Annotated in this window: 193 protein-coding genes, 4 tRNA genes and 2 pseudogenes (1 of these 199 running past the window's edge); 106 read left to right on the top strand and 93 right to left on the bottom strand. The window is 62.5% G+C overall.

Features of this window, described 5'->3' with window-relative positions; genetic code table 11:
• The 6 genes and pseudogenes from BDK88_RS14470 to BDK88_RS14445 form a co-directional block, all read left to right on the top strand.
• Positions 1–954, top strand: a pseudogene (locus BDK88_RS14470) (kinase anchor protein); the annotation flags it as partial.
• Entirely contained in the window at positions 945–2,273 is a 1,329-nt protein-coding gene (locus tag BDK88_RS14465; RefSeq protein WP_130501042.1) for a YeaH/YhbH family protein, read from the top strand. The pseudogene BDK88_RS14470 and the gene BDK88_RS14465, both read left to right, overlap by 10 nt.
• The gene (locus tag BDK88_RS14460; protein ID WP_130501041.1) at positions 2,266–4,296 is read left to right on the top strand and encodes a SpoVR family protein; all 2,031 of its coding nucleotides are present in this window, start codon (positions 2,266–2,268) and stop codon (positions 4,294–4,296) included. Before BDK88_RS14465 ends, BDK88_RS14460 begins: the two co-directional genes overlap by 8 nt.
• A gap of 92 nt (positions 4,297–4,388) precedes the next feature.
• The gene (locus tag BDK88_RS14455; RefSeq protein WP_130501040.1) at positions 4,389–5,414 is read left to right on the top strand and encodes a HEAT repeat domain-containing protein; all 1,026 of its coding nucleotides are present in this window, start codon (positions 4,389–4,391) and stop codon (positions 5,412–5,414) included.
• A 64-nt stretch (positions 5,415–5,478) separates the two neighbouring features.
• A complete protein-coding gene (locus BDK88_RS14450) occupies positions 5,479–5,868 on the top strand; it encodes a secondary thiamine-phosphate synthase enzyme YjbQ (RefSeq protein ID WP_130501039.1) in 390 nt (129 codons plus the stop codon).
• A gap of 56 nt (positions 5,869–5,924) precedes the next feature.
• Positions 5,925–6,659 (top strand): SDR family oxidoreductase, encoded by a 735-nt coding sequence (locus tag BDK88_RS14445; RefSeq protein WP_130501038.1) that lies wholly within the window; start codon positions 5,925–5,927, stop codon positions 6,657–6,659.
• 153 nt (positions 6,660–6,812) lie between these two features.
• On the opposite strand, the gene BDK88_RS14440 is transcribed toward BDK88_RS14445, so the two are convergent.
• The gene (locus BDK88_RS14440) at positions 6,813–8,165 is read right to left on the bottom strand and encodes a sodium-dependent transporter (protein WP_130501037.1); all 1,353 of its coding nucleotides are present in this window, start codon (positions 8,163–8,165) and stop codon (positions 6,813–6,815) included.
• A gap of 157 nt (positions 8,166–8,322) precedes the next feature.
• Between BDK88_RS14440 and BDK88_RS14435 the strand changes: the two genes are divergently transcribed.
• Positions 8,323–9,867, top strand: coding sequence for an acyl-CoA carboxylase subunit beta (locus tag BDK88_RS14435; protein WP_008010104.1), 1,545 nt, complete (start codon positions 8,323–8,325; stop codon positions 9,865–9,867).
• Position 9,868: 1 nt separating this feature from the next.
• Positions 9,869–10,225, top strand: coding sequence for a hypothetical protein (locus BDK88_RS14430; protein WP_130501036.1), 357 nt, complete (start codon positions 9,869–9,871; stop codon positions 10,223–10,225).
• Between the two features lie 257 nt (positions 10,226–10,482).
• Here BDK88_RS14430 and BDK88_RS14425 read toward each other — a convergent pair whose 3' ends face one another.
• Both BDK88_RS14425 and BDK88_RS14420 read right to left on the bottom strand, forming a co-directional pair.
• The gene (locus tag BDK88_RS14425; RefSeq protein WP_130501035.1) at positions 10,483–11,082 is read right to left on the bottom strand and encodes a methyltransferase family protein; all 600 of its coding nucleotides are present in this window, start codon (positions 11,080–11,082) and stop codon (positions 10,483–10,485) included.
• Between the two features lie 186 nt (positions 11,083–11,268).
• Positions 11,269–12,411, bottom strand: coding sequence for an SPFH domain-containing protein (locus tag BDK88_RS14420; protein ID WP_130501034.1), 1,143 nt, complete (start codon positions 12,409–12,411; stop codon positions 11,269–11,271).
• Positions 12,412–12,574: 163 nt separating this feature from the next.
• Here BDK88_RS14420 and BDK88_RS14415 point away from each other — a divergent pair, with 163 nt between their 5' ends.
• Positions 12,575–14,410: an acetyl-CoA carboxylase biotin carboxylase subunit gene (locus tag BDK88_RS14415; RefSeq protein ID WP_130501033.1), complete on the top strand. Its 1,836-nt coding sequence runs from the start codon at positions 12,575–12,577 to the stop codon at positions 14,408–14,410.
• 171 nt (positions 14,411–14,581) lie between these two features.
• Here the strand turns inward: BDK88_RS14415 and BDK88_RS14410 are convergent, their stop codons facing one another.
• Positions 14,582–15,715 carry a TIGR04053 family radical SAM/SPASM domain-containing protein gene (locus BDK88_RS14410; RefSeq protein WP_130501032.1) on the bottom strand — a complete coding sequence of 378 codons (1,134 nt, stop codon included), beginning with the start codon at positions 15,713–15,715 and terminating at the stop codon, positions 14,582–14,584.
• A gap of 148 nt (positions 15,716–15,863) precedes the next feature.
• Here BDK88_RS14410 and BDK88_RS14405 point away from each other — a divergent pair, with 148 nt between their 5' ends.
• Positions 15,864–16,175: an Htur_1727 family rSAM-partnered candidate RiPP gene (locus tag BDK88_RS14405; protein ID WP_130501031.1), complete on the top strand. Its 312-nt coding sequence runs from the start codon at positions 15,864–15,866 to the stop codon at positions 16,173–16,175.
• A complete protein-coding gene (locus tag BDK88_RS14400) occupies positions 16,172–17,389 on the top strand; it encodes a TIGR04347 family pseudo-SAM/SPASM protein (RefSeq protein ID WP_130501030.1) in 1,218 nt (405 codons plus the stop codon). Before BDK88_RS14405 ends, BDK88_RS14400 begins: the two co-directional genes overlap by 4 nt.
• A 188-nt stretch (positions 17,390–17,577) precedes the next feature.
• Here the strand turns inward: BDK88_RS14400 and BDK88_RS14395 are convergent, their stop codons facing one another.
• Positions 17,578–17,988: a MoaD/ThiS family protein gene (locus tag BDK88_RS14395; RefSeq protein WP_130501029.1), complete on the bottom strand. Its 411-nt coding sequence runs from the start codon at positions 17,986–17,988 to the stop codon at positions 17,578–17,580.
• Between the two features lie 433 nt (positions 17,989–18,421).
• Between BDK88_RS14395 and BDK88_RS14390 the strand changes: the two genes are divergently transcribed.
• Positions 18,422–18,703: a HalOD1 output domain-containing protein gene (locus tag BDK88_RS14390; protein WP_130501028.1), complete on the top strand. Its 282-nt coding sequence runs from the start codon at positions 18,422–18,424 to the stop codon at positions 18,701–18,703.
• 157 nt (positions 18,704–18,860) lie between these two features.
• On the opposite strand, the gene BDK88_RS14385 is transcribed toward BDK88_RS14390, so the two are convergent.
• On the bottom strand, positions 18,861–19,613 hold the full coding sequence (locus BDK88_RS14385) for a ribonuclease H-like domain-containing protein (RefSeq protein ID WP_008010093.1): 753 nt from the start codon (positions 19,611–19,613) through the stop codon (positions 18,861–18,863).
• Positions 19,614–19,711: 98 nt separating this feature from the next.
• Here BDK88_RS14385 and BDK88_RS14380 point away from each other — a divergent pair, with 98 nt between their 5' ends.
• Positions 19,712–20,452: a DUF7547 family protein gene (locus BDK88_RS14380; protein WP_130501027.1), complete on the top strand. Its 741-nt coding sequence runs from the start codon at positions 19,712–19,714 to the stop codon at positions 20,450–20,452.
• Here the strand turns inward: BDK88_RS14380 and BDK88_RS14375 are convergent.
• The 3 genes from BDK88_RS14375 to hflX form a co-directional block, all read right to left on the bottom strand.
• Entirely contained in the window at positions 20,449–20,808 is a 360-nt protein-coding gene (locus BDK88_RS14375; protein WP_130501026.1) for a nucleic acid-binding protein, read from the bottom strand. The two genes, BDK88_RS14380 and BDK88_RS14375, sit on opposite strands and share 4 nt — an antisense overlap.
• Complete coding sequence (locus tag BDK88_RS14370; RefSeq protein WP_130501025.1) at positions 20,805–21,965, bottom strand: thiolase family protein; 1,161 nt, start codon at positions 21,963–21,965, stop codon at positions 20,805–20,807. Before BDK88_RS14370 ends, BDK88_RS14375 begins: the two co-directional genes overlap by 4 nt.
• A 132-nt stretch (positions 21,966–22,097) precedes the next feature.
• Complete coding sequence (gene hflX / locus BDK88_RS14365) at positions 22,098–23,399, bottom strand: GTPase HflX (protein ID WP_130501024.1); 1,302 nt, start codon at positions 23,397–23,399, stop codon at positions 22,098–22,100.
• A 383-nt stretch (positions 23,400–23,782) separates the two neighbouring features.
• On the opposite strand from hflX, the gene BDK88_RS14360 reads away from it, so the two are divergent.
• A complete protein-coding gene (locus tag BDK88_RS14360) occupies positions 23,783–24,097 on the top strand; it encodes an FUN14 domain-containing protein (protein WP_130501023.1) in 315 nt (104 codons plus the stop codon).
• Positions 24,098–24,112: 15 nt separating this feature from the next.
• On the opposite strand, the gene BDK88_RS14355 is transcribed toward BDK88_RS14360, so the two are convergent.
• The 8 genes and pseudogenes from BDK88_RS14355 to BDK88_RS14320 form a co-directional block, all read right to left on the bottom strand.
• Entirely contained in the window at positions 24,113–24,838 is a 726-nt protein-coding gene (locus BDK88_RS14355; RefSeq protein WP_130501022.1) for a ribosome assembly factor SBDS, read from the bottom strand.
• Between the two features lie 138 nt (positions 24,839–24,976).
• Complete coding sequence (psmA, locus tag BDK88_RS14350) at positions 24,977–25,735, bottom strand: archaeal proteasome endopeptidase complex subunit alpha (RefSeq protein WP_130501021.1); 759 nt, start codon at positions 25,733–25,735, stop codon at positions 24,977–24,979.
• A gap of 4 nt (positions 25,736–25,739) precedes the next feature.
• Positions 25,740–26,225, bottom strand: a complete 486-nt coding sequence (locus BDK88_RS14345) for an Rpp14/Pop5 family protein (protein ID WP_130501020.1) — start codon at positions 26,223–26,225, stop codon at positions 25,740–25,742.
• On the bottom strand, positions 26,222–26,854 hold the full coding sequence (locus tag BDK88_RS14340; protein WP_130501019.1) for a class I SAM-dependent methyltransferase: 633 nt from the start codon (positions 26,852–26,854) through the stop codon (positions 26,222–26,224). The genes BDK88_RS14345 and BDK88_RS14340 overlap by 4 nt, the downstream gene beginning before the upstream one ends.
• Positions 26,838–27,542, bottom strand: coding sequence for an RNase P subunit p30 family protein (locus BDK88_RS14335; RefSeq protein ID WP_130501018.1), 705 nt, complete (start codon positions 27,540–27,542; stop codon positions 26,838–26,840). Before BDK88_RS14335 ends, BDK88_RS14340 begins: the two co-directional genes overlap by 17 nt.
• 310 nt (positions 27,543–27,852) lie before the next feature.
• Complete coding sequence (gene tbsP, locus BDK88_RS14330; protein ID WP_130501017.1) at positions 27,853–28,671, bottom strand: transcriptional regulator TbsP; 819 nt, start codon at positions 28,669–28,671, stop codon at positions 27,853–27,855.
• Between the two features lie 450 nt (positions 28,672–29,121).
• Positions 29,122–29,366 (bottom strand): annotated as a pseudogene (locus BDK88_RS22345) (transposase); the annotation flags it as partial.
• Between the two features lie 14 nt (positions 29,367–29,380).
• Positions 29,381–31,528: a hypothetical protein gene (locus BDK88_RS14320; protein WP_130501016.1), complete on the bottom strand. Its 2,148-nt coding sequence runs from the start codon at positions 31,526–31,528 to the stop codon at positions 29,381–29,383.
• A 282-nt stretch (positions 31,529–31,810) separates the two neighbouring features.
• Between BDK88_RS14320 and glyA the strand changes: the two genes are divergently transcribed.
• Positions 31,811–33,058 carry a serine hydroxymethyltransferase gene (gene glyA / locus BDK88_RS14315; protein ID WP_130501015.1) on the top strand — a complete coding sequence of 416 codons (1,248 nt, stop codon included), beginning with the start codon at positions 31,811–31,813 and terminating at the stop codon, positions 33,056–33,058.
• Positions 33,059–33,328: 270 nt separating this feature from the next.
• Positions 33,329–34,222, top strand: coding sequence for a bifunctional methylenetetrahydrofolate dehydrogenase/methenyltetrahydrofolate cyclohydrolase FolD (gene folD / locus BDK88_RS14310; RefSeq protein WP_130501014.1), 894 nt, complete (start codon positions 33,329–33,331; stop codon positions 34,220–34,222).
• On the opposite strand, the gene BDK88_RS14305 is transcribed toward folD, so the two are convergent.
• Positions 34,219–34,941, bottom strand: coding sequence for a DUF7117 family protein (locus tag BDK88_RS14305; protein WP_130501013.1), 723 nt, complete (start codon positions 34,939–34,941; stop codon positions 34,219–34,221). The genes folD and BDK88_RS14305 overlap by 4 nt on opposite strands.
• Positions 34,942–35,330: 389 nt before the next feature.
• Between BDK88_RS14305 and BDK88_RS21260 the strand changes: the two genes are divergently transcribed.
• The 4 genes from BDK88_RS21260 to BDK88_RS14290 all read left to right on the top strand — a co-directional run bounded on the left by BDK88_RS21260 (position 35,331) and on the right by BDK88_RS14290 (position 39,002).
• Complete coding sequence (locus tag BDK88_RS21260) at positions 35,331–35,477, top strand: hypothetical protein (protein WP_008010059.1); 147 nt, start codon at positions 35,331–35,333, stop codon at positions 35,475–35,477.
• A gap of 449 nt (positions 35,478–35,926) precedes the next feature.
• Positions 35,927–36,202: a PadR family transcriptional regulator gene (locus BDK88_RS14300; RefSeq protein ID WP_008010057.1), complete on the top strand. Its 276-nt coding sequence runs from the start codon at positions 35,927–35,929 to the stop codon at positions 36,200–36,202.
• 103 nt (positions 36,203–36,305) lie between these two features.
• A complete protein-coding gene (locus tag BDK88_RS14295) occupies positions 36,306–37,604 on the top strand; it encodes an MgtC/SapB family protein (RefSeq protein WP_130501012.1) in 1,299 nt (432 codons plus the stop codon).
• A gap of 39 nt (positions 37,605–37,643) precedes the next feature.
• Entirely contained in the window at positions 37,644–39,002 is a 1,359-nt protein-coding gene (locus BDK88_RS14290) for an aminotransferase class III-fold pyridoxal phosphate-dependent enzyme (protein WP_130501011.1), read from the top strand.
• Positions 39,003–39,022: 20 nt separating this feature from the next.
• On the opposite strand, the gene purD is transcribed toward BDK88_RS14290, so the two are convergent.
• The 4 genes from purD to BDK88_RS14270 form a co-directional block, all read right to left on the bottom strand.
• Entirely contained in the window at positions 39,023–40,315 is a 1,293-nt protein-coding gene (purD, locus tag BDK88_RS14285; protein ID WP_130501010.1) for a phosphoribosylamine--glycine ligase, read from the bottom strand.
• 127 nt (positions 40,316–40,442) lie between these two features.
• On the bottom strand, positions 40,443–41,255 hold the full coding sequence (locus tag BDK88_RS14280; RefSeq protein ID WP_130501009.1) for a hypothetical protein: 813 nt from the start codon (positions 41,253–41,255) through the stop codon (positions 40,443–40,445).
• 125 nt (positions 41,256–41,380) lie between these two features.
• Positions 41,381–41,995, bottom strand: coding sequence for a hypothetical protein (locus BDK88_RS14275; protein WP_130501008.1), 615 nt, complete (start codon positions 41,993–41,995; stop codon positions 41,381–41,383).
• A complete protein-coding gene (locus BDK88_RS14270) occupies positions 41,992–42,579 on the bottom strand; it encodes a hypothetical protein (RefSeq protein WP_130501007.1) in 588 nt (195 codons plus the stop codon). The genes BDK88_RS14275 and BDK88_RS14270 overlap by 4 nt, the downstream gene beginning before the upstream one ends.
• A gap of 104 nt (positions 42,580–42,683) precedes the next feature.
• Here BDK88_RS14270 and thyA point away from each other — a divergent pair, with 104 nt between their 5' ends.
• The 6 genes from thyA to BDK88_RS14240 all read left to right on the top strand — a co-directional run bounded on the left by thyA (position 42,684) and on the right by BDK88_RS14240 (position 51,897).
• Positions 42,684–43,700, top strand: coding sequence for a thymidylate synthase (gene thyA / locus BDK88_RS14265; RefSeq protein ID WP_130501006.1), 1,017 nt, complete (start codon positions 42,684–42,686; stop codon positions 43,698–43,700).
• On the top strand, positions 43,697–44,239 hold the full coding sequence (locus BDK88_RS14260; RefSeq protein ID WP_130501005.1) for a dihydrofolate reductase: 543 nt from the start codon (positions 43,697–43,699) through the stop codon (positions 44,237–44,239). Before thyA ends, BDK88_RS14260 begins: the two co-directional genes overlap by 4 nt.
• A gap of 681 nt (positions 44,240–44,920) precedes the next feature.
• Positions 44,921–45,355 carry a calcium-binding protein gene (locus BDK88_RS14255; RefSeq protein ID WP_130501004.1) on the top strand — a complete coding sequence of 145 codons (435 nt, stop codon included), beginning with the start codon at positions 44,921–44,923 and terminating at the stop codon, positions 45,353–45,355.
• 655 nt (positions 45,356–46,010) lie between these two features.
• Positions 46,011–46,610 carry a twin-arginine translocation signal domain-containing protein gene (locus BDK88_RS14250; protein WP_130501003.1) on the top strand — a complete coding sequence of 200 codons (600 nt, stop codon included), beginning with the start codon at positions 46,011–46,013 and terminating at the stop codon, positions 46,608–46,610.
• 246 nt (positions 46,611–46,856) lie between these two features.
• On the top strand, positions 46,857–49,592 hold the full coding sequence (gene acnA, locus BDK88_RS14245) for an aconitate hydratase AcnA (protein ID WP_130501002.1): 2,736 nt from the start codon (positions 46,857–46,859) through the stop codon (positions 49,590–49,592).
• A 106-nt stretch (positions 49,593–49,698) separates the two neighbouring features.
• Positions 49,699–51,897, top strand: coding sequence for a thioredoxin domain-containing protein (locus BDK88_RS14240; RefSeq protein ID WP_130501001.1), 2,199 nt, complete (start codon positions 49,699–49,701; stop codon positions 51,895–51,897).
• Between the two features lie 35 nt (positions 51,898–51,932).
• Here BDK88_RS14240 and BDK88_RS14235 read toward each other — a convergent pair whose 3' ends face one another.
• Positions 51,933–52,319, bottom strand: a complete 387-nt coding sequence (locus BDK88_RS14235; protein ID WP_130501000.1) for a TlpA family protein disulfide reductase — start codon at positions 52,317–52,319, stop codon at positions 51,933–51,935.
• 82 nt (positions 52,320–52,401) lie between these two features.
• Positions 52,402–54,033: a globin-coupled sensor protein gene (locus BDK88_RS14230; protein WP_130500999.1), complete on the bottom strand. Its 1,632-nt coding sequence runs from the start codon at positions 54,031–54,033 to the stop codon at positions 52,402–52,404.
• A gap of 185 nt (positions 54,034–54,218) precedes the next feature.
• Between BDK88_RS14230 and BDK88_RS14225 the strand changes: the two genes are divergently transcribed.
• Together BDK88_RS14225 and BDK88_RS14220 are read left to right on the top strand one after the other, a co-directional pair.
• Positions 54,219–55,202 (top strand): PLP-dependent cysteine synthase family protein, encoded by a 984-nt coding sequence (locus BDK88_RS14225; protein WP_130500998.1) that lies wholly within the window; start codon positions 54,219–54,221, stop codon positions 55,200–55,202.
• 101 nt (positions 55,203–55,303) lie between these two features.
• Entirely contained in the window at positions 55,304–56,059 is a 756-nt protein-coding gene (locus BDK88_RS14220) for a hypothetical protein (RefSeq protein WP_242611676.1), read from the top strand.
• 69 nt (positions 56,060–56,128) lie between these two features.
• Here BDK88_RS14220 and BDK88_RS14215 read toward each other — a convergent pair whose 3' ends face one another.
• From BDK88_RS14215 to BDK88_RS14205, 3 genes are all read right to left on the bottom strand, one after another.
• Positions 56,129–56,647, bottom strand: a complete 519-nt coding sequence (locus BDK88_RS14215) for a DUF5804 family protein (RefSeq protein ID WP_130500996.1) — start codon at positions 56,645–56,647, stop codon at positions 56,129–56,131.
• A 450-nt stretch (positions 56,648–57,097) separates the two neighbouring features.
• Positions 57,098–57,181 (bottom strand) — tRNA-Ser (locus BDK88_RS14210).
• A gap of 41 nt (positions 57,182–57,222) precedes the next feature.
• On the bottom strand, positions 57,223–57,963 hold the full coding sequence (locus BDK88_RS14205) for a DUF2064 domain-containing protein (RefSeq protein WP_130500995.1): 741 nt from the start codon (positions 57,961–57,963) through the stop codon (positions 57,223–57,225).
• Between the two features lie 110 nt (positions 57,964–58,073).
• On the opposite strand from BDK88_RS14205, the gene BDK88_RS14200 reads away from it, so the two are divergent.
• Positions 58,074–58,292 carry a hypothetical protein gene (locus BDK88_RS14200; protein WP_130500994.1) on the top strand — a complete coding sequence of 73 codons (219 nt, stop codon included), beginning with the start codon at positions 58,074–58,076 and terminating at the stop codon, positions 58,290–58,292.
• Between the two features lie 28 nt (positions 58,293–58,320).
• On the opposite strand, the gene BDK88_RS14195 is transcribed toward BDK88_RS14200, so the two are convergent.
• The 3 genes from BDK88_RS14195 to BDK88_RS14185 form a co-directional block, all read right to left on the bottom strand.
• Positions 58,321–58,923: a uracil-DNA glycosylase gene (locus BDK88_RS14195; RefSeq protein ID WP_130501060.1), complete on the bottom strand. Its 603-nt coding sequence runs from the start codon at positions 58,921–58,923 to the stop codon at positions 58,321–58,323.
• A 127-nt stretch (positions 58,924–59,050) separates the two neighbouring features.
• Positions 59,051–60,124 carry an Mrp/NBP35 family ATP-binding protein gene (locus BDK88_RS14190; protein ID WP_130500993.1) on the bottom strand — a complete coding sequence of 358 codons (1,074 nt, stop codon included), beginning with the start codon at positions 60,122–60,124 and terminating at the stop codon, positions 59,051–59,053.
• 176 nt (positions 60,125–60,300) lie between these two features.
• Positions 60,301–60,621, bottom strand: coding sequence for a hypothetical protein (locus BDK88_RS14185; protein ID WP_008010020.1), 321 nt, complete (start codon positions 60,619–60,621; stop codon positions 60,301–60,303).
• A gap of 115 nt (positions 60,622–60,736) precedes the next feature.
• Here BDK88_RS14185 and BDK88_RS14180 point away from each other — a divergent pair, with 115 nt between their 5' ends.
• Together BDK88_RS14180 and BDK88_RS14175 are read left to right on the top strand one after the other, a co-directional pair.
• Positions 60,737–61,060: a DUF5783 family protein gene (locus BDK88_RS14180; protein WP_130500992.1), complete on the top strand. Its 324-nt coding sequence runs from the start codon at positions 60,737–60,739 to the stop codon at positions 61,058–61,060.
• Positions 61,061–61,140: 80 nt separating this feature from the next.
• On the top strand, positions 61,141–61,992 hold the full coding sequence (locus tag BDK88_RS14175; RefSeq protein ID WP_130500991.1) for a translation initiation factor eIF-2B: 852 nt from the start codon (positions 61,141–61,143) through the stop codon (positions 61,990–61,992).
• Here the strand turns inward: BDK88_RS14175 and BDK88_RS14170 are convergent.
• Positions 61,989–62,684, bottom strand: coding sequence for a ThuA domain-containing protein (locus BDK88_RS14170; RefSeq protein WP_130500990.1), 696 nt, complete (start codon positions 62,682–62,684; stop codon positions 61,989–61,991). The two genes, BDK88_RS14175 and BDK88_RS14170, sit on opposite strands and share 4 nt — an antisense overlap.
• Before the next feature lie 289 nt (positions 62,685–62,973).
• Here BDK88_RS14170 and BDK88_RS14165 point away from each other — a divergent pair, with 289 nt between their 5' ends.
• Positions 62,974–64,098, top strand: coding sequence for a Gfo/Idh/MocA family protein (locus tag BDK88_RS14165; protein ID WP_130500989.1), 1,125 nt, complete (start codon positions 62,974–62,976; stop codon positions 64,096–64,098).
• Between the two features lie 145 nt (positions 64,099–64,243).
• On the opposite strand, the gene psmB is transcribed toward BDK88_RS14165, so the two are convergent.
• Both psmB and BDK88_RS21255 read right to left on the bottom strand, forming a co-directional pair.
• A complete protein-coding gene (gene psmB / locus BDK88_RS14160) occupies positions 64,244–64,975 on the bottom strand; it encodes an archaeal proteasome endopeptidase complex subunit beta (RefSeq protein ID WP_008010010.1) in 732 nt (243 codons plus the stop codon).
• A gap of 160 nt (positions 64,976–65,135) precedes the next feature.
• Positions 65,136–65,306, bottom strand: coding sequence for a hypothetical protein (locus BDK88_RS21255; RefSeq protein WP_165396972.1), 171 nt, complete (start codon positions 65,304–65,306; stop codon positions 65,136–65,138).
• A 308-nt stretch (positions 65,307–65,614) separates the two neighbouring features.
• Here BDK88_RS21255 and BDK88_RS14155 point away from each other — a divergent pair, with 308 nt between their 5' ends.
• From BDK88_RS14155 to BDK88_RS14145, 3 genes are all read left to right on the top strand, one after another.
• A complete protein-coding gene (locus BDK88_RS14155; protein ID WP_008010006.1) occupies positions 65,615–65,968 on the top strand; it encodes a DUF555 domain-containing protein in 354 nt (117 codons plus the stop codon).
• 67 nt (positions 65,969–66,035) lie between these two features.
• Positions 66,036–66,575 carry a CBS domain-containing protein gene (locus tag BDK88_RS14150; RefSeq protein WP_008010004.1) on the top strand — a complete coding sequence of 180 codons (540 nt, stop codon included), beginning with the start codon at positions 66,036–66,038 and terminating at the stop codon, positions 66,573–66,575.
• Positions 66,576–66,734: 159 nt separating this feature from the next.
• Positions 66,735–67,631, top strand: coding sequence for a universal stress protein (locus BDK88_RS14145; RefSeq protein WP_130500988.1), 897 nt, complete (start codon positions 66,735–66,737; stop codon positions 67,629–67,631).
• Positions 67,632–67,662: 31 nt separating this feature from the next.
• Here the strand turns inward: BDK88_RS14145 and BDK88_RS14140 are convergent, their stop codons facing one another.
• Both BDK88_RS14140 and BDK88_RS14135 read right to left on the bottom strand, forming a co-directional pair.
• On the bottom strand, positions 67,663–68,637 hold the full coding sequence (locus BDK88_RS14140) for an aldo/keto reductase (protein WP_130500987.1): 975 nt from the start codon (positions 68,635–68,637) through the stop codon (positions 67,663–67,665).
• A gap of 289 nt (positions 68,638–68,926) precedes the next feature.
• Complete coding sequence (locus BDK88_RS14135) at positions 68,927–70,768, bottom strand: formate/nitrite transporter family protein (protein ID WP_130500986.1); 1,842 nt, start codon at positions 70,766–70,768, stop codon at positions 68,927–68,929.
• Positions 70,769–70,975: 207 nt separating this feature from the next.
• Between BDK88_RS14135 and BDK88_RS14130 the strand changes: the two genes are divergently transcribed.
• Entirely contained in the window at positions 70,976–71,398 is a 423-nt protein-coding gene (locus BDK88_RS14130) for an SRPBCC family protein (RefSeq protein WP_130500985.1), read from the top strand.
• Positions 71,399–71,705: 307 nt separating this feature from the next.
• Here BDK88_RS14130 and BDK88_RS14125 read toward each other — a convergent pair whose 3' ends face one another.
• The 3 genes from BDK88_RS14125 to cobN are packed head-to-tail and all read right to left on the bottom strand — an operon-like array spanning position 71,706 to position 77,126.
• Positions 71,706–72,497 (bottom strand): cobalt-precorrin-7 (C(5))-methyltransferase, encoded by a 792-nt coding sequence (locus BDK88_RS14125; RefSeq protein WP_130500984.1) that lies wholly within the window; start codon positions 72,495–72,497, stop codon positions 71,706–71,708.
• Positions 72,494–73,243 carry a precorrin-8X methylmutase gene (locus BDK88_RS14120; RefSeq protein ID WP_130500983.1) on the bottom strand — a complete coding sequence of 250 codons (750 nt, stop codon included), beginning with the start codon at positions 73,241–73,243 and terminating at the stop codon, positions 72,494–72,496. The genes BDK88_RS14125 and BDK88_RS14120 overlap by 4 nt, the downstream gene beginning before the upstream one ends.
• Complete coding sequence (gene cobN, locus BDK88_RS14115; protein ID WP_130500982.1) at positions 73,236–77,126, bottom strand: cobaltochelatase subunit CobN; 3,891 nt, start codon at positions 77,124–77,126, stop codon at positions 73,236–73,238. Before cobN ends, BDK88_RS14120 begins: the two co-directional genes overlap by 8 nt.
• A 34-nt stretch (positions 77,127–77,160) precedes the next feature.
• On the opposite strand from cobN, the gene BDK88_RS14110 reads away from it, so the two are divergent.
• The 7 genes from BDK88_RS14110 (at position 77,161) to BDK88_RS14080 (ending at position 86,097) form a co-directional block, all read left to right on the top strand.
• Positions 77,161–79,374 carry a VWA domain-containing protein gene (locus BDK88_RS14110; RefSeq protein WP_130500981.1) on the top strand — a complete coding sequence of 738 codons (2,214 nt, stop codon included), beginning with the start codon at positions 77,161–77,163 and terminating at the stop codon, positions 79,372–79,374.
• 81 nt (positions 79,375–79,455) lie between these two features.
• The gene (locus tag BDK88_RS14105; RefSeq protein ID WP_130500980.1) at positions 79,456–81,075 is read left to right on the top strand and encodes a uracil-xanthine permease family protein; all 1,620 of its coding nucleotides are present in this window, start codon (positions 79,456–79,458) and stop codon (positions 81,073–81,075) included.
• Between the two features lie 105 nt (positions 81,076–81,180).
• The gene (locus tag BDK88_RS14100; RefSeq protein WP_130500979.1) at positions 81,181–82,008 is read left to right on the top strand and encodes an alpha/beta fold hydrolase; all 828 of its coding nucleotides are present in this window, start codon (positions 81,181–81,183) and stop codon (positions 82,006–82,008) included.
• Positions 82,009–82,507: 499 nt separating this feature from the next.
• Entirely contained in the window at positions 82,508–83,515 is a 1,008-nt protein-coding gene (locus tag BDK88_RS14095) for a carboxypeptidase regulatory-like domain-containing protein (RefSeq protein WP_130500978.1), read from the top strand.
• 1,499 nt (positions 83,516–85,014) lie between these two features.
• Complete coding sequence (locus BDK88_RS21575; protein ID WP_207225295.1) at positions 85,015–85,323, top strand: alpha/beta hydrolase family protein; 309 nt, start codon at positions 85,015–85,017, stop codon at positions 85,321–85,323.
• 68 nt (positions 85,324–85,391) lie between these two features.
• Positions 85,392–85,682 (top strand): ArsR/SmtB family transcription factor, encoded by a 291-nt coding sequence (locus BDK88_RS14085; protein ID WP_130500976.1) that lies wholly within the window; start codon positions 85,392–85,394, stop codon positions 85,680–85,682.
• Between the two features lie 145 nt (positions 85,683–85,827).
• Complete coding sequence (locus BDK88_RS14080; RefSeq protein WP_130500975.1) at positions 85,828–86,097, top strand: hypothetical protein; 270 nt, start codon at positions 85,828–85,830, stop codon at positions 86,095–86,097.
• A gap of 412 nt (positions 86,098–86,509) precedes the next feature.
• Here BDK88_RS14080 and glmS read toward each other — a convergent pair whose 3' ends face one another.
• The 3 genes from glmS to BDK88_RS14070 all read right to left on the bottom strand — a co-directional run bounded on the left by glmS (position 86,510) and on the right by BDK88_RS14070 (position 89,335).
• Positions 86,510–88,318, bottom strand: a complete 1,809-nt coding sequence (glmS, locus tag BDK88_RS14075) for a glutamine--fructose-6-phosphate transaminase (isomerizing) (protein ID WP_130500974.1) — start codon at positions 88,316–88,318, stop codon at positions 86,510–86,512.
• Positions 88,318–88,458 carry a hypothetical protein gene (locus BDK88_RS21250; RefSeq protein WP_165396971.1) on the bottom strand — a complete coding sequence of 47 codons (141 nt, stop codon included), beginning with the start codon at positions 88,456–88,458 and terminating at the stop codon, positions 88,318–88,320. Before BDK88_RS21250 ends, glmS begins: the two co-directional genes overlap by 1 nt.
• 454 nt (positions 88,459–88,912) lie before the next feature.
• Positions 88,913–89,335: a helix-turn-helix transcriptional regulator gene (locus BDK88_RS14070; RefSeq protein WP_394342676.1), complete on the bottom strand. Its 423-nt coding sequence runs from the start codon at positions 89,333–89,335 to the stop codon at positions 88,913–88,915.
• A gap of 568 nt (positions 89,336–89,903) precedes the next feature.
• Between BDK88_RS14070 and BDK88_RS14065 the strand changes: the two genes are divergently transcribed.
• From BDK88_RS14065 to BDK88_RS14050, 4 genes are all read left to right on the top strand, one after another.
• The gene (locus BDK88_RS14065; RefSeq protein ID WP_130500972.1) at positions 89,904–91,304 is read left to right on the top strand and encodes a nucleotide sugar dehydrogenase; all 1,401 of its coding nucleotides are present in this window, start codon (positions 89,904–89,906) and stop codon (positions 91,302–91,304) included.
• Positions 91,305–91,421: 117 nt separating this feature from the next.
• A complete protein-coding gene (locus tag BDK88_RS14060; RefSeq protein WP_130500971.1) occupies positions 91,422–92,495 on the top strand; it encodes a DUF354 domain-containing protein in 1,074 nt (357 codons plus the stop codon).
• Positions 92,492–93,454, top strand: coding sequence for a glycosyltransferase (locus tag BDK88_RS14055; protein WP_130500970.1), 963 nt, complete (start codon positions 92,492–92,494; stop codon positions 93,452–93,454). Before BDK88_RS14060 ends, BDK88_RS14055 begins: the two co-directional genes overlap by 4 nt.
• On the top strand, positions 93,444–95,417 hold the full coding sequence (locus BDK88_RS14050) for a glycosyltransferase family protein (protein WP_130500969.1): 1,974 nt from the start codon (positions 93,444–93,446) through the stop codon (positions 95,415–95,417). Before BDK88_RS14055 ends, BDK88_RS14050 begins: the two co-directional genes overlap by 11 nt.
• 404 nt (positions 95,418–95,821) lie before the next feature.
• Here BDK88_RS14050 and BDK88_RS14045 read toward each other — a convergent pair whose 3' ends face one another.
• Positions 95,822–96,400 (bottom strand): metal-dependent hydrolase, encoded by a 579-nt coding sequence (locus tag BDK88_RS14045; protein WP_130500968.1) that lies wholly within the window; start codon positions 96,398–96,400, stop codon positions 95,822–95,824.
• Complete coding sequence (locus tag BDK88_RS14040; protein ID WP_130500967.1) at positions 96,401–97,390, bottom strand: DUF1616 domain-containing protein; 990 nt, start codon at positions 97,388–97,390, stop codon at positions 96,401–96,403. It lies immediately after the preceding gene.
• A 389-nt stretch (positions 97,391–97,779) separates the two neighbouring features.
• On the opposite strand from BDK88_RS14040, the gene BDK88_RS14035 reads away from it, so the two are divergent.
• Positions 97,780–98,391 (top strand): DUF7344 domain-containing protein, encoded by a 612-nt coding sequence (locus BDK88_RS14035; RefSeq protein WP_130500966.1) that lies wholly within the window; start codon positions 97,780–97,782, stop codon positions 98,389–98,391.
• A gap of 58 nt (positions 98,392–98,449) precedes the next feature.
• On the opposite strand, the gene BDK88_RS14030 is transcribed toward BDK88_RS14035, so the two are convergent.
• Both BDK88_RS14030 and BDK88_RS14025 read right to left on the bottom strand, forming a co-directional pair.
• On the bottom strand, positions 98,450–98,935 hold the full coding sequence (locus BDK88_RS14030; RefSeq protein ID WP_130500965.1) for a hypothetical protein: 486 nt from the start codon (positions 98,933–98,935) through the stop codon (positions 98,450–98,452).
• Positions 98,936–99,087: 152 nt separating this feature from the next.
• A complete protein-coding gene (locus BDK88_RS14025) occupies positions 99,088–100,791 on the bottom strand; it encodes an asparagine synthetase B family protein (protein ID WP_130500964.1) in 1,704 nt (567 codons plus the stop codon).
• A gap of 224 nt (positions 100,792–101,015) precedes the next feature.
• Between BDK88_RS14025 and BDK88_RS14020 the strand changes: the two genes are divergently transcribed.
• On the top strand, positions 101,016–102,344 hold the full coding sequence (locus BDK88_RS14020) for a polysaccharide deacetylase family protein (RefSeq protein ID WP_130500963.1): 1,329 nt from the start codon (positions 101,016–101,018) through the stop codon (positions 102,342–102,344).
• A gap of 168 nt (positions 102,345–102,512) precedes the next feature.
• Here BDK88_RS14020 and BDK88_RS14015 read toward each other — a convergent pair whose 3' ends face one another.
• Both BDK88_RS14015 and BDK88_RS14010 read right to left on the bottom strand, forming a co-directional pair.
• On the bottom strand, positions 102,513–103,628 hold the full coding sequence (locus tag BDK88_RS14015; RefSeq protein ID WP_130500962.1) for a PKD domain-containing protein: 1,116 nt from the start codon (positions 103,626–103,628) through the stop codon (positions 102,513–102,515).
• 148 nt (positions 103,629–103,776) lie between these two features.
• Entirely contained in the window at positions 103,777–104,751 is a 975-nt protein-coding gene (locus tag BDK88_RS14010; protein WP_130500961.1) for a glycosyltransferase family 2 protein, read from the bottom strand.
• Positions 104,752–104,931: 180 nt separating this feature from the next.
• Between BDK88_RS14010 and BDK88_RS14005 the strand changes: the two genes are divergently transcribed.
• Together BDK88_RS14005 and BDK88_RS14000 are read left to right on the top strand one after the other, a co-directional pair.
• Complete coding sequence (locus BDK88_RS14005) at positions 104,932–106,197, top strand: polysaccharide deacetylase family protein (protein WP_130500960.1); 1,266 nt, start codon at positions 104,932–104,934, stop codon at positions 106,195–106,197.
• Positions 106,197–107,255, top strand: coding sequence for a glycosyltransferase family 2 protein (locus tag BDK88_RS14000; protein ID WP_130500959.1), 1,059 nt, complete (start codon positions 106,197–106,199; stop codon positions 107,253–107,255). The genes BDK88_RS14005 and BDK88_RS14000 overlap by 1 nt, the downstream gene beginning before the upstream one ends.
• A gap of 191 nt (positions 107,256–107,446) precedes the next feature.
• On the opposite strand, the gene BDK88_RS13995 is transcribed toward BDK88_RS14000, so the two are convergent.
• The 11 genes from BDK88_RS13995 to BDK88_RS13945 all read right to left on the bottom strand — a co-directional run bounded on the left by BDK88_RS13995 (position 107,447) and on the right by BDK88_RS13945 (position 119,855).
• Positions 107,447–108,109, bottom strand: coding sequence for a DUF998 domain-containing protein (locus BDK88_RS13995; RefSeq protein WP_207225294.1), 663 nt, complete (start codon positions 108,107–108,109; stop codon positions 107,447–107,449).
• A gap of 330 nt (positions 108,110–108,439) precedes the next feature.
• Positions 108,440–110,077: a flippase gene (locus tag BDK88_RS13990; RefSeq protein ID WP_130500958.1), complete on the bottom strand. Its 1,638-nt coding sequence runs from the start codon at positions 110,075–110,077 to the stop codon at positions 108,440–108,442.
• Positions 110,078–110,205: 128 nt separating this feature from the next.
• On the bottom strand, positions 110,206–111,708 hold the full coding sequence (locus tag BDK88_RS13985; RefSeq protein WP_207225299.1) for a right-handed parallel beta-helix repeat-containing protein: 1,503 nt from the start codon (positions 111,706–111,708) through the stop codon (positions 110,206–110,208).
• A 393-nt stretch (positions 111,709–112,101) separates the two neighbouring features.
• Positions 112,102–112,767, bottom strand: a complete 666-nt coding sequence (locus BDK88_RS13980) for a helix-turn-helix domain-containing protein (protein WP_130500956.1) — start codon at positions 112,765–112,767, stop codon at positions 112,102–112,104.
• Positions 112,768–112,866: 99 nt separating this feature from the next.
• Complete coding sequence (locus BDK88_RS13975; protein WP_130500955.1) at positions 112,867–114,549, bottom strand: alkaline phosphatase family protein; 1,683 nt, start codon at positions 114,547–114,549, stop codon at positions 112,867–112,869.
• A 171-nt stretch (positions 114,550–114,720) separates the two neighbouring features.
• Positions 114,721–116,058, bottom strand: a complete 1,338-nt coding sequence (gene glmM / locus BDK88_RS13970; protein WP_130500954.1) for a phosphoglucosamine mutase — start codon at positions 116,056–116,058, stop codon at positions 114,721–114,723.
• 167 nt (positions 116,059–116,225) lie between these two features.
• Positions 116,226–116,329: transfer RNA gene (locus tag BDK88_RS13965), tRNA-Gln, on the bottom strand.
• A gap of 110 nt (positions 116,330–116,439) precedes the next feature.
• Entirely contained in the window at positions 116,440–117,189 is a 750-nt protein-coding gene (locus BDK88_RS13960) for an HNH endonuclease (RefSeq protein ID WP_130500953.1), read from the bottom strand.
• A gap of 138 nt (positions 117,190–117,327) precedes the next feature.
• Positions 117,328–118,476, bottom strand: coding sequence for a pyridoxal phosphate-dependent aminotransferase (locus BDK88_RS13955; RefSeq protein WP_130500952.1), 1,149 nt, complete (start codon positions 118,474–118,476; stop codon positions 117,328–117,330).
• The gene (ribH, locus tag BDK88_RS13950; protein WP_130500951.1) at positions 118,473–118,907 is read right to left on the bottom strand and encodes a 6,7-dimethyl-8-ribityllumazine synthase; all 435 of its coding nucleotides are present in this window, start codon (positions 118,905–118,907) and stop codon (positions 118,473–118,475) included. Before ribH ends, BDK88_RS13955 begins: the two co-directional genes overlap by 4 nt.
• A gap of 123 nt (positions 118,908–119,030) precedes the next feature.
• Positions 119,031–119,855, bottom strand: a complete 825-nt coding sequence (locus BDK88_RS13945) for a DUF4097 family beta strand repeat-containing protein (RefSeq protein WP_130500950.1) — start codon at positions 119,853–119,855, stop codon at positions 119,031–119,033.
• A gap of 231 nt (positions 119,856–120,086) precedes the next feature.
• Between BDK88_RS13945 and BDK88_RS13940 the strand changes: the two genes are divergently transcribed.
• The 17 genes from BDK88_RS13940 to BDK88_RS13860 all read left to right on the top strand — a co-directional run bounded on the left by BDK88_RS13940 (position 120,087) and on the right by BDK88_RS13860 (position 136,445).
• On the top strand, positions 120,087–121,250 hold the full coding sequence (locus BDK88_RS13940; protein WP_130500949.1) for a 5-(carboxyamino)imidazole ribonucleotide synthase: 1,164 nt from the start codon (positions 120,087–120,089) through the stop codon (positions 121,248–121,250).
• Positions 121,251–121,324: 74 nt separating this feature from the next.
• Positions 121,325–121,963: an AIR carboxylase family protein gene (locus BDK88_RS13935; RefSeq protein WP_130500948.1), complete on the top strand. Its 639-nt coding sequence runs from the start codon at positions 121,325–121,327 to the stop codon at positions 121,961–121,963.
• Positions 121,964–122,269: 306 nt separating this feature from the next.
• Positions 122,270–122,674, top strand: a complete 405-nt coding sequence (locus BDK88_RS13930) for an NADH-quinone oxidoreductase subunit A (protein ID WP_049911582.1) — start codon at positions 122,270–122,272, stop codon at positions 122,672–122,674.
• Positions 122,671–123,378, top strand: a complete 708-nt coding sequence (locus tag BDK88_RS13925) for an NADH-quinone oxidoreductase subunit B (protein WP_008009965.1) — start codon at positions 122,671–122,673, stop codon at positions 123,376–123,378. The genes BDK88_RS13930 and BDK88_RS13925 overlap by 4 nt, the downstream gene beginning before the upstream one ends.
• A complete protein-coding gene (locus BDK88_RS13920; protein ID WP_130500947.1) occupies positions 123,375–125,030 on the top strand; it encodes an NADH-quinone oxidoreductase subunit D in 1,656 nt (551 codons plus the stop codon). The genes BDK88_RS13925 and BDK88_RS13920 overlap by 4 nt, the downstream gene beginning before the upstream one ends.
• A 1-nt stretch (position 125,031) precedes the next feature.
• The gene (locus tag BDK88_RS13915; protein WP_130500946.1) at positions 125,032–126,144 is read left to right on the top strand and encodes a complex I subunit 1/NuoH family protein; all 1,113 of its coding nucleotides are present in this window, start codon (positions 125,032–125,034) and stop codon (positions 126,142–126,144) included.
• Positions 126,141–126,602 carry a NuoI/complex I 23 kDa subunit family protein gene (locus tag BDK88_RS13910; protein ID WP_008009959.1) on the top strand — a complete coding sequence of 154 codons (462 nt, stop codon included), beginning with the start codon at positions 126,141–126,143 and terminating at the stop codon, positions 126,600–126,602. Before BDK88_RS13915 ends, BDK88_RS13910 begins: the two co-directional genes overlap by 4 nt.
• A 41-nt stretch (positions 126,603–126,643) precedes the next feature.
• Positions 126,644–126,916: an NADH-quinone oxidoreductase subunit J gene (locus tag BDK88_RS13905; protein WP_092929210.1), complete on the top strand. Its 273-nt coding sequence runs from the start codon at positions 126,644–126,646 to the stop codon at positions 126,914–126,916.
• Entirely contained in the window at positions 126,913–127,365 is a 453-nt protein-coding gene (locus BDK88_RS13900) for a hypothetical protein (RefSeq protein ID WP_130500945.1), read from the top strand. Before BDK88_RS13905 ends, BDK88_RS13900 begins: the two co-directional genes overlap by 4 nt.
• Positions 127,362–127,667 (top strand): NADH-quinone oxidoreductase subunit NuoK, encoded by a 306-nt coding sequence (gene nuoK / locus BDK88_RS13895; protein WP_008009954.1) that lies wholly within the window; start codon positions 127,362–127,364, stop codon positions 127,665–127,667. The genes BDK88_RS13900 and nuoK overlap by 4 nt, the downstream gene beginning before the upstream one ends.
• Position 127,668: 1 nt before the next feature.
• The gene (gene nuoL, locus BDK88_RS13890; protein ID WP_130500944.1) at positions 127,669–129,720 is read left to right on the top strand and encodes an NADH-quinone oxidoreductase subunit L; all 2,052 of its coding nucleotides are present in this window, start codon (positions 127,669–127,671) and stop codon (positions 129,718–129,720) included.
• Entirely contained in the window at positions 129,717–131,243 is a 1,527-nt protein-coding gene (locus tag BDK88_RS13885) for a complex I subunit 4 family protein (RefSeq protein ID WP_130500943.1), read from the top strand. Before nuoL ends, BDK88_RS13885 begins: the two co-directional genes overlap by 4 nt.
• A complete protein-coding gene (locus BDK88_RS13880) occupies positions 131,243–132,769 on the top strand; it encodes an NADH-quinone oxidoreductase subunit N (RefSeq protein WP_130500942.1) in 1,527 nt (508 codons plus the stop codon). The genes BDK88_RS13885 and BDK88_RS13880 overlap by 1 nt, the downstream gene beginning before the upstream one ends.
• A gap of 45 nt (positions 132,770–132,814) precedes the next feature.
• On the top strand, positions 132,815–134,308 hold the full coding sequence (locus tag BDK88_RS13875; RefSeq protein WP_130500941.1) for a DHH family phosphoesterase: 1,494 nt from the start codon (positions 132,815–132,817) through the stop codon (positions 134,306–134,308).
• 83 nt (positions 134,309–134,391) lie between these two features.
• A complete protein-coding gene (locus BDK88_RS13870; protein WP_130500940.1) occupies positions 134,392–134,736 on the top strand; it encodes a hypothetical protein in 345 nt (114 codons plus the stop codon).
• Between the two features lie 39 nt (positions 134,737–134,775).
• Entirely contained in the window at positions 134,776–135,591 is an 816-nt protein-coding gene (locus BDK88_RS13865; protein ID WP_130500939.1) for a CBS domain-containing protein, read from the top strand.
• A gap of 113 nt (positions 135,592–135,704) precedes the next feature.
• Positions 135,705–136,445: an NAD(P)-binding oxidoreductase gene (locus BDK88_RS13860; protein ID WP_130500938.1), complete on the top strand. Its 741-nt coding sequence runs from the start codon at positions 135,705–135,707 to the stop codon at positions 136,443–136,445.
• A gap of 67 nt (positions 136,446–136,512) precedes the next feature.
• Here the strand turns inward: BDK88_RS13860 and BDK88_RS13855 are convergent, their stop codons facing one another.
• The gene (locus tag BDK88_RS13855; protein WP_130500937.1) at positions 136,513–137,577 is read right to left on the bottom strand and encodes a polyprenyl synthetase family protein; all 1,065 of its coding nucleotides are present in this window, start codon (positions 137,575–137,577) and stop codon (positions 136,513–136,515) included.
• A 147-nt stretch (positions 137,578–137,724) separates the two neighbouring features.
• On the opposite strand from BDK88_RS13855, the gene BDK88_RS13850 reads away from it, so the two are divergent.
• Positions 137,725–139,035: a M28 family peptidase gene (locus BDK88_RS13850; protein WP_130500936.1), complete on the top strand. Its 1,311-nt coding sequence runs from the start codon at positions 137,725–137,727 to the stop codon at positions 139,033–139,035.
• 90 nt (positions 139,036–139,125) lie between these two features.
• Positions 139,126–139,899 carry an NAD(+)/NADH kinase gene (locus tag BDK88_RS13845; protein ID WP_130500935.1) on the top strand — a complete coding sequence of 258 codons (774 nt, stop codon included), beginning with the start codon at positions 139,126–139,128 and terminating at the stop codon, positions 139,897–139,899.
• A gap of 32 nt (positions 139,900–139,931) precedes the next feature.
• On the opposite strand, the gene BDK88_RS13840 is transcribed toward BDK88_RS13845, so the two are convergent.
• Both BDK88_RS13840 and nth read right to left on the bottom strand, forming a co-directional pair.
• Positions 139,932–140,192, bottom strand: a complete 261-nt coding sequence (locus tag BDK88_RS13840; protein WP_130500934.1) for a hypothetical protein — start codon at positions 140,190–140,192, stop codon at positions 139,932–139,934.
• Positions 140,193–140,294: 102 nt separating this feature from the next.
• On the bottom strand, positions 140,295–140,978 hold the full coding sequence (nth, locus tag BDK88_RS13835; RefSeq protein WP_130500933.1) for an endonuclease III: 684 nt from the start codon (positions 140,976–140,978) through the stop codon (positions 140,295–140,297).
• Positions 140,979–141,098: 120 nt separating this feature from the next.
• Here nth and mvaD point away from each other — a divergent pair, with 120 nt between their 5' ends.
• Positions 141,099–142,082: a phosphomevalonate decarboxylase MvaD gene (mvaD, locus tag BDK88_RS13830; protein ID WP_130500932.1), complete on the top strand. Its 984-nt coding sequence runs from the start codon at positions 141,099–141,101 to the stop codon at positions 142,080–142,082.
• Positions 142,083–142,399: 317 nt separating this feature from the next.
• On the opposite strand, the gene fen is transcribed toward mvaD, so the two are convergent.
• The gene (gene fen, locus BDK88_RS13825) at positions 142,400–143,377 is read right to left on the bottom strand and encodes a flap endonuclease-1 (protein ID WP_130500931.1); all 978 of its coding nucleotides are present in this window, start codon (positions 143,375–143,377) and stop codon (positions 142,400–142,402) included.
• Between the two features lie 312 nt (positions 143,378–143,689).
• Between fen and BDK88_RS13820 the strand changes: the two genes are divergently transcribed.
• From BDK88_RS13820 to BDK88_RS13800, 5 genes are all read left to right on the top strand, one after another.
• Entirely contained in the window at positions 143,690–145,114 is a 1,425-nt protein-coding gene (locus BDK88_RS13820) for a cytochrome ubiquinol oxidase subunit I (RefSeq protein ID WP_130500930.1), read from the top strand.
• A complete protein-coding gene (locus tag BDK88_RS13815) occupies positions 145,107–146,108 on the top strand; it encodes a cytochrome d ubiquinol oxidase subunit II (protein WP_130500929.1) in 1,002 nt (333 codons plus the stop codon). Before BDK88_RS13820 ends, BDK88_RS13815 begins: the two co-directional genes overlap by 8 nt.
• Positions 146,108–146,431 carry a hypothetical protein gene (locus tag BDK88_RS13810; RefSeq protein WP_207225293.1) on the top strand — a complete coding sequence of 108 codons (324 nt, stop codon included), beginning with the start codon at positions 146,108–146,110 and terminating at the stop codon, positions 146,429–146,431. Before BDK88_RS13815 ends, BDK88_RS13810 begins: the two co-directional genes overlap by 1 nt.
• 136 nt (positions 146,432–146,567) lie before the next feature.
• Positions 146,568–146,768 (top strand): hypothetical protein, encoded by a 201-nt coding sequence (locus BDK88_RS13805; protein ID WP_008009922.1) that lies wholly within the window; start codon positions 146,568–146,570, stop codon positions 146,766–146,768.
• Between the two features lie 136 nt (positions 146,769–146,904).
• The gene (locus BDK88_RS13800) at positions 146,905–147,102 is read left to right on the top strand and encodes a hypothetical protein (protein ID WP_130500928.1); all 198 of its coding nucleotides are present in this window, start codon (positions 146,905–146,907) and stop codon (positions 147,100–147,102) included.
• 374 nt (positions 147,103–147,476) lie between these two features.
• Here BDK88_RS13800 and cydB read toward each other — a convergent pair whose 3' ends face one another.
• From cydB to BDK88_RS13770, 6 genes are all read right to left on the bottom strand, one after another.
• A complete protein-coding gene (cydB, locus tag BDK88_RS13795; RefSeq protein ID WP_130500927.1) occupies positions 147,477–148,490 on the bottom strand; it encodes a cytochrome d ubiquinol oxidase subunit II in 1,014 nt (337 codons plus the stop codon).
• Positions 148,483–149,883 carry a cytochrome ubiquinol oxidase subunit I gene (locus tag BDK88_RS13790; protein ID WP_130500926.1) on the bottom strand — a complete coding sequence of 467 codons (1,401 nt, stop codon included), beginning with the start codon at positions 149,881–149,883 and terminating at the stop codon, positions 148,483–148,485. Before BDK88_RS13790 ends, cydB begins: the two co-directional genes overlap by 8 nt.
• A gap of 72 nt (positions 149,884–149,955) precedes the next feature.
• A complete protein-coding gene (locus BDK88_RS13785) occupies positions 149,956–150,645 on the bottom strand; it encodes a peroxiredoxin (protein ID WP_130500925.1) in 690 nt (229 codons plus the stop codon).
• Between the two features lie 236 nt (positions 150,646–150,881).
• Positions 150,882–151,730 (bottom strand): DUF1641 domain-containing protein, encoded by an 849-nt coding sequence (locus BDK88_RS13780; RefSeq protein ID WP_130500924.1) that lies wholly within the window; start codon positions 151,728–151,730, stop codon positions 150,882–150,884.
• Positions 151,731–151,732: 2 nt separating this feature from the next.
• Complete coding sequence (locus BDK88_RS13775) at positions 151,733–152,896, bottom strand: NAD(P)/FAD-dependent oxidoreductase (protein WP_130500923.1); 1,164 nt, start codon at positions 152,894–152,896, stop codon at positions 151,733–151,735.
• 543 nt (positions 152,897–153,439) lie between these two features.
• Entirely contained in the window at positions 153,440–154,528 is a 1,089-nt protein-coding gene (locus BDK88_RS13770) for a rhodanese-like domain-containing protein (protein WP_130500922.1), read from the bottom strand.
• Between the two features lie 226 nt (positions 154,529–154,754).
• Here BDK88_RS13770 and BDK88_RS13765 point away from each other — a divergent pair, with 226 nt between their 5' ends.
• Both BDK88_RS13765 and BDK88_RS21245 read left to right on the top strand, forming a co-directional pair.
• Positions 154,755–155,930, top strand: a complete 1,176-nt coding sequence (locus BDK88_RS13765; protein ID WP_130500921.1) for an MBL fold metallo-hydrolase — start codon at positions 154,755–154,757, stop codon at positions 155,928–155,930.
• 20 nt (positions 155,931–155,950) lie between these two features.
• Positions 155,951–156,100, top strand: a complete 150-nt coding sequence (locus BDK88_RS21245; protein ID WP_165396970.1) for a DUF7512 family protein — start codon at positions 155,951–155,953, stop codon at positions 156,098–156,100.
• Positions 156,101–156,514: 414 nt separating this feature from the next.
• Here BDK88_RS21245 and BDK88_RS13760 read toward each other — a convergent pair whose 3' ends face one another.
• The 3 genes from BDK88_RS13760 to BDK88_RS13750 all read right to left on the bottom strand — a co-directional run bounded on the left by BDK88_RS13760 (position 156,515) and on the right by BDK88_RS13750 (position 158,201).
• A complete protein-coding gene (locus BDK88_RS13760; protein ID WP_130500920.1) occupies positions 156,515–157,063 on the bottom strand; it encodes a GNAT family N-acetyltransferase in 549 nt (182 codons plus the stop codon).
• Between the two features lie 240 nt (positions 157,064–157,303).
• Positions 157,304–157,374: transfer RNA gene (locus BDK88_RS13755), tRNA-Gly, on the bottom strand.
• Between the two features lie 128 nt (positions 157,375–157,502).
• On the bottom strand, positions 157,503–158,201 hold the full coding sequence (locus BDK88_RS13750) for a class I SAM-dependent methyltransferase (protein WP_130500919.1): 699 nt from the start codon (positions 158,199–158,201) through the stop codon (positions 157,503–157,505).
• A 204-nt stretch (positions 158,202–158,405) separates the two neighbouring features.
• On the opposite strand from BDK88_RS13750, the gene BDK88_RS13745 reads away from it, so the two are divergent.
• Together BDK88_RS13745 and BDK88_RS13740 are read left to right on the top strand one after the other, a co-directional pair.
• A tRNA-Ala gene (locus tag BDK88_RS13745) sits at positions 158,406–158,477 on the top strand.
• A 756-nt stretch (positions 158,478–159,233) separates the two neighbouring features.
• Positions 159,234–162,575: a hypothetical protein gene (locus BDK88_RS13740; protein ID WP_130500918.1), complete on the top strand. Its 3,342-nt coding sequence runs from the start codon at positions 159,234–159,236 to the stop codon at positions 162,573–162,575.
• A 571-nt stretch (positions 162,576–163,146) separates the two neighbouring features.
• Here BDK88_RS13740 and BDK88_RS13735 read toward each other — a convergent pair.
• On the bottom strand, positions 163,147–163,632 hold the full coding sequence (locus tag BDK88_RS13735; protein WP_130500917.1) for a hypothetical protein: 486 nt from the start codon (positions 163,630–163,632) through the stop codon (positions 163,147–163,149).
• Between the two features lie 207 nt (positions 163,633–163,839).
• Positions 163,840–164,121 (bottom strand): ArsR family transcriptional regulator, encoded by a 282-nt coding sequence (locus BDK88_RS13730; protein WP_242611675.1) that lies wholly within the window; start codon positions 164,119–164,121, stop codon positions 163,840–163,842.
• Between the two features lie 223 nt (positions 164,122–164,344).
• Between BDK88_RS13730 and BDK88_RS13725 the strand changes: the two genes are divergently transcribed.
• The 5 genes from BDK88_RS13725 (at position 164,345) to BDK88_RS13705 (ending at position 166,647) form a co-directional block, all read left to right on the top strand.
• Positions 164,345–164,887: an SWIM zinc finger family protein gene (locus BDK88_RS13725; protein WP_207225292.1), complete on the top strand. Its 543-nt coding sequence runs from the start codon at positions 164,345–164,347 to the stop codon at positions 164,885–164,887.
• A 133-nt stretch (positions 164,888–165,020) separates the two neighbouring features.
• Positions 165,021–165,224, top strand: coding sequence for a hypothetical protein (locus BDK88_RS13720; RefSeq protein ID WP_130500915.1), 204 nt, complete (start codon positions 165,021–165,023; stop codon positions 165,222–165,224).
• On the top strand, positions 165,221–165,466 hold the full coding sequence (locus tag BDK88_RS13715; RefSeq protein WP_130500914.1) for a hypothetical protein: 246 nt from the start codon (positions 165,221–165,223) through the stop codon (positions 165,464–165,466). Before BDK88_RS13720 ends, BDK88_RS13715 begins: the two co-directional genes overlap by 4 nt.
• A 197-nt stretch (positions 165,467–165,663) precedes the next feature.
• Positions 165,664–166,044, top strand: coding sequence for a hypothetical protein (locus tag BDK88_RS13710; protein WP_130500913.1), 381 nt, complete (start codon positions 165,664–165,666; stop codon positions 166,042–166,044).
• 273 nt (positions 166,045–166,317) lie between these two features.
• Entirely contained in the window at positions 166,318–166,647 is a 330-nt protein-coding gene (locus tag BDK88_RS13705) for a hypothetical protein (protein ID WP_130500912.1), read from the top strand.
• 545 nt (positions 166,648–167,192) lie between these two features.
• On the opposite strand, the gene BDK88_RS13700 is transcribed toward BDK88_RS13705, so the two are convergent.
• The 5 genes from BDK88_RS13700 to BDK88_RS13680 form a co-directional block, all read right to left on the bottom strand.
• Positions 167,193–167,789: an NYN domain-containing protein gene (locus tag BDK88_RS13700; protein WP_130500911.1), complete on the bottom strand. Its 597-nt coding sequence runs from the start codon at positions 167,787–167,789 to the stop codon at positions 167,193–167,195.
• 356 nt (positions 167,790–168,145) lie between these two features.
• Positions 168,146–168,874, bottom strand: a complete 729-nt coding sequence (locus tag BDK88_RS13695; protein ID WP_130500910.1) for a M48 family metallopeptidase — start codon at positions 168,872–168,874, stop codon at positions 168,146–168,148.
• Positions 168,871–171,843: a type I restriction endonuclease subunit R gene (locus BDK88_RS13690; RefSeq protein WP_130500909.1), complete on the bottom strand. Its 2,973-nt coding sequence runs from the start codon at positions 171,841–171,843 to the stop codon at positions 168,871–168,873. The genes BDK88_RS13695 and BDK88_RS13690 overlap by 4 nt, the downstream gene beginning before the upstream one ends.
• A 3-nt stretch (positions 171,844–171,846) precedes the next feature.
• Positions 171,847–173,181, bottom strand: coding sequence for a restriction endonuclease subunit S (locus tag BDK88_RS13685; protein WP_130500908.1), 1,335 nt, complete (start codon positions 173,179–173,181; stop codon positions 171,847–171,849).
• On the bottom strand, positions 173,178–174,743 hold the full coding sequence (locus tag BDK88_RS13680) for a type I restriction-modification system subunit M (protein WP_130500907.1): 1,566 nt from the start codon (positions 174,741–174,743) through the stop codon (positions 173,178–173,180). Before BDK88_RS13680 ends, BDK88_RS13685 begins: the two co-directional genes overlap by 4 nt.
• Positions 174,744–174,879: 136 nt before the next feature.
• Here BDK88_RS13680 and BDK88_RS13675 point away from each other — a divergent pair, with 136 nt between their 5' ends.
• From BDK88_RS13675 to BDK88_RS13660, 5 genes are all read left to right on the top strand, one after another.
• Positions 174,880–175,146 carry a hypothetical protein gene (locus tag BDK88_RS13675; protein WP_130500906.1) on the top strand — a complete coding sequence of 89 codons (267 nt, stop codon included), beginning with the start codon at positions 174,880–174,882 and terminating at the stop codon, positions 175,144–175,146.
• A 203-nt stretch (positions 175,147–175,349) separates the two neighbouring features.
• Positions 175,350–175,511, top strand: coding sequence for a hypothetical protein (locus tag BDK88_RS21240; protein WP_165396969.1), 162 nt, complete (start codon positions 175,350–175,352; stop codon positions 175,509–175,511).
• A 377-nt stretch (positions 175,512–175,888) separates the two neighbouring features.
• The gene (locus BDK88_RS13670; protein ID WP_130501056.1) at positions 175,889–176,896 is read left to right on the top strand and encodes a tyrosine-type recombinase/integrase; all 1,008 of its coding nucleotides are present in this window, start codon (positions 175,889–175,891) and stop codon (positions 176,894–176,896) included.
• Between the two features lie 419 nt (positions 176,897–177,315).
• Complete coding sequence (locus BDK88_RS13665) at positions 177,316–178,482, top strand: thiolase C-terminal domain-containing protein (protein WP_130500905.1); 1,167 nt, start codon at positions 177,316–177,318, stop codon at positions 178,480–178,482.
• A gap of 49 nt (positions 178,483–178,531) precedes the next feature.
• Positions 178,532–178,924 carry a Zn-ribbon domain-containing OB-fold protein gene (locus tag BDK88_RS13660; RefSeq protein ID WP_130500904.1) on the top strand — a complete coding sequence of 131 codons (393 nt, stop codon included), beginning with the start codon at positions 178,532–178,534 and terminating at the stop codon, positions 178,922–178,924.
• A 79-nt stretch (positions 178,925–179,003) separates the two neighbouring features.
• Here the strand turns inward: BDK88_RS13660 and BDK88_RS13655 are convergent, their stop codons facing one another.
• The 3 genes from BDK88_RS13655 to BDK88_RS13645 all read right to left on the bottom strand — a co-directional run bounded on the left by BDK88_RS13655 (position 179,004) and on the right by BDK88_RS13645 (position 181,545).
• Positions 179,004–179,942: an alpha/beta fold hydrolase gene (locus BDK88_RS13655; protein WP_130500903.1), complete on the bottom strand. Its 939-nt coding sequence runs from the start codon at positions 179,940–179,942 to the stop codon at positions 179,004–179,006.
• Positions 179,943–180,034: 92 nt separating this feature from the next.
• Positions 180,035–181,132 (bottom strand): methylmalonyl Co-A mutase-associated GTPase MeaB, encoded by a 1,098-nt coding sequence (gene meaB, locus BDK88_RS13650; RefSeq protein WP_394342675.1) that lies wholly within the window; start codon positions 181,130–181,132, stop codon positions 180,035–180,037.
• Positions 181,129–181,545, bottom strand: coding sequence for a cobalamin B12-binding domain-containing protein (locus tag BDK88_RS13645; protein WP_008009887.1), 417 nt, complete (start codon positions 181,543–181,545; stop codon positions 181,129–181,131). Before BDK88_RS13645 ends, meaB begins: the two co-directional genes overlap by 4 nt.
• A gap of 222 nt (positions 181,546–181,767) precedes the next feature.
• On the opposite strand from BDK88_RS13645, the gene BDK88_RS13640 reads away from it, so the two are divergent.
• Entirely contained in the window at positions 181,768–182,442 is a 675-nt protein-coding gene (locus tag BDK88_RS13640) for an HD domain-containing protein (protein ID WP_130500902.1), read from the top strand.
• Positions 182,443–183,078: 636 nt separating this feature from the next.
• On the opposite strand, the gene BDK88_RS13630 is transcribed toward BDK88_RS13640, so the two are convergent.
• Positions 183,079–183,756: a LysE family translocator gene (locus tag BDK88_RS13630; RefSeq protein WP_130500901.1), complete on the bottom strand. Its 678-nt coding sequence runs from the start codon at positions 183,754–183,756 to the stop codon at positions 183,079–183,081.
• 206 nt (positions 183,757–183,962) lie between these two features.
• Here BDK88_RS13630 and BDK88_RS13625 point away from each other — a divergent pair, with 206 nt between their 5' ends.
• Positions 183,963–184,586, top strand: a complete 624-nt coding sequence (locus tag BDK88_RS13625) for a TlpA family protein disulfide reductase (protein ID WP_130500900.1) — start codon at positions 183,963–183,965, stop codon at positions 184,584–184,586.
• A gap of 80 nt (positions 184,587–184,666) precedes the next feature.
• Here BDK88_RS13625 and BDK88_RS13620 read toward each other — a convergent pair whose 3' ends face one another.
• Together BDK88_RS13620 and BDK88_RS13615 are read right to left on the bottom strand one after the other, a co-directional pair.
• Positions 184,667–188,854, bottom strand: coding sequence for an outer membrane protein assembly factor BamB family protein (locus BDK88_RS13620; protein ID WP_130500899.1), 4,188 nt, complete (start codon positions 188,852–188,854; stop codon positions 184,667–184,669).
• Between the two features lie 280 nt (positions 188,855–189,134).
• Positions 189,135–191,663, bottom strand: a complete 2,529-nt coding sequence (locus BDK88_RS13615; protein ID WP_130500898.1) for a DNA topoisomerase I — start codon at positions 191,661–191,663, stop codon at positions 189,135–189,137.
• Positions 191,664–191,985: 322 nt separating this feature from the next.
• Between BDK88_RS13615 and BDK88_RS13610 the strand changes: the two genes are divergently transcribed.
• From BDK88_RS13610 to BDK88_RS13595, 4 genes are all read left to right on the top strand, one after another.
• The gene (locus BDK88_RS13610; protein WP_130500897.1) at positions 191,986–192,252 is read left to right on the top strand and encodes a YgaP family membrane protein; all 267 of its coding nucleotides are present in this window, start codon (positions 191,986–191,988) and stop codon (positions 192,250–192,252) included.
• A 214-nt stretch (positions 192,253–192,466) separates the two neighbouring features.
• Positions 192,467–193,396 carry a sulfide-dependent adenosine diphosphate thiazole synthase gene (locus BDK88_RS13605; RefSeq protein ID WP_130500896.1) on the top strand — a complete coding sequence of 310 codons (930 nt, stop codon included), beginning with the start codon at positions 192,467–192,469 and terminating at the stop codon, positions 193,394–193,396.
• A gap of 18 nt (positions 193,397–193,414) precedes the next feature.
• Positions 193,415–194,179 carry a DUF7001 family protein gene (locus BDK88_RS13600; protein WP_130500895.1) on the top strand — a complete coding sequence of 255 codons (765 nt, stop codon included), beginning with the start codon at positions 193,415–193,417 and terminating at the stop codon, positions 194,177–194,179.
• Positions 194,180–194,342: 163 nt separating this feature from the next.
• Positions 194,343–194,753, top strand: a complete 411-nt coding sequence (locus BDK88_RS13595; RefSeq protein ID WP_130500894.1) for an acyl-CoA thioesterase — start codon at positions 194,343–194,345, stop codon at positions 194,751–194,753.
• Positions 194,754–194,767: 14 nt separating this feature from the next.
• Here the strand turns inward: BDK88_RS13595 and BDK88_RS13590 are convergent, their stop codons facing one another.
• The 5 genes from BDK88_RS13590 to leuS all read right to left on the bottom strand — a co-directional run bounded on the left by BDK88_RS13590 (position 194,768) and on the right by leuS (position 200,314).
• Positions 194,768–195,442: a class I SAM-dependent methyltransferase gene (locus BDK88_RS13590; protein ID WP_130500893.1), complete on the bottom strand. Its 675-nt coding sequence runs from the start codon at positions 195,440–195,442 to the stop codon at positions 194,768–194,770.
• Positions 195,443–195,451: 9 nt separating this feature from the next.
• Entirely contained in the window at positions 195,452–196,351 is a 900-nt protein-coding gene (locus BDK88_RS13585; protein ID WP_130500892.1) for a thiamine-phosphate synthase family protein, read from the bottom strand.
• Between the two features lie 75 nt (positions 196,352–196,426).
• Positions 196,427–197,029, bottom strand: a complete 603-nt coding sequence (locus tag BDK88_RS13580; RefSeq protein ID WP_008009850.1) for a DUF420 domain-containing protein — start codon at positions 197,027–197,029, stop codon at positions 196,427–196,429.
• 160 nt (positions 197,030–197,189) lie between these two features.
• A complete protein-coding gene (locus BDK88_RS13575) occupies positions 197,190–197,483 on the bottom strand; it encodes a HalOD1 output domain-containing protein (RefSeq protein ID WP_130500891.1) in 294 nt (97 codons plus the stop codon).
• A gap of 161 nt (positions 197,484–197,644) precedes the next feature.
• Positions 197,645–200,314: a leucine--tRNA ligase gene (gene leuS / locus BDK88_RS13570; RefSeq protein WP_130500890.1), complete on the bottom strand. Its 2,670-nt coding sequence runs from the start codon at positions 200,312–200,314 to the stop codon at positions 197,645–197,647.
• Between the two features lie 215 nt (positions 200,315–200,529).
• Here leuS and BDK88_RS13565 point away from each other — a divergent pair, with 215 nt between their 5' ends.
• From BDK88_RS13565 to BDK88_RS13540, 6 genes are all read left to right on the top strand, one after another.
• Entirely contained in the window at positions 200,530–201,006 is a 477-nt protein-coding gene (locus BDK88_RS13565) for a hypothetical protein (protein ID WP_130500889.1), read from the top strand.
• A 180-nt stretch (positions 201,007–201,186) separates the two neighbouring features.
• Positions 201,187–202,164, top strand: a complete 978-nt coding sequence (locus tag BDK88_RS13560) for an SDR family oxidoreductase (RefSeq protein ID WP_130500888.1) — start codon at positions 201,187–201,189, stop codon at positions 202,162–202,164.
• 158 nt (positions 202,165–202,322) lie between these two features.
• Positions 202,323–202,568, top strand: a complete 246-nt coding sequence (locus tag BDK88_RS13555; RefSeq protein ID WP_092929053.1) for a hypothetical protein — start codon at positions 202,323–202,325, stop codon at positions 202,566–202,568.
• A gap of 58 nt (positions 202,569–202,626) precedes the next feature.
• Positions 202,627–204,255 (top strand): SLC13 family permease, encoded by a 1,629-nt coding sequence (locus BDK88_RS13550; protein WP_130500887.1) that lies wholly within the window; start codon positions 202,627–202,629, stop codon positions 204,253–204,255.
• A gap of 43 nt (positions 204,256–204,298) precedes the next feature.
• The gene (locus tag BDK88_RS13545) at positions 204,299–204,496 is read left to right on the top strand and encodes a hypothetical protein (protein WP_130500886.1); all 198 of its coding nucleotides are present in this window, start codon (positions 204,299–204,301) and stop codon (positions 204,494–204,496) included.
• Between the two features lie 76 nt (positions 204,497–204,572).
• Positions 204,573–204,989, top strand: coding sequence for a cupredoxin domain-containing protein (locus BDK88_RS13540; protein ID WP_165396968.1), 417 nt, complete (start codon positions 204,573–204,575; stop codon positions 204,987–204,989).
• A gap of 265 nt (positions 204,990–205,254) precedes the next feature.
• Here BDK88_RS13540 and BDK88_RS13535 read toward each other — a convergent pair whose 3' ends face one another.
• A complete protein-coding gene (locus BDK88_RS13535; protein ID WP_130500884.1) occupies positions 205,255–206,691 on the bottom strand; it encodes a heme o synthase in 1,437 nt (478 codons plus the stop codon).
• A gap of 193 nt (positions 206,692–206,884) precedes the next feature.
• Entirely contained in the window at positions 206,885–207,172 is a 288-nt protein-coding gene (locus BDK88_RS13530; protein ID WP_008009831.1) for a DUF7111 family protein, read from the bottom strand.
• 158 nt (positions 207,173–207,330) lie between these two features.
• Between BDK88_RS13530 and BDK88_RS13525 the strand changes: the two genes are divergently transcribed.
• Together BDK88_RS13525 and BDK88_RS13520 are read left to right on the top strand one after the other, a co-directional pair.
• Positions 207,331–208,236: a DUF3267 domain-containing protein gene (locus BDK88_RS13525; RefSeq protein WP_130500883.1), complete on the top strand. Its 906-nt coding sequence runs from the start codon at positions 207,331–207,333 to the stop codon at positions 208,234–208,236.
• Positions 208,237–208,278: 42 nt separating this feature from the next.
• Entirely contained in the window at positions 208,279–208,563 is a 285-nt protein-coding gene (locus BDK88_RS13520) for a PadR family transcriptional regulator (RefSeq protein WP_130500882.1), read from the top strand.
• A gap of 22 nt (positions 208,564–208,585) precedes the next feature.
• Here the strand turns inward: BDK88_RS13520 and BDK88_RS13515 are convergent, their stop codons facing one another.
• Positions 208,586–209,731: an acyl-CoA dehydrogenase gene (locus tag BDK88_RS13515; RefSeq protein WP_130500881.1), complete on the bottom strand. Its 1,146-nt coding sequence runs from the start codon at positions 209,729–209,731 to the stop codon at positions 208,586–208,588.
• Between the two features lie 146 nt (positions 209,732–209,877).
• Positions 209,878–211,530, bottom strand: a complete 1,653-nt coding sequence (locus tag BDK88_RS13510) for a long-chain fatty acid--CoA ligase (protein ID WP_130500880.1) — start codon at positions 211,528–211,530, stop codon at positions 209,878–209,880.
• A gap of 271 nt (positions 211,531–211,801) precedes the next feature.
• On the opposite strand from BDK88_RS13510, the gene BDK88_RS13505 reads away from it, so the two are divergent.
• Positions 211,802–212,848, top strand: a complete 1,047-nt coding sequence (locus BDK88_RS13505; protein ID WP_130500879.1) for a phytoene/squalene synthase family protein — start codon at positions 211,802–211,804, stop codon at positions 212,846–212,848.
• A gap of 202 nt (positions 212,849–213,050) precedes the next feature.
• Positions 213,051–213,728 carry the 5' end (the start) of an HTTM domain-containing protein gene (locus BDK88_RS13500; RefSeq protein WP_130500878.1) on the top strand. It continues 918 nt past the right edge of the window, so 678 of the gene's 1,596 nt are visible here — the first part of the coding sequence; its start codon is at positions 213,051–213,053; its stop codon lies beyond the right edge, outside the window.

Here is a 213,728-nt window from a genome sequence, read left to right as displayed (position 1 = left end):
GCGATCGAAGCGGCCGCGCTGTATGCGGTCGTCACGCGCTTAGACGAGGAGAACCTCCCGAACGGGCTGGATCTCGTCGACAAGGCGCTGATCTACGATCAGGGCTACCTCCAGGAGGGCGACAGCCGCCGCGAAAAAGCGGAGTTCGACTTCAACGACGACGGGACGGACGGCGACCACGGGGTTCCCGTGACGTACACGCGGGACACGCTCGCGGAGTTGCTCCAGACCGACCGCGACCGCCACCACGCCGATCTGCCGGTCGAGGATATCGTCATGCCCCGCGATGTGTTAAACGCCATGGTCGAGGGGCTGGCCGACGCACCGGTGTTCTCCTCGGGCGAGCGCTCGGAGTTCGAAAACCGCGTCGTCCCCGTGAAAAACTACGTCTACGACCAACAGGAGTCCGACGTCATCGAGGCGATCATGCACGACAAACGCGTCGACGAAGAGACCGTCGCCGAGTACGTCGAACACGTCTACGCCTGGGAGACCGACGAACCGCTGTACAACGACCGCGGCGAGCGCGTCGAGCCCGATCCGTTGAAGATGAAGCTGTTCGAGGTCGAACACCTGGGACGGTTCTCCGAGGCCGAATACGAGGGCAACCTCCCCCGCGAGAGCGTCCGGAACTTCCGGCGCGAGAAGGTTATCACGTCACTGAACCGCCACGCCTGGGAGCACCGTGACGCCGACTTCTCGGTCGAAGATGTCGACCTGACAGCGATTCCGGTGATCAAGACCGTCCTCGAGAGCCACGACTGGGACGACGTCGAGCGCACCTTCGAGGACTTCGACCCGCGCCAGTGGGACGACCCACCAAGTGGCACCGAGACGGCAACGGTCAAAGCGGACACGATCGACACATTGGTCTCCCTCTTTGGCTACTCGGAGGCGTCGGCCGAACTGACAAGCAGACACGTTATGGGACAGGTGAGCTACCGATGGGACTGAGAGACGACCTCGAGCGATTCCGTGAAGTCGGCGAAGAGCGCCGCGAAGATCTGTCCGACTTCATCCAGTACGGCGAACTCGGCAGAAGCGGGCCGGGCGAGATCAACATTCCGGTGAAGATCGTCTCGCTGCCGGAATTCGAGTACGACCAGCGCGACAAAGGCGGCGTCGGGCAGGGCGAGGACGGCACGCCGGATACCGGCCAGCCGGTCGGCCAGCCACAGCCCCAGCCCGGCGACGACGACGGCGAGGACGGCGAACCCGGCGAAGAGGGCGGCGAGCACGAATACTACGAGATGGACCCCGAGGAGTTCGCCGAAGAACTCGACGAGGAACTCGGGCTCGATCTCGATCCGAAGGGCAAGACGGTCGTCGAGGAAAAGGAGGGGCCGTTTACGGACCTCACCCGGACCGGGCCGAACAGCACGCTCGACTTCGAGCGAATGTTCAAGGAGGGGCTCAAGCGCAAGCTCGCGATGGATTTCGACGAGGAGTTCCTGCGCGAACTCTGTAAGGTCGAGGACATCTCCCCGCGCGAGGTCTTCGAGTGGGCTCGCGGCGAGAACCTTCCAGTCTCGATGGCCTGGATCGAAGAGGCTTACAAGGACATCCCCGATTCGGAACGCGGCACGTGGGCCTCGATCGAGGAAGTCGAAGACCACGTCGAGCGCGAGGACGTCCAACAGAAGATCCGCCGCGAGGGGATCGACCACGTTCCCTTCCGCCGCGAGGACGAACGCTACCGCCACCCCGAGATCATCGAAGAGAAAGAGAAGAACGTCGTCGTCGTCAACATCCGCGACGTCTCGGGCTCGATGCGCGAGAAGAAACGCGAGCTCGTCGAGCGGACGTTTACGCCACTGGACTGGTATCTCCAGGGCAAGTACGACAACGCCGAGTTCGTCTACATCGCCCACGACGCCGACGCCTGGCAAGTCGAGCGCGACGAGTTCTTTGGCATCCGCAGCGGCGGCGGGACCAAAATCTCGAGCGCCTACGAACTCGCGAACGAACTGTTAGAGGAGTACCCCTGGAGCGACTGGAACCGGTATGTCTTCGCTGCGGGTGACTCCGAGAACTCTTCAAATGACACCAGCGAGCGCGTGGTCCCGCTGATGGAGGAGATTCCAGCCAATCTCCACGCCTACGTGGAGACCCAGCCAAGCGGCAACGCGATCAACGCCACCCACGCCGAGGAACTCGAGCGCCACTTCGGGACCGACGCCGACGACGTCGCGGTGGCCTACGTCAACAGCAAAGACGACGTCACCGACGCGATCTACGAAATCCTCTCGACGGAGGGTGAGACAAATGAGTAAGCGCAACTCCAACGCGGATCGCTTCCGCAAACAGGCGATCGCAAGCGATCTCGAGGAACCGGTCACGGAAGCCCGGAATCTCGCACAGAAACTCGGCCTCGAGCCCTATCCAGTCAAGTACTGGATCATCGACTACGACGAGATGAACGAACTCATCGCCTACGGTGGGTTCCAGAGTCGCTACCCACACTGGCGGTGGGGAATGCAGTACGACAAACAGCAAAAGCAGGGCCAGTACGGCGGCGGGAAGGCCTTCGAGATCGTCAACAACGACAACCCCGCCCACGCGTTCCTGCAGGAGTCGAACACAGTAGCCGACCAGAAGGCCGTCATCACACACGTCGAGGCCCACTCCGATTTCTTCGCGAACAACGAGTGGTTCGGCATGTTCACCCGCGGTCAGTCTGACGAAGGCCAGGTCAACGCCGCCGCGATGCTCGAACGCCATGCACGGGCGATCGACGAGTACATGTCCGATCCCGAGATCGACCGTGCCGAGGTCGAGAAGTGGATCGACCACTGTCTCAGCCTTGAGGACAACATCGATCAACACCAGATCTTTACTCGCCGCCTTGACGTCGACGGGCCGGCCGGCGCGGAGATCGACGAGGATCTGGCCGAGAAGTTAGACGAACTCGAGCTCTCCGACGAGATCAAAGGCGAGGTGTTCAACGAGGAGTGGATCGAGAAACTCGAGGACGAGGACATCACCGCCAACTTCCCGGAACAGCCCCAGAAGGACGTACTGGCCTTCGTCCGCGAACACGGCAAGCAGTACGACGAGGAGACCGGCCGGGGGGTCGAGATGGAAGAGTGGCAACGCGACATCCTCGATATGATGCGTGCGGAGGCCTACTACTTCGCCGCCCAGAAGATGACGAAGGTGATGAACGAAGGGTGGGCCGCCTACTGGGAATCGACGATGATGACCGACGAGACCTTCGCCGGCGACGACGAGTTCTTAAATTACGCCGACCACATGGCGAAAGTCCTGGCGTCGGGCGGACTCAACCCCTACAGCCTCGGGATGGAGCTCTGGGAGTACGTCGAGAACACCACGAATCGTCGGGAAGTCCTCGAACGACTGCTTCGCATCGAGGGCATCTCCTGGCGCAACCTCACCGACGTCGTCGACTTCGACGCGGTGCTCGAGACGCTCGAGCCGCCGACGGCGCTCGCGATGATCACCCCCGACACGCTCGACGAGCTCGCGGACGTTCGAGATGAGTGGGTCGATCATGAGGCCCTCGAGCGGGCCCGCGCTGGCGAGATCGACGTCGAGGCGTACCCCTGGAAGGTACTGACCTACGAGGGACTGGCCCGGCGACATTACTCGCTGGTCAAACGGCAGAACCGTGGCTTTCTCGCGCGTGTCAATCAGAACGAACTCGAGCGGATCGGCCGCTACCTGTTCGACGACGCCCGGTACTCGTCGGTCGAGGAGGCACTCGCAGATGTCGACTTCACCGCCGGCTGGGATCGGCTGTTCGACGTCCGGGAGAGTCACAACGACGTGACGTTCCTGGATGAGTTCCTGACCCAGGAGTTCATCACCGAGAACAACTACTTCACCTACGAGCACTCGCAGGCGACCGGCCAGTTCCACGTCACGAGCGATGCGGCCGAAGACGTCAAGAAGAAGCTGCTGTTGCAGTTTACCAACTTCGGGAAGCCGACCATCGCGGTCTACGACGGCAACTACAACAACGCCAACGAACTCCTGCTTGGTCACCAGTACAACGGCGTCATGCTCGATCTCGGACAGGCCAAAGAGACTCTCAAACGGATCTTCGAGCTGTGGGGGCGGCCGGTGAACCTGCTGACGATCGTCAAGGAGGTCGACGACCACGACATCGAGGTGGCAAAACGGCGCAACCGCGAGCCCGAACCCGAAGAGCAGGGCAAGCTGATCCGCTACGACGGCCAGACGGTGACGACCGAAGACGTGCCGTGGGACGAAGTCGAGCACCTCGCTGCCGACGACGTCGATTACGACACCAAGCCCGACGAGTGGCTCGCCTAGAGCAGCCGACCGCCGGTCGTCCATGTCGAGGTGTCTCGAGGCGTCGGTCAGCCAGAATGTTTTTACCGGTTATCCTCCATGCAGAGGACACAATGAACCGGGAAGGGGGGGAGACCGTCGAGCCTGGTGGTCGGGGGGCTGCCAGAGCCGATCTCCCGTCGGTTCTCGCACAACTCGACGGTCACGTCTCGGCCGACCAACGGGCTGCCGTGCGCCGGATTCGAACCGCAATCGAGGACGAAGAACGGGCCGCGGCGTACGTCCCGACGGTGCCGAAACTCCGGGCACTGCTCGAGCAGCCAGACCTCGACTTTCACGACGAGATCGCTGCCTGTCTCGCCGCACTGGCGGCCGAAGCACCCACCGACGTCGCACCCTCGAGTGGAACGCTCGTGGCCGTCGCCCACGAGCATGCCGACCAGTCGATCGCGTGCGATCTCCTCCGCGCCCTCGCGGCTGTCGCGGCCGAGCGACCTGATGTCGTCGCCGAGCACGCCGACGCGATCGCCGACGTCCTCGAGCGTCGCCGTGGCTACGATCGCTGTGGGATCGAGGCGATCGCACACGTCTCGGAATACGCGCCGACGGCAGTCGAACCGGCAGGACCGATCCTTGTCGACGCGCTCTCGGTGAATCCGACCGAGAACGGTGGGCCGGCGCTTCGCGCGCTCGGTCGGTTGGCACGTTCCGAGGCGACGCTGCCGTCGCTCGAGTTCGTCACCGACGCAGCCGCGCTCGTGGCCCACGACGACCGGTCGCTGCGACACAGCGCGATCGGCTGTCTCGGCGATGTCGCTCACCGTGATCCTGCCGCCGTCGCAGCGGTCGCCGCCGAGTTCGAGGCAGCGCTTTCGTTTCCCGATCCCGACACCCGGGCACTGACTGCGGCTACGATCGGCCACGTCGCTGCCAGCGCCGACACGGTCATCGAACCGATACGATGGGAGATATTCGAGTTACTCGCGGACGACAATCCACACGTCCGCGCACGCGCCTGCGTCGCGCTCGGTCACGGGCGCGTCGACGCGGCTGCGCCGCGACTGCGAGACCTCGCGCGGACGGATCCAGTCCCAACCGTCCGCGACCGGGCGGCGTGGGCTGTGGGTCAGCTGTCGTAATTCCGTTATCGCGGGCGCGAATACAACCGGAACGTAATCGATTCTCGCGGTCGAAGCGTCTCGTATGACGTTTTCCGTCGACACCGACGCACGGCTGACGACCGTCGACGTGACAGACCAGGTCGCCGCCGCTGTCTCCGACGACCTCGAGTCAGGGCTCTGTACGGCGTTTGTCAGGCACACGACGGCCGGCCTCGTCGTCCAAGAAAACGAGCCGCGGCTTCGGGGCGACATCGAGACGTTCCTTGGGGATCTCGTGCCCGACGAGGGACACGCCCACGACGAGCTCGACGGCAACGCAGACTCGCATCTTCGGGCAGCGCTGGTCGGGCCGGACGTGACGATTCCGGTCGAGAACGGGCAGTTGGCACTGGGAACGTGGCAGTCGGTGTTGCTGCTCGAGTGTGATGGGCCGCGCACGCGGACCGTTACGGTGACGACCGTCGGCGACTGACGAACCGCACTCTGTGAGCCCCGCCTTTGATGCAGTCGAATGGTGTATGTGGTCGTATGTCATCGACGACTTCGTTCGACGTCGACTTCAGCGACACCGTGGCGGTGGTCACCGGTGCGAGCGGGGCGCTCGGTAGCGCCGCCGTCGATCGGTTTCTCGAGGCGGGCGCGACGGTCTGTGCCGTCGACGTGATCGGGCCCGACGACGAGGATAGTTTGCTCGAGCGCGATCCGGCCACCGAATCCGACCTCGCGTTCTACGAAGCGGACCTGACCGACGAAGACGACGTGGCGGCGCTCGTCGAATCCGTCGTCGACGACCATGGTCGAATCGACCACCTGCTGAACATTGCCGGCACGTGGCGTGGCGGCGATCACATCGAGGACACCGATCTCGCGGAGTTCGATCTCCTGCTGAATATCAACCTGAAGACGGCGTTTCTCGCCGCGAAACACGCCTTGCCCCACCTCCAAGAGACGGAGGGCTCGATCGTCAGTATCAGCGCGCGGTCGTCGCTCGAGGGCGGCGAAGGCGACGGCCCCTATCGGATCACGAAAGCCGGAATCCGGCTGTTGACGGAGACACTCGCCGAGGAAAACCGCGGAACCGTACGGGCAAACTGCGTGATGCCGAGCGTGATCGATACGCCGATGAACCGCGAGATGATGCCCGACGCGGATCACGACTCGTGGGTCGATCCGATCGAAATCGCCGACGTAATGGCTTTCCTCTGTAGCGACGGCGCGGCAGTGACCAGCGGCGCTGCAGTGCCGGTCTACGGGGAAGCCTGATATCGACGGATCCGATTTGCTGTCACTGTCTCTCGGCGTACCCGTATGACGGGCTGGCGGGTCGTGGGTACGCGAGATGTGACTGACAGCAGGCCGTATCAGAGCGAGCCAAAAAAGCGGCCGGCAATCGATCGTCGCTGCCGTCGGGACCAGTTAGAGGTTCGTACTGAGCCAGTCAGCGAAGTCGCCGGTCAGGAATCCGAAATAGTCCCACGCGTTCAGCGCGACCAGAATGATCAGCGCGAGGACGACCGGGACCCGGACGAACCAGAGCCACGCCGAACCCAGCGAGCCGACGTTTCTGATGCCTTTGCTGATCTCGTCGAGGGCGAGATCGGGAACGATCCAGCCGACGAAGACCGACAGCAGGAGTCCGCCGAGCATGAGCAGGATGCTGTTGGCGAAGCCGTCGTAGAGGTCGATGAAGACGAGGTCGAGCGCGGCCGGCGTTCCGACGAGGAACATAGCCACGCCCAGTGCAGCCGTCGCGGGAACGCGACCGATGCCACGTTCGTCGATCAGGTAGGAGACGACGACCTCCATGATACTAATCGCACTCGAGAGTGCGGCGATAGCGACGGTGGCGAAGAAGACCGCGCCGAGGAGACCTCCGAACGGGAGTTCGGCGAACGCCGCGGCGAGGCTCACGAAGATGAGCGATGGGCCAGACGCACCGGGTTCGATCCCCGCTGCGAACAGAACGGGGAACGCGATCAGCCCGGCGGTAAAGGCGATGAAGGTGTCGAGGACGGCGATGATACCAGCGTCCTCCGCGAGGTTCCGGTCCTCACCGAGGTAGGACGCGTATGTGATCATCACACCCATCCCGAGTGACAGCGTAAAGAACGCCTGTGCGGCGGCCGCCGGGAGGATCGTCGTCCACTCGGACGCGATGGTGCTGAGTTCCGGCGAGAGGTAGTAGGCGTAGGCATCGGCTGCCCCATCGAGAGTAAACGCGTACGCTGCGAGTCCGATCGAGATGAGGATGATCGCGGGCACCATCAACTTGACTGAAAGTTCGATCCCGCGCTCGATGCCGAGTGCGACGATCGCGACGACTGCTGCCATGAAGATCGCGTGGAGCACGACGGCGTCGAGTCCGCTCGCGACTGCGCCGAACTGTTCAGGTGCGCTCTCGGCCGTGTAGTTCCCTTGCAATCCGAGGAGAACGTATCTGAGCGTCCAGCCGGCGACGACGCTGTAGTACGAGAGGATAACGAACCCAGCCGTAACGAAGACCCAGCCGATCTTCGTCCACGCACCGCTTCCGATCCGTTTCAGTGCGCCGACGGGGTTTCGTTCCGTGTTCCGGCCGACGACGAACTCGACGAGGATAACCGGGAATCCGACCCCAACGATCAACAGGAGATAGATAAACAGGAACGCAGCCCCGCCCTGTTCACCCACCTGATAGGGGAACCGCCAGATGTTTCCCAACCCGACTGCGCTGCCGACCGCAGCCAGGATGAACCCTGTTCGCGTAGCCCATGATTCGCGTTCTGCCATACCCGCTGTTATCTATGATACGCCCATATAGCTTTCCGTGGCCGGTCGAATATATATCGACTCTCGGTCAATAATCGTGAAGGAGTTACGGAATCCTTTTCCAGTTGGTCCTCGCACAACGCCGTATGAATCGCGCAGGGGTGTTCCCAGCATGACGATGGAGGATCGCATCGACGAACTCGAGGAACTCCGCGAAGAGGCCCGCAAGGGTGGTGGCGAAGAGCGAATCGAAAAGCAACACGACAAGGGGAAGATGACCGCCCGCGAGCGGATCGACTACTTCCTCGACGAGGGGACGTTCACGGAGTTCGACCAGCTCCGGACCCACCAGACGAGCCAGTTCGGCATGGAAGAGAAGAAAGTGCCGGGCGACGGCGTCGTCACAGGCTACGGCGAAGTCAACGGTCGAACCGTGTTCGTCTTCGCCCACGACTTCACCGTCTTCGGTGGCTCGCTCGGTGAGGTCTTCGCCGAGAAGATCTGCAAGGTCATGGACATGGCGATGGAAGTCGGCGCGCCCGTCATCGGGCTCAACGACTCCGCTGGCGCGCGCATTCAGGAGGGCGTCAAGAGCCTCGCCGGCTTCACCGAGATCTTCCGGCGCAACCAGGAAGCGAGCGGTGTCATCCCCCAGATTTCGGGGATCATGGGGCCGTGTGCTGGTGGGGCGGTTTACTCGCCGTCGATCACCGACTTCATCTTCATGGTGAAGGACACGAGTCACATGTACATCACCGGGCCCGGCGTCACCAAGACCGTCACCGGTGAGGACGTCACCCACGAGGAACTCGGCGGCGCGATGACCCACGCCGACAAGACCGGTGTCGCGCAGTTCGCCTGCGAGAGCGAGGAACAGGCGCTCGACGACATCAAGCGCCTGCTCTCGTATCTCCCACAGAACAACGTCGAGGACCCACCGCGCGTCGAGCCGTGGGACGATCCCGACCGCCGCGACGAGAAGCTCAACGACATCGTCCCGCCGAGCCCACAGAAGCCCTACGACATGAACGACGTCATCGACTCGGTCGTCGACGAGGGCTCGTTCTTCGAGGTCGCGGACAACTTCGCCCAGAACATCGTCGTCGGCTTCGGCCGACTCGATGGTCGTTCCGTCGGGATCGTCGCGAACCAGCCACGTGTCAACGCCGGGACGCTCACCGTCGACGCGTCGATGAAGGGGTCGCGGTTCGTCCGCTTCTGTGACTCCTTTAACATCCCAATCGTCACGTTCGTCGACGTGCCCGGCTACATGCCCGGCACCGATCAAGAACACCGGGGCATCATCCGTCACGGCGCGAAGCTGCTGTACGCCTTCTCCGAGGCGACGGTGCCGCTGCTGACCGTCATCACGCGGAAAGCCTACGGTGGTGCCTACTGTGTCATGGCCTCGAAGAACCTCGGCGCGGACGTCAACTACGCCTGGCCGACCGCCGAGATCGCCGTCATGGGCCCACAGGGTGCGGTCAACATCCTCTACCGCAACGAACTCGAGGAGGCCGACAACCCAGACGAACTCCGCGACGAACTCATCGAGGAGTACCGCGAGGAGTTCGCCAACCCGTACACCGCAACGGACAAGGGCTTCCTCGACGACGTCATCGTCCCAACCGAGACCCGCCCGCGGCTGATCGACGACCTGAAAATGCTCGAGTCCAAGCGCGAGGACAAGCCCGACAAGAAACACGGCAACATCCCGCTGTAGTATGACCACACAGCAACAGACCACCGCTGACGGCGCACCTGCGTCAGCGGACGAGACGGCCGCAGTCGATGGCGACGGGCCCGGCCTCGAGGCAGCCCTGCCCGGCGATATCTCCCTCGAGTTGCCCGACGACGCCGACGAGGAGGAGGCCGCGGCGATCGCGGCTGCCATCGGTGCCCACCTCCACGATCACGCGCTCGCGGTCGCCGCAGCGGCGGCCGGCGGCGAGGAGACGTGGGACGACAAGCGCTGGGCCTTCGCCGGCCGGATGCGCGCACAGCAACACCGGACCGTTCGCGTCCCGCGTGAAGCGCCGACCGACGCGTGGGCGGCAGCGGGACGGACCGAGCGATTCTGAACACACCGGTAGCCGTTTTTTCGAGACGGACGTCGCTCGAGGCGTGTTTTGACGGCGTGTTTCGGTTACACGTCTGTGGGTGTCAACCAGAACGTGGATTAGATCATGTTCAGTGGCCACTATCGGACGGATTTCCCGTCACCATCCCATACTGCCGGATAGAACGACGTGACGATCGGTCGCGCTGTGGCGGCCGTCACCGGTGGCGACAGCCGCGAATCCGCGACCGGCATCGTCGTGACTGCTGTCCGGCAGTATCACCACACGTAGGGAATCAACCGGTATGGCGTGCGGTTCAGAATCCGCTGATATGGCTCGCCGAGTTCTTCGGAAAGTACGCGTTCCTCGATGCGAATACGGTAGACGTACGCTATGACGAGCGCGCCGACAACTGTGACGAGACTTGCCCAGTTGCCAAGGACGAGGCCAATGCCGGTGTGTTCGAGGAGACTCCCAGTGTAGGATGGATGTCGGACCCACCGATAAGGGCCTGTATCGACGACCTGTTGGTCTTCGTGTATCTTGATCGTGATCGTGAAGTAGTCATTCAACGTCCGTACTGCATACTGTCGGATGACACCGCCAACGAGCAGGACGACGATTCCTGCAGCGAACACGAGACGAGGCTGCCACAGGATTGCCAGTGAGGGAACCAGATAGACGGCGGCAACGCCCGCAAGGATACCGCCGCCACTGGCAACGCCGATAACCCATTTCGACCCCTTATCTCGTGTCACGGCGGCCCCGGTATCGTCACGGCGACGACGGACCTCCCGTAGGATGTCCGGCCCCAGCGTCACAGCCACCGCCGCGTAGAAGACGAGAAGATATACTGAATCGTTGAGTAGCGGTTCCATATGAGGGCTGATTCGGGTTGAAACCTATTTAATTTTATCTAGTAGCTATATCAGTTAGAGGTTCCGTCCCTGGCATCGACTCGCGTTTGTTCCTCCATCCGTATACTCGCTAATACGCTCTGATCGTACTCTTGTCCCACATTTCCAATAGAGATGGAGACGCACCACCCGAGAGAAACAGCCGCTCTACTCCGATTCCGGGGTCGACTCCGAGTCGGCAGCCGTCGACGTATCGGAGATGTCGATTTCCGTTCCCACATCGCCGCCCTCTTTGATGGCTTTGGCCTCCTGTTCCATCGTCTCGACGTCCATGGCTGCCTGTTCGTCGATTTCGCCGATGATGTCGGCGATGTCATCCAGGCCGATCAGTTCGCGGGTTTCCTCGTCGAACTCGAGACTCTCGAGTTCCGTGCCGTCTGCTTCGACATCGCTACCCGAGAGGTGTTTGCCGTAGCGGCCGACCAGCGAGGACAGTTCTTGGGGCAGGACGAACGTCGTCGACTCGCCCTGGCCGATGTCGGCGAGCGTCTCCATGCCCTTGTCGATGACGGCGCGTTCGCCCATCGATTCGGCCGAGCGCGCGCGCAAGACAGTCGAGATCGCATCTCCCTGCGCTTCGAGGATCTGACTTTGCTTTTCACCCTGGGCGCGGATGATGTTCGACTGTTTCTGGCCTTCGGCTTTCTCGATGGCGCTGCGGCGTTCACCCTGTGCCTCGAGGATCATCGCCCGGCGGCGGCGCTCGGCGGAGGTCTGCTCTTCCATCGCGCCTTTGACGCCCTGGGAGGGGGTGACCTCGCGGACCTCGACCGATTCCACGCGGATACCCCATTCGTCGGTCGGTTCGTCGAGTTCGGTGCGGATTCGCTCGTTGATCAGCTCGCGCCGACTGAGCGTGTCGTCGAGTTCCATGTCGCCGATCACTGCACGTAGCGTCGTCTGGGCGAGGTTCGAGACCGCCCGCTCGTAGTCGTCGACCTCGAGGAACGCGCGCTTGGCGTTCATCACCCGGATGTAGACGACGGCATCGGCCGTCACGGGGGAGTTGTCCCGCGTGATCGCCTCCTGGCTCGGCACGTCGATCGTCTGGGTCCGCATGTCGAACGTGTAGAGCCGCGAGACGAACGGCGGGACGATGTTCAGGCCCGGTTCCAAGAGCTCGCGGTACTCGCCGAAGACGGTCAGCGCGGCTCTGTCGTAGGCATCCACGATCTCGACCATCTGCCAGACCGTGATCACGACAAGCAAGAGCCCGATCGACCCGACGAGCAGGATCGGATCCTCGAGCACCGATTGTGTCTGGAGTGGACTGGCTACCAGCTCGTCCATCATCCAACTCAGGGGCTCAGTTCGGATAACGCTTGTCCATAACTACCATGGAACACACCTCGTTCAGTCCGCGATAATGGTTTGATAAATAACAAAAACACCCTGTTGCGACGAATCAGTTGCGAAAAAGTAACGTAGGCCCCTCACGACGGTTTCGACAGGAATGTTCAGGAAGGTTCTCGTGGCCAACCGCGGGGAGATCGCCGTCCGCGTCATGCGGGCGTGTGAAGAGTTGAATATCGGGACTGTCGCCATCTACTCCGAGGCCGACAAGGACTCGGGGCACGTCCGCTACGCGGACGAGGCGTACAACGTCGGCCCGGCACGAGCGGCTGACTCGTATCTCGATCACGAGGCCGTGATCGAGGCTGCACGCAAGGCCGACGCCGACGCCATCCACCCCGGCTACGGCTTCCTCGCCGAGAACGCCGAGTTCGCCCGGAAGGTCGAGGAGACCGACGGCATCACCTGGGTCGGCCCGTCCGGCGACTCGATGGAAGCGCTCGGTGAGAAGACCAAAGCCCGGACGATCATGAACGAGGCCGACGTGCCGATCGTCCCCGGGACGACCGATCCCGTCACCGACCCCGAGGAGGTCAAAGAGTTCGGTGAGGAACACGGCTACCCGATTGCCATCAAGGCCGAAGGTGGCGGTGGCGGCCGCGGCATGAAGGTCGTCTGGGACGAGAGCGAAGTCGAAGACCAACTCGAGAGCGCCCAGCGCGAAGGTGAGGCCTACTTCGACAACGACTCGGTCTACCTCGAGCGCTACCTCGAGAACCCGCGTCACATCGAGGTCCAGATCGTCGCCGACCAACACGGCAACGTTCGTCACCTCGGCGAGCGTGACTGTTCGCTCCAGCGCCGCCACCAGAAGGTCATCGAGGAAGGCCCCTCGGCGGCGCTCTCGGACGAACTGCGCGAGAAGATCGGCGAAGCGGCCCGTCGCGGTGTCTCGGCTGCTGACTACACCAACGCCGGCACCGTCGAGTTCCTCGTCGAAGAGGACGCCGGCCGTGACGGCCCGCTCGGTCCCGACACGAACTTCTACTTCCTCGAGGTCAACACGCGGATCCAGGTCGAGCACACGGTCACCGAGGAGATCACGGGTATCGACATCGTCAAGCGCCAGATCCAGATCGCCGCCGGCGAGGAACTCGACTTCGCACAGGACGACGTCGAGATCGACGGCCACGCGATGGAGTTCCGCATCAATGCCGAGAACGCGGCCAACGACTTCGCGCCCGCGACCGGTGGCACGCTCGAGACCTACGACCCGCCAGGCGGGATCGGCGTCCGGATGGACGACGCGCTCCGACAGGGCGACGAGCTCGTCACCGACTACGACTCGATGATCGCCAAACTCGTCGTCTGGGGCGAGGACCGCGACGAGTGTATCGAGCGCTCGCTGCGCGCGCTCCGTGAGTACGACATCGAGGGCATCCCGACGATCATCCCGTTCCACCGGCTGATGCTGACCGACGAGGAGTTCGTCGCGAGTACACACACCACGAAGTATCTCGACGAGGAACTCGACGAGACGCGCATCGAGGAAGCCCAAGAGCAGTGGGGCGGCGACACCGGCGACGGTGCCAGCGAAGACGACGAGGAGGCCGTCGAACGCGAGTTCACGGTCGAAGTCAACGGCAAGCGCTTCGAGGTCGAACTCGAGGAACACGGCGCACCTGCGATCCCGGCCGGCGACATCGACGCCGGCGGCGCACAGGCCAGCCGTCCGGAGCCGGCAGGCGGCTCCAGCAGCGACGAGGCCGACATCGCGGGCGACGGCGAGACCGTCGACGCCGAGATGCAGGGCACGATCCTCGACGTCGAAGTCGAGGAAGGCGACGAGGTCGCCGCCGGCGACGTGCTGGTCGTGCTCGAGGCCATGAAGATGGAAAACGACATCGTCGCCTCGCAGGGCGGCGAAGTCACGCAGATCGCCGTCGAAGAAGGCGAGAGCGTCGACATGGGCGATACGCTGGTCGTCCTCGAGTAACGCCGACGAGCGACTGCGATTGCGATCCGTTTTTTGCGATCTGTCGCGTTCGACGTGAGCCACATCGCCGTCCCGTCGACTGTGCCGGTCATACGGACTCCTGTCAGTCAGTTCCGGTGGGACCGCGACCAGCACTGCGGGCCCACCGGGACAGCGTGACAGCAGACCGTATCAGCCACCGCTCGAGACGCCGCGAGCCCCGCTGTCCGCGTCATCCCAGGGGAGGGGGCCGTCGTAGACCTCGGGGACGAACGGACAGAGCGGATCGCTCGCAAGCGGGTCGCCGGTGTGGGCGAACGCCCGCGAACGGCTCCCGCCGCAGACGTGGCGGTACGGACAGGCCCCGCATTTGCCCGAGAGCCGGTCGCGGTCGCGCAGCGACTGGAACAACGCCGAATTCCGGTAGCTATCGGTGACCGGCCGGTCGCGGACGTTCCCCGCGGATTCAGGGAGGAACCCCGAGGGGAACACCTCGCCCGTATGGCTGACGAACGCGAAGCCGTCGCCTGCGACGATACCGGTCCGGCGCTTGACGCCTGGGTCGGGCGCGGCCCCTTTCTCGCCCCCATCGGCTGTTTCTCCCCGTCGTTGCATCACGACCCGCCGATATTGCGGGGCTTCGGTCGTTTTGACCCCGAAGGGCTCCGTCTCGCTGACCTCGGCCAGCCACGCCATCACCATGTCGGCCCGCTCCGGTGTGATCGGCTCGAGGATCTGGCCGCGGCCGACGGGTACGAGGAAGAAGACGCTCCACATGACGGCCCCGAGGTCGGCCAACAGCTCCCGAATCGCGGGGAGTTCGTCGACGGTCTGCTGGCAGACCGTGGTGTTGACCTGGACCGGCAGACCGGCCGCGCGAGCGTCTTCGACGGCTCGGATCGTCTCCGCGAAGCTGCCCTCCTCCCCGCGGAAGGCATCGTGAGTCTCAGCTGAGGCACCGTCGAGGCTGACGGCCATGCGCTTGAGGCCAGCATTAGCCATCGCCTCGATGCGGTCTGCGGTCAGCGAACCGGTCCCGCTGGGCGTAATCGTCATCCGGAGTCCGAGATCGTCACCGGAGGCGATCAGTTCCTCGACGTCGTCGCGGACGAGCGGGTCGCCGCCCGAGAGGACGACCAGCTGGCCGTCGCCGAATTCGGCCGCGTCCTCGAGCAGCGCCTTCCCCTCCGCCGTCGAGAGCTCGTCGGGATGACGTTGGGGCTTGGCGTCGGCTCGACAGTGATTACAGGCGAGGCCACAGGCCTGGGTGAGTTCCCAGATGAGGACGAACGGTCGCTGGGCTGTCTCGAGTGTGCCGGGACGCATATCGGGAGGTGGGTGTCAAACAGCCGAAAATACGACCCGTCGTTCCCGATGGCTGAGAAAACGGGAAGATGTTCGACCGGGGAGGGAGGTGTTCCCACACACTGGGAGGTCACGGAACGGCCTTCGGTATCGTCTCGTAGGTGTCAGTATGGTCGAGAACGCACGCCGGTCTCTCGTCGAGAGCGACGAGCGAGGGAACCCGACCCCACAGTGGGAAATCTTCGTTCGCGTCGAGGCGGCCGATTCGATGCGCCACGTCGGCAGCGTCGCCGCCGCGAGCGCGACGGAAGCTCACGAACACGCGTCCCGCCTGTTCGGCTGGGACGCCGCCGACGTCTGGCTCTGCCCGGCCGAGGCAGTCGAACGGTACTCGACGCGAGGGCTCACAACCGACACCGAGGGCGAGGAATCGCGCGTCAACGAAGGGACCGACGGGAAACCGGAGGTGCAGGACGCGTGATTTCGATCAGCAAACTGCTCTGTGATCTCGACGCGGAGGGCGACGGACTCCGCTACGACGCGGCCGAGGGCTCTAAGAAACCACAGATCACCGAAAAGAAACAGCGGCGGCCGGTCGTCGTCTGGAACACGACCCGCCGATGTAATCTCTATTGTTCGCATTGCTATGCGGGCGCAGACCTCGACCCCGCGTCCGGCGAGTTCACGACCGCCGAAGGGAAGGCGTTTCTCGACCAGCTCGCCGACTACGGCGCGCCAGTCGTGCTCTTCTCGGGCGGTGAACCGCTCGTGCGCGACGATCTGGTCGAACTCGTCTCCTATGCGGCCGATCAGGGGCTCCGACCGGTGTTATCGTCCAATGGCACCCTCATCACCCGCGAAAAGGCCGCGGCGCTGCGTGATGCCGGGCTCCAGTACGCCGGTATCTCTGTCGACGGCCTCCCCGAGCGAAACGATCGGTTCCGCGGCGAGGACGGCGCGTTCGACGCCGCCGTCCGCGGCATCGAGAACTGTCTCGAGGCCGGCCTCAAGACCGGGCTGCGATATACGATCACCGAAGCCAACGCACCCGACCTCGAGGGGGTCGTCGACTTACTCGCCGAGAAAGGGCTCGATCGGTTCTGTTTCTATCACCTCGATTACGGCGGCCGCGGGGCCGAAATCGTCGACGCTGACCTCTCCCCACAGGAGAAACGCGAGGCGGTTCGCCGTGTGGCGGACATGACCCTCGAGTACCACGACCGCGGCGAGGAGATCGAGACCCTGTTAGTTGGCAACTACGCCGACGCTGCCTTCCTCGTGGAGTACGCCCGCGAGGAGTTCGGCGAGGCGAAAGCGCAGGCAGTCTACGACTACCTCGAGCGAAACGGCGGCGACCCGACCGGCGAGCGGATCGCCGACGTGGACTATCAGGGCAACGTCCACCTGACCCAGTTCTGGCAGGGCTACAGTCTCGGCAACGTCCGGGACCGGCCCTTCGGCGAGATCTGGGAGGACGAGTCGAACCCGCTGCTCGAGGCACTTCGCAACCGTGAGGAGCACCTGAAAGGAAAGTGTGCCGATTGCCAGTACCAGTCGATCTGTCGCGGAGCCTCGCGATTGCGCGCGCTGGCGGCGACCGGCGACCTCTTCGAGCCCGATCCGCAGTGTTACCTCACCGACAACGAGGTCTTCGGTACGGAGGCAGGATCGATGGCCGGCGGTGCCGCGGACTGAGACGGACTCCTGTCAGTCAGTTCCGGTGCACCCGCAACCCGCACTGCGGTCCCACCAGTAAATCGGTACAGCAGACCGTCTGCGACAGCCCGTTGTCACTACTTTTCGGCACACTCGCATGGATGGAGAGAGGGACGCCGGCGCTGACTGGTAGGAATCCGTATGAGTCCATCTGTCAGCACGTCCGTTCAACAGCAGAACATGAAGGGGTAGATCAGCGCGACACGGTCCCCGTCGGTCAGTTCCGTCTCGAACCCGCCGAGGTGTTCGTTGAACCGGCCGTTGACACAGACCCGTGCGTACGGCCGCGTTTGCTCACCCTCCGGATTCTTCCGCCACGTCCCGGGCAAGTCGTCGGGTACCGGTGCCCACCCACTGTGGGTCGCCTCGGACTCGGTTTCCGCGATGAGCATGTCTTCGAGGCCGTACTCCTCGAAAAAGGCCTCGAGGAAATCCCGGAGCCGGGTGCCATCGAACGTGAACGTGAGTTCGTGACTGCCGACGGCGTCGCGGACGTGGCCGGTACAGCGAACCGTCACCGTCGTCGTGGCGTCGCTTCGACTATCGGTCTCGGTGGCAGTGGCTCGGTTAGCTCCCATACGTGAACGATACTGCTCGCGCGTGTAAACACCTCATTGCGAACATATTCGGTGGATAGCTGTGGCTGCCGGCCATCAACTGATTCGAGATGTAAGCGACATTGTAGATCGAGTCTCACGCCCGGTGGCTCGAACTGGATTTCACCAGCGCGGACACGAAGCGGACGACGAGAGAGTCCATGCCGAACATATAACGCAACCGAATCGAACGAGACCGCAGGCTTGCGGTTTTCCTGTCGCTATAATCACTGATTGTCCGATAGATGTCGATTCTTGAATTGTTTTAGACCGTGTGAAATAGTTTAAATGATTTATTTATAAAAGCACAATAAATACGTTATTGCACACATTCGAGCTATAATAGACAGAACTGGGTTTTGCGATCAGGTTGAGGTCAGAGGATTTATACTGGATCGATGTAAGAGTCCGGCCAATGCTACTCTCAGTCGATCGCTCGGAACCGACAGTCGGGCAGTCAGTAAGTTTCGACGTGGTTGAGGCCGTCGCCGAGCGTGAAGGCGTCGATCCACTCAACCTCGAACCGCCTGAATACGATGCCCTCTACGACGTCATCAATCCCGAGGCGCTCGACGCGCTCTTTGCGACCCGCGAGAACGGCCGTGAGCGACCGACCGGCTGCGTCGAATTCTCCTATTGTGGCTACCGGATCGTCGTCACGAGCGACGGCGAGGTCGAGGTGTCCGACCTCGAGTGACGGCGTCTCTTTCGAAGCCCACCCTGCGTTCACCACACGTGGGGTCGGCCGAGTAAACGGTCTCCGAAGTGACGAGCGGCCGCACGGTCGTCGCTGTCCCCTTTCTCTCGGAGCGAGGACGATGCTGGCCAGCCCCCTCAATTTCGCCGCGACCCGCTCACTCGTCAGCCAGCGCAGCCTCGAAGACGCGCTCGTGGAGCCGATCGGCGACGATCTCCATCAACGGTTCTAGATTGGCCGTGTCTGCGCGGTTGTACTCGATAAGTGTCTCGAGGGCACCGTCGTCGCCGCGTTCGTACTCGTGCCAGAGGCGCACCGCATCGCGGCCGCTGATGTCGGGCATGTCCCGATCGATACCCAACTCTTGTTCGATCGTCTTCAGGCCGCCGTCGAGCCCGATCTTCTTACAGGGATACATGAGATCAACATGGGGGACGTCGATGGTGACGTCGAAACAGGTCTCGAGGAACGGGACGTCGAATCGCTGTCCGTTGAAGGTGACGAGCAGGGCCGAGTCCTCGAGTTCGCGTGCGAGACGGTCTCCCGTCAGATCGCGTTCTTTGACGAACGTCTTCGTCTCGCCGCCCTGGTGGAGGCTGACGGTCGTCACATGGTTCGTCTCGGCGCTAAGGCCGGTCGTCTCGATGTCCAGAAAGCAGGTTTCGTCGCTGACGTTCTCGTAACACCGCCAGCGACTCGCAGCAGGCAGCGCCTCCGCAAAGACGGAGACGTCGCCACGCTCGAGGTGGGTTCGGCCCTCGTCGATGAACGTCTCGATCCGATCCGCAAGCGTCGAGCCGACGACACTGCCGTCGAACTCGTCCCAGTGAGTCACGCCGTTTTCCCACAGGCGTCGTTCGGTGGTTTCCCCGACGCCACGAACGGGAATGAAGCTGTTCTCGATTCGCACATCCGTTCAGCGGTTCGGTGGGGGTAAAAACGCTTGGATCGGCCGGAACCCAATACGCTGAGCGGCCGCTTTTTGAGCCACGCGGCCGTAAGTCACGTATGACCGACCGTGACGACGAACTCGTCGACGCCGTTCGCGAACTGACGAGAACGATCGACGAGCTTCGAACGGAACTCGAGGAGCCTCGCCGGCGCTTTCGGCCGCCGCTGCGACCGCCGACACCGCGAGAGTTGCTCCGACTCACCGACGAGGTGGCCCTTCCCGCCGCGCTGGCCATCCTCGAGGCGAACGTCCGCGCGCTCGAGGCGTTCCAGCGAGGCTTACAGATCGTTAGAACTGAGCGGGCAGCTCGCGACCGGACGTCGACGGCTGCAGAGGCGACGAGCGACCGCGCAAGTGAACTTCGACGGACGACGCTCTCACAACTCGATACAGTCCTGACTGAACTCAATCGGGCCGTCTCGGAGGGGAGTTTACCCGCAGACGAGGGGGCGCGCGATCTCCTTTCGGAAGCCCGCCAGCTTCGCGACGACGTCGACACGCGTCTCCGGGAGGCCGCCGACCGGACCTCCCAGTCGAGCGCGTCAGAATCAGCAGCGACTGGGGTCTCGATCGACATCGCAGACGGACCGCCAAGCGACGCCGGGGAACCGGCCAACGAGAATCGTGACGACTCCGACTCAGCCGTCGACGTCGACGCCGAACTCGAGACGCTGCGAGAGCAGTACGGCGAGGATGCTGCCGACTCGAGTGCGAGCGACGATGCCGATACCGACGATGACGATGCTGACGACACTGATGGATCTGAAAAAAGCGATGACGGAGACGAGCGTCCTTAGACCGGCTCGAACCGGTAGCCGTCCCAGTCTTGACTCTCCGGTTCGCGAATGCCGGCACCGGGCTCGCGAAGTTCGTCGACGTGAACCGGCAGGACCTCGTCGCCGGTCTCGACATCGCCGGTCGTCAGCTGGCCGATCGCGCGGACGGATTCGCCATCCACGTCGAACTCGACGATGGCGAGGTGGTTGGGCTCGCGGACGCCCGGCGGCGTCGCGGTGCTAGTCGTCCACGTGATGACCTCTGCGGTATACTCGCTGAGATCGATCGTTTCCGCCGGATTCGAACCACCGGGACCGCGCGGGTGGCCGGGGTAGCTGATCGAACCGTTCTCGTAGCGTGTCGCTTCCATCGTCATTGTGCTGCCTCCATGATCGTAGTAATCACACAGTTGCCAAATCCGCCCACGTTACAGCACAGGCCGGTCTCAGCCTCGACCTGTCGTGGCCCTGCTTCGCCCATGAGTTGTTCGTAAATCTCGACTGCCTGTGCGACGCCGCTTGCCCCCAGTGGGTGGCCCTTCGACTTGAGGCCACCCGAGGTGTTGATCGGCAGTTCGCCGGTATCTCGCTCGGTGTATCCCTCCTCGACGAGTTTCCACGCCTCACCGTGCTCGGCGAAACCGAGTCCCTCCATCTGGAGGAACTCGAGGATGGTGAACATGTCGTGGAGTTCGGCGACATCGATGTCGTCGGGTCCGAGGCCGCTCATCTCGTAGGCCCCCTTGCCGCTCTCGACGACACCGCCCATCACGGTCGGATCCTCGCGTTCGTGGACGACGTGAGTGTCCGTTGCGCCGTCGATCCCCGAGATAACGACGTAGTCGTCGGTGTATTCCTCGGCGACCGACTCGGGACAGAGCATCAGCGCTGCCGAGCCGTCCGTGATCGGACAGAAGTCGTACAGCCGCAGCGGATCGGCGATGATCGGCGACTCGAGGATCGTCTCGACGTCGACTTCCTTCTGGAACTGGGCCTTGGGGTTGTCGACGCCGTTTTTGTGGTTCTTGGACGCGACTTTCGCCAGGCTCTCGCGAGGCGCGTCGAATCGCTCGAGATAGTGGCGTGCGGTCAAGCCGGCAAAGGACGGTAGCGTGACGCCGGTTTTGTACTCGTCGCGGTGGGTCAGCGACGCGATGACGTCGGTGGCCTCACCGGTGGTCTTGTGGGTCATCTTCTCACCGCCGACGAGCAGGGTCATGTCACTGGCCCCGCTGGCGACCGACTGCCAGGCGGCGTAAATCCCCGCACCGCCGCTGGAACTCGTCTGGTCGATCCGTTGTGTGTACGCCGGCATCGCATCGAGGTCGTGTGCCAGCGCGTTCGGGACTCCCGTCTGTCCCTCGAATTCGCCGCTTGCCATGTTCGAGACGTACAGATGTTCGACGTCGTCGGCGTCGACACCTGCATCCCCGAGACATTCGATACCAGCCTCCGCAAGGAGGTCCGTGATCCACTCGCCCTCGCGTTGCCCGAACTGGGTCATCGAGGCACCAATGATTGCAACACGTTCCATATGCCAGGTGACTCTAGTCAGTGGTTTATATGTGGGGGGTCGTGACAGTGTTCGCTGCTTGACTCACTATTTCAACATAAGCCAACGATACCACCCACCAGTAGTCGGTCGTGGTCGACACCGACTCGAGGCTCACGCGGATTCGGCCGCGGCCGTCCGCAGTTCGCTCGCGCGCGAGCGCGCCTGCGAGACTATTGCTGGTCGAGCCTCGAAGGAGACGACGACGTCTTCGTCCCCATAGGTGACGTCGTCGACGTGGGCGTTGTCGTGGAGCCACGAGACGACGCTCATCGTGTCGTCGGTCATCGGCAACAACAGCCGTTCTTCCTCCCAGTCGGGCAGTTCCTCGTCGATCCGCTCGAGCAACCGGTCGATGTGCTGTCCTTCCTTGGCGCTGACTGCGACTGGATTCGGCGCAAGCGACGAGAGGGCAGCCCGCTTTTCGGCCAGTTCCTCGTCGCTGACCTGATCGATCTTATTGAGAACGGTCACGATCGGGGCCTCGTTGCGTTCGTAGAGGGTGTCGTGGGAGGTGACCAGTTTCTCGTGGATTTCGTCGATCGGCTCGCTGACGTCGACGACGAGCAAGACCAGATCCGCCCGGTAGACCGAGTCCAGCGTCGACTTGAACGACTCGACCAGCCAGTGGGGGAGATCGCTGATGAACCCGACGGTGTCGGTCACTAGCACGTCCCGACGGTCGATGTCCGCACGCCGGGTCGTCGTCCCGAGCGTGGTGAAGAGTTTGTCTTTCGATTCAGCCGTCGCGTCCAGATCGGGGTGAAGATCCTCGTTTTCGGAGACCTCGAGATCGGCCGCGAGCCGGCGCAACAGGGTCGATTTGCCCGCGTTGGTGTAGCCGGCCAGCGCGACCAGATCGAACCCCGAGTCGCGTCGGCGCTCTCGGCGTTGCTGTTCGGTCTGCTCGATCCGCTCGAGTTCGTCTTTGATCCGGCTGATCTGGGCTTTGATGTCCTGCTCGCGACTTTCGTCGTACTCACCAAGCCCCATGAAGCCGGGGTGTTCCTCGCGCTTTGCGAGGCTGGTCTTTGCCTCCGCACGGGGCAGTTCGTAGCGGAGTTCGGCCAGTTCGACCTGGAGCTGGGCCTTGCGCGTCTGTGCGCGCTGGCCGAAAATCTCGAGGATGAGCGTGAATCGATCGATGACTTCGACGCCCTCGGGCAGGAGCTTGCCGAGGTTGTACGTCTGGTAGGGACCGAGCCGGTTGTCGAAGATGACGGTCGTCGCATCCGTTTCCTCGACTAACGCGGCCAGTTCCTCGGCTTTCCCCTCGCCGATCTGGAGGGCCGGATCGGCCCGTCTGGACTGTGTGACCTCGCCGACGACGGTGTATCCCGCCGCCCGGGCCAGATCGCGAATCTCGCTCGTATCGGGCGTGCCTGAATCAACGCGTTTGACGATTATCGTGTTCATACAGAGAGAGCTGCGTCCGCCGGGTGCGGTCGGGCGTACTCACTCGAGTGCCATCGCTCGCCGAGCCGACGCGGCGACGGTTGCACGCGCCGAGCGACTCGACGAGATGGACACTGCCGCAGTGACCCGGTTCCGCTAACGATGCCGGTCGGACACCTCCGTTGGACGGACGTGGCTCATAGCCGCTCGTACGTGACGAATCGTCTTGAATCCAGTGCCCGAACCTATCGTCCGATTCGCTCGAGGGTGTGCCGTGGAAGCGATACGGTGACAGGGTCGCCGCGTTTCGGCTCTAGTCGCCACTGAACGTCACTGCATACTCGGCCACACAGCCGTCGTGCGATCACAAAAGTCATAGGAAGCGACTCGAATTGATGCGGGTGATGATCGATCTCGATCCGACTGCACTCGGCCTCGAGTTCGGGGGCGGTGCTATTATCGGCGGCCTCATCGGTTTTGCCGCCAAAAAGATCGCAAAACTGCTTGCGGTTATGGTCGGCGTTCAGCTGATGCTCTTTCGCTATCTCGAGTCCCAGGGCATCATCACCGTCGACTGGAACCGACTCTCGGCGGGCATTCTGCACACACAAGCACAGGCACAGGATACAGCGACCAGTGTGGTTCAGTCACTCATTTCGACACTGTCACTCGGCGCGGGCTTTACCGGCGGCTTCGTGATCGGCTTCAAACGAGGATAACGCGCTGCCTGAGCGCTATTGGGTCGACAGGTCGTCTTTGTCCTTGATAATCTCCGTTTCAGCTTCGCCGCTGGTGTATTCGTTGACTTCGTTGTAGAACTCGTTTTGCAGTCCTGCTGGGAACGTGAGCACGCCGATCCACGAGCCGTCGTTTTGCCACTCTTCGCGTTCTAAGTCGCCGAACTGACGGATCTGTGCCTGTGCGCTGCCGGCGTGTTCGGCGGGCACCTGCACCGCGACGGTCACTTCCTCGAACCGGATCGGGATGACCGGCCGCAGCGCGTCGAGGGCGTCGTCGACCTGTGCCTGGACTGGCTCCATCGGATCGACGGTGAAGCCAGCCTCCTCTAAGGCGTTCTCGATCCGTTCGGGCGGGTGGGGCGCGTTGTCCATCTGCGGGTTGACCGCGTTGCGCGTGATCGTGTCGATCAACTGCTTGCGCTTCTGTTCTTGCATCTCGCGGCGCTGCTCGGCCGTAATCTGGATCTCCCCTTGTTTGATCACTTCGGGGATGATCTCGAGTGGCTCCGTCGTCTCGAAGACCTTCTCGAGGTCGTTTTCGGCCGGTCGGTCGCCGCGAGAAGCGTTTTCAAAGACGTCCTCGGCTGCGATGACGTCTTCGAGGTCGCCATCGAACTCGTCGCGTTTGATCGCCAGTGCTGCGTCCGGATCGACTAACACTTCGAAGCGCGCCCCGTGGGACTCGAGTCGCGCCGTCACCGCCTCGTCGAGCGAAATCATACCTCACGATTCCCTCGCCAATTTAAAGAGTGTTTCCCGACGAGCGACCTCGGTCGGATGGGCACGGCATCGGCGCGGCGAGAGGGAGACAGCCGACTCGAGGGGTGGTAACGAACGCGAAAACGGATTCGTGAGGCGTTACTCGTCGGCCGTCTCGTCGTCGCCGGTGTCGAGGAGGTCGTTCTCCTCGAGGTAGTCCTCGATCCGATCTTTGTCGAACTGTTCGAAGGTCTCGGTTTCGGCGTCGACGGTTGCCAGTCCCACTTCGTTGGGGAGCAGGGAGCCATCGTTGACCGAGGCGAGTGCGTCGAGGGCGAGTTGGATGCCGCCGTCTAAGTCAGCCTCGTCGTCGTAGTTCTCCTCTAAGTAGTTCTGGAGTTCACCGCGGTCGGCTCCGACGGCCAGGGCCTTCCACTCGTAGGGGGTTCCCGAGGGGTCGGTCTCGAACAGCCGTGGTTCGCCGTTGTCGATGCCGCCGACGATCAGCGCGACACCGAACGGGCGGGCACCGCCGACCTGGGTGTACTGCTGGATGTGGTCGGTGACTTCCTTGGTCAGCGTCTCGACACCGATCGGCTCGCCGTAGCGCAGCTGGTTGACCTGTGACTGACGGCGGGCGAAGTCGATCAGCTGGCGGGCGTCGGCGACGTGGCCCGCACTGGCGATGCCGACGTGGTCGTCTGCCTTGTGAATCTTCTCGACGCTCGAGTCCTCGAGCAGCGGGGAGGGGACTCGTTTGTCGACGGCGAGTACGACGCCGTCGTTCGTTCGGACGCCGATACTGGCTGTGCCTCGCTTGACCGCCTCGCGAGCGTACTCGACCTGGTAGAGTCGGCCGTCGGGCGAGAAGATCGTGATGCCACGGTCGTACGCCTGCTGTTGGGCTTGTCCCTGCATAGTATCACGCTAAATCGTAATCGAGGTCTGTCGCGCCCGCGAACGCCTCATCGAGTCGGACATCCCCAACGCGATCCCGGAGGACAGCGACTCGCTCCTCGTTCCCGAACACGACGTTTCTCTCTTCGGAATCTTGCCCGCGTCGCCGTAAATAGTTTTCTTCAGCGGCACGGATCGTACCACTGATACCCCGGACGCGAATCCCGACGGGTGCGCCGTCGATCTCGTCGAGACATGCAAGCGCCGCGCGAGCGGGCTCGGTCTCGCCGCGACGAACTCTGACGATCGCCTCGCCCCGGCCATCGGCGAAGGAAAACCGCATGACCGTCAGATCGGCGTCGGCGCTACCCGGATCACCGAGCAGGTTCTGGCCTGCATACCACAGTTCGCGCTGGAACGATCGCCTGCCGATCCGCTCGTCCGGCCACGTCTCGAGTTCGACGGCGAGATAGCGCCAGCGCGGCCGGAGATGTTTCGGGAGGTGTTTCATTCGTCGGTCGCCACGTCGCCGCCAGTTGGATTCCGTTCCGCGACCAGCACGCCCACCTGGTCGTGGACGCGTTCGACCGCCGTCAACGAGAAGCCGGCGTCGGTAAAGGCGTCAGCGAGGGTTCCGACAGTCGCCGGATCGTCGACAGCAGGCGTATAGAAGGGGTCGTCGGGGTTTGGATCGCCGAAGAACATCACGTCGCCGAGGACGAATTTTCGGGGCTCGAGGGCGGCAATGACGTCGATCGCCTCTCGCTTTTCGTCGTCCGAGAGGTGATGGAACGCGAAGTTCGTGGTGACTATGTCGACCGGCCCCTCGTAGTCCGGCTCTCGGAACGTGCCGTGGCCGAACGCGACGTTTTCGAGGCCCGACGAGTCGGCCTTCTGTCGGGCTTGCTCGAGCATGCCATCGCTGATGTCACGGCCGACGACGCGCGCTGCATCGGGGGCGAGTGCAAGCGCGATCGCTCCCGTCCCAGTACCGAGATCGAGGACCACGTCGTCGGACTCGGGTGCGGCGTGCTCGACGACCAAATTCGCACAGGCGTGGTACTCCTCGGACTTCGGGTCGTCGTACGCGCCGGCTTTCTCGTCGAACCGGGCGGCATGTTCTTCAAGACTCTTCTTCATACCTGCCCCGTTCGACGCCGGGCTCAATGAACGACTCGGAGTGGATGTGGCGGTTTCGCTCGGCGAGCCGTCCCCACTCCGCGAGCCCGTCTTCGATGAACTCGCGTGTGAAGCCGATCTCCTCGCCGAGTGCTTTGAGTTCACGGGGGGCGCGCACCTCGAGATGTGAGGTTGGCTCAGCGCTGACGACATACGGCGCGTCGTAGTGGTCGACGATCTCCCGGAGCTTCCGCAGTGACTGGAGGGTTCGGACGCGCCGACCGCCGCTTTGCCGGAGGGCTCCCGAGAGGTCGAACTCGAGGCGGACGCCGTTTTCGACCGCGGCTTTCACGAGGACGTGATTGATATCGCCATCGCCGGCCATCGGGTGTGCGAGCACGTCGACTTTCGCCTGTTCGACCGCAAACCGGTTCATGGCGTTCGTCCCGCCGTGGACCGCGACGATCGTTTCGGTGGTCCGGTAGTTTCCCACCGCACCGCTGGCTGATTGTCGATCGTCGGTCCGAATCTCGACACCCTCGACGACATCGATCCCGTACTCGTCGCGAATTCGATCGGGGTCGTACTCGGCTCGAGCGTCCGCGTGATTACGCACGACCACGCCCTCGAACCCGTAATCGGCCGCCGTTTTCGCGAGTCTGGCGACCGTGCTCTGTCCGTCGGGGTGGGCATGGACGGCCTCGTACATACTCGAATCGTCTCACGGGGTCGACTTGGGGTTTGCGCCATGCGATAGCGCCAACGAACAGCCGAATACAGAACACCATGGCCGGGAGCGCGTCCGAACGATAGTGAGGGCGCGCGACTCGGGGGAGGGCAGGCCGTTACCTACTCTCACCGCGAGCGACCGCAGGGAGCGAGCGGGCCGACAACTGACTCGACGTGAGCAACGCGAACGGAGAGGAAGGCGGAGTGCTTTTGATCAACCTTTTACCGAGGGACATCGCGAGCGAGGTGCTGTGTGCCTCGCTCGTGATAGACCGCAGCGTAAAAGGTTGTTAGTTGAGAATCGACTGCGCAACCGTCGCGAGCTGACCGTTGTCGGCCTCTTTGAGCCGGTCGTCGCCGATCTTGAGCCGGAGCCGCGGGCGACCGACGTCGATCGGGACCTTCTCGGTGTCGATCAGACCCATGTCCTCGAGTTTGGTTTTCGTCCGCGAGAAGGTCGCCTTGGAGGCGATCCCGACGTCTTCGCCCCACTTGCTGATATCGTAGAGCAGGGCCTCGTTTTTGGCGGCGACGAGCAAGGAGATGGTGACTTCATCCAGACCATCGCCGTCACCGCGGGCAGTCTCGAGCGAGTCGAGAATCGCCGTGAAGTCGCCTTCAGCATCGGGGCTGATCTCGTCGGCGAGCGTTTCGCGGACATCCGTGATCGGCGGCGTCCGAAGGTTGAATTCGGATGCGTCGGCCCAGCGGTCCTCGTAGGTCGCGTAGGTGTCTGCGACGAAGTCCTCGGCGTCGGTGACGAGGCCGCCGACGCGGTCACCGGCGTGGACGACGGCGACGACGCGGTCCTCGGTGATCAAAAGCGAGTTTTCGGGGGCCTGCTCGAGCGTTCGCAACGCGAGTGCGCCCTCGCTGATAAGATCGGCCGCGTTCGAGGCGACGATGAAATCGTCCATGATGTCTTTCAGCGTGCGCTCGTCGGCGAGCATCTGTACTGCGGGAAGGTCGCCGTCGAACGTGGTGGCGACGGAGACGAACTCTTCGATGGCATCGTGCGATGGATTCACCATGAAGATATCACCGCTTGCATCCTCGAGCACTGACTCGAGAATATCGTCAATCTGATGGTTGAGTAAATTCGAGGTCATGCCTATACAGAAGTAATTGAGAGCGCAGTACTTAATTTTGGCGGCCATCTGGGCAGCAGAACTTCTCGTACCGTACCGAAACGGTAATTTTTGTCCAAGAACACGTTAGTTCGCCGACGGAATATCGCTATCTCTTATACAGATATGGGTTGATAGAGATGCAATTGGAAACGAGGATTGGTAATAGAGCGGCTGAGGGTGGGTTTTCGTTACTAGTACCAATAACTATAAACAACAAACGTGTTACTCTGCTATCGTATGAGTGTTCGACAGAACCTATGGTGGGGCGTTCGAGCGGTCATTACTCGAGGAGACCTCGAGTCGGACCGGACTCGATCGTCACGGAGTACTGTGCGGACAGAACGGGTCAGCACGTACGGCGGTCCTTGAGATCCGTCCGCGCCGAAAGTCACGGGAATCCCGACCGAATTGGGATAGTATCGGTCGCGGTTGACGACCTGTTCGCGTCCAGTCGAGACGTGTGGCCTCGCGAGATGAGGGACCACTACACTTCAGCTTCTGTTTTGCGAAGTAGGATTCGTCCGCTTTGCGTGTGCCGCCGGATCCAACACGGATTTACCACCGACCGAGACGACGGCAAAGTTACAAATCCCGAGATCAACACCAGCTACTTCGTCTCCTGGTGGTTCCGAGTCGATAGTGGTTCGACAGACGAACTGAAGCTGCCACTCATCGTCCGTGTCGACAGTTACCGATCGAATCGTGGCCAGAGTGCGTCCGACCAGTACACGTCCCCGTCGTAGATTACGGCTGCGTCCGTCTCTTTGAGCATCGTCACCAGTTCCGATCGTGTCAACGTAAACGTCGAGTCGTTCCCGCAGAGATAGGCGTACTCGTTGGTCTCGGTGTGCGGGAAGTAGTATGAGCCGGCTGCTCGCATCGAGTAACAGTCGAGACTCAAGCGATACTGCGTTTCCCGGCCGTCGGCTTCGAGTTCCTCGAGTCGCGCAGTGGTTGGTGGCTGGTCGCCCTGTGTGAGCGAGTGGGTGCCGTCGCCGACGACAGTGTAGTCTTTCCCCATCATGATGCGCCGGCGGGCGAGATCTATCGCTCGCTCGATGCTGAAGCCGTGAACCAGCAGTTTGGCGAACGTCGAGCCGACCTTGATGGCGTGGTCGTTCAGGACTTTGGTGAACGTCACCGCGCCGGCGACGCTGCCTTTCTCGATCAGGCTCTGTCCCTCATGGAAGGAGCCACACGCGTTGAGAAAGAAGGTCTGGACATTACAGCACTCGAGGCTCGAGGCTGCGAGCGTGCCGTCGGGACAGCACAGCCCGCCGGTTTCGCAGTGGCCGATGTAGTGAACGAAGTCGTGGTCGTCCTCGAAGACGCGGGCGAGTGTGGCCGTCTCGAGCGATTCCGCGACGGAGAGATCGATCGTCAGTTCTTCAGAGCGCTGGCGGTAGATCTCGGCAACGCGGTCGTGTTCGCCGGCCATCTCCGGATCGTTGAGGACGACATAGATCGAGATCGCGTCGTCCGCTCGCTCGAGATAGTCGAGGCGGTTGTCGTAGGCCTCGGGTGCAGATTTGAAGGCGTCGATCGGGACGCCGTCGGCCAGCCAGCCGTGGGCGCGGCCGCTCCGGAGGTCGGGTTTGAGGATGTCGACCGAGGCGACCTGCCCGGTGGTGGCCCTGGTTGCAGACGGAGCGCACGGCTGCTCGGTCCAGCCGTGGCCGGAATCGAGGCCACGATAGAAATCCTCGAGCGAGCGTTCGACCAGTTCTCGTCCCTCGAGCTCGGAACTGCGCGGGGTATAGATCATGCTCAGTCGGTCGAGCAAGAACGGCAGCGTTTCGACGCTCTCGTACGCGGGTGTGACGTACGTCGAGAGATGCCACTCGGGGAGTCGGTGTTTGATAGCCGCGTCGGGCACGTCGAGATAGGCTGCAAGGCGATCCTGCGGTGAGGCGTCGTACAGCGTGTCAGCGTCGAGGTCGAGGGACTCGAGCAGACTGTATTCGGCGAGGGTCGTCCCGTAGGGGCCGGCATTGCGGACGAGACAGTCGAGGAAGAACGTCTTCCGGAGCAGCCGTGCAACGTCGTGCTCTAACTCGGGCATCGGTGAGAGCGCCACGTCGTGCCCCCGGTCGACGAGTCGGAGTCGCGGACGATCTGGACCCGAACTGGATGAGACGTGACGGCAGTCGTCGGTCGTCCGGACCGTTGCCTGAAGATAGTAGGCAAGCGGCGCAGTGACGAACAGCGACTCGTAGTTGGGTGGCACGACGAGTTCGATCCCGTGGTCAGGAGTCCCAGACCGGATGCAGTCAGCGATCTCGAGGGAGTCACCGTGCTCGACCAGTGCCGGGTGGCCCCGGAGTGTGGGATACGAACGATCGGGGCCGTCGGTCTTGTGTGAGGCAGCCATATGTGTGATGGCGTCGGCGATCGCAGACGGGCGGTCTGGGACGGTAATCGTTCCCACAGGGAATTCGTGTCGACACCGGAGGCCGAGGACGACACGCGTTCGCGTCGGAAAGGAAATGATGACTTCCTCGTAATCGGGCGTCCGTTCGATCGTCGCCGCGCCGGAAAACCGGAGGTAGGACTTGATTTCGGTGTCGACGTCGACGATGTACTCGCCGGGCGGCAGTGACAGCGGCTCGCCACCAGGGTCGAGTTCGCGGTGATCATCGCAGCTGAGCGAGAACGCGTACACGACCGCGTGCGGGAAACGGAGTTTGTTAGTCGTTACGGCGACAGTCTCGTCAGCGGGACGCGGGATGTCGACACTAGCGCTATCGACGGCGATATCAACCCCCTCGACTGTCAACTCGGCGTTGTCAGCGTCGGTGACGTGAAGAACGTCGCCATCTACCTCCCACCAAATCATTTAGTTAGCTGAATGTCACTCGTATAAGTTAGTTGTATCGGGATGTTATGAATATAAGTTCGCCAGCGAGACCGGCCCCTCCATCAGCCGGGCGTTCGAGTCCGGCGCTGTCTGCGTCTCCGCGGGTCCGACGGGGAGCCGTGCGCTCCACTCGAGTGAGCGGCGTGCCTATCGTCCAACGGTTGCTCAGCCGCCGGGTCGGCCTCGTCGTGATGGAGCCAGTAGTGGCTCGACTTGCCGGGGAAGGGTACACTTATACAGCCGCCAGACCGCAATTCGGATATGGACCACAACAAGGTACGGGACGTCGATCCCGCCGTCGCAGACGCCCTCGAGGGCGAGGTACAGCGCCAGCGCGAGACGCTCCAGATGATCGCCAGCGAGAACCACGTCAGCGAGGCCGTCCTCGACGCGCAGGGCAGCGCCCTGACGAACAAGTACGCCGAGGGCTACCCCGGCGAGCGCTACTACGGCGGCTGTGAGTACGCCGACGAGGTCGAGCAGCTCGCGATCGATCGCGCCACGGAGCTGTTCGGCGCAGAGCACGTCAACGTCCAGCCCCACTCGGGCACGCAGGCCAATCAGGCCGTCTACTTCGCGATGCTCGAGCCCGGCGACAAGATCCTCTCGCTTGACTTGACCCACGGCGGCCACTTAAGCCACGGCCACCCGGCGAACTTCACCGGCCAGCTCTACGAAGTCGAACAGTACGAGGTCGACGCCGAGACGGGCTATCTCGACTACGACGGGCTCGCTGAGCACGCAGCCGAGTTCGAGCCTGACATCATCGTCTCGGGCTACTCCGCGTACCCGCGTGAGGTCGAATGGGAGCGAATTCAGGACGTCGCCGACGACGTCGACGCGCTCCACCTCGCTGACATCGCTCACATCACGGGGCTCGTCGCTGCCGGCATCCATCCCTCGCCGGTCGGTGTCGCCGACTTCGTCACCGGCAGCACGCACAAGACGATCCGCTCGGGACGTGGCGGTATTGTCATGTGTGACGAGGAGTACGCCGACGACATCGACGCCGCCGTCTTCCCCGGCGGCCAGGGCGGCCCGCTCATGCACAACGTCGCCGGCAAGGCCGTCGGTTTCAAAGAGGCACTCCTGCCGGAATTCGAGGACTACGCCGAGCAGACGATCGCAAACGCGAAGGCCCTCGGCGAGCGCCTTTCGGAGCACGGCTTCTCGCTGGTCTCTGAGGGCACCGATAACCACCTCGTGCTCGTCGACCTCCGCGAGAGCCACCCCGACACGAGCGGTGGCGACGCCGAAGAAGCGCTCGAGGAGGCCGGCATCGTCCTCAACGGGAACACGGTGCCCGGCGAAACGCGCTCGGCGTTCGATCCCAGCGGCATCCGTGCCGGCACACCAGCACTGACCACGCGTGGCTTCGACGAGGACGACTGCCGACAGGTCGCCGACCTGATCGCCCGCGTCATCGACAGCCCAGACGACGAGAGCGTCCTCGAGGAGGTTCGCGAGGAAGTCGCGACGCTGTGTGACGAGAACCCGCTGTACGAATAGCTGACGACGCATTCGTTTTCGCTGCTGCCGTCTCGCTGTCAGACGGTCTGCTACTACTGCGTACCGTCCCGTCGCGGGTGCGCCAGCACTGACTGAGAGGAGTCCGTCTCAGTAACTCGCGAGTGGCAGGAACGGTCGTCGCTGCGCTCTGACTGAGTCGACGAGCAGTTCGACGATGATATACATAGACGTGTATATCCGAACCGAATTGAGGGCGATTCTACGCACGAATCCGGGGATTAATGAGCCTCGCGGTCGCCCACTCGAGTAATGACCGAGATCATCGACGGCAACGCGGTTGCGAGTAACATTCGAGAGGAGTTGACAGAGGCGATTGAGACACTCGCAGACGCGGGCGCACGGCCAGGGCTGGCGACCGTCCTCATGGGCGATGATCCGGCGAGCCAGACCTATGTGAACATGAAACAGCGCGACTGTGAGGAGGTCGGCATCGAGAGTCACCACGTCGACGTCGACGGTGACGCCCCGGCTGAAGAACTGTTCGACACTATCGCGGACCTCAACGACAACGACGACGTTCACGGCTACATCGTCCAGGCACCCGTCCCGGACCACGTCGACTACCGCGACGTGATCCGCCGGGTCGATCCCGCGAAAGACGTCGACGGCTTCCACCCCGAGAACGTCGGCCGACTCGTCGCCGGTGACGCTCGCTTCCGACCCTGTACGCCCCACGGCGTCCAGAAGCTGCTCGAGTCTGCTGGCGTCGACACCGAAGGCAAGGACGTAACGATCGTCGGCCGCTCGGACATCGTCGGCAAGCCACTGGCGAACCTGCTGATCCAGAAGGCAGACGACGGCAACGCGACGGTGACGGTCTGTCACTCCCGAACCGAGGACCTCGCCGAAAAGACCCGACGCGCGGACGTCGTCGTCGCCGCCGCCGGCGTCCCGGAACTCGTCGACGGTTCGATGATTTCGGAGGGGACGGTCGTGATCGACGTGGGTGTCAACCGTGTCGACGCAGACACCGAGAAGGGCTACGAACTCGTCGGCGACGTTGAATTCGAGAGCGCAAAGGAGAAAGCCAGCGCCATCACGCCGGTTCCCGGCGGCGTCGGCCCGATGACACGCGCGATGTTACTATATAATACCGTCAAAGCCGCAAGCCTGCAGGAAGACGTCGCCGTCGACCTGCCCTAAGTTTCGCCGAACTCGAGGCTCGTCAACCGCTCTTGGGCCTGCGAGAACGCCATTTCGTCGCCACGCAGGCCGTTCGCCAGATCACGAGTCGCCGTGATCAGCTGTTCAGCGGCCCGTGGTTCGATGTCACCGTCGAGCATTCGGGCCCGCGTGACGTGTTCGCCGAGGGTCTCGAGGGCCCCTCGTTCGCTCGTGGTTAGCTCTCGATCCTCGGCCCACGTACGGATGTCGCGACGGTATTCGCGGACGGCGTTTGCGTACGCGAGTCCGCGAGCGGCGCGAAGCGATTTCGGAACGTCTGCGACGGGCGGGCGCTCGCCTTGGTCGGCATCGCGGAGCAGGGCAAGGAAGTACAATTCTTCGCGTTCGTCGAGGTGAATCTCGCGGGCGACGATGTCGGCGACGTGAAGCAGTTCGATCGCGGCCAGATAGGTATCGTCGAGTTCACGGAGGGTACCGGCGTTGACGAATCCGCGGCGACGAACGTACTCGCGACACCGGTCGCGGGCTCGCTCGGCGAGATCGTCGGATTCGACCTCGTCGATCGCGTTTCGGACGGGGGTCAGATCGAACGCGACCTGCATGTCGGTGTGTTCAGTCCGTTCGTCGACACCAACGCTCTGGAGGCTGCCACAGGCCGGACACCCGACGCTCCCAGTTTCGTAGTACGACCAGCGGGTCCCACACTCAGTACATTCGCGCTCGCCCCGGATTTTCATGGGTCTCGCTACGGACGGCGCACAAAAAATCTCACCGGACCCAGTTCGCGACCGTCACGGTTACTGACAGACTGTGAGACGAAAAAGACGGCTCAAGGCGGTGTTCGGGTGACCGAACGCGATGGGACGACCGTCGCTAACAGCCAATTAACGGCAGCAACGACAAGTCACAGCAACCCAATCCGAGTTGGTGGTCTGTGGGTGCTGTTCAAACGGACTCGTTCAACGATCGGTCAGAGTAGACAGAGACACACGCTGTCGTTCTACATTGTTTCGCCCCGAAAGACAGGTGTTTCCGTGTGAAACGGATGCGGGTTCGCCCGTCGTGACGCGAGGACGATTGAGACGGTGTAGCGGCGTTTTTCCGTTCTCACCTGATAGTGACGAGTATGCGAGACGAAGCCGAAATCCGCGAACAGTACGAGTTCCTCAAAGAGCACTTAGAGAGCGACGAAATGCGCCACGACGGCGTCGAAGAGATGTTCACCTACTACAAGCGAGCACTCGGCTGGGTACTCGAGGAGGAACACATCTAGGCGAGGCCCGGATCAGTGGCCGCGTCTGCGGTCAGCACTGCCGTTACATTTAAGTATACACAACGTAGTCTTCTACGTGACGCTTCGCTTGGAGGGCCGAAGCGTCAGCGGGGACCAATTCAGGGCGGCAAGCGGTCGCGTGACATTTTTCCGTCACGCGATCTGCTTTCCTGTTTCACTGTGATACTGTCGACTGGTGAGACTCGTCTATACTCGCTCGAGCCGAAGTCTCTAGTGATGGATCATCCTATATAATTGTGTCGAAACAAAATATCTGGACTGTAAACATGAACCGCACATTATGAGAGCATCACCGACCGATTCGTCATAGTCATTATGGGTCTCTCGAAGCCGAAACGACACGTCTCGCTGGTAATAACCCTCTTTCGATCGAAACAACCCGATAGCCTTATTAAAATTCGACAGTAAGTGCGATTGGTACTTTCCCAATGTACGACCTGACAGGATTCCAGCGTGACTTGCTCTACGTCATCGCTGGCGAGGAGGAGCCCCACGGACTGGCGATCAAAGACGAACTCGAACAGTACTACGAGAAAGAGATTCACCACGGTCGGCTCTACCCCAACCTCGACACCCTCGTCGATAAGGGACTCGTCGAAAAGGGCCGACGCGACCGCCGAACGAACTTCTATACGCTCACTCGCCGTGGCCGGCGTGAACTCGAGGCCCGCCGCGAGTGGGAAGAACAGTACGTCGACCTCTAGTCTGGGTCCGTGTTTCGTCGAGTGCCCACGATAGCGGCGCTCGAGGCCAGGTCGCGTTACCCTCGGCGGGTTGCTTATATACGATCATCGTGAACGGTCGGGGGTGAACGAGGTCGCGCTGCAGGTCGCTGAGACGCCGCTCGAGGAGACGGTCGTGCGGATCGCACTAGCTGGCGCACTGGGCATGTTTCTCGGGCTCGAACGCGAGTGGTCCCAGAAGTCTGCTGGCATTCGGACGTTCTCGCTGATTAGTTTGCTCGCTGCCGTCTTTACCGTCCTCGCCGTCGAGGCTGAGACACCGATCGGTGAGGGCCTGCTGGTCCTCGGTGGCGTCCTCGTAATCGTCCAGGGGGTGTTGCTCGCGGTCCAGGGACTCATGAGTGAGGACGAGACGGGACTCTCACTGACGACGTCGGTCTCGATGCTCGTCGCCTACGGCGTCGGCGCACTGGTCGCCGTCGGCTTCATTCTCGAGGGAGTCACCGTCGCCGTGCTCTCATCGCTGTTGCTCGTCTTGAAGCGCGAACTCCACGAGTTCGCGTGGGGACTGTCCCACGAGGAGATGCGCTCAACCATCGAGTTCGCCATCCTCGCGTTCGTCATCTATCCGCTCCTCCCCGCAGAGACGACCGTCGAATTCGCCGGGCTGGCGATCCCCCTCGAGCCGCAGGTCATCTGGCTGATGGTCGTCGCCGTCGCCGGGATCGGCATCGCCAACTACGCGATCGTTACAACGTATGGCGGTCGCGGGATCGCGATCACGGGCTTTTTCGGCGGCCTGGCGTCCTCGACGGCCGTCGTCGGGACGATGCTCGATCACGTCAGGCAACGGCCCGAAGCAGCCTCCTACGCCGTCGCTGCGATCTTGCTCGCAAACGCCGCGATGGCGACACGCAATCTCGCGATCGCGGTCGGCTTTACCGCTGGTAGCGACGCCGAAATCCTCGTCGAGGCGATCGTGCCGCTGGGGGCCGTCATCGTCCTCGCGTTCGCCGTCGCCGCGCTCACTGCCGACTGGGACGAATCTGGCCCGATGGAACTCGAGAGTCCGTTCTCGCTGCGAAACGCCCTCGGGTTCGGCGTCGTCTTCCTCGGCGTGCTCGTCTTCGGCTCGCTGGCCGAGACGTGGTTTGGCACCCTGGGCTTCTACGCGACAGCCGTCGCCAGCGGCTTCGTCTCGAGTGCCGGCGCAACGACGTCGGCGGTCGTCCTCTACCGTGGCGGCCAACTGGGCGGGCCAGAGGCCACAATCGCTATTCTGCTCGCGACCGTCTCGAGCATCGTGGTCAAGGCCCTGTTAGCGTCGACGTCGACGAACACCGGCTTCCGGAACCGGGTCGCAGCCTACAGCGCAATCCTCCTGATCGGCGGCGCGCTCGCGTCGGTGCTCGTCGTCGTGTAGGCATTAGTACCTTTATTGGGCCATGACTAATGGTACCACATGGACCGCGCAACGATCGAACCAGCGGTAGACGACCTCCCCGGCGAGCGGGCCCGCGAGTGGGTCACCTACCACCACCGGTTTGCTGCCCCGAGTACGTACGTCTACGAGTTCGTCTGGGATGTCAGCCGTGAGGCAGTCGGCCCGTTCTGTACCGACGTCGACGGTAACGTCTTACTCGATTTTACGAGCCACGTCGCCGCCGCGCCGCTTGGCTACAACAATCCCGCCATCCGCGAGCGCCTCGAGGCGTTCGACCTCGTCGATCCGCTGAAAATTGCCGGGCAGGACTTCTACGTGAGCGGCGGTGGCCCGCCCGACGACCCGGAGTTGCCGGGGCCGACCCAGCTCATGGACCGGCTGGTCGCCATGACGGACCAGTACGACATGGATCGGGTCTTTCTCTCGAACTCCGGGGCGGAGGCCGTCGAGAACGCCATCAAGATCTGCTACGCTGCTGGCGGTCACCGGGGGTTTACCTTCGACGGCGCGTTCCATGGCCGAACGCTGGGAGCACTCTCGCTCAACCGCTCGAAAGCCGTCCATCGAACCGGCTTTCCGGAAATCCCGGGCGTCATCAGCGTTCCCTACCCAACCACTGACGAGGAATACGACACCCGCTGGCGGACCGACGGCCCCGGTGGCAACGTCATCGCCGACGCACTCCACCCCGACCGCGGCGTGATCGACCCCAACGAAGTCGCCTACGTGATCATAGAGCCGATTCAGGGCGAAGGCGGCTACCGCGTCGCCCATCCCGAGTTCGCCCGCGACCTCGAGGCGCTTCGCGAACGCTACGGCCTCCGGGTCATCGCCGACGAGATCCAGTCAGGACTGGGCCGGACGGGCGAACTCTGGGCCGTCGACCATCTCGAGCTCACGCCGGACGTCATTGCGAGCGGGAAGGGGCTCCGCGTGGGCGCGACGATTTCTCGGTCCGACGTGTTTCCCGCCGAGCAGAGTCGACTCTCCTCGACGTGGGGTGCGGGCGACGTCATCGCCGCTATGCAGGGCGTGCTCACGATCGACGTCATCCACGAAGACGATCTGCTCGCGAACGTCCGCGAACGTGGGAGTCAACTCCGGGCGAGACTCACAGATGCCGTCACAGACGGCGACGCCCCAGGTGTGATCGACGTTCGCGGTCGCGGTCTGATGCTCGCCGTCGAGTTCGATACCAAAGCGCGCCGGGATACGGTCCTCGAGGCGGCGTTCTCACGCGGCCTGCTGACACTCGGCTGTGGCTTCAAAACGCTGCGATTGCTGCCGCCACTGGACGTGACCGAACGAGAGATCGAGCTCGGGGCGGGGCTGTTGCTCGAGGCGATCGACAGCGTTGCAGACGGCACAGACTGCTAGGATAGAACGAGAGCGCGGTCTTACTCGCCGCGGAGGTCGTTCATGTGGTCGATCCGGCGCTGAACGAGGTCGGCCTTGCCGATGTCGTGGCGCATGTGCAGCCCTTCGTCACCGGCAACCGCGAGCGCGTCTTCGGCGATCTCCTCGGCCTCGCTGATCGAGTCGGCGACACCGACGACGGCGAACGACCGGGAGGTCGTCGTGTAGATGCCGTCGTCGCGCTCGTCGACACTGGCATAGTACAGCAGGGCGTCGCCCGCGCTCTCCTCGTCGACCTGCACCTTCGCGCCGGCCTCGGGGTCCGTCGGATACCCCTCCGGCACGGCGTACTTACAGACCGTTGCCTTGTCGGCGAACTCGAGTTCGGGCGGGGCCTCGCCGTCCCGTGCCGCGGTGAGTACGTCGAGGAAGTCAGTCTCGAGGACAGGCAGCGTGTTCATCGCCTCGGGGTCGCCAAAGCGGGCGTTGAACTCGATGACACGGGGGCCGGTCTCGGTCAGCATAAACTGGCCGTAGAGGATGCCGCGGTAATCCTCAAGGGCGTCGACGGTTGCCTCGATGATCGAGACGGCCTCCTCGTAATCGTCGTCACTCATGAACGGGAGTTCGTTCGTCGCAGCGGAGTAGCTCCCCATACCGCCCGTGTTGGGCCCCTCGTCGCCCTCGTAGGCGCGTTTGTGGTCCTGCACTGCGGGTGCGGTCTCGAACGCGCCGTTGGCCACAAAGGCCTGAATCGTCACTTCCTCGCCGATCAGCCGTTCCTCGAGGACGATCCGGTCGTAGTCCGACTCGCGGATGTATTCTTTGCCCTCCTCGGGGGTAACCTGATCGCCGATGACCTTGACACCCTTGCCACCAGTGAGGCCGGCGGGTTTGATCGCGAGGTCGCCGTCGTACTCGTCGATAAACTCGCAAGCGGCGTCCATGTCGTCGAACGTCTCGAAGTCCGGACAGCCGGGAATGTCGTTGTCGGCCATAAAGCGGCGCTGGAAGGCCTTGTCTGTCTCGATGCGGGCGTCGGCTTCCTTCGGGCCGAAGGCATAGATGCCCGCGTCCTCGAGTGCGTCCGCGATGCCGGCCTCAAGCGGCGCTTCGGGACCGATCACGGCCAGCGTCGCGTCGACTTCCTCGGCGTAGTCGACGACGGCATCGGGATCGGTCGTCTCGAGCGTCTCGAACCCGGCTGCGATGCGGGCGATGCCGGGGTTTTTGTTGCCAGCACAGGCATAGAGGTCGGCCTCGCTATCCTCGAGCGCGCGGGCGATGGCGTGTTCGCGGCCGCCACCCCCGATCAACAGAACGTTCTCTCGCATGGTCGATAGCGGAACGCACGAACCTGTAAGCGTTGCTCTTTCGGCGGCCGGAAGTATCCACGTTCATGTGGTATTCGTCCGAAAATGGACGCGTTCGACGCCGCCGGCGCAGATAACACGTCGTCGGTCACGTCCCAGTGCGGAGGAACTCGTCGTCGAAGGTGAGACTGTCCTCGTCGACGGGGCTGAACTCGGCAGCCACGAGATTGCCGGCCGGATCGAAGATTTCGGATTCGTCGCGCATCACGTAGAGCTGTCCCGTGTTCGTCCCCGCAGCCTCCTGGGGAAAGAGGAGGAAGCGCTGGTTCGTGCCAAGGTACCTGGCGTGGACAGTGTTGTAATCGGTAAACAGACCGCTCTGTTCGACGTCTTGGGGAACCCAGCCCTGCGCGCCGGAGGTGATCTCGAACAGCGCACTCGAGTAGAAGTCGTCTGGACGGACGGCCGCCTCGCCACCCTCGCCCTCGAAGTACTCGAAGTCCTCGTCCTCCTCCATTTTGAAGGGCAGATCCGCCTGCGTGACCGGTCGGTACTCGACCCGAATGAGGTTCGCGGCCGGAAGTTCCGGCGCTTCCGATCCCAGTCGGTCGTCGAAGACGTAGACCTGCCCACGCTCGACCTGTGCGTTCGGTGGCAGGAAGAGGTATCCCTCCTCGTTCGTGTTGAAGTACTCGATGACGCGCACGCTGTGATTCCGTACCGGCTCCTCGTTTTGTACCACGGGGGCGTTCTCGAGTGGCGGTGAGACGACCCTGAAGATCGCACCGGAGAAGTACGTCTCGCGGGTGGAGATCGCGTCCTGGAAGGACGCGTCAGCTGCTTCGTCTCCGGATTCCTGGGCCGTCGTACTCCCCGTCACTCCGAACGCAAGCGCGCCCACGGTCGCCGCACCCGTCCCGATGAATCGGCGTCGCGTCTCGAAGCGTGGTGTGTCAGTCATTGTAATCAGCCGCCTTTTCGGCCGTTCCTTCAGCCCGTCTGTGGATATGTTTCGGGCCGGAGTTTGCAGCCATCTCTGAGCGACTGGTGTCTCGACGGTCTCGAGACGCAGACGGCGGCGACCGGTTACTGATCGGCAGTGGACCGGAGTCGATCTCGGAGGAAGCCGACGAGACCGCCGACGTGGCCTGCCCCCCAGATCGCTACGATCAGGCCTCCGATCGCGTTGAACACGAAATCGGTAGCGATGTCGTCGACTCCGTAGACGGGAACCAGATCGCCAAGAGCGTATTCGAACACTTCCCACAGGACGCCGGCAGCGAGGACGAAGACGACGATGAACAGTGATCGAAACGCCGACGGGACCGCCACGTCATCAGAGTGAAGCTCGAGCGCCCGGAACGAGGCGTACCCGAACCCGGCGACGACGATCGACGACACAGTGTGTGTCACCTCGTCGTACCACTGATACTGCCGGTAGATGCCAATCGAGCCGAGTGAGTGGAGGAAGACAGCGGCAGTGATCCAGAGGACGAGCCCGGCGTCCATCGCGTACCCGTATTCACGCCGCAGAACCGCTGGCAAGAGTGTGACGCCGAGCGCGAGTCCCGCCGTCACGGAAACCGAAGCCCGCCCCGTCACCGTGCCGTAGCCGATCAGTCCGACCAGTGCGAGCTGTAGCAGCCATACGAGACGTCGCTCCCAGGTGTCGGACACATCGAGTAGATCGCCGAGCGTCATGTCGACCCCGCGCTGTTCGTGGCTCGAGTGACGGTTCCGGCGGGTTCGAATCGCATGAGATACCACTCGAAGAGCCCGCCTAGGACGAAGCCGACGAGCGTGACGACGACGAGATCCTGCTGGAGTTCGGTCTGCGATCGCAGAAACGCAGTTCCGAACCAGCGATCCGAGAAGAACTGGGCGACGGTCCAGAGCGCCTGCAGCGCCATCGTCGTCATGACCGCGAAGGCGACGGCGAAGCGACGGCTCAGCTCGACCGACGTGAAGACCTCGAGTTCGACGACGACCACGAGCGCCAGCGTCGCGACGATGAGATACCCCGCGGCTTCGGGATCCAGCCCAACCGCCCTGGCGATCACGGCGATCGCAGCGACCGACAACACGGGCCAGGGGAGCATCGCCGTCCAGTCGCGGGTCGCCAGCGCCGGCAGCGATGCCACGACGACGACCAGCAGCGCGAGCCCGCGCCAGAGGACGGAAGCCGTGAAAACACCCTCGACGGCACTCAGCGCTACGACGGCGAGCAGCGTCCATCCGAGGGCAGCGTTCGCTCGCTGTCCGTGGACGAGGTCCTCGAGCGTCACCACTACTAGTGACACACGGTCGGACTAAAGTCCGGAGCCGGCACAACAACCGTCGGGCGGACGAAACGCGGCCGTTTTTATCGGGCGGACAAAACCCACGTACAATGCAACAGTACCTCGAGCTCGTCGACACGGTCCTCTCCGATGGCACCTACAAGCCAAACCGGACCGGCGTCGACACGATTTCGTCGTTCAGCGAGCACTACGAGGTCGACCTACAGGACGGGTATCCGCTGTTGACGACCAAAGAGATGGACGGCTATCGCTGGAACTCGATGCTTCACGAGGTCTGCTGGTATCTCTCCGGCGAGGAACACATCCGGAACCTCCGCGAGGAGACCAAGATCTGGGACGCGTGGGCTGACGATGAGGGCCGACTGGATACGGCCTACGGTCGCTTCTGGCGGCGATATCCGATTCCCGAAGATGACGCCCAACTCGAGGGCGAGACCTGGCCCGACGCGGCCCACCGGTGGGTCACCGAGGAAGCTGACGGCCGACGGACCTTCGACCAACTGCAGTACGTGATCGATACGCTTTCCGAGTCGCCGAACTCCCGTCGGCTCGTTGTCAACGCCTGGCAGCCAGCCAACGCAGCCGTTTCGACGCTCCCGCCCTGTCACTACTCGTTTGTTTTCAACGTGCAGGGAGATCAGCTGAACTGCCATCTCACCCAGCGGTCGGGTGATACCGCGCTCGGAATCCCGTTCAATATCGCGGCCTATTCGTTGCTCACGAAGGTAATCGCCCAACAGACCGGCTTCGAACCCGGCACGTTCGCCCACACCGTCGTCGACGCCCACGTCTACTGCGGGCGTGGCGCACGCGGGGAGTGGTACGCCGACAACCTCGAGACGCTGCAATCGAAGGTTGCGGCAGTCGACGACCGCGAGGAGTACCTCGAGATCAAAGCATGGCTCGAGTCGGAGGCTCCGCCCGAAGACGAGGGTGACGAACGGCTCGATCACGTGCCCGGCCTGCTCGAGCAACTCTCCCGGGAGCCACTCGAGCGCCCGACGCTCGAGGTGGCGGATGTCTCGATCGACGACTTGAGCTACGACGATGTCGCACTTCGGGACTACGAGTCACACGACGGCATCGAATTTTCGGTGGCCGAATGAGCGGGGATCGAAACGGATCCCCACTGGAGACCGACCGCGAACTCGTCGCGATCGTCGCCGTCGCCGACAACGGCGTGATCGGCAAGGACGGCGACATGCCCTGGCACATCCCCGCCGATCTCCGGCACTTCAAGGCGACGACGATGGACCATCCGGTCATCATGGGCCGAGTGACCTACGAGGGGATTCTCGAGACGCTCGGCGAACCGTTGCCCGGCCGGACGACGATCGTGCTGACGAGTCGGGACCTCGAGACGCCAGACAACGCCGTCGTCGCGCACGATCTCGCGGACGCGCTCGAAACGGCCGAGGCCGCTGCACAGGAGCGCCACGGCGACGCCGACCGGATCTTCGTCGCCGGCGGCGCGACGGTGTACGAGCAGTTCCTGCCAGCGGTCGATCGGCTGATCGTCACCGAGGTTCACGACGACCCGGACGGCGATACGTATTTCCCGAACTGGGATCGAAACCCGTTTCGAGAAGTGTCGCGAGACGAACGTGACGGGTTCGCGTTCGTGGAGTATACCCGGCAGGAATAACGGGTCGCTGATAGTTGTATTCGGTCACAACAGTCGGTGGCTGCTCCACCGAGAGGAACGGACACGGTGGAAACGAGATCGAACCACTGTGGTGCGTTTACGACGACACAATCGCCCATTTTGAGCGCCAACCTACACCGTCTCATGCAGCTCAAGCCCGTCGGACAGCAGTCGCCTCGACAGCGGTCACGAACGGCAGTCACTGCTGATGGGACTGCTGGCTGAGAGCAGTGGTCGATGATTGTCACTCGAGCCTGTAAACGACGACGTCCCGTACGCCGAAGTCCGTATTACCGTTTCAGGCGAGTGCCCGAAGAAAGTCATTGTTTCGCTAGATAAATCGAAGTGCCACCGTTGCCGTCGTGTCCCCGTCTGAGTCGGCAACGCGCCGTAATCACGTCTCTCTGGAGGACCATCGTGACCGAGTTGGCCCGAAATGGTGTCCCGCTAGTACTGTGTGTGATCAGTACGAACCCCACTCCAATGGTTGTTACATTGGTATTTAGTATCGCAGCAGGCTCTTGCTTGGCAGAGCAGTTCCTGCTGGAACCGTATGACAGAGATGCCTAATAGCTCAGTTCTTCGAGTATAGGTGGCCTTAGATGATGAAACAATGGTGATAGCTTATGGAAAATTAGGTCAAGAATCGTCCACCCCGATAGGGGAGCACAGGTGAGAGACATGAACGATAACGATACTGAACAAGTAGATAAATCGAGATATTCGCTCGTGAAAAAAGGGGCACTCGCCACGACGGCGCTTGCCATTGGTGCAGGCGCGACGTCGGGGACTGCCGCCGCTCAGGACGACGAGAATGACACGGTGGTGGTGTTCGGAGATCACTACCGACCTGGCGTCGACTTCGATGTCATCTCGGAGTTGAACCCACAAACGAGAGATGAATTGATCGACGATTCCGGGGCGGCAGACGACGTGTTTGACGAACCGGACGACTGGGACGCATATATCATCGACTACGATATTGGTGAAGAAGCCCCGGCGTGGGGAATCCTGCTGACGGAAGAGGTTGACCTCGATGTCGGCGACAGCGAGACGATGGGGGAAAACGGACAGTTCCGTGACTCTGCACTGGATCTGGTCGAGGCCACTCTGTGATCCCCCGCTGACCTAGTCGAGCGTTTCTTTTTATTGTCATATATGCGCGCACGACAGCTGTGCGATCGAGTGTGCAGTGACGGTCAATGGCTACGATAGTGACGCGACGTTCGCTTCCGTTGATAGAGACTCGATCGACCCACAGTCGAACGACATCGGGCGCGTCGATAGTTCGTCGGTACTCGAGAGCCACTGCAGAACGCCTATCGATCGGTGAACACTCATAGATCGTGACCAGTTCTCCATGTTGATTTTCGCACAGACAGTCCACGGAAATCAGTTGTTTTACTATATGAAACGTTGCAGTCATCTCATCGCCAGTGTCGCAAAGAGCCAGAGCAACCGATGCAAATCCCGGCGTTGCGTCTCGTCATGTGGGACCCATCGTAGTCGAGTCGGATCACGCTCGACTTCCATTAGTCACAACCATTACCTGACCGAAGTGTGGGCTTCGACGCCCGTTTCGGTGGATAAACAACCATTGCTGACATCTTTCTCCCGAAATGTCGTGAAGTGCCGAAATACGGCCGTATAGGCGCATGAAGCTCGTATTTCGTGACTTCAATTCGTCTTAGGCAGTGAAACAATGGGGCTGACTTATGCGAAAATTGGGTCAAGGACTGTCCACCCCGAACAGGGGACTTAGGTGAGAGACATGACAGATGACGATAGCGGACTATTCGACGACTCACGGCGTTCGTTCATGAAGAAAGGAGCGGCCGCCACGACGGCACTCGCCCTTGGCGCAAGCGCAACGGCCGGGACGGTTTCCGCCCAGGAAGCCGACGGCGTTGTGCTCGTGTACGGCGATGACTACCAGCCTGGCACTGACTTCGAGGTCATCTCGGAGCTGAACACCCAGACGAAAGAAGACCTGATTGAAAACTCCGGAGCGGAGGACGATGTGTTCGACGATCCGGACGACTGGGATGCGTACATCATCAGTTACGATACGGGCACTGACGCCCCGGACTGGGGCTTCCTGCTGTCGGAGGAAGTCTCCCTCAGTTCCGGCGACAGCGAGACGATGGGTGAAGACGGTGAATTCCGTGCACCTGCAGTGGACCTGATCGAGGCGACCCCCGGTGAAACCGCCAACGGCGGTAACGGCGACAACGGCGACAACGGCGACAACGGCGACAACGGCGACAACGGTGGTAACGGCGACATGGGCACAGACGGTGGCGACGGCGGTGACGGCGGTGGAGCCGGTGGCGGCGGCAACGAAACCGGTGCCGGTGGCGGCGGAAACTAACGCGACACACCGACCTGTTTTTTAGCGCGTGGCCGAACACGCCACTGCTCGAGAGACAACTTGCCGATCGATGTGACAGTTGCCACGTGACGATCGGCAGTGAGTTATGTTAGCAGAAACTACATTTGTCAATTGATGGTGACCCACAACCACGACACTGTAACACATTCTGATTGGCGGAGGGTATATAATGGTTCTTCAGACAATTCTCGGGAGATTGAAAACCCCCCGGTTCGAAGGCGACGTATGGCAATCGACCAGTTCTCGGATGCGATCCGGGAATTCGAACACGACGGTGAAACGTACAAGATGGCGGATCTTACGGTTCTCGAGGAGCAGGGCCTCTGTGACCTCGATAAGATGCCCGTGAGCATCCGCATTCTGCTCGAGTCGGTGCTGCGCAACGCCGACGGCGAGACGATCGACGCCGACGCCGTCCGCGCGGCGGCGTCCTGGGAACCCGACGTGCCGGACGCCGAGGTTCCGTTTACGGTCTCGCGGGTCGTCCTGCAGGACCTGACGGGTGTGCCGGCGGTCGTCGACCTCGCGGCGCTGCGCTCTGCGGCCGACCGCAAAGGCGTCGACCCGACGGTCGTCGAACCCGAAGTCCCCTGTGACCTCGTGATCGACCACAGCGTGCAGGTCGACCACTTCGGCAGCGAGGACGCCTACGAGAAGAACGTCGAGATCGAGTACGAGCGCAACGAAGAGCGCTACCGCGCGATCAAGTGGGCCCAGCAGGCGTTCGACGAGTTCAACGTCGTCCCGCCGGGAACGGGGATCGTCCACCAGGTCAACCTCGAGCACCTCGGTCGCGTCGTCCACGAGCGCGAAGTCGACGGCGAGCAGTGGCTCGTCCCCGACACGCTCGTCGGCACTGACAGCCACACCCCGATGATCGGCGGCATCGGTGCCGTCGGCTGGGGTGTCGGTGGCATCGAGGCCGAGGCCGCACTGCTCGGCCAGCCGATCAACATGAGCCTGCCGGAAGTCGTCGGTGTCCGCCTGTCGGGCGAACTCCCCGACGGCGCGACCGCGACCGACCTCGTGCTCCACATCACGGAGAAGCTCCGTCAGGTCGGCGTTGTCGACAAGTTCGTCGAGTTCTTCGGCCCCGGCGTCTCCGAACTCTCGGTCGCCGACCGCGCGACCATCTCGAACATGGCCCCCGAACAGGGCTCGACCATCAGTATGTTCCCCGTCGACGAGAAGACCCTCGAGTACCTCGAGCTGACGGGTCGCGACCCCGACCACATCGAACTCGTCAAAGAGTACCTCGAGGCGCAGGGCCTCTTCGGCGAGCAGGACCCCGAATTCACCGAGGTCGTCGACTTCGATCTCGGCGAGGTCGAACCCAGCCTCGCGGGCCACAAGAAGCCCCACGCCCGCATCCCGATGGGCAATCTCGACGAGCACTTCCCGACGCTGCTCGAGGAGCAGGGCGTCATCCCCTCGGGTGCTGCCGAAAGCGACGGCGGCCTCGTCGCCGAGGAGACGCCCGATCTCGACGAGAAGGTTCCCGTCGAACTCGAGGACGGCACCGAGATCGAGATCGGCCACGGCGATATCCTCGTCAGCGCGATCACGTCCTGTACGAACACCTCGAACCCGTCCGTGATGGTCGCGGCCGGCCTGCTCGCACGCAACGCCGCAGAGCAGGGACTCGAAGTGCCTGAGTACGTCAAGACCAGCCTCGCGCCCGGTAGCCGCGTCGTCACGGAGTATCTCGAGCGTGCAGACCTGCTCGACGATCTCGAGGAACTCGGCTACCACGTCGTCGGCTACGGCTGTACGACCTGTATCGGTAACGCCGGTCCGCTGCCGGAGCCAGTCGAGGAAGCCATCGACGAACACGACCTCTGGACGACGAGCGTCCTCTCAGGCAACCGCAACTTCGAGGCTCGTATCCACCCCAAGATCAAGGCCAACTACCTCGCCAGCCCGCCGCTGGTCGTCGCCTACGGTCTCGCAGGTCGCATGGACATCGACCTCGAAGAGGAGCCGATCGGCACCAACGACGAGGGCGAGGAGGTCTACCTCGAGGATGTCTGGCCGGACACCGAGGAAGTCCGCGAGACGATCCACGACAGCGTCTCCCCCGAAATGTTCGAGGAGAAGTACTCGAGCATCTACGAGGGCGACGAGCGCTGGGAGGCACTCGACGCGCCAACCGGCGAGGTCTACGACTGGGACCCAGAGTCGACGTACATCCGCGAGCCGCCGTTCTTCCAGGACTTCCCGCTCGAGGAACCCGGCGTCGACAACGTCGAGGACGCCCGCGCGCTGCTCACGCTCGGTGACACCGTCACGACCGACCACATCAGCCCCGCTGGACCGTTCAGCGAGGACCTGCCCGCCGGCCAGTGGCTCAAAGAGCGCGGCGTCGAACCGTACGAGTTCAACACCTACGGCTCGCGCCGTGGCAACCACGAAGTCATGATGCGTGGCACCTTCGCGAACGTCCGCATCAAAAACGAGCTGCTCGACGGCAAGGAGGGTGGCTACACGATCCACCACCCAACCGACGAGGAGACCACCGTCTTCGAAGCCTCCGAGCGCTACCGCGAAGAGGACACGCCGCTGATCGTCATGGCCGGCGAGGAGCTCGGTACTGGCTCGAGCCGTGACTGGGCCGCGAAGGGGACCGACCTGCTCGGGATCCGCGCGACCATCGGCAAGAGCTACGAGCGCATCTACCGTGACAACCTCATCGGCATGGGCGTCCTGCCCCTGCAGTTCAAAGACGGCGAGGGCTGGGAGGAACTCGGCCTCGAGGGCGACGAGTACTTCGAGATCGAAGGCCTCGAGGACGGCCTCGAGCCCAACGCCGAGCTGACCGTGACCGCAGAGGACGACGACGGCGAGACGACCGAATTCGAGGTCACCGCACAGGTCGACACGCCGATGGCAGTCGAGTACGTCGAGAACGGAGGCGTGCTCCACCTCGTGCTCCGTCGCCTGCTCAACGAAGAGCTGCAGTAACGGACACGAATCCACGTCTCATAGCAACTCGATTTTTTGCCGCTTTCGCTGTCTCGAGAGTGGGTTGTACGTCGGGCTTTTAGGACAGACAGCCGTACGTATTCGTATGACCACTCCTACCCAGCGCAACCGGCTCGACGAGGAGGAGAGTCCGTATCTGCGCCAGCACGCCGACAACCCCGTCAACTGGCAGCCGTGGGACGAGCAGGCCCTCGAAACGGCACGCGAACACGACGTGCCGATCTTCCTCTCGATCGGCTACTCGGCATGTCACTGGTGCCACGTCATGGAAGAAGAGAGCTTCGCCGACGAGGCGGTCGCCGACGTACTCAACGAGAACTTTGTCCCGATCAAGGTCGACCGCGAGGAACGCCCCGACATCGACAGCATCTACATGACCGTCTGCCAGCTCGTCTCCGGACAGGGCGGCTGGCCGCTGTCGGCATGGCTCACCCCAGAGGGCAAGCCGTTCTTCATTGGGACCTACTTCCCGCGGGAGGGGAAACGGGGCCAACCCGGCTTTCTCGACCTCTGTGAGCGGATCAGCGACTCCTGGGCAAGCGCCGAGGACCGCACCGAGATGGAGAGCCGCGCCGAACAGTGGACCGACGCCGCGAAAGATCGGCTCGAGGAGACCCCAACCGAAGATGCCGACACCGACGCATCCGCAGGGCCACCCTCGAGTGCAGTCCTCGAGACGGCTGCCGACGCGATCGTCCGCAGCGCCGACCGGCGATGCGGCGGCTTCGGCTCGAGCGGTCCGAAGTTCCCCCAGCCATCGCGCTTGCGCGTCCTCGCGCGGGCACACGATCGAACTGACGATGACGAGACAGCATACCGCGAGGTGCTCGAGGAGACGCTCGACGCGATGGCTGCCGGCGGGCTCTACGACCACGTCGGCGGCGGCTTCCATCGCTACTGTGTCGACCGGGACTGGACGGTGCCCCACTTCGAGAAGATGTTGTATGACAACGCCGAGATCCCGCGTGCGTTTCTGGCTGGTTACCAGCTCACTGGCGAGAATCGCTACGCCGAGGTCGTCGGCGACACCCTCGAGTTCGTCGAGCGGGAGTTGACCCACGACGACGGCGGCTTCTTCAGCACCCTCGACGCCCAGAGCGAATCGCCCGAAACCGGCGAGCGAGAAGAGGGCGCGTTCTACGTCTGGACACCCGACGAGGTCCACGACGTCATCGAGCACGAACCCGACGCTGCCCTCTTTTGCAAACGCTACGATATCACCGAATCAGGCAACTTCGAGGGACGGAGCCAGCCCAACCGCGTGACGCCAGTGTCGGAACTGGCCGTCGGCTTCGACCTCGAGGAAAGCGAAGTCCTGAAGCGACTCGACTCGATCCGCCAACAGCTGTTCGAGGCCCGCGAGGAGCGACCACGCCCCAACCGCGACGAGAAGATACTCGCGGGCTGGAACGGGCTGATGATCTCGACCTACGCCGAGGCGGCGCTCGTACTGGGTGAGGATGACTATGCTGAGACTGCCGTCGACGCCCTCGCGTTCGTCCGCGATCGGCTCTGGGACGACGACGAGCAACGGCTGTCGCGGCGATATAAAGATGGAGACGTGGCCGTCGACGGCTATCTCGAGGACTACGCCTTCCTCGCACGCGGGGCACTGGACTGCTATCAGGCCACCGGCGAGGTCGACCACCTTGCCTTTGCGCTCGAGCTCGCACGGGTCATCGAAGCCGAGTTCTGGGACGCGGATCACGGCACGCTCTACTTTACCCCTGCAAGCGGCGAGTCACTGGTCACCCGGCCCCAGGAACTGAGCGACCAGTCGACGCCCTCTGCGGCCGGCGTGGCGGTCGAGACCCTCCTTGCACTCGACGAGTTCGCGACGGAGGACTTCGAGGAGGTCGCCGCGACCGTCCTCGAGACCCACGCGAACACGCTCGAGGCGAACGCACTCGAACACGCGACGCTGTGTCTCGCCGCTGACCGGCTCGAGTCGGGTGCACTCGAGGTAACGGTCGCGGCGGACGACCTGCCGAACAGGTGGCGCGACCGGTTCACGTCGCGATACTTCCCTGATCGGCTGTTCGCACTGCGGCCCCCGACCGAGGACGGGCTCGAGGTGTGGCTCGACCGATTGGATCTGGCGGACGCACCGCCGATCTGGGCCGGTCGCAAGGCTCGCGACGGCGAGCCGACGCTGTACGTCTGTCGGAATCGAACGTGTTCGCCGCCGACCCACGACGCCGACGAGGCCCTCGCGTGGCTCGACGGCGAGGGCGCTCCCGAAGGGGGGACCACTCAGAGTCAGGGCACCGACGCGCCGTTTTAGGAACCCCAATCAGAGCCGGCTGCAGACGTGGGGGCTCAGGCCGCGTCGCTCTCGAGGGCGGCCTCGAGTTCGTCGGCAAGCCAGACCGCGGGCGGGACCGCTTCGTCCTCGACGAAGCGGGCCACTTCCTCGCCGTCGTCGGTTTCGACGACGACCGTTGGGATGTACTCGATGTCGTACTCATCGACGCCGGGGCCCTGTTTGTCCTGATCGAGGGTGAACGTCTCGATTCGGTCGTCGGGAACCGCGGCGGCCTCGAGTGCGGCCCCGAAATCGGGCAGCAGGGCGCGACAGTCCTTACACCAGTCGCCGCCCCAGACCTTGTACACTAGTTCGTCGCTGTGTGCTGCGAGCGTGTCGACCGCGTCCTCGTAGCTGGCCGCATCCCACGTGGGGTTTGGCCGCATGGTCTCGAGACTCATGGGCGGTGCTTGCGGTGGGAGTCGCTTAACTGCCTCGCTCGCGGGACGGAACGCTCACAGTACCCGTTCCAGCGAGTGCTGACTAACGAATGCCGTACCGTTCTCGGCGTTGGTCGCCCCGCTCGGATAACTCGGTCACGACGGATTCGACTGTCTCGACTTTCGAGAACTGCTCTTCGATTGCGGCGGTGACCCGCTCGAGATCGTTGCTGATCGACTGGATTTCGTCGTCGATTGCATCGAGCCGTGCGACCATCTCCTGTGTGTTCGACGCCTGATCGTCGACGAGCGACGAGAGTTCGCGGACGTCGTCTGTAAAGGTGGTTACGCTCTCCTGAACGTCGTCGATTGCCTCGTAGACGGCCGAACTTCGCTCGAGATTGCGCTCGAGCCGTTGGTGATTTTCATCGACCGCCTGACGCGTTTCATCAGTCTGCTCACGGAGGGCCGCGACGCGCTCGTCGGCCGCTTTCGTCTGGCGCTGTATCGTCTCGGAGAGCTGTTGGAACTCGTCGGCGACGACGGTGAAACTATCGTCAGGTCGCGAGCGACTGGCCTCGACGTTCGCGTTGACCGCGAGCGTCTTCGTCTTCTCTGCAGCCTCGCCGATCACGTCGTGAATGTCGTCGAGTTCGTCGAGCGTCTCCTCGAGCGTCTCGAGCTCACGGGCGGCGTGTGCTTCGGCGTCGGTGGCGTCCTCCATCGACTCGAGCAGCTGTTCGCAGTGGTCTTCGCCGGTTTCGACGCGATCGAGGAGTCCCTCGCCCTCGAGAATCGACTCCGTGGTCGTTGCGAGTTGCTCGATTGCGACGCTGATCTCTTGCATGTCCGACGACGCCAGTTGCGTCTGTTCGGATTGTCGTTCGACGGAGCGATTGATGTCATCGACGTTCTGTCCGATCGCTTCGCCAGCCGTCGAAATGTCCTGCATCGAGTGTGACACTCTGTTCGTGACGTGCTGTTGATGCTCGAGAAGATCCTCGACGCTCGAGTAGGAGTCGATGTAGGTGTCGATCGCGACCTGCATGTCGAGATTGATGATCTTCAAAATCGAGTGGAGTTCGTCGATGCGCTCGTCGATGCGATCTGAGAGTTCGTCCTCGAGTTCTTCGATCGTCGTTTCGAACGCCTCGTCGTCATCAGTATCGGTGCCGCCACGACCCAGCAGCGATGACAGTCGGCCTGTGCTCTCATCGTCGTCGTCCTGTCGCTGTGCCTGCCGATCGATCGCCGCCCTGATCGCCTCCGAGATGTCCGACTGAATCCGTTCCGAGATAATCGGGAGTAGGAGGTTATAATAGACGCCGTACTGGCCGATATAGTGTTTCATCGGCATCTCGAGCATGTCGTGTAGCTTTCCGATCCGGGCGCGGTTCTCGAAGTAGCCCTGATCGTAGTCCCCCGTCGCGAGAGTCACCAGATACATTTTCTGGGACCACTTGAGTTGCTCGACACTTCGCGGCGACCGATCGAGGATCTCACGGACTTGGGGGTTGTCCTCGATTTTCTCGTAGAACATCTCCGCGACGTCGTCGCCACGGAGGTTGAACGTCTCCTCGTATCGGCGGAGTCGCTCAATGTCGTCGTCGGTAAAATCGATGTACTGCTTTCGCCATTCGATTTCGTCCTCGGTGAGTCCGATTCGGTCGACAAGATCTCCCGCATCGACGTTGCTACTGTATCCAACGGAGCCAAACTGAGGCGTTTCCCCCATAAAAATACAACAGAAAATCATGCATAAATAGATGCTGGCTACACAAGTGGCACACAAGTGGACACAACAGCAGCAAGCGGAGAGACGCGATCGAGGGATGAACCGTTTTGCCCGGCAGTATGACCACCGGCACGTCCTGCCTGCGTCCAGCATGGGTTTACGTCTCCACTGCTTACGGCTCACCAATGAAAGGGAGTATCCTGGACACCATCGGTTCGCCGCTCGTTCAGGTCGATTCACCGGATGGCGTGACAGTCGCCGCGAAGATCGAATCGTTCAACCCCGGCGGCTCGGCCAAGGACCGGCCGGCCCGCGAGATGATTCGGGCCGCCGAACGCGACGGTCTGATCGAACCCGGCGATTGGCTCGTCGAACCGACGAGCGGCAACACCGGTATCGGACTCTCGCTCGTCGCAGCCGCCCGTGATTACGACCTGACGATCGTCATGCCTGCCAACAAGTCCAAGGAGCGCCGCCAGATCATGGCCGCCTACGGGGCCAACCTCGAGTTAGTCGATGGCGACATGTCCGACGCCCGCGAGCGCGCCGACGAACTCGAGGCAGAGGGCGCGATCCAACTGGGGCAGTTCGAGAACCCGGCGAACCCCGAGGCCCACTACAAGACGACCGGCGAGGAAATCGTCGAACAGGTCGGCGACCGCGAGGTCGACGCCTTTGTCGCCGGCGTCGGCACCGGCGGCACGCTCTCGGGCACCGGCCGACGGCTTCGCGAGGAGTTCCCCGACATGGAGATCATCGCCGTCGAACCCGAACGCAACGCCGTCCTCTCGACCGGCGAGTCCGGCGACGACGATTTCCAGGGGATGGGGCCCGGCTTCGTCAGCGACAACCTCGATCGCGATCTGATCGACCGCGTCGAGACGGTGCGACTCGAGAACGCCGAAGACGAGTGTCGCCGCCTCGCCCGCGAGGAAGGCGTCCTCGTGGGCCAGTCCAGCGGCGCGACGAGTCTCGTCTCCCAGCGGATCGCCAGCGAAATGGCCGATCCCAGCCTCGAGTGCCCGACAGTGCCGTCGGCCTTCGACGATGTCGACGAAGCGGCCACCTCCGAAACCGACGGCGGACAGCAAGCCGACGACTGCCCGCTGGTCGTCACCGTCTTCTGGGATAGCGGCGAGCGGTATCTCTCGACCGGACTCTTCGACTGAGACCGTTCAAGCAAACGAAAAGAACTGTTTTACCTAGCCGAACCGCCTTTAGGTCGCTCGGCATACCGACAGTCACAATGACACGTCTCTCCAGACGGACTATGCTGTGTGCTACGACGGCAGCAATCGGCCTCTCGGCCGGCTGTCTCGCCGACGACGCGTCACAGCCAGCCGATGACGATGGCGACGACGCGACCGACGACGACAACGGCTCACCGACGGACGGCTCCGAAGACGACCCCGACCCCGTCGGCAACGCGATCGAGGACTTGCCGGACGGACTGGCCGAGGGCCGGACGCTGACGTACCAGTCGCCCGCCTCGAGTGAGCCCGACATAACGGTCCTGCGGGATGCCGAGAGAGCGACAGAGTGGCTCGACGAACGAGAGTCGCTGCACAACGCCGACGCGGTTGCCACGTTCATCGATGCAACCGACTTCGAGACGTCGATTCTCGTCTCGCTCTCAGACGAGGCACCTACCCCGTGTTACGAGGTGGTTCTCGAGGCGATCACCATCGAGACGGACGAGAGCGGCGACAGCGACAGTTCTGCCGGTGAAACCGAGACGAGCGGCAGTGACGAGCACAGTGCCGCCGAAGACGAGGCACTCGTCCTCGAGGCAGCCGTCCGTGAGACGGCCGACGATCAGGTCTGTGCGCAGTCGATTACGACCGTTGGCCGACTCGTTCGCGTGACCTTCGAGTCGGAACCGCTGACGACGGTTTCGGCCACGCTCGTCGGTCACGATGGGTCAACGTACGGTGCCACGATGGGCAGCGACAGTGGCTCCGCGTCCGCGAGTTCGAGCGTCGGGTCCGAGGGCACCGGCAGTGAAAGCCAATCGTCCGATTCGTAGCCGTTAGCTCGGGGGTTTTGTTCCGGTCGCCACCGGTGCGCTCGAGCGACACCGTGACCCCGACCGGGATCACGTAAATTCGGCTTCAGTCACGCGGACGACGAGGGTGTCTTCGACGTCCCGAAGGTCGTACGCCGGGAGCTCGCCGTCAGTCCGGCGGACGTACAGCGGTTCGACGAGCCGATCAGTCGGCCCGCCAGCGGTTTCGCTGTCGTCGCCCGAGTCTGTGTCTCCATCGTCGTCGTCCGCGTTGATCGGCTCGAGGCCATAGACCTTGCAGAATTCGGCCGTCTCGGCGGGCTCGACGTCGCCGTTTCGAAGCTGGGTCGCAAGCGGCCGTGACAGCCACTCCGTGTCGCTGACGCTTGGTTCCTGGACGAGCGCCTCGTCGACGAACCGCGTGAGATACCAGTCGAGATCGTTCAGCAGCGAGACCGCAGCACCGACGCTGACCGTCCGCAGCGCAATGGCGTTCTCGAATGGGCGCGTTAAGTCGTAGGTCGCAAGCGCCTCTCGAGCCGTTTCCCGGGAGAGCAGTTCGTACTGAAGGGTGCTCTCGGCCTCGCCGAGCAGACAGACGCGGGTCACTACGCTGTGGTGTGTGCGACGGTGTAATGTTGGTTTCGGCTTTCCGATGAATTACGGGTTCGGCCCCGAGGCGTCGCTGGTTTTGATCGGGTATCGGTGCTGGCTCGCGCGTTCACGAGCGACGCGAACAAGCACGTCGTAGCAGTGGCGGGTGGGGATGGGATTTGAACCACGCCCAGACGTGCTCGTGGTTCGAGAGAGCGAAGCTCTCTCGTCATCACGAAAGACGCGAAGCGTCTTTCGAACGACTTCGCTGCGCGCGACTGGTCTCGTTCAAATCCATGACCTCGCTGTCGCTCACGGAGTTGTTCGCGACAGCAACGGTGGGGATGGGATTTGAACCACCAGAACGTCGGTCGCGTCGCTCCCTCGTTCCGTCGTTCAAATCCATCGTTTCGTTTTCCGCTCGAGAGACTCCTCTCTCTGTTCGTCGTATTCTCTCGCTGAAAACGGTGGGGATGGGATTTGAACCCATGAGGCTTGACAGCCACCTGCTCTCAAGGCAGGCGCGTTAGGCCGCTCTGCCACCCCACCTCACTCTCTGATTTAGCACACGTTCAAAAAGAGTTGTCGGTCTAAACGCGCTCGAGGTCACCATCAGCACCCACCGCGATCCCCAGGTCGTCGATCAGGGCCGCCGTTGCCTCTGCCCCCGGCCGGTCGGCAGCCTGCCGAGCCTCGAGTCCGGCGATGGTCGCCTGCAACCCGGTCGGGGTAGCCACGGTCGAGAGCATAGGCGCGAATCCGACGCCGAGACCGTCGTCAGTTGCCTGCTGGGCTAACGTCGACAGTTCGGGTGTCGCGTACGCATCGGTGAAATCGATCGGTTCGGCGAAGCCAGCGAAGTAGGTCCCGCCCCGCTCGGCCGGGCCTAACACGACGTTGTGGCGACGGAGCGACATCGCCGCGCCGTCGATTTCCGTGCGAGCCACCAGGGGGGCTGTCGGCTCGAGCACGCCCACACTATCGGCTCCCTCGCGCTCGAGCAGGTGCGTGACGGTGTTGCCGACGCGAGCGGCGCGACTCGAGCCGACCTGGCGTTCGAATCGAACCTCTGCATCCTCGCCGAGCGCATCGAGCACAAGCGCGCGGACCTCGGCTTCGGGGTCGCCATCAGCGTGGGCGTCGGGCAGCGTGTCGGCGTCGCGGTAGTTGACCAGCAGGTCGCCGCCACTGGAGGCGACGGCCCACAACACGTCGGCGACGGCGACCTCGTAAAGCGAGACCGCCTCGGCGGCCGACAGCGGTGATTGCTCGACGAGCGACGAGAGCACGAGTCCCTCCCGCGGGGGCGCGACTGGAACGACGACGATCATACCAGCTACTCGGGGCGCGCAGTCCTTGAACGCGGCGCTTCCGGGGATCGAGCGCCCGACCATGACCCGCGATCGTGGCAAATTATAGTGGCGGAGCGCCTTCGACCGGTATGGACACGCTATCGATCGCCGGACTGCTCGGGACGCTCGTCGTCGCGGCGCTGGCAGCTATCGGTGTCTTCGGATTCGCAGACGGCACGCTCATTGCCGCATCCGGCGAGTACGTCACAGCGACGATCGGCGTCCTCGTCGTCGCGGTCGTCGCCGTCGGGGCACTGATCACACTCGGTGTGGGATCGAAACGCTGGCGGGCAAACCCCTACTGGTAATCGAACTCGAACGCGTCCGTTTCGACCGCTACCGTTCCTGCCGTCCTTTCGTCTGGCGATAATCCGTCGCCATCAGCTCTGCAAAGGCCTCGAGCCACGCCTGTGTCTGCTCGTCGGTCCCTTCTCGAGGGTCGATCATCGGGACGAGTTCGAACCCGCGCCCGCGGATTCGAGTGGCATGGCCGTCGGACAACGAGAGGTCTTCGGCCGGGGTCGTCGTGTATTCCGTTCCGAGTTCCGCGAGCGCGCGCTCGCCGACCGGGACGAGGATTTCGGGGTTGATCATCCGAATCTCGGCGTTGAGATAGGGTTCGCAGGTGATGACCTCCTCGTCGGTTGGCTCCCGGTCTGGATCGCGACAGCGAGTGAGCTGTGTCAGGTACACGTTCTCGAGAACGGGCTCGTCGGCCGGGGAGGTTACGTCACAGAGCCCGAGTCGCTCGAGAACTCGTCGCAGCCCGCCGTCACCGTCGCTGCCGCCCTCGCTGGCGAACGGAACGCCGACTTCGTCCGCCCGGGACGTCGGCCGTTCGCCGACAAACAGGAAGTCTGCGTCTACGTCGCCGTAGCCGTGGACGACCTGGGTGCGCGTCTCACAGAGTGCCGGACAGTTCTGGCACTCCTCGTCCATGCCGAAGGGGTTCGCTCGAGACTGTTGATTCGCGTCCACACTCGCCTCTCGAGTGGCAGGATGAAAAGCGACGCGCCCGGCGACGCCACAGCCGAGGCCGGCGGCCCCGGCCTGCCGGTGGCGGGTATCAGTCGGACGAGGCGGCTTCGCTGCGCCGGTACTGGGAGATGCCCTGCCGGTGGACGATGCCCGTATTGTTCGCGACGTTTTCGGTGATCGTCCGCAAGGCGTCGCTGGTTCCGTCCTCGTCTTTCAGCACCGTCGGCTTCCCACCATCACCGCCCTCGCGGACGGCCGGATCGAGCGGGATCGATCCGAGGAAGGGCAGGTCGTGTTCGTCGGCGAACTCCTCGCCGCCGCCGGAGCCGAAGATGTCGTGTTCGCCGCCACAATCGGGACAGGCAAAGGTCGACATGTTCTCGGCGATTCCGAGCACCACGGTATCGTGTTTGGCAAACATCTCGAGGCCTTTGCGGGCGTCGTCAAGCGCGACTTCCTGTGGCGTCGTGACGATGACCGCACCGGTGACGGGCATGGTCTGGAGCATCGTCAGCTGGGTGTCGCCAGTCCCCGGCGGGAGGTCGACGACGAGGTAGTCGAGATGGCCCCACTCGACGTCTTCCGTAAGCTGGGTGATGACCTTGTGGACCATCGGGCCGCGCCAGATGACGGGGTCGTCCTCGCCGGTGAGGAAGGCCATGCTCATCAGCTTCACGCCGTACTTTTCGGGCGGGACGAGGGTTTCGTCTTCGGTCGCCATCGGCGGCTCGTCGGCGTCGACCATCCGTGGGACGTTCGGTCCGTAGACGTCGGCGTCGAAGAGGCCGACGCGAGCCCCCAGTTGTGAGAGGCCGGCAGCGAGGTTGACCGCGACGGTTGACTTGCCGACGCCGCCTTTCCCGGAGGCGACGGCGATGACGTTCTTGACGTTCGGGAGCACCTGTTCCTCGCTCGAGAGGTCGTCACGATCGGGAATGCTTGCGGTCAGGTCCGGGTCGATCCCCTCGGCGGTCAGGACCTCGCGAATCTCGGCAGCGATGTTGCTCTCGGCCGGGGAGTAGGGCGCACCCAGCGCGAGATCGATGTCGACCTCGTCGCCGTCGACGCTGATGTCGTTGACGAGTCCAAGCGACACGATATCGTCGCCGAGTTCGGGATCGTCGACCGTCCGGAGACGGTCGCGTACGGCGGCTTCGTCCATGTCCGTAGGTACTGCCCGGCGTCGAAAAGGGTTGTGTTCGATTGAGGTGTCGCCGGAACGTCGCTCGAGACGAGAAAGTTGTCCACGGAAAACGTACCCGCCTATCGTCGGGCGCTCACTGGCGTGTGACCGGGCGTTGCTGCCCTGTTATGACCAGTCGTATGGGCAGCCGCGAGTCAGCCCTTGAAATCGAACCGCGGCCCGCCGTACGTCGGCGGGTCCGGCTCGAGTTCGACACCCTGCTCGTAGCGCACGAAGTTCAGATAGAACGGCCGGCCACAGCCCTCGACGGGTTCGCCCTCGAGGTCGGTAACTGGGCCGTCCTCGCCACAGAGGAACTCGATTCCATCCGCGTCCGCGAAGTCTTCGTCCGGACTTGCGTACTCCCAGCCCGGCTGGGGGATCGTGGTCACGGATCGATCCGCGAGATCCGGCTGGCGCTCGACGCTTACCACGGCTCCGCAGTGTGGACAGGTGTACCGGACGGTGACGGTCATCGACAGCACTAGGGACCTCGAGACCGTAAGCCTGCGGGCGGCGGTGATCGTGTGGCCGGGTGAGACAGCGTGTTCGTTCCAAACCGTTTACCCGATTGCGGATCCAGAAACGGCAATGACCGAGTTCGATCCCGAGAAGTTCGAGGAGAAATACGTCTACTACTTCGAGGAACTCGAGGCAGCGTACTCGAGTGCATACCAACACCTCCACGGTCAGTACGATTCGGCGGTGCTCCGCGCGATCGATCGGCAAGTGTTGAGCGAGAGCGAGCCGTGCTACGAGGGCGACGGCGAGTTCCGCGTCGAACTGCCGGAGAACCCACGCGAGCGGGTCGGGACGGTGGCAGACAACGCGCAGTTCGAGCCCGTCCTCGAGGCGTTCGTCGACCGAATCGAGGCCGAGTTGCGACAGCGATTCGAATTCGACGACACGGCATAAGATTCACGTCGAAAGTCACGTGACAGCGACGGGTGACAACACCCGGAACACCTTTGCCGTTGACGGAAAACCATCACAGTATGATCGACGAGACGGCCGAGGAAATCCAGGAGATGCAGACGCACAGCTCCTCGGTGGTTGCGGTCCGCGCAGCGCAGGCCCTCGAGGAACTGGTCGACCGCGAGTTCGCCACCGTCGAGGAATATACGCGGGCACTCGAGCGAAACGGCACCGTCCTGCGGCGCGCGAACTCCTCGCATGCCTCCCTGCAAAACGCTATCCGGGAGATCGTCGGCGACGTGACCGACGCCGAACCCGACAGCGTCGAAGACGCAAAACGACTCACGAGCGAGACGATCGACGAGGTCGTCGCACGGATCGAATCCGGCAAGCGGCTGGCGGCCGAAAATGCCGTTGACGTCCTCGAAGACGGCGCGACGCTGCTGACCCACGACTACTCCTCGACGGTGCTCGCGGCGATCGAGCAGGCAGTCGAGACCGGCAAGACGTTCGACGTCTACGTCACCGAGGCCCGACCGCGGTACATCGGGCGCAAGACCGCTCGGGCGCTATCCGACCTCGAGGGAGTTGACACGACGCTGATCACCGACAGTGCTCACGGGCTCTATCTCGAGGAGTGTGACCGGGTCGTCGTCGGCATGGACTGTATCGTCGACGACACCCTCTACAATCGCGTCGGCACGTTCCCGATCGCATCGACGGCCGACCGACTGGACGTCCCGGTGACCGTCCTCGGCTCGGCCTCGAAGCTCGTCGACGAGGGATTCGTCTTCGAAAACGAGTTCCGATCGGCCAGCGAGGTCATGGCCGAACCCGCCGAGGGGTTCGAGGTGGAAAACCCCGCCTACGACGCGACGCCGGTCGAATTGCTCGAGAGCGTCATTACGGACGAAGGTCGCCAGACCTTCTAGTCTCGCTCCCCGAACGTCCGCGGTGAGCCTTTGGTCGGGGCAGCCCACGCGACCGCATTGCGGAGTACCCGCTGGACCGCGTCGTTCTCGTAGATTGGATACGTTTCGTGGCCGGGACGGAAGTAGAAGATACGTCCCTTTCCGCGCCGGTAACAGCAGCCGCTCCGGAATACCTCGCCGCCCTCGAACCAGCTGACGAATACCAGTCGATCAGGTGCAGGAACGTCGAACGGCTCGCCATACATCTCCGTCGCAGGGAGTTCGATCGCTTCATCCAGCCCGTCGGCGATCGGATGGCCGGGATCGACCACCCAGAGGCGCTCGGTGCCGCCGTCCTCGCGGTATTGCAGGCTACAGGATGTCCCCATGAGCCGTTTGAAGGGCTTCGAGTAGTGACTCGAGTGAAGCGGAACGAATCCCATGCCCTCGAGGACGCGCTTCTGGACGCGATCGACGACCGCGTCGTCGACATCCTCGTGGGCGTCGTGGCCCCACCACAACAAGACATCAGTCGATGCGAGGACGTCGTCGGTGAGTCCGTGGGCTGGCTCCTCGAGTGTCGCGGTTCGAACCTCGTGGTCCGTGACAAGCGCGTCGGCGAGAGCCGCGTGGATTCCGTCGGGGTAGACGGCAGCGACCGCGTCGTCCGTTCGTTCATGGCGGAACTCGTTCCAGATGGTGACTGCGACCATGGCCACCCTGTCACCCTCCGACGGCTTATACTGTCGTCGAGTGGCGGTCGATCGGCGACCTGAAACGCCGAATAAGAAACCATATTCGTCCAATAGTGATGGTGGCAAGACTACAGTAGTATCATAATGCGTGAGATACAATATGTCTGCATAGATTAATCGGTCATAACCCTTATTTCGGTCGCCAACTGCCACTCCCTATGGAACGGGATCGATCACAACTGACAGCGAAATCGATGGTTTCTCATGACACGTTTTGCTTCGCTGTGGCGACCGCGGAGGGGTGGCGATGATCGGTGCCGACATCGGTGTCGGTATCGTCGGCCTCGGCGGGATGGGGACGCTCCACGCACAAAGCGTTCGCGAACTCGGTGCGGAAGTCGTCGCCGGCGTCGATCTCGTCCCGGAGCAACGCGAGCGGTTTGCTGCCGAGTTCGACGCACGGACCTACGAGACACACGAGGAACTCGTCGCCGACGAGGGAGTCGACGCGGTCATCGTGACGACGCCCAACCGCTTTCACGAACCGATCGCCGTCGCAGCCCTCGAGGCGGGACTGGACGTCCTCGTGGAGAAACCGCTTGCTCACTCCTTAGAGAGTGCCGAACGGATCGCCGAGGCGGCGGCTCGATCGGCGGGCGTCTGTATGGTCGGCTTCCACAACCGCCACGCCGCGTCGATGGCGATGTTCGAGGAACAACGGGCCCGCGACCGCTTTGGCGAGATCACCCACGTCGAAGCCAACTATGTCCGCCGGCGTGGTGTCCCCGGCCCCGGCTCGTGGTTTACCGATCCCGAACTCGCCGGCGGCGGTGCCTTGGTCGACATCGGCGTTCACGCCCTCGATCTCGCGCTCTACGCGCTCGATTTCCCTGAGATCGTCGAAGTCAGCGGTGTCACGCGGACCACGTTCGGCACGCGCGAGGAAGTCGCAGATCCCGAGGGCTTCGGTGACAACTGGGATGCCGACGCCGAACGCTACGAGGTCGACGACTCCGTCAGTGCCTTCATCCGCTGTGCCGGCGGGAAGACCATCTCACTCGAGGCCGCGTGGGCGACCAACCGCGAGGAGAGCATGGACTTCCACGTCCGCGGCACGAAGGCGGGTGCCCAGTTCGACATCGGCGACACGGAGCTGCGGATTCTCGAGGCCGGCACGGTCGGCCGCGACCACTACGCCGATGTCAACATGAGCGCCGACGACACGCTGACCGGCTACGCAGAACAGGACGAGGCGTTCCTCGAGACCGTCGCGACCGGCGTCCCACCGGAGACCAATACGATCGACGAAGCGCTGACAGTCCAGCGCGTTATCGACGCTATCTATCGCTCGAGCGAGGCCGAGCGGTCGGTGACGCTCGCCGACGCCCATGTCAGCGAGACGCAACTCGAGGAAGCGACGCGGCTCGATTAAGACTCGTTCTCGCGGTACCGTTTCGGCAGATCGATTTCCCAGCAAGGGCTATCGGATGCAATCCAACCCGAGACGACCCGAACTGATCGAAGAGAGCGGTCGCTGGCCGTCGGTTAAAACCGGAAAACCGCCCGTGTCAGCCGGGTTACAGCACTTCGTCGAAGTCGTGGTGGCCGTGGATGTCGACGCCCTCGTCGGTGATCTCACAGAGGAACACGCCGTTGCCGGAGCCGGTGTCGCGCTCGACGGCGGATTTGATGCCGCGGGCGGCGACCGTTTTGGCTTCCTCGTTGGACATGTCGTCCTCGTAGGCCTGCTCTAAGTGCCCGTAGGCCAGTTGCATCCCGCTGCCGGTGACGGTGTAGTCGTCTTCCATGACACCGCCTGCGGGGTCGATGCTGTAGACGTGACTGCCTTCGTCGTCGACACCGCCCAGAATCGGGTGGATGGCGAAGAACGGGCCACCGCGGGCGAAGTTCCCTGCAAGGGTCGCGAGCGCGTCGATGCTCATCCCCTCGCCGCGTCGTGCCTCGTAGAGGTTGACCTCGGCGCGGAGACTCGAGATGAACGACTGTGCGCCGCCGACGCTGCCGACGAGGGTGAGTGCGCCGGTCGGGTGGATCTGTTCGACCTTCTGGACGTTCTTGTTCGAGACGAACCGGCCGCCGAGGCTGGCGCGCATGTCCGTCGCGATGACGACGCCGTCGGCAGTCGAGATGCCGATCGTCGTCGTGCCGGTCTTGTTGACGTTGTCCAGATCGGCCTGCGTCAGGTCGTTCTGGGGCAGGGATCCGAGCTCCGGCTCGTAGGGGTTCGGATCGTCGGCCAACTGGTCGACCGTCCGGGAGAAATCGGAGTCGTGTGTGGGCGTACGCATTACCCGAAGCGTACGCCGGGGCGGTATAAAACACCGGCGGTCACCACTGTCGTTTCCGCTTCCGGCCGCCGAAGAGACCGACCGCTCGAGCGCCGAGTCAACGTGTGGTTGGGGGCCGATGGCTCGTCGGGCAGCGAGTCCGAAAATCAGTCAGCCTCGATTAGCGCTGCGTGGCCTCGTACGCATCCTCGACGGTGGCGAGAACGCGGTGGATCGGCAGGCTGAACCCAGCCTGCTGGGCGGCGATCGCAAGCGGCATCGCCGCGATGCCGATCACGATACAGAGCTGGTACAGTGCGAACAGCGTCGCGTGGTACACGCGGGATATCATCAGCGTTCAGTCGTGGCTCAGACGGAGACTGTATATAAGTATTATTGAAGGATAGAATTCATAATCATCATTAACTATTGATTGGGTCGACGCCTGCTTGCGATTCAACTACGGTTGCGGTGGGCACAACTCGAGTCACACTCGCGTCGATGTACGGGTATGTCGACGGGAATTGATCCGGGGATTTCTCGTAACTTATGGGAATCATCCGGCTGACGTGCGCACCTCCGAATTAGTGGCGCGCGTCTCGAGGGGAGACAGCGCCGACGAACCGCAAGACAGGAAACCCCCCGGACCGACTACGCTGTATGGGCAACTATCTCGTCGCGATGGAAGCGGCATGGCTCGTTCGTGACGTCGAGGAGATCGACGACGCGATCGGCGTCGCCGTCAGCGAAGCCGGGAAGCGACTCAACAGCGAAGACATGGACTACGTCGAAGTCGAGGTCGGTGCGACGGGCTGTCCGGCCTGTGGCGAGCCGTTCGACTCCGCCTTTATCGCAGCCGACACCGCGCTCGTCGGGCTCGCACTCGAGATGGAGGTTTTCAACGCCGACAGTGAGGAACACGCCTCACGGATCGCGAAAAGCGAGGTCGGTGGCGCGCTGCGGGACGTTCCGCTGTCGGTCGTCGAGGTCGTCGAAGTCCCCGACGACGAGTAAGACGCAACTCGGTGTCGGCAACTGAACCACCCAAAACCCTTTCTATAACTACGGGTTATTGGCCGGTATGGAGCTTCCGACGCCTGCGGACCTCAGACAACGCCGTACCGAACTCGGACTCACTCAGAGCGAACTCGCGGAGACTGCCGACGTCTCCCAGCCGCTGATCGCCCGGATCGAAGGCGGCGACGTCGATCCGCGTCTCTCGACGCTTCGGCGGATCGTCAACGCCTTGGAGAAGGCCGAAAGCGACGTTATCCGCGCCGAAGACCTGATGAACGAGGCCGTCGTCAACGTCGCCCCCGACGACCCCGTCAGCGAGGCCGCTCGGAAGATGGAAGACGAAGCCTACTCTCAGCTTGCGGTCATTCAAGACGGGATTCCGGTCGGCTCGATCAGTCAGACCGATCTCGTCCACCTCGATTCAGAGGCTCGTGACGAGCCGGTCGAAGACCACATGAGCGAGAGTTTCCCCACCGTCTCGAAAGACGCCACCCTCGATGAGATCAGCAACTTACTCGAGCACTACAAGGCCGTGATGATCACCGAAGCCGGCGAAACCGTCGGTATCATCACCGAAGCCGACATCGCTGCGCGGCTGTCCTGATCCACCCAGTCGTCGACGCTCGTCTCGGCTACCACTGTTGTCTGGCACGCCATGATGGTCGTCTTTCTCATCGCTGGGCTTTGAGACATACTTGCAGCAATCGGGAACGGCGAACCGCCTTTATGCGGTTGCGAAGCGAACCGTGAGTACGTTCGTTCCATGTACGATACAATTCTCGTTCCAACTGATGGGAGCGACCACGCCGCTCGAGCGGCCGAGCATGCGCTGACACTCGCAGAGTGGTTCGACGCCACGGTTCATGCGATCAGCGTCGTCGACACGAACGCCGCGAGCGGGATGCTCAGTTCCGGCAGCATCCGTCGAGAGTTCATGAGCCAACTCGAGGACGGTGCCGAACGCGCCGTCGAGACGATCGAGACGATGGCCGACGACTCGAGCGCGGTTCAGACGGCGGTTCTCCGGGGCAAGCCGAAAAAGAAGATCCTCGCGTACGCGACTGATATCGATGCCGAACTGATCGTGATGGGGACCCACGGCCGAAGCGGTGTGAGCCGCTTCGTAGCCGGTAGCGTCACCGAACACGTCGTTCGTCGCGCGGAGATTCCCGTCCTGACTGTTCAAGCGAACGAGCGAACAGAATCGGCCGACGGCTACGACGAGATCCTCGTGCCGACCGATGGCAGCGACGCCGCAGGGGCCGCAGTCGACCACGGCCTCGAGGTCGCACGCGCTGCGGATGCGCGCGTCCACGCCGTTACTGTCCTCGACACCGGTGACATGGCTGCCAGTCCCACGCTCAGGCCACCGACAGAGGTAATGAAACAACTCGAGACCGAGCGCCAGAACGCGACGGACGAGATCGCAGCGCGGGCTCGAGAGGATGGGCTGGCGGCCACATCTGCCGTTCTCGAAGGACAGCCCGAACTCGAACTGCTCGAATACATCGACGACCACGAGATCGATCTGGTCGTGATGGGGACCCACGGTCGAAGCGGTATCGACCGGCTGTTACTCGGGAGTACGACCGAGCGGCTGCTCAGACACGCGTCGGCTCCAATTCTCGCGGTCACCCCGTCCGAAGAGGACGACGACTAGGGACGCTCCCGGATGCGGCTCCCACGCCGAGTTAGCTGTGACCGGACACCGGCACCGGCTCGTAGGGCTCCTCGAGATACGCCATGTCCGACGCCGACAGGTCGATCTCGAGAGCTTCGACGGCCTGCTCTAAGTGTTCGACGCTGGTCGTGCCGACGATCGGCGCGTCGACCCAGTCTTTGTGGAGCAACCATGCGAGAGCGAGCTGAGCCATCGTCACGCCCTTCTCGGCGGCCAGTTCGGTGACTCGCTCGTTGATCTCCGGCCCACCGCCGTCGCGATAGGGGTGGTCGTACAGATGCTCCTCGGTCTCGCCGCGGGTCGTCGCGTCGACCGCTTCGTGGGGTCGCGTGAGATAGCCACGGGCCAGTGGCGACCACGGAATGACGCCGACGTTCTCTTTCGCACAGAGTGGCAGCATCTCGCGTTCTTCCTCGCGGTAGACGAGGTTGTAGTGGTTCTGCATCGTGACGAACCGCTCGAGGCCCAGCCGGTCGCTCGTGTGCAACGCGTCGGCGAACTGGTGGGCCCACATCGAGGAGGCCCCGATATAACGGACGTGGCCGCGGCGAACGGCGTCGTCGAGTGCCCGCAGCGTCGTCTCGATCGGCGTCTCGTCGTCCCAGCGGTGGATCTGGTAGAGGTCGATCGTCTCCATCCCCAGTCGCTCGCGGCTGGCCGCGAGTTCCTGTTCGATCGCCTTCCGAGAGAGGCCACCCGAGTTCGGGCCGTCCTCGCGCATCTGGAAGTACCCCTTCGTGGCGACGACCGACTCCTCGCGGTAGCCCTCGAGAGCGTCGCCCAGGATCCGCTCTGACTCACCGTTCGAGTACATGTTCGCGGTATCGAAGAAGTTGATTCCCAGGTCGATCGCCCGGTCGATAATTTCCGTGCTCTTTTCCTCCTCTAAGACCCACTCGCGCCAGTCGCTCGAGCCGAAGCTCATACAGCCCAGACAGATGCGACTGACTTCCATCCCGGTCGAGCCGAGGGTCGTATACTCCATATCGGTCGTATGCGGACGGCCGAAAAAACAGTACGTGGTGTGGCAATCGACAGCAGCTATCGACTCCCCCGTCATTTTTTAGTTGGGCGGAATCGTACGATCGTGTGCCTCTGGCGGACGAACACGACAATCGGGAGACGAAACGTACCGATGACAATGGGATCGTCTCGCGAATCAAGAACGTGTTCACCCGCACCTGATCGCGACGGCATCGGGAGATCGGTCACCAACGCCCGGATGCCGTGCCCGTTTTTTGAACGCGAAAGCGGTGATGAGACGTCTGACTACGCTACCAGTGACCGAACAGCCGTTGGAACACGGTGCGGCCGCCCGGTCGCTCGGCGAGCAGCACTGAGCTCTCAACCTCGTTGACGACGTCCATGTGCAGCGAGTCGGTCATCAGCCGCGAGATCACGCCCTCCTCGGTCGCGCCGATGAGGATGAGTGAGTGATCCTCTGCCTGTCGACAGATTGCCCGTTCGACGTTGCCGGAATCGTCGACGACGAGGTCGGCGTCCTCGAGGTCGCGTTCTGTGGCCCACTCGGTGAGGAACTGTTCGCCGCGCTCGCGGTCGTCCGGGCTGGCGACGACGTGCTGGAGCGTGATCTCCGCGTCGGCGTGGTCGCGAAGCGTCCGCGCGACCTCGGCACTCAGATCCGAATCTGGACCGCCAGCGGTCGGGAGGAGGACACGCGAGGTGTCCAGATCCCGATCCTTGAGGATGAGGAAGTCACTGGGGAGGTTGCTGGTTAGTTCGTCGATCCGGCCTTCGGCACGACCCTCGCCCCACGGGCGGTCGTCACCCCAGCCGAGGACCACGAGGTCGGCGCGTTCGCGTTCCGCGGTGTGGAGGATGTCCTCGAACGAGCGGTGGGAGACGACGGTCGACGTCTCGTAGTCGACGTCGTAGGATCGCGCCCGCTGTCGGACGGTTTCCATTCGCTGTTCGGATTCGGAGACGATCCGGTCGGTCTGTCCAGCCCCGTAGCGCATCGAGGCGCGACCCGGCATCTGAACGATGTGGACGGCGTGAACCGTCGCGTTCTCGTGGCTACTGGCAAGGGTACAGGCGAGGTCGACGATCGTCGACTCGGTTCGCGGATTCGCGATCGGGACGACCACGCGATAGTCACCGTTGCCGGTCCCGTGGGTTTCGGCAGTGTCGATCAACGGGACGTACGACCGGCCCGCGCGGCTTCCGAGCAGCCACTCCCGGATCGAGAGCTGGCGATCGGCACCCTCAAACCGGGCTGACTCGAGACGGCGTTCGCTAGTCTGGAAGTAGTTGACGACGGTGACCAGCACGATGCCGCCGATGGTGTTGCCGAGCAAGACCGGGAGGACGAACTCGGTCACGCCGACGACGAGGGCGAGTTCGCCGGCCAGCACCATATAGACCATCTCGGTAAAGGAGACGACGACGTGAAACAGGTTGCCAAGCGGGATCGCGAGGAAGGCCATGTAGACGACGACAAGCCGTGAGATGGTGTCCTGAGAGGCATAGACGATCCAGACGACGCCGGCGACGATCAGGCCCGCGAACGCCGCCTTGGTGAACAGCGACCACCACGGCGTCGCGACGCCCTTCTCGGCCAGTTCCATCGCCGCGGTGGCCGCCGGCTCATCGAAGACGCCGCCCCACGACAGTGCGACCGCGCCGAGGGCACCGCCCGCGAAGTTGCCCGCGAGGACGATCGACCAGTGGCGCAGCAATGCGGGAATGCTCGCGAGCCGTTCTAACGTCAGCGCGACCGGCGGCAGCGTGTTCTCGGTGTAGAGCTGGTAGCCGCCGATGATGATGTAGATAAAGCCGAGCGGATACAGCAGTTTGCTCAAGATCGGATGCCCGTTGGTCGACGCCGTCAGCGATGCATACAGTAAGAACGTAATCGTGATCGCAAAGCCCGCGGCGAGGGCGCTGAAGAACAGTTCGCGACTTCCCGATGTGATCTCCTCGTCTGCTGCGGCGACGATCCGCTGGAAGATCTCGTCGGACGAAAAGCGATCGCGGACAACCGCACCGACCGCCGGTGCACCACTTCTGGAGCGTTCGACTGCTTCACGGACCTGCTCGTGCTCGGGAGGGTCGCGATCGGGTCGCATCTGATCGGGAGGGTCCGAATTACTCATTAGTAGCTACGCACCCCTAGAGGAACTAAGTGTTTAACATCACCTATCCTAACAGGTCCACGATGGCGACGAAGCTGCCGTCCTCCTTACAGACGGTCTGCTGTCAGTCAGTGCCGGCCGACCGTGACCGTCCTGCGAGTGTACTGGTAACGGGTGATAGTCTCGATCGGAGCAATCCACATAGGGACGGGCCACGTAGAAGCGTCTATGACTCGAGTTCGGACCACGCGAACGCCGGACGGCCGACGGCTCGAGGTCTCGCACGTTCTATCCGTCCCCGCAGCGGACGCGTGGGATGCCCTCATCGATACGACGACGTGGCCAGATTGGTCACCGATCGTTCACGGCGTCGAGTCGACCGACCGGCGAATCCAAACAGGAACGACCGGCCGGGTCAGGCTGCCCGGCGTCTGGGTCCCCTTCGAGATTACCGGCTGTACGGAGCGACGATGGACTTGGCGCGTCACCGGGATTCCGGCCGCCGGCCACCGCGTCGACGAACTCAGTGACGAGCGCTGCCGGGTCGCATTCGAACTCCCCCTCCATCAGGCAGGGTACACGCCGGTCAGCCTCCGAGCCTTGGAGAACCTCGAGGCGTTGCTCGAGGACGAAGCCGCGGCTGTGCAATAGGCGTGTGTCTCTGACTAGCGTCTCAGTATCGGGTAGCGACCGGAATAGCAACCGCTCGTGGGTGTTGGAAAGACGGGGTAGGTCAGCAGGTGAACGCACGTGGAAACCACGGGCGCTGAAAGGTAACTGTCTGACCGTGCCGTCTACCCGCACCTCTCTTGGGCCATCATAAAACACCTCCGATACACTGGGGCGGTGAGTGTCGGGTCCGTCGCGTACGTTCGCGCTGCGATCCCTGTGGGATCTGTCCCGCTTTTCGTCGACCACCGGAGAAAACTGCTGATACGACCCGCTCCGACAGCGGCGACTACACCGGCTGTCGAACCGCGAGCACGACCAGATCGGAAAACGGCGTATCGTCTTTGCCGCTCCCGCCAGCGTGTTCCGACAGCTCGCCGAGCGTAAACCGGTGGATCTCCTCCTCGTCGTGAGTCAGCTTCTCGAGTACCAGCGCCTCGAGATCGGGGTCGGCACCCGCCTCGAGTAAGGTGGCGGCGATGTCGCCGGGCATTCGGTCGTAGGGCCGTGGCAGCGTGAGCAGATGCCGCTCGTCGTCCGTGACGGCAGCGACGAGCCGATCCATGTCGGCCTCGAGATCGCCGCTTTTGTGCAGCGTGACGAACTCGGTGTCCTCCATCGGGGTCCGGGCGCGGCTGGCGGCCATCTGGATCGCCGAAATGCCCGGAACCACGCGAACCGGAATATCCGGGTCTTCGTGTTCTACGGCGTCTTGCACTTTGCCGACGAACTGATACCCAGAGTGGTTCGGATCGCCCATCGCGACCGCAGTACCCGACTCGCCGGCGGCGACGCGCTCGCCGAACGCCTCGAGTGCTTCGGCTTCGTCTTTGTACCCGCAGGTTAGCAGGTCGGCGTCGGTTAGGTCTTCGACGAACTCCACGACCGTCGTGAAGCCGACGACGACGTCGGCCTCGCGGATCGCGCGTTCGCCCCGCGGGGTGAGATACTCCTGGTTCCCCGGGCCGACGCCGACGGCGTAGACCGGGTCGTCAGTCTCTTCATCGATATCCGGCTCCGGTGTTGCGGCCGCGAACGTCGCCGGGTCCGGCCCCGAATCGAGGTCGTACTCGTCGCTCATTCGTCCTCCTGCGATGCCCGTTGGGCAGCCGTCAGGTTCAGCTCGAGGTCGTCTGTTCGCACGTCTTTCGCGACGTGGATCAGTTCGTTCGTCAGCGCGGCGGCGAGTCCGCTGCCGCCGCGGCGACCGACGTTCGTAATCGCCGGCACGTCGTATTCCTCGCTGACTTCGCGGATGCGCTGGCGGCTCTCCTCTGCCTTGACGAAGCCGACCGGCGTCGCGACGATGGCGGCCGGTCGGGTTCCGTTCTCGATGCAGTCGGCTAGCGCGAAGGCAGCCGTCGGCGCGTTGCCGATCGTCGCGATCGCGCCGTCGTAGACGCCCTGTTTGTCGAGTTCGAGCACCGACGCGGCGGTCCGGGTCATCCCCGTTTCCTTTGCTAGCTCCGCGCCGTTGCCGATCGCCTTGCGCTTCTCGCAATTGTGGCCGCGGCCGGTGATCCCGGCTTTCGACATCGTGATGTCGGTGACGATGGTCGCCTCCTCGAGCACTGCCTGCGCGCCGGCACGGACCGGGGCGTCTTCGTCGTCGCCGAGGTCGTCACTGCCGGTGAACTCGATCAGATGCTGAAACTCGATGTCGCCCATCGAGTGGACCGACTTCTGTCGAACCCGGTCGGCCAGCGTCTTGTCCGGCACGAACTGCCGGACGATGTCCATGCTCGTCTCTGCAATGTCCATCGCGTTCTGCGTCGTTGCGCCCAGGTCGGCGTACTCCTTCTCGAATTCTTGTTGTCCGTCAGTCATCGTTCGTCACCCCCACTGCCTCGTTGGTCGTCTGTGCCTCGAGATCGCCTTCGACCTCGAGATTGAGATCGCGAAGTCGGTCGATCGTCTCGTCGTCGGCATCCCAGAGGTCGCGCTCGATGGCCTCGAGTAAGGTGTCCGTGATGGACTCGAGCGCCCACGGGTTGACGTCGCGCATCCACTCCTGTCGGTCCTCGTCGAAGGCGAACTTCTCGGCGACCTCCTCCCAGAGGGTGTCCGAGACGACGCCGGTGGTGGCGTCCCAGCCCAGCGTCACGTCGACTGTCGTCGAGAGGTCGCCCGCCCCTTTGTAGCCGTGTTCTTCCATGGACTCGAGCCAGTCAGGGTTGAGCACGCGCGAGCGCATGGCCTTTCGGACCTTCTCCTCGTTGGTGTAGACATCGACGTTGTCCGGGTCCGAGGAGTCCCCGACGTAGGAGGCCGGTTCCTCGCCCGAGATCTCGGAGACAGCGGAGATGAAGCCGCCGTGGAAGGCATACCAGTCCGAGGAGTCGAACTCGTCCTGTTCCATCGTGTCCTCGAGTTTGACGGTGGCGTCGACGCTCGAGAGGCGGCGCTCGAAGGCGTCGTGAGCGTCCGAGACGCGGCCGCGCGAGCCCATCGCGTAGCCGCCCCACTGGACGTAGACGGAAGCGAGGTCGCCGCGGTCGTCCCAGTTGCCCTCGTCGACGGCCTTGTTCGTCCCGGCACCGTAGCCGCCGGGCGTGGTCGTGAAGACGCGGTGTTTAGCCGCTTTGCGGGCTTCTTTCTCGTCGAGGCCGTCCTCGTCCTCGAGTTCGGCTTGCTCTTCCTCGACGTGCTTTTTCACGAAGTTCATCTCGTGAGGCTCGTCGAGGTCGACGACCGCGTCAACGGCGTCGTGGATGACGCCCGCCGCTGCGGGGAACGCGTCGCGGAACAGCCCGGAGACGCGCGTCGTCACGTCGATTCGTGGCCGGTCGAGGTCCTCGAGCGGGATCGGCTCGACGTCGTCGATCCGGCCGGCGTCGGTCCACTGCGGTTCGACGCCCATCATCGCGAGCACCTGGGCGATCGTCTCGCCACGCGTGCGCACGGTCGGAGTTCCCCAGGCGACCACGCCGATCTCCTCGGGATACTCGTCGTTTTCGGCGTGGTGGCGCTCGAGGACGCCTTCGGCGACCTCTTTGCCGACCTGCCAGGCAGCTTTCGCGGGCACCTTGCGCGGGTCGAGCGTGTAGAAATTGCGGGCCGTGGGCAGCAGGTCGACACCACCGCGGGTCGGTGCGCCCGACCCACCCGGCGGCACGTACTCGCCCGAGAGAGCGTCCGCGGTGCGGGGAATCTCGTCTTCGGCACCCTGCACGCGGGGCTGGGCCTCCTCACAGATGTACGCGAGCGCTTCCCGGAGGTCGTCGTGAGCGCCCGGTTTGGCCTTCGCGTCGCCGATCGTCTCGAGGTCGACGATCATGAGGTTGATGTTAACCTCATCGTCCGGCCCGCCCTCGAGTTCGGACACGGGGACGTCGAAGTCGTGTGCGGCCAGCGTCTCGATCAGGTCGACGCTGGTCTCGTAGACGATGTCGGCGGCCTCGGCGTAGGTCATCCCGAGGTCGTCGTCGTAGGTTCCTGGCGAGTCGAGCATCGTCTCGTAGTCGACGCCGAGCGCGCCGGCCACGCTCTCGCGCAGGCTCGGCGCACCGGGGTTCTCGAGACGCGTGAGCGCGACGAGATACTCCACGAGGCGCTCGCCTTCCGGCGGCTCGGACATGGTGTGTAGCCCCAGTCGGATCTGGGTCGTCTTCACGTCGGTGAGGTACTCGTGGACGCGTTCGACGAGGTCGTCGATCGCGAGATCGTCACCTGCGACGTCGCCTTCCGCGAGCGTCGACCCGGCCTCGTCGGGCCCGCGAACGTCTGCCTTTTCGTCGATCGTGCCCGTAATGCCCAGCTCGACTGCGAGATCGAGTTCGTCGACTTTCTCGCGGATCAGCGTCTCGAGGTGCTCGCCATCGTCGGCGCGGGCGTCTTCCATTCCGGCTTCCCGATACTGGTTGGCCAGTTCCTCGAGTTCGGATAGCTCGTCGTACGTGCCAGCGTTGCGCATGACTGGCGTGAGGTAGTCGACGATCGCAGCATACGAGCGGCGTTTGGCCTGGGTCCCCTCGCCGGGGTTGTTGACGATGTACGGGTAGACGTTCGGAATGTCGTCGATCAATTGGTCCGGCGCGCTCTCGCCGTTCAGGCCGACCGTCTTGCCGGGGAGCCACTCGAGGCTGCCGTGGGTCCCAAGGTGGACGACTGCGTCGGTCTCGAACGTGTTTCGCAGCCAGCCGTAGAACGCATAGTAGTCGTGTGGCGGCTGGAGATCCGAATCGTGGTAGACCTTCGAGGAGTCCATTCCGAACCCGCGTGGCGGCTGGACGGTGACGAGCACGTTGCCGAACTCGACGCCGGGGATCGCGAACGGGCGGTCGGGGACCTCGCCCCACTCTTCGATGATGTTCTCCTGGAAGCGCTCGTCGGCGTTGGAGAACCAGTCCGCGTAGGTGTCCGGCGAAACCACGTCGACCGAGAGGTCACGGACGTCTTCCGGTGCAACCCACCGATCCTCGAGCGTGAGCTGGGCGGTCAGTTTCTCGACGAGCGTCTGGCCGTCCTCGGGCATGTCGTCGCCGAGGTCGTAGCCGCGAGCCTCGAGTTCCTCGAGCAGATTGACGGTCGATTCGGGACTGTCGAGACCGAACGCGGTCCCGATTCCGTCATCACTTGGCGGGTAGTTGTGGAGGACGACGGCGACCTGCTTGTCCTCGTTGGGGGTGTGTCGCAGTTCGGCCCAGTTGACCGCCAGCCGCGTCGCGTGGTCGATCCGGTCGTCGATCGGGAAGTGGTGTTTCGGCGCGGAGCCGATACCGGCCTCGTCGTCGGTGCGCTCCTTGCCGGAAATCGGGTGCGTAATCACGTTGCCGTCGAACTCCGGCAGCGCGACCGAGAGGGCGAGTTCGAAGCCCATCACGCCCGTGTCGCTGGATTCGTAGCGCGACCGCGAGCGCATCGTGGTGACCGTCTGCAGGACTGGCACGCCGAGTCGGTCGAGGAAGACGTCCTCTGCAGAACTGCCCTCGTCGTCGGCACTGCGGCCGCGCTCGTCCATCGAGAGAGAGAACATAAACGAGGAGAGCACGGCATCGACGATCGGCTCGCCCGCATCGTCTAGCAGCCAGTTGTCGGTCACCCACTCGGCGTCTTCCTGTTCGTCCGTATCGGTCGCCGGATTACAGAAGATCGGCAGGGCGTTGGCCCCCTGTTCCTCGAGCGCGCGGACCTGCGCGTCGACGTACCGGGTGTTCTCGTGGGTCCAGTGGGACTCGTAGAACCAGACCGCGACCGTCGGCTTGTCCGGGTCGTGGGTCGCGAGTAGGTCCTCGTACTCGATCCCCGGATGGTCGGGGTGATAGACGCCCTCAGTCGGGAGTTCGGCGGGCTCGTCGTAGTCGACGTCTCGGCCCTCGTATTCGGCGGCGAGGAACCGACACAGGTTCGCGACGTTGATCGTCCCGCCTTTCTCGAGGTAGTCGTAGGCCAGCTCGCGGTGCTCGGCCGAGACCGTCGTGTCCTCGACGGCGTAGGCGTCACCGGTCGCTTTGACGATCAGCGGGACGCCCGCCTCTTCGAGCGCGCCCGTCGCGTAGTCGTAGCCCGGCATGCTGTCTTCGGCCCCATGCAGCCAGAAAATCGCTGCCGCGGCGTCGCGCAATTCCTCGACGAACTCCTCGACGTCGGCTTCCTCGTCGAGGTCGCTCTCCGAGCGGACGACCAGCTCGATCCCCTCGAGGCGCTCGGCGGCCTGTCCGATCGAGCCGAGTTCGTTTTCCGTCGCAGTATAGATCCCGATCCGTGTCATCGTACTTTTAAACCTCTATTGTATTAGCGCAAGTATGGTTGCAAACGCCGGGGGCAAAAAGCTGTCGTCACTCCCCTTTCCGGCGATCGTCGGACAGGAGGAGCTGAAACGAGTGTTACTCGCCGTCGCGGCCAACGACGGCCTCGACGGAGCCTTGATCACGGGCGAGAAAGGGACCGCGAAGTCGACTGCGGTGCGAGCGCTCGTCGATCTCCTGCCCGAGCAGCGGGCCGTCGCCGACTGCCCGTATGGCTGTTCGCCCGACGACTCGAGCCAGCAGTGTGACGACTGCCGCGACCGCGATCCTGCAGACCTCCCGGTCGAGACGCGGCCCGTGCCGCTCGTGACCCTGCCGCTGGGTGCGACGCGAGATCGAGTCGTCGGTACTCTCTCGGTCGAAGACGCGCTGGCCGGCGAGGCCGACTTCGATCCCGGCCTGCTGGCCCGCGCCAACCGCGGCATCCTCTATGTCGACGAGGTCAACCTGCTGGACGACCACCTCGTGGACGTCATCCTTGATTCGGCTGCCAGCGGCATCAACACCGTCGAACGCGACGGCATCAGCGTCTCCCATCCCGCGGACTTTACCCTGATCGGGACGATGAACCCCGAGGAGGGTGATCTTCGGCCCCAGCTACGGGATCGCTTTGCGCTACAGGCCACCGTCGAGGGCAGTCGCGAGATCGACGACCGCGTCGAAATCATCGATCGCGCACTCGAGGGAGAGAGTGATCCAGATCCCGCAACGGCGTACGCCGACGAGGTCGACGCCTTGCGCGAGGAGTTGGCCGCGGCCCGCGAGCGCCTCTCGAGCGTCGACCTTCCCGCCGACTTCAAAGCCGAAATCGCTGATCTCTGTCTCGCAGCTGGCGTCGACGGCCACCGCGGCGACGTCGCAACGGCCCGAACCGCCATGACGCTGGCCGCACTCGAGGGTCGCGAGACAGTCATCGAGTCGGACGTCCACGAGGCCGCGACGTACACGCTTCCCCACCGGCTTCGGAGCACGCCCTTCGAGGACGAACCGGATCTCGACGACCTGCTCGAGGACCGCTTCGATGAGGAGTCGCCCGACGACGATGGCGAGGGGGATGGAGACGACACTGACGGGGACAACGGTGACGACGGTGACGAAAGCGAGCCAGAACCCGAACCTGGAGATGGAGACGAGGACGGCGGGCGCGAGGGATCAGACGACGGCAGCGATGGGGCCGACGGTGACGACTCGAGCGGTGGCGGCGATGGCGACGAGAGTGACGACGGGCCTGAACAGCGACCGGAGCGCGGGGAGCAACCGGCCTCCGCGAACCAGTCTCCGGCTGAAACCGGCGACGGGCGGTCGGACAACGACTCGAGCGAGCGCGATTCCGAGTCCGAATCAGACGACTCGTCCGACGACGGGGACGACGAAGACGAAACCGCCCAGCCACTCGTCCCCGGCCAGCAACGCGCTGGGATCGGTGAAGCAGTCGCACCGGACCTCGAGACGGCGACCGTCGAGGGCAGCGAGGGCCCGACTGCGACGGGATCACGGGCGAGCACGGCACCGAGCACGGACAACCGTGGTGCGCGCGTCCGTACCGAACCCGCCTCGGGCGAGGGATCGATCGACGCGGCAGCGTCGGTTCGATCGGCGGCAGCCCGCGGTGAGTCACGCGTCGAAAAACAGGACCTCCGGCAGTCGGTTCGGGCCGGCGAAACGTCGGTGACCATCGTCTTCGCCGTCGACGCCAGCGCCTCGATGCGCCCGGCGATGCGCACCGCCAAGGGCGTCGTCCTCGAGTTACTGCGCGACAGCTACGAACACCGCGATCAAGTCGCGTTCGTCGCCTTCGCCGGCGAAGACGCCGACGTCTTGCTGCCGCCGACCGACAGCGTCTCGCTGGCTGCCCGCCATCTCAAGGATCTGCCCTCGGGCGATCGAACGCCCCTGCCGGCGGGTCTGGAGACCTCGAGACAAGTCATTGACGGCGCCGACACCGACGCTGCGGTCGTCGTTCTCGTCACCGACGGTCGGGCGAACGTCGCCGATGGGAGCCCGACAGCGGCGACTCGCAAGGCAGCCCGTGCGCTCGCAACGGACGACACGCGGGTGGTCGTCGTCGACGCCGGCGATGACTCCCGTGCCGGCCTCTCGGACCTCGTCGCGAGCGAGACCGAGGGAGACGTAGTCGATCTCTCGAGGCTGTCGGTCGAGCGGGTCCGGGCGGCCGCCGAACGAGCGGCCGACGAGAGTCAGCGGTCGTAAAACAGGACAACTGCCCGAAACGAGAGGCGGACGGATCAACACCCCTTTGAACGCACCTCGGCTGGTATCCGACGGAAATCGATGACGGGGGATGAGCAAGTCGCCGACGAGTCCGTCGGTGATGCGATCGAATACGGAATCGACGACAAGCCACCGCTGGGTGAATCGATAGTGCTCGGGGTCCAGCACTATCTGACAATGGTTGGTGCGAACATCGCGGTGCCGCTGATCCTGGCCGGCGCGATGGGGATGCCGCCTGCCGTGACTGCCCGGTTCATCGGGACGTTCTTCGTCGTCTCGGGGATCGCGACGCTCGCTCAGACGACGTTCGGGAACCGGTATCCGATCGTCCAGGGTGCGCCGTTCTCGATGCTTGCGCCGGCGCTTGCCATCGTCGGCGTCGTGACCGCCGGCGGCGTCTCGGGACAGCCGGGCTGGCAGGCCGCGCTGTTGCAGTTACAGGGGGCGATCATCGTGGCTGCAGTGGTCGAGGTCGCGATGGGTTATTTCGGACTGGTCGGGAAACTCCGCCGGCTCCTCTCGCCGGTGGTCATCGCGCCGACGATCGCGCTGATCGGGCTATCGTTGTTCAATGCCCCCCAGATCACCACGGCGAATCAGAGCTGGTGGCTGCTTGGACTCACGCTTGGCCTCATTCTACTCTTTTCGCAATATCTCGACGTTCGACACAAGGCGTTCCGGCTCTATCCGGTCATTCTGGCGCTGGTCATCGCGTGGGTCGTCGCCGCAGCTCTCTCGCTTGACGTGACGTTGGGCCCGGTGTCGATCGCCGACCTGACGCTCGGTCCGCTGTCGATCGATCCCGTCCTCGGAAGCGATCATCCGGGCTACGTCAACCTCGGAGCGGTCGCGAACACCCGGCCGCTGCTGCCGATCTATCCCTTCCAGTGGGGTGTCCCAGAGATTACGACGGCGTTCGTCATCGGAATGTTCGCCGGCGTGTTGGCATCGATCGTCGAGAGCATCGGCGACTATTACGCAGTGGCGAACATCTCGGGTGCGGGCGCGCCAAGCGAGAAGCGGATCAACCACGGTATCGGCATGGAAGGGTTGATGAACGTCTTCTCGGGCATCATGGGAACCGGCGGCTCGACGTCGTACTCTGAAAATATCGGCGCGATCGGCCTGACCGGCGTCGCCTCTCGGTACGTCGTCCAGATCGGTGCCGTCGTCATGCTGTTCGTCGGTTTCATCGGTTATTTCGGGCAGTTGATCGCGACGATCCCCGATCCCATCGTTGGCGGACTCTTTATTGCGATGTTCGGCCAGATCGTCGCCGTCGGCATCTCGAACCTGCGTCACGTCGATCTCGCCTCCTCGAGAAACACCTTCATCATCGGCTTTGCCCTCTTCGTCGGGTTGGCGATCCCGGCGTACATGGGCAACTTCGAGAGTCCGATCGCGTTCCGCGAGGCCGTCGGCCTCGAGGCCATGATCGGTGCGACCGGCTTGGCGAACACGGCCGCCGCAACCGCGATCGAAGCCGCGGCACAGGCCGTCATCGACACGATCTACATCATCGGATCGACCGGGATGGCTATCGGCGGACTCGCGGCACTGGTCCTCGACAACACCGTTCCTGGCTCCCGCGAGGAACGCGGTCTCGCGGCGTGGGATCGCATCTCCGAAGACGAGTCGGAGTTCGACTCGGTCTGGGACCGCTGGCTGGGGACAGAGTAGGGGTCGGTCCCGACTGTGCGAGGCGGTGAGCGAACTAGTCGCCCGTTTCTCAGCCCGTGCGAACGCAACCCGGTATTCTAAGAGCGAGCGGCTCCCAGCCTATGTATGGCTGCACTCGAGCTCGACGACGGGACCATCCACTATCAGACGAGCGGCGACGGCCGGCCGCTGGTGTTCGTCCACGGCGGGTGGATGGACGGGACGGCCTGGGAGCCACAGGTCGATCACTTCGCCGACGAGTATCGGGTCGTCACACTCGACGTTCGCGGCCACGGCAGTACCGGCGCGACCGACGCCGACCAGTACTCGATCGAACTCTTTACCGACGACCTCGAGGCGCTGCTCTCTCGCCTCGAGGGCGACCAACCGATCCTCTGTGGGCTCTCGCTCGGGTCGATGGTCGTCCAGGAGTTTCTGGATCGTCATCCAGCCAACGCCTCGGCCGCGATCTTGGGCGGGGCGGTGCGATCGATGCCGCCGGTCGAACTTCCGACGGCGATGAAATCGTTGTGGTCGCCGCTGCCGGCGCTCACGACGTCGCTGTCGCTGTCGGGCTCGACGGGGACCTTCCAGTCGATGCTCCAGTCGATTCAAGCGACGACTGGCAAGCGGTGGTTGTCTGTCGATCCCGACGTCAGAGCCGAAGCGATCGACGGCGTCGGCGACATCTCAGCGGCGGAGTATCGGAAGATCTTCGATGCGCTCTATCAGTACGACCCGCCCGAGTTAACCGGCGTCGAGACGCCGACGCTCGTCGTCCACGGCGACCAGGAGGCTCCGCTCGTCAAGCGACAGGGCTCTCAGATCGCCACGGACGTTGCCGACGGCACGCGAGTGGAACTGTCCGACTCGGGCCATCTGGTCAATCTGGATCGGCCGCGTGCGTTCAATCGGGTGACGGCCAACTTCCTCGAGAAAGTTACTGCAGCATAGCTCTCGAGTAACAACTGAAACGATTGACAATCGGCCGCATCGTCCGCAGGTCTCGCTTACGGGACGCTCCGAACCGCGCACCCGTCGATCGACACCGACGGCGATGACACGCTCGTGGCCCGCGAGTGAGACGGACGTCTGTAACTCAGTTTGGGACGCCCGCGACCCGTTCTGCAAGTCTACGGGAGATTCGGACCAACAGGCCGTATGAAACGGATTTATGGACCCTATAGTGAACCGCCAAACAGTAGAATCGTCGCCTAATGAAATCTCGCAGACCTGTGTCTGACGCACGGCATAGCCAACAGCGCTCCTCGAGCGGCCGGTCAGATCGGTATCGTCCGGATGGCATCCCGGTCTCGACAGTGACCGAGACCAGGAGTGTGGAGACGGCCGACTGGTTGTCTACTGACCGGGTCCCACCGACGGTCCCGTCGGTCGGCGAGCCGATGGGTGTGTAACGTACTGATACTGTCTCTCAAGTCCGAAATTATTCATAATGCGCCGCAATGCCCAACGTAGCCGAACGGAGACCCGATCGATTCAGCGTAGCGTCCAGATCCTGCTTACCGTCTGTGGCATCGTGTTCCTGCTGGCTGGCCTGGTACTCGCCGCAAGCGGTGCGTCCGTCAGCAGCGCCGTCGGCTCGGTCAGCGACAGGATCGACGATGCCCAACAGCCGGCCAACGACGGTGGCGACACGGCCGACAGCGACTCGGTAGGCGATGGCGATGTGACCGATACCGATGGGGCCGGTGGAACAGCCGACGAAACAGGAGAGGTGGACGGTGCTGACAATACAGACACCCAGACCGGCGGGACTGATAATACAGATACTCAGGCCGACGGATCTGACGACACGGACTCTCAGACCGACGAATCTGATACCACGGACTCCCAGACAGACGGAACCGACAGCACAGACACCACGGACGGCAACAACGAGACCAGTACCGACGAATCGCACGTATTGACGGCGATCGTGGAATCACAGACCGGCACTGCGATCGACAACGCTACCGTCACCGTCGACTCAGGGTCCGGATCGAGCGTCTCAAAATCGGTCGACGAGAACGGCGAGACGGAATTCACACTCGAGGACGGCGAGTACGCAGTTACTGCGGACGCGGACGGCTACAAAACCACAGAGAAGCCCGTTCAGGTCGATGGTGCAGACCAGACGATCACGCTAACGCTCGAGCAACAGACCCAAGCCGACGACGACACCGACGATAGCGATGGGACGCACACGCTTGCGGTGACCGTCGAAGACGAGAACGGCACCGCGATCGAGAACGCAACCGTCGACGTCGCGGAAGACACCGTCATCTTGGGCTCGAGCGAGGAGAAACCGGTCGGTGACGATGGCAAGGCAACGTTCGAACGCGGCGACGGGACGTACATGGTCACCGCGAAGGCTGACGGGTACACGTCCGCGGGGACGACCGTCACGATCGACGGTGCGGACGAGGCGATCACGCTGGCGCTCACGCCGGCAGACAATTAACTCCTGTCGCTGCCAGCCGCGGTATTCAGCGGCCGGTCGTGCCGAGACAAGGGGCTCCGTTTGCATGCTGGCGTCCTCATTGACCATCGAGGACGGGCACGGCTCTATTCACTCTCTTCTTCCGGTTTTCATCCGCTCTTTCCAACCACCCGCCGTTCGCGCCGGTACTTTCCACCCGCTCGAGCGCACAACGGCCGTGTCGCGAACGGACTGCACATCCGATGTCGAACCGGTGGACTGACGTCGATTCTATCCCGACCGGTAGCAGAACCCGAAAGCCGTGGCTCGGTACCTGTATCCGTCATGGACGCTGCCACGTGTCCCCTGCTGATTCTCGACCGACATCTGCCTCGTTTGCGAGACGATCCACGGTCTGCCGAACTGCACCGTCAGTGAGACCGTCGTGTCCCTCGGCGGCCTTGAGCTCCCCCTCGGAGTGGCGGCCGAGCCGACAGCTGCGAGTCGAGCGACGTCTCCGCCGCCTCAGAAGTTGAGACTGGTGTTCTCAATGCATACGGTCTGAGCGACACAGTGTTTTATTCTGAGTTGTTGTCTTCTATCAGTATCAAGGGTTCTGCATAAGCTGGGATGAATTTGTGCCTAACCTGTGGCCGATTTCGGCAATCGACTAAGTCAGTTCGCTGGCCAGTACGATCTGTATGTCATCAGGCATCTCTCGGAAAGCGTTTCTTCGTGCAACCGGAGTCGCACTTGCTGCGACTATCGCAGGGTGTAATAGCATAGCTGACAACGGCGGATCGAACACAGAGACACAGACCTCTCCACAATCCGAACGACAGAATGAGGACTCTCCGACATTCGGAAATTTCTACGTCGGCAACGCAGATACAAGCAGTAGTACGGTCATTGATGGACGTGCTGAAGTCGTATATACACGGCCTGAGACGGCGACCGACAAGTCACCAGTCGTAATGGTACCCGGCCTCGGGTTGTCACCGTACATTTACCGGACGACACCTGACGACCGACGCGGCTGGATGGAGTACTTCGCCGAAGCTGGCCACCCAGTGTATGTATTCAATCCCCCTCGAAACGTTGATTCAGGCGGGTTAGATACTGGTGCGCTCCAGAACTCTGACTCTGCGTCACTCTCTCGATGGTCTATCGATCGAGCATGGCCGACGTGGGGGTTCGGACCTGAAGTCGGTGACCCGTACGAGGACGTTCGATACCCGGTCGAATCGGTAGACCAACTCGTTGCGTCATTCCCCGCATACGTCAGCACCGGTGGCGGAGGTGGCGGTAGGCAAGGTGGAGGCCAGACGGGCGGACGTGGCGGCGACCAGAACTCCACATCTGCGGATTCCACTGCCACAGCTGGAACCCAGACTGGGTCGACTACTGGAGGTGGCGGTGGGAGTCGGTTCGCATCACCTCAGGAGACTGCCGCCTTAGAGGCACTTCTCAATCGTGTTGGTCCGTCAATGTTGCTCGTCCATTCAGCAGGTGGTGGATCCGGATTCGCAGTCGCACAGGCTGTGCCTGACCTCGTTGAACGGATCGTCGCAGTTGAGCCGGTCGGCGCGCCGACTGACCCCCAAACTGTGGCGGAGATGGGTGGTGATGCACCGTTTATGGGTGTTTATGGCGATTATGTCGACGGGCGTGGACAGGCTGGTCGCAAGGAAGCGACCCAGACAACTGCAGATCTCGCAGAAGAGACAAATCCTGCATCGACGCTGCTTAGCCTTCCAGACGAAGGAATATCCGGAAATACACATCTCATGATGCAGGACGACAATAACGGCGAAATCGCTGATCGAATTATCACCTGGATTGGCGACTAATTCGGGGGAGTGGCATCGTTCGGACCGAGACAGAATGTATTTGCACCGACCAAATGAATACTCGATAGATGCGGCAGTTGCTCTGGTGGCTCATTGGTGGGTCTCGTGGAGGCCGCAATCGGCTTCGTATCCTCCGCGCACTCAACGACCAGCCACGGAACACCAATCAATTGTCAAATGACCTGGATCTGAGCTACAAAACAGTGCAGCACCACCTCGAAATCCTCGAAGAGAACAATATCGTGACCACAGAGGGTGACAATTACGGGCAGATGTACTTTCTCTCAAACAGAATGATGAACAACCTCGACATCATGGAAGACGTGGCGGAACAGGCCGGAGTTGATGATGATTCGTAACTGGATTGAGAGTCCCCTTGGAACGACAGTAGCGAGTGCCATCATCGCAGCGGGTATCGCACTTGTTGTCACACTGTCCACATCAATTCCATCTCATGGTCCTCCGGCGAGGACGCTGTCCTCACAGGTTGAACTGCTCATTCGGATGGAGGTCTTCTTTACAACCCTAAACCTCGTGTTGCTGGTGGTACTTGCAGTCATATACGTGCAGCTCTATCGCGATCTTCCGAACAAGTACACAGCAAGCCTGCTTGTGCTAAGCCTCGCGCTGCTTCTATACGCGGGGACGTCAAATCCATTAGTACACAACGTCTTCGGCTTCCGCCCTCGCCCAAATATCGGCGCGTTTGTGTTTCTCCCAGACTTCTTCATCGGACTTGCCATCCTGGTTCTCCTCTATCAGAGCCAGACCTGAGTTCGCATTAATTTTCCAGATCTATGAGGTGTCTTCATAAACTGATTTCGTTGGTAGATTAGTTGGCAGTTCGACAGGGGGCGATTGAGAGGAGATTCGAAGCCGAACTAGTCACTGATTCGCCCGATATCGCGCATTACAGGTCCGCTAAACCCGGTGTGGTCTCAACTTTCCCGTTGCCTTGCTCGAGGCGTCTTCCTTTGGACTGCCTCGTCGTGTGCTGAGTCGGAACACTGGGGCTAAGCGGAACGATGAGGGCCATCCAGAGAAGAGCCTATCAGATCGTGATGCGAGAGCGGTCTCTCCGTCGTGTCGCTCCTGCTTCGCTCATGGAACGCTATGCGCGGCTTCGAGACGTGAACCGGCAGCGTCGAACTGACCGCGAAAAAACGTTAGCTGTGAGACGAGCCGATCATTCGACCGTCACACTTTTCGCGAGATTGCGTGGTTTGTCGATCGGCCGCTCGAGCTGTTTCGCAGCGTGGTAGGACAGCAACTGCAACTGGACGTTCGCGAGCAGTCCAGCCCAGACGGGGTGGGTCTCGGGCACCGACAGATGTGCGTCGGCGATGTCGACGAGGGGATGGTCGTCGGGTCCGACGGCGATGATCGGCGCACCGCGGGATTTGGCCTCGATCGCGTTCGTCTTTGTCTTCTCGTCGTCGCTGCTCGTGTAGACCGCGAACAGCGGCGTCTCCTCGGTCACGAGCGCCAGCGGCCCGTGTTTGAGTTCGCCGGCGGCGAACCCTTCCGCGTGCTCGTAGGTGATCTCCTTGAACTTCAGCGCACCCTCGAGCGCGACGGAGTGACCGTGGCCGCTGCCGATGAAGAAGAACGACTCGCTGTCGAGGGTGTCCCGAGCAAGCGTCTCGGCGCAGGTCGACTCGAGGACGGTCTCGACGTGCTGTGGCAGGTCTGCAAGCGTCTCGAGCATCGCCGCTCGGTCGTCTGCGGGGGTCGCATCCGGAACGTCACCGGCGATTCGCTGGGAGAGGAGCGCGAGCGTAACCGCCTGCGAGGAGTAAGTCTTCGTCGCGGCAACACCGACCTCCGGGCCGGCGCGGATGTAGACCGCGTCGTCGGCTTCGCGGGCGGCTGTCGAACCGACGACGTTGGTGACTGCGAGGGTTCGCGCGCCGCGGTCGGCCGCGGTTCGGAGCGCATCGAGGGTATCGGCAGTCTCGCCACTTTGTGTGACTGCGACGGTGAGCGTGGTGTCGTCGACCGGCGCGGTCGTCGACTCGTACTCGCTGGCCCGGAGCACGTCGGCCCCAATCCCGGCCTCGCGGACCAGCTGGCTGCCGTACATCGCCGCGTGATACGACGTCCCGCAGGCGACGAACTGGACGGACTCGATCCCGTCGAACGTCCCTGACGGGAGGTCCTCGAACGCAACGTCGCCGTCCTCGACCCGGCCTTCGATCGTGTTGGCGAGGGAGGTCGGCTGGTTGTGGATCTCCTTTAACATGTAGTGGTCGTACTCGCCCTTTCCTGCATCCTCGGGGTCCCAGTCGACGGTGTCGACCGACCGCTCGATCGGATTCCCGTCGAGATCGGTGATACAGTAGGAGTCAGGCTCGAGGACCACCAGATCGCCGTCCTCGAGGTAGATCACCTCGTCGGTGTGATCGAGGAACGCCGGGACGTCGCTGGCGAGGAACCACTCTTCCTCATCGAGTCCGAGGACGAGCGGCGACCCTTTCCGTGCGGCGTAGACGGCTTCTTCACCGTCGACGATTGCTGCGATCGCGTAGCTCCCCTCGAGCGTGTCGACGGCTCGGCGAACGGCCTGTTCGGTGTCACCGGTTGCGTCCCGGTACTCATCGATGAGGTGTGGGATGACTTCCGTGTCGGTGTCGCTGTCGAACTCGTGGCCCTTCTCCTGGAGGTCTACCCGGAGTTCGTCGTAGTTGTCGATGACGCCGTTGTGGACGACTGCGACGTCACCTGCCGTGTCCGTATGCGGATGGGCGTTCTCGTCGGTCGGCGGGCCGTGGGTACTCCAGCGAGTGTGGCCGATCCCCATGTTTCCGTGCGGCTGGGTACTCAACGCCGATTTGAGGTCGGACACTTCGCCCGAACATTTGTGGACCTTGACGCCGGAGCCGTTTTGGACGGCAATGCCTGCCGAGTCGTAGCCCCGGTACTCGAGGTTCTCGAGCCCCGAGAGGAGCGTCTCCGCTGCGTTCCCGTGACCGATCCGCGCGATAATGCCGCACATCAGCCGATCACCTCCGGCTGTACGGCCGGCGACCACGCCGCATCGACTGTGTCGCCTGCGGCGGGGCAATCGACGGTTGTGACGGACGTATCGAGTCGGCTCGAGACCGCTGCGGTGAGTGCAGTACTGTTCCGTGTCATTGGTATCGTCGAACCCGTCCGCGCTCTGCTGTCGGACCGGGCGTCACTTCCACTACGGACAACAGCGGCCATTACTATACCACGAATAAGACGGTACCACGAACGCGACGCGAGCTATCGACTGTGTAATCCGTGTTCGGTTTCACAATTTTCACGGCTCGCTTCGTTCTCTGTCCCAGCGGCACACGGCGTTTGCGTGATCCCCATTCGGATCGGGTTCGCAACTGCTTCGAGCCGGTAACATGCCGCAGTGGCGTCCGCTCGAGACGGAGTCACAGCGTCAGACCGACGTACTGGACGGCTCGTCGATCGGTTTACGAACGGAGTAAACCACGCTCTGGTCGCTAGAAGTCGAAACACGGTCGACAGAACTGGTCGCCATCGTCGCACGATGGCTCGGCGACATCGACCGCGTTCCAGTTGGTGCAATTGTGGATGTCAACGGGGAGGATACTTACGGAAGCGGATTTCCGACGTCGTCCGACTGCGGCTCGTCGTCGGCCGGGTGGTCGGCAAAGACGATGACGTTTTCCCGACCCACCGATCGCTTTTCGATCGTGCCGTCGGCGTGCATCTGTGAGCAGATGCGGCTCACTTTCGACTTCGACCAGCCCGTCTCGTCTGCGATCCGGTGTTGGCGAACCCGGCCGTGATTCGCGACCAGCAGCCGGACGACTTTTCCTTCGTCACTCAGGAGTTGCGGCGGTGTCTCGGGCGATAGATACGATTCGTACGCCCGAGGAGTGTCAGTGTGTGCATGAGCTGCGTCCGCTGTATCGCCTGCCGTCTTCGCGACGAGCGGGAGCGACGAAATCTCGAGTTCGTGTTCCGACAACACGTCCGCCGTGCGAATCCCGATGAGCACACTGATGAGCACGAAGAGAACCGCGATCAGAGCGACATCCCCGAATGATGTCGTGCGAAGCAGTTGCAACGGGTCGCCAGATCGACTACCGATCCAGAGACTACCTGTCCGCAAGGGACTCGCGTGGACGCCCTGGTGAGGTGAAGCCAGACCCATATCGATCGAGACGATGCTATGAATCGATGCGAGCTGGGCTCTGACTCCGGGCGGGGAATGTGACACCATGATTGACGCGGTTCTGCTGCGGCCGGGCTGACCGAGTCACGGTGGACGTGACCTCGCCGACCGCACCGGAGATCCAGCTCCCGTGACCTTCATTATGAATCCGTATAGGAGCGTTTAACAACGATTTAAGCGCTCATCCCGGCGTCCAGCCGTCAACCGGGATATGCTGCTGGCAGCGCCAGTTGCCGCTCGGTTTCACTGTGCGAGACACTTGCACCCGTTTATCCGCGGTATAGTAATCCCCCGACACCGACTTGCCGAGTTTGTAGCACGGGCCGCCGATCGCGGGCCCGACAGTTCCGAACAGTCACCGTCGCACTCGGTCGTGTGACGGTCCAGCGACAACGCACCACCCATGACCACGATAATCAGCGATACGGAGACGCAATCGGACGAGCAAGCGAGCGGCCAGTACGAGGCCGAATCGAGCGGTGAGAATACCAGCCTCGAGCACGAGACGGAGCGGACAACGCGCGAAGCGACGATCTGTGTCGTCGGATTGGGCTACGTCGGACTGCCGCTTGCAGTCGGGTTCGCGCAGTCGGACTACCGCGTCATCGGATACGACGTCGACGACGTGACGGTCGACCGACTCCAGCGAGGGATCGACACGACCGGCGACCTCTCCGACGAAGCGATCCAGGACGGTGAGATCTCCTATACGACCGATGCGACCGCGATCTCCGAGGCCGACTACGTCATCATCGCCGTACCGACGCCGATCGACGACGACGAGCGACCGGACCTCGGCTACGTCGAGAGCGCGGCGACCACCGTCGGTTCGAAGATGGCCCCCGAGACGACTGTCGTCCTCGAGTCGACGGTCTATCCAGGCACGACACGCGACGTGCTCGTGCCGGCGCTCGAAGACGCGTCCGGACTGACCGCAACCGAGGACTTCTTCATCGGCTACTCCCCGGAGCGCGCAACACCGGGCGACGAGGAACACGGGCTCGCAGACGTCGTCAAAGTCGTCAGCGCCCAGAACGAGACCGTACTCGAGGACGTGGCGACGCTGTACGAGTCTATCGTCGACGCGGGCGTCCATCGCGCCCCGTCGATCGAGGTCGCCGAAGCCTGCAAAGTCGTCGAGAACGCCCAGCGAGATCTCAACATCGCGTTCGTCAACGAGCTCTCGATGGCGCTCGATCAGATGGACGTCGACGGACAGGCCGTCCTCGAGGCTGCGGGCACGAAGTGGAATTTCCACGACTACCGACCGGGGCTGGTCGGCGGCCACTGCATCCCGGTCGATCCGTACTTCTTCGCGTACCGATCGGCCAAGGAGGGCTTCGAGCCCGAACTCATGCAGACGGGTCGGCAGGTCAACGAGTCGGTGCCCGACCACGTCGCCGAGCTGACGATCAAGGCCCTCAATCAGTGTCACAAGACGCTCCGCGAGAGTCGCATTCTGGTGTTGGGACTTTCGTACAAACCGGGCGTCGGCGACATCCGCAGTTCGAAGATCAACAACGTCATCGACGAGCTTCGGGAGTACGACATCGATATCGAGGGATTCGACCCGTTTGCTGACGACGACGCGGCTCGCGACGCGTTCGGCATCGACGTGCAGGATCGGCTCTCGTTCGAGGGATTCGACGCGGTCTTGCTCGCGACGCCGCACGCGGAGTTCGAGCACCTTGACCTTCCGGCGGTGGCGAGCCAACTCACGGACGAGCCCGCGCTAATCGACGTGACCGGCACGATCGACGAAGACGCGGCCGTCGATGCGGGATTCGTCTACCGGGGGTTGTGAGGGGATGACAGACCAGCGGTACGGATTCGAGACGGTCGTCGCCCGGACGGGAAGCCAAGCACCCTCGGAGGCAGGCCCCGTCTCGAGCCGACAGCCCCCCGCAGAGGTGGATCGCCGATGCGCGTGATGATCACGATCCAGCATCCCGGACACGTCCACTTCTTCCGGCACCCGATTGCGGAACTCGAGGCACGGGGACACGAGGTCCACGTCTTCGCTCGCGAGAGCGATGTCGCCGTCCAACTCCTCGAGGCGTACGACATCGACCACGAGGTGCTTGCCGGCGAATCCGACTCGCTGGTCTCGCTGGCGGCGGTGCAGGCGACCTACGAGTTGCGACTTCTCCGACGGGCACGGCGGATCGATCCGGACGTGATCACGGCGATCGGCGGCGTCGCCGCCGCCCACGTCGCGTCGGTGACGAGCGCGAAGAGCCTCGTCTTCTACGACACCGAACACGCGACCCTCATCACGAAACTCGCCTATCCGTTCGCGGACACGATCTCCACACCGGCGTGCTATCGCGACGAGATCGGCGCGAAACAGGTGACGTATCCGGGCTATCACGAACTCGCCTACCTCCACCCGGATCGGTTCGAGCCCGATCCGACCGTTCTCGAGGAAGTCGGATTAGACACCGAGACATCCTTCGCCGTCGTTCGACTCAGTAGCTGGGACGCCTCCCACGACGTCGGCCACGGCGGATTCGACGACCCCCGAGCAGTCATCGATCGACTCGAAGACGCGGGCCTACACGTCCTGCTGACCGCCGAAGGGGTGCCGCCGTCCGAGCTCGCGTCGTACCAGTTCGAGACCTCGCCGGACCGGATGCACGACCTGCTCGTATACGCCGACGTCGTGCTGAGCGAAGGCGCGACGACCGCGGCGGAAGCCGCCGTGCTCGGCACGCCAGCGGTCTACGTGAACCCGCTCTCGCTTGGCTACACGGTGGAACTCGAGGAGGAGTATGGCCTGCTATTCGAGTACACTGATGAAGAGAGACACGCACGCGGGCTCGAGCAGGCCGTTTCGGTCGTCGAGGAGCCCGCCGAAACGTGGGACCGACGTCGTGAGCGCCTGCTTGCGGATCGGATCGACGTAACGGAGCTCGTCGTTCGGCAGGTCGAAACGCTCGCGCAGGCCCGCACGTCCGGTCGAGCGACTCCTGTGCCGAATCCGGATCATCCATGAAGGTACTCCAACTGGTCACGTCGCCACGACCGTTTTTCGACCAGCAAGTTTCCGCGCTCGAAGCGCGCGGCGTCGACTGTACGGTTCTCGAGGTGCCTGGCGAACACAGCGGCGATTCGGGTCGGTCGCCGGCGGATTACGCACGATACTACGCGACCGTGCTCTCGGCGGTCCGGTCGTCGTCGTACGATCTGGTACACGCGAACTACGGGCTCGTCGCCCCGTTCGCGCTCGCCCAGCCGACCCGGCCAGTGGTGCTCACCCTGTGGGGGACGGACCTCATGAGCGACCGGGCGTGGCTGCGCTCGTGCAGCCGATACGGTGCCCGCCGGGCGGACGCCGCGATCGTGCCGAGCCGGGTCATGTCTCGCGACCTCGAGACCGACCACGAACTGATTCCGTTCGGCGTCGACACCGACCTGTTTCGGCCGATAGCGCGGGCGGACGCCCGCGAGTACCTCGGCTGGGAAACCGAGCAGCCGATCGCACTCTTCCCGTACGACCGGACCCGTTCGGTGAAGGACTACCCGCGCGCTCGCCGCCTCGTCCAGCAAGCCGACGTCGACCTCGAGCTGCGGACGGTTTCCGGCGTCGATCACGACGAGATACCCTACTACATGAACGCGAGCGACGTCCTCCTGGTCACGTCGAAACGCGAGAGCGGCCCGATGGTCGTCAAGGAAGCCGCCGCGTGTAACCTGCCAGTCGTCTCGACCGACGTCGGCTTCGTCCGCGAGACGATTCGCGGCCTGACGAACTGTACCGTCAGTGACAACGACGGTGCGCTCCTCGGCGGCTTAGAGCGGGCCATCGAAGACGGCGGCCGATCCGACGCCCGCGAGTCGATCGACGGACTTTCCGTCGACACACTCGGTGAGCGTCTCCACGGGCTGTATCGACGAGTGTTAGACAGGGACGGCGGGACGAGCTATCCGACGGGGGTCAGTCATGAAGTATAGTTCGCTGTCGGAGCTGCGGCCGTTTCGACTCGATACCGTCGCAGCGATCTCTGGACTCCTGCTCGCGCTGGCGTTGTTCCCGCTGCGATTTCTCACGTCACAGATCTACATCAAGACCGTGCCGGTCATCCTCGGCACCGCGTGTGTGCTGTATATCGTCTCCCTGTATCAGCGCGATGACGCGCGGGCAGTTCCGACGCTTCCCTCGTCGGTGTCGATGGCGCTTCCGAGTGTCGTCTTCGTCGGGCTGTCGGGCCTCGTCGTGTTGCCGGTCGTGCAGGGGGAGCGAACGCTCGCGTTCTTCGGGCTGGCGAGTGTCGTCGGCACGCTCGTTATCGGCCAGATCGTCTTCGCGAACGATCGCGATCTCCATCCCGGCCTGCTGTTGCTCCAGATCGTCTGCTTCGCGTTCGTCTTCCGATTCGCCGCGCTCTATACCACGCCGGGCTACATCGGGATCGACATCTGGACCCACCGCGAACTCGTCGACGCGATTCTCACGGAGCAGTCGCTGAGCGCGATCTCCGATAACAAACACTACGGCTCGCCGTTCTACCACCTGCTAGTGGCCGCCTCGTCGTTGCTGTACGACGTCCCGATTCGCGCCGCGTTGTACCTCTCCGTTGGCCTCGTGATGCCGCTGTCGGTCCTGCTCGTCTACGCGACGACGAACTTGCTCGTCTCGACGAGGTGGGCGGTGCTGGCGACGGCGCTCTACGCGTTCGGCAACCACGTCGCGCGGTGGGGAATCCACATCATCCCTACGAGTCTGGGGCTGGTCTTCTTCCTCGCGATGTTGTACGCGCTGATCCGCGTGATGCGGATCGAGTACACGATCCGGGACTTCGCGCTGCTCCTGTTGTTGAGCGTCGCCGTCATCCTCACACACCAGGTGTCGACGTTCATCATGCTCGTGTTGTTACTCGCGGCGTTTATCGCGCAACTCGTGTTCGTGATCGGCCCGTTCGGGCTCACGCGACTCGACACAAGCGTCTTCCGGACGAAAAAGCCGGTCAACCTCGTCGGACTCGTCGTCTTCAATCTCGGACTGACGATCTTCGTGTGGTCGCTGACGCCGTACAACCAGGACTCGTTTTTGGGGACGGTTCTGAGCTACTTCACGCAGACGCTCGAGGACAGCGCTGGCTTCCTCAACACCGCGAGCGAGTCCGAAACGGCCAAAGCGGGGGCCGAAGCCGCGCCGACGCTGCTCGAGCAGGTCGTGCCCTACGTGGACAACCTCGGTTTCCTGCTGTTGCTCGGTGCCACGTTCGTCGGCTGTCTGTACGTCGTCCATAGGCGACGTGCCGAACAGTCGGTGTTCACGCTCCTGCTAGCGGCGGCGTTCATGCTGGTGTTTATTCTCGGGTTCCCGATGTTCGGCATCCGGACGTTCATCCCGACGCGCTGGTTTGCATTCCTCTATGCGCCGATGGCCATCCTCGGTGCAATCGGGCTACGGACGTTGCGAGGAAACCTGACGCCCTCGCTCGTCGTCTCTGTGTTACTGGTTGGCGTGCTCGTGTATCCGGGCGCGATGGTCCTCGCCGTCGAGAGCAACGTCGAGAATCCGGTCTTCTCGGACCAACACGAGCGCCTCGCATACGACGAGACGGAACTCGCTGCGGCCGAGTCGATCGCCGAACTGACTGGGTCGCCTGACGGCGAGGAGATCCGCCCCGATCAGCAGCTCCACACCGATCACCCCTATCAGACGCTGTTCAGTCGAACAGGCGCGTATCCATCGACGACGACCGCGACGGTTCCCGACGGTGGCGTCGCAGCACACGACTACACGGTCTACCGGTCGGCACAATCGACCGAGGCGACGTACGTCACGGACGCGAACGAGACGGCGCGGATTGAAGACCTCTCCCCGACACAGCTCTGTCGGCCGGACCAGGCGACGGTCTACACGAACGGGGACGTGACGATGTGTACGCCCTCTCCGGCAGGCCGCTAATCGTCACCAGGACCAGCCGGGCACTTTTTCGAAGTACCGTTAACTGACCCGACAAGCGGTGCCCATCTCGAGCGATACCGAGACAATCGATTGCGACCGCTTCTGCCCTGTCTCTTTGCCGTCGCGACCCAATCAGGTAGTACGGTCCGTTGTATCTCTTCCAGACCGATCACGGCGCTCTCTCGAGCGCCAAACGACCACGAAACTGCCACCGTCGAGACGACGATCGATACACGCTCGAGGAGCCAACGGTGGTGGGAACGCCGTTCCGCATTCGTGGCCGTGAGTTCGAAACGATTGGTCGTGTCGTCTCGGTCGCCTTGCAGCAGAACAGCCCCGAGAGCGACGCAGTGTCGTTCGCTGTTGTGTAGGAGAGATCCGATTCGACAGCGTTAGTTCGCCAGTCACTGATGGCTTCGAGTACGCAGGAGCCGCCAGACATCAGCGGTCGGCGGTGCGCCGTCGGATAGCCAGAGCGCCACGACAGCGAGGCCGAGCAGCAACTGTGCGACGATCTCGATCGTGAGACCGCCGGTGAGAAGCTGATAGATGTACCGAGCAAGGTACAGAAGCAGGTGGTCGAGGAACCCTCCGTGATCGGTCCCTGGTGGCGATGCGATCGGCCAGAGCATGATTCGGCCGTCAACGCCGCCGCCACGGAGCAACTGACTGAGCAAGTCGGCGATCGGGTGGGAGAGGTATGCAAGCGAGAAGGCACCCGCAAGCGCTCGGGCCCCTCTCCGGGCGGCCACCGCGTACGCGACGAGACAGACAGCCGGCGCGACGAAGATCGAATGCCCGATCGAGTAGCCGGTCTCTGCGAACCCGAACGTCCACCCGAGCGGTTTATCGACGAGATCCGGGAGCTGTGACCCGATGGCAACGACGATCGTTTCGCGACCCGAGGGAGACGCTCGAAAGCCGACGTTCTTCGTCAGCGAGTACAGGACGTACGCAAACGCGAGGTGCTCCCACGGCCACATCTATTCCACCTCGATCGGGAGCCGAGCGACGCGATAGGCGTTGTCAACTGTTGGCTCTGCCGGTGGATCGCCCTCGTAGAGCAACACCGTCAGCCGCAGCTCGCTTCCCCGCATCGTCGGCGTGATTTCGAGGGGCTGTCGCGTCGATTCGCCGTCGGCAACCGTCACGGCCTCTTTGTCCAACGCAGTTGATTCGTGAACGGTCACGTTGTCACCCTCGTAGCTCACTCGCTGGAGCAACACGACAGTCGTGTAGCGCTGCGTTTCGTGTTCCTGATTCGTGATCGTCACCGCCAGTTCCTGTGACGCTCCCGCGGTATAGGTCGAGTCGTACATCGTGTCGATATTTCCGGTGACGTTTTTCGTCTCGACCGACAGTTCCGTGAATCCGTCATGTTGGGGTGGGTTCGCAAGGGCGAAGCCACTGCTTGCGAGCAACAAGACCAGTCCGACTGCGATTGCAACGTTGTACGGTCGATTGTTGACCCGATCGTACGGACTCGGTCGGTCCCGAGTAAAGAACGGTGAGATCGACGCGACCGACGGAACGAATCGTCGATCGGCCGGACAGCGGTAGCGTGTGCCGATTGCAAGGAGTGCGAGTATAACGGTGAGCATCGAGAGCCCAATGAGGATCGGTTCTAGCGTCACTCCCCCCGGGGTTACGGCCGCGAAAAGGGTGATCGCAGGAACGAGCGCGACGCTAAAAACGATTGACAGGACTGTCCGTTCGATCGCCTCGAGTCCACCACTGACCAGCAACGGACTACCGAGTCCCGTTTTTTCGGTGTCGAACGACTGGTAGTCGTCGTTTGGCTTGTCTGGAAAGAGGGCCGAGACGAGCGCATACCCAGGAAGAACCAACACGAGCGGAATCGCCAGCACAGTTCTCACAGGGCCAATTACACCTGAAACAATCCCGAACGTGAGAACGCCAGTGACCGCGATGACGGCCGCCAAATCGAAAAACCACCAGTTGGTGTCGCTCATTTCGTCGTCTCTAGAGGCCAGTGACGGTTTATTATCGCCCGAATAAGCCCCGAACTCACGGGGTAGTCCGACGGCTGTCTGACGGTGAAGTATAATAATCTCGATATCGGATTCGATCGAGCGATATTCTCCCGCTATTGAGTGTCGTGGAAGCATGAACGATTCAAAATTCGAGTTGAGTGTCCGAAATCAGCGGAGCGTATATTCTCGAAATAAATAATCAAGTCGTTTCGAGATTCTTGACTTTCAAGCACTCTAAGTTAGTATCTGTCTGTATTAAAATGACACGAAAAGTAGATAGACTCTATGAAATTACGTAAAATCAGTAGTTCTCGAATACACGATTTCTATCCTTTATTACCCACCTCTGGATAGGGGAGACTGGTGCAATGAAAGCGAAATATATCAGCTCCGATGGGATAGACGATCAGGGTGCTATCGACGATAGTCCAGACACGGATACCGAAGCTGATCGTCTCTCCGAGGAGTCTGCGTTTTCGAAGGACGAAATCTTTCATCTCCTGCAAAACGAACGCCGACGGATGGTTCTCCGATATCTCCGCGGCACTGAAGGCCCCGTACGCATGCGCGATGTCGCAGAGCAGGTCGCAGCGTGGGAACACGACACCACTGTGGAAGAGCTTACCTCCACACAACGCCAGCGGGTCTATATCCCACTGTATCAGTCGCATCTCTCGAAACTCGACGAGGCGGGCCTTATCGACTACCAGCAGAACCGCGGAATCGTCGAGCGAAAGTCACTTGCTGACCGAGTCGACCAGTATCTCCAACTCGAGTCGGCCGACGACTCGACCGACGAGCAACAGGCTGAGAGCGCCGAGTGGGAAGATTACTACATCGGTGCGACGGTCGTTTCCTATGCAGTCCTCATCGGCGCAGTGATGGAGCTGCCAATCGTCTCGTTCCTCTCCGGGATCGGCCTGAGCGCGCTCATCCTGTCGATCTTTACCGTCCTCACGATCAGCAGGCTTGTCAATTAACGACGATCAAGATCGTTCTCGACGACAAACGACGGTGATCGATGACAGGGGTGTACTATTACGAGATTAGAACAGAAACCGAAACGAGCGCAATAACGACACACAGCAATCCAAGAGAAATCGCCGCAAGCACGGCCGATGAGAAGAACTGATTCTCGTTCGCACGAGTCATGGACCGCTCGAGCACTCCCCGTGTCTCGTCGAACTCGATTGCTCCAGCCGCATCGAGTGCCGGCAGACGGTCCTGATGGAGTCGCTCGTGGACGGTTGCCCACGTTTCGATCGTGGGACGAGCCGGTTCGACCAGTTCATCAGTGACTTCGTCGACGGTGACAGGCGTGTTCAACTCGTCGAGGGCAGCCACGAGCGCAGTATCGGAGTCCGGGATGAACTCCTGCGCTCGCGTCTCGTTCGTATCAGTCTTCGAAAAGTCATGTCCCGGTGTGGAGACCATCGTAAACCCAGAAGTCGTCTCTGAATCCCCCGAGCGTTCTTCGGCGTCCCCCTCCGACGAAGAGCGCAACCAAGACGGCGTCAGACGCATATTCCACGCTAAAATGCCTTGGTATATAAGGTTTCTCACGGTTTATCGATAATGAACGGAATAAATCGCAGCGAGAGCGGGTTTCACAAGTGATAATAGTTGCAAAACGCTCTCGAGACACCTGTAATATCTCATATATAATGTGCAGTCCGTTATGCGACCACGGGGTCCGATGGGCGAAGCCACGGACGGAGCTGCTCCGGTAACTCCGACCAGCATCCAAGCCACCCACGGAGGTCAGTGAATCTGAGTTTGTGTCTGGCCGGCAGGCCGTGGACGTGCTCGAGGTCGCCTAATAGCCGCCGATCGAAATCGTGTCGCTCGAAGAGTGTCTCCCGATCCGGCCACGGCGGTTCAAACGATGCGAGAAACGGCGTTTTCCGGCGGACGAATCCTTCGACCTCGTTGAACAGCCGCGCATCGTACGGTCGGTCAGGTGGCCGATGTCGCAGGATGTTGTCGTCGATCTGCTTGCACGCACGGAGAAACGTTTCCGTCGTTCGGTGTTCCGGTGGCGTCCGGAGGTGCCAGTCGATCAGCTCGCGATCCGTCGCTAGAAACGACGTCACGAAGTGATCGGAGAGATGGTTGTGAAACGGCATCGATGGCTGGTTCGCGATGCCACAGCAGGTGAGCGCGTTCTGTACTGTGTCTGCGCGGTCGCGTCGCGCCCCGAACTCGTCGGCGACTGCCTCCCTGACGAACGTGTCTGGATCGACGTCGAAAGACGTCTGTGCGGCGAGTTCGAGGCTGGCTTCGCGGCTGTAGCCGAACTTCTCGAGGAGCGACTCGACGGGATCCGGATCGGACTCGAGTCGGCCGGTCGGAACGCGTTTGCCGAGTACGTCGACGGTCTCCGAGGCGGTGAAATGGCCACGGAAGAACGTATCACAGAGGAGCCCATGGAACATCGTGTCGACCTCGATTTCATCCGTGTAGCCGGCGTGATGGATGTGCAGGGACTCCTTGATCCCCTGTGAGTAGCGGATCTTCGACTCGTCGGGTCGAAGATATCGCTCGTCCGGCGGGAAAGCGGTGTGGCTCGCACCGTACTGGGCGGCGAGCGCTCGCGCACCGCGGACCTCCTTGGCGTCCAGCGAGCCGACCGTGTAACTCCGGTCGATATCGTCGACCTGCGAGAGGACGATCCGCGAATCATAGCCGGCCGAGAGGAGGACGCCGGCTCGCCCCGGTAGCGACGACCGCCGTCGGAACGCCCGGTCGAGGCGGTCGGCGAGTTCGTCGACGGGATCGAACGCCTGGGGGGATAGCGGTTCGTAGACGAACCGTCCCAGCGAATCGACCGACACGGGCGTCAGCCGGCTGTCGAGTGGGAGTCGGGAGAGTTCCGTCACGGCTGTCTTCTCGCCGAGTATTACGCCTAGATGCAGGAACTCAAGGACGCCGTCCCGGTTGGGCGTCGGCTCCGCGATCGTGCGGCCGACCGCAGCGGCGTCCGTGCCGAAGACGCGAACCCCCGGTTCGTCGGTGTAAAAACACTCTCGAGAACGGACCGGATCCGTGGCGACGAACGCATCACCGCTCACCTCGGCGTCGATTACGGCCAGATACGAGCCGTTGAGCTCTCGCAGTGCCTCGATGCCGATCGTCTCGTAACGTTTGAGGAGCCAGCGCGCTGCGTTCGGGTCGTCGTCGGGAACGTATGCCTCCCCCCAGACGAGACAACAGCCCTCCTCGCCGGTGTACGTGGCGCTCCAGCCGGGGACACCGAGATCGGCGTCCCTGATGCCGACTGTAAGAGTCGATCCGTCGAGGACCGCGTCGAATTCGTCGCTGGATCTGAACCGCTCGAACGTGTCGATACCACCCATTACACCGAAGAGTTCCCTGTTCATCGTCGAAGATCACCTGAGAGACGGCGTACGACCGTGTGTGGAAGAGCCGAGATTCGCCCGATCTTCGCTCGCGTACGCCTCCGTAGAACACGATCGACCGGCCGTTCAATTACTATGCTACCGTTAAGCGCCCAGACGGCGGGGATGTGCCGGATCGGACGGCTGCCAGCCCGGCCTATTGAATCCATAATAATGGGATCGCTGTCGGTAGCTTCGGCGCACTAATGTCACGGAAACGTACGACGCGACGTCGGTTCCTCGCACTCTCGAGTGCAGCCGGACTCACCGGGATGGCCGGCTGTGCAGAGCAGCTCGAGTCGGCAGCCAACCAGGTCGCCGGTCAGTCGTCGAACGAGACGCCAAGCGACGCGAGCGGTTCCACGCCAGGGCTCACTGACGGGGTGCCGCCGCTCGAGACCGAGTTCGACAGCCGAGAACGGTATCGACAGCCGGGCGACTCGCTCGACGACTTCAGCGATCTCGACACCTGGACCATCGTTCAGGGATCAGGCGGGGCAGACGAGGACGTCGCGTTCGACGGCGAGCAGAGCTTCAGGCTCCGGTCGAACGGCAGCAGGAACATCATCGCCGAGCGAAGCCTCGAGGGTGAGGACCTGACGGAAACGGATCTGTCGTTTGCGGTGCGGACGACGACGCCCGACAGCATCACGGTCAACCTGCGAGTGGTCGACCAGTTCGGGAGCTCGAAAGTCTACTCGCTGCGACAGATCCGGTACCGCGAGCCCGATGTCGGCTGGTTCCGCGCGAGCCCCGGCGTCTTCCAGCAAAGCGAGTACGAACCCGCACTCGACCACCTCGATCGGCTCGAGATTCAAGTGCTCCACTCCATGCCGGAGGCGGAGATCTGGATCGACGATCTGCGGACCCATCCGACGCCCGACCAGGGGTACGTCATGCTGAGCTGGGACGACGGGACGCTCGACTACTACGAGACAGCCGCACCGCTCCACGACGAGTACGGGTTCCCGGCGGTTCAGGCGGCGATACCGCGGTGGGCCGAACAGGGCCGAGACGGGATCATGTCGATTTCAGAACTTCAGGACCGTCAGGAAGCGGGCGATCAGATCGTCGTCCACGGAACGCACGAGCCGATTCACGAACTCGACGACGAAGCGACGATCAACGAACGGCTCAGGCGTGACAAACAGTGGTTCATCGACAACGGGTTCGAAGGCGCGAACTACATCGTCCACCCGCACAACAGCTTCGACAAGGCGAGCCTCGAGCAAGCGACCTCTTACCACTACTGTGGCGGCTTCAACCAGGCCGGCAACGTCAATACGACGAGCGTCTACGGCTTCGATCCGCTGGTGTTACCGCGGACGATCGGCCACGACCTCGAGATTTCGAAGCGGTGTGTCGACCTCGCCGCCCAGCACAACCAGTGTACGGTCCTGAACTTCCACACCTTCGAAGCCCACAACACGATGCCGAAGGCCGATTACGAGGCGTTGCTCGAGCACATCGACAGCGCCGACGTCGAGGTCATCACCTTCGACGATCTCTGGACACTGCGGACGAGCAACCGCTGATTTGGCGCTGCCCGCGCACCGAATTCTCGAGGCCACCCGTCCGTTCACTGGCACGCTGTCGCTTCTAAGTTCGACGAGGGCTCAGACGGACTCCTGTCAGTCAGTTCCGGTGCAACCGCAACCCGCACTGCGGGCCCACCGGTAAATCGGTACAGCAGACCGTATCAGTCAGCAGCCCGCCGAGAGCGTGATCCGATCGGTATCGGTCGCTCCATCGTCGTCGACGACGCGGAGCACCACCGATTGCTCGCCGTTCTCGCTGATTGTCACCTCGATCGTCTCGCCCGTCCGGTCGAACGCGTCGTCGTCACCGACGCGCCACTCGTGACGGACGAGATTACCATCCGGATCGCGCGACTGTGATGCGTCCAGCGTCACCGTCTGGCCCGACTCGAGCGTTGTTTCGGCCGCGTCCGGCGGCACCGTCTCGATCCGTGCGACCGGTGGCTCAGTGTCCGTCGTCTCGTTGCCGTCGTCGGCCGACAGTTCGGCGTCCGTCAGCGTCTCGAGGAGTCGCTCGACGATCGCCCTGTGCCACTGGACGCGAGTCTCGAGTGCGACGTCGGTCGAAAGCGTCTCTGCGAGGAACGCGTCGGCGTTCAGATCGCGGGCGGCCTTGTGGACGAGCAGCCCGTTCGGTTCGGAATCGGGCGAGGAAAACGGCCCAGTCTGGAACGCGAGGGCGGGATCGTCCACGTAGTTTCTGGTGACGTACTCGGCAGTGTCAACGGCGGTCGCCTCGTCGCCGTCCGAGTAGAATATCGCCTGGCCGACGCCATCTGTGGGATCGCCCGCGTAGATGTCGGTCGACTCGTGAAGGTCGACGACCACGTCGGGATCGTACTCGCTGATGACGTCCCAGATCGCGCGTGCGAGTTCCGTCTGCGGTGTCTCTCCCTCGGGGAACTGTCGGTTGAGGTTGGTCCCTTCTTCGTCGTTTCTGGTTCCGCGCTCGATCGCGACGGCGTTGGCCTCGGGGATTACGACGAGCGTGCCGGCGTCGATCGTCCAATCGGCGATCTGATTCGCCGCCGTGTAGCCTGCAACCTCGTTCCCGTGTATCCCGCCGACGACGACCGCCGTCGGTCCCTCGGCGTCCGCGGTCGTCACGAAGACGGTCGTTTCCTCGTCCGTTCCCTCGCGAATGGGGAACGACGTTCGCGTGACTGTTCCCCCGTCGGTGTCGGCCGTATCGCCGGCCACGCTGGCGACGCCAGTGCTCGTAAGTGTACATCCGGCTGCGACAGCCAAAACGGTCCGCCGTGAGAGCGTATCGCGTTGCATTCGTCCGCCCCGTCGGTGTCAGGCGGTTTTACTACAGGTGCGATAAGGATAGAAACGGGATACTTTCGCTTCTGCAACGGTCTCTGTCGATCGAACGCTCGCGCTCAGGCGCTGGAAACTGAACTCCAAGGGGATCGACGCGGCCGACTCACCGAGTGAGCGCACGCCGTCCCAGCGTCGCGATGACGAACGAGACGACGAGCGCCGCGACGACCGGACGTGGTCGCCGACGGATGCCGGCACCGGCGACCCAGCAGACACCGGGACACGTCCGCGGCGACACCGATGCCGTTCGGAGATGCCACAGCCCCCGCAGGAATCGTCCCTCCGCGAAGTACTGCTTTGCGAGGATGAGTGCGTGGCTCGAGCGGATCTCGTAGCCCCGGTCCTCGAAGTGCTCGACCTCGGACTCGTACGCTGAGAGGTACTGCTCGCTGGCGGCTTCGATGACCGCCGCCGGCGGACTGCCGGTCTCCTCGCGGACGACGAGTTCCTCGTCGACGTAAGCGAGTTTTCCACATTCGAGGACGCGAAGGCAGAACTCGGGGTCCTGGAACCGGTCGAGCTCCTCGTCGAAGCCGCCGGCGTCCCTGGCGACGTCGGTCCGGACGAGCAGCGTCGAGCCAGCACCCGGCTGGACGTTGTCAGCGAGGATCTCGCCGACGAGTTCGTCGTTTCCTTCCCGCGTCGGGTCGTCGTCCAAGCGAGCGAGCACGGACGCGGCAGCAGACCGGAGCCGTCCGTCCGTCCCGGACAGTTCGTAGCCCGTCTCACAGTAGACACCGACCCAGTCGTTCGAGCGATCCTCGAGAGCCGCGAGCTGGCGCTCGAGTTTCTCGGGATGCCATTCGTCGTCTGAGTCGAGGAACGCGACGTACTCCCCGCGTGCGTCCTCGAGGCCCGTGTTCCGGGCGACGTTCGCCCCTTGATTGGTCTCGTGGACAACCGGCCGAACCCGCGAGTCCTCGTAGGCGGCCAGCACCGACTCGGTGTCGTCGGTCGAGCCGTCGTCGACGACGACCACCTCGAGATCGTCGATCGTCTGAGCGAGCGCGCTGTCGATCGCGCGTGGAAGCGTCGCTGCTCTGTTGTACGTCGGGATGATGACGCTGACGCGAGTCATTTCCCGCAGCTTCCGGTCCGGCCCGGATTATTATCGCGTGAATAAACGGCGTCACCCGCCAGCAGTGAGTGTGTAGTGAGGGCAGTCAGCGAGACAACGGTCTCGCGTCCGACGAGAATTGGTCGGCTAGGCCTCCTAATGGCTGTATAAGGAAAAGCGGAGGGTTCGTCCACGCGGTCAATGACGGACCGAAACCGACGATCGTTCATAACCACGGCTGCGGCGGTCGGCACACTCGGGTTTGCGGGCTGTCTCTCGCAGGTACGTGAGTGGCGCGGGACGGACGGCAAACCGACGGCCACCCAGTCGGGCGACGGAACCTCCCAGTCGGGAGCTGGTGACAGCTTGGACCTCCCGGGAGACCCGATCGATCGCTTCGAGGCCCTCGAGAAGTGGCGGGCGATGATCGGCGGCGGCGATCTCGAGGCTTGGACGGACGATCCATACGCCGGATCGCAGTCGGCGCATCTCACAGCGTCCGAGAACACCGAATATGCGGCCATCTATAGGACGATTCCGGACGGACTGGATTTGACCGGGAAGAACTTCTCGCTAGCCGTCAACTTCACTGGTCGCGATCAGCTTCACCTCACGCTCGAGGTGTTCGCGCCGAACTCGCGCAACGTACACGCCATGCAACGCACGCTCACCGGACCGGCCGATCGGTGGGTGCGCGTCGATTTCGGCACCGACCGGATCGAGACCCAGCCAGATCTCTCTGACGTCCGTGAGATTCGGTTGATCGCCCGTCGTCGCGGTGATATGACTGGCTCGATCGACTGCCGTGTCGACGACCTCCGGGCAGTCGACCAGCCCGACACGGGCCAGGTCATGCTCCTGTTCGACGGGACACTCGAGAGTCACTACACGAATGCCTTCGACCGACTCCAGGAGTACGGGTTCGCGGGTGTCGAAGCGGTCATCCCCGAGGCCGTCGGCGAGGGCGGCCGGCTCACGCTCGACAAGCTCACCGAACTGGACGGCGCGGGCTGGGACCTCGCGGCCCGGCCGCGAACCGGCTCGAAGTTCCTCCACGAGTTCACCCCCGAGCAACAGGAAGGGATGATCCGGCGGACGAAAGCGTATCTCGAGAACCGCGGCTTCGAAGACGGCGCGAGGCACTTCATCACGCCGCGGAACATCCTCGGATCGACGGCAAACGACCTCGTCCGGGAGTATCACGAGCAGGCGTTCCGGTTCGGCGGCGGCCCGAACGGGCTCCCGCTGACGGACCCCCACAACGTCGGCTTCTTCGCCGGCGATGCCGGCACCGAGACGAAAACGTACGTCGATTATGCTGCCGAGTATGGGGAACTCGCGGTCTTACACTTCGAATACATCGGGGACGACGGCATGAGCGAGGAGGCGTTCGACGGCCTGCTCGAGTATATCGACGCGCAGAACGTCGAGGTCGTCACCGCCACTGACCTCCTGGGTGACCGGTGATGTACCGGGGCTCGAGCGTCGGCGTCGTGATCCCTGCCTACAACGAGGAAGGGTTCGTCGGCGACGTCATCCGCGAGATACCCGCATACGTCGATCGGATCTACGTGATCGACGACCAGTCGACGGATGGCACCTGGAGCGAAATCCTCGAGGCTGCGCGGGCGGACGCAACCGAGCACGGGGGCTACGATGGCACGACCGTCCAGCAACTCGTGGCCGACGGCGGTGCGACCGCGCTGGCAAATCGGGCGACGGTTCACGACACCATCGGTCGGGTCGTCCCGATCGAACACCGGGAGAACCGCGGTGCCGGCGGTGCGATCAAGACCGGCTATCTCGCTGCGCTCGCGGATGGCGTGGACGCGACGGTCACCGTCGACGCGGACGGACAGATGGACCTCTCCCAGCTGCCGCGGCTCCTCGATCCGATCGTCGAGGGACGCGTCGACTACGCGAAGGGGAACCGGCTTCTGTCACGAGAGTACCGGGCCGCGATGCCACGATTTCGGTTCATCGGCAACGCGACGCTGACGTTTCTGACGAAGATCGCTTCGGGGTACTGGAAGACGATGGATCCCCAGAACGGGTATACGGCAATCTCCCACGACGCGCTCGCGGCGATCGACGTCGCAAACCTCTACGAGTATTATGGCTACTGCAATGATCTGCTGGTGAAACTGAACGTCCACGGGATGCGCGTCGCCGACGTGGCGATGCCGGCAGTCTACGGCGACGAGGAATCGAGCATCGCATACGGGGAGTACATCCCGAAGGTCTCGCTGATGTTGCTGCGTGACTTCCTGTGGCGGCTGAAAACGAAGTACCTCGCGGTGGATTTCCACCCGCTCGCACTGTTTTACCTCTTTGGTGCGGCGACGGCTTCGATCGGCGTCCTCGGCACCGGCGTGGCGATGTTTTCGACGCTCTCGAGTCCCGGCACACCGGCCGTCCAGGGCGCGACAAGTCTGCTGTTGTTCGTCGCCGGGACCGCGTTTCTCCTGCTGGCGATGGTATTCGACATGGCCGAAAGCGAATCGCTCGAGCGGCAGGTGCGCTAGCGCTGTACGATCGTAGATTCACTCGGATGGTTGTTCAGGTTAGTAATACAGCACTATTATTTCAGAATATGGTTTGAGTTAAAAAGGCTCGAATCAGCAACTACAGGTGCGAAATTGGTGGTAACACGTCTACCGCCTACTAGAGGTGGTGACAGAATCGTGCTGAATACAGAGCGCGTATTGTTCACTGGTCAGAACGACGCAGGGTTGGTATCAGCGATTCCCAAAAGGTAGCCTCCAAAGGCGAGAATCCAAAGAACGAGTGGATAGACGACCCAGCGCTCGATTCCCCCGCTCCCAAGAAACGCCAGCGGGTGCGGGCCACCGATAACGAGTCCATAGAAGAAGACGCTCACAAGGACGAGCAGGGAGATGCCACCAAAGAGGCCACAAAGAACGGAGAACGGTCCGGAGACAACCCGTGACGAGAGAACGACTGTGATACCGCCACTAAAGAAGGTCAGAAGCGCGAACAATCCGTGCCACGGAGTCACGTTGCCTGGAAACACGCCGACGCCGAATATGCTGACTCCAAAAATAACGAGCCCAATCGGGAAGTCACGGCGATCCATAGCGCGATAGACAAAATAGGCGGCAACCAGTACAAGTGCCCCCGTTACCAGCATCGTACTATTAAAGATTGTTGCGGAGGGCTCGTGAATAATCGGATCAGGTGGCCGCGTTGATCCGAGGTCACTGATGTCCTGTCGCGTCGAATAATTCGGATAGAGGACTTCTGCCATGATGATCCCCATGAAGGCAACGAACCCGGACAACACCATGCTAAATCCTGCAATCGACACTTCCGAATCCCCAGGTGGTGCCGGTGTGCTATTAGGGGCAGAATCACTCATTGACAAGCAGACGTACTTCGGGTCGGGAGATAAGACTATGCCGGGATGAAATGAGTGCGTCCCTGCTAACGTCCTCTGTATTTAGCACGCAGGTTCTGCTATCTTCCAGACAAATCAGTCGTCCCCCCGTTACCTACTTCTTCTAGATATCGCGAGTTTCGCAAAGCGTTCTGAATACAGAAATCTTGACACTTTCTACGGGTGAATTTCCTCAGTTTCGGCGTCACTGCAGTCACCGTAGGGAGTGACTTGTCCGGCCCGAAGGCTGACGCATCCTGTTTCTCCACTCATCCGAGTACGAGAAGGGATCGGCAACAAGTGCGGACTCAGTCAGGGGGCGAGACTCTGTATCCCGGACCCGAGGATCCCCAGCGTGAGCCCCGAGACGAGCAACGAGAGTCCGGCGACGAATAGCAGACTATGTAACCAGCTCCGCTCCCCGTTCTTCGTGGCGCTGGTCGCGAGCCGACTGTGTATCGCGTCCGCCTTCGCGCCGAGTGGATCGGGGAACGTCGACAGTACCGCGAATGGTTCGGCGGGATCCAGTGCGCCGACGAGCAGCGCGAACGTGACGAAGATCACGAAGCCAGCGGGCGGGACAACTGCGAGTGCAAGCCACGAGTTCGTGATCGCCGTCGAGAGGGCGACGATCGGCCCGGCTGCGAGGACGATCGTCAGTATCGATCGCCCGAGTCGCGCGTCCGAAAGGGGATCGAAGCCGATCACTCGAGCGCTCCAGCAGTGGAAGACGAACATCGACCCGTATCCGGTGCTGGTTGCGATGGCGGCACCGTGCATCCCGAAACGAGGGATGAGCGCGACGTTGAGCGCGAGGTTAATCAGAGCCGCAGCGCCGGTCGCCGCGACCGGATATCGGAGCATGCCCTTCCCCTGTGAAATCGCCAACACCGGACGTGCAAGCGCGAAGCCAAGCGCGCCGGGCAGTAACAGCAGCAGGGGTGTGATCGCCGGCATGGCGTCTGCACCGAAGTAGATCGGCACGGCGATGTCCGCCAGCGCCGCGAGCCCAACCGCCATGACGCCCGTGAGCAAGAATGTGTATCGCGTCGTTCGGGATGCGAGCTCCGAAATCTCTCGAAACCGGTTTTGCGACCACAGTTCCGACGTCGAGTGGACGAACACCGTCTGAAGGGCCATTGGGATAAACCAGAGGAACTCGGCGAGCGTGAGCGCCGCCTTGTAGTTCCCGACCGCGGCGCTCTCCCGGAAGTGCTGGAGCATCACGATATCGATATGATAGAGCGACATCAGCAGGAAGACCAGCGCGATGCTCATCGAGTTGAACGTGAGCATCTGCTTTCGGGGGAACCGCTTCGTCGGCCGACTGAACAGACACGACAGCGACACGTGGCGATGCACGAGCGCCAGTCCGATCACGGCGACGAGCGTACTCGCGACCAGCTGCCCCACAAGCGCGCCGATCACACCAGCGCCGAGGTACACCAGCGGCACGGCGACGACGACGAACCCGACCTTATCGAGGATCTTTAGCGGCTCCGAGTAGCGCTCGAGGCCGAACCCCATGAGCGTCTTTCGCGCGTAGTCGCGAAACTGCGCCGTCACGACGAGTGCGGCGAGGACGTAGAAATAACCCGTCAGATCGGACCCGAACGCACGGCCGACGATGCCGAATCGTGTCGCAAGCACCAGCAGGAGGGCCCCGAGGACGGAGAGCACGATCGCCAGCCGGAAATAAAAGCCGACGACGTGTTCGCTCCAGTTCGCCGCGGCCCGATCCTCCGCGAGGAACTTTCGGACGCCGTCAGTGATCCCTGAGCTGACGAAGATCATGTAGATCGCGAAGATGGATAGCAAAAACGCGTATTCGCCGAACGCCGATGCGCCGAGAAGCCGGTATAAAAGCGGCGTCGAGAGCGCGGTGACGACGAGCACGACTACTTTCGCACTGACGACCGAGAAGACGCCGCTCGCAATACTTCGATTCACGGTTTCACCCTGTAACAATCGACAGCCGCCATCGACGACGATCGCTCACGATCCGACGTACTCACTGTGGCGAGACAGTGGCGACTGTGTGGCGTTATTATACGGGGGTTAAACGGGTCGAGACGCGGTTACGAGTACGTGTTCTCCCAGGTCGTAACGTCGCTCGCTCCAAGATCACGGATCCCGTCGACCAGTCGGTTCTTCTTGAACGCCGGGCTCGTCGACGAATCGTAGAGGCAGACGGCCTCCTCGTCACCCGACGACTCGAGTACCGAGTCACGAACGAGTGCGTTGGAACCGAGGTCGATGAACGGATGCTGACTGGCGCGTAGTTCGCTCTGGTAGACCGTCAGATCCGCCCCTGTGTTGACGATGGCGTTCCGGTCCGTCCCGTCTCGGCCCTGCTGTATGACATCGACGTAGCTGAAGCGGCAGTTGTCCCGCTCACACCGAATCCCGTCGCGGAAGCCGCCACCGTCGCCTGCGTGGCCCGAGATCGACAGGTGCTCGGCGAGTATCTGCTCGGTCCGATCGCTCTCTCGAATCCAGAGCGGATAGCCGCCCGCTGTTTCGTGGGTGATATCCGTCTCGACGATGGTCGTCTCGCCACACTCGGGCGAGAGGACGATTCCGTGGTTGACGTCCGATCCCCGGAGTTCCAGGCGATTGTTGTCGATCCGGGCACTTTCGCAGGTGTTCATTACCGAAATCGCGTGACTCGTTGGCATCGGCGAGGTGATCTCGATAGCGGCCCCGTAAATCTCGATGTCTTGGCCGTCTTCAATTCGGATCCCACGCTGGGCTCTATCCTCCGGCCGCGTCGCGTCGACTTCGACGGTCGGCCATCGAATTTCGCTTCCCTGACCGCCGACACGCACGTTCGCGCCGTTGCTGTTGCAGAACCAGCCACCGTGGACGATGATTGTCCCCTTACCACCCGCCGCGTAGAGGCCGTTGTTCGGAAAGCCGCCGAGCCAGCAGTGTCTAAACTCGAGCGTCCCCTCGTTCTGGTTCGCTTCGATGCCGATCGGGCCGCGCCAGCGGTTGCCGGCATTGGGCGTATTGTCGACCCACGCACCCCCACCCGGCGCTCGGAACCGTTCGACGATCCCGTAGCCGTCGGGATCGGTGACGTTGAACATGCCCGGCCCCCACGTCCCGCTGTCGTGGAAGCCGTCGATCGTCACGTCGCGGACCTCGAGTCGGTCGGCGTACGCTTCGATCGTCCGGATCCCCGTGTCGGGTGCCGACTGGTCGACGTCGAAGCCTTCGAAGCGGAGGTGGCCCCCGGGACTGTACGAGACACCGAGGCGGAACAGCCGATACTGCGGCCCGTCGAACTCGTGGAAGTCCGCCGGAATTAGCATCGCATTCTCGCCGACGACGCCGAAGTTGTCGAAGCCCGTGAATCGAAACTGCTCGTCCATGAAGTACTCTCCCTCGGGAAACACGAGCAGCGTGTCGTCATTGCGGAGCTCTTCGAGCACGGGTGTGATCGATTCGGTACCGGTATCATCCGCGCCGGCTTCGGTCACGTCCACGACGGTCGCGTACTCGTCGTAGTAGTGATCGTACGGATCCGACGCGGCGGCGGTCGACGTCAAGCCGAGTCCGGCGGCACACGCCGCCACGGTTCCTTGCAGGAACCCCCTCCTCGACCGTGAACTCGATCCGTTGATCGATGGTCGACCGGCCTCCCCCTCGGTCGAGTGAGAATCACGAGAAGCGTCACGATTCAAGCGCTGCAGATCACGTCCATCCGACATTGAAATACAAGTCGTTGTGAGTAATGACGGGGTCCAGTAGCTATGGATTCGGATAGCAAGTTTTTAAGTTCGAGAGCCGGCCGTCGCACTCGAGTCAGCCGAAGCGATTCGATTTTTGAAACGGTTGCGCGTGTTACAATTCGGCGATCCAGCGGCGAGAGCGAGGGAATTCTCACGGTTCAAACTGCGCGTTTACCACCTCGGTAATCGCTGCTCTCACGACGGACCATTGTGACGATTGGCTCCTGGTTATTAGTCTCAGTATCGACAGTCGTCGGGCATCCGATCGCTCTCGAGCGTAGCGGCGATCAGTTCGGAGACGGCGTGGCGAAGTCGTTGCGAGACCGCGGAATCCGAGATGCCGAGCCGGTCGGCGAGATCGTCCTGTGTGGCTCCGCGTGGCACGTCGAAGTAGCCGGCGAAGTAGGCCATCGTGAGCACCTCGTGCTGGCGTTCTGTGAGGAAATACGTCTGCTCGTCGGACGCTGATGAGTCGTACAGTCGGTTCACCCGAAACGAGACGCCGTGAGCGCGACAGTGTGCTCGAAACGCCGACAATGCGTCGCGATTGGGGACGTGGACCCGTGTGACCCACCCACCGTCGCCACTCGTGATCGTGAAGGCGAACACCCCGTTCTCGACACAGCAGTCAGGAACGATCTCGAGGGGCGTCTCGACGTCGACGCGATAGATCGTTCGGTTCTCGAAGACGGCGACACGTGTCGGGTTCGAAACGGTCGGGTCGGCGTCCATCGCCGCCTCGAGTGCTGCATCCGCGTCGCTGAACGCCGAGACGAACTGTTGGCGTTGCGCATCGGTCGTCGTCCCGTATTCGTATCTGAGCGTCACGCCGGTACAGCGTTCTATCGTCGGGACCAATGGAAGGCTGTCGTGGCTGAGATGGATTTCTGCGATAAATCCCATTGAGATATCGGTGTCGTACTCTGTCGTCGGGACCAGTGGCCCATACTTATACCGCGGGTAAGCGAGTTGCAGCGACTCGAAACCGTCCTGTGAGGGCGGTCAGTTCATGTAGCCCAGATCAGCCAGCCGATCAGTGACCGCCTCGTCCGTCGCCGGCCGTTTACCGTCGTCGTGCGTGTCGTACTCAGGATAGGACGTCGGTTCGATCGGGTCGACGACGGGAACGACGCTGCCGTCCATGCGGTCACTGTAGGGAACGCCCATCGCGGCCATGACCGTTGGCGCGACATCGAAGAGATGGGCCCGTTCGAGCGCGGCAGTCTCGTCGATTCCCTCACCTGCAGCAATGAAGACCCCGTCGAGTTTATGATTCCAGGGTTCAGCCGGGCGGAAGTAATCACCGTCGTCCAGCTGCTCGGAGAGCATGTGATCGAAGCCGGCGGGGATCGTGACGATGTCGACCGTCTCCTCGAGTTCGTCGCCGTGGAAGTACTGCTCGCGCGGCGCGACCGTCTCGAAGAACGGCTCGCCGTCGGGCGTTTCGATCGCCTGAAGTGCCCGGATGAGGTTCTCGCGGAGTTCCTCGTACTCTTCGGGGGGAACGACGCCGTTCGGTTCCCGCCCCTTGAGGTTGACCCGAACGCCGAGTTCGGTTCGTGCACGGACGTAGGCCTCTGATTCGGCGAAATCAACCTGCTCGTTGGCCGTCCGAGAGATCCCGCTCGGTGCATACTCGATGGCGATATCGGCCAATCCGACCCGCTCGAGAGCGGTTCGAATGCGGCGGGCGGTGATGCCGAATCGGGCGGCAACCGACGCTGCGCGTGCAGTGACGCCCGGCTCCCAGGTGTCATACTCTTCGCCCTCGCGGAGTCGTCTGCGCATCGGCGTCCACGACGGCATCCCCTTGCCGCCGGTCGTCGTCTCGAGGTAGCCCATATCGCGGAGGTACTCGTTGACCCGGAACTCATACCCGTCGTACTGTCCCATCCCGTGGTCGCTCACGAGGAAGACGCGATCGGGATCACAGTCCTCGAGAATCTTCCCGATTTGCTCGTCGGTCGCTTCGTAGACGCGGTCGACGTGTCGTTGCTTGCCGCTGAACTCGTGGAAGACCGTATCCGTCTTCTGGAACTGGACGAAGCCGAAGTCCGGCTCGAACTCGCCGACGAGGTAGCGAAACGCCTCGCCGCGCATCCGAACGAGGTTCTGATACTCGTCGATCTTCGAACTGTCGGACAGCGAGTCGTCGTCTCGTGTGTAGCTCGGGTAGACGCGATACTCCCCGATCGCGTCGCGGACTTCGTCTAAGAGGCCGGCGGGGTGACACGGTGGATCCTCGGGCCCGAGGAAGCCGGGGATCACCGCCCCGTCGAACTCGTCGGGCGGGTGCGTAACCGGCGCGTTGACGATGACGCTCGAGCGGTCGTGGTGATCCAGTAGCGTCCACAACGAATGCTCGTGGACGTCGTCGTTGCTCGCCACGTGCCAGTCGTAGCCGTCGTAGCCGACAAAGCCGACCACACCGTGTTTCCCGGGGTTAACCCCGGTATAAATCGACGGCCACGCACTGGGCGTCCATGGTGGGATCTGCGACTCGAGCGGCGCGGCAACCCCCTCCGAACAGAGCCGCTCGATAGTCGGAATTCGGTTTGCTTCGAATAACCGTTCGAAGACCGGCAGACACCCCGCATCGATCCCGATAAGCAGCGTGTCAAGCCCGTTCGATTCGTTCGTACCCCCAGTCGATGTCGTGTCGTCACGGCGAAACGTCCGAGTCATCCTTTCGTACTTGATCTGTCCGTTCGACCGCAGCCGACAGCCCACGGCAGCGGCGTTGTTCGTTGCACCACGTCTCTACGCCTATCGATGGAGACGGGATACTTCATTATCGAGACGTTAAACCCACCACACCGCCCGAATTCCGACGATCTGCTATATTTGTGACACCGGTCACTGGCGAATTCCCGACATCGTTTCGAGCACGTTCTCGAGGAGCCCAACGGCGTCGGCTTCCAGTTGCTCGGCCCGAAACTCGTCTCGCGCTTCGGCCGTGAGGCGGATGACCGGCTCGGTGCCGCTCGGACGCAAGAGGAACCAGCCGTCGCCGACGTCGACGTAGACGCCGTCGAGCGTCTCAATGTCGTCGTAGCGCTCGCGGACGCGCTCTCGGACTCGGTTCATTACGGCCTCTTTGTCCTCGAGTTTGACCGACGTGCGGCGGATGGGATACGTCTCGATCCCGGCGACGAGATCAGACAGCGGCCCGTGACCGGTAACGAGTTCGACGAGTTTGCACGCCGCGAGCGGGCCGTCTGGACACAGCGTTTCGTCCGGCCAGATCCACGCTCCGCTGGGTTCACCGCCGAAGACGACGTCCGGCTGTGTGGCGCGGTCGGCCACGAAGCCGTCACCGACCCGCGTTCGGCTCACCGACGCGCCGACCGTCGCCAGCGCGTCGTCGACGGCCATGCTCGTATCGATCGGCGCAGCGATCACGTCACCGTCGGTCGCGGCCTCGCGCGCGAACAGGGCAAGAAGGATGTCTTTCGGAACGAACGTTCCGGTTTCGTCGACGGCCAGCATTCGATCGGCGTCGCCATCATGGGCGATTCCCACCGCCGCGTCGGTTGCCTCGACGAGCGCCGAGAGGTCACCAAGCGTCTCTCGTGTCGGCTCGCTCGGCCGGCCGGGAAAGCGTCCGTCTCGCTGTCCGTTCAGCGTCACGACGTCACAGCCGAGCTCCGAGAGCACGCGTGCGGTGATCGCGCCGGTCCCGTTCCCGACATCGACAGCGACGCTCGGCGGCTCGTCGATCGAGACGGCCTCGACCAGCGCTGCCGCGTGGCGATCGGTCGCATCCGGGAGTGGCTCGAGCGAGCCGTGCCCGTCCCACGGACGGAGGTCGTACTCCTCGTCCTCGACGCGAGCGGCGATCGCATCGAGTTGCTCGGGATCGAAGGCCTTGCCCGAGGCCGACCAGAGTTTGAGCCCGTTGTCCGGCGCGGGGTTGTGCGAGGCCGTGACGACGACACCGGCATCCGCGTTCGTTCGCGGGACCGCTCTGGCGATCGTCGGCGTGGGTGCGACACCGACCTCGAGCACGTCTGCACCGCACTCTCGCAGTCCGGCAGTCACTGCATCAGCCAGGACCGCGCCGCTCTCTCGAGCGTCTCGCCCGACGACGACCCGCTCGGAGCCCTCGGACGCGACGGCGCGCCCGATCGCAAGCGCGAGTTCGGCTGTTACCTCCTCGCCGACAGTGCCGCGGATACCGCTCGTTCCGAACATAGCATGGGCTCTCGAGGACGCAGGGATTACTATGGAGTTGTTAGGACGAGGTCGCGGGTATTCAGGGGCTGCTTCTGCCCATGTCTGTGTGCTACTGGCAGCAATCACAGCAGTGACTGTGGGTCACACGGACTACCACTTCGTCGAAAGTATAAGAAATATTATAGTAGTCCCGGGCAGATTCGAACTGCCGTCATGGGCTTGCTTCCGTGACGGACTGAACCGAAACACGTCCAAAGGCCCATATGATTGGCCACTACACCACGGGACTTCTCACTCCGATCAAAGTCCCGTGTACCTCGTAAATCCTCCGGATTTACTCGCCACCACGGGACTCAACGGAACGTCACTCGATAGATAGACTGCCATCGCACAATAGTGTTACTTTTCGTCGTGAGTCGGAAGCGTGATCGCCCCCGCTTCGGCATGGCGATGACAGCTCCGACAGAGCGTTATCACGTTGTCCATCGTGTGTGCGTCTTCGGGTTGATCGAACGACCGAACGGGCTGGCGGTGATGAACATCTGGGTTTCGACCCAGTTCCTCGGCGCTCGTCCCGCAATGTTGACACTCGTAGTCGTCGCGCTCGAGGGCCTGCCGTCGAACCTGCCACCACTGTTGTCCGTAGTCGATCGATCCACCTTCCCACTGATGGTGATCCGGTCCGACGACGTTCTCTGATAACCAGTCGCCGTAGCACTCGAGCGTACAGAAGACGCCTCGTGTTTGCTTCTCGAGTCGCGCCGGCCGAACCTCGAGTTCGGCATCGCAGGCTTCGCAGCCGACGATGACCCGCTCACCCTTCTCCGACGGATTTCCCGGTACCAATCCGCGGGCACTCTCGACGCACTCTGAACAGTACATACCTGGCTTGTCCGAGGGATAGTAGTCGAACGTCGCTCCACAGCGATCGCACGTCCCAGTTTCTTTCCCACCTTTCCAGTTTCCGTTGTGTTCTCCGGCGTTTGGATTACAGTCGTCGCAGAACTCGAGTCGGGATTTTGGGTCGTAAAATTCGACTCCACAGCCCGTACACGTTCGATTGGGGAGTGGCTCACCGTGGACCTTGGTATGATGCTGGCGCATTCCCTGTTCGGTGTTCAGGGACTTCCCACAGGTCGGACAGTCCATAACTACCGTCGTAGCTATTGGAAAATAAACACTAGCCACCCGCAGTGAAAGTGATCCGAACGGCCTCGAGCGACGTGCTCGAGTCCTATTCAGAGAACCCGATTCGGCAACGGAAAAGCCGCTTTCGACGGCGTCGACTTACAGGTAGCCTTCCTCGGCCAGTCGCTCGATACCTTCCTTGAGCCGCTCTTCGCTCGCCGCATACGAGATTCGGGCGTAGCCGGGCGTCCCAAAGGCGCTGCCGGGCACGGTTGCGACGTGGGCGTCTTCGATGGCACCCTCACACCAGGCCTGATCGTCGTCGTCGACGGGGAGCATCATGTAGAACGCGCCCTCGGGGACGGCGACGTCGACGTCATGTTCGTCGAGGAGGTCGATGACGAGGTCGCGGCGCTGCTCGAACGCTTCGGTCATCTCGGCGACGGCCTCGTCGGTGTTCTCGAGCGCTTCGAGGCCGGCGTGCTGGACGAAGTTCACGGCCGAGGAGACGGAGTGGCTGTGGAGTTTGCCGGCTTGGTCGATCAGGTCCTCGGGACCGGCGAAGTAGCCGAGCCGCCAGCCGGTCATCGAGTAGGCTTTCGAGAAGCCGTTGACCGTGACGGTGCGGTCGGCCATGCCCTCGAGCGTGCCGAGGCTGGTGGGTTCGACACCGTAGGTGATCTCCTTGTAGATCTCGTCGGAGATGACGGTGATGTCGTGTTCGACGGCGAGATCGCGGACGCCCTCGAGCGCGGCGTCGGAGTAGACCGCACCGGTGGGGTTCGACGGGGAGTTGACGACGAGTAGTTCGGTGTCGTCGGAGACCGCGGCCTCAAGGGCGTCGAGGGCTGGCTCGAGCTGGAAGTCCGAGTCGGAAAGGTCGACGCGGGTCAGCTCGCCGCCGGCCATCTTGACCATCGCCTCGTAGGAGACCCACGCGGGATCGAGCAGGACGACCTCGTCGCCGTCTTCGATGAGTGCCTGCACGATCTCGTAGAGGGCCTGTTTCGCGCCAGGCGTGACGATGATCTCGTCGGCGGTGTGCTCTAAGCCGTCGTCGGCGAGTTTGTCGGCGATCGCCTCACGCAATTCGAGGATGCCGGCGGAGGTCGTGTAGCCGGTGTGGCCGGCGTCCATCGCGTCTTTGCCGGCCTCGACGATGTTCTCGGGCGTGGGGAAGTCGGGTTCGCCGACGGAGAGGTCGACGACGTCTGCGCCCTCGGCCTCGAGTTCGGTGGCGAGTGCGGAGATAGCAAGCGTCGCGGACGGTTCGACTCGGGTTACACGGTCGGTAAATTCCATAGTCATTGTTGGGAATCGGCTACGGGACTGGGATCTGGGAGTTCGTCGACGAGGTCGAGCGCGCCGTCGACGGCCGTGGAAGCGTTTTCGACGCGTTCGCGCGCTTCGGCGGCGGACATGCCGGGGCCGGTCACGCCGAGGGTCACCGGTGTATCGCGCTCGAGACTCACGTCGGAGAGTCGTTGTGCGGTGGCGTCGGTGATCACCTGATCGTGATCGGTATCGCCGGTGATGACGGTGCCGATCACGGCAACGGCGTCAACCTCGTTGCGACGTGCAAGCCGGTCGGCGGCCAGCGGCGCGTCATAGACGCCCGGCACGTGGACCGTCTCGTACACGTCGGCACCCGCGGCCGTTGCGGCCTCGAGTGCGTCCTGCTCCATCTGCTCGGTGATCGGCCGGTTGAACTCCGCGACCACCAGTCCGAGCGTGGTCATAGGCGAGCGGTAGGGAGGACGGGTAAAAGAGGTACCGTTCTGCGGTGGCCGCATGCTATCGATTGCCGACCGGGTCAAGGCTCGACGGCATTCGATTCTCGCGCTCGAGTCGGATAGGTATCGCTACGGCGCGTCGGTACTGCGAAATGTCACGTCGCTGTTGATCGTCTCGAGACGGAGACGGCGGGTTCCATCTCCCAGTGTCATCTCGAGTGAGCCGTCGCTCGAAGCGTTCGAATCGCTGAAGCCCTCGACCGAGATGTCGCCGTTGGTCGTCTCGATGCTGACGGTCGCATCGAGCGATTCGGGTGCCTGGACCGTGATTTCGCCGTTGGTACTCTCCGCGGTCAGGTCGCCGCCGTCTGCAAGCGTGATGTCGATATCCCCGTTCGTCGTGTCCGCGTCTACGTCGCTGCTGACGCCAGCGGCATGGACCTCACCGTTAGTGGTCTCGGCGCTCAGTCCGCCGTCGACGCCCTCGGCATCGATCCGGCCGTTCGTCGTCCCGGCAACGAAGTCGCCGGTCACGTTTTGGGTCTCGATGTCACCGTTAGTCGTCTCTGCCCGCGCCAGTCGGATTCCTGACGGGACCGTCACCGCGAGGTCGACTTTTGGATCGGGGCCGAAGAGAAACGGCGTCGTTTCGAAGTTCGTCTCGAGTGTAAGTTGCCCGTCTCTCCGGCTTGACTCGAGGGTTACCGACTCGAGGGCGTCTTCGGTCGGTGCCGCTTTGTCGGCCGTGACCTCGATCGCGTCGCCCTGGTTACCGTCGACGGTGATCGCGCCGTTGACGGTTGCGAGCGCGAGTGAACTGAGATCGGACCGCTCGTAGGTTTCCGTCACGGTTTCCGTTGCGCCCCTGCCGGTCGCGAGACAGCCGGCGAGTGCGCCGAGGGTGCCAAGACTTCCCCCACCGAGCAACTGGCGTCGCGAAATGTCATGTTGCATACGTAGAACTATCCGCTCTCACAACATATGTACTGGTAGTCAGTTTCTGACGTGGGTGCTCTCCACGAAGGTTTTTATAGGATAACAGATTCATCCGTTGACAGCGTTTGCTGTCACGGCCAGTTCCAGTCGATGGGAACGGATCGGTGACACGTGGACAGCACGGAGCGACCGCGCTTCGAGCATCCCGTTTGGGAATTCTTAAGCGCGGGCGACGACAACCGCGGCGTAATGACGACGCTACGGACGCCGGGACCGACGATCGGTGTAGTCGGAGGGGGACAGCTCGGGCGGATGCTCGCCGAGGCGGCCGCACCGCTTGGCGTCGAGGTGGTCGTGCTCGATCCGACGCCGGACTGTCCGGCGGCGCTCGTGGCCCGCGACCAGATCGTTGCTGACTTCGACGACGAGGCAGGGATCCGCGACCTCGCCGAGCGCGCTGATGTTCTCACGTTTGAAATCGAACTCGCCGACCAGAACGTCATGGACCGCATCAGCGAGGAGACGGGAACGCCGGTTCACCCGAAGCCCTCGACGCTCGAGACGATCCACGACAAACTCGTCCAGAAACGCGAACTCGAGGCTGCTGGCGTTCCGGTGCCGCCGTTCCGCGAGGTCGACGATGCCGACGACATTCGCGAGGCGATCGATGACTACGGCGCGCCGGTGATGCTCAAAGCTCGCACCGGCGGCTACGACGGGCGTGGCAACGTGCCGGTCGAATCCAAAGCCGACGCCGAGGATGCCCTCGAGTCGGTCGCCGGCCCCGCGATGGTCGAGTCCTTCGTCGATTTCGAGCGCGAGGTGTCGGTCATCGCCGTCAAGGGTGACGACGAGGTCGCGACCTTCCCACTGGGGGAGAACGTCCACGAAAACGAGATCCTCCGGGAGACGATCGTCCCCGCCCGCTCGAGCGAAGCCGTTACCGAGCACGCATATGACGTTGCGCGGGACGTGCTCGAAGTAATGGACGGGCGTGGCGTCTACGGGATCGAGCTCTTCGAAACGACGGACGGCGAGATCCTGCTCAACGAAATCGCCCCGCGCCCGCACAACTCGGGCCACTGGACGATCGAGGGGACCCAGACCTCGCAGTTCGAACAGCACGTCCGGGCCGTGCTGGGCTGGCCGCTCGGTTCGACGACCCTGCGTTCGCCGACAGTGATGACGAACCTGCTCGGCGACGTCGACGAAGAGCAACCGGCAGCCGTGGGCGACATCGACGAGATCCTCGGGACACCCGGCGCGGCCCTCCACTGGTACGGCAAGCACCAAGCGCGGCCGCTTCGGAAAATGGGCCACGTCACGGTGACGGGTGACGGAGGCGACGACTCCATCGACGACCTCCTCGAGACAGCACGCGACCTCGAGACCGCCGTGACGTTCCAGTCGTAGTCGTCCGCGACACCCGCTCCGATCTTCAGCTCGTTTACCACTGTTTCAAGTCGTTTGCCCGACCAGCCACTCCCATGAGCGACAGCGTTCGCGACCTGATCGACCGCCTGCACGACGACGCCGACCAAGACCGGCCGGCCGCGGAAACCCCCGATGTAGGGATCGTGATGGGCAGCGACTCCGATCTCGAGACGATGATGACCGGCGGGAAACGCCGCGGAGCCTACGACGCCTTCGTCGACGAACTCGGCTTCGCCGAACAGACCGATTACGAGGACGCACCCGATGAACGATTCACGTTCGAGACCTACGTCACCTCGGCTCATCGAACGCCGGACTTAATGACGGCTTATGCCGAGACGGCCGAGGATCGCGGGCTCGAGGTCATCATCGCCGGCGCGGGCGGCAAGTCCGCGGACCTGCCGAACATGACTGCCTCGATCGCGTATCCGCTGCCGGTCATCGGCGTCCCGGTCCAGGAAAAATCCGTCGACAGCGTCATCGGAATGCCGACCGGCGCGCCGCTCGTCGCCGTTGACGCCGGCAAGTCGTTCAACGCCGCACTATCCGCCGCGCAGATCCTCGCTCGCCAGCACGACGACGTTCGCGACCGACTGGTCGACTACCACGAGGGGCTACGCGAGGGCGTTGGAGCCGTCTCCCGTGACCTTCACGACGAGGGGACGCCGGCGTTCCGGGACCGCGAACAATAACGAGCGTGATTCCGTTCGCGATAGACACGGGAACATCCTGACTCCAGTTGCAGAACACCTGTCACGACTGTTTGGAGTTTTCGGCTGGACGAAGAAGCCTCCGCTCGAGTGCCCAACGTTACTGGTTCGACGGCGGGTAATATTTCTTTACCGGTCCAACACCTCTCCAGGTATCTATATATAGGATCATGTGACTAATCACATGGGGATTATTCACGCTGAAATCCCGTTGTGGCCCGTGTTTCCCGCAAAAACGAAGGATCAACCCTTATGTGCGTGCGGTTTGAAGCCCCGAACGTTACCGAGATGAATGATTGGATCGCCATCGGGGCACTGGCGCTCGTCGGGGTACTGATACCGTTTGGGATGATGACGGTATCGTATCTCCTGCGGCCCACGGTTCCCGAAACGAGTAAACGCGCCACCTACGAGAGTGGCGAGATTCCGACCGGCGGAACGCGCATCCGGTTCAATATTCAGTACTACATGGTTGCGCTTCTGTTCGTCGTCTTCGATATCGAGACCGTCCTCCTGTTCCCCTGGGCGGTCGCCTATCAGGATGCGCTCGCGGCGGATATCCCGCTTGCCCGCGCGCTCGGGCCGATGCTGGCGTTCGTCGCCATCCTGCTCGTCGGACTCGCGTGGGCGTGGCGCACGGGCGCGGTACAGTGGGCACGGACACCTCGCCAACTGGACGCTGACAGACCATGAGTAGCGAACAACCACGCCAGCAGATCTACGACAGCACCGCACCGTCGACGGACACCCGCGATTCGCGCATCGGGGAGGGTGCCGACGACCGCTTCAATTCCAAGCTTCGCGAGGCCTTCGGATCGACCCCGTTCATTCTCACGAAGTTCGACAAGTTCATGAACTGGGTGCGGGGCAACTCGATGTTCATGCTCCAGTTCGGGATCGCATGTTGCAGCATCGAGATGATGCACACCTACGCGATCAAACACGACCTGGACCGCTTCGGGGCCGGTGTGCCGCGTGCATCACCCCGTCAGGCCGACGTGATGATCGTCCCCGGGACGATCGTCTCCAAGTTCGGCCCCCGAATGAAGCGGGTCTACGACCAGATGCCCGAACCGAAGTTCGTCGTCGGCATGGGCTCGTGTACGATCTCCGGCGGCCCCTTCCAGGAAGGATACAACGTCGTCAAGGGTGCCGAGGAGATCATCCCCATCGACATCCACGTCCCCGGCTGCCCGCCGCGGCCGGAAGCACTCGTCTACGGCATCGCCAAACTTCAAGAGCGGATCCGCAACGGCGAATCGACGCCCGTCGTCGTCAAACCGTACGAACTCGAGGAGTTCGGCGATCTGCCCAAAGACGAACTCGTCCAGAAGCTCGCAGACGACATCGACGAAGACGACCTCGTAATGCGCTACAACTGGGCTGATTCACCATGAGCACGGGACTCGAACGACAGTCGGCAGCCGAGGTCACCGAAGACGAACTCGAGGCGATCGTCGGTGATCGCGCGCTCGCACGCGACGATCATCTGAATGCGCCCGGATTCGTCATCCGGCCGGACGACGTCCAGGACGTCCTCAAAGACCTCCGAGACGAGGCCGGGTTCGACCACCTCGCCAACCTGACCGCACAGGAGTATCCGGACCGGTACGAATCGATCTACCACCTCCGGAAATACGCCGATCCGACACAAGAAGTGTCAGTCGTCGTGCCGACCACGACCGACGAGCCGGTCAGCCAGACCGCGGAACCGGTCTTCCGCACTGCTGACTGGCACGAACGGGAGGCGTTCGACCTCGTCGGCATCGACTACGAAGGCCATCCTGATCCACGACGGATCCTCCTGCCCGAAACCTGGCAGGGTCATCCGCTCTCGCGGGACTACGACCAGGAGAAACCCCAGCTGGTGACGCTGACGGAACACGCCAATCCGATCCAGCCCGATCACCACGACGACGAGTCGGACACGATGTTCCTCAATATCGGGCCACACCATCCGGCGACCCACGGTGTGCTCCACATCGAGACGGTGTTAGACGGTGAAACCGTCGTCGACGTCGATCCCGACATCGGCTATCTGCACCGCTGTGAGGAGCAGATGTGCCAGCAGGGCACCTATCGCCACCAGATCATGCCGTATCCCGACCGCTGGGACTACGTCTCGGCAGGGCTCCTAAACGAGTGGGCCTACGCACGCGTCGCCGAAGACCTCGCGGACATCGACGTCCCCGAGTACGCCCAGGTCATTCGGACGATGGGTGCCGAACTCTCCCGGATCGCCTCACACATGCTCGCGCTGGCGACGTTCGCACTGGACGTCTACGGCGACTTCACCGCCATCTTCCAGTATGGGATGCGCGATCGCGAGGTCGTACAGGACATCCTCGAGGACCTGACCGGCCAGCGGCTCATGTTCAACTACTTCCGGCTCGGCGGGGTTGCCTGGGACCTGCCCGAACCCCGCGAGGAGTTCATCGAGAAGACGCGTGACTTCCTCGATGGCCTCCCCGCAAAGGTCGACGAGTACAACGACCTGCTGACCGCAAACGAGATCTTCCAGATTCGAACGCACGATACCGGGGTCTTAGAGCCCGAGGTCGCCAAACAGTACGGCTGTACCGGCCCCGTCGCTCGCGGCTCGGGTATCGACTACGACCTCCGTCGGGACGACCCCTACGGCTACTACGAGAACTTAGAGTGGGACGTCGTCACCGAGGACGGCTGTGACAACTACAGCCGCGTCCTCGTGCGCATGCAGGAAGTCGAGGAGTCCGCGAAGATCATCGAGCAGTGTCTCGACTTGCTCGAGGACTGGCCCGAAGACGAACGGACTGTCCAGAGCAACGTCCCGCGGACACTCAAGCCCGACGCGGACACGGAGATCTACCGGAGTGTCGAGGGCGCAAAGGGCGAACTCGGCATCTACATTCGCGCGGACGGCACGGACAAGCCGGGTCGGTTCAAGATCCGCAGCCCGTGTTTCCACAACCTCTCGGCGCTGCCCGAGATGGCAGAAGGGGAGTACATCCCCGATATGATCGCCTCGCTTGGCAGTCTCGACATCGTGCTCGGGGAGGTGGATCGCTAGTATGACCGGCACAACTGTCGTCGCAACCGATGCGGCGTCAGGACTGCCGGCGGTCCCGCTGCAGGATACGGTCTTGCTTCCCGAGCGAATCGGGGAGCTGACCGGTCTCGATGGGTTCGGCCTCGGCGGGGAACTCCTCGCGACGTTCCTTGCGGCCTTTCTCATCGGCAACCTGATGCTCGCGATGACTGGGGTTGCAGGGCCGTGGGCGAAACGAAAGATCACTGCCGCTTTCACCGACCGGATCGCGGTCAATCGGCTTGGGCCGGCAGGGCTGTTCATTATCGTCGCCGACTCGGTTCGACTCCTCTCGAAGGAGCTTATCATTCCCGAAAACGCCGATCGACCGGCCTACGATCTCGCGCCCATCGTCGTTGCGGCGTCGGCACTGCTTGGGTTTGCCGTCATCCCGATGGGAAGCGGCCTCCACCTCGCGGACCCCGAAGTCGGACTCGCGTACGTCTTCGCCGTCTCCGGGATCGCCAGCCTCGGGCTGGTGATGGCGGGCTACGCGTCGGCGAACAAGTACTCGCTGCTCGGCGGCCTTCGTGCGGTGGCACAGAACATCGCCTACGAGATCCCGCTGGTTATCACCGGGATGTCGGTCGTGATCTTCGCCGGCACGCTACAGATGGGCGAGATCGTCGCTGCCCAACACGAGACGCTGGTGGAGATCGCTGGCATCTCGATTCCGACGTGGTACGCGTTCGTCAACCCCTTCGCGTTCGTCCTCTTTCTGGTGGCGAACTTCGCGGAGGTCGGGCGCAACCCCTTCGACACGCCGGAGGCACCGACCGAGATCGTCGCGGGGTATCAGACCGAGTACTCCTCGGTTCACTTCGTGTTGATCTACCTCGGTGAGTTCCTCCACATCTTCCTCGGCGGGGCGATCATCGCGACGATCTTCCTCGGCGGGCCCGCAGGCCCCGTCCTGCCGGGCATCGTCTGGTTTATCATCAAGATCTGGGCGGTGTTCTTCGCAACGCAGTGGCTGCGCTCTGCGGTGCCACGCGTCCGGATCGACCAACTGATCGAGATTGGCTGGAAGGGACTGCTCGTCCTTTCGTTCGCTAATCTCGTCCTGACTGCGGTAATCGTGGGGCTAATAGCATGATCGGGATACTCAAATCGATGGCAACGACGATGAAACACGCACTGGACGGCTCTACGTTCACGGTGGAGTATCCGGAGACCGCACCGGACGTCTCGCCGCGATTCCGCGGCGTCCACAAGTTCAGTCAGGAGCGGTGTATCTGGTGTCGCCAGTGTGAAAATGTCTGTCCGAACGATACGATCCAGATCGTCACGAACGATCAACGACAGGGCGAACAGTACAACCTCCACATCGGCCAGTGTATCTACTGCCGGCTCTGTGAGGAGGTCTGTCCAGTCGACGCCATCCTGCTGACGGAGAACTTCGAGTTCACCGCGGACACGAAACACGACTTCGTCTACAACAAAGAGCAACTGAAGGCAGTACCGTGGTACAAAGACATCGACCCACTCGCCGCCCGCGAACCCGATCGGGACGCGTGGGTCGGCGAAGGTGAAGGGGAGGTCGATTACCAGTAACGGGTCCGCCCGTCCCGCAAACGGGCAGTAACTACCAATACATGAACTACGAGCTGATCGCGTTCGCGCTGTTTGCGTTACTCACGCTTGCCAGCGCGGTGGGTGTCGTGCTCATGCAGGACCCGTGGCATTCGGCGCTCCTGCTGGGTGTGGCGCTGCTCAGCGTGGCGATTCATTACGTGATGCTGGCGGCGGAGTTCGTCGCCATGATGCAGGTCCTCGTCTACGTCGGCGGGGTTCTCGTCCTCATCACGTTCGCCGTCATGCTGACCCAGCGCGACGACTCCGACACGGACGAGGTGGTACAGGCATGACGACCGGCCCGAAACTTAGACTCGGCAAGACGCTGGTCCCCGGACTACTCGCGGTCGGGCTGTTCGGCGTGATGGCGCTGATCACGCTGAACGCGGCCTTCGAGCCGATGACCGCGGCTGCGGGTGCTGGCTTCCCCGCCGACGTCTCGATTACGGCCGAACTCGGCTACGCGCTGTTCGGCTTCGACGAACTCCAACAGATCGGCGGCACCGAACCGTTCCTCGCCGCCGTCTTACTCGTCGCCGTCGCACTCGACGCCGCGCTCGACGCCTCGCTCGTCCTCGCGAAACGCGAGGAAGAAGGCGAACCCGTCGCTGCGCTTGCAAGCGCTGGCGAGGAAGCGAGCGCGACTGGCGGACCGGAACCGGCCGTGACTGACGGTGGGACCGACGGCTCGAGTGCAGCAACGACCGACCGGCACACAGACACTGGAGGTGAGAGCCGATGACCGTCGACGTGCAGTATTACGTGCTGCTGTCGATGGCAGTGTTCTGTATCGGGCTCTTCGGAGTGTTGACGCGCCGTAACGCACTGTTGTTCCTGATGTCCGTCGAACTCATGCTGAACGCGGCCAATATCAACCTGATCGCGTTCTCGTTCTATCACGGCAACCTCACCGGGCAGCTGTTTGCGCTGTTTACGATGGCGCTGGCTGCCGCCGAGGTGGCCGTCGGACTCGGGATCATCCTGGTGTTGTACCGTAACTTCCGTGACATCGACGTCACGGTTCCGACGACGATGAGGTGGTAAGATGGCAGCAACAGCAACAGGACCGTTCGGATTCGCACCGGCGATCGCAGTGCTCCCGCTCGTGGCGTTCGTCGTCACGCTGCTCTTCGGGAAACATCTGCCGAAGAAAGGCGCGCTTCCGGGTATTATCGCGACGGCAGGCTCGCTACTGATCTCGCTCGTGATGTTCGCGGCAGTCGGTGGCGGGAACGCATATCACACGACGCTGTATGAGTGGACGGCCGGCGCGGCCGCAAGCGAGACCGGCGCTGAGGGAGTTGCCTTCACGTTCGGCGTGTTGATCGATCCGCTCTCGGCGCTCATGTTGGTGATCGTCTCGCTGGTCGCCTTGCTCGTCCACGTCTTCAGTCTCGGCTACATGAACGCCGAAGGTGAGACCGGGCTGCCGCGGTACTACGCCGAGCTCGGCCTCTTTACGTTCAGCATGCTCGCCTTCGTCTTCGCGGACAACCTGCTGATGGCGTTCATGTTCTTCGAACTCGTCGGGCTGTGTTCGTACCTGCTGATCGGGTTCTGGTTCCGCACGGAATCGGCCCCCTCGGCCGCGAAGAAGGCGTTCCTGGTCACCCGCTTCGGTGATTACTTCTTCCTGATCGGGGTCGTCGCCATCGCGGCGACGTTCGGCACGGTCAGCTTCGCCGGTGAGGGCTCGTTCGTCACCGCCGCCGAGACGGCGATCGACGACGGCGCGACGCTGTTCGGCTTCGACGCTCAGACGTGGGTGACGATCACCGGACTACTCGTGCTCGGCGGGGTGCTTGGCAAGTCCGCACAGTTCCCGTTCCACACCTGGCTGCCCGACGCGATGGAGGGTCCGACCACCGTCTCCGCACTTATCCACGCGGCAACGATGGTTGCGGCCGGTGTCTATCTCGTCGCGCGGATGTTCGGCTACTACGCGCTTTCCCCGACGGCGCTTTCAATCATCGCGTTCGTCGGCGGCTTCACCGCCCTGTTTGCGGCGACGATGGGCGTCGTTAAAGACGACGTCAAGCAAGTGCTTGCGTACTCGACCATCAGCCAGTATGGCTATATGATGCTCGGGCTCGGTGTCGGCGGCTACGTCGCCGGCGTTTTCCACCTGCTGAATCACGCCTTCTTCAAGGCCTTGCTGTTCCTCGGTGCCGGGGCCGTCATCGTGCTCATGCACCACGAACAGAACATGTGGAAGATGGGCGGCCTGAAAGACAAAGCGCCCGTCACCTACTACACCTTCCTTGCGGGCGCGCTCGCACTCGCGGGGATCGTCCCCTTCTCCGGCTTCTGGTCGAAAGACGAGGTGCTGTTCGACGCGCTCATCATCGGCTTAGAGCAGCCGATCATCCTCGCGGCCTACGCGATGGGACTGGTTGCGGTGTTCTTCACGGGCTTCTATACGTTCCGGATGGTCTTCTTGACCTTCCACGGTGAGCCCCGCTCGGAGACCGCCGAAGACCCACACCCAGTCGGCTGGGCCATTAAGGTCCCGCTGATCGTGCTGGGGATCCTCGCGACGGTCACCGGGCTCGTGAACATGGCCCCCGTCGCGAAGCTACTCGACATCGACATCACGTTCCTCGAGTTCTGGCTCGACGGTGAGTATGGCTACGTCGAAGGGCTGACCTACCACGCATACCACGAAACGGTCGCCTTCGAAGAGGGCGTCATCGGTGGCTCCGAGACGACAACCATGCTGTTGAGCGCGGGACTGTCGCTCGGGCTCGCACTGGCCGGTGCGTTCACAGCACACACGCTGTATAACGTGCCCGAGCCGACCCGCCACATGCAGAAACTCGGCGGCGCGTACAGCCTCCTGCGGAACAACTACTACCAGGACGAGTACCAGGTCTGGCTCGCGGAAGGGGCCACACTGCCGCTGGCTCGAGCCGCCGACCGGTTCGACCAGACGGTTATCGACGGACTCGTCAACGGTACGTCGACAGTGAGTCTGTTCAGCAGCAACTGGGTGAAACGCATCCAGACGGGTATTGTGACTAACTACGCGGCGTTGCTGGTGGGCGGGTTCATCGCCTTACTGCTCGTCCTCGGCTATCTCGGAGGGTGGTTCGCATGATGATTGAAATACTGATCGCGGTTGCACTGGTCGGCGCGTTAGTGACGTTCGTCGCGCCGAATCGCATTGCTGGCAAACTCGCTTTCGCTATCAGCCTCGTGCCGACGGCACTGTCGCTGTGGCTGTTTGCCGCCTTCGACGGCAACGGCAACGCCTTGCTCGATGGCGAACTGGCGTTCGAATCACAGGCGGCGTGGCTCGAGATCGGCGGCTACTCGATCTCGTGGTTCGTCGGCCTCGACGGGATCAGCCTGCCGCTGGTCGTCCTGACGGCGATTCTCTGTACGCTGGCGATCGTCAGCTCGTGGACGCCGATCGACGAGCGGGAGTCGCAGTTCTACGGCCTGATCCTCTTTATCGAGGCGATGTTGATCGGCGTCTTCTCGGCGCTCGATTTCTTCCTGTGGTTCGTCTTCTGGGAGGCAGTCCTGATCCCGATGTATCTGCTGATCGGCATCTGGGGTGGCCCGCGTCGCAAATACGCCGCCATCAAGTTCTTCGTCTACACGAACGTGGCGTCGCTGGTGATGTTCGGTTCGTTCATCTCGCTCGTCTTCGGACTCGGTGACTCGGTCACCTCCTTCGGGCTGCCCGAGATCGCGACCGCGATGCTCGCCGGCGGCCCCGAGGGCTTCTTCGGCCTGAGCGGGACGACGCTCGCGTCGCTTGCGTTCATCGGCATGTTCCTCGGCTTTGCGGTGAAGGTGCCAGTGGTGCCGTTCCACACGTGGCTGCCCGACGCCCACGTCGAGGCCCCCACGCCAGCGTCGATTCTGCTGGCCGGTGTTCTGCTGAAGATGGGGACCTACGCCCTGCTCCGATTCAACTTCACGATGTTCCCCGAGCAGGTCGAAGCCTACGCGGTGCCGATCGCGGCGATCGCCGTCATCAGCGTCATCTACGGCGCGATGTTGGCACTCGCCCAGACCGACCTCAAACGGATCGTCGCCTACTCGTCGGTCTCGTCGATGGGCTATGTCATCCTCGGGCTGGTCGCGTACACCCAGTTCGGTGTCGGCGGTGCGACCTTCCAGATGGTTTCCCACGGCCTGATCTCCGGACTGATGTTCATGTCGGTCGGCGTCATCTACAACGCCACCCACACCCGGATGGTCACCGACATGTCCGGGATGGCAGACCGGATGCCGATCGCCGTCGGCGTGTTGATCGCCGGCGCGTTCGGCTACATGGGCCTGCCGCTCATGTCCGGCTTCGCTGCTGAGTACTTCATCTTCTTCGGCTCGTTCGGCTCCGAGTTGCTCGCGTACTCGGCCGCTTTTACCTCGCTTGCGATGTTCGGCATCGTCATCGTCGCGGGCTACCTGCTGTTTGCACTCCAGCGGACGGTGTTCGGGCCGTACAACCTAGAAACCGACTACGAGGTCGGCCGCGCTCCCGTCCACGACGTCGCGTCGATGATCGTCCTGCTGGGGCTGATCATCACCCTCGGCGTGGCCCCTGACTTGATCTTCACCATGATAACCGACGCAATTGATCCGATCATCCAGGGAGGTGGGCTCTGATGGCAGTCTTCCAGCTTCCCGAATGGGCGGCACTCGCCCCGGCACTGATCCTGGCAGGAACGGCACTCGTCCTCTTCCTGCTCGATAGCATCAATCCGCGGTCGACGAACCGCTCGCTGCTTGCTGGCACCGCTATCGCCGGCTCGCTGGCCTCGCTGGCCGTCGCCGTCTGGTTTACCGCCGCCGGCGTCGGTGCGACCGGGATCGAAAACTACGGCGTCGTCGACGTGATGAACGGCCAGTTCATCGTCGACCGGTTGGCGCTGTACTTCATGATCATCATCTCGATCGTCACCGCCCTCGTTGCGGTGGCGAGCTACGACTACCTGCGCGATCACACCTACCAGGCCGAGTACTACTCGCTGGTCGTCCTCGCGGCGACCGGGATGTCGATGATCGCGGCTTCGAACAGCCTCGTGACGATCTTCATCGCACTCGAGCTAACGAGTCTGCCGTCGTACGCGCTGGTCGCGATCCTAAAGGACAACCGCGGCAGCGTCGAAGCGGGGCTGAAGTACTTCCTGATCGGCGCGCTGTCGTCGGCGATCTTCGTCTACGGCATCTCGCTGGTCTACGGTGCGACCGGCTCGCTGCAACTCGAGGACATCGCGACGAACCTCAGTGCGGCAGGCGAGATGGGCGGCCTCCTCGGACTCGGCATCCTCATGCTGATCGGCGGGGTCGCGTTCAAGACCGCGAGCGTCCCGTTCCACTTCTGGGCCCCCGAGGCCTACGAGGGCGCGCCGGCACCGATCTCGGCGTTCCTGTCTTCAGCCTCGAAGGCCGCCGGTTTCGTGCTCGCGATCCGCGTGTTCACGACGGCGTTCCCGCTCGAGGCGACGACCGCCGTCATCGGCGTCGACTGGACGGTGGCGTTCGTCATCCTCGCGATCGTCACGATGACGCTCGGGAACTTCGCGGCGGCGACCCAGGAGAACGTCAAACGAATGCTCGCGTACTCCTCGATCGGACACGCCGGCTACGTGCTGATCGGGCTGGCGGCGCTCTCGACTGAGGCCGGCGATCTCGTGATGGGTGCGGCGATGATGCACCTGCTGGTCTACGGCTTCATGAACACGGGTGCGTTCCTGTTCGTCGCGCTGGCCGAGTACTGGGGTGTCGGCCCCACGTTCGATGATTACAACGGCCTCTCGACGCAGGCACCCTTCGCCTCCGCGGCGATGGCCGTGTTCATGTTCAGCCTCGCCGGCGTGCCGCCGTTCGGTGGCTTCTGGAGCAAGTACCTGCTCTACACCGAGACGGTCAACGCGGCCGCAGATAACACGGTCTTGCTCGTCCTCGCCGCCGCGCTCGTCGTCAACAGCGCGCTCTCGCTGTACTACTACTCGCGGCTGGTCAAGGCCCTCTGGATCGAGGAGCCGATCCTCGATCGGGATCGCCTCGCCCAGCCCACCGGCCTCTACGCGGCGATCATCGCCGCCGCCGTAATGACGGTCGTCATCCTGCCGGCGTTCGATCCGATCGCCACCGCCGCACTCGAGGCAGCGGCGGCAGTCGTCGGCTGACGCGACCCGGTAGCTTTTACCCCTCGGGGTCGCAAGCCGCGATAAATGGTTTTCCGGCTCGTGCTCGGTTGTGGGACCGTCTGTCGGAAAGTGACCGAACAGGTCGCCGAGCGCGACGGCCGCATGCTCGTCATCACTGACGATGCAAGCGCCGTGGAGACGTTACGTGACGAGAGCGTGCCCGCCCGACACGCGGATCCGACCGATCCCGACACCATCGCGAGTGTCGATCAGCCGGACGTGATCTTCGTCGCCGGCGACCGAACCGACGGAAATCGGACCGCACTCGAGCTCGCGCGTGAGCAGTTCCCCGCCGTCTCGATCGTGGCCTATCTGGGCGGGCACGCGACGGCGATGGACCGCAGCCAGTTCGCGGAACTAGCAGATTACGTCATCGATCCAACGGAGGCAATCGCAGACTACACACTCGAGACGGCGAGTGCGTCGGCCGAAGCGGCCATCAAACTCCGGGCGTCGCTTGCGGGGATCGACGGTCGACTGGCGGTCGTGACCCACGACAATCCCGATCCGGACGCGCTTGCAAGCGCGGTCGCGCTCGTCGACATCGCTGAATCCGTCGGCGTCGACGCTGATGCCTGCTATTTCGGCGATATCTCCCATCAGGAGAACCGGGCGATGGTCAACTTACTCGATCTGGACCTGCAAAACATGGCTCCCGACGACCCGTTGACGGACTATTCGGCGTTCGCGCTCGTCGATCATTCCCGACCCGGCGTCAACGACCAGCTACCGGCGGACCTTCACGTCGACATCGTCATCGACCACCACCCACCTCGCGGGCCGGTCCCCGGCGACTTCGTCGACCTCCGACAGGAGGCGGGCGCGACCAGCACCGTCCTGACCGAGTACATAGAGCACTTCGATCTCGCGTTCGATCCAGCGACGGCGACGGCACTGTTGTATGGCATTCGCGTTGACACGAACGACTTTACGCGGGAAGTCTCACCGGCCGATTTCCGGGCTGCCTCAGTGTTGTCTCCCCACGTCGACACGTCGTTGTTGCGCCAGATCGAACAGCCGTCGCTCGAAGGCGAGACACTCGAGACGATCGCACGGGCGATCAAAAACAGGATCGAACGAGGGTCGGTCGCCGTTGCCAGCGTCAATCGGATCAGCAACCGGGATGCGTTACCGCAGGCCGCAGATCAGCTGCTGACGATGGAGGGGATCGAGACGACGCTTGTCTTCGGGTTCGACGACGAAATGGTGTATCTGTCGGCCCGCTCGCGGGCGGCAGATGTCGATCTCGGCGAAACGCTTCGGGACGCGTTCGATCGAATCGGCAGCGCCGGCGGCCACGCCGACATGGCTGGCGCACAACTCGAGATCGGCATCTTGGGCAGTGCCGACGACGAGGAAGAGGTCGAATCGATCGTCAGCATCGTCGAAGAAGTGATTATCAACCGCTTTTTCGAGGCACTCGAGACGCGACCGGGGGTCCCGGTCGGAGCCTACACACAAACCAGCGAGTGGCTGTTCACCCAGCGCGGTGGGTCGGAAGACGGCGAGTCAGCATAAGGGTGTCCGACTCGAGTCGATACCTGTCGAGGTTCGCGGTCGAGGTACAACGTTTTTGTCATTGTTTTCACACAATATAGTAGATGGGAAACAGAGAGCAGTGGCTTACCGACACGATTGCGGGTGTCTCGACGCTCACCGGCCTCAGTGGATTCGCTCTCGCCGCAAATGGAGAACTACAGTTCACTACCGTCTTTACGGCTCATGCGACAGTTCTCGGTCTGTACGCTGCCGTCACCCACCTCGCCAGTGACACGCCCGTCTCTGTCACAACGCTCGTTTCGATCAGTCCACTCTTGGGGGTTGCCACCGTAGTCCTCCCACTTCGAGTCAGGCTGGTGGTCGTTTCACTGCTGCTCACCGCCGGCGGGATCGCGCTTTCGCTTGTCACAACGGAGACACGATCTCCAAACAGCATCCCCAAATAGAAGACAGTGCTTTTGCGCGCGGCACCCGTATAATCGTCTATGGAGGTCGTGTCGGACCGGACGAAGCCCCGGGTCAAAGACTACATGACGCGCGATGTCGCGACAGTGTCGCCCGACGAAACGGTCGGCGAGGTCGCGAGGCGAATCGCCGAGAGCGACGAACACAGCGGCTTTCCCGTCTGCGAGCGCCGCCGCGTCGAGGGGTTCATCAGCGCCCGCGACCTGCTGCTTGCAGACGACGATGATCCGATCTTCAAGATCATGGCGACGGAGTTGCTGGTCGCCCACCCCGACATGAAGGTCAACGATGCCGCCCGAGTCATCCTCCGGTCTGGCATCCAGAAACTGCCCGTCGTCGACGACGCGGGCAACCTCGTCGGAATCATCTCGAACGCTGACGTCATCCGCAGCCAGATCGAACGCGCGACGCCCGAGAAGGTCGGCAAACTCATGCGAACGTTAGAGCAAATCCACGAAATCGATCTGACCCAGGAGCGCCGCACCGTCCCGCTCTCGGAGCTGACACCGACCCAGGGCCGGGTGTACGCCGACGAACTCGAGGGGAGACGCTACGAGCTCGAACGTGGGCTGGCCGAGCCGCTGGTGGTCATTGACAACGGCGGGATGCTGTTGCTAGCCGACGGCCACCACCGTGTACTCGCGGCCGATCGGCTCGGGATCGACGAGATGGATGCCTACGTCATCGTCATCGACCATGAGATCGAGTTGGGGATGGCAGACACGGCCAAAAAAGAGGAGTTAGAGCAAATCGACGATATCGATGTCGTCGACTATGCGCGCCATCCGTTAGTCAAGACGACGAAGCGACTCCAGTCCGACGATCGGGCCAAGTAAAGACAACTGTCGACCACGAGAACGGACGACAGCGTTTTCATGTTAGATATTTTAACAGTCGTGGACGTCAACTGCTGGTGAGCGTTTTCAGTGTCCGTGCGGTAACTCGTTCGATGGATCGCTCACGCATACCCGATCAGGTCCTCGTCGCCGGTGCCAGCGGGGAGACCGGACAGGAACTCCTGTCGGTCCTCCGGCCGACCGAACTCTCGGTGCGCGCGACCACGCGGTCGTACGCGAACGTCGACATGCTCGAGCGACACGGGGCAGACGACGTGATCGTGGCCGATTTCTTCGAGTCGGCCGACGCCGTCGCAGCGGTCGACGACTGCGATATCGTCTACTGTACGCTCGGCACGCCACCGGGGGTTCGTCACACGATCGGGACCCGACTGGTCGATCGAACCGGTGTCATCAACCTCATCACTGCTGCCGTTGGGGCCGGTGTCTCCTATTTCGTTCTCGAGAGCGCGATCGGCGTCGGAACCTCGAAAGCGGGGCTGTCGCTTCCGGCTCGGCTTTTGATCCGGGGCACGCTGTCGGCCAAACACGACGCCGAAACGGCCCTGCGCCGATCGGGGCTGGACTACACGATCGTCCGTCCCGGCAGGCTCACGAACGATCCACCAAGCGATGCGGTCGTGGTCAACGAGGGTGGTGGTTCCTTCTCGGGGTCGATTCCGCGGGCCGATGTCGCACAGGTAATGGCGGCGTCGCCGTTTACGCCCGACGCGCGGAACCGAACCCTCGAGATCGTCAGCCGCGATGGCATGACGAGCGAGCCGCCCAACCATGTCAACATCGACTGGGCCGATGACCGCCTCACGGCCGACCGTGAACACCGTCGCATCTGATCGCTGATCGGCCACTCGAGTAAGGATGATCGCGGTCCGCTACGAATGGGCTGTCTATACTGTCGGGCTATGCGTCGCGTTCGATGACGAACTCCGTGAACTCCTCGAGTTTCCGCGTCGTCTCGGTGTCGAAGTCCACCTCGTCGATCGCCGCCCGCGCTTGGGCAGCCAACTCGAGGGCACACTCGCGGGCGTACTCGATGCTCCCGGTTTCCTCGAGAATCGCGAGGGCCTCGTGGATTTCGTCGTCGGTGTTGTCCTCGGCCTCGAGAATCGTCTGCAGCCGTCGGACATGCTCTGGGTCGCTTTCTTCCATCGCGTGGATGACCAGCAACGTCTTCTTGCCCTCGCGGATGTCGTTGCCGAACTCCTTGCCGAACTCGCCGGCCCGACCAAGCGAGTGTTCGACATCCAAGATATCGTCGCCGATCTGGAAGGCAACGGCGGTCAGTTCCGCGTACGTGGCAACTGCCTCCTCGACCGCGTCGGGCTGATCGGTGATAATCGCGGCTAGCCGGGCGACGATCCGCCCGAGACAGCCGGTCTTGCACGCACACATCTCGAGGTATTCGTCGGTGCCGATCCGGACCTCGCGTTCGTTGTGCCAGCAGATGTCCATGCCTTGCCCGAGGTGGGTCCGGTTGAGTTCGTCCATCAACATCTCGTAGGCAGCCAGCTGCCGGTCAGCTGGCAGGTCGGCCGGATTCTGTGTGATTACTTTCAGCGGCAGGAAGTACATCGCGTTGCCGACGTTGAGCGCGACGTCGTGTCCGTAGACGTGGTGCAGTGCCGGATCGCCCCGCCGGATCGTCGCCCCGTCCTCGACGTCGTCGACGATGATCGTCCCGTTGTGCAGGAGTTCGGGAATACAGGCGTAGGGCAGGTACTCGGCGGGATCTTCGCCGAATCCCTCGATGAAGACGAGAAAGAGAATCGCACGCCACCGCTTCCCCCCGCGGTCGAGGAGGTCCCACAGCGGCGTCGCAAGCGCACACTCGATGCCAGTGGCATCGTACTCGTAGGTCGGCGGCCCGAAGAACGTCTCGAGGTAGTCCGCGTCGATCTCGCGTGGGACCAGGTCTGCGATTGCCTCGTCGATGGCCGGCCGCCAGTCGGCAAGCGTCTCCCGCATACCAGTTTCGAGCATGAGTGGCGTAAAAAAGATTCGTAGTCACACCTGTCATCGAAAATGAAAACTGGCGACCCGTTCGGGATCTGCCTGCAAGCGCAGCGACGGCCGAGCGGTACAGTTACCCGGCCGTCCGCCCACGATACGGTTATGACCGCCTGGATCGGCTCGATCTTCGAGAGCGACGTCGGCTGGACCCTCCTCGAGTCTCTCGTCGACGTCGGGAATCGCATGGCCGGCAGCGAGGGCGAACGCGAGGCTGCCGAACTGACACGGGACGCGCTGGCCGCCGCCGGCGCTCGAAACGCCCACCTCGAGTCCTTCGAGATACAGGGCTGGACCCGCGGCGACAGCGCGATCACGGCCGGCGAGACGACACAGGACTGTATCGCGCTACCGCGCAGCCCTGACGACCGCGTCACCGGGCCACTGGTCGACCTCGGCTACGGCCTTCCCGCGGATTTCGAGGCGACCGACCTCGAGGGGGCGATCGTCATGGTCCGCAGCGACGTGCCCGACTACTACGACCGATACCTCCACCGCCGGGAGAAGTACTACCACGCCGTCGAGAACGGTGCCGTCGGCTTCATCTATCGCAACCACGTCGAGGGCTGTCTGCCGCCGACTGGCAGTGTCGGAACTGATGCGTCGCCGATCGGCGAGATTCCGGCCGTCGGCGTCTCGAGCGAGGTCGGCGCACGATTGGCCCGCCGGTTCGACGGCGAGTCGATCACACTTGCCGTCGAGGCTAACATTCACTCCGACGAAAGCCAGAACGTCCATGCCGAGCTCGGACCCGACACCGACGAGCGCATCCTTGTGACGAGCCACGTCGACGCCCACGACATCGCCGAGGGGGCGATGGACAACGGAGCCGGCACCGCGATGGTGGTCGAACTCGCGAACGCGCTCGCTGCCCGCGAAGACGACCTCGAGACGCGCGTCGAGTTCGTCGCCTTCGGTGCCGAAGAGGTCGGGCTGGTCGGCTCGACTCGGTATGCCGAGGCAGCCGACAGCGACGCGATCAAGACAGTGGTCAACAACGACGGCGTCGTCAACGCTCGAACGCTCGAACTCGTCACCCACGGCTTCGACGCGCTCGAAGAGGTCGCAGACGAGGTCGCCGAGCGATACGACCACCCGATCGAGACGGTGCCGACGCTTGGCCCCCACAGCGATCACTGGCCGTTCGTCGTGGAGGGGGTGCCCGGCTGTTACGTCAAGTCGGTCTCCGAAGGCGCGGGTCGAGGATGGGGACACACCTTCGCCGACACGCTCGAGAAACTCGAGCCACGGACCCTGCGCGAACAGGCGATCCTCCTGACCGCGTCCATCGTTGCACTCGCCCGCGACGACGTGACCGTCGACCACCGTCCGCCCGAGGACATCGCAGCCGACCTCGAAGCACAGGACCTCGCTGAAGGGATGAAGATTACCGGCGACTGGCCCTACGACGAGTAACGCGTCACCACCACAGGACGGATCGACCGCCGGCACGCGGTCCGCGACGACAACCGTACCCTTTTCATTGGGCCGTGTGAACTGACGACCATGGATGCCGCGTGGAGCGCCGGCGAAGAACCCGTCGTCGGCGTCGTCGATGGCTCAGCGGGCGACACTGACGCCATCGAAATCGGTGCTCGCCTCGAGTCGGCCGCCGCCGACGTGACGATCGTCAGCGACGGCCTCGAGGCCGTGCTCGAGGCGGAGCCGTCGGTGCTGGTCACGGCCGGCGAAGCGTCGCTGACAGCGCTTTCGCGAGCGGGTATCGATGCTCCCGTCCTGCCGGTCGGTCCGGTGTCGGGCATCGAGTCGGTCGACCGCGAGCGCATACCCGACGTACTCGAAGCAGTCATCAGCGGTGACGCCGTCTGCCGTCCACAGCCCGTACTCGGTGTCACACTCGAGTCGAACGACACCGTCGTTCGCGATCGCGCACTGTTCGACGTGACCCTTGTCACCGACGAACCGGCGCGTATCTCCGAATACGGAGTCCACAGTCGCGGCCAGCCCGTCGCGACGTTTCGCGCCGACGGCGTCGTCGCGGCGACGCCCGCCGGAAGCCACGGCTACGCCAGCACCGTCGACGCTCCCCAGCTCTCGGCGGCCATCGACGCGGTCGCCGTGGCTCCGATCGGGCCGTTCGTCACCCAGACCCGTCAGTGGGTTCTCCCCGACGATGACCTCGCGTTTACCGTCGAGCGCAACGAAAACGACGTCCGTCTCGTCGTCGACGACCGATCGGTCGGGATGGCGTCAATGGATGCACGAGTCACCATCTCCGTTACCGACACGCTCTCGACGCTGATCGTCCCGGAAGGCTAAGAACGCAAATCCCAGCAGCGTCGCGGGTCCGGTTAGCTGTTGTATGGCTCTTCGTCTCGGTGACCGTCCGGATTTTCCTGCTCGAGCGCGGCGTCTTCTCGGTCGTCCGATTTGTGTTCGATATCCTGTCGGCGCTGTTGTTCGTCCTGTCGCTCGCGGGCTTCCTTTTCTTCCTCGGTCAACTCGTCCTCGTCGCGCGCCTCCTCGGGGTCTGTCTGTTCGTGCTCGAGTTGAACGTCGCGTCCGTGCTCCTCTTTGCCGGTCGTCTCGCGTTCGTCGGTGTCGTCGGACATGCTGATCCCGACCGGGCATAGCTGTGATCCCCGAAAAGACGTTGGGCTTGCCAAGGACGGTGACCGGTCGCTATCGACAGGGATCGGTCTCCAATGGGACGATTACCACGGTTCGCCGGCAGCGAGATCGATCTCGCTGTCGCCCTTCTCAGAGGGGCAGATATCCGCCAGTACGCAGTCGCTACAGTCTGGATTCCGTGCCGTACAGACCGCTCGCCCGTGGTCGATACAGAGGTGGGTGAACTGCTGCCAGTCGTCCTCGGGAACGATCTCCATCAGCTCCTCCTCGATCCGTTCAGGGCGTTCCTCCTCGGTCAGCCCGAGTCGCTGTGAGAGTCGCTGGACGTGCGTGTCGACGACGATCCCCTCGACGACGTCGTGGCCGTGCTGGAGGACGACGTTGGCCGTCTTCCGACCGACACCCGACAGCTCGGTTAGCTCGTCCATCGTATCCGGCACCTCGCCGTCGTGGTCCTCGAGGATCGCCTCGCAAGCGCTGCGAATGTACTTCGCCTTGTTGTTGTAGTAGGTAATCGAGTTCAGGTCCTCGGCGAGTTCGTCCTGCGCTGCGTTTGCGTAATCCTCGGGGCCGTCGTACTTCTCGAAGAGGTCCTTCGTCTCCGTGTTGACTCGCTCGTCGGTACACTGCGCCGAGAGGATCACCGCGATCAGCAACTCGAGGCGGTTCGAGTACCGCAGTGAAATCGTCGAATCGGGGTATTCCGCCTTGAGCCGCTCGACGACTGTCTCGGCCTGTGCCTGCCGCGTCTCGCGTGGGGTGCCCATAGGGGTGTGGTGGCAGTCGGTTCGTTTCAGCGTTCGGGTTCGATTCCGGCCGACACAGCGGGGGCCGGCCGATAGCCGAATGCCGTGAGCTTTAAGCGGCCCTCAGACGGCTATCAGGGTATGAAAGCCACGGCCATGGCCCACCCCATTCAAGGGCTGGTCAAGTATCACGGGATGCGCGACGACATAAAGCGATTCCCGTATCACGACAGTATCAGCGTCTGTACGGCCCCAAGCCACACGCGGACGACCGTCGAGTTCTCGATGGACTACGACGAGGACACGTTCATCGTCGACGGCGAGGAACTCGACGGCCGCGCGTACGAACGCGTCGAGGCCGTCGTTGAGAAGGCCCGCTCGAAATCCGACGCCGCCCACACCGTGTATCCGGTTCGCCTCGAGAGCGAGAACAGCTTCCCCTCGAACGTCGGCCTCGGCTCCTCATCGTCTGGCTTTGCAGCCGCCGCGATGGCCCTGGCCGAAGCAGCGGACCTCGACGCCTCGAGACAGGAAATCTCGACGATCGCCCGCGTCGGTTCGGCGTCGTCCGCTCGAGCGGTCACCGGCGCGTTCTCCCAGCTCTACACCGGGCTCAACGACGAGGACTGTCACTCCGAGCGGATTCCGTCCGATCTCCACGAGAATCTCAAAATCGTCGTCGGGCTCGTCCCATATCACAAGGAGACCGAGGACGCCCACCGCGAGGCCGCCGACAGCCACATGTTCCAGGCACGCAACGCTCACATCCACGGCCAGATCGCCGAGATGCGCGATGCGCTTCGCGACAACGACTTCGAGCGCACGTTCGAACTCGCCGAACAGGACTCGCTGTCGCTTGCGGCGACCACCATGACTGGGCCTTCGGGCTGGGTCTACTGGCAGCCCGCGACCCTCGCGATCTTCAACACGGTTCGAGAACTCCGCGAGGAAGAGGACATCCCCGTCTACTTCTCGACTGACACCGGTGCCAGCGTCTACGTCAACACCACCGAGGAGTACGCCGAGGAAGTCGAAGAAGCGGTCGCCGACTGTGGCGTCTCGACGACGATCTGGGACGTCGGTGGCCCTGCAAAGCTGCTCGACGAGGATCAGCACCTCTTCTAACCAACCTTTTACACTGCGGTCTGTCGCGAGCGAGGCGCTCCGTGCCTCGCTCGCGACGTCTCTCGGTAAAATCTCGAGAGAGCAAAGCTCTCTCGGACCTCGCGGGAGCTTCGCTCCCGCTTAGGGTTGATCAAAAGCACTCCTCCCTCCCTTACAGGTCGGTCGTCGGCCCGCTCGCTCACTTCGTTCGCTCGCGGTCGGTGTCGGTACAGCGGCCTGCCCTCCCCCGAGTCGCGGGGTCAGCCGCGCATTGCGGCTGCCCGCCGCTCCCGGCCATCAGTTTTGGATACCGATCTTCGACCACACGCTCGCTTCGCTCACGTCCAACGGTCCAGTCCCGTCTGGGTGACGCTTTCCTCGATCCGCTCGAAGCCTCGTGCGACTTCGCTCTCGTCGACTCCCCACTCGTCGGTGACGTACTCACGAGCGGCGGCGAGATCCGGCTCGAGCGTCGTCTCGAACTCGTAGTCGTCGGTCACGTTGGGATCACGGAACAGCTGTCTGACGCGGTCGGCGTGCTCGATGTGGTCGCCGCGAGCCTCGAGAACGCTCCAGAGGTCGCCGTGATCGGCGATTTCGGAGAGCGCCGTCTTGGGGCCGATGCCGGAGACACCCTCGTTGAAGTCCGTCCCGATGAGGATCGCCGCGTCGATTAGCTGCTCGAGCGTGAGGTCGTGATGGTCGAGGGTGGCCTCGAGATCCATCAGTTCGGGATCGCCCTTGCTCGTAAGCTGGCGAAGGGTACGCGGTGCCCCGAAAAGCAAGGCGTCGTAGTCCTCCGAGCCGACGTAGTCGGCGTCACCGTGTTTGGCCATGTGGGCGGCCTGTGCTTCTCCCTCCGCGGGTGCTTCGACGATCGGCACGTCGAGCAATCGGAGGAGTTCGCGGCTCGTCTCCTGGATCGTCGGCGTCAGCCGTTGCGTTCGGGACTCGAGTTGCGCGATGGCGACCGCGTCGCCTTCCTCGCGAGCGGTCTCGAGTTGTTCCTCGTAGCTGCGGCGTTGCTCACGGCGGGATTCGATCTCGTCGTCTTTGAGTTCGGAGGGGCCGCCGTCGAAGACCATCACCGGCGTCACGTCGTTCTCGAAGAACTTGGGGAGGCCCTGGACGATACCGACGAGGTTGGCGACTTCGGTGCCGTCGGCGGTCGTATACGTCTCGCTGTCGGTCCACTTGACCGTCGTCGTTAGATAGCGGTAGAGCCAGTTGTGGGCGTCGACGGCGACGACACCTTCGACGTCATCGAAGGGGATTTCGTCGATGACAGCGATGTCCCGGAGTGCAGCGTTTCCCATTGCAGACTCCTTGGGACGACTGGGATTTCAATCGTTGGCTTCCGATGCGGTTCGTCCCCGTCGGCGAGCCCCGAGCCGGAGCTGTGGACTGGTGACTGGTCGTTGTGTTGGTCGGACGAATGGATCACAACAGTTTGTCGTCATACCGGCGGCCAGAACGTCCCTCTCGAGACAACAGTTAGGGGTGAGCTATAAGATAATTCGGTCCTAATTTAGTTCTAGGTATGACAGCGAAATCATATAACTCCATTCATTCTTTCTGGTACGTTCACACAAAAGACGTGTCAGCGCCGCCCTCCCCACGTTCCTGCCATGCTTGAGCCCGTCGCTGCAAGCCGACTGCAGTTTGCGGTGACGACGATCGTCCACATTATTTTCCCCGTGATGAGTATGGGGCTCGCACCCTTCCTTATCTATTTCACCTGGAAGGATATCCGCACCGGCAAGCCCATCTACGAGCAGCTTCGGCGGTTCTGGACGAAGATCTTCGCCATCAGCTTCGTCGTCGGCACCGTCACAGGCATCGTCCTCGAGTTCGAGTTCGGGACGAACTTCGCGGTGTTTGCGACGGCCGCGGGCGACCTCTTTGGCGGGCCGCTTGCCCTCGAGGGGATGATGGCGTTCATGCTCGAGGCGACGTTCCTCGGCATCTTCGTTTTCGGCCGCCAGCGCGTCGGGGACGTCCTCTATATGATCTCGGCGGTCGCAGTCGGTATCGGCACCTGGCTCTCGGCCGTCTGGATCCTGGTTGCCAACTCCTGGATGCAGACGCCACGCGGGTACGAACTGGTCTCCGAAAACGGCCAGCAGGTGGTTACGCTCGTCGATCCCCTCGCTGCGTACCTGAACCCGCGATTCATCTGGATGTACGTCCACATGCAAAACGCCGCCGTCGAATCCGTGGCGCTCGTTCTGGCGGGGCTGGGCGCGTACTTCGTGTTCCGCCACCATATCTGGGGCTACCCGATCGAGAACGTCGACTTCTGGGAGACGACGCTCAAGATCGGGCTCGTCGCGCTCATCATCACCGCGCCGCTGCAGGTCCTTCACGGCGACCTCTATGCACGACACGTGTTCGAAACGCAGCCACAGAAGTTCGCCGCAATGGAAGCCATCTGGGAGACTGAATCGTACGTCCCCGAGTACATCATTGCGTTCCCGACGAGTATGCAGGATCTCCTCGATCCCCGGGCGAAGGACATCTTCGGTATCGGGATCCCAGGTGGCGCGTCGTGGCTCGCCAGTGGTGGTGATCCACAGGCGACGATCCGCGGCCTCGAGGAGTTCGAAGGCCCACAGCCACCCGTCGCCCTCGTCTTCTGGTCGTTCCGGGCGATGGTCGGCCTCGGGTTTTGGTTCATCCTTCTGGCCGTCTGGGGCGGCTACCGCTGGATTCGTGGCCAACTCCTCGAGGACGACCTGCTGCACCTGGCGCTGATGGCGTCGACGCCGCTTGGTATCTTCGCCGTCCATCTCGGCTGGGTCGTCACCGAAGTCGGTCGCCAGCCATGGATCATTCAAGACGTCATGAAGACGAGTGCCGGCGTTTCGTCGGACCTCACCGGCACAGAAGCGACGGTGACATTGGCCGGCTTTACCGTCGTCTATTTAGCGTTGCTCGTGTTGTATCTCTACGTCGTCGCCCGAATCGTCCGTAGCGGCCCGCCAGCACCGGCTGACCTCACGGTGACTGAGCGTCCGGAAACGCCGACGGACGAGGTGGGCGCTGATGACTGACGGCGGCTGGCTCGCGAACGGTCCGTTATTCGACTTGCCGCTCGCGGATATCTGGTTCGGACTGGTGTTTTTTATCTTCGCGATGTTCCTGTTTCTCGACGGGTTCGACTTCGGCGTCGGATTGCTGTTTGCGACCCGTGCAGACAGTCACGAACGTGAGCAATTACTGGCCGCGATCGGCCCGTTCTGGGACGGTAACGAGGTGTGGCTAGTCGTCTTCGGTGGTGCGCTCTTTGCGGCGTTTCCGGCCGTCTACGGCAACCTGTTTAGCCGTCATTACCTGCTAATGTTCGCCATCCTCGGCGCACTCATCGTCCGCGGACTCGCCCCCGAGATGTACGAACAGCGCGAGGACGACCGGTGGCACTACTGGTGGGGCCGCGCGTTCATCGTCGGCAGCGTCACAGCGCCGTTTTTCCTCGGCATGTTCACCGCCAACTGGTTGGTCGGCGCGACGACCATCATTACCCTTCCCAGCCTCGTCGTTGGCCTGACCGTCGTCGCGCTCACTGTCGTTGACGGTGTTGCCTTCCTCCGGCTGAAGACGCGGGGCGAGCTCCGTGCCGACCTCCAGGCGGACGGCTATCGCGCGCTCGGTGCCTACCTCGTGTTAGTCGTCCTGACGCTTGCGTACATCGCCGTCGCGGTCCCTGATCTTCGGTCGGCACTCGTCTCGCCGCTCGTGGTAGCACTCGTCGTGCTGACGCTCGCCCTCGCCGGCGTGTACGCCGTGGCGACGAGCCGTGATTGGTACTACGTGGCGTTCGTCGCTGCTGCGGGGCTCGTGTTCAGTCTCGTGAGTATCGTCGCCGGGCTAATGTATCCGACCATCGACCCTGCAGTTGGCTTGACCGTCGACGCAGCGATCGTCTCGACGGTCCCGCTCAATCTCATGTCGATCGGTGCAGGGTTGCTCTTGCCACTGATCTTTATTTATTTCGGCGTGCTGTACTCGGCGTTTAGCGGACCGATCGACGTGGAGGAATCGTACTGATGGAGCGTGACAAGACGGACGGCAACGGAACGAGCACCGTTGAGGACGACTCGATTCGTAACGAGGAACACACCGGTACCGGTGTCGAACGCCGCCGATCCAATCGCGACCAGTCACCGCCGCAACTCGGCTCGCGAATACTGGTCACGTGGTTCGAACTCACCGCCGTTGGCATTACCGGCAGCATCCTCGGTACCACGGTCGGTGGCCCGGTTGGTTTTCTCATCTATCTCGCGACGTCGCTTCTCACCGTCGGCGTCATCTTCTACAACGTGAACCAACTGATCAAGGGCTGGGTACAGCTGACCGGAGAGCTATCATAACAACACATGTCCGACTCGAGACTCCCGTTCGCAATTATTACCTCGAACCGCGAAATGCCCCCTAGAGCAGACAATACTGTCCAACAGGTCACCACTTTAGCGCGTTCGGGCCGTTGTACCACATGTGAGCCAACCCATGTCACAGAACGATGGACACAAGCCGTACAACAGTTCCCTGTTCGTAAGCGGCGTCGCGATGGTCCTCGCGAGCCTCATCACAGCCGTCTGGATGTTCAGACTCGGCGATATCGTCACGGCACTCGGCCTCGGGTTGATCGTCGCCGCCGGCCTCCTGCTGGCGGGAATCGGCCTCTCTCCCGAGGCGACGACGCACTGACGCCCACGCTCCTTATCCCCGGCCTCGGTACTCTGCATATGCCAACTAGACACACCACCCCAGCGGACGACTCGAGGAGAGACATCGTGAGCAACCGCTGTCGCCTGCAGTCACCGTTGACGGGGTGGATCCAGCCGTGAATAGTACTGATACGGTCGACGATGCGACGTGGATGCTCGTGTTATCGATCCTCGTCATCGCGGTACTCGTCGGCGTCGGCCTGCTACAAGTGTATCTTAGCGGCGATTACGGGTCGTTCTTCCGGAGCATCGGAATCGGGCTGCTCCTGTTGCTGTTCAGCGTCGGCTTCTATCGCAAGTGGCATGGGACGTGATCTGCCACGGTGTGAATCCGAACTGGATCACTTTGCGACCGTCGCCTGATACTGCCGGACAAAACGGTTTATCCCTCAATCGTACCTAAGACGCTGTCGCTGACGGCGACAGCCGTCGAGGCGTGATCGAGTTTTACTGACTGTTGTCTGATCGTATGAGCTGTCGTCCCTGATACGGATCACTGTCAGTCAGTGCTAGCGAGAGGGACGGGACATTGGGAGAGAGGGCCCGTAGACTGGATGTGCTGTCGCTGCTGCTCGAGTTTTCTCGCAACGACGCGCAGAACCGGGTGTAGGCAACCGTAACAGTAGTTAGAGACGTGTTTTATTTATACCAGAATATGAAATCTCGCGTCCGAAAAGAGACAGCAGCCCTACGTGTAGGACTCGCCCTCTTCGACGGGGCCACTGAACGACGAGTACAGCACGATGAAGTACGTCGCGATCAGTGGCAAGAGGATCGACGAGCCAATGGTCATTATGTTCAGCGACAGCGACGACACGATCGCATCCGCGACCGTGAGCCCAGTCGCCGGGTCGATCAGCGGGAACAGCAGCGTCGCCGCGAGTGCGACGAGTCCGTACACCTGCCCCGCGACGGCCGCAAAGGCCAGGTAGTAGCGACCGGCCCACCCGGCGACCACGTGAACACCGGCGAGCAGCACCGTCAGCCCAAGCAGGCCGAGCGTCGGTACCGAGAGCAACGCGACGTGTGGTGACGACCGACTGCCAACGACCAACGTCGCGACTGCCAACAGGAGGTAGACGACCTGCGCGAGATGGCCGAGTGACCGCGTCTCGAGCCGGACGTCGCCCCGGGTTTTCAGTCCGAGGAAGGCAGCACCGTCGACGATCGTCAGTGCGATGACGGCCAGACCAGCCAGCAGGCTCGCGATCGAGGCGACACCCTCGACGCCGAACAGCCAGTTGCCGACGAAGACACCGAGGAAGAACGGTGACGCGATACTCCCGACGATGAACGCGCGGCCCCACCAACGTTGCCAGTCCTCGTCGTGGCGCTGCTCGTACATTTCGGGGGCGAGCCCGCGGATGATGAGCGCACCGAGGATGGCGAACATTAGCAGGTAGTGGCGACTGAACAGCGTCGCGTACACCGACGGGAAGACGGCAAACAGCATGCCACCGAAGACGACAAGCCACACCTCGTTGCCGTCCCAGAACGGGCCGATCGAAGCCAGCAACTGCTCACGCTCGCCGTCGGTCGTTCGCGTGGCAAACAGCGCGCCGACGCCGAAGTCGAACCCGTCGAGAAACAGGAACGTTCCGAAGACGGCGAACACGAGCCCGAACCAGAGTTCCTCGAGCGGCAGGCCGAAGAGTGGCCCATTGGCGAGGGCGGGCGTCACCACGATCGATATGTCAGTCATCGCTCGGAACGACCTCCTCGGGGACGTTCGTCTCGCGTTTCGGCGTGGGCGAACGGGTCGGAGCCTCCGTCCGGATGAGTCGAACGACGACGTACCAGTAGAGGGCGAGCAACGCCGTATACACCCCGACGAAGCCGACGAGTGTAGCGAGCGCTTCCGAGCCGCTCAATGACGACGAGACGCCCGCATGCGTCTTCATCACGCCCTGTATGACCCAGGGCTGACGGCCCACCTCGGTGACGATCCAGCCCAGTTCGACGGTAAAGATACCCAGTACCGACGATCCCATGAACGCTTTCGCCAGCAGGTCGTCATCGAACAGGGTACCCTGATACCATCGGTAGCCGCCCCAGAACGCAAGCAGGATAAACCACGTTCCGAGGCCGACCATCGCCCGGAACGCCCAGAAGACGATGGCGACTGGCGGACTCTCGGCATCGATATCGCTTAACCCAGTTATTGTCGCGCCGGGATCGTTCCCACTTGCAAGTAACGATGCGACGAACGGGATTTCGATAACGAAGAGGTCGTCGGCGTGGGGATCGGTGATGTCACTCAGGCTCGTCGGAATCGCCACGAGTTTCAGTCCGACCCCAGAGTCAGTCTCGTACTGTGCTTCCATGGCGGCGAACTTCTGTGGCTGCGTGTCCGCGACGTGGCGGCCATAGGCATCGCCATGGATCGCCTGAAACGGGGCGGTGACGAGCAAGACGGCGAGGCCGACTTTCATCGTCGTGCGCCAGAACTCGGTGTCGCGGTTCGTCCAGACGAAGTAGGCGGCGACGCCGGTCAAAAACAGCGCAACCGACAGAACCGCCGCGTTCTGCATGTGGACGTACATCCACGGGAACCGTGGATTGGCATACGCCGCAATCGGGTCCACGAGGCTGATGATCGGCTGGCCGCTCTCTGTCGCCACCTCGTAGCCACGGGGCGTCTGCATCCAGGAGTTCGCGACCAGAATCCAGACGGCCGAGAGCCAGGTCCCGAGCCCGACGAGGACGCTCGAGAGCATGTAGTGGCGGTCGCTAACGCGGTCACGCCCGAAGACGAAGATGCCGAGGAACGTCGCCTCGAGCATGAACGCCATCATCCCCTCGAGGGCGAGCGGGCCGCCGAAGAGTTCACCGGCAGCTGTCGCAAACGCCGCGAAGTTCGTCCCGAACTCGAACTCGAGGACGATGCCTGTGACGGTGCCGACGACGAAGCTGATGGCAAAGATCTTCGTCCAGAAGGTGCGGAGTTGTTCGTATACCTGTGCGCCCGTCCGTATCTCCTTCCACGTGAAGTAGATGAGAAAGGGCGCGAGCCCCATACTCATCACGGGGAAGATGATGTGGACTATCGTCGTCACCGCAAACTGAAGTCTGCTGGCGATGACTGGATCGATCATAGTACAGTTGGGTAATGTCGGGTTCGGTTGCGGTCACCCAACAGAGGGTGCCGCGGCTATGTCAGTCAGTTGTTACTTGTCGCGGGTGACGAACCACCAGTCGTAGTAGTTCAGGTCGTCGTCGTCAGCAGCGTCGGCTTTGCGCGCTTCGGCGTCGGCCTCGGTGCCCGGCGGTGACAGGAGGACCTGGTCACCGAACTTCTCGTTGTTCGGCCAGTCAGCGGGAGCGGCGACACCGTCGTCGTCGCTCTTCTGGAGTGCACGCAGCGAGCGGAGGACTTCGTCGATGTTGCGGCCGATCTCCATCGGGTAGGTCAGACGCAGCCGAACCGTCCCCTCCGGATCGATAACGAAGACGGTACGGACGGTTGCCGTTCCTGCACCGGGGTGGAGCATGCCGAGTTGCTGGGCAACCGCTCCCTGATCGTCGGCGATGATCGGGAACTGAATGTCGACGTCGAGGTTCTCGGCGATCCACTCCGTCCACTTGATGTGTGAGTGGACGCGGTCGACCGACAGCCCGAGCAGTTCGGCGTTCAGCTCCTCGAACTCCTCGCGGCGCTGCTCGAAGGCGACGAACTCCGAGGTACAGACCGGCGTAAAGTCACCGGGGTGGCTAAACAGGACGAGCCACTTGTCCTCGTAGTCGTCGGGCAGCGAGCGCTCACCCATGCTCGTCTCGACGGTCAGGTCGGGAAACGGATCGCCAATACCAGGTACGTCAGTCGTCGGTTCGTCCGTGGGAGCGGGTGATTGCGTCATTCTTCATCACCCTCTTAGGATTAGGGGTATTAAAGTTGATTTCTACCAACTATATTTTCTTTTTCGAGAAACATACTACACCATACAGAGCATATTTTCCGATAGTTCGATCGGGACGGCGTTCAGACGGCGCTACAACAGCGCGCCGTCGTTTGGAATCGTAAAAAGCGTGGTTGCACCGTCACACGGCCTGCGATCGGCGTGTGCGTATGCCTCGACTCGGTTCGATTGTGACGTTATCGCTCTTGTCGGTCCGACTCCTCGATCGCGGTGCTCCCGAGTGCGCGGGCGGCTGCAAGGAGCCGGCCGAGCGCACGCCGGACGTCGGCGTCGAACAGTGCCTTGGTGAGCCCGATCAGGCCGACCGGTTCGGGGTCTTCCTGCGTGAGGCCCTCGATCGAGGCATCGACGACACTGGTAAACTGCGGATCGCCCATCGTCTCGACGAGCGCGATCATGTTACCCGCGTTCCGCCCGAGTTCGTACATGTCGACGTCCGCGTCCTCGTGGGCATCCGCAAAGCCCGCCGCGGCCATCCGGAGATCACGGATGACGTTCCGGTTGTCCTGGGCAACGTCCCGCAGTTCCGGGGTGAGGTCCATCGCCAGCTCGTGGGTCGCATCGAGCAAGTCGAGCATCTCCGCGAGCGTCTCGGTGTTGTCACCGAGTTTCTCGAGGAGGATAATCGTCTCTTCGCTCTCTAAGGCGAGCCGAACGCGCTCGATAACCTCACGGTTCTCGCGGATCGCGACCTGCAGTTCCGGAACGAGGTCGTCGGACAGCTCTTTCGAGACCGCAAGGATGTCAAGCAGTTCGATGAGCGTGTCCGATTCCTCGCCGACCTTCTGTAAGAGGACCAGCGTCTCCTCGCGCTCGAAGGCCATGCGCAGCTCACGGATGGGCTCGCGGTTCTCACGGACGGTCTCGCGGAGTTCTGGGGTCAGGTCCGCGGCTAGTTCTTCCGCGACCGTGAGCAGCTGGAGCAGTTCCGCGAGCTCCGCTTCGTTTTCCTCGATCGCGCGTGCCAGTTCGGTTTCGTCACTGAGCGTGCCGTCGGCGTCGAGGGATCGTTCGTTGCTCGCCATCGTTATGGGAGTGGGTCGTAGCCGCGCAGCCAGGAGTCCCAATAGAAACTGGGCAGGATGTTGACGTCCATGATCCAGTTCATCCGGCTCTCGACGGGTGCGGAGATGCTGTTCTCATAGTCGAATTCGGCGACCATCGCCTTGCCCTTCTTCGTCAGCAGCGGACAGGCAGCGTAGCCCTTGTACTTTGCCGTCTGGCGTTTGCCCTCCATGTGTGCCGTGAGGTTGTCGAGGACGACGTGAGCCTGCTTGCGCGCTGCAGCGGCCGTCTTGGCGTTAGGCGTATCACAGCCGTCACCGAGTGCGAAGACGTCCTCGTACTCGGTGTGCTGAAGCGTGTGTTCGTCGACAGTGACGTACTCGCTACCACCGGTCAGCGGCGAGTTGTCGGTGAGTGCCGGCTGCCCGTACTGTGGTGGCACGGGCGCGTAAAGATCGTACTTCTGGGTCTCACCTTCTTCGGAGTGGATAACCTGCGCTTCGTGGTCGATCTCATCAACCGTGAAGTTCAGGTTAGCTTCGATGTCACGGTCGGCCCAGATCTCCTCGAGTTTCTCGCGGTACGGCGAAACACCGAAGACGGCGTCGCTGCCCTTGGTCATGACGACATCGACGTCGTCGCGGATGCCCTTTCGCCGGAAGTAGTCTTCCGCGAGCATCGTCATCTTCAGCGGCGCGCCGCCACACTTGATCGATGTGTCGGGGACCGAGACGACGAACGTGCCGCCGTCGAAGTCCTTGAGCGCGTCTCGCAGCTGCATCGCAGCCTCGAAGTGATAGAACGGGTAGACCGAGTCGGTCTCCTCCCAGCCCTCGAGCATGCCGGGTGTCGTCTCGGGTGCGAGTCGGTGGCCCAGCGCGACGACGAGGTAGTCATACGACAGTTCGCCGTCCTCGAGTGCAACGGTCTTTGTGTCGGGATCAACACCTGTTACGGCAGAGTGCACGAAGTCAATACCGTCACTGAGGAGCCCGCGGATGTCTCGGAATTGATCTTCGGGCTCCATATACTCGAACGGGAGCAGATAGAACGAGGGTTGGTACGCGTGTTCTGTACTTTTGTCCACGATGCTGATCTCCGCGTCGGAGCGGTCCAATCGACGACGGAGCATGTTGGCGGTCATCGTGCCGCCGACGCCAGCACCAAGCACGACTATATGGTCCATAGACACCTAGCCTTTAGACGTATACTACCTGAATGCTGAGGTAGCTGAAATAATAGTTGGGATGTTTCTCCCATACTGAAACTCACAGAGAAAATTGCTGGGAGTTGCCGATCACACGCTGGTCGACCGCCGACTGCCGAGTTGCATGCAGATATCCGCGTGTCGTCTCGAGCGGTCCGTCGTGAGACCAACGCGGGAAACAACCCACAATTATTGCTCGCTTTCGTCGGCGATGCCGATGACACACAGAAAACTGACTGGAATGCCAGTAACACGCTCACAGACGGGCGAAACGCGACAATAAGGGAGCTCTCGCTCGCTCCAAACGCTACGACTCCAGGTCTGGCCGCCGCCAGGAATTACATCGGGGGCGGTCATGGCCGTTAGTTACAATCCTCTTCGGAACCGCGGACTGTTCTATACGCCGAGCGATAGTCCCCACGGCAACGGGTACCGATCGGATGACAATCGTCCGTTCAGGTGTGGGGCCGTCAATGGCGGCGCTCGAGTACAGCGGCTGACGGATGGATAGCAGGACAGGGGTTACCGGTCGGTCGAATCGCAGGTTTCGACCGGGACATCGACGAGGTTCCCCCACTCGGACCAGGAGCCATCGTAGTTTGCGACGTTCGGATAGCCGAGCAGCTCCGAGAGCGCAAACCAGACCAGGGCCGAACGTTCGCCGACGTTACAGTAGACGAGGATCTCGTCGTCTTCGGTGATTCCAGCTTCGGCAAACGGTCGTTCGAGAACCTGTTTGTGCTCGAACCGGCCACACTCTCGAACGACGCTCTCCCACTCGATGTTTACGGTTCGGGGAATGTGTCCGCTTGCACGCGCGGGTGCGTCGGCCTCCCCACAGTATTCCTCGGGCGACCGGACGTCGATGATGGAGACATCCTCCGAGAGCGCACTCTGGACGTCCTGGCGGTACGCGCGGATGTGTTCGTTCGGCGGTTGCGTCTCGTACTCGGCCGGCGTGACCGTCGGGGTCGACTTCGTCGTCGGATAGTTGTTCTCGGTCCAGTAGTATTTGCCCCCGTTGAGCAACCGGACGTCCCGATGGCGATAGTACTTGAGCGTCCAGTAGACGAACGCCGCAAACTCGTTGTAGCCGTTGCTATAGAGAACGACCGTGCTGTCGGGCGTGATCCCCCGCTCGCCTAAGATCTTCTCGAGCCGGTCAGCGCTGGGAATCGTCCGCGTGCCGGCATCGAGGAAGTCTTCCCGTGGGTCGAGTTTGACGGCACCCGGGACGTGGCCCTCATCGTACTCGGTCGAAATCTCGACCAGTCGAAGGTCAGGATCGTCCGCTTTGAACGCTTCAAGCCGTTTGTGCGCACTGTCCGGCTCGACGAGGACCTGTTCGGGATAGCCAGTGCGGTCGTTTCCGATCGACCGGTGGCTGATACTGTAGCAGGTCTGTCGCCCGTCGTGAAGCGCCGGTGCGGCCTCGATCAGGTTTTCCTCCTCGAGTTGCGTGAGTCCATATCGTGCTGTCCGCGAACAAAGAAGCGTCTCCTCCGTGATCTGTTTGAGCGTCATCGACCCCTCCCGAGACAGTGTCTTATAAATAAACTTCGAGCTCGGCGGAAGGTCCATCAGCGCCTCCTCGATGTCTGAGGTTTGCATTGTCCCTACAATATCAGTAAGGACTTGCGCGTAAAGACGCTATTGGTATATTTGTCTCCAATGTCAGCTTTGAGTCCGGTTCCGGGTTGTGCGCGTCGAACGTCGGGCAAAGTTGCGGAAATTATGTTGGGTACCTCCGTACTTTCCTCTCACCCCCGATATTTGAGGGAAATTATTCTCCCCGCTCAAACCGTTTTACGTGGGCACTATATACAATACAGTGACGATGGTCGAGACAATCACTGCTGAAGCGTTGCGAGATATGATCGACGCCGACGAGGACTTCGTCCTCTTCGATACCAGATCGCCCGAGAGTTTCGAGGACTGGCATATTGCCGGTGCCAAGAACGTCGAGTACTCCGGGAGCAACGACGAGCTCGTCGGCGAGTTCGACGAAGACGCCATTGACGCGGACGACACCGTCGTGACGATCTGTGCGACGGGCCGATCCGCGAACGGGTTCGCGAACTACCTCGAGGACGAGGGATACGTTGACGAGGTCAAGACCGTCGATAACGGCATGGAAGCCTGGAGTATGGTCTATGACATCGTGCCGGTTGCGACGGAAAACGACGACCTCGTCATCGTCCAGCTCCAGCGTCGCTCGAAGGGCTGCCTGGGCTACCTCGTCGGTTCGAAACGCGCCGGCGAAGCCGCCCTCGTCGACGTCACCCGTGCAACCGACGAGTTCCTTGAGGCCGCAAGCGAGCGCGGACTCGAGGTAACGCACGTCCTCGACACGCACATCCACGCCGACCACATCTCGCGTGGCCGACAGCTCGCCGACAAGCTCGGCGTGCCATACCACCTCGGCGCACCCGCCGAAACTCGAGACCCGCAGTTCGAGTTCGATCCCATCGAGCCCAACGGCGTCGTCGAACTCGGTGACGTCGAGATCAAGGCCGTCCATACGCCGGGCCACACGACGGGGATGACCTCCTATCTCGTCGACAACGAGGCGCTGCTGACCGGTGACACGCTGTTCGTCGAATCCATCGGCCGCACCGAACTCCAGTTCGCGGACAAGGACGCCCGCGACGGCGCTCGCGTCCAGTACGAGACGCTTCACAACGTCATCATGTCCGAGCCCAACGACGTCAAGATCCTGCCGGGGCACTTCTCGGTCACCAACGACGGCGAGTACATCGACGTGACGCCCGGCCAGCCGATGTTCTCGACCGTCGGCTACCTCTGGGAGAACAACGAAATCCTCCGCATGGACGAAGACGACTTCGTCGAGCACATGTTCGATAACCTGCCGTCCAAGCCGCCGAACTACGAGCAGGTCATCGCGACCAACGCCGGCGAGTACGAACCCGAAGACGAAGACGAAGAGACCGAACTCGAGCTCGGTCCGAACCGCTGTGCCGCCACGTCGGATAGCGCCGTCGCTGACGACTGAAACCCCAACCCTGTCCCATAATGTTTGGCATCGAATCCCTCTCGGGAAACGCGCAAGCAGTTGCCCTCGTCGGTGTCGTCTTACTCGAGGCGATGATCCTCTACGTCGGGTACGGCGGCCTCGAGCAGGCCCTCGGGGGCTACGTCGTGGATCTGCTGCGAGGCGAGTAACGAGAGCACTGCCAGTGTTGACGTGGTGACCTGAGCGGCCTCGAGGCTTCGGGGTCGCTAGCTATAGCGGTGTCACCGTGTTCGTGCGAGCACGAGCATCTCACCATTCCCTTCCGATTCCCGGCGTCTGGTTTCCGCCGGTTGTCAACGGAACCTCACTCCTCGGCAATCATACTGGACACCGCTCGCGCAGCCGTTCGACGACCCGACTGATTCCGGTCGACGCTGATCGAAGGCACTGTCGTCCCGCATGGACACGCCGCGCGGGTGCAAACCGGATCGCGTCGTAGGTGTTTCCCAGCAGGTTCCTAACTGTCTAGCGCCCCGCTATCGATCCGCAGCTGTGCGCTCCCCCGAGTGAAACTGTATACCAGTGGCCGCTACCCACCGAGGCGGTCTGACTACCACTGAGCCTCACTCGTCGCGTGTCTCGCGGTCCGGCGGCTCGTTGTCACGCCGCGTGTCGAGAAACGCCGTCTCGTCGTCGGAGAGATCGCGGTCGCGAAACTCCTCGAGTCCGGCCTGATAGCGATCGCGGTCGGTCCACCCAGTGTCGTCGTCCGGCGTCGGATACTCGAGGATCAGTTCCGCGATCCCCGTCGTCTCACCGGTGTAGGCAAAGCCGGCCCGGTAGAGCGCTTCGTAGGCAAAGGGGTTGTTGACGGCAATCCGGAGCCGTTCATAACCACGCTCGCGGGCCCGATCGCGGACGTCTCGGCAGAGTATGGGACCGATGCCCTCGCCGCGCCGGTCGCGGTCGACGGTCACGTAGCGCAGCCACAGCGTGTCCGCATCGGTGCGATCCTCGTTGAACGCGACTGCCGCGACGATCTCGCCGTCCGCTGACCGCGCCACCGCTTTGCCGGTGTTCGTCATGACGAATTTGCCGGCGTAGCTGAACCGTTCGTAATCGAGTCGGAGTTTGGGGCCGTCGGGTGGCCAGCCGAGCAGTTCGTACTCCACGAACTGTCTTGGAACGCAGCGTACTACAATCCACGGAGTCTGCCTGCTCCGGTTTTGGAGCTCTGATACAAGAGAGTGACACTCGATGTTGCTTTCGACGTTGCTCGCAGCAGAAATGCGCGGACCGGGATTTGAACCACCTCAAGACGGTCGCACTTGCTTCGCTCGTGCGCATGCGTCTTCCGTAATTCAAATTCCTCATGCGATTCCTGCGGCTCACGGAGTTGTTCGCCACAGGAATGCGCGGACCGGGATTTGAACCCGGGCCATGAGCTTGGAAGGCTCAGGTCCTACCACTAGACCATCCGCGCGCATTTCCAGGTTTTCGTTCCACGTTTAAGGCTCTTCCTTTTCCGATCCGTCGCCCACCCGCGAGTGCCGCCGCCGTCAGCCGATCATCGATCGACAACTAGCGTCTCGAGGCGCTATCCGCGGCCGACTACGGTGTCGACGCCGTGCCTGCCACCGTCGCATAACAGTTCCCGCTCGAGACCGCCGACTCGAGCACCGAGAGGTCGCTCTCGGCCAGCTCCGCTTCGAACTCGTCGGGTGCGTAGATGTGATAGAAGCGATCGACCGTCTCGCCACCGGGGAGGGTCCACTCGACCGTCGTATCGAAGCCATCGGTCTCGTCGAACCGGTCGTGAGCGGTCGACCACGCGCTGACGAGCGCGCGGCCGTCAGAGGCCAGCACCCGCGCGAGTTCGTCGAGACTGGCCCGGCGAGCGCGCTGGGTCGGCAGGTGATGCAGCGTCGCGACGTAGACGGCGAGATCGACGGTGTCGTCCCCCAACGGCAGCGAGGTCGCATCTCCCTGGACCAGTGCAACATCGAAGTCACGCTCGAGCGCGCGCTCGCGGCCCGTCTCGAGCAACCCGCGGCTGACGTCGAGTCCGACGACGGACTCGAGATCGGCTGCCAGCAGTTCGGCGTGGCGGCAGTTGCCACAGCCGAGATCGAGACCCACACCAGCGGTGTCGCAGTCGGTCGCGTGGCGCTCGACGAAGGCTTCGACTTCAGGCCACGCGTACTCCCGCGTCGAGGCGAAGTGGGTCGCGATACGGTCGTAGGTGTCACGCACGTCTCCGCGGCTGGTGCGCTCGTCGTCTCGACGGTCACGGTCCTGATCCCCGGCCATCGGTCAGGCTTCGTCGGGGAACCCGCAAAAAGCGTTCGTAACCTGCCTGGACGGAACCCGCTGTGACATTTCAATTGGCCGATCACGACTTCAGCGCCGATGACCCCAATTGAGCGGCAGCCGATGAGAATGTGTGAGCGTGACGGGGCTCGAGGAATTCGAGGGGTTTATCTATACCCGACGGGAACTGTGAAATGCGTACGAGGGCTCGTAGATCAGGGGTAGATCACTCCCTTGGCATGGGAGAGGCCCCGGGTTCAAATCCCGGCGAGTCCACTACAATTTCTCCGCCGTACTCAGGGTTCCATACCGCAAGGTACGGACCTTGATACGGCCGGATTCGCCATTTTTTGGCTGAAAATTACTCCCTTGCAGAAGGGAGTTCAACAGAATTACCAGCGCGGGTTAACGCCTGCGGGCGATTCTGTGAGGGAATGGTGGTGGTTGGCGTGAGTCGCGTCAATCACATTACTCCTATCTGTGAGTTCTGCGGCTGCACCATCGAGTACCCGACAAAACACTGTCCGGCACTCGAGAACGGGAGGTGTCGGCCGTGATGTACGGACACACCGCGAGGGCCGCTCACTGTTCCAAGGCGACGACGGCCCCCTGCGGCGACGTTACCCAGCCCACAGAGGTGAGCAGGCGTGTCTGACGACCACGCCGAGCGAATTCAGTATTTCGCTTGGAGAGATCCAGACGCCCTCAACGGTTGCCACAGGCGATTCAAGACCAGCTGTTCGAAAACGGCATTTTTGGTGTCTCTCTCCGGGGGGTGTCGGAAATGACCGAGCACTCCGAGAGGAACTCGGGTACTGTATCAGACTCAGACAGCCCGGAACATGTCAAGCAGCATCAGTACCTCGATCATGGGGCGGCCGGCGCCCAGTGCATGCTGCTCAGTTGCGCCCATCGCAACGCAGTACCAGTAGTCCACCCCGACCGAGGAGAACTACACCTCTGTGACTACCACCGGCAAAAGGTCGAGATGCTGTTGGAGATCCCCACGTCTACGCCCCCGGGGTGGTCAGCGTGACCACAGTCAGGTGTTTCCGCTGCGGCGGTGGGTCGACCGAGACAGTCGAGAATGGCCACCTGTGCAACGACTGCATTTCGGCCGTCGACGGCGGCTCGCAAGCCGAGGACGAGCTCGAAGATGCGACCGAATCCACGGGCGACGCGGAGACCGTGCCGACGGACGTGACCGGCGAGAGCGCGGGGGGAGGCGGCGGCAACGTAGGGCTCTCGCTCGACGAGTGGCTCGACCGCGAGCAATGGATGTGCCGCGTCGGGAAGAAACCGTTTGCGCCATGGGTCTCCCCCGACGTGGGCGAGGCGTATCCCGACCTCGGCACCGACGAAGACCCGCGCTGGAAGTGGAAGCCCGAGTACGGCCACTGGCGCGACGGATGGACGGCTCACCGTGCGGCGGCAGACTCGATTCGCGTCGACGGCGTTGCCTACCTGATGCAGCCCGATGACCCGGTGCTGTTCGCCGACGGCGACAACGTCGTCTGTCCCGAGACGGGCGACCGACACCCCGCGTGGGAGGCGTTTCTCGCGCAGATGGCCCCGACGTTCACCGGGCCGTCTTCGAGCGGGACCGGCGATCATGCCGTGTTCTATTGTCTTGAGGGACTCCCAGACGGTGCCGAGAGTGAGCCCGTCATCACGCTCGACAGCGAGCCATGGGGGGCGAACGACGACCCACCAAAGGTCGAACTGTACGCGGAGACAAAGGTTATGGCACTCACGGGCGAGCAGCGTCCGGGGACGCCCGCTTACCTCGGTCGGCTTGACGACGGCCACCGCAACGCGCTCCGGTGCTGGCTTGAGGCCCACGACAAGCTCGGGGACACTACCGACCAGCCGAACCCCACCACCGTCAGCGTCCCCGACGACTACGAGCCGTCAGCGACACGCGCCGACGAAACGACCGACGAGATCCGTGACGTTCTCACCGCCGTCAACCGGCTTACCGTCGCCGATCTCCCGATAACGATCCCGACGGCCAACGGCGGAGACGATGATTTCACGTATCACAACCCGCCGTACCGATCGTCTGACAGTGGCCAAAGCCTCCATCTCTCGAGGGATGGGACGACTTTCTATGACCACGAGGGCGGCGGATCGACGTTCGGCGCGCTCGATTGGTTCGCTTATCGACGCGGCCCGCTCACCGACCCGCGCGACTCGCTTACCGGCGCGGAGTGGTGGGAGACCGTCGACGCCGCCCGCAACGCTGGTGCGCCGATACCCAAGCTCGAGTACAACCCGTCGAGCGAGATCGAACACACCGCCGTCCTGCCCAACTCCCCCACGACGCGGGCGGCCATCAACGGCTGGGACTGGACAACTGCCGACCGGGACGACGAGACACTCACGCAGGAAGACGCGTGGGACCGCACGGCGGACGCGATCACGGGCGCGAATGAACGCTGCGACGACGTACTGATCGAGGCGCTGCCGACAATGGGGAAGTCCTACAGTGCGGTGAAATCGATCGCCGAGACCACCAAGCCCACAACGATCGCGACCGGTCGCGGCCGGAAGGAGCAGTACGCCCGGTACCGCGACTGGGCCGACGAACATTCCCTTGAGCACTACACGCTACCTGCATTCACGCACGACTGTCCGACGGCCAACGGCGAGCACGGCGAGGACTCGGCCGACACCGTTGCCCGCTGGTATAACGCTGGGGCAACACCCCAACAGATTCACAAGTTCGCTGAGAGCAAACTGGGACACCCGCTGCCCTGCCAACACGACGGCGAGTGCCCGTATTCGTCAAAGTGGCGCTTCGAACCCGACGACTACGACGTGCTAATTGGGCACTACAGCCACCTCTACAACGAGAAGGTGACGACGGGCCGGAGTGTCCTGATCGACGAATTCCCCGGCAGCGCGTACGAAACCACGCTCGAGGGGGAACAGCTCTCTCGCGCCGTCTCGACGTTTCTCGAGGACGAGAACACGATCCCTTTCGACGACTACACCGATCTCATCGAGAACCGGGAGGACGACGCACGCCGCGGTGAGGCGCTGCTCTGGTTCGAGGATTACGGCGTCGAGACCGACGGCCTACAGGCGTTTGTCGACGGCGGCCACGCGCTTGCCCCCGTCGCTGTCTACACGCTGCTGGCGAGTGAGAAGCTCGGCAACGGCTGGGAGCGAGCCCGCATCGGCGACGCACTCGGTGGCCAGCTCGGGCTGTTCAACCGCGCTGAGTCGCGGATCCACGTCATGGACCCACCTTCGATCGACTACGCGCGCAACGTGGTTGGCCTCGACGGGACGCCGACACCGGAGATGTGGCGCATCGCCCTCGGGCGCCGACGGTTCAACCACCGGCCAGTACTCCAAGACGAGGAACGCGCAGAGTACATCCGTGACGCGCTCGGCCTCCGGATCGTTCGGACGACAGAGTCGGTCAAGTCCTACAGCGCCGGCGAGGACGAGATCGCGAACCGCGTTACCGTCGACGAGGACGCTGCACTGCTCGAGGCGATTGACGACACCCACGGCCAGCTCCCCGACCTGATCACGACCGCCCGTGCCGAGAAGCTCTACGACGACGAGGGCGTCCTCGAGGAGCACGTCAGTCGGACAAAACACTACGGGAACGTCCTCGGATCCAACGAGTTTGCCACCGAGCGCCTCGGCGCCGTGATCGGCTCCCGGAACTTCGGGCCCGACTACGTCAAGAAGTGGGGGGCGTATCTCGACGAGGCAATTGAACCCCAGTTCCCCGGCGAGGATCTCCCGCTCGAGGCTGGCGTCCGGACCGACTACGGCGAGGTTGGCAACCGGATCCGCAAGCACATGACCGAACACGAGACGCTGCAGGCGACAATGCGTTTTGGGCGCGACGGCAACGGCGCAGTGGTCTACGTCCACACGAACACGCTCCCCGACTGGGTGCCGACCGCTGGCGAGGGGCGCGTACTCAAGACGTGGAGCGATGGGATGCGGCAGGTGATCGAGGCTGCCCGCGATCTCGACAAGTGGACCACGGCCGAGCTGGCCGCCCACCCGGCAGTCGAGATCGGTGAGCGACAGGTCCGCACGCATCTCTGGCGGCTCGTCGATCGCGAGGTGCTAAGCCGAAGGACCGAAGGTAACGGCTATGTCTGGCAAGACGACGGCCTCCACCGGGTGAACGACCACGGTGAGGTCGAACTCGACCCGATCGAGGACGACGACCTCAACGGGGACGAAAGTGCGGAAGTGGCGCGTATAACTCACTATAGGTGGGACTTCTGGACTTCGGGCGACACTCACCGCTTGAGGCAGCCAACGGAGGACGCTGAGTGGTCACCAGCCAGTGATTCCCAGTCGACCGCCGACGGACCACCGCCGAACCGAGGGGACTGACCCCGCTCGGGCGCCGGTCGAACGCCCTCGTCGATAGCGACTGCGCTGCGCCTCTCTGACACCTACTCGAGTCACCGCTCGCCCTCACTGGCCGCTAGTGGCCGTCCATCACACGACGCGTTACAGGTTGGTCCGAGCGTCAGTCTATCGTCAGCGACAACGCTCGTCGCCGTCGTTCATCTCGGCGTAGGTCACTCCCTTGCACAGTTGGGACAGCTGTAGACCCCACCGTCAATGCACTCGGTGAAGCGTTGATCCAGCCGGGGGGTTGCCGTTTCGCGGCACTCGACCACTTGTATGACTTTTTTCGCGCTGCCCTCGAGACGGCGTCAGCGGCCCGACACGCGGCTGTGATGAGCCACTCGGTCGGGCTATCTCAGTCGGCACGAGGAGTGAGTGTGGAAACACAGTGTCCGAGACGCAGCCTCGGGTGGCCAGATGTTCAGGACGACATAATCAGGTCTACGTCGGATATGATCCCCGTACCCTCGTAGAGTTCGCGGTAGATCATACAATGAGGTATCTAATTCACACACATACTCATCATTTAGATGCTGTAATGTTCGATACATCAGCAGAAATTTTCGAGTACGTATGGATCGACTTCTTGCCCACGTATCTCGCCGCAATCCCATTCTCCAAATGGCATTGGGAAATGTGAAGGTGAATCAGCGCCGTCGTGCCACACGTTAACATAATCAATTGTCGCAGCGCCGTTTTCAACACCAATTTCGTCGAGATGGCAGTTAACTACGTACTCAAACGGAAGTTCTGGGTTTTCAACGTCTACCTCCTCGTTCTGAACCCAATTGTCAGGCGTGGTCCATCCAACACCGATGCTGATGAAGGTTATTGTCGACTGGTGGTCGCTATCGATGACAACGCGGGAACAGTCACGAAACGTAGTTTCGATACCGTTCTTTTCAATTATTAGTGGACGATCATACTCTGTTGGATCGCGTTCCTGTGCTGCTACCTCCGTTATAACGATGGAGCTAGTGGCCGCACTAACCCCCGCCAGTATAGCCCGCCGGGAAAGTGTATTCTCACCCCACATATGTGTTAGTCCCATAATGGGGACTAAATAATCCTATCCGATACCGTTGTAGAATCAGGCTTATCTGACTATCTCTTGCGGCTACAAGGATGAATCTCCGCGTCAGCGCTGTCCTATCGAAATGGAAACGTCCGGTTGCCAGTTGCTTGCACCGGGACGCAACCGATGTCTCTATCTCAAGCTAGCCGCCGCCAGCGTATCTTAACTTCAGTTTGGATCGTTATCGCTGTCAGTGCCAGAGAGCAGCCACAGCCGGGCGTTGCCGATCTTCTGGCTCGAGATCTGGCCATCATCCTCGAGTGACCGGAGACGTTTGTAACCAAGCTCGTAAGAGCAGCCGACGCGATCGACGACATCTTGCGTTCCTGCTTGACCGCCTTCGGCCTCGAGCGCGTTGATGAAATCCTCGAGTGGGTACGTGGACTGATATCGGCCCTCGTCGTCGCGATCGGCACCGGGCATAGTCGTGCCGACGCTGTTCGATCCCATTACGGTTAGGAGTAACGTCCGTAGCTCCATATCCTTTACAGCCACCAGTCAAGGATCGTTACAGTAAGCTGTATTCGACTGTCTCAAGCGTTGTGTGTGAGGTTTAAGCCATTACAGGTAGAAGTAATGGATGAAGACGGACGGGCTCCTCGGGGGCGTTGTCTCTCAGAGAACGCCCGCCTGCTGGTACAGGCGAGCTCGGTCGTCTTCGGGGATGATACCAATGACGACCACTCGAGACTACGCGGCCGATGGCCGTAAAGCCGACGAACTGTGTACCGACGCGCGCACTATCCGCGCGCTCGAGCAAGAACTGACCGTGCTGGGACCGGGGATCAACCCAGCGCTCGACGAGGGTGAGTACGAGGTCGTGAGCGAGAGCGGCTCGACGTACATTGTCGACGTGTTTGCTGGCAGTTGCACCTGCCCGGACCACGACAATGGGAACCGGTGTAAGCACCTCCGGCGAACCGTTCGAGAGACGGGCATGATGCCCACGAGCGCGCTGCTGCTCGATGCGCTCGATGTGTCCGACCAATTCAACGGCGAGCACGTCGACGGCGAGCCGAAGATCGTGCCGCCACAGGACGCCCTCGAGACGACCGCCGACACAGGTAAGCGAGCGGTCGCTGACGGTGGCCGAGGGCGTCCGGCTGACTGTTCGTGCATCACGCCCTCGAAACGCGACGATGGGCGAGAGCTGCCGTGCTTCCCGTGCTACGAGGCCGGGTTCCGATCGGTCAATCCGGAGGTCGACGACCAATGACGCCCAAGCACGGTGTTCAACGTGACGGCTGCCCACGGTGTGGTGCCGGGACATTCCCGGTCACGATCGACGGGCGGCCAGCCCAGCACTGCCGGCGCGGCTGCGGGATCATCTCGATAGAGGGGTTCGACCGATGACCCGCACTCATACCTGCGTGTGTGGCGGCGACCTCACGTTGGTGACGGCCACCGACGAGTCTGGGATCGTGGTCGACCACCTGCGCTGCACACGCTGTGGCGGCGGTGGCCATCGATGTGTCGACCGGGCGAGCGACGCGGTCCTTGTCGAGACCGGGCCTGTATTCGAATCACGACGAGTGGGGGTGCCGACGCGATGACGACTGCGCCGACGTGTGAGTACTGCGGTGGCGATCTTCGGGTTACCGAGACGGTCCGCGCTCGAGAGAGCACAGGCTTCGGGCTGGCCAACGAGAGAATCCGAACGTTCTGCTCGACGACGTGTCGGGCGAGATGGCAAGGAGTCGACCCCGTGATTGCGTCCAGCCAGCAGTCAACACTGGCGCTGTTTCGCGATGGTGTAGACCGACATGACCCGGCAGCCGTCGTGTGGAGCGCCTGACCAACGGCGCTCTGCCCTCGGACTGGGACTGGGTGTGAGGCTACAGTACTGGCCCGTGCCCGGTCCTCCGGAGGTAGCCATGCAAACGAATGGCACGATAATGGCGACCGAGCACAGACCGCTCGAGCCAGATGCACTGTCCGGCGAGTGCCCGTCGCGACGGCGGGTTCGAAAGCACAGCAGAGGTGTCCACTGAGATGGCAACATACCTCCTCGCTTGCGAGGAATGCGGTATCATCGACCGTGACAGCGATCGAGAGCGGTTAGAACAGCGTCAGACCGCCCACCCCCACGACTGTGAGGTCACGCTCGACTACAGAGAGTACAGCAGCGAATGGTCGCCCACAGAGAGCCATGTTAGCGAGAACGAACTCACACCCAGACAGGCAGCACTCCGATCGGCGCTGATCACCGGCTGGGGCCAGTGGTCGAATGGCGAGAAAGAGAAGGCCGTTGCGCTGTTCGTCGTGCAGGTCATCAACGTGCTGTTGATGGCCGTCGCGATCGGCTTCCTGACGTTCCCCATCGTCTGGGCCGCAAGCATCATCGACGCCTACGAGGTGGCCAGCACGAGCTGAGGCTAACGTCGCTGGATCACCTGCAACTGATACATTCACACCCTATCGCTCACGACCATGACCTCACGACCACACGACCCACCGACTGACGAATCGACTTCGAAGCCAGCACGCCGGACTGTGTTAGGAGCCCTTGGTGCCGTCTCGAGTTTCCTGATGTCTGGGTCTGTTACAGCCAGCAGCTCCGGCAATAGGAGCTCTGGGCACCACCGACAGAACGCGACAACAACGGTCACACAGCGCCAAGAGGTACACGTTGAACAGTCGCAGACAGTGCAGATCAACGACCAGCGTGGCTGTGCTGAGTGTACGACTGCCACCGGCAAGACTCACCAACTTGGCACGATCGTCATCTACAACCGGTCCCACTGCCAGCGGAAGGTGACAGTGGGCGTCACCGGGAAGATTGCCCTCGAGGGTGAGGAACTCAAGGACGAGACGATTTCGATGCAGGCCCCACCAAAGACCGAGTGTCGGGCGGGCTTCGTGGGATCGCTGACACGGCTTGATGCCGAAGCTGGCGACCTTGACATCCAGATCATGCAGCGCTCCGAGCACGCAGCCGACTACTGTCCGGGTAAGAATCGCGTCTTCCGGGACTGAGAAATTGCCGGTTGCCACTGGTAGCGGTGTCTCCGACGCGCTGCTGTGGCACCCGGATTCGAAGCTTCAATAATTTACCCCCTGAGCGATTGACCCGATAAGTGAACCTTCTCGAGTGCCGGGTAGCTGTCTGCGGAGAATTATCTATCGACTCTCTGGAATAAAGGTAAAGTTACTATCTATTTGGGTGGTTAATAATATCGAGCACAACTTCGCGGATTTGACCGACAGCGGGCGGATGATGAAGTTGTATAGGGTGTATAAGTGCTGCTGCGAGGATCGAATTGCGACGGTCGGGGAGTGCCCGTTCTGGTAGTTATCAACACTGGTTTTCGTACTTCAACAAACACTCTCATCGTCGATCTCTCTCTATCGGCGTGTGGAGACAGACAAGTCGCGCGTGTCACCTATTTCGATAACGGTACATCGATCAGTGCAGGTAGTACAGCTATTGACGTGAGATTCCGCCTATCTGGATACTGCCAACCTCGGCGTGCTGAATACAAAGGATGAGTTCAGCATGACGTCTTCGTTTGGTTGCGATCCTATAGAGTAACGTCTTGAAGGAAGCCATCGACGACGTTTACATGCTGATCAACTTCTTGGCGAAGTTGCTGGGCCGAGTAGAGGCTTGCACTCGGATCGTACGCATAGCCGAGGAATACATTAGCGTGGTTATCCTTCGCGGCTCGAACAGCGTGCTGGAGGTCTTCGTCTCCAGAGACTAGGACGAACGCTCCAGGCGAGTTCTGATCTGATGCCATCTCTACTAGGTCTACTGCAATTCCGACATCCACACCTTTCTGACTGGAGTATGTGAAGTGATTTCCACAATCAGGACAATCTGCATGCTCTTGCTTTACACGCCCCTTCTTCTCAAATTGAGTCTTTGGCTGATCGTCAATTGTGTCAAAGAATGACTGTGCTCCCTCGTATCGTTCCTGTTGTTCATCTGTGGGGTCTTCCGGCAGATATGGGAGTGCATGATAGAATTTGCACCGAAGCAGGTCTGACCCAAACGTCCGTGCAAGCTTTTCTGCGAAGTCATGCACATCAACCGCCGAGTTGTGCGTATTCTTTGAATACCTGTTTATATTGTCGAAGTAGCCGCCGTCAATCAGAATAGTAGCTTTGCCACTCATCGGTCTTGGAAAGACAAAACCGCTGTTCCGCTCTGAAACAGCGGCTGAAATACAATCATCGATTTGTTACGCTGCATAATAAGAGTGTTGCTTTCTACACGATATAAAACCATGTGATAACGATAGGCTGTATCTTGCCACAGGATGTTACCCGCCAGCTGTAGATACTGTACTAAGCAATCACCACCTTCGCAAATTGTGCCAGATGTCGTGCGGCATTAACGCTCTGTATTCAGCACACCACCGTTAACATCTCCGGTAGGAGGTAGAAGTATCGGCGTTAAGTTCGCAACTGTAGTTGTCAGCAGATACAATCCACTATTCATGGAATTAGGCCATAGAGAATGTCCTATGAGTTAGACAGTCAGTGAATTGCCGTTGAGTCGGAGCCATTCACGGCGCTTCTCGTAATCTGGAATCAATGTTCCCACCGTATTCCAAAACGCGTCAGAGTGATCATCATGGGCAGCATGTGCCAGCTCGTGGACGAGCACATAGTCTTGAATCCGAACGGGTGCAAGGATGAGTCGCCAGTTTAGTCGAACCATCCCATCGTCAAATTCGCCCCAGCGGCCGGAGAGGTCGCCAACGTCAATCGATACATCGGACAGCCCCAGCTTCGACTCATACTGTGGGCTACGTTCAGGGAGTTTGTCTGCAGCATGGCGAAGGTACCAATCGACCACTGCTTGGCGCTTCCGCCGAATGCTTACTGCATCGGCCGGCGCGTCAAATCGATGCACACGCAGCGTGAACTCGGTGCCATCGAAAGACAGCCGGGGCTCTGGCACATCTGCCTCGACGACATCGAGCCGGTACTGGCGGCCGCAATAGGGCAGTTTCTCGCCGCTCAGGTACTCTTTCGGATACGGTGGCTCCGATTGCTCCTGCAACCCATAGAGCTTCTCGAGCAACCACTCCTGCCGACTCTCGAGGACGTCCTCGATCTCGCCGGTTGTCGCCGTCATCGGGGCGCGGACGGTGAGTTCGAGCGACTGATCCAACGAGAGCCCGATCGTCTCGCGGTCGTCGCACCAGTCGATTTCGTAGGGAATGACTGTCTGGCCAATGTGATGCTCTCTCATTCGTAGTGCGAGCGAGCGAGTTGGATCACGCGGTTGGTAAGCTCGTCGCGCTCGGCATCACTCAGGTCAAGGTCGGACTTGTATAGCTCGATCTTGACCTGCTTGCGAATCTGGTCTTGGATATTCACTTTCTGCTTCCACTCGACGATACTCGTAAACTCCTCGACAGCACCGACGAGCGTACCAGTGAGCTCGATCACCGACTCTTCGTCGAGCCCACGCTCTTTGGCGTTCAGCACGTCCTCGATGGCGTGGTAGAATGATAGCTCTGTCGTGCCATCGAAACCCTTCTTGTGGGCTGTTTGCTCTCGTGACCGCATTTCGTCCATCACGTCGCGTAGCTCTTCGATGACCTCGCGATCGGAGAGCCGCTGCTGTCTGTACTCCTCGATGAGTTCTTCGACACGTTCCCGCAGTGAGCCGTAGTGAACCGGGTCCTCGTCGAAACGAACATTGATCTCGTGTTTGACAGCGTGTTGCATTTCGCTCGCCCGAGCTTCGTCGCTGTCTAACGTATCAAGTCTCGTGTCGAACTCGTCTTTGTCCATCACGGACACTGGCTCGTCGTTGAGAACCTCGATCCCAGACGAGCGGATATGCTTGTGGATCAACTCGCGGACCTGCTCGCCAGTACCCTCGAGATTCATCTCGTCGTCACGATAGCGTTCCTTTGCCCGGCCGTAGATCTCGCTCAGTTGCTCGAGATCGGCCTTGTACGGGTTTGCCATCGGATCTGGAAGGACGATGTCCATCAGCTTTGAGAACCGCTTGAACGCGTTATTGAACTCGATACGGCGGTCCTCCGGTTCGAGCGTCTGGAGACACGTCTCGATGTCCTCGAGATCGTCGAAAAAAGAGACGGCCTTCCGATGGGCCGCCTCGAGCTCGGCCTCTTTGTCTTCGAGGGGCACCATTGCGCGTTCGACCTCGTCCGCACTGAACATTGCCAACGCTTCTCGGAGTTCGTTCGAGACACCGTAGTAGTCGATGACCAGTCCATGGTTCTTGTCTGGGTATGGCCGGTTGACCCGTGCGATCGCCTGCAGTAGGCTGTGCTCCTTGAGGGGCTTGTCGAGATACATGACCTGCGCGACCGGCGCGTCGAACCCGGTTAGGAGCATGTCACAGACGACGAGTAGCTCAACCTCGCCGTTGGGATCGACGAACGACTCCTTGTAGTCGCTCAACTCCGAGTCGGTCGGAGCCCATTCTTTGACGTCCTCGGGATCGTTATGTCCCTGCGAGATGACGACCCGAGACTCCGGGCCGTTGAGTTCGTCCAGTTTCTCCTTGTAGGTTATCGCCGCACGCTTGCTCGTGGTGACGATCATCCCTTTGAACGTATCTGCGATTTCGTTCTCGTAGTGTTCAATGATGTCGAGGGCAACACGTTCAATACGGGTTTCGGCCTCGGCGAGGTCCTGTGTCTTGGCGTATCGCTTCTTGATCTCCGCTTTCTCTTCCTCGGTACGGTCGGCGAAGATCCGGTCGAACATCGTGTCGAGCGTCTCGCCCTCGAGGTGCATGTCGGCGAGCCGCCCCTGATAGAGAATCTCGACAGTCGTGTCGTCCTCGAGCGATTGGTCGATGGTGTACGTGTCGATGTAGTTGCCGAAGGTCTGGCGCGTGTCGCGCTCTTCTTTCTCGATCGGCGTGCCCGTGAACCCGACGTAGAAGGCGTTGGGCAGCGCCGTCCGCATATTGTTTGCGAGATGCTTGTACTGCGTCCGGTGGGCCTCGTCGACCATCACGTAGATGTCGTCATCTCGAGAGAGCACGGGGAAATCGCCCTCCTCATCGTCTTGCAGCTGGAACTTCTGGATCAACGTCGTGATCGTCTCGCCCGCGTTAGTGCTGAGCTTCTCGCGGAGGTCTTCAATGCCGTCGGCTTTCTTCGGGTTCGGGAAGCCACAGCGCTCGAACGTCGCATGGATCTGGTCGTCAAGCGCCTGCCGATCGGTGACGAGGACGAGTGTCGGGTCGTCCTTCTCGCGGCGGAGTTTGAGGCCAAGGAACAGCATCGTGAGCGACTTGCCCGAGCCTTGGGTATGCCAGACCACGCCACCGGGTGCTTCCCGCTGATTGCGCTTCTCGATCCGCTCGAGCGCCTTGTGCACGGCGCGGTACTGCTGGTAGCGAGCGACCAGCTTGGTCTGCCCACTCTGTTTGTTCTCGAAGACCGTGAAGTGCCGGAGCTGATCGAGCAGTCGCTCGGGTTCGAACAGTGCGTACAGCATCCGGTACTGATCGGGGACGTAACCCTCGAGATCAAAGGCATCGGCGAGGTATTCGTCGTCGACGGGATACGGGTCACGCCACGGCTTGTACTGGCCCTTTGGCGTGCCGTAGGTGCCCATCACAGCGCCTTCGAGCCACGTCGCCACCGAGTACTGGTTGTACCGAAACAGCGCTTCAGCCCCTTCTTTCCCGGTCTTCGTGCGCTCGTTCTGATAGCGCTGGAGTTGCTCGAGCGCCTCGCTTCTCGGTTCCGCAATGCCCGGGGCCTTACACTCGATGACACCGAGAGGAATACCATTGACGAACAGCACGATGTCTGGTTTGATGGTCTCGATTTGCCCCTCAACGCGGAACTGGTTGAGCGCGAAGAAATCGTTGTTCTCGGGAGTCTCGTAGTCGATGTATTCGACCGTCTGATGTTTTAGGCCGTGGCCGCGGTCCTGTTTGACTGATGTATGCTGGACGAGTTTCTCGTGGATCTGCTGGTTCTCGTCCATCGTGCTCGTACCCGCGACCTGCTGGACCTCGCGGACGACCTTGTTGAGGTTGTTCTCGTCAATCCACGGGTTCAGCCGTTCGACAGCAGCGCGAAGGCGTGGCTCAAGTACAGCCGACGATTCTGTCTCACGAGGGTCGTTCCACACCGTCTGCTGTTGGTCGACAACATCCCACCCGAGTTGGCTGAGCGTCTCAAGGGCAGGGAGTTCGGTCTCAGCATACTCGTCTGGCATCGGTTAGTCAGCGATGTTGACGCGGACCTTGCCGGTCAGGAGATCCTGCATCAGGCCGCGTTTGAGTTCTTGGAACTTTTCTTTGGTTTTCTGCTCTTGCTCTATTTTTTCCTCCACTTTCTGAATCTTGTCAACGATTTGATCCTGCTGTTCCCGTGGGGGAAGAGGGACCTTGACATTTTTCAAGTTTGTCGCATTGATGTTTGCTTGGCTGGCACCTCGCGTCGCGATAGAAAATAGGATTCCTTGTCCAATATGGGAGTTCAGGTAGTAATTAAGAAAGTACGGGTTCATTTTTTCGTTCGTTCGAAGGCAGATAAGATACGACGCGAATACGTATTCTCCTTCGAGATCGAAAATGCCCGACTTGCCAACGAGATCAATACTATTGGTCCGATTAAACAGGATGTCACCCTGCTCTACACGGTACTTTTTTGCTTGGTCTTCCTCTAGATCAGAATATTTCATCGGGGAGGAAACCATTTTGCCGTCTTCGATATTATTCATGCGGAAGACGGGGTACTTACCTTCTGTTGAAAGACTTTCAGAGGTACCATATTGAGCCTTAGTTGTGACTTCGCCAACAGTAGCTACGTTCCACGCTTCTGCGATCTCAGTCGTTACAGGACCGAGCTGGACTGATTGGGTCCCACTGTGATCTTTCCCGAAGAAAATCAGGTCTTGGATGAGTCCGCGTTTTAGCTCTCTTGTCTTACTTATGATATCGTCTGTCTGCTGAATCTGATCGTCTACTGTCGAGAGGATGTCGGCTATTCGGCGCTGTTCGCGCAACGGGGGAGTCGGAACCTTCACTGCCTGTTGGAACGTCCGATTCAACCCTGCTTGAGCGGTCCCTGTCGTAAGTCGAAGTATCTGGTCTAGACCGATTCGAGAATTAACAAAATTATATAGGAATCGGGGATCGTACTTCTCGTCATCTACACGAATAATATATACGTGTGAGTTAACAGCTGCACGTTCTTCGGGTACGCTGTTCACGTATGTCGACTTTCCAATGGTCGCACCATCTTTGACGAGCAAGATATCGTCTTCTTCTATTTTTCCTGACTTCAATCCATCATAGTAATCTTCAGAAATACGAACCGGTTCGTCAAGGTCGAACGACCCGCCTGAGATATGTGCCCCACCAATACTCAATACTGAATCCGATTCGGACCGCTCCGAAGTTTTCGGTCTGCCACCTGTCTCTAGGCTGGATAGCCAACTCGAAAGCGACTCAATTCGCCATTCGCTCGGAACTACCTCTGACTTTGGCCCGAGCTGGACTTTATTATATCCCTTAGGTATGTCACTGAATTCTTGAACAATCTCACTCATCGGTAGTCCAGTTCCTCCATGTACTGCCCAAGCTCGTCGTGGGTCTTCCGCCGCTCCTCACTAAGCTCGTTCAATTCCTGAAGCTTTTCCGTCACATCGATAGGTTCCTCAGGTTCAGTCGTGTCGACATAGCGCGGTACGTTAAGGTTCCAATCATTCTCTTCGATCTCCTCGAGATCGACCAGTCGGCTGTGGTGATCTTCTTCCCGGCCAGTAAGATGTGTCTCGGCTAGATATTCGACCCCCTGCTGTGTAAGCTGGTTTTGGTTCGAGAGTTCTTCGAACACCTGCACGCCAGACTCTCGCAGCGTCTGATCCTCGGCGTAGATGAACTGAACTTTGCCCTCGCGCTCTTTGGGTTTGTCCTTGTTGAGGATGAGGATACAGCCCGGCGATGACGTATTATAGAACAGGTTCTCGGGAAGTGCGATGACGGCTTCGACGAGGTCTTCTTCCAGAATCGGTTTGCGGATCTTCTTTTCCGATCGCGACCGGAACAGGATGCCGTTGTCCATGACGATACCCGCCTTGCCGGTCTCCGAGAGCGATGCGAGCATGAGCTGGATCCATGACCAGTCGCCTCGGTTCTTTGGCGGCAGCCCGTACTCGAACCGGTTGTACGGCTCGTTTTCCTGTACCCACTCTTTGTTCCACTTTTTCTGATTCCATGGGGGGTTGGCGACAACGCGGTCGAACACCTCGAGCTCGTCGTGTTCGGTAACGAACTTTGGCTTTCGTATCGTGTCGCCTTTCTCGATCGTAGCGTCTTGCAGTTCGTGCAAGAGCATATTCATCTGGCCGATCGCCCACGTGTTCAGGTTCTTTTCTTGCCCATAGAGGGAAATATCGTCACGCTCGCCGCCCTCTTGCTCGACGTGCTGGGCAGAGTAGATGAGCATCCCGCCAGAGCCACATGCCGGGTCATACACGCGGTCGCCGGGATCGGGGTCGACACACTCAACGAGCAGTTGGACGACCTCGCGAGGCGTGTAGAACTCGCCGCCTTTCTTGCCGGAGTCGTCGGCGAACTTCCGGATGAGGTACTCGTAGGCCCGCCCGAAGATGTCAGGGTCCTCGAGGTCGGCGTTGCGGTATCGGTGCTTCGAGAAGTGTGTCACAAGCTCGTCGAGCGTAGCGTCACTGAGACGCTGCTTGTCGTTAAAGTCGACAGAGGTGAGTACACGCTCGGCAATGTCGTCGTTCTCGTCTTCGATCGCCTCGAGTGCCTTGTTGAGTGTCGCACCGATGTCGGTCTCCTGTGCGGTGATGTGGCCCCAGCGAGCGCGTTCGGGCACCCAGAACTCCTCGTGAAGGTCACGATCGTCTTTGACGATCTCTTCGGGGATGCCATTTTCTTCGGCGACCTCTTCGGTTTCCTCTTCGAAGCGGTCGTTGACGCGTTTCAGAAAGAGCAGCCCGAAGATGTAGTTCTTGTAGTCGGCGGCGTCGATACTGCCACGGAGAATATCGGCAGCTTCCCAGAGGTGACTCTCGAGCGTATCGAGGTCGAGAGTGTCGGGCTCGTCTTTGGCACCCGGGAGAGTCTCTTGCTCAGAATCCATACGAGCAACCAGTAATTGGATCTATGTGTAACTTTCCGTTGGGCGGAAACACGCCTCTCGTGGGCAGACCGATTCGACAGAGAGTATCAATTGAATACGACAATGGACTGATACCATGCTACCACGGTGTTCGAGTATGGTCGAAGACGAGATCCCACAACCGGCGGCAGACCCATATTCGCCGGGCGATCGGGTACGTGTCTACGTCGGCCACGGGGACCCAGACACACAGTACTATGGCCTTGTCTGTGAGGTTCTCGAGGTACTCTCAGACGATCTTCATGCTGAGACCGGTCGACAGTTGGGCGCATACTCATACCGCCTACAGAGCACGGAACAGGGCAAAGAACTGCAACTCACGTTTCGTCATTGGGACCTGATCCCCGAAGAGGTCGAGCTATAACAAATACAAAAGTGAGGGATTTGAATCAGTCCGTAGAGTATAGTAAAATATGTTCTGGATCGATTTGCCTTTAAGTACTCGTCTTCGACCATTGTGAAAGTGTGGTACCGGGTTTTACCCGAGGAAAACCTCATATACGGGCTTTTATGCCCTAATCACAAACCAGTAGATACTTAAAGCTCATCGGCATAGGCGGCGGTGTGGTGTCACAACCTAACGCACATCACGCGAAGGCCAATATCACGATCTCGGAGTCGCTTCGCAACCGGCTCCGGATCGAAAAGGCCAAGCGCGGTCTCACCTACGACGAACTCTTGCGCCTCGAGTTCGACTTCGAGGAGCTTGACGAACCCGAGGCTACGTGACGATGACAGTTGGAATAGCCCCCTCGTGCTCTGTTAGGGTGATAGCTGTCAGAGCACGAGTGAACCCGACCCATGGCGAAATAGCCAGACGCTGGGTCAGCTGTATGTTTCGTCGCTATGGCTTTACCACTTGTGCTATTTCGCTGATCGGTCGGGGATCACGAAATCCCCACTATGAACGACAGTCTACGTCCGGTCAGTGACCGGCAATGTCAATGCTGTATCGCCCTTCAACCCACCACCATCTGGAGCGTTTGCGATCGGATCCGCGAGCGTGTAGCTCAGCCCCAGAGCTGCCGAGGTGACTGGATATGACGGAGGAAGACGATGGGCGAAGCGACTTTGCCGACGCAGGGCGACGGAAAGATCGGGGTTCCATGAGCGATGGACTCACACCTACGCCGCCTGCCAAGGCCGTGGAGTTGTACCTCAATCAGCGAGAACCCGAAGTCTCTGAAAAGACATACCAGAATCACCAGTATCGTCTCAAGCAGTTCCTCGCGTTCTGTTCCGATCACGAGATCAACGACATGAACCGTCTTACAGGGCGGAATATACACCGCTTCCGTGTCTGGGCAAGCCAAGATGTCGAGCCGGTCACGCTCCGTGGCTATCTCCAGACGTTCCGCGTCTTTCTCGAGTTCTGCGCGGCGATCGACGCCGTCGAGCCGGGAATGCGCGAGAGTGTCCAGATCCCAGAAGTCGAGCCAGAAGACGAGGCCCGTGACGAACATCTCGAAGCCAGTCGAGCGGAGTCAATACTCGAATACCTCGAACAGTTCGCGTACGCCAGTCGAGAGCACGTCGTGACGGCGATCCTCTGGCATACGGGAATCCGTCTTGGAACACTCCGATCGTTCGACGTTGGCGACTTCGACCGGGATGCGCAGTGTCTCGACGTACGACATCGCCCAGAAACGGGTACACCACTAAAGAACAAGAAAGCGGCCGAGAGATCGATTGCTGTCGGACCGCACTACTGCGACGTGATCAAGGACTACATCACGCACAACCGTGAGAAGGTCACCGATAGCCATGGTCGTCGCCCACTGATCACCAGCTCTCAAGGTCGGCTTAGCGAAGGGTCGATCCGTGAGACGATCTACCGTGTGACACAGCCGTGCGAATTCGGCGATTGCCCACACGGGAAGGATCCGAAGACCTGCAAGCATCGGCGGCACGGCCAACGTGCTGGCTGCCCATCTTCACGGTCTCCCCACGCGATTCGACGTGGCTCGATCACGAACCATCTACGAACCGGATCACCGCAAGAGGTGGTCTCCGATCGAGCAAACGTCTCGGGTGACATCCTCGATAAACACTACGACGAACGAACCGAGCGCGAGAAAATGGAGCTTCGTCGCGAATTCATCGACGGGTTATAACCAATGATGAACTCAACTCCACGGCAACACGGTACACGTTCTACCCAGACCTTGGCAGGCATCCGTATCGATCAAGCCCCGGCGAGTCCACTACAACTTCTCCGCCGTACTCAGGGTTCGACGCCGCAGAGGACGGGCCTTGAAGCGTCCTGCTTCCGCACAGACGTCTAAATGCGTTTTCAGCGCACGTATTGTAGCACTTTCCCGTCCCGATCAAGACGATCGTCACGCTTCCGACGGCGATCGACGGCAAGCAGTTCGTAACGAGTGTCGTCAGTCTTCGCGCTCATCGCTTCCGATGCGACGCACAGATCGCACCACTGCACACCTACTCGTCGATAAGGCCGGAGCCGATCGCCGACTGTGATAACAGCTCCGTAACCGCGGACTATTAACGGGATCATCCAGTATGTGTGTATATGGCTAACGTTCGTGTTGCAGGAACAGGGTTAACAGCGTTCGGAGCCAATCCCGAGCGGACCGGACGGGATCTCTTCGCCGAAGCAAGCATCGCGGCCTTCGAGGACAGCGGTGTCTCTCGAGACGACGTCGAGGCCGTCTTCTACGGCAATTTCATGGGCGAACTCGCAGAACATCAGGGCCATCAGGGGCCGCTGATGGCCGAAGCCGCAGGCGTTCAGGCACCCGCGACGCGGTTCGAGTCCGCGTGTGCTTCGAGCGGCGTTGCGGTCCGCGAGGCGGTCAAGCGGATCCGTACCGGTGAAAACGACGTACTCCTCGTCGGCGGCGCAGAACGGATGACCAACCTCGGCACCGCAGGTGCGACGGAGGCACTTGCGATCGCCGCGGACGACCTCTGGGAGGTCCGCGCCGGGACGACGTTCCCCGGTGCGTACGCGCTGATGGCCCAGGCCTACTTCGACGCGTTCGGCGGCGACCGTGAAGACTTGGCCCATATCGCCGTCAAGAACCACGACAACGCGCTCCCCAACGAGAAGGCCCAGTACCAGCGCGCGATCGAGGTCGACGACGTGCTCGAGGCTCCGCTGGTCTCGGAACCGCTCGGACTCTACGATGCCTGTCCGATCTCCGATGGCGCGTCCGCGCTCGTACTGACCAGCGAGGACTACGCCACAGATCACGACCTCGAGGCACCAGTCGCGATCACGGGCACTGGCCAGGGCGGCGATCGGATGGCACTGCATGACCGCGATTACCTTGCGCGCTCGCCGGCCGCCCGCGAGGCCGGCGAAGAGGCCTACGCCGACGCCGATATCGATGCCGGCGACGTAGACGTCGCGGAAGTCCACGACTGCTTTACGATCGCCGAAGTGCTGGCGCTCGAGGCGCTCGATCTCGAGCCGATCGGTGAGGGGATTTCGGCGGCCCGCGACGGGCGAACGACTGCCGACGGCGAGTTGCCGGTCAACCTCTCGGGTGGGCTGAAGGCGAAGGGCCACCCGGTCGGCGCAACCGGTGCCTCTCAGGTCGCCGAGATGGCGACGCTGCTTGCGGGCACGCATCCAAACAGCGACCACGTCGCGGATGCGACGACCGGCGTCACCCACAACGCGGGTGGGACGGTTGCGAGTGCGATGGTTCACGTCCTGGAGGTGGTCGCGTGAGCCGAGCGATCGCGATGACGCCGGACGGATGTCCGGAGGTGATGGACGAATGAGCGACACTGATGACGTCGCAGACGCCGGCTTCGACGAGTGGCTCGACGCCGCCGAAACCGGCGACGCCTACTACCTCGAGTGTGCCAATGGCCACGGCTCCCTACCCCCGCGGCGGGTCTGTCTCGACTGTGGCGCGACCGATCTCGAGGAGGTCGGCCTCCCCGAACGCGGCGAGATCGAGACGTTCACCATCACGCACGTTCCGACGCCGGCGTTCGAAGAGGACGCTCCGTATGCGACTGCCATCGCGAACGTCGGTCCCGTGCGGATCACTGGGCAAGTTGTGGGGATCGATCCCGAGGGGGTTGAGACGGGGCTCGAGGTCGAACTCGAGATTACGGTCTCGGAGACGACCGGCGAGCGCGTGATCGGGTTCCGACCGGCATAGTCCGTTCGCGACCGTCGGTACGTGTCGTTCATGGCCAGCAGACAGCACGAGCCGCAGTTCCCAGCTCGTCGGTGGTCGACTACTCGTCGATGTCGACAGCCAGCAGTTCCGCACGCAGATACTCGACGAACTCGTCGGGATGTTCGGCGTGGGGCAACTGCGTCGCGTAGTCGATGACGACCAGATCCAGATCGGCAGCCGCCGCGAGGTCGCGCCCATCTCGAAGTGGAACGAGGCCCGCATCGCGGCCCCAGACGAGCGTGGTCGGCGTCTCGAGGACGGCCAGTTCGGTCGCAAGGTCGAACTCGGGATCGAGGGTGCCCGCGGCAAAGGAGGCGGGAGCGTAGCGCGCGCTGGGCTGGTGGGCGCTGTCCCAGGTGTACTGAACCGTCTCCGGATCGATCCGGCTGGTATCGTAGTACCCCTCCCGGTCGTAGAAATAGCGGATCGAGGGTTTGCTCGCGAGCAGGTTATAGAGCGTCGTCCCGACGACCGGTGTCCGAAGCAAGGTTCGGAGCCACGGCCGCTCAGTCGCCGTTTCGTCGGTCGGGCAGATCAACACCAGCTGCTGGAAGTCGGTTTCGTCGGCGGCATCGACCACGAACGAGCCAGTCAGCGAGGAGGCAACGACGATCGGCTCCGCCGTCACGTCGCCCACGAAGTCACGGATGAACTCGGCATACAGGGACGGCGTGTAGATCAGCGGCGGTCGCTCGGAGCGGCCAAAGCCCGGCAAGTCGACCGCGTAGACGTGATAGTCCTCGGCTAACTGTTCGACGATCGGTTCGAACTCGTAACTGCTTGCGCCTGCGTAGATCCCATGGCACAAGAGCATGTCCGGATCGGTCGGATCGCCGGCGACGGTGTAGGTCGTCTCGATCCCTCGCCAGCGATAGGTGCGTTCGATGCCGACCAGCGGGTTCTCGAGGTCACCGGCACGCCGTTTCAGCAGGCGATTGCCGACGATGGCCCCGCCGACAGTTCCGAGGGCTGCACCGAGGACTGTTCGGCCTTTCATACGAAGCAGTAGGACGGCGACGGCCTTAGAGTTCAGGTTCAGATACAGGTTCTGCTGCAACCGCGACGGGTGCTGCGATTCGAGCGACCGGCCTACTCGGCACTCGAGCCGTCCGCGTCGGCAGCCAGATTCTCGACGCAGGCCTCGACGGGTTCGAGCACGTCAGTTGCGATCGAATAGGGATCGGTCTCGCCCTGCCGGACGGCTTCGGCGAGGTCGTCGATGCCGCCGCTGTCGGCAAGTTCGTCCTCGAGCAGCGCATGGACGTCCTCGCGCAGTAGCGTTCTGATTTCTTCGGCGTAGCGCTGCCGGACCTTCTCGGCGTGGGTTCCGGAGTCGACGAGGTACGACCGGTGGTTCCCGAGTTCGTCGATGAAGGTGTCGACGCCGGTCCCCTTCGTGGCGACCGTCTCGACGATCGGGGTGGTCCAGTCGTCGGTGTCGTCACCGCTTTCGTCGACATCGCCCCAGCCCGCGCCATCGCCGTCCATCGCGTCGACGCCGTGGTGGCCAGCGCCACCGGCGAGTCCGCTTTCTTCGCCAAGATGGACCATCTCACGCAATTCTTGGACGGTCCGATCTGCGCCCTCGCGGTCGGCTTTATTGACGATGAAGATGTCGGCGATCTCTAAGATGCCGGCTTTCAGCGTCTGGATGTCATCACCCGAGCCCGGCGGGACGAGGACGGCGACGGTGTCGGCGGTCCGAACGATGTCGATCTCGTTTTGACCGGCACCGACGGTCTCGATAATGATCTTGTCCTTGCCGAAGGCGTCCATCGCCTTGACAGCGTCTGCAGTGGCCGTCGAGAGCCCGCCGAGGGTGCCACGGGCGCTCATCGAGCGGACGAAAACATCCATGTCGCCGACGGTCGACGCCATGCGGATGCGGTCGCCCAGTACGGCACCACCGGTAAACGGCGAGGAAGGGTCGATCGCGATGACCCCAACCGTCTCGCCACGCTCGCGGTAGGCCTCGGCGAGTTTGTCGACCAGCGTCGACTTGCCTGCGCCCGGCGAGCCGGTGATGCCGATCACGTCGGCATTGCCCGTATGGGCGTAGAGCTCCGAGACGAGGTCTCGATACCCTGGCGACCGGTTCTCGATCTTCGAGATGACTCGAGCGAGTGCGCGGTGTTCGCCCGCCAGCAGCGCTTCGAGTAGCGATTCGTCGGCTTCGTCCATGGTCATCGCTGCGGCGCGTTTTCGCGGACGAATTCGATGGTTTCCTCGATCGAGGTCCCGGGGCCGAAGATGGCCGCGACGCCGTCGTCTTTGAGTCCCTCGCGGTCCTCGTCGGGGATGACGCCGCCGGCGAGCACGAGCGTGTCGTCTTTGGCACCGTACTCCTCGAGCCCGTCCATGATCTTCGGGACGAGCGTGTCGTGGGCTCCCGAGAGAATGGAGATGCCGAGGACGTCGACGTCCTCTTGCACGGCGGCCTGAACGATCTGATCGGGCGATTTGTGCAGTCCGGAATAGATGACTTCGAAGCCGGCATCACGGAACGCGCGTGCGATGACGTGTGCCCCGCGGTCGTGACCGTCGAGGCCGACTTTGGCGACGAGACACCGAATCGACTCCGCTTCCTGTTCGCTGCTCATACCCCCCTCTTTCCGAGCCGACTGTTTGACTTTAACGGAAAATTATTTCCATCGTCTGGTGCAGCGACGGAATTCCGTGGCGGCCACGGGTCGGTGATCGAGTGGCGTTGTGACGGCATGAGTGTCATATCGCCCAAAACTGGACCGAACCAAAGGCTAAAGAGCGAAACGACCGAACATTCCAGTAATGACTATCGTTCGTCTGCTGCGGAGGGATCTATCGTGGGCGTCGAAATAAAAGAGACCAGGGTGACCGACGCCGAGTTCGAGGAGATGAAAGGATTCGTCTTCGAATATCTCGCGGCAAGCGTCGAGAAGGAAGACGAGGGTGGGCGGATGCGCTGGTATCCGTGGCACTCCGCCGAGTACCGCCACAATCACATCCTCAACGTGGTCGATCTCGCAACGGAAATCGCACAGAAGGAGGGCGCGGACATCGACGTCACCCGCGTCGCCGCTCTCTTTCACGACGTCGCCAAACTCGAGACCGACCAGGAACTCCACGCCGAGGCCGGCGCTCGCGTCGCCCGTGAGTACCTCGAGTCCCACGGCGAGTATCCCGAGTCGTTCGTCCAGCAGGTGTGTCGTTCGATCGAACACCACTCCTATCAGGGCGATCTGACCGATCTCGCCCTCGAGACCCAGTGTCTCATCGAGGCCGACCTGCTCGATAAGGTCGGTGCAAACGGGACCGCACTCATGCTGTTGCGCATGGGCTATGAGGCTCGCACGCACATGGACAGCGAAGAGATGGTCGAGCGCGTCTTAGAGCGTGGGTACGACGCCGCCTCGCGCGTCCAAAGCGAGACCGCAGAGAGCATCGCCCACCAGCGGCTCAAACGCGTCAAGTGGTTCAGCGAGTGGCTCGAAGACGAAATCGCGGCACTGGGCGAGTAACCGATCCGTCGAGGACAGCGCCCACTCGAGGCGAGGGTTTTCGAAACGGAACCACCCACAGCAGCGACCGGTGTAACGGTAGATCGGAGCACGACGTTGTTATTCAGAATTATGCTTGGAACCGAATCGGTCAGCTCGGTCATTACATGTGCGAATCTATCGTAATATGACGGAACAGGTAAATTCGAGTAAGAAGGCAAACCAACCGATTTTTGATAGAAGTGTGGATGGTGATACATATGCCCTCTAAAAAGACGTGTCCGGACTGTCAGGAGCCGTTAGAGCAAATGGAACTGCAAGGAACTGACGCCTTAGGATCACTCTCGATCGTCTCTCCAGCCTCAGACGACAAGTTTCTGAGCAGCATCCGCGCAGATGAAACCTTCACACCAGTTCCATACGTCTGTCCCGAATGCCGACGAACTCTCGTGTATGCGGAATAGTGGCCGAAAACCAGACTCGAGACACCGATAAGCAGCATCATACGATAGAATTGTGGCCCATTTGCTGCAGTATCACTGCGACTCTGTAATTAGTGGATATTCTATACTGAACGCGACTCCCGCGAGCGACTCTGAATAACAAAACCGTATTGTAATTACTGATGATCCACCGCCAACACTGGTGAGGTCACCGTTAGACGATCCCGAGCCCCATCGCGAGAAAGAGCACGCCGAAACCGACGAGAACGACGGCACTGCCCGCGGCGACGACGGGTGCGAAGGCGTCGACGCGCCGACCCGCCGCGACCAGCGCCGCCGGATAGGCGACGATCCAGCACGCGATTCCCGCGAAGAAGCCAACCAGAAGCGCCGGCGATCCCGTCTGGACGACCAGCGATCCCGCGAGCGCGCTCCCGACCGCCGGGGCGTGTGCGAGGACGTCGAGCGTGCCGGGCTCGAGCAAGCCGACGCCGACGGTGAGCCAGAAGCTGATCTGGTAGGGGTTGGTCAGCGAGAGCGCGAACGTCTTGCGAAAGCCAGAGGCGGCGCTTCCGGCAGCGTCGGTAAACGACGTGGCGGCTCTGGCCTCGTCGATCGCGCCGATGGCGAAGTACAGCATCAGACAGCCGCCGGCGACGTACAGCGCGGGACGAAGCCCCGACAGGCGGTCGATGACGGCGACGACGCCGGCCAGCGTGAGCACGAAGAAGATCGCGTCCGCGAGCATGGCCCCGAGGCCGGCCCGGAAGCCGGCCGCCCAGCCGCGGACGACGCTCTCCTCGGCGATGATTGCGTTCATCGGTCCCGGTGGTGCGGCCAGCGCGAGTCCGAAGAGCACGCCAGCAAGTGCTGTCACGATGAGGGCAGTCACGCGTCTCGCTCGGCAGTGGGTGATACAGCGCCAAAAGCGCAGCGAACGCCACGGGCCGGACGACAGTCCACTCGAGAGGGGGCCGACACCGGTAGCGGACCTGATTCGACACATAAACCAATGACAGCTTAGTTGCTCGCGCCCATACCGGTGCACATGGAGCACCGTCGGTTTCGATCGCGTCCGTTCCAGGTGGTGAGCGTGCCATGAGACGCCGGGAAATCGTGGCTGGGCTCGGCAGCATCGGGGCCCTGGCCAGTGCAGGTGGACTGCTTCTCGGAGACGGGCTCTCGTCTCAAGCCGACACCGCCGACGCGGACGATGGCGGTGATGACGGTGGGCCGCTCACCGTCGAGACGATCGACGCGCGGGGAAGCGATGCCGGGACGCTGTCGGTCCCCAACGGTGATCTCATGGTCGTCGAACTCTTCGTCACCGGCTGTGGCAACTGCCAGGCGCAGATGCCGAACCTCGCCGAGGCACACGCGCAACTCGTCGCAGACTATGGCGACGAGCTGACGTTTCTGGGGGCGACATACCAATCCCCGGAGGGCAAGCCGCCGGCAGAGCTCCGGGACTGGTGGCGCGGCCACGGCGGGAACTGGCCCATCGGCTACGACCCGACAGGGGACATTGCGGCCCAGTACGGGATCGTCGGCTACCCAGTGACCGTCGTCATCGACGGGAACGGCGAAAAACGCTGGGAGAAACTCGGCATCACGTCGCCGGACGTAATCGTCGACCGCGTCGAATCCATCCTCGAGACGAGCAGCGACGGGGCGACGAACTCGTCTACCGACGCCAACGCCACCGAGTCGACATCTACCTGAGCGGCCGTCCATAGCCCGGGCGGTGGGCTGTTTCGGATCGGAACGAGCCACCGATTCTGCCCGCAGGCAGTCGTGAGCAGCTACCGTTCTCCCGGTCCGTCTCCGAACCCAGTGAGGAGGCCAGTGATCGACGCCGTCCACGACGACTGGTCAGCACCGAGCGCGGTGAGTCCGGCGTCGCTTGCGAGGCAAAGCCGGCCGCTTGCGGCGGCGATCGCTGGCTCCGTGCCGACTGCATCCGGCGTGGACTCCCACCACTGCGAGCCGTCGGCGGTCGAAAGTGCGTGCAGTCGTCCATCGGTGGTCACCAGACAGACGGTGTCGCCGAGAACGACCGGCCCGGTCACCGCCTGCCCGAGCGCTTCTCGCCAACGTTCGCTCCCGGTACTCGCGTCGATCGCATAGAGGCTGCCGTCCGCACTGGCGACGTAGACGGTTCCATCCACGACCGCTGGCGACGCCGGGAGTCGACCGCCGGTATCGAAGCGGAACTGCCGTTCGCCGTCAGCGGCGGCCAGCACGCACAACGTGTCGCCACAACTCAGGTAGATCCTCCCGTCCGCGACCGCCGGCACACCACGGATCGTCCCCTCGAGATCGATGTCCGTCTCCCAGTGCTGGTCCCCATCAGCGGCCGCGAACGCGACGACGCGGTCGTCACAGGCGACGTAAACGACACCATCGGCGACAGAGAGCCCGACGATTCGATCGTCGACTGACTCCGTCCAGACCGACTGGCCGGTCTCGACATCGATCGCAGAAAGTGTCTCGCCGCCGACGTAGACCGTCCCGTCGGCAACGATCGGAGGCGTTCGGACCGACTCGTCCATCGCGTGTCGCCAGACGAGCTCGCCGGAGTCAGCCTCGAGCGCCGAAACCACGGCGTCACCAGCGATGTAAACGGTGTCATCGACGACCGCGGGCGTCGTTTCGATCGCGGTGTCCGACTCGACGCGCCAGCGTTCGCTGCCGTCTGCGAGCGCCAGCGCGGCCACGCTGTTCCCGTCGGCGATGAAGACAGTGTCGCCGACCAGCGCTGGTGGAGCCTCGATGTCGCCGTCGGTCTCGAGGTGCCACTGGGCCGTCGGTCGGGTGCCGAGTGCGTCGCCCGCCACGACGGCGTTCGTCCCTGCCGGTCCTGCACCCGCCATCGACCACTCGCGACCGTCGTCGGCCTCGTGGTCGCGGACGTACTCGAGTCGCTCGGTCGCGGTCGTCGCCGCGCCCGCGACGCCCGGAACTGGGTCGTCAGTGAGCGGCCGAACGGCGGGAAGCGCGTCGACGGCATCGACCGCCGTCAGAATCCGGAGCGCGCGGGTCCGAACGCGCCCGTCGGGATCGGCAAGCCGCGGCCGCAGATCGGCCGCAATCTCGCTTGTGTTCTCCTCGAGCGCCGCCGTCAGTTCGGCGACATCGGCCAGTGTCGCGCCAGTTGTCGCACGAACGTCGGCGTCGGCATCCGACAGCGCCGCGAGCAGATCGTCGATCACCGTATCGAAATCGTCGGGATCGTCGTCGGCCATCGACGCCAGCGTTCGCCCGGCGGTGACGCGGACGATCGGACTCTCGACGGCAAGCCCGGCCGCGATCTTCGAGATGCCCGTCGGACGGAGTTTCGCTGACTCGTCGGCGAGGACCGACAGCGCGAGGACAGCCAGCCCGGCGGCCCACGGTTCATCGTCGAGTCGCCGCCCCATTCCGGAGAGTTGCGTGTTGATCTCGTCGGTGTGCGTCGGCGTCTCGCCGCTGACGAGCGAGGCAGCTGCGTGCAGTCGACCGTCGGTTTCGTCGATCGCGTCGCCCAGCGCAGCGCCGTCGTCCCGGCCCGTTACCGTGAGGATTCCAAGCGCGAGCGCTGCGTACCCGCGGACAGCTTCGTCCTCGGCCTCGAGCAACGCGACGAGTCGATCACGCGCTGTCGCCGCGTCGTCGGGAGCAGCGGCTGCCAGTCGAGCGATCTCGCCGGCGAGCGATTGTCGGTCCACGCCGTCTGCGTCGAGTTCGTCGCACAACGTCGCGGTCACGGGCTGTCCGTCGGTCTCCGCGACAGCCGTCGTCAGCGCACGCTCGAGGCCGCGCCGTTGGCGGCCGCCCGTCTCCCGCAGTCGCTCGGAAAGCGGCGTCCTCGCCGCGGCGATCACTTCGGGATTCATCCGGGCGACGTCTGCAAGCGCCATCGCGACAGCTTCCGCGCGTTCGTCGCCGGCCGACAGGATCGCCGTCACCGTCTCGAGCGGCGTCGGCTCGGTCTCGGCGTCGGATTCGAGGAGCATCTCGAGCGTCTCGAGCGTGGCGGCACGGACGGCCGGCGTCGGCTCGACGAGCAGGTCACAGACGGCACCGACAGCAGCTTCGGTTTCGGTCCCAGTCTCGAGGCCGAGGACGGACAGTGCCTCGCAGGCGGCGACGCGACGCGGTTGCGCGTCGGCCTCGGTTTCCGCGACGGCGAGTGCGACCGTTGGCCGGCAGTCCTCGGCCGGCTCTGTGGCGACCGCCGCGAGCGTCCGGCGAGCCGTCTCACGGACGCTGCGATCGGTATCGTCGAGCGCGTCGAACAGTCCCGACAGCGCCGGGCCGATCGCGTTCGGGTCCGTCGCCGCGATTCGCTCGAGGGCCAGTGCGGCGGTGTGACGAACGTCAGCGTTGTCGTCCGACAGCCGCTCACCGAGCGCGTCGACGGCGACGCGGGCGTCGTGGGGTCGCTCGGCGGCGATCGTCACCAGATCACGAGCGGCCCCGAGCCGGACCGTCGCGTGCTCGTTGCCGAGTCGCCGACGTACCGATCGCACCGCTGGATGGGGGGCGGTCGTCTGCGACATCGCGATTTCTGCCAGCCTACTGGCAGCGTAGCCACGGACCCACTCGTCGCCGTCCTCGAGTTGCTCGATCAGTTCCGGCACCTCACTGTCGCCGGGGGTGTCGCGAGCGATCGCGCCGACCGCCGCCGTCGCCCGGTGACGAACTGGCTCGTGTGGATCGTCGAGGCGGGCGGCGAGTTCGGGGACGACACACCGGGCCGAAGCGGGTTCGGTCATCGAGACGGCGGCGATAGCGCGAACGGCTGCGAGCCGGACGTCGTCGTCGTCGACCGCGAGGGCATCGGTGAGGTCAGCAACGGCGGGAGCGACGGTCTCGGGAGCCGCGTCGGCTACGGCAGCAATGGCCGTCACGGCGTGGTCTCGAACCGGCAGGTCGTCGCGGGCTACCCGGCGGGCGAGAGGGTCGACGGCAGCAGTAACCGCTTCGGGCCGGTCGGTGGCAAGCATCGCCAGCGTCGCGGCCGCGTCACTTCGGACGGTCTCGAGCGGGTCTGTGAGTCGAGCGACGAGCGCGTCGACGGCCGGCACGACCGCACCGGGATCGGCCTCGGCGACGTCTCGGAGCGCACCAACGGTGTTGGTTCGGACGGCAGCCACATCGTCGAGGGTCGCGGCCAGCGCGTCGACGCCCTCGCTGACCGGTTTGGGGCGCTCCGCCGCGATGGCCGCGATCGCTGCCGCGGAATCGACGCGGACGGACTCGCGCTCGTCGGTCAGCCCCGTCACGAGGGCGTCAACCGACGACGCAACTGTCGCCGGCCGATCGGTCGCAATCGCATGCAGCGCCCGCGTTGCATGCTCGCGGACGGCCGGTTCGTCCGCGAGCCGGTCGACGAGCAGGTCACGGGCCTCGAGGACGGCATCTGGATCGTGCTCGGCGATGGCCGCGAGAATTACGGCGGCGTTTTCCCGAACCGAGACGGCGTCGTCGTCGATCGCCGTCATGATCTCGTCGGTCGCCGGGATGACTGCTTCGGGATCGGCCTCGGCGATCGCAGCGAGAGCAGCCATCACTCGAGTCCGGACATGTCGTTCGTCGTCTGTGACGGCAGCCGCGAGGGTCGTCACCGAGTCAGCAACGACGGTCGGATCGTCGACTGCGATCGAGGCAAGCGCATCGGCGACATCCGCCCGAATCGCAGTCGATCCATCGAGTCGCTCGAGCAGCGCCGGTACGCTCTCCTGCGTCGCTTGCGGGTAGACCGACGCGACGGCTGACAGCGCCGTGGCTGCGTGAGATCTGATCGCAGGCTCGTCTTCGAGACACTCGGTCAACGATGCCACCGCGGATCGCACGTCCGCCGGCCGATCGGACGCCTCCTCGGCCAGCGTGCGAGCTGCATACTCCCGCACGTCGGGGTCATCTGCCGTTAGAAACGTCTCGAGTTCGTCGATACCGAGGGTGACTTCGAGCCCCTCTTCGGCCGTGATCTCATTGTGGCGTGACATAATCCGTCTCGTGACACGTGCGATCGCGAGCGGCGCGATCTGGTCGAGAACGATACGTATACACACACGCAGTTAATGGTACGCCCGGCACAGTCAGATCGACACGACGGTCGGCTGTGTCGTCTCGTCAGCCAAAAGTGACTGTCTCGACAGTTCGTCAGTGAGTCGTGACAGTCTCGTACGGACCACGCAAACGAGGCACCGCTCGTGACTCCATCAAGGGGGCCGGAGTCACACACCGTCTTCGTAGCGACCAGCGGTCTCGCAGAAACGGAGTCTGCTAGGCTTTCGCCTGCCAGCTTCGGACACGATCGGCGCTGACACCGTCGACGTCCTCGGCGACCGCGTCGGGGTCGGCCGCCGTCAGATCCTCGAGATCTTCGATCCCAGCATCGGCGAGTTTCTCGACCGTCTTAGCACCGATACCGTCGAGCGACTCGAGATCGGAGCCCGACTCGCTCTCGCGGGCCTGGAACTCCTGGTAGTTACAGATCGGGCAGCCGAGCACCCAGGGCTCGTCGCCGCTGTGGACGACGAGTTCGGGCAGGTCGTGTTCGTCGCAGTACTCGTCGGTGACTTCGATCTCGCCGCGGCGGGGCAGCGGTAGCGAGTACTCGCAGTCGGGATAGCGCGTACAGCCGACGAGTCGCGACCCGCTCTGGAGCGTTTTGATCGCCAGTTCGCCGCCTTCTTCGGCGGTTTCACCGCCTTCGTCTCGCGACGACTCCGTCGTCGCGCTGTCCTCACCACATTCGGGACAGTCACCGATGATCGGCCCTTCACCGGCGTCTTCGGCCTTACAGAGCGGACAGCCGTGGACGAACGTCTGTCGGCCTGCGAGCATCTTGACGTGGTGGAGGTCGTGTTCGTCACAGGTCTCCTCCATGATCAGCGGCTTGCCCGTCGAGGGCAGCGGCAGCGTAAACTCACAGTCGGGGTAGCCGTCACAGCCGACGAAATACGACCCGTGGCGGCTCCGGCGCACGAGCAGGTCCTCGCCACACTCGGGACACGGCCCCAGCCGCTTGTCGTCTTTCAAGGACTTTCGAAGCTGGTCGCCGATCTCCTCGCGTGACTCGGCGAGGTTGGCGAAGATCTCCTCGAGCATCTCCCGCGATTCGTCGGTGACGTCATCAAGGGTCGCCTCACCCGAGGCGATCGCGTCCATGTCGGCCTCGAGTTGGGCGGTCATCTCCTCGCTGACGACGCGGTCGGCGTAGTCCTCGGCGGCCTCGACGACGGCCATCGCGAGCCGGGTCGGGCGCGGCGGGTCGCTCTCGACGTAGCCACGGTCGTACAGCTTCTCTAAGATGTCGTGACGGGTCGATTTCGTCCCGATGCCCAGGTCCTCCATGGTCTCGATGAGCCGCGACTGGCCGTATCGGCGGGGTGGCTGGGTCTCTTTGGCCTCGAGTTCGACGTCCGACAGCGACAGTTCCTCGCCTTCGTCGACATCGGGGACGTAGTTCTCGCTCGTGCTGAAGTAGGGGTAGACGTCGTGGTAGCCGGGCTCGACCAGACGCTTGCCGTTTGCCTTGAGCCGGTAATCGTCGACCTCGGCGACGACCTTGAGGTGTTCCCAGACCGCGGCGTCGGCGACGGTCGCAAAGAACCGGCGGACGACGAGTTCGAAAATCTCCCACTCGTCGTCGGAGATGTCGCCACGGGCAGGGATCTCGCCGGTCGGATGGATGGGCGGGTGGTCGGTCGTCTCCTCGTCACCCTCTGTCGGGGTGATCTCGTCGGCCTCGAGCAGCGATTCGGCCGACTCGCCTAACGTGGTGTGGCCGACGAAATCGTCGAGCAGTTCCTCGGGATCGAGATCGTCGGGGTAGACGGTGTTGTCGGTCCGCGGATAGGTGATGTAGCCGGCGGTATAGAGGTCTTCGGCGATCGACATCGCCCGTTTGGCCGAGTAGCCGAGCGAACTGGCCGCGCGGATGAACTGGGTCGTGTTGAACGGCGTCGGCGGCGTGTCGGTGCGGGTCCGCCGGTTGACGTCGACCACTGTCGCGGCGTCGCGCTCGGAAAGCGTTTCGTAGACCTCGTCGGCGACGGCTTCTTCCCAGACGCGTTCGGCCTCGTTGTCGTCCTCGTCGCGGTAGAAGTACTGGGCTTCGAAGCTCGTGTCGTCTTTTTGGAGGTCAGCGAAGAGCTCCCAGTAGTCCTCCGGATCGAAGGCCTCGATCTCGCGCTCGCGGTCGACGATCAGCTTCAGCGTCGGCGACTGCACCCGGCCAACCGAAATGAAGTCCTCGCCGAGTTGCCCGGCAGACAGCGAGAGAAAGCGTGTAAGCGCGGCCCCCCAGATCAGGTCGATGATCTGGCGGGCCTCGCCGGCGGCAGCCAGATCGAAGTCGAGATCGTCAGGCTCGTCGAACGCCTGCTGGACCTCGTTTTCCGTGATCGAGGAGAACCGCACCCGGCGAATGGGGACGTCCTCGTCCACGTTTCGGACGATATCATAGGCTTCCTTACCGATCAGTTCCCCTTCGCGGTCGTAGTCCGTCGCAATCGTCACGCGTTCGGCGCGACGGGCCAACAGCCGTAGCGTCGCCACGATATTCTCTTTCGTCGGCGTCTTCTCGACGCTCGCGTCGATCAACTCGACGGGCTCGACGTCTCGCCAGTCGGAGTACTCCGGCGGGAAGTCCACGCCGACGACGTGGCCCGACAGCCCCACACAGCGCTTGCCGCCCCACTCGTAGACGTTGACCCCGTTCTCGCGACTCGAGTCGTAGGTGCCGCCGCTTAAGATGTCGGCGATCCGGCGGGCTGCGTTGTCCTTCTCGGTGATTATCAGTTCCACCGCGGACCACCTCCGAGTCCTCGAGCGTCCGGTCGCCGTCGTCGCGGACGAGTATCGGTCATCGTCGCTCGGTACGATTGAGCGTTTGATAACGCTTTCGCCAAAACCGGGCGACAGCGCGGGTGTGCGTACGCTACGCGTCGCGTGGGCGCGTGCGTCAACGACCACGTGAACAGATCGCGAACAGGTGCGCCGCCGGCACTTCGGCAGCAGTGACACGTCGTCTTAGTTGTCAACAAACGCCGAGGGTCATGGTACCGACCCACTTATTTCTACTCGAGGTGTAGACTACACCGCGTGTAAACGCGGAGTGAGATACATCATGGAGAAAAACGTAGGCGGATTCGATCGTACCTGGCGGCTCGTCGGCGGCGCACTTCTAGCGATTATCGGTCTGGCCGCGCTGGTCGGTGTCGTTTCGATCGGCACCATCGTGCCGGCCCTGCTGATCGTCCTCGGTGTCGTGTTTTTCGCCACCGGCGTCCTTCAGAAATGCGTCCTCAACCGGGTGGTTGGACTCGACACCTACCGCGGTGAGGAGACGGAGACCGACCGGATGGACGAGGTGTCCGCGGACCGGCCCAGCTAACCGTCAACGCATACGGTCTGCTATCCCGGTTTCTCGGTGCAACCCCAGGTCGGTCGCGGGTGCATCGGTACTGACGGACAGGAGTCCGTATCAAGCAGTCGATCAGCCGAAATCGAGCGACGACAATTCTTTTGTGTGTGATTCTCACACCAAATCGTCTTTCAAGCAATAGCTACGACAGTTTTATTACCACTAAATCATACCACCTAGTTGTATGAGCGAATTCGAGCAGTTCAGTCAGGTCGGTGAAGCGGACGTCACGCGCGCAATCGGACAGGAGTGGACCGAGGAGTTCATGGACTTCTCGGACTCGGACGTCATCATCGTCGGCGGCGGCCCCTCGGGGCTGACCGCTGCGAAGGAACTCTCCGAGCGCGGTGTCCAGACGATGGTCGTCGAGAAGAACAACTACCTCGGCGGCGGTTTCTGGCTCGGCGGCTTCCTGATGAACAAGGTGACGGTACGCGATCCCGCCCAACAGATCCTCGAGGACCTCGAGGTGGATTACAAACAGGCCCAAGACAGCGAGGGACTCTACGTCGCGAACGGGCCCGAGGCCTGTTCGGGCCTGATCAAGGCCGCCTGCGACGCAGGCGCGAAGATGCAGAACATGACCGAGTTTACGGACATCGTCATCCGCGAGGACCACAAAGTCTCGGGGATCGTGATGAACTGGACGCCGGTCCACGCGCTGCCTCGCGAGATCACCTGCGTCGACCCGATCGCCGTCGAGGCCGACTTAGTTATCGACGCGACCGGCCACGACGCGATGGCGGTCACGAAACTCGACGAGCGCGGCGTCCTCGACGCGCCCGGCATTCAGGACGCCCGCGAGCGCGGCCAAGTCATGGACCAGACCGAAGACGACACCTATGGCGCACCCGGCCACGACTCGCCCGGTCACGACTCGATGTGGGTCGGCAAAAGCGAGGACGCCGTCGTCGAACACACCGGTCTCGTCCACGACGGCCTCATCGCGACCGGGATGGCAACCGCGACGACCTACGGCCTCCCGCGGATGGGACCGACCTTCGGTGCCATGCTCGTTTCGGGTAAGCGCGCCGCACAGGTCGCCTTAGACGAACTCGAGGTCGACGCAGAACCCGTCGAGTTGACCTCGCGAGCCGCACCGGCCGACGACTAACCACACTTCCCCCACCCGATGGTCGAACAAGTCATCTGCTATCGCGCCCCGACGACCGTCGCCGACGTCGACGCGATCGCCGACTGGCTGCGAGCACGGATCGACGCCGACGTAGCTGTGCGCGACCGCTTCCTCGAGGCCCACCGCACCGAGGACCTCGCCGAGCGGTTCGCCGAGGCGCGCGTCACCGCGCCGTACGACCGCAAGACGGGCAACACGATGCTCGGGACGATCCGCTACGAAGAACGTGCCCTCGAGCACCCCGAACGCGAGGGCGGCGTCCTCTACGACGGGGTCCAGATCCAGCGGGCACTCAACGCCGCGCTCCCCGCCGCAGAACGGGGGCTCGAGACGCTGCACATCCCGATCCTCGATCGGGCCATCGGGACGTGGGGCGACCACGACGGCCGCTGGCACAAGCGCGTGATCGTCCTCGGCCAGCCGGCGCTGGTGTCGGTGCCCGGGCTCTACGAGGCCCCCGCAAAGCCCGAGGCGTACTACAAGGAAAAGCAGCGCCACGCCCTGCTGTCAGGTGATGCGCCGCCGCGAGAGGTCCTCGAGAACCAAGTCGAGGGCGACTTTCTGGTCGCAGACGACCCGCGGACGACCGATGCGCTGTGTGGGTACGTTCTGGCGGCGTACCACTACCTCGAGACCGGCGAGGCGTTTTGCGACCGAGAGGGCTGTCGGCTGTTCAACGCCCACTCCCACGAGGACCTGATCGACGCCCAGTTGCGCGAGCCCGCCTTCTGCAGCGAGCACGCACGGCTGTACGCGGAGTGAGACGGTCTGCTGTCCCGATTTACCGGTGCAACCGCAGGACGGGTCGCAGTTGCACCGGAAACGACTGACAGCAGACCGTATGAAAGGAGTCCCTATGCGGAGTCTCGGGGGCGTTTCCGGGACCGGTGCGTATTTTCGTCGCAGTCGCGTTCGAACCTGTATAATGACCGAGGAGTTCACCGTCGAGATTCCGGTCCAGTATCGCGATCTCGACCCCCAAGGGCACGTCAACAACGCCGTCTACGCGAGCTACCTCGAGACCGCTCGTGTCGACTATCTGGAGGACGTACTCGACGTTGCAGCAGAAGACATCTCGTTCGTCGTCGCGACCCTCGAGATCGAATTCAAGCACCCGATCACGAAGGATGACGATCCAACAGTCGCACTCTGGATAGCCAACCTCGGCGAGTCCAGTTGCACCATGGAATACGAGATCCGCGTCGATGGGACGGTCGCCGCGACCGCCGACACGACGATGGTCCACATCGATCCCGACACGGGACGACCGTCGCTGCTTCCTGACGAGGTTCGAGCGCGAATGGAGCCGTTGGAAAACGTCGATCCGTCAGGGTGACGATCTCAGGACGGTCACCCGAGCAGGCCGCCGGTCAGGCGGACGACGCCGAAGACGTGTGTTTCGTCCGCGACGGCGACCGCTCGCTCGCGGAGCCGGGTATGTGCAGCGTCGATCTTTTGCTCGAGCCGACGAGCCGGATCGTCCTCGTAGCGAAGCTGTGTCGTCGGCGGCGTCGAGAGGACGACGATTGCCCGAAAGACGGCGTTGACCGGCGGGGCGTACCACTCCCGGCTCGGGGCAGCGTTCGCGAGCACGACGGTCCCGTCGGGACCAACGAGGTCACACCAGTCGTCGACCGCACCGGCTGGCTCTGCGAGCATCCCCACGACGAACGTCGCGAGCACGGCATCGATCTCGTCCGGCGCGTCGGCCGCGAGCGGTGGTTGCGTCGCGTCGCCCTGTAAGACGTGGACGTTGTCATAGTCCGCAGTCGCTACTCGTGCCCGCTCGAGGACGGGCCGGGTGAAATCGATCCCGATCACGGTTCCCTCGGGGCCGACCTGTTCGCGAAGAAACGGAAGGTTCGCCCCCGTGCCACAGCCCATTTCGACGACGGTATCGCCGGGCTCGAGCCGGCAGGCGGCGGCCGCTCGCCGGCGGAGCTGTGCGATCCCGGGCGTGCGGCGTGCGATCAGATCGTAGAGTCGTGCCCAACGACCGTAGAACGCCTGTGATTCCGTCGCCATCGTGGGGGCTTAGACCAGCGATCGGACCGTGTCTGCGACCGACTCCGCGTCGGTACCGAGTACGTAGATCAGTGGTTCGATCCCCATCCCGCCGGTCTGGTAGAGCACCGTCGCTTCGGGTTCGTCTTCGATCGCCGCGCCGACGCTCGAGGCGACGTCGTCGGATTCGTCGAACTCGGCGGCGACGTGGCCCTGTGCGGCCAGTTCGTCGATCAGTTCTGGATCGTAGGTGATGTTGATCCCCGCCGACACGTCCGCGCCGTGGCGACGTGCGGCCAGCAACACGCTTGCAACGTGTTCTGAGACGCCGAACTCGGGGTCTGCTGGGACGGTCGCTCGCCCTTTTACGTCGAAGATTCGACCCGGCACGCCCGCAACGTCGTCGACGTCGTCGGCGTCGGGCGTGCAGGCGACGAGGTTCGCGCCGACCGCAGGGATGAGCGCGGTAAAGCCACTCGCCGTCTCGAGGATGCGCAGCCCACGCCGGAGCGACGAGAGCACCCGCTCGCTGGTCCGCAGATCGCTTTCAGGGTCGTGGACGCGAAAGCTCGAGCCGTGGTCGGCTAGCTCCGGGACGGCCTCCTCGTGGAGCTGGGCAAGCAGGTCGCCGCCAGCCTCGAGTTCGCGGATCAGCACCTCGAGTTCGATCAGGGCTTGGACGGGGGAGATCTCTTCGGCGGCCAGGCCGGTCCCGAGTTGCTCGACGAGGTCTTGGACGCGGTCGTCGGTGGCGATGCGATCGTTGACGGTCACGTCGCCGTGGGCGTACTTCGAGACGGCGCTCTGGCTAATCCCGAGGACGTCAGCGACCTCGCTCTGGGTGAAGCCCCGATCGCGCAGATCGCCGGCCAGCAGCGACCGGACGGTTGGGAGAAACTCGTCCACGACGATTTCTTCGACGAATTGCATTCGTTGCTCGACGGTACGGGCGGCTGACGTGAGAAGTTGTTGGTCTACTGGGACGCAGCTCCCAGCCGGAGCCGCTCAGACGAGCGGGACGAGCAGCGCCGCGAACTCGTAGTCGAAGATGTGGTTGAGCATCGCGTAGGTGACGACGCCGAGAACTAGACTCAGGATCCACGCGCCGGCAGCGATCCGGCCGATCTTCGCGTGGGGCGTTTGTCTGAGTTCGGCGGGCGTATGGCTCAGTCCCAGAACCAGCGCATAAAGGACGACCGGCACCGAAATGATCGAGAGGATGATGTGGATCGCCAGCATGACGAGGTAGGCGTAGTAGACGCCCTGGTGGCCGACGAACTCTTTCGTGCCGCCGCCGCCGACCTTGAGCAGATAGACGACCAGGAACCCAAGGATCAACACGAAGCCGCTGACCATCGCCAAGCGGTGTTTCTCGACCTCGCCTTTGCGGATCCAGTACCAGCCCAGTGTCAACACCACCGTCGCGGTCGTGTTGATGACCGCGATCACGTGCGAGAGGAGATTGACCTGTGCGTTCGTCAGGTCGGGATAGATCGGCACATCGAGCAGGAACGTTCCGAGGACCAGCGCGTAGCCGACGATCGTCAGGAGGACCGTGACACCTAGCGGCTGCTCCCGAAGATGCCGTCTCGCATCAGCAGTTGCCATTATCGACCGTTAGGAGCACCGCCGTATCATGCTTGCTGTTCGCTTCGAATTCGATCGAGATCGATGGTGCTGTGGCTTCGGGTCTCGAGTCGCCGTGGCATACGAGCTGCTGTCACTGGATTTCGGCGCACCTGCCGGCACCAACTGACTGGAACGCGTCTCAGTCCGCTAGGTCGGTCGATTCCTCGAGCGTCACCGTTCCATCGTAGCCGACAGTGACGTGGTAGCCACAGAACGGGAACGAGACCGTTCCGCCCGGTCTGGTCGCACCGTTCGACCGCTCGGCAAAGAGCTCGTCGAGCGCTGCCGGGTCGATGACTGCATGAAGCGGTTCGTACTGCGGCGGTGCGAGGTCGACCGACTCGATCCCTTCCGCGTCGGCGACTGTTTCGATCACCGCCTGACTCGGCGGTTTCGCTGGCTGTGCGTCGCTGCGATCGCCACCCTCCACCATCGTATTCGGGCCTTCCAAACCTGATGGAATAAAACTGTCTTTCGAGATGTGGCCTCGTCACCGGGTATCGATATCGACTGTCACAGCCACGAATCCGCGGCATTGGAGCCGTTCGAACGCAAACGAGGGGCTACAAGTTGTCGTGAGAGAGCCAGCGACGGCTACTCGATGTAGATCGCCGGTTTGCCGGGTCGTGCTTTCGCCGCCAGTTCGTCGTCGGCGTCGGCCCGGCGGACGGTGACGGTCGCCCCGAACTCGTCTGTGACGAGCCAGGTCGCGTGCTCGAGGACCTCGAGTTCGCGGGCAGGGCCGAGCAACTGGCCGGACTCCGCGCCGTCCTCGCGGCCGACCAGTTGCCCGACGAACGCACCGACGGTCTCGCGGTCGGCGTCGACATCGTCGGCTGCGAGCACCTGCTCGATGATGGTGTCGGTATCGCCGTCAGGGGCCCCCTCATCGACCAGTTCGGCGGCCCGGTACTTCCATTCGCGAGCGCAAACCAGTTCGATGCGCTCGGGCTCGTCGATCGCGGCGACATCGACGATGTCTCGGACATCCTCGAGCGTACGTTCGACCAGCTGGCGCTCGAGCTGGTAGGCCGATCGATCGCCTGCGGGCTCGGGCCAGTCGGCTTCGACGACCAGCCCGTCGCCCCGGAGTTTGTTCCAGAGTTCTTCCCCGAGGTGGGGGGCCATCGGAGCGATCAGCGCGGCCAGCGTCAGCAGACCGCGTCGGTAGACCTCGTCGTGTGGCCGGTCGTACGCGCGGTAACGCCGGAGCAGGCGTGCGAGTTCCTGGATCTCGGTTGCGGCGCGGTGGAACCGGAACCGCTCGTATTCTTCAGTGACCGCGGCGATCGTCCGGTCGATCTCCCGGTCGACGTACGCGTCGTGATCGCGGCGTTCGACGCGGGTGTCGCCCTCCTCGACGAAGTCGGTCGCCATCCCATAGAGCGTCTGCTGGAGGTCGTAGGCCCCGCGGACGTTGTTGGCGGTCCACTCGAAGTCCTGTTCGGGGTGGGCCGCCGAGAGGACGAACAGCCGCGTCGTCTCCGCGCCGTACTCCTCGGGTGCGACGACGTTGCCCTTCGAACTGGACATCTTCTCGCCGTCGTACAGCACCGTCCCCTGACTCCGGAGTTCCTCGATCGGTTCGCGGTGCTCGAGCAAGCCCAGATCGGCCAGCGCCTTCGTGAAAAAGCGCGTATAGAGCAGGTGGAGGATGGCGTGTTCCTCGCCGCCGACGTAGACGTCGACGGGGAGCCACTCGTTGGCGCGATCGGTGTCGAACGGCGCGTCCGCAAGCTGCGGTGAGAGGAATCGCAGGAAGTACCACGAGGAGTCGACGAAGGTGTCCATCGTGTCCGTCTCGCGCTCAGCAGAGCCGCTACACTCCGGGCACGTCGTCGCCTTCCACTCCTCGGCGGCGTCCAGTGGGTTCCCCGTGGTCCGGACGAACTCGGGGAGTTCGACCGGGAGTTCCTCTTCGGGAACCATCACCGGCCCGCAGTCATCGCAGTGGACGACCGGAATCGGCGTCCCCCAGTAGCGCTGGCGGGAGATCAGCCAGTCGCGCAGCCGGTAGGTGACGTCTTCGGAGAGCGCGTCGTGGTCTTCGACGAGTTGCCCGCGGGCCGCCACGCTGTCGAGGCCGTCGTACTCGCCGCTTCCCTCGAGGGTGCCCTCGCCGGTGTAGGGTTCCGTTTCGTCGCGTTCACTGTCATTACTGTCACCTTCGGGGACGATCACGCGCTCGATCGGCAGGTCATGCTCGAGCGCGAAGGCGTGATCGCGCTCGTTGTGGCCGGGCACGCCCATCACGGCCCCAGTGCCGACGTCTTCTAGGACGTAGCCGGCGACGTAGACGGGGAGTTCGTCGCCGGTCAGCGGATTGATGGCGGTCGCGTCGGTTTCGATACCCGCAAAGCCGACCTCGTCGGGGGCCTGTTCGCGGACGGTCTCGACGTAGTCGGCGACCGCGTCGTCCGCCTCGGCCAGCGTCCGCGCCAGGTCGTGACCCGGCGAGACCGCGAGATAGGTCGCGCCGTGGATCGTCTCCGGACGAGTACTGAACACGTCGACGACGTCGGCGCTCTCGTCGCCTGCGTCATGGGACACCTCGAACGTGATCCGCGTGCCCTCCTGACGGCCGATCCAGTTACGCTGAATCTCGCGGACGCCGTCAGGCCAGCCCTCGAGGTCGTCGAGACCCTCGTATAGCTCTTCGGCGTAGTCGGTGATCGTAAAGAACCACTGGTCGAGTTCCCGGCGGCCGACGGGAGTCTCACAGCGCCAGCAGACGCGGGTGCCGTCGCGCTCTTCGACCTGTGCGTCGGCTAACACCGTCTCACAGTCGGGACACCAGTTGACCGTCGCCGCTTCGTAGTCGACGAGCCCGTCTTCGTAGAACTGCTCGAACAGCCACTGGTTCCACCGATAGTAGTCGGGCTCACAGGTGGTGATCTCCCGAGACCAGTCGTAGCCAAAGCCCATCGTCTCGAGTTCCTCGCGCATGCGCCGGATACACGCCTGCGTCCAGGATTCGGGGTCGGTCTTGCGCTCGAACGCGGCGTTCTCGGCGGGGAGGCCAAAGGCGTCCCAGCCCATCGGGTGGAGGACATCGTCGCCCTGCATCCGGCGATACCGCGCGTAGGCGTCCGTAATCGCGTAGTTGCGGATATGCCCCATGTGGAGCGTCCCCGACGTGTAGGGAAACATTCCGAGGACGTAGGTCGGATCCTCGGCGTCGGAATCGAGCGCGTAGACGTCGTCACGCTCCCAGACGTACTGCCAGAACTCCTGTACCTGCGCGTGATCGTAATGACTCGTCATTATCGGGAGATCCGTTGCGTGTCACTCGGTGGGCCGGCTATATCATTGTTCGGCCGTGGACGACGGTCTTGCCGAGCGTCATGGCCAGCGTTGGCTGCGTCGACCGCCCGCTCGAGCGGTTCGACGCCAGTCGAACGGAGTGGCGAATCCAGTGCCTATGGAACTGTGGGCTGGACGTAACAAAGCGAGTTGATCGTCTCCCCTCGAGTAATCGAATGTCCCGCTCCCGTGACGATCGTCCATCGACGGTCACATTTTTCGCCATCATCGTGGCCGCAGCACTCGTATTTAGTGCGCTTGCAGTCCTGTTCGCACCGGAACTGACGACCAACGAGCTGACGACGTCCGGAGTCGACTCGGATGAGGTGAATGCGACAGACGACCGCGAGCACGTCGATGAGCCCGAACCGGCGACGGCCACGAGCGATCCGACCGACGATAGTGTCGATAGCGGTTCTGATGACGAACCCGGAGAGGCTGCCCAGTCAGCCGACAGTGGTCGTGACGACGGTGTCGATACTGATGACGATGAAAATGGCGACGCCATCGAGATCGTCGACCGGACGCTCGAGGAAGCCGGTATCACTGACGATGTCGACGACTCGGACGACCGCGAGCGCGGTCCGCCCGTCGGTGCCGGGCCGCCCGACGATGCAGGCCCCCCTGACGACTTCGACCCGTTCGATGACTGAGACGGGCTGCTGGAAGTCGGTTCTGGCGCATCGGCACGACGGTTCGCGGGACCTGTCGGAACTGACGGCCACTCAGCGGATGTGCCGTCCGCTCGATGCCGCGAAACGTCTCGTATTTCGTGACACTCTCCGGACGCGACTGACGGGACGCCCTTTACTCATGATAGCATAACACATCACATGACTTCGACCGCACTCGTCACCGGCTGTTCGTCGGGCATCGGCTACGAAACGGCTCGCGCATTGCTGGCCGATGGGTGGGACGTCTACGCGACCGCGCGAGACCGCGACCGGGACAGCCTCGAGAACCTGGCCGACCGCGGTGTCGAGCCCGTCGCGCTCGATCTGACCGAGCCCGCGGACGTCGAACGTGTCGTCGGTCGTATCCGCGAGGAGGCCGGCGGCGTCGACTGTCTGGTCAACAACGCGGGCTACGGCCAGTTCGGCCCGGTCGAAGACGTACCGACGGACGTCCTCGAGCGGCAGTTCGCCGTCCACTGTTTCGGCCCGCATCGGTTGATACGGGCGGTCCTGCCGGGTATGCGCGAACGCGGTCGTGGCCGGATCATCAACGTCACCAGCGCTGCCGATCGCCTCGCGCTGGCCGGCATCGGCGGCTATAACGCATCGAAATGGGCCCTGGCAGGGCTAAGCGACGCGCTCCGACAGGAACTGGTCGGGTCGGACGTCGAGGTCGTCGTCGTCCAGCCCGGCCTCGTCGCGACGCCGTTTTACGATCGCGCCCTGCGGGAACTCGACGCGGCCGCGACGGCCACGCGATCGCCGTCGTCCACGGACGAGGACGTGACAATCGGGGCTGCAGACGCCGACGTGACCGTCGTTAGACCGACGCAGTATACCGATCTCTACCGCGTGCTCCAGCAAGTTCGCGCCGTCGAGGGCGGTGGTCGCCTTATCAACGACCCCGAAGACGTCGCCGAGACGATTCTGACGGCCGCGACGGTTCCCGATCCAGAGACCCACTACCGCGTCGGTCCACTTCCCCTGCTTGGCTCGCTGTACGGAACGCTCGTGCCGGCGACACTCCGAGACCAGCTGACGAAACTCGGGATTCGGCTAGCCGCGAGCGAACCCGTCCTCGAGTTGCTCGAGCGACGGACGCCCGAGGCGGGAACCGAGCCGTATCCACGACGGTGACGGTTACGTTTGCGCGGCCGTCCCGCGTGGAACCTCGCGGCCGCCGCTGTCGGCGATGTATGCCGCCAGTCCTGCGGCAACGAGCAGGTTGCGGAGCGACCGGTTTTCCTGACGTGGGTTCCAACAGACACTTCTATGCTTTCTCTGTCGGATTATGCATGGGTGCTTCGGACCTGTATGATCCGGATGGGATCACTCCACTCGCGTGGCGACTGCTCCGCGTCGCTGCCGGATACGAGCAGCGGGCGGTCGAACGGGAGATAGACGAACTCATGCAGGCACACGTCTCGATGCTCGAGAGCGGAAATCGATCGCTGTCTCGAGCGCGACGAAAGACGCTGTTGGATCTCTACAGCACCGAACTCACCGACGAGCAGGTACGGGCGATCGTCGATCACTTCTAGTGACAGGTTCACGAATAGAAGGGCTTAAGATCAATAATGATAATTCCCGCCTGTATCAATGATACACGGACTGTTGGGTGGATCAAACAAGAGATTAGTACAATTTCTCCTTGCGGGGATTGGGATGGTGGCGATCGCAGCGGCACCAACGCCGGCTGGCCTCTCGGTCGCGGGCCAGTACGCGATCGCGACCATGTTCTTCGCCGGCTTCCTCTGGGTGACCGGAACGCTTCCGCTGGCGGTCACCGCATTGACGATTCCTGTCTTGCTGACTGGCACTGGCATCTACAACTCCATGGACACCGCACTCGCGGGGTTCGCAGATCACATCGTCTTCCTGTTCCTCGCGGGCTTTATGCTTGCAAACGGGATTCAAAAGTACGATATCGACCGGCGGATCGCGCTATATACCATCGCCAAGATGGGCAGCTCGCCGCGACGGCTGGTTCTCGCGATCATGATCGTGACCGCCGTGTTGTCGATGTGGGTTTCGAACACCGCGACGGCCGCGATGATGACACCCATCGCAGTCGGGATTCTCACGCAGGTGCTCGATCGCGACGATCTTGCATCGTCGAACGAACCAGTACCCGACGCTGACGCAGCCGACGCGGCCGAGACGGCCACCGATGGTGGGGCCGTCGGCTCGACGGCCGACTTCACGAACATCCAGATCTCGATGTTGCTGGGGACTGCCTACGCAGCGAGCGTCGGCGGCGTCGGGACGATCATCGGCACGCCGCCGAACGCGATCCTCGTCGGTCAGCTCAACGCCATTCTGGACTACGAGATCGGGTTCGCCGAGTGGTTCCTCGTCGGCTTCCCGGTCGTCGTCGTGACGCTCCCGCTAGTGTGGTTCCTCCTGACGTACGTGCTGTACCCACCACAGATTCCACAGGTCGACCAGGCTCGAGCCATCGCTCGCGAACAGCTCGAGGCAGAAGGCGAACTCGACCCGCGTGGTAAGCGCGTGGCGATGATCTTCGCCGCGACGGCCGGTCTCTGGATGCTCGGCGGCCTCGGTAAAGTCTTCGAGCCGTTCCTCTCGAATGCTTGGATGACGACGCTGTTCGGCGGCGATAAAATGACCGTCCTCGGCGTCGAGGGCCATCAAGGCCTGCTCTACTACGTGATGGTCGGCGTCGCTGCGGTGCCGGCGCTTGTCTTGGCTGATACGATGGAGTGGGACGAACTGGTCGACATCGACTGGGGCACGCTACTACTGTTCGGTGGCGGCATCTCGCTTGCGAACGCGCTGGCGGACACGGGCGCGACGGAATGGATCGCCGAGACGGTGTTCAGCGGACTCGTCGGCGCACCCATCGTCCTCGTCATCGGCGCGGTCGTCCTGCTGGTCATCTTCCTGACCGAGATGACATCGAACTCCGCGACGACCAGCATCATCGTTCCCATCCTGATCAGTCTGGGTAGCGTCTTCTCGGCGACGCTCGGGCTGACCGACTTCTCGACCGCACTCTTCCTCTCAGTCTCCGGGGCGATCGCCGCGAGCTTCGCGTTCGCGCTTCCGGTCGCGACACCGCCGAACGCCATCGTATTCGGCAGCGGCTACATCAAACAGCGTCACATGCTCCGGACAGGACTCATCCTGAACGCGATTATGACCGTCATCCTGACGGGAATTATCTGGCTGCTGTTTACGTTCGTCTGGCCACATCTGCTGTGGTAAACGACGACTGAGCTTCATACACAGTCGTTTCTGCTGACTCGTGGTGGTTTCGAGCAGCCACCGTGGCTTCGGTGTCTTCTCGGCGGAGCAACTGTCAGCCTCGGTCGGCGCTCGCTTCGGTCGTCGTTGTGAGAACCAGCGGACGGTACGCCAGTCGATCGCCTCGAGGGATAACAGCGCGCTCGCCCGGACCACGAGAGTTCGACCGGACTGGCGGACGCTCGACACCTGTCAGGGATAGCGACAGCGGATCGGAACAGTCGGCCAAAGCGATCGCTCCGAACAGCTATTGTATCGAAATACGCATGGTAACATGTATGAACCGTCGAACAGTTCTCACAGCGACAGGAGGGATGTCGACGTTGTTCGTAACGGGCTGTCTGGGTGGGAGCGATCCGGTTGGCGAAGAGACCACTGACGTGTCGATGGTCGATGAGCAGTTCGATCCACGGAACGTCCACGCCGACACGGATGCGACGATCACGTGGACTAACGAGGACGAGACGCGCCATACGGTCACTGCAGCCTCGGACAACTGGGAGAAAGACAGCGAGGTTCCTGGCGGCGCGGAGACGACCCACACGTTCGGGGAAAGCGGGGTGTACGATGTCTATTGCAGCGTCCACGGCGACGCCGACCTGTCGGGGATGAGTATGAAGGTGAGCATCGGTGATGGTACCATCGAGAACCCACTCGACGATGGCAGCGACGCTGATGGGGGTGGCTACTACTGATACTGCCGGACAGACCGACGTGACACCGGTCACGAATTCGCGGCCGTCCCCGCAGGGTGCCGGCCGCATACATGCGACCGGCTTCGTATTGACTGTTGTCCAGTAGTATGAGATTGGGTCCCGCCTGTCTCGAGTGGCTCCGCGACGCAGTCATCGCTTTTGCCCTGCGTTTCACTCACGAACCGAGCGACGACGGGAGTAACTCGAGAGCGTACAGGCGAGCGAATATGGTTGAAATGCACCGCAGAAGTGTCGGTACCCGTGCTCAGAACGCCATCGCGTCTACCAGAACTGCGACCAGCACGGCTCCGAGGAACGCGTTCGAGGCGTGGAACGAGCGAAACGCCGCGGCCTCGGTCTGTTCGAAGTGCAGGCGAACGGCGGCCCAGAGGAAGATTCCCCCGAAGAGGACGACCGTCCCGGCGTACAGCATGCCGAGGTTGGTAATCCAGGTCAGTGCGATTGCGCTCGCGAGCGTCGCGGCGATGTAGTAGAGGATGTGTTTTCGAGTGACGGTCTCCCCGCGAACGACCGGCATCATCGGGAAGCCACCGCGGGCGTAGTCGTCCTTGTAGGCCAGCGCGAGGTTGTAGAAGTGCGCCGGCGTCCAGAGGAAGATCAGGCCCGCGAGTGCCAGTCCCGGCATACCGATCTCGTTGGTGACCGCAGCCCAGCCGATGAGCGCGGGCAACGCTCCCGCAGCGCCGCCGATGACCGTGTTCTGAACCGTGTTCGGCTTGAGCATGAGGGTGTAGACGACGCTGTAAAACAGGATCGCAGCGAGGCCAAGCGCCGCGGCCAGTCGGTTGATCGTCAGGAACAACGCAAGCGACGCGACGGTCAACGCAAATCCGAACGCGAGCGCGTTTCGAACCGGAATCAGATCGACCGCAAGCGGCCGTTCTGCCGTCCGCGACATCTGCTGGTCGACGTCGCGCTCGAGGACGTGATTGAAGGTGCCACTCGCACCGATCGACAAGACGCCGCCGCCGAGCGTCGCAAGGATGGTCGAGAGGGTGAGGTCGGAACCGACGGAACCGGCAGCCAGCGCCATGCCGGCGGCGGCGACGAGACAGAGCAGCCACATCAGGCGCGGCTTCGTCATGCGGAAGTACGCGATCGCAGTGAGCCGGGCGCGGGACAGTCGGCTCGAGGGGATGGTCCGTTCGGTTGCGGTCGGAACTTCCTCCTCGAGTTCCTCGAGCGGTTCCGGCGACTCGATCGCGTCGTCGTCGCTGCCGGTCGCAAGCTCGAGGTCCCAGGCGAGCGCGAGGACGATCGCCGAGAAGATCACGAGCCCGAGTGCGAGGTGGAGTCCGGGAACGATCGCGGCGGGGCCGACCGTCGCAGTGACGGCACCGACGCCGATCTGGACGACGTAGAGGAGCCCACCGACCACGAGGATCGACCGGACACGGCTCGAGACGTCGCCGAGGATTGCAGCGATTGCCGTCGTGGCGACGAGCAGGCCGACGACGGCGGCCGTCAGCCGGTGGGCCCACGCGATCGCGAGTTCGGTTTGGCTTAGCGGGTCGACCGGCGCGTGGCAGGTCGGCCACGTCGAACACGACGCGGTCGCGTTCGTCAGCGAGGTCGTCGCGCCGACGATCAACAGCAAGTAAACGCCCAGTGCAGTCACTGAGAGCAGCGCTGAAAAGCGTCGTCGCGTACTGATCGGACGGGGGAACGACTCTGTTGCCACGGCTATTCTCGTCTACATCGTTTGACTCCTGATATTTATGGCTCCCGCTTTTGCCGCTTTCATCCGCCCCCCTCGCATTTCGACTAGTTTTTTCCGCTTTCAGCCGATCGGCTCGTGGCACAACCGTGAGCGAATCCGGCAAGCGAGTCGACTCCAAGGCGGCGACACCGGCCGCTGTGGTCGTCGTCCGACGCTACATTCCCATGTCCGCGGCCGCGTCCGGAATCGGGAGGTCGTGTGGCGAGACGGCCAGCAACTCTCCGACGTGGTCGAGTGCCATATCGAACCCGTAGTAGCGCTCGAGTTCGTCGCCATCGGCGGCTGGCCGCACTTTCAACATCGCGTATCCCTCGCGGTTCTGTGCGATCGCTGCCGTAGTGCCCGTTTCGTGCTCGAACGTCAGGAGTCGTTCCGTCTCGGTTTCCTCGTAGGTGGCCGTAATGCCGTTTGCATCGGCCGTCCGCTCGTCGGCGTCGGTCATGAACGAACATCACGAGGCAACCACCGGGTATCTATCGGTTCTCGTCTGACATGCCTCGCTGAGACCAACACAGGAAGCCGATCTTCTGCCCCTGACCGACACGGCCACGGCGGACGCACATCGACACCGATTTTTCGGTTGCCTTCGAGGGTCGCCTCGTGAGCCGTTCCGAGTCACAGACGGCCCGCCGGCCGCTCGCGGCGTTCGAACTCACGCGAGCGGTCACACTCCAGTGGCTTGCCGTCTCTGCGATCGGCTTTTTCGGCTTCGCATACGGCTTCGGGCACGTCCTCGCCTGGATTCGTGGCACCGCACTCGAGCCGATCGTGATCGCGCCCTCGTCGCCGCCGACGGTGCTTGGCTGGCTCGCCGTCTCGATCGGCCTGCTGGTCTGCGTGGTCGTCCCTCACGAACTGCTTCACGGCGTGTTCCTCGCGCGGTACGGCGAGAGCCCTGATTACGGAATCGGCGTCTCACATTTCGTTCTACCCTACGCCTACGCCGGAACCAGCGGTGCGCGCTATACACGGAACCAGTTACTCATTGCCCTGCTCGCCCCGTTCGTGGTGCTGACGGCTGTCGGCATCGCCGTGATGGTCATCGTCCCCACGCCCGTGTTGATCGTGCCCCTGGCAGCGAACGCAGCCGGCTCGATCGGCGACCTCTGGATGGCTGCTGTCCTTTACCAGTATCCCGCGGACGTTCGCGTGGGTGATCCACCCGGTGACGTCCGCGGCTTCGGCATCTACGGCGCGCGTGGCCAGCCGCTCAACCGACGGCCAGGCATGCCACTGCTCGCACGGTTTCTGTCCGGAGGCGTCGGTACCCTCGCCATGATCGGACTCTACGCCTTGGGTGCCGTGTTGCTCTCGCTTGCCGTCGGCTCCGGCGACGTCGTCCTCGGCGATCCAGACGCTGGGTGGCTGTTGTTTCGCCACTATCGCCTGCCCGACGGCACCGCACTGCTCGAGGTCGGCGATCGCGCCCTACTCGGCGTCGCCGCCCTCGGCGGAGCCACATGGACAGCCATCGTGACTGTCCACCGATGGCTCGAGTCGGAATAAGAAATCATAACGCTCGAGCGCGTCCCATGCCGACACCGTCCCATGAGCAAGTGGCTTCGAAGCGGCCGCCGCCGAGACATCTGTGTTCTCCTCGCTGCGGCCGACGACGGCGAACTGCGCGGCCAGCAACTGAAATCACGCCTCGAGTCGCACTACGACGATCGGCTCGAGCCCAAGTCGTTCTACGGCTCGCTGTCGGCGCTGGTCGATGCGGGGTTCGTCGAGAAGCGAACGGCGGGACTTCACGATGTCTATGCGCTGACCGATCCCGGCGAACAGCGCGTACGCGACCACTACGCGTGGGTTCAAGACTGCCTCGAAGAATAGAGACGTACCGGGCGGTCGGTCGCTACTGCTCGAGCAGCTGGTCGCCGATCGTGTTCCGGAGCACTTCGCTGGTGCCCTCGTAGATCTCGTTGAGTTTGGCGTCGCGGTAGAACCGCTGGGCGGCGAAGTCCTTGGTGTAGCCGTAGCCGCCGTGGATCTGGATGCCCTCGTTTGCGACTTCGCGGCTCACTTCGGAGGCGTAGAGTTTGGCCTGCGAGGCGTCTTTGATGTAGTTCTCGCCGCGGATCTTCTTGTCGGCGGCCTTGTGCATAAGCAGCTTCGCGGCCTGAATCTTCGTGTCCATGTCCGCGAGTTTGTGTTTGATCGACTGGAACTCGCCGATAGGCTGACCGAACTGCTCGCGTTCGGTGGCGTAGTCCCGTGCTTCTTCGAAGGCCGCGCGAGCGATGCCGACGCCACGGGCGGCGATCGTGATTCGGCCGCCGTTGAGGGTCTTCAGCGCGTGGACGAAGCCATCACCCTCGTCACCGAGCCGTCGGTCTGCGGGGATACGGAGGTCGTCAAAGCGGAGTTCTGCGGTCGGACAGCCCTTGTCGCCGAGTTTCTCCTCGGTGCCTTCGACGATGAAGCCGTCGTCTTCCTCGGGACGGATGATGAACGACGAGATGCCCTTGTTGCCCGCGTCGGGGTCGGTCTTCGCGAAGACGGTGACCGTGTCGGCCACCGAGCCGTTCGAGATCCAGAGCTTGCCGCCGTTGATCACGTACTCGTCGCCGTCTTTCTCGGCGGTCGTGTCCATGGCAGGGACGTCACTGCCTGCACCGGCTTCCGAGAGCGCGAACGCACCGATGTCGTCACCGGCTGCAAGCGGCGTCAGGTACTCCTCTTTCTGGGACTCGTCGCCGAACTCGTAGAGCATGTTCCCCGCCAGCGAGGTGTGAGCGGCGACGATCGTTCCGAGGCCGCCCGAGCCACGCGAGATTTCCTCGAGCCCGATCGCATAGGAGTGATAGTCGAGGCCGGCACCGCCGTATTCCTCCGGGAAGGGCATGCCCATCAGGCCCAGCTTGGCCATCTCGTCGATGAGACCGGACGGGAACTCGTCGTCGTGGTCGATCTCGTCGGCGACAGGGACGATTTCCTCGTCGACGAACTCCGATACCATATCCCGAATCTGTTGTTGTTCGGGGGAAAGTCCAAAGTCCATATGCGACGGTTCGTGGGCTCGGCCCTTTATTGTTCGCTATTTCGTCTATCGTATTGTCTAGACTGTATTCTGTTTAGTAGTGTTAGCCTCGAGTGCGAAACGAGTCAACATCGGTATGACGATCCAGCGGACGAGCGACGCGAAGGTTAGTCGCGATCCGGAGCGGCCTCGTCCGGAACCTGCCCGTCGACGAGCGACTGGTCGGCGTACTCCTGGCGGATGTCCTTCTTGGAGAACTTGCCCGTCGCCGTTTTCGGAACTTGCTTGATGAATTCGATCTCGTCGGGCAGCCACCACTTGGGGTACTCGTCGGCGAGCATATCGTCGATTTCGTCGGGCAACGACTGGCGGTCGGCGTCCTCGCCGGGAACGACGAACGCGACCGGCCGCTCCTGCCAGCGCTCGTGGGGGACGCCGACGACAGCCGCCTCGGCGACGTCCTCGTGGGCCATGATCGCGTTCTCGAGTTCGACCGAGGAGATCCACTCGCCACCGGATTTGATCACGTCTTTCTCGCGGTCGACGAGTTCCATGTAGCCGTCCGCGTCGACGGTAACGACGTCGCCGGTTTTGAGCCAGCCGTCCTCGAACTCCGTCTCGTTGGCTTCGGGCCGTTTGAAATACTCCGTCGTCACCCACGGTCCGCGAATCCAGAGTTCACCGAACTCCTCGCCGTTCCAGGCGACTTCATTGCCGTCGTCGTCGACGACTTTGAACTCGAGGCCGGGGACCACCAGCCCCTGTTTGCTGCGCTTGTCGATTTTGGTATCGTATGCCGCGTCGTGCAGGTCGGCCTTGAGATGAGAGACCGACCCGATCGGGGCCGTTTCGGTCATTCCCCATGCGTGTAGGACCTCGACACCCTGCTCGTCGAACCATTCGATCATCGATTTCGGTGCCGCCGAGCCGCCGACGATCACCGTCTCGAGCCTCGAGAGATCCACATCATTCTCGGAACAGTACTCCATCAAGCCGAGCCAGACGGTTGGGACGCCGGCGCTGATCGTCACCCCCTCGTCTTCGATGAGGGTCGCGAGGTCTTCGGGCTCGGGCGATGGACCGGGGAAGACCTGTTTGGCACCGCCTGCGGTCGCCGTAAACGGCATCCCCCAGGCGTTGACGTGGAACATCGGGACGACGGGCATGACGACGTCGTCGTCGGCCATCGGGATCCCCTGTGGCGTCTGGGAGGCCATCGTGTGGCTCCAAAGCATCTGCTGGGTGTACTCAACACCTTTCGGGTTGCCGGTCGTCCCCGACGTATAACACATTCCCGCGGGTTGGTCTTCGTCGACGTCGGGCCAGTCGTAGTCGGACTCGTGGTCTCCGATGAACGACTCGTAGGGCGTCGCCTCGAGCTCGTCGGTCTCCTCACTGCCCATGACGACGAAGTCGACGCCGTCGAACTCGTCGTCGGCGTCGGCGACCGCACCCGCGAGTTTCGGGGCGAGCGATGGATCGACGAAAATGAGCTGATCGTCAGCGTTGTCGACGATATACTGGATGTGTGCGTCAGGGAGCAGCGGATTGATCGTGTGCAGTTGGGCACCCATCGACGGCACGGCGAAGTACGTCTCGAAGTGTCGTGAGTGGTTCCAGCAGAACGTGCCGACCCGGTCGCCGGCCTCGATGCCGGCCGCCTCGAGTGCGTTCGCGAGTTGGCACGTCCGACCTTCGTACTCGCTGTAGGTGTATCGCTGTAACCCGTCGTGGTTGCGGGAGACAATCTCCGTGTCGGGATACAGGTTGGTTGCACGCCACAAAAACGGTCGCAGTGTTTGGCTTGTTCCCCCTGGCATCGGTGTCTATGTCATATGTTCATACACCGCATTACTCTTTTTGTCGCCTGTATTTCATTTCTGTTTCCAGCCCAGTCGCCGTGGTGTCGGTCACGAACGGCGCTCCACTCGCGGTCGGCGGCGGTGATTCGGTGAGCGAGACGGCAGCGATCCGACACAGCCGGCGAGAGGCAGGCTAACACTCCGAATTCGTCCCTGGAAACGTTCGATCGGAAGATCACGCCGCGACCGCGGTGTTTTTCCCGGATGGTCACCAAACTAACTTGAGTAGATGACCACGGGCCAGCCCGAACCACCCACCGATGCCGACCTCGAGTGGTGTTACGATGCGGTTCATGGCGTTTCGCGAACCTTTTCGATCACGATCGATCGGCTCGAGGAGCCGATGGCGAGACATATCTGTCTCGGATATCTCTTATGCAGAATTGCGGATACGATCGAGGACGCAGGACACATCCCGCCGGAGACCCAGACGGAGCTGCTCTCGACGTACGACGAGTTGCTCGATCCGGACGCCGAGCAGTCGGTCGCATCGTTCATGGACGACGTCGAGCCCTGGATCCCCGAGGAGCGAACCGACGACTGGGAGGTCGTCGCCGAGACGCCGCGGGTGCTGCGCACGTTCGAGTCGCTCGACGAGAAGCCCCGCGAGATCATGCGCGAGCCGGTCCGGGAACTCGTCGACGGAATGGCGATGTTCACCAGCCGCTATGCGAACGAGGGCGGCCTGCGGCTCCAGACGATCGAGGAACTCGAGGAGTACTGCTGGTATGCCGCTGGCACGGTCGGCACCCTGATCACTGGCCTGGTCGCCCGCGGCACCTCACAGGATCGCGCCGAGGAGATGCGGGAAAACGCCCGGTCGTTCGCGCTGCTCTTACAACTGGTCAACATCGCGAAAGACGTCGACGACGACTATCACGAGGAAAACAACGTGTATCTCCCCGCCGAATGGCTCGCGGCGGAGGATGTCGACGTCGAGGCCGTCACCGACGAAGCCCATCAGGGTGGCGTCACGAACGTCATCAAACGGGTCACCGGCCGCGCCGAAGGCTATCTCGATGACGCCCAGCGCTATCTCGAGATCGTGCCCGAACAGCACGGCAACCGTCTCTCGGCGTGGGCGATCCCCTATTTGCTGGCGGTCGGCACGCTCCGTGAACTGCGCGAACGCCCCGAGGATGTCGTCCGTGAGGGCGACGTCAAGGTCTCTCGAGCCGAAGTGTACGAACTCCTCCAGCAGTTCGAGGATGGCGTCTCTCGCTCGCGGCTCGACGAGCTTCGCAGCAAGATGTCCGAGCAGCCGCTTCATCAGTGAGCCGCTGCTGAGACAGTACACAGCAGTGCCGGTTGACTGGCACACCATCGACAGCCGCTGCTGAACCGTTTCGTAATACTTGGTTGGGTCGCCGTGTTTTCTAGCCAGCCACTATAGTTTCACAAAACATATACCATGGAGCTAATGAGTGGTCGAAAACAGCCAGCGGGTTCGACCACACGATGAGATCGGTTCCCAATGTATGAGTGACAGCAGTTCGGCCACGTCGAGCGTCGGCCGCGTTCGTAAGCGTGTACACACCGCCTTCGAGCAGCATGTTGGGATCGACGACCGTGCGCTGGCAGCGTTTCGCCTCGTCCTTGGCAGTCTCCTCCTGTTCGATGTCCTTCACCGATCGCAATACCTCGAGACGTTCTATACCGACGGCGGCGTATTGCCGCGTTCGCTCCTCTTCGAGCAATACGCACCTGCGAAGTACTCGATCCACGCACTGTCGGGGGAGCCGTGGCTTCAGATCGTTCTGTTCGGGTGTGCTGTAGTTTCCGCCACAGCACTGCTCGTTGGATACCGGACGAGAGTCGCGACGGTCTGCTCAGTGGTGCTGCTCTTCTCGGTACATTTTCGAAACCCGTTCATTCTGAACGGGGCCGATCGGCTCCTCCGCGAACTGCTCCTTCTAGCGGTGTTTCTCCCACTCGGGAATCGCTGGGCGATCGATGCACTCGGTGGGTCCGGCGGTGATGCCGCCCTCGAGCACGACACTGAACCCACGGCCCGATCTGGCAGCGACACCCGGATTACGACGCCAGCGACTGCGGCGATCCTCGTTCACATCGTCGTCGTGTTCGTCAATAACGCCGTCCTCAAAGCCACGGGTGACACGTGGCACAGCGGTGAGGCGCTCGGCTATGCCCTCCGG

The organism is Natrinema hispanicum, from assembly GCF_004217335.1.
GTDB classification, from domain to species: domain Archaea; phylum Halobacteriota; class Halobacteria; order Halobacteriales; family Natrialbaceae; genus Natrinema; species Natrinema hispanicum.
The sequence above is the reverse complement of the archived record's forward strand: the minus strand, read 5'-3'. Positions and strand labels throughout refer to the sequence as shown.

What these genes read in the sequence shown, in the direction of transcription:
- BDK88_RS14080 (WP_130500975.1), top strand. Translation starts at nt 85,828, where the DNA reads ATGGAGGTCTTCTTTACAACCCTAAACCTCGTGTTGCTGGTGGTACTT.
- BDK88_RS13995 (WP_207225294.1), bottom strand. Translation starts at nt 108,109, where the DNA reads ATGAGTGATTCTGCCCCTAATAGCACACCGGCACCACCTGGGGATTCG.
- meaB (WP_394342675.1), bottom strand. Translation starts at nt 181,132, where the DNA reads ATGACCATGGACGAAGCCGACGAATCGCTACTCGAAGCGCTGCTGGCG.
- BDK88_RS14430 (WP_130501036.1), top strand. Translation starts at nt 9,869, where the DNA reads ATGACCACACAGCAACAGACCACCGCTGACGGCGCACCTGCGTCAGCG.
- BDK88_RS13685 (WP_130500908.1), bottom strand. Translation starts at nt 173,181, where the DNA reads ATGAGTGAGATTGTTCAAGAATTCAGTGACATACCTAAGGGATATAAT.
- BDK88_RS14380 (WP_130501027.1), top strand. Translation starts at nt 19,712, where the DNA reads ATGACCGACCGTGACGACGAACTCGTCGACGCCGTTCGCGAACTGACG.
- psmA (WP_130501021.1), bottom strand. Translation starts at nt 25,735, where the DNA reads ATGCAGGGACAAGCCCAACAGCAGGCGTACGACCGTGGCATCACGATC.
- BDK88_RS14355 (WP_130501022.1), bottom strand. Translation starts at nt 24,838, where the DNA reads ATGATTTCGCTCGACGAGGCGGTGACGGCGCGACTCGAGTCCCACGGG.
- tbsP (WP_130501017.1), bottom strand. Translation starts at nt 28,671, where the DNA reads ATGACCTCGAATTTACTCAACCATCAGATTGACGATATTCTCGAGTCA.
- BDK88_RS14250 (WP_130501003.1), top strand. Translation starts at nt 46,011, where the DNA reads ATGACAGATGACGATAGCGGACTATTCGACGACTCACGGCGTTCGTTC.
- BDK88_RS13810 (WP_207225293.1), top strand. Translation starts at nt 146,108, where the DNA reads ATGGAGCGTGACAAGACGGACGGCAACGGAACGAGCACCGTTGAGGAC.
- BDK88_RS13820 (WP_130500930.1), top strand. Translation starts at nt 143,690, where the DNA reads ATGCTTGAGCCCGTCGCTGCAAGCCGACTGCAGTTTGCGGTGACGACG.
- BDK88_RS13595 (WP_130500894.1), top strand. Translation starts at nt 194,343, where the DNA reads ATGACCGAGGAGTTCACCGTCGAGATTCCGGTCCAGTATCGCGATCTC.
- BDK88_RS14290 (WP_130501011.1), top strand. Translation starts at nt 37,644, where the DNA reads ATGGACCGCGCAACGATCGAACCAGCGGTAGACGACCTCCCCGGCGAG.
- BDK88_RS13945 (WP_130500950.1), bottom strand. Translation starts at nt 119,855, where the DNA reads ATGCAACATGACATTTCGCGACGCCAGTTGCTCGGTGGGGGAAGTCTT.
- ribH (WP_130500951.1), bottom strand. Translation starts at nt 118,907, where the DNA reads ATGACCACGCTCGGACTGGTGGTCGCGGAGTTCAACCGGCCGATCACC.
- nth (WP_130500933.1), bottom strand. Translation starts at nt 140,978, where the DNA reads ATGGGCACCCCACGCGAGACGCGGCAGGCACAGGCCGAGACAGTCGTC.
- fen (WP_130500931.1), bottom strand. Translation starts at nt 143,377, where the DNA reads ATGGGAAACGCTGCACTCCGGGACATCGCTGTCATCGACGAAATCCCC.
- BDK88_RS14320 (WP_130501016.1), bottom strand. Translation starts at nt 31,528, where the DNA reads ATGATTTGGTGGGAGGTAGATGGCGACGTTCTTCACGTCACCGACGCT.
- BDK88_RS14345 (WP_130501020.1), bottom strand. Translation starts at nt 26,225, where the DNA reads ATGAAACACCTCCCGAAACATCTCCGGCCGCGCTGGCGCTATCTCGCC.
- BDK88_RS14020 (WP_130500963.1), top strand. Translation starts at nt 101,016, where the DNA reads ATGTCACGGAAACGTACGACGCGACGTCGGTTCCTCGCACTCTCGAGT.
- BDK88_RS14410 (WP_130501032.1), bottom strand. Translation starts at nt 15,715, where the DNA reads ATGCGTCCCGGCACACTCGAGACAGCCCAGCGACCGTTCGTCCTCATC.
- BDK88_RS13805 (WP_008009922.1), top strand. Translation starts at nt 146,568, where the DNA reads ATGTCACAGAACGATGGACACAAGCCGTACAACAGTTCCCTGTTCGTA.
- BDK88_RS14100 (WP_130500979.1), top strand. Translation starts at nt 81,181, where the DNA reads ATGGCTGCACTCGAGCTCGACGACGGGACCATCCACTATCAGACGAGC.
- BDK88_RS13665 (WP_130500905.1), top strand. Translation starts at nt 177,316, where the DNA reads ATGGCTAACGTTCGTGTTGCAGGAACAGGGTTAACAGCGTTCGGAGCC.
- glyA (WP_130501015.1), top strand. Translation starts at nt 31,811, where the DNA reads ATGGACCACAACAAGGTACGGGACGTCGATCCCGCCGTCGCAGACGCC.
- BDK88_RS14130 (WP_130500985.1), top strand. Translation starts at nt 70,976, where the DNA reads ATGACTCGAGTTCGGACCACGCGAACGCCGGACGGCCGACGGCTCGAG.
- BDK88_RS14370 (WP_130501025.1), bottom strand. Translation starts at nt 21,965, where the DNA reads ATGGAACGTGTTGCAATCATTGGTGCCTCGATGACCCAGTTCGGGCAA.
- BDK88_RS14205 (WP_130500995.1), bottom strand. Translation starts at nt 57,963, where the DNA reads ATGATCGTCGTCGTTCCAGTCGCGCCCCCGCGGGAGGGACTCGTGCTC.
- BDK88_RS14405 (WP_130501031.1), top strand. Translation starts at nt 15,864, where the DNA reads ATGGTCGAGAACGCACGCCGGTCTCTCGTCGAGAGCGACGAGCGAGGG.
- BDK88_RS14155 (WP_008010006.1), top strand. Translation starts at nt 65,615, where the DNA reads ATGGGCAACTATCTCGTCGCGATGGAAGCGGCATGGCTCGTTCGTGAC.
- BDK88_RS14460 (WP_130501041.1), top strand. Translation starts at nt 2,266, where the DNA reads ATGAGTAAGCGCAACTCCAACGCGGATCGCTTCCGCAAACAGGCGATC.
- BDK88_RS13520 (WP_130500882.1), top strand. Translation starts at nt 208,279, where the DNA reads ATGAGCAAGTGGCTTCGAAGCGGCCGCCGCCGAGACATCTGTGTTCTC.
- leuS (WP_130500890.1), bottom strand. Translation starts at nt 200,314, where the DNA reads ATGACGAGTCATTACGATCACGCGCAGGTACAGGAGTTCTGGCAGTAC.
- BDK88_RS13930 (WP_049911582.1), top strand. Translation starts at nt 122,270, where the DNA reads ATGAATGATTGGATCGCCATCGGGGCACTGGCGCTCGTCGGGGTACTG.
- BDK88_RS13920 (WP_130500947.1), top strand. Translation starts at nt 123,375, where the DNA reads ATGAGCACGGGACTCGAACGACAGTCGGCAGCCGAGGTCACCGAAGAC.
- BDK88_RS13580 (WP_008009850.1), bottom strand. Translation starts at nt 197,029, where the DNA reads ATGGCAACTGCTGATGCGAGACGGCATCTTCGGGAGCAGCCGCTAGGT.
- BDK88_RS14145 (WP_130500988.1), top strand. Translation starts at nt 66,735, where the DNA reads ATGTACGATACAATTCTCGTTCCAACTGATGGGAGCGACCACGCCGCT.
- BDK88_RS13690 (WP_130500909.1), bottom strand. Translation starts at nt 171,843, where the DNA reads ATGCCAGACGAGTATGCTGAGACCGAACTCCCTGCCCTTGAGACGCTC.
- BDK88_RS13980 (WP_130500956.1), bottom strand. Translation starts at nt 112,767, where the DNA reads ATGGGATTTATCGCAGAAATCCATCTCAGCCACGACAGCCTTCCATTG.
- BDK88_RS14040 (WP_130500967.1), bottom strand. Translation starts at nt 97,390, where the DNA reads ATGAGCGACACCAACTGGTGGTTTTTCGATTTGGCGGCCGTCATCGCG.
- BDK88_RS13655 (WP_130500903.1), bottom strand. Translation starts at nt 179,942, where the DNA reads ATGAAAGGCCGAACAGTCCTCGGTGCAGCCCTCGGAACTGTCGGCGGG.
- BDK88_RS14235 (WP_130501000.1), bottom strand. Translation starts at nt 52,319, where the DNA reads ATGAGTCTCGAGACCATGCGGCCAAACCCCACGTGGGATGCGGCCAGC.
- BDK88_RS13530 (WP_008009831.1), bottom strand. Translation starts at nt 207,172, where the DNA reads ATGACCGACGCCGACGAGCGGACGGCCGATGCAAACGGCATTACGGCC.
- BDK88_RS14095 (WP_130500978.1), top strand. Translation starts at nt 82,508, where the DNA reads ATGCGCCGCAATGCCCAACGTAGCCGAACGGAGACCCGATCGATTCAG.
- BDK88_RS14035 (WP_130500966.1), top strand. Translation starts at nt 97,780, where the DNA reads ATGAAAGCGAAATATATCAGCTCCGATGGGATAGACGATCAGGGTGCT.
- BDK88_RS13585 (WP_130500892.1), bottom strand. Translation starts at nt 196,351, where the DNA reads ATGCAATTCGTCGAAGAAATCGTCGTGGACGAGTTTCTCCCAACCGTC.
- BDK88_RS13865 (WP_130500939.1), top strand. Translation starts at nt 134,776, where the DNA reads ATGGAGGTCGTGTCGGACCGGACGAAGCCCCGGGTCAAAGACTACATG.
- BDK88_RS13955 (WP_130500952.1), bottom strand. Translation starts at nt 118,476, where the DNA reads ATGACTATGGAATTTACCGACCGTGTAACCCGAGTCGAACCGTCCGCG.
- nuoL (WP_130500944.1), top strand. Translation starts at nt 127,669, where the DNA reads ATGGCAGCAACAGCAACAGGACCGTTCGGATTCGCACCGGCGATCGCA.
- BDK88_RS14010 (WP_130500961.1), bottom strand. Translation starts at nt 104,751, where the DNA reads ATGACTCGCGTCAGCGTCATCATCCCGACGTACAACAGAGCAGCGACG.
- BDK88_RS13695 (WP_130500910.1), bottom strand. Translation starts at nt 168,874, where the DNA reads ATGAGAGAGCATCACATTGGCCAGACAGTCATTCCCTACGAAATCGAC.
- BDK88_RS14120 (WP_130500983.1), bottom strand. Translation starts at nt 73,243, where the DNA reads ATGACTGACGGACAACAAGAATTCGAGAAGGAGTACGCCGACCTGGGC.
- BDK88_RS14170 (WP_130500990.1), bottom strand. Translation starts at nt 62,684, where the DNA reads ATGGTCGCAGTCACCATCTGGAACGAGTTCCGCCATGAACGAACGGAC.
- BDK88_RS14390 (WP_130501028.1), top strand. Translation starts at nt 18,422, where the DNA reads ATGCTACTCTCAGTCGATCGCTCGGAACCGACAGTCGGGCAGTCAGTA.
- BDK88_RS13900 (WP_130500945.1), top strand. Translation starts at nt 126,913, where the DNA reads ATGACGACCGGCCCGAAACTTAGACTCGGCAAGACGCTGGTCCCCGGA.
- mvaD (WP_130500932.1), top strand. Translation starts at nt 141,099, where the DNA reads ATGAAAGCCACGGCCATGGCCCACCCCATTCAAGGGCTGGTCAAGTAT.
- BDK88_RS13730 (WP_242611675.1), bottom strand. Translation starts at nt 164,121, where the DNA reads ATGGGATCGAACAGCGTCGGCACGACTATGCCCGGTGCCGATCGCGAC.
- BDK88_RS13715 (WP_130500914.1), top strand. Translation starts at nt 165,221, where the DNA reads ATGACGACTGCGCCGACGTGTGAGTACTGCGGTGGCGATCTTCGGGTT.
- BDK88_RS14190 (WP_130500993.1), bottom strand. Translation starts at nt 60,124, where the DNA reads ATGGACGAAGCCGCCGTACGCGACCGTCTCCGGACGGTCGACGATCCC.
- BDK88_RS13975 (WP_130500955.1), bottom strand. Translation starts at nt 114,549, where the DNA reads ATGACTCGGACGTTTCGCCGTGACGACACGACATCGACTGGGGGTACG.
- BDK88_RS14110 (WP_130500981.1), top strand. Translation starts at nt 77,161, where the DNA reads ATGGTTGCAAACGCCGGGGGCAAAAAGCTGTCGTCACTCCCCTTTCCG.
- BDK88_RS14465 (WP_130501042.1), top strand. Translation starts at nt 945, where the DNA reads ATGGGACTGAGAGACGACCTCGAGCGATTCCGTGAAGTCGGCGAAGAG.
- BDK88_RS13720 (WP_130500915.1), top strand. Translation starts at nt 165,021, where the DNA reads ATGACCCGCACTCATACCTGCGTGTGTGGCGGCGACCTCACGTTGGTG.
- BDK88_RS14395 (WP_130501029.1), bottom strand. Translation starts at nt 17,988, where the DNA reads ATGGGAGCTAACCGAGCCACTGCCACCGAGACCGATAGTCGAAGCGAC.
- BDK88_RS13935 (WP_130500948.1), top strand. Translation starts at nt 121,325, where the DNA reads ATGAGCGACAGCGTTCGCGACCTGATCGACCGCCTGCACGACGACGCC.
- BDK88_RS14025 (WP_130500964.1), bottom strand. Translation starts at nt 100,791, where the DNA reads ATGAACAGGGAACTCTTCGGTGTAATGGGTGGTATCGACACGTTCGAG.
- psmB (WP_008010010.1), bottom strand. Translation starts at nt 64,975, where the DNA reads ATGCGTACGCCCACACACGACTCCGATTTCTCCCGGACGGTCGACCAG.
- BDK88_RS13780 (WP_130500924.1), bottom strand. Translation starts at nt 151,730, where the DNA reads ATGGCGAGCAACGAACGATCCCTCGACGCCGACGGCACGCTCAGTGAC.
- BDK88_RS13625 (WP_130500900.1), top strand. Translation starts at nt 183,963, where the DNA reads ATGAGACGCCGGGAAATCGTGGCTGGGCTCGGCAGCATCGGGGCCCTG.
- hflX (WP_130501024.1), bottom strand. Translation starts at nt 23,399, where the DNA reads ATGAACACGATAATCGTCAAACGCGTTGATTCAGGCACGCCCGATACG.
- BDK88_RS13860 (WP_130500938.1), top strand. Translation starts at nt 135,705, where the DNA reads ATGGATCGCTCACGCATACCCGATCAGGTCCTCGTCGCCGGTGCCAGC.
- BDK88_RS14360 (WP_130501023.1), top strand. Translation starts at nt 23,783, where the DNA reads ATGATCGATCTCGATCCGACTGCACTCGGCCTCGAGTTCGGGGGCGGT.
- nuoK (WP_008009954.1), top strand. Translation starts at nt 127,362, where the DNA reads ATGACCGTCGACGTGCAGTATTACGTGCTGCTGTCGATGGCAGTGTTC.
- BDK88_RS14425 (WP_130501035.1), bottom strand. Translation starts at nt 11,082, where the DNA reads ATGGAACCGCTACTCAACGATTCAGTATATCTTCTCGTCTTCTACGCG.
- glmM (WP_130500954.1), bottom strand. Translation starts at nt 116,058, where the DNA reads ATGTTCGGAACGAGCGGTATCCGCGGCACTGTCGGCGAGGAGGTAACA.
- BDK88_RS13700 (WP_130500911.1), bottom strand. Translation starts at nt 167,789, where the DNA reads ATGAGTGGCAAAGCTACTATTCTGATTGACGGCGGCTACTTCGACAAT.
- BDK88_RS13875 (WP_130500941.1), top strand. Translation starts at nt 132,815, where the DNA reads ATGGTTTTCCGGCTCGTGCTCGGTTGTGGGACCGTCTGTCGGAAAGTG.
- BDK88_RS14335 (WP_130501018.1), bottom strand. Translation starts at nt 27,542, where the DNA reads ATGTACGAGGCCGTCCATGCCCACCCCGACGGACAGAGCACGGTCGCC.
- BDK88_RS14150 (WP_008010004.1), top strand. Translation starts at nt 66,036, where the DNA reads ATGGAGCTTCCGACGCCTGCGGACCTCAGACAACGCCGTACCGAACTC.
- BDK88_RS13775 (WP_130500923.1), bottom strand. Translation starts at nt 152,896, where the DNA reads ATGGACCATATAGTCGTGCTTGGTGCTGGCGTCGGCGGCACGATGACC.
- BDK88_RS13915 (WP_130500946.1), top strand. Translation starts at nt 125,032, where the DNA reads ATGACCGGCACAACTGTCGTCGCAACCGATGCGGCGTCAGGACTGCCG.
- folD (WP_130501014.1), top strand. Translation starts at nt 33,329, where the DNA reads ATGACCGAGATCATCGACGGCAACGCGGTTGCGAGTAACATTCGAGAG.
- BDK88_RS14305 (WP_130501013.1), bottom strand. Translation starts at nt 34,941, where the DNA reads ATGAAAATCCGGGGCGAGCGCGAATGTACTGAGTGTGGGACCCGCTGG.
- BDK88_RS13960 (WP_130500953.1), bottom strand. Translation starts at nt 117,189, where the DNA reads ATGGACTGTCCGACCTGTGGGAAGTCCCTGAACACCGAACAGGGAATG.
- BDK88_RS13515 (WP_130500881.1), bottom strand. Translation starts at nt 209,731, where the DNA reads ATGGACTTTGGACTTTCCCCCGAACAACAACAGATTCGGGATATGGTA.
- BDK88_RS13910 (WP_008009959.1), top strand. Translation starts at nt 126,141, where the DNA reads ATGATCGGGATACTCAAATCGATGGCAACGACGATGAAACACGCACTG.
- BDK88_RS13605 (WP_130500896.1), top strand. Translation starts at nt 192,467, where the DNA reads ATGAGCGAATTCGAGCAGTTCAGTCAGGTCGGTGAAGCGGACGTCACG.
- BDK88_RS14255 (WP_130501004.1), top strand. Translation starts at nt 44,921, where the DNA reads ATGAACGATAACGATACTGAACAAGTAGATAAATCGAGATATTCGCTC.
- BDK88_RS14280 (WP_130501009.1), bottom strand. Translation starts at nt 41,255, where the DNA reads ATGACTGACACACCACGCTTCGAGACGCGACGCCGATTCATCGGGACG.
- BDK88_RS14300 (WP_008010057.1), top strand. Translation starts at nt 35,927, where the DNA reads ATGTACGACCTGACAGGATTCCAGCGTGACTTGCTCTACGTCATCGCT.
- BDK88_RS14340 (WP_130501019.1), bottom strand. Translation starts at nt 26,854, where the DNA reads ATGAAGAAGAGTCTTGAAGAACATGCCGCCCGGTTCGACGAGAAAGCC.
- BDK88_RS14050 (WP_130500969.1), top strand. Translation starts at nt 93,444, where the DNA reads ATGAAGTATAGTTCGCTGTCGGAGCTGCGGCCGTTTCGACTCGATACC.
- thyA (WP_130501006.1), top strand. Translation starts at nt 42,684, where the DNA reads ATGCAACAGTACCTCGAGCTCGTCGACACGGTCCTCTCCGATGGCACC.
- BDK88_RS13505 (WP_130500879.1), top strand. Translation starts at nt 211,802, where the DNA reads ATGACCACGGGCCAGCCCGAACCACCCACCGATGCCGACCTCGAGTGG.
- BDK88_RS14230 (WP_130500999.1), bottom strand. Translation starts at nt 54,033, where the DNA reads ATGGGGGAAACGCCTCAGTTTGGCTCCGTTGGATACAGTAGCAACGTC.
- BDK88_RS14455 (WP_130501040.1), top strand. Translation starts at nt 4,389, where the DNA reads ATGAACCGGGAAGGGGGGGAGACCGTCGAGCCTGGTGGTCGGGGGGCT.
- BDK88_RS14165 (WP_130500989.1), top strand. Translation starts at nt 62,974, where the DNA reads ATGATCGGTGCCGACATCGGTGTCGGTATCGTCGGCCTCGGCGGGATG.
- BDK88_RS13840 (WP_130500934.1), bottom strand. Translation starts at nt 140,192, where the DNA reads ATGTCCGACGACACCGACGAACGCGAGACGACCGGCAAAGAGGAGCAC.
- BDK88_RS14375 (WP_130501026.1), bottom strand. Translation starts at nt 20,808, where the DNA reads ATGACGATGGAAGCGACACGCTACGAGAACGGTTCGATCAGCTACCCC.
- BDK88_RS13565 (WP_130500889.1), top strand. Translation starts at nt 200,530, where the DNA reads ATGTCCCGCTCCCGTGACGATCGTCCATCGACGGTCACATTTTTCGCC.
- glmS (WP_130500974.1), bottom strand. Translation starts at nt 88,318, where the DNA reads ATGTGCGGCATTATCGCGCGGATCGGTCACGGGAACGCAGCGGAGACG.
- BDK88_RS14440 (WP_130501037.1), bottom strand. Translation starts at nt 8,165, where the DNA reads ATGGCAGAACGCGAATCATGGGCTACGCGAACAGGGTTCATCCTGGCT.
- BDK88_RS14085 (WP_130500976.1), top strand. Translation starts at nt 85,392, where the DNA reads ATGCGGCAGTTGCTCTGGTGGCTCATTGGTGGGTCTCGTGGAGGCCGC.
- BDK88_RS14420 (WP_130501034.1), bottom strand. Translation starts at nt 12,411, where the DNA reads ATGGACGAGCTGGTAGCCAGTCCACTCCAGACACAATCGGTGCTCGAG.
- BDK88_RS13680 (WP_130500907.1), bottom strand. Translation starts at nt 174,743, where the DNA reads ATGGATTCTGAGCAAGAGACTCTCCCGGGTGCCAAAGACGAGCCCGAC.
- BDK88_RS14240 (WP_130501001.1), top strand. Translation starts at nt 49,699, where the DNA reads ATGACCACTCCTACCCAGCGCAACCGGCTCGACGAGGAGGAGAGTCCG.
- BDK88_RS13510 (WP_130500880.1), bottom strand. Translation starts at nt 211,530, where the DNA reads ATGCCAGGGGGAACAAGCCAAACACTGCGACCGTTTTTGTGGCGTGCA.
- BDK88_RS21255 (WP_165396972.1), bottom strand. Translation starts at nt 65,306, where the DNA reads ATGATATCCCGCGTGTACCACGCGACGCTGTTCGCACTGTACCAGCTC.
- BDK88_RS13925 (WP_008009965.1), top strand. Translation starts at nt 122,671, where the DNA reads ATGAGTAGCGAACAACCACGCCAGCAGATCTACGACAGCACCGCACCG.
- BDK88_RS14220 (WP_242611676.1), top strand. Translation starts at nt 55,304, where the DNA reads ATGCTGTGTGCTACGACGGCAGCAATCGGCCTCTCGGCCGGCTGTCTC.
- BDK88_RS14185 (WP_008010020.1), bottom strand. Translation starts at nt 60,621, where the DNA reads ATGACCGTCACCGTCCGGTACACCTGTCCACACTGCGGAGCCGTGGTA.
- BDK88_RS14000 (WP_130500959.1), top strand. Translation starts at nt 106,197, where the DNA reads ATGTACCGGGGCTCGAGCGTCGGCGTCGTGATCCCTGCCTACAACGAG.
- BDK88_RS14175 (WP_130500991.1), top strand. Translation starts at nt 61,141, where the DNA reads ATGATCGACGAGACGGCCGAGGAAATCCAGGAGATGCAGACGCACAGC.
- BDK88_RS14140 (WP_130500987.1), bottom strand. Translation starts at nt 68,637, where the DNA reads ATGGAGTATACGACCCTCGGCTCGACCGGGATGGAAGTCAGTCGCATC.
- purD (WP_130501010.1), bottom strand. Translation starts at nt 40,315, where the DNA reads ATGCGAGAGAACGTTCTGTTGATCGGGGGTGGCGGCCGCGAACACGCC.
- acnA (WP_130501002.1), top strand. Translation starts at nt 46,857, where the DNA reads ATGGCAATCGACCAGTTCTCGGATGCGATCCGGGAATTCGAACACGAC.
- BDK88_RS13560 (WP_130500888.1), top strand. Translation starts at nt 201,187, where the DNA reads ATGACTTCGACCGCACTCGTCACCGGCTGTTCGTCGGGCATCGGCTAC.
- BDK88_RS13735 (WP_130500917.1), bottom strand. Translation starts at nt 163,632, where the DNA reads ATGTGGGGTGAGAATACACTTTCCCGGCGGGCTATACTGGCGGGGGTT.
- BDK88_RS14445 (WP_130501038.1), top strand. Translation starts at nt 5,925, where the DNA reads ATGTCATCGACGACTTCGTTCGACGTCGACTTCAGCGACACCGTGGCG.
- BDK88_RS14435 (WP_008010104.1), top strand. Translation starts at nt 8,323, where the DNA reads ATGGAGGATCGCATCGACGAACTCGAGGAACTCCGCGAAGAGGCCCGC.
- BDK88_RS13885 (WP_130500943.1), top strand. Translation starts at nt 129,717, where the DNA reads ATGATGATTGAAATACTGATCGCGGTTGCACTGGTCGGCGCGTTAGTG.
- BDK88_RS14055 (WP_130500970.1), top strand. Translation starts at nt 92,492, where the DNA reads ATGAAGGTACTCCAACTGGTCACGTCGCCACGACCGTTTTTCGACCAG.
- BDK88_RS14225 (WP_130500998.1), top strand. Translation starts at nt 54,219, where the DNA reads ATGAAAGGGAGTATCCTGGACACCATCGGTTCGCCGCTCGTTCAGGTC.
- BDK88_RS14045 (WP_130500968.1), bottom strand. Translation starts at nt 96,400, where the DNA reads ATGTGGCCGTGGGAGCACCTCGCGTTTGCGTACGTCCTGTACTCGCTG.
- BDK88_RS13620 (WP_130500899.1), bottom strand. Translation starts at nt 188,854, where the DNA reads ATGTCACGCCACAATGAGATCACGGCCGAAGAGGGGCTCGAAGTCACC.
- BDK88_RS14200 (WP_130500994.1), top strand. Translation starts at nt 58,074, where the DNA reads ATGGACACGCTATCGATCGCCGGACTGCTCGGGACGCTCGTCGTCGCG.
- BDK88_RS14125 (WP_130500984.1), bottom strand. Translation starts at nt 72,497, where the DNA reads ATGAGCGACGAGTACGACCTCGATTCGGGGCCGGACCCGGCGACGTTC.
- BDK88_RS21250 (WP_165396971.1), bottom strand. Translation starts at nt 88,458, where the DNA reads ATGACACGGAACAGTACTGCACTCACCGCAGCGGTCTCGAGCCGACTC.
- BDK88_RS13770 (WP_130500922.1), bottom strand. Translation starts at nt 154,528, where the DNA reads ATGCAAACCTCAGACATCGAGGAGGCGCTGATGGACCTTCCGCCGAGC.
- BDK88_RS13940 (WP_130500949.1), top strand. Translation starts at nt 120,087, where the DNA reads ATGACGACGCTACGGACGCCGGGACCGACGATCGGTGTAGTCGGAGGG.
- BDK88_RS13550 (WP_130500887.1), top strand. Translation starts at nt 202,627, where the DNA reads ATGATACACGGACTGTTGGGTGGATCAAACAAGAGATTAGTACAATTT.
- BDK88_RS14415 (WP_130501033.1), top strand. Translation starts at nt 12,575, where the DNA reads ATGTTCAGGAAGGTTCTCGTGGCCAACCGCGGGGAGATCGCCGTCCGC.
- cobN (WP_130500982.1), bottom strand. Translation starts at nt 77,126, where the DNA reads ATGACACGGATCGGGATCTATACTGCGACGGAAAACGAACTCGGCTCG.
- BDK88_RS14450 (WP_130501039.1), top strand. Translation starts at nt 5,479, where the DNA reads ATGACGTTTTCCGTCGACACCGACGCACGGCTGACGACCGTCGACGTG.
- BDK88_RS13880 (WP_130500942.1), top strand. Translation starts at nt 131,243, where the DNA reads ATGGCAGTCTTCCAGCTTCCCGAATGGGCGGCACTCGCCCCGGCACTG.
- BDK88_RS13765 (WP_130500921.1), top strand. Translation starts at nt 154,755, where the DNA reads ATGGTCGAGACAATCACTGCTGAAGCGTTGCGAGATATGATCGACGCC.
- BDK88_RS13660 (WP_130500904.1), top strand. Translation starts at nt 178,532, where the DNA reads ATGAGCGACACTGATGACGTCGCAGACGCCGGCTTCGACGAGTGGCTC.
- cydB (WP_130500927.1), bottom strand. Translation starts at nt 148,490, where the DNA reads ATGACTGACATATCGATCGTGGTGACGCCCGCCCTCGCCAATGGGCCA.
- BDK88_RS13750 (WP_130500919.1), bottom strand. Translation starts at nt 158,201, where the DNA reads ATGGCCGGGGATCAGGACCGTGACCGTCGAGACGACGAGCGCACCAGC.
- BDK88_RS21245 (WP_165396970.1), top strand. Translation starts at nt 155,951, where the DNA reads ATGTTTGGCATCGAATCCCTCTCGGGAAACGCGCAAGCAGTTGCCCTC.
- BDK88_RS14180 (WP_130500992.1), top strand. Translation starts at nt 60,737, where the DNA reads ATGACCGAGTTCGATCCCGAGAAGTTCGAGGAGAAATACGTCTACTAC.
- BDK88_RS13790 (WP_130500926.1), bottom strand. Translation starts at nt 149,883, where the DNA reads ATGATCGATCCAGTCATCGCCAGCAGACTTCAGTTTGCGGTGACGACG.
- BDK88_RS14105 (WP_130500980.1), top strand. Translation starts at nt 79,456, where the DNA reads ATGACGGGGGATGAGCAAGTCGCCGACGAGTCCGTCGGTGATGCGATC.
- BDK88_RS13590 (WP_130500893.1), bottom strand. Translation starts at nt 195,442, where the DNA reads ATGGCGACGGAATCACAGGCGTTCTACGGTCGTTGGGCACGACTCTAC.
- BDK88_RS13600 (WP_130500895.1), top strand. Translation starts at nt 193,415, where the DNA reads ATGGTCGAACAAGTCATCTGCTATCGCGCCCCGACGACCGTCGCCGAC.
- BDK88_RS13725 (WP_207225292.1), top strand. Translation starts at nt 164,345, where the DNA reads ATGACGACCACTCGAGACTACGCGGCCGATGGCCGTAAAGCCGACGAA.
- BDK88_RS21260 (WP_008010059.1), top strand. Translation starts at nt 35,331, where the DNA reads ATGCGAGACGAAGCCGAAATCCGCGAACAGTACGAGTTCCTCAAAGAG.
- BDK88_RS13670 (WP_130501056.1), top strand. Translation starts at nt 175,889, where the DNA reads ATGAGCGATGGACTCACACCTACGCCGCCTGCCAAGGCCGTGGAGTTG.
- BDK88_RS13575 (WP_130500891.1), bottom strand. Translation starts at nt 197,483, where the DNA reads ATGGTGGAGGGTGGCGATCGCAGCGACGCACAGCCAGCGAAACCGCCG.
- BDK88_RS14195 (WP_130501060.1), bottom strand. Translation starts at nt 58,923, where the DNA reads ATGGACGAGGAGTGCCAGAACTGTCCGGCACTCTGTGAGACGCGCACC.
- BDK88_RS13675 (WP_130500906.1), top strand. Translation starts at nt 174,880, where the DNA reads ATGGTCGAAGACGAGATCCCACAACCGGCGGCAGACCCATATTCGCCG.
- BDK88_RS14275 (WP_130501008.1), bottom strand. Translation starts at nt 41,995, where the DNA reads ATGACGCTCGGCGATCTACTCGATGTGTCCGACACCTGGGAGCGACGT.
- BDK88_RS13815 (WP_130500929.1), top strand. Translation starts at nt 145,107, where the DNA reads ATGACTGACGGCGGCTGGCTCGCGAACGGTCCGTTATTCGACTTGCCG.
- BDK88_RS13870 (WP_130500940.1), top strand. Translation starts at nt 134,392, where the DNA reads ATGGGAAACAGAGAGCAGTGGCTTACCGACACGATTGCGGGTGTCTCG.
- BDK88_RS13785 (WP_130500925.1), bottom strand. Translation starts at nt 150,645, where the DNA reads ATGACGCAATCACCCGCTCCCACGGACGAACCGACGACTGACGTACCT.
- BDK88_RS13555 (WP_092929053.1), top strand. Translation starts at nt 202,323, where the DNA reads ATGGGTGCTTCGGACCTGTATGATCCGGATGGGATCACTCCACTCGCG.
- BDK88_RS14260 (WP_130501005.1), top strand. Translation starts at nt 43,697, where the DNA reads ATGAGCGGGGATCGAAACGGATCCCCACTGGAGACCGACCGCGAACTC.
- BDK88_RS13645 (WP_008009887.1), bottom strand. Translation starts at nt 181,545, where the DNA reads ATGAGCAGCGAACAGGAAGCGGAGTCGATTCGGTGTCTCGTCGCCAAA.
- BDK88_RS13850 (WP_130500936.1), top strand. Translation starts at nt 137,725, where the DNA reads ATGACCGCCTGGATCGGCTCGATCTTCGAGAGCGACGTCGGCTGGACC.
- BDK88_RS14030 (WP_130500965.1), bottom strand. Translation starts at nt 98,935, where the DNA reads ATGCGTCTGACGCCGTCTTGGTTGCGCTCTTCGTCGGAGGGGGACGCC.
- BDK88_RS14060 (WP_130500971.1), top strand. Translation starts at nt 91,422, where the DNA reads ATGCGCGTGATGATCACGATCCAGCATCCCGGACACGTCCACTTCTTC.
- BDK88_RS13540 (WP_165396968.1), top strand. Translation starts at nt 204,573, where the DNA reads ATGAACCGTCGAACAGTTCTCACAGCGACAGGAGGGATGTCGACGTTG.
- BDK88_RS13710 (WP_130500913.1), top strand. Translation starts at nt 165,664, where the DNA reads ATGGCAACATACCTCCTCGCTTGCGAGGAATGCGGTATCATCGACCGT.
- BDK88_RS14065 (WP_130500972.1), top strand. Translation starts at nt 89,904, where the DNA reads ATGACCACGATAATCAGCGATACGGAGACGCAATCGGACGAGCAAGCG.
- BDK88_RS14015 (WP_130500962.1), bottom strand. Translation starts at nt 103,628, where the DNA reads ATGCAACGCGATACGCTCTCACGGCGGACCGTTTTGGCTGTCGCAGCC.
- BDK88_RS14005 (WP_130500960.1), top strand. Translation starts at nt 104,932, where the DNA reads ATGACGGACCGAAACCGACGATCGTTCATAACCACGGCTGCGGCGGTC.
- BDK88_RS14135 (WP_130500986.1), bottom strand. Translation starts at nt 70,768, where the DNA reads ATGAGTAATTCGGACCCTCCCGATCAGATGCGACCCGATCGCGACCCT.
- BDK88_RS13845 (WP_130500935.1), top strand. Translation starts at nt 139,126, where the DNA reads ATGGATGCCGCGTGGAGCGCCGGCGAAGAACCCGTCGTCGGCGTCGTC.
- BDK88_RS13855 (WP_130500937.1), bottom strand. Translation starts at nt 137,577, where the DNA reads ATGCGGGAGACGCTTGCCGACTGGCGGCCGGCCATCGACGAGGCAATC.
- BDK88_RS13905 (WP_092929210.1), top strand. Translation starts at nt 126,644, where the DNA reads ATGAACTACGAGCTGATCGCGTTCGCGCTGTTTGCGTTACTCACGCTT.
- BDK88_RS13610 (WP_130500897.1), top strand. Translation starts at nt 191,986, where the DNA reads ATGGAGAAAAACGTAGGCGGATTCGATCGTACCTGGCGGCTCGTCGGC.